Annotated in this window: 213 protein-coding genes, 3 tRNA genes, 6 pseudogenes and 1 riboswitch (2 of these 223 only partly in view); of the genes and pseudogenes, 107 read left to right on the forward strand and 115 right to left on the reverse strand. The window is 68.2% G+C overall.

Annotated elements, in window-relative coordinates; genetic code table 11:
- Together G6N45_RS03915 and G6N45_RS03920 are read right to left on the reverse strand one after the other, a co-directional pair.
- On the reverse strand, nt 1-510 hold the 5' portion of the coding sequence (locus tag G6N45_RS03915) for a PAS and ANTAR domain-containing protein (protein WP_163720494.1). The gene continues 204 nt to the left of window position 1, outside the view; only the first 510 of its 714 coding nucleotides appear in the window; it begins with the start codon at nt 508-510; its stop codon lies off the left edge, out of view.
- 85 nt (nt 511-595) lie between these two features.
- Nucleotides 596-1324, reverse strand: coding sequence for a transcriptional regulator (locus G6N45_RS03920; protein WP_163720495.1), 729 nt, complete (start codon nt 1322-1324; stop codon nt 596-598).
- A 355-nt stretch (nt 1325-1679) separates the two neighbouring features.
- Between G6N45_RS03920 and G6N45_RS03925 the strand changes: the two genes are divergently transcribed.
- Entirely contained in the window at nt 1680-1973 is a 294-nt protein-coding gene (locus G6N45_RS03925; RefSeq protein ID WP_057149943.1) for a WhiB family transcriptional regulator, read from the forward strand.
- Nucleotides 1974-2115: 142 nt separating this feature from the next.
- Here the strand turns inward: G6N45_RS03925 and G6N45_RS03930 are convergent, their stop codons facing one another.
- Nucleotides 2116-2823, reverse strand: coding sequence for a TetR/AcrR family transcriptional regulator C-terminal domain-containing protein (locus G6N45_RS03930; RefSeq protein ID WP_163720496.1), 708 nt, complete (start codon nt 2821-2823; stop codon nt 2116-2118).
- A gap of 86 nt (nt 2824-2909) precedes the next feature.
- Between G6N45_RS03930 and G6N45_RS03935 the strand changes: the two genes are divergently transcribed.
- Nucleotides 2910-3245 (forward strand): hypothetical protein, encoded by a 336-nt coding sequence (locus G6N45_RS03935; protein ID WP_163720497.1) that lies wholly within the window; start codon nt 2910-2912, stop codon nt 3243-3245.
- A 10-nt stretch (nt 3246-3255) separates the two neighbouring features.
- Here G6N45_RS03935 and G6N45_RS03940 read toward each other — a convergent pair whose 3' ends face one another.
- Nucleotides 3256-4800, reverse strand: a complete 1545-nt coding sequence (locus G6N45_RS03940; protein WP_163720498.1) for an acyl-CoA carboxylase subunit beta — start codon at nt 4798-4800, stop codon at nt 3256-3258.
- A complete protein-coding gene (locus tag G6N45_RS03945; protein ID WP_163720499.1) occupies nt 4793-5062 on the reverse strand; it encodes a DivIVA domain-containing protein in 270 nt (89 codons plus the stop codon). The genes G6N45_RS03940 and G6N45_RS03945 overlap by 8 nt, the downstream gene beginning before the upstream one ends.
- A gap of 81 nt (nt 5063-5143) precedes the next feature.
- Here G6N45_RS03945 and G6N45_RS03950 point away from each other — a divergent pair, with 81 nt between their 5' ends.
- Genes G6N45_RS03950 through G6N45_RS03965 form a run of 4 tightly spaced genes read left to right on the forward strand, consistent with a single transcriptional unit; the run spans nt 5144 to nt 7203 of the window.
- A complete protein-coding gene (locus tag G6N45_RS03950) occupies nt 5144-5602 on the forward strand; it encodes an EVE domain-containing protein (RefSeq protein WP_163720500.1) in 459 nt (152 codons plus the stop codon).
- On the forward strand, nt 5599-6564 hold the full coding sequence (locus tag G6N45_RS03955) for a pirin family protein (protein ID WP_163720501.1): 966 nt from the start codon (nt 5599-5601) through the stop codon (nt 6562-6564). Before G6N45_RS03950 ends, G6N45_RS03955 begins: the two co-directional genes overlap by 4 nt.
- A gap of 7 nt (nt 6565-6571) precedes the next feature.
- Entirely contained in the window at nt 6572-6874 is a 303-nt protein-coding gene (locus G6N45_RS03960) for a GNAT family N-acetyltransferase (protein WP_163720502.1), read from the forward strand.
- On the forward strand, nt 6871-7203 hold the full coding sequence (locus G6N45_RS03965) for a GNAT family N-acetyltransferase (RefSeq protein WP_163720503.1): 333 nt from the start codon (nt 6871-6873) through the stop codon (nt 7201-7203). Before G6N45_RS03960 ends, G6N45_RS03965 begins: the two co-directional genes overlap by 4 nt.
- Nucleotides 7204-7219: 16 nt before the next feature.
- On the opposite strand, the gene G6N45_RS03970 is transcribed toward G6N45_RS03965, so the two are convergent.
- Nucleotides 7220-7717, reverse strand: a complete 498-nt coding sequence (locus G6N45_RS03970; protein WP_163720504.1) for a pyridoxamine 5'-phosphate oxidase family protein — start codon at nt 7715-7717, stop codon at nt 7220-7222.
- 213 nt (nt 7718-7930) lie between these two features.
- Here G6N45_RS03970 and G6N45_RS03975 point away from each other — a divergent pair, with 213 nt between their 5' ends.
- Nucleotides 7931-8143 carry a DUF3072 domain-containing protein gene (locus G6N45_RS03975; RefSeq protein WP_163720505.1) on the forward strand — a complete coding sequence of 71 codons (213 nt, stop codon included), beginning with the start codon at nt 7931-7933 and terminating at the stop codon, nt 8141-8143.
- Nucleotides 8144-8150: 7 nt separating this feature from the next.
- Here G6N45_RS03975 and G6N45_RS03980 read toward each other — a convergent pair whose 3' ends face one another.
- On the reverse strand, nt 8151-8771 hold the full coding sequence (locus G6N45_RS03980; RefSeq protein ID WP_163720506.1) for a hypothetical protein: 621 nt from the start codon (nt 8769-8771) through the stop codon (nt 8151-8153).
- 77 nt (nt 8772-8848) lie between these two features.
- Between G6N45_RS03980 and G6N45_RS03985 the strand changes: the two genes are divergently transcribed.
- Nucleotides 8849-9655, forward strand: a complete 807-nt coding sequence (locus G6N45_RS03985) for a cutinase family protein (RefSeq protein ID WP_246228868.1) — start codon at nt 8849-8851, stop codon at nt 9653-9655.
- Nucleotides 9656-9668: 13 nt separating this feature from the next.
- Here G6N45_RS03985 and G6N45_RS03990 read toward each other — a convergent pair.
- Nucleotides 9669-9803: pseudogene (locus tag G6N45_RS03990) on the reverse strand (UTRA domain-containing protein); the annotation flags it as partial.
- Between the two features lie 118 nt (nt 9804-9921).
- Between G6N45_RS03990 and G6N45_RS03995 the strand changes: the two are divergent.
- A complete protein-coding gene (locus G6N45_RS03995) occupies nt 9922-11310 on the forward strand; it encodes an FAD-dependent oxidoreductase (RefSeq protein WP_163720507.1) in 1389 nt (462 codons plus the stop codon).
- 12 nt (nt 11311-11322) lie between these two features.
- Here the strand turns inward: G6N45_RS03995 and G6N45_RS04000 are convergent, their stop codons facing one another.
- From G6N45_RS04000 to G6N45_RS04010, 3 genes are read right to left on the reverse strand one after another with little or no spacing between them, the layout of a single operon-like run.
- Nucleotides 11323-12489 (reverse strand): zinc-dependent alcohol dehydrogenase, encoded by a 1167-nt coding sequence (locus G6N45_RS04000; RefSeq protein WP_163720508.1) that lies wholly within the window; start codon nt 12487-12489, stop codon nt 11323-11325.
- 11 nt (nt 12490-12500) lie between these two features.
- Nucleotides 12501-13010 carry an SRPBCC family protein gene (locus G6N45_RS04005; protein WP_163720509.1) on the reverse strand — a complete coding sequence of 170 codons (510 nt, stop codon included), beginning with the start codon at nt 13008-13010 and terminating at the stop codon, nt 12501-12503.
- Nucleotides 13007-14677 carry a RecQ family ATP-dependent DNA helicase gene (locus G6N45_RS04010; protein WP_163727745.1) on the reverse strand — a complete coding sequence of 557 codons (1671 nt, stop codon included), beginning with the start codon at nt 14675-14677 and terminating at the stop codon, nt 13007-13009. Before G6N45_RS04010 ends, G6N45_RS04005 begins: the two co-directional genes overlap by 4 nt.
- An 88-nt stretch (nt 14678-14765) precedes the next feature.
- On the opposite strand from G6N45_RS04010, the gene G6N45_RS04015 reads away from it, so the two are divergent.
- Both G6N45_RS04015 and G6N45_RS04020 read left to right on the forward strand, forming a co-directional pair.
- On the forward strand, nt 14766-16109 hold the full coding sequence (locus G6N45_RS04015; protein ID WP_163720510.1) for an aldehyde dehydrogenase family protein: 1344 nt from the start codon (nt 14766-14768) through the stop codon (nt 16107-16109).
- 38 nt (nt 16110-16147) lie between these two features.
- On the forward strand, nt 16148-16570 hold the full coding sequence (locus tag G6N45_RS04020; RefSeq protein ID WP_163720511.1) for a ChaB family protein: 423 nt from the start codon (nt 16148-16150) through the stop codon (nt 16568-16570).
- Here the strand turns inward: G6N45_RS04020 and G6N45_RS04025 are convergent.
- Nucleotides 16567-16797: a YdeI/OmpD-associated family protein gene (locus G6N45_RS04025; protein ID WP_275997595.1), complete on the reverse strand. Its 231-nt coding sequence runs from the start codon at nt 16795-16797 to the stop codon at nt 16567-16569. The two genes, G6N45_RS04020 and G6N45_RS04025, sit on opposite strands and share 4 nt — an antisense overlap.
- 162 nt (nt 16798-16959) lie before the next feature.
- Here G6N45_RS04025 and G6N45_RS04030 point away from each other — a divergent pair, with 162 nt between their 5' ends.
- From G6N45_RS04030 to G6N45_RS04065, 8 genes are all read left to right on the forward strand, one after another.
- Entirely contained in the window at nt 16960-17325 is a 366-nt protein-coding gene (locus G6N45_RS04030) for a hypothetical protein (protein ID WP_163720513.1), read from the forward strand.
- Between the two features lie 12 nt (nt 17326-17337).
- Complete coding sequence (locus G6N45_RS04035; RefSeq protein WP_163720514.1) at nt 17338-18405, forward strand: GGDEF domain-containing protein; 1068 nt, start codon at nt 17338-17340, stop codon at nt 18403-18405.
- A gap of 672 nt (nt 18406-19077) precedes the next feature.
- The gene (locus tag G6N45_RS04040) at nt 19078-20580 is read left to right on the forward strand and encodes an HNH endonuclease signature motif containing protein (protein ID WP_163720515.1); all 1503 of its coding nucleotides are present in this window, start codon (nt 19078-19080) and stop codon (nt 20578-20580) included.
- A 427-nt stretch (nt 20581-21007) separates the two neighbouring features.
- On the forward strand, nt 21008-21880 hold the full coding sequence (locus G6N45_RS04045) for a LysR family transcriptional regulator (protein WP_163720516.1): 873 nt from the start codon (nt 21008-21010) through the stop codon (nt 21878-21880).
- Nucleotides 21877-22779, forward strand: coding sequence for a serine hydrolase (locus G6N45_RS04050; RefSeq protein ID WP_163720517.1), 903 nt, complete (start codon nt 21877-21879; stop codon nt 22777-22779). Before G6N45_RS04045 ends, G6N45_RS04050 begins: the two co-directional genes overlap by 4 nt.
- Nucleotides 22780-22899: 120 nt before the next feature.
- A complete protein-coding gene (bla, locus tag G6N45_RS04055) occupies nt 22900-23799 on the forward strand; it encodes a class A beta-lactamase (RefSeq protein ID WP_163720518.1) in 900 nt (299 codons plus the stop codon).
- Between the two features lie 163 nt (nt 23800-23962).
- A complete protein-coding gene (locus G6N45_RS04060; protein WP_163720519.1) occupies nt 23963-24988 on the forward strand; it encodes an alcohol dehydrogenase catalytic domain-containing protein in 1026 nt (341 codons plus the stop codon).
- A 1030-nt stretch (nt 24989-26018) separates the two neighbouring features.
- Nucleotides 26019-27137, forward strand: a complete 1119-nt coding sequence (locus G6N45_RS04065; RefSeq protein ID WP_163720520.1) for a hypothetical protein — start codon at nt 26019-26021, stop codon at nt 27135-27137.
- 44 nt (nt 27138-27181) lie between these two features.
- Here G6N45_RS04065 and G6N45_RS04070 read toward each other — a convergent pair whose 3' ends face one another.
- Both G6N45_RS04070 and G6N45_RS04075 read right to left on the reverse strand, forming a co-directional pair.
- Nucleotides 27182-28804, reverse strand: a complete 1623-nt coding sequence (locus G6N45_RS04070) for a hypothetical protein (protein ID WP_163720521.1) — start codon at nt 28802-28804, stop codon at nt 27182-27184.
- A 260-nt stretch (nt 28805-29064) separates the two neighbouring features.
- Nucleotides 29065-29150 (reverse strand) — tRNA-Leu (locus G6N45_RS04075).
- Nucleotides 29151-29376: 226 nt separating this feature from the next.
- Between G6N45_RS04075 and G6N45_RS04080 the strand changes: the two genes are divergently transcribed.
- The 7 genes from G6N45_RS04080 (at nt 29377) to pknB (ending at nt 39016) form a co-directional block, all read left to right on the forward strand.
- Nucleotides 29377-30798 (forward strand): FHA domain-containing protein, encoded by a 1422-nt coding sequence (locus tag G6N45_RS04080; protein WP_163720522.1) that lies wholly within the window; start codon nt 29377-29379, stop codon nt 30796-30798.
- 98 nt (nt 30799-30896) lie between these two features.
- A complete protein-coding gene (locus tag G6N45_RS04085; protein ID WP_048472532.1) occupies nt 30897-31361 on the forward strand; it encodes an FHA domain-containing protein FhaB/FipA in 465 nt (154 codons plus the stop codon).
- Nucleotides 31358-32917, forward strand: a complete 1560-nt coding sequence (locus G6N45_RS04090; RefSeq protein ID WP_163720523.1) for a PP2C family protein-serine/threonine phosphatase — start codon at nt 31358-31360, stop codon at nt 32915-32917. Before G6N45_RS04085 ends, G6N45_RS04090 begins: the two co-directional genes overlap by 4 nt.
- The gene (locus tag G6N45_RS04095; protein ID WP_163720524.1) at nt 32914-34326 is read left to right on the forward strand and encodes a peptidoglycan glycosyltransferase RodA; all 1413 of its coding nucleotides are present in this window, start codon (nt 32914-32916) and stop codon (nt 34324-34326) included. The genes G6N45_RS04090 and G6N45_RS04095 overlap by 4 nt, the downstream gene beginning before the upstream one ends.
- Complete coding sequence (pbpA, locus tag G6N45_RS04100; protein WP_163720525.1) at nt 34323-35798, forward strand: D,D-transpeptidase PbpA; 1476 nt, start codon at nt 34323-34325, stop codon at nt 35796-35798. Before G6N45_RS04095 ends, pbpA begins: the two co-directional genes overlap by 4 nt.
- A gap of 67 nt (nt 35799-35865) precedes the next feature.
- Nucleotides 35866-37143 (forward strand): protein kinase domain-containing protein, encoded by a 1278-nt coding sequence (locus G6N45_RS04105; RefSeq protein ID WP_163720526.1) that lies wholly within the window; start codon nt 35866-35868, stop codon nt 37141-37143.
- A gap of 7 nt (nt 37144-37150) precedes the next feature.
- The gene (gene pknB / locus G6N45_RS04110; RefSeq protein WP_163720527.1) at nt 37151-39016 is read left to right on the forward strand and encodes a Stk1 family PASTA domain-containing Ser/Thr kinase; all 1866 of its coding nucleotides are present in this window, start codon (nt 37151-37153) and stop codon (nt 39014-39016) included.
- On the opposite strand, the gene G6N45_RS04115 is transcribed toward pknB, so the two are convergent.
- Nucleotides 38994-39668: an aminodeoxychorismate/anthranilate synthase component II gene (locus tag G6N45_RS04115; protein ID WP_163720528.1), complete on the reverse strand. Its 675-nt coding sequence runs from the start codon at nt 39666-39668 to the stop codon at nt 38994-38996. The genes pknB and G6N45_RS04115 overlap by 23 nt on opposite strands.
- 23 nt (nt 39669-39691) lie before the next feature.
- Nucleotides 39692-40453 carry a DUF881 domain-containing protein gene (locus tag G6N45_RS04120; protein WP_163720529.1) on the reverse strand — a complete coding sequence of 254 codons (762 nt, stop codon included), beginning with the start codon at nt 40451-40453 and terminating at the stop codon, nt 39692-39694.
- Nucleotides 40454-40542: 89 nt separating this feature from the next.
- Here G6N45_RS04120 and crgA point away from each other — a divergent pair, with 89 nt between their 5' ends.
- Both crgA and G6N45_RS04130 read left to right on the forward strand, forming a co-directional pair.
- A complete protein-coding gene (gene crgA, locus G6N45_RS04125) occupies nt 40543-40824 on the forward strand; it encodes a cell division protein CrgA (RefSeq protein WP_048472524.1) in 282 nt (93 codons plus the stop codon).
- A gap of 150 nt (nt 40825-40974) precedes the next feature.
- Nucleotides 40975-41406 carry a PH domain-containing protein gene (locus tag G6N45_RS04130; protein WP_163720530.1) on the forward strand — a complete coding sequence of 144 codons (432 nt, stop codon included), beginning with the start codon at nt 40975-40977 and terminating at the stop codon, nt 41404-41406.
- 9 nt (nt 41407-41415) lie between these two features.
- Here the strand turns inward: G6N45_RS04130 and G6N45_RS04135 are convergent, their stop codons facing one another.
- Nucleotides 41416-41943, reverse strand: a complete 528-nt coding sequence (locus G6N45_RS04135; RefSeq protein ID WP_057149914.1) for a peptidylprolyl isomerase — start codon at nt 41941-41943, stop codon at nt 41416-41418.
- Between the two features lie 107 nt (nt 41944-42050).
- Between G6N45_RS04135 and cwsA the strand changes: the two genes are divergently transcribed.
- On the forward strand, nt 42051-42455 hold the full coding sequence (gene cwsA, locus G6N45_RS04140; RefSeq protein WP_163720531.1) for a cell wall synthesis protein CwsA: 405 nt from the start codon (nt 42051-42053) through the stop codon (nt 42453-42455).
- A gap of 28 nt (nt 42456-42483) precedes the next feature.
- On the opposite strand, the gene G6N45_RS04145 is transcribed toward cwsA, so the two are convergent.
- Genes G6N45_RS04145 through G6N45_RS04180 form a run of 8 tightly spaced genes read right to left on the reverse strand, consistent with a single transcriptional unit; the run spans nt 42484 to nt 51670 of the window.
- Entirely contained in the window at nt 42484-43884 is a 1401-nt protein-coding gene (locus G6N45_RS04145) for an MCE family protein (protein WP_163720532.1), read from the reverse strand.
- Between the two features lies 1 nt (nt 43885).
- Nucleotides 43886-45025, reverse strand: coding sequence for a virulence factor Mce family protein (locus G6N45_RS04150; protein ID WP_163720533.1), 1140 nt, complete (start codon nt 45023-45025; stop codon nt 43886-43888).
- The gene (locus G6N45_RS04155; RefSeq protein WP_163720534.1) at nt 45022-46314 is read right to left on the reverse strand and encodes an MCE family protein; all 1293 of its coding nucleotides are present in this window, start codon (nt 46312-46314) and stop codon (nt 45022-45024) included. Before G6N45_RS04155 ends, G6N45_RS04150 begins: the two co-directional genes overlap by 4 nt.
- Nucleotides 46311-47591: an MCE family protein gene (locus G6N45_RS04160; RefSeq protein ID WP_163720535.1), complete on the reverse strand. Its 1281-nt coding sequence runs from the start codon at nt 47589-47591 to the stop codon at nt 46311-46313. The genes G6N45_RS04155 and G6N45_RS04160 overlap by 4 nt, the downstream gene beginning before the upstream one ends.
- Nucleotides 47588-48616 carry an MCE family protein gene (locus G6N45_RS04165; RefSeq protein WP_163720536.1) on the reverse strand — a complete coding sequence of 343 codons (1029 nt, stop codon included), beginning with the start codon at nt 48614-48616 and terminating at the stop codon, nt 47588-47590. Before G6N45_RS04165 ends, G6N45_RS04160 begins: the two co-directional genes overlap by 4 nt.
- A 7-nt stretch (nt 48617-48623) precedes the next feature.
- Complete coding sequence (locus G6N45_RS04170; RefSeq protein ID WP_163720537.1) at nt 48624-50054, reverse strand: MCE family protein; 1431 nt, start codon at nt 50052-50054, stop codon at nt 48624-48626.
- Nucleotides 50055-50060: 6 nt separating this feature from the next.
- The gene (locus tag G6N45_RS04175; RefSeq protein WP_163720538.1) at nt 50061-50906 is read right to left on the reverse strand and encodes an ABC transporter permease; all 846 of its coding nucleotides are present in this window, start codon (nt 50904-50906) and stop codon (nt 50061-50063) included.
- The gene (locus G6N45_RS04180) at nt 50903-51670 is read right to left on the reverse strand and encodes an MlaE family ABC transporter permease (protein WP_407664278.1); all 768 of its coding nucleotides are present in this window, start codon (nt 51668-51670) and stop codon (nt 50903-50905) included. Before G6N45_RS04180 ends, G6N45_RS04175 begins: the two co-directional genes overlap by 4 nt.
- A 141-nt stretch (nt 51671-51811) precedes the next feature.
- Here G6N45_RS04180 and G6N45_RS04185 point away from each other — a divergent pair, with 141 nt between their 5' ends.
- Nucleotides 51812-53152 (forward strand): L-serine ammonia-lyase, encoded by a 1341-nt coding sequence (locus tag G6N45_RS04185; RefSeq protein WP_163720539.1) that lies wholly within the window; start codon nt 51812-51814, stop codon nt 53150-53152.
- A gap of 40 nt (nt 53153-53192) precedes the next feature.
- On the opposite strand, the gene G6N45_RS04190 is transcribed toward G6N45_RS04185, so the two are convergent.
- From G6N45_RS04190 to dnaA, 12 genes are all read right to left on the reverse strand, one after another.
- Nucleotides 53193-56024, reverse strand: coding sequence for a bifunctional diguanylate cyclase/phosphodiesterase (locus G6N45_RS04190; RefSeq protein ID WP_163720540.1), 2832 nt, complete (start codon nt 56022-56024; stop codon nt 53193-53195).
- Nucleotides 56021-56662 carry a heme oxygenase-like domain-containing protein gene (locus G6N45_RS04195; RefSeq protein ID WP_163720541.1) on the reverse strand — a complete coding sequence of 214 codons (642 nt, stop codon included), beginning with the start codon at nt 56660-56662 and terminating at the stop codon, nt 56021-56023. The genes G6N45_RS04190 and G6N45_RS04195 overlap by 4 nt, the downstream gene beginning before the upstream one ends.
- 178 nt (nt 56663-56840) lie before the next feature.
- A tRNA-Ala gene (locus tag G6N45_RS04200) sits at nt 56841-56913 on the reverse strand.
- 134 nt (nt 56914-57047) lie between these two features.
- Nucleotides 57048-57121 (reverse strand) — tRNA-Ile (locus G6N45_RS04205).
- 60 nt (nt 57122-57181) lie between these two features.
- On the reverse strand, nt 57182-58123 hold the full coding sequence (locus tag G6N45_RS04210; protein WP_163720542.1) for a DUF3566 domain-containing protein: 942 nt from the start codon (nt 58121-58123) through the stop codon (nt 57182-57184).
- Nucleotides 58124-58133: 10 nt separating this feature from the next.
- Nucleotides 58134-61220 (reverse strand): intein-containing DNA gyrase subunit A, encoded by a 3087-nt coding sequence (gene gyrA, locus G6N45_RS04215; RefSeq protein WP_163720543.1) that lies wholly within the window; start codon nt 61218-61220, stop codon nt 58134-58136.
- 28 nt (nt 61221-61248) lie between these two features.
- Nucleotides 61249-63276 (reverse strand): DNA topoisomerase (ATP-hydrolyzing) subunit B, encoded by a 2028-nt coding sequence (gyrB, locus tag G6N45_RS04220; RefSeq protein WP_163720544.1) that lies wholly within the window; start codon nt 63274-63276, stop codon nt 61249-61251.
- 235 nt (nt 63277-63511) lie between these two features.
- Complete coding sequence (locus G6N45_RS04225) at nt 63512-64072, reverse strand: DUF721 family protein (RefSeq protein WP_163720545.1); 561 nt, start codon at nt 64070-64072, stop codon at nt 63512-63514.
- Nucleotides 64069-65229, reverse strand: a complete 1161-nt coding sequence (recF, locus tag G6N45_RS04230; RefSeq protein WP_163720546.1) for a DNA replication/repair protein RecF — start codon at nt 65227-65229, stop codon at nt 64069-64071. Before recF ends, G6N45_RS04225 begins: the two co-directional genes overlap by 4 nt.
- A 13-nt stretch (nt 65230-65242) precedes the next feature.
- Nucleotides 65243-66136: a phosphogluconate dehydrogenase (NAD(+)-dependent, decarboxylating) gene (gnd, locus tag G6N45_RS04235; protein WP_163720547.1), complete on the reverse strand. Its 894-nt coding sequence runs from the start codon at nt 66134-66136 to the stop codon at nt 65243-65245.
- A gap of 32 nt (nt 66137-66168) precedes the next feature.
- Nucleotides 66169-67362 (reverse strand): DNA polymerase III subunit beta, encoded by a 1194-nt coding sequence (dnaN, locus tag G6N45_RS04240; protein ID WP_179965269.1) that lies wholly within the window; start codon nt 67360-67362, stop codon nt 66169-66171.
- A 561-nt stretch (nt 67363-67923) separates the two neighbouring features.
- Nucleotides 67924-69423 (reverse strand): chromosomal replication initiator protein DnaA, encoded by a 1500-nt coding sequence (dnaA, locus tag G6N45_RS04245; RefSeq protein WP_163720549.1) that lies wholly within the window; start codon nt 69421-69423, stop codon nt 67924-67926.
- Nucleotides 69424-70039: 616 nt separating this feature from the next.
- On the opposite strand from dnaA, the gene rpmH reads away from it, so the two are divergent.
- The 9 genes from rpmH (at nt 70040) to G6N45_RS04290 (ending at nt 76252) form a co-directional block, all read left to right on the forward strand.
- Nucleotides 70040-70183, forward strand: a complete 144-nt coding sequence (rpmH, locus tag G6N45_RS04250; RefSeq protein ID WP_014818477.1) for a 50S ribosomal protein L34 — start codon at nt 70040-70042, stop codon at nt 70181-70183.
- A gap of 21 nt (nt 70184-70204) precedes the next feature.
- A complete protein-coding gene (gene rnpA, locus G6N45_RS04255) occupies nt 70205-70564 on the forward strand; it encodes a ribonuclease P protein component (RefSeq protein ID WP_163720550.1) in 360 nt (119 codons plus the stop codon).
- Nucleotides 70561-70893, forward strand: coding sequence for a membrane protein insertion efficiency factor YidD (yidD, locus tag G6N45_RS04260; RefSeq protein ID WP_163720551.1), 333 nt, complete (start codon nt 70561-70563; stop codon nt 70891-70893). Before rnpA ends, yidD begins: the two co-directional genes overlap by 4 nt.
- Nucleotides 70886-71986, forward strand: coding sequence for a membrane protein insertase YidC (gene yidC / locus G6N45_RS04265; RefSeq protein WP_163720552.1), 1101 nt, complete (start codon nt 70886-70888; stop codon nt 71984-71986). The genes yidD and yidC overlap by 8 nt, the downstream gene beginning before the upstream one ends.
- 36 nt (nt 71987-72022) lie before the next feature.
- Nucleotides 72023-72568 (forward strand): Jag family protein, encoded by a 546-nt coding sequence (locus G6N45_RS04270; protein ID WP_163720553.1) that lies wholly within the window; start codon nt 72023-72025, stop codon nt 72566-72568.
- Between the two features lie 74 nt (nt 72569-72642).
- Nucleotides 72643-73326, forward strand: a complete 684-nt coding sequence (rsmG, locus tag G6N45_RS04275) for a 16S rRNA (guanine(527)-N(7))-methyltransferase RsmG (protein ID WP_163720554.1) — start codon at nt 72643-72645, stop codon at nt 73324-73326.
- Entirely contained in the window at nt 73227-74264 is a 1038-nt protein-coding gene (locus G6N45_RS04280) for a ParA family protein (RefSeq protein ID WP_246228869.1), read from the forward strand. Before rsmG ends, G6N45_RS04280 begins: the two co-directional genes overlap by 100 nt.
- A 46-nt stretch (nt 74265-74310) precedes the next feature.
- A complete protein-coding gene (locus tag G6N45_RS04285) occupies nt 74311-75306 on the forward strand; it encodes a ParB/RepB/Spo0J family partition protein (protein WP_163720556.1) in 996 nt (331 codons plus the stop codon).
- Between the two features lie 217 nt (nt 75307-75523).
- Nucleotides 75524-76252, forward strand: coding sequence for an acetyltransferase (locus G6N45_RS04290; RefSeq protein WP_163720557.1), 729 nt, complete (start codon nt 75524-75526; stop codon nt 76250-76252).
- On the opposite strand, the gene G6N45_RS04295 is transcribed toward G6N45_RS04290, so the two are convergent.
- From G6N45_RS04295 to G6N45_RS04330, 8 genes are all read right to left on the reverse strand, one after another.
- Nucleotides 76249-77436: an N-acetylmuramoyl-L-alanine amidase gene (locus G6N45_RS04295; RefSeq protein ID WP_057149894.1), complete on the reverse strand. Its 1188-nt coding sequence runs from the start codon at nt 77434-77436 to the stop codon at nt 76249-76251. The two genes, G6N45_RS04290 and G6N45_RS04295, sit on opposite strands and share 4 nt — an antisense overlap.
- 72 nt (nt 77437-77508) lie before the next feature.
- Nucleotides 77509-77850 (reverse strand): thioredoxin, encoded by a 342-nt coding sequence (gene trxA, locus G6N45_RS04300; RefSeq protein WP_043403701.1) that lies wholly within the window; start codon nt 77848-77850, stop codon nt 77509-77511.
- A complete protein-coding gene (gene trxB / locus G6N45_RS04305) occupies nt 77847-78842 on the reverse strand; it encodes a thioredoxin-disulfide reductase (protein ID WP_163720558.1) in 996 nt (331 codons plus the stop codon). Before trxB ends, trxA begins: the two co-directional genes overlap by 4 nt.
- Before the next feature lie 69 nt (nt 78843-78911).
- On the reverse strand, nt 78912-79463 hold the full coding sequence (locus G6N45_RS04310) for an RsmA family anti-sigma factor (RefSeq protein ID WP_163720559.1): 552 nt from the start codon (nt 79461-79463) through the stop codon (nt 78912-78914).
- Between the two features lie 55 nt (nt 79464-79518).
- Nucleotides 79519-80085 (reverse strand): RNA polymerase sigma factor SigM, encoded by a 567-nt coding sequence (gene sigM, locus G6N45_RS04315; protein WP_163720560.1) that lies wholly within the window; start codon nt 80083-80085, stop codon nt 79519-79521.
- A 58-nt stretch (nt 80086-80143) separates the two neighbouring features.
- On the reverse strand, nt 80144-83620 hold the full coding sequence (murJ, locus tag G6N45_RS04320; RefSeq protein ID WP_163727751.1) for a murein biosynthesis integral membrane protein MurJ: 3477 nt from the start codon (nt 83618-83620) through the stop codon (nt 80144-80146).
- Nucleotides 83621-83694: 74 nt separating this feature from the next.
- Entirely contained in the window at nt 83695-86055 is a 2361-nt protein-coding gene (locus G6N45_RS04325) for a DUF6049 family protein (RefSeq protein WP_163720561.1), read from the reverse strand.
- The gene (locus G6N45_RS04330; protein WP_163720562.1) at nt 86052-86828 is read right to left on the reverse strand and encodes an NUDIX hydrolase; all 777 of its coding nucleotides are present in this window, start codon (nt 86826-86828) and stop codon (nt 86052-86054) included. The genes G6N45_RS04325 and G6N45_RS04330 overlap by 4 nt, the downstream gene beginning before the upstream one ends.
- 85 nt (nt 86829-86913) lie before the next feature.
- Here G6N45_RS04330 and G6N45_RS04335 point away from each other — a divergent pair, with 85 nt between their 5' ends.
- Complete coding sequence (locus G6N45_RS04335; RefSeq protein WP_163720563.1) at nt 86914-88380, forward strand: CCA tRNA nucleotidyltransferase; 1467 nt, start codon at nt 86914-86916, stop codon at nt 88378-88380.
- Nucleotides 88381-88385: 5 nt separating this feature from the next.
- On the forward strand, nt 88386-88880 hold the full coding sequence (locus G6N45_RS04340) for a pullulanase (protein ID WP_163720564.1): 495 nt from the start codon (nt 88386-88388) through the stop codon (nt 88878-88880).
- A 19-nt stretch (nt 88881-88899) separates the two neighbouring features.
- On the opposite strand, the gene G6N45_RS04345 is transcribed toward G6N45_RS04340, so the two are convergent.
- Together G6N45_RS04345 and G6N45_RS04350 are read right to left on the reverse strand one after the other, a co-directional pair.
- Entirely contained in the window at nt 88900-89679 is a 780-nt protein-coding gene (locus G6N45_RS04345) for a TIGR03084 family metal-binding protein (protein ID WP_163720565.1), read from the reverse strand.
- Between the two features lie 10 nt (nt 89680-89689).
- The gene (locus G6N45_RS04350) at nt 89690-90991 is read right to left on the reverse strand and encodes an MFS transporter (RefSeq protein ID WP_163727754.1); all 1302 of its coding nucleotides are present in this window, start codon (nt 90989-90991) and stop codon (nt 89690-89692) included.
- Between the two features lie 127 nt (nt 90992-91118).
- Here G6N45_RS04350 and G6N45_RS04355 point away from each other — a divergent pair, with 127 nt between their 5' ends.
- Entirely contained in the window at nt 91119-91724 is a 606-nt protein-coding gene (locus tag G6N45_RS04355) for a YqgE/AlgH family protein (RefSeq protein ID WP_057149884.1), read from the forward strand.
- A gap of 5 nt (nt 91725-91729) precedes the next feature.
- On the opposite strand, the gene G6N45_RS04360 is transcribed toward G6N45_RS04355, so the two are convergent.
- Nucleotides 91730-92086 carry a hypothetical protein gene (locus G6N45_RS04360; protein WP_163720566.1) on the reverse strand — a complete coding sequence of 119 codons (357 nt, stop codon included), beginning with the start codon at nt 92084-92086 and terminating at the stop codon, nt 91730-91732.
- A 74-nt stretch (nt 92087-92160) separates the two neighbouring features.
- Nucleotides 92161-93120, reverse strand: coding sequence for an LpqN/LpqT family lipoprotein (locus G6N45_RS04365; protein ID WP_163720567.1), 960 nt, complete (start codon nt 93118-93120; stop codon nt 92161-92163).
- A 198-nt stretch (nt 93121-93318) separates the two neighbouring features.
- On the opposite strand from G6N45_RS04365, the gene leuS reads away from it, so the two are divergent.
- Both leuS and ctaD read left to right on the forward strand, forming a co-directional pair.
- Nucleotides 93319-96204 (forward strand): leucine--tRNA ligase, encoded by a 2886-nt coding sequence (gene leuS, locus G6N45_RS04370; protein ID WP_163720568.1) that lies wholly within the window; start codon nt 93319-93321, stop codon nt 96202-96204.
- Between the two features lie 69 nt (nt 96205-96273).
- Nucleotides 96274-98022, forward strand: a complete 1749-nt coding sequence (gene ctaD, locus G6N45_RS04375) for an aa3-type cytochrome oxidase subunit I (RefSeq protein WP_163720569.1) — start codon at nt 96274-96276, stop codon at nt 98020-98022.
- A 4-nt stretch (nt 98023-98026) separates the two neighbouring features.
- On the opposite strand, the gene G6N45_RS04380 is transcribed toward ctaD, so the two are convergent.
- Entirely contained in the window at nt 98027-98692 is a 666-nt protein-coding gene (locus G6N45_RS04380) for an SDR family oxidoreductase (RefSeq protein WP_163720570.1), read from the reverse strand.
- A gap of 54 nt (nt 98693-98746) precedes the next feature.
- Here G6N45_RS04380 and ggh point away from each other — a divergent pair, with 54 nt between their 5' ends.
- On the forward strand, nt 98747-100087 hold the full coding sequence (gene ggh, locus G6N45_RS04385; protein WP_163720571.1) for a glucosylglycerate hydrolase: 1341 nt from the start codon (nt 98747-98749) through the stop codon (nt 100085-100087).
- 3 nt (nt 100088-100090) lie between these two features.
- Here the strand turns inward: ggh and G6N45_RS04390 are convergent, their stop codons facing one another.
- The 5 genes from G6N45_RS04390 to G6N45_RS04410 form a co-directional block, all read right to left on the reverse strand.
- The gene (locus G6N45_RS04390) at nt 100091-100531 is read right to left on the reverse strand and encodes a MarR family winged helix-turn-helix transcriptional regulator (protein ID WP_163720572.1); all 441 of its coding nucleotides are present in this window, start codon (nt 100529-100531) and stop codon (nt 100091-100093) included.
- A gap of 78 nt (nt 100532-100609) precedes the next feature.
- A complete protein-coding gene (locus tag G6N45_RS04395; protein ID WP_163720573.1) occupies nt 100610-101344 on the reverse strand; it encodes an amino acid ABC transporter ATP-binding protein in 735 nt (244 codons plus the stop codon).
- Nucleotides 101344-103116 (reverse strand): ABC transporter substrate-binding protein/permease, encoded by a 1773-nt coding sequence (locus G6N45_RS04400; protein ID WP_220100590.1) that lies wholly within the window; start codon nt 103114-103116, stop codon nt 101344-101346. Before G6N45_RS04400 ends, G6N45_RS04395 begins: the two co-directional genes overlap by 1 nt.
- A 95-nt stretch (nt 103117-103211) precedes the next feature.
- Complete coding sequence (locus G6N45_RS04405; protein WP_163720575.1) at nt 103212-104003, reverse strand: LLM class F420-dependent oxidoreductase; 792 nt, start codon at nt 104001-104003, stop codon at nt 103212-103214.
- Between the two features lie 84 nt (nt 104004-104087).
- Entirely contained in the window at nt 104088-106157 is a 2070-nt protein-coding gene (locus tag G6N45_RS04410; protein ID WP_163720576.1) for a PhoX family protein, read from the reverse strand.
- Between the two features lie 190 nt (nt 106158-106347).
- Between G6N45_RS04410 and G6N45_RS04415 the strand changes: the two genes are divergently transcribed.
- Nucleotides 106348-107898 carry an Ig-like domain-containing protein gene (locus G6N45_RS04415; RefSeq protein WP_163720577.1) on the forward strand — a complete coding sequence of 517 codons (1551 nt, stop codon included), beginning with the start codon at nt 106348-106350 and terminating at the stop codon, nt 107896-107898.
- Here G6N45_RS04415 and G6N45_RS04420 read toward each other — a convergent pair.
- The gene (locus G6N45_RS04420) at nt 107875-108771 is read right to left on the reverse strand and encodes an Rv0045c family esterase (RefSeq protein WP_163720578.1); all 897 of its coding nucleotides are present in this window, start codon (nt 108769-108771) and stop codon (nt 107875-107877) included. The two genes, G6N45_RS04415 and G6N45_RS04420, sit on opposite strands and share 24 nt — an antisense overlap.
- A gap of 130 nt (nt 108772-108901) precedes the next feature.
- On the opposite strand from G6N45_RS04420, the pseudogene G6N45_RS04425 reads away from it, so the two are divergent.
- A pseudogene (locus tag G6N45_RS04425) lies at nt 108902-110042 on the forward strand (enhanced intracellular survival protein Eis).
- Between the two features lie 78 nt (nt 110043-110120).
- Here the strand turns inward: G6N45_RS04425 and G6N45_RS04430 are convergent.
- The 3 genes from G6N45_RS04430 to G6N45_RS04440 all read right to left on the reverse strand — a co-directional run bounded on the left by G6N45_RS04430 (nt 110121) and on the right by G6N45_RS04440 (nt 112793).
- Nucleotides 110121-111209, reverse strand: coding sequence for an inositol-3-phosphate synthase (locus G6N45_RS04430; protein WP_163720579.1), 1089 nt, complete (start codon nt 111207-111209; stop codon nt 110121-110123).
- Nucleotides 111210-111260: 51 nt separating this feature from the next.
- A complete protein-coding gene (locus G6N45_RS04435; protein ID WP_057149869.1) occupies nt 111261-111806 on the reverse strand; it encodes a PadR family transcriptional regulator in 546 nt (181 codons plus the stop codon).
- Between the two features lie 117 nt (nt 111807-111923).
- Nucleotides 111924-112793 carry a DUF1707 SHOCT-like domain-containing protein gene (locus G6N45_RS04440; RefSeq protein WP_163720580.1) on the reverse strand — a complete coding sequence of 290 codons (870 nt, stop codon included), beginning with the start codon at nt 112791-112793 and terminating at the stop codon, nt 111924-111926.
- Nucleotides 112794-112917: 124 nt separating this feature from the next.
- Between G6N45_RS04440 and G6N45_RS04445 the strand changes: the two genes are divergently transcribed.
- The 3 genes from G6N45_RS04445 to G6N45_RS04455 are packed head-to-tail and all read left to right on the forward strand — an operon-like array spanning nt 112918 to nt 117471.
- The gene (locus tag G6N45_RS04445; RefSeq protein ID WP_048420392.1) at nt 112918-113343 is read left to right on the forward strand and encodes a DUF5318 domain-containing protein; all 426 of its coding nucleotides are present in this window, start codon (nt 112918-112920) and stop codon (nt 113341-113343) included.
- Nucleotides 113336-115873, forward strand: a complete 2538-nt coding sequence (locus G6N45_RS04450) for a transglycosylase domain-containing protein (protein ID WP_407664279.1) — start codon at nt 113336-113338, stop codon at nt 115871-115873. Before G6N45_RS04445 ends, G6N45_RS04450 begins: the two co-directional genes overlap by 8 nt.
- Nucleotides 115870-117471 (forward strand): glycosyltransferase family 87 protein, encoded by a 1602-nt coding sequence (locus G6N45_RS04455; RefSeq protein ID WP_163720582.1) that lies wholly within the window; start codon nt 115870-115872, stop codon nt 117469-117471. The genes G6N45_RS04450 and G6N45_RS04455 overlap by 4 nt, the downstream gene beginning before the upstream one ends.
- Here the strand turns inward: G6N45_RS04455 and G6N45_RS04460 are convergent.
- On the reverse strand, nt 117426-118232 hold the full coding sequence (locus G6N45_RS04460) for a DUF1206 domain-containing protein (RefSeq protein WP_163720583.1): 807 nt from the start codon (nt 118230-118232) through the stop codon (nt 117426-117428). The genes G6N45_RS04455 and G6N45_RS04460 overlap by 46 nt on opposite strands.
- Nucleotides 118233-118350: 118 nt before the next feature.
- Between G6N45_RS04460 and G6N45_RS04465 the strand changes: the two genes are divergently transcribed.
- The 9 genes from G6N45_RS04465 to G6N45_RS27630 all read left to right on the forward strand — a co-directional run bounded on the left by G6N45_RS04465 (nt 118351) and on the right by G6N45_RS27630 (nt 125001).
- Nucleotides 118351-118656, forward strand: coding sequence for a hypothetical protein (locus tag G6N45_RS04465; RefSeq protein WP_163720584.1), 306 nt, complete (start codon nt 118351-118353; stop codon nt 118654-118656).
- Between the two features lie 84 nt (nt 118657-118740).
- Nucleotides 118741-119217 carry a DUF5078 domain-containing protein gene (locus G6N45_RS04470; protein ID WP_163720585.1) on the forward strand — a complete coding sequence of 159 codons (477 nt, stop codon included), beginning with the start codon at nt 118741-118743 and terminating at the stop codon, nt 119215-119217.
- A gap of 116 nt (nt 119218-119333) precedes the next feature.
- A complete protein-coding gene (gene rpsF, locus G6N45_RS04475; RefSeq protein WP_003931678.1) occupies nt 119334-119624 on the forward strand; it encodes a 30S ribosomal protein S6 in 291 nt (96 codons plus the stop codon).
- 66 nt (nt 119625-119690) lie between these two features.
- The gene (locus G6N45_RS04480) at nt 119691-120200 is read left to right on the forward strand and encodes a single-stranded DNA-binding protein (protein ID WP_163720586.1); all 510 of its coding nucleotides are present in this window, start codon (nt 119691-119693) and stop codon (nt 120198-120200) included.
- A 50-nt stretch (nt 120201-120250) separates the two neighbouring features.
- A complete protein-coding gene (gene rpsR / locus G6N45_RS04485) occupies nt 120251-120511 on the forward strand; it encodes a 30S ribosomal protein S18 (RefSeq protein WP_057149862.1) in 261 nt (86 codons plus the stop codon).
- A gap of 11 nt (nt 120512-120522) precedes the next feature.
- Nucleotides 120523-120978, forward strand: a complete 456-nt coding sequence (gene rplI / locus G6N45_RS04490; protein ID WP_057149861.1) for a 50S ribosomal protein L9 — start codon at nt 120523-120525, stop codon at nt 120976-120978.
- Nucleotides 120979-121463: 485 nt separating this feature from the next.
- Nucleotides 121464-123668 carry a replicative DNA helicase gene (dnaB, locus tag G6N45_RS04495; RefSeq protein ID WP_407664281.1) on the forward strand — a complete coding sequence of 735 codons (2205 nt, stop codon included), beginning with the start codon at nt 121464-121466 and terminating at the stop codon, nt 123666-123668.
- Nucleotides 123669-123693: 25 nt separating this feature from the next.
- Nucleotides 123694-124317, forward strand: a complete 624-nt coding sequence (locus G6N45_RS27625) for a hypothetical protein (protein ID WP_170312414.1) — start codon at nt 123694-123696, stop codon at nt 124315-124317.
- 12 nt (nt 124318-124329) lie between these two features.
- Entirely contained in the window at nt 124330-125001 is a 672-nt protein-coding gene (locus G6N45_RS27630; RefSeq protein ID WP_170312415.1) for an LAGLIDADG family homing endonuclease, read from the forward strand.
- 358 nt (nt 125002-125359) lie between these two features.
- Here G6N45_RS27630 and G6N45_RS04505 read toward each other — a convergent pair whose 3' ends face one another.
- On the reverse strand, nt 125360-126136 hold the full coding sequence (locus G6N45_RS04505; protein ID WP_163720587.1) for an SDR family NAD(P)-dependent oxidoreductase: 777 nt from the start codon (nt 126134-126136) through the stop codon (nt 125360-125362).
- A 392-nt stretch (nt 126137-126528) separates the two neighbouring features.
- Here G6N45_RS04505 and G6N45_RS04510 point away from each other — a divergent pair, with 392 nt between their 5' ends.
- The 5 genes from G6N45_RS04510 to G6N45_RS04530 all read left to right on the forward strand — a co-directional run bounded on the left by G6N45_RS04510 (nt 126529) and on the right by G6N45_RS04530 (nt 130583).
- Nucleotides 126529-127443, forward strand: a complete 915-nt coding sequence (locus G6N45_RS04510; RefSeq protein WP_197746867.1) for an MBL fold metallo-hydrolase — start codon at nt 126529-126531, stop codon at nt 127441-127443.
- A 74-nt stretch (nt 127444-127517) separates the two neighbouring features.
- Nucleotides 127518-127958: a pyridoxamine 5'-phosphate oxidase family protein gene (locus G6N45_RS28365; protein ID WP_163720588.1), complete on the forward strand. Its 441-nt coding sequence runs from the start codon at nt 127518-127520 to the stop codon at nt 127956-127958.
- A 194-nt stretch (nt 127959-128152) separates the two neighbouring features.
- Entirely contained in the window at nt 128153-128956 is an 804-nt protein-coding gene (locus G6N45_RS04520) for a cation:proton antiporter domain-containing protein (RefSeq protein ID WP_163720589.1), read from the forward strand.
- On the forward strand, nt 128937-129377 hold the full coding sequence (locus G6N45_RS28230; protein ID WP_264059556.1) for a cation:proton antiporter domain-containing protein: 441 nt from the start codon (nt 128937-128939) through the stop codon (nt 129375-129377). Before G6N45_RS04520 ends, G6N45_RS28230 begins: the two co-directional genes overlap by 20 nt.
- A 66-nt stretch (nt 129378-129443) precedes the next feature.
- Nucleotides 129444-130583: an acyl-CoA dehydrogenase family protein gene (locus G6N45_RS04530; RefSeq protein WP_163720590.1), complete on the forward strand. Its 1140-nt coding sequence runs from the start codon at nt 129444-129446 to the stop codon at nt 130581-130583.
- A 31-nt stretch (nt 130584-130614) separates the two neighbouring features.
- Here G6N45_RS04530 and G6N45_RS04535 read toward each other — a convergent pair whose 3' ends face one another.
- From G6N45_RS04535 to G6N45_RS04545, 3 genes are read right to left on the reverse strand one after another with little or no spacing between them, the layout of a single operon-like run.
- Nucleotides 130615-131196: a TetR/AcrR family transcriptional regulator gene (locus tag G6N45_RS04535; RefSeq protein ID WP_163720591.1), complete on the reverse strand. Its 582-nt coding sequence runs from the start codon at nt 131194-131196 to the stop codon at nt 130615-130617.
- A 31-nt stretch (nt 131197-131227) separates the two neighbouring features.
- Nucleotides 131228-132124, reverse strand: a complete 897-nt coding sequence (locus G6N45_RS04540; protein WP_179965270.1) for an SDR family oxidoreductase — start codon at nt 132122-132124, stop codon at nt 131228-131230.
- Nucleotides 132125-132159: 35 nt separating this feature from the next.
- Nucleotides 132160-133356, reverse strand: coding sequence for a lipid-transfer protein (locus tag G6N45_RS04545; protein ID WP_163720592.1), 1197 nt, complete (start codon nt 133354-133356; stop codon nt 132160-132162).
- Between the two features lie 130 nt (nt 133357-133486).
- Here G6N45_RS04545 and G6N45_RS04550 point away from each other — a divergent pair, with 130 nt between their 5' ends.
- Nucleotides 133487-134317 (forward strand): MaoC/PaaZ C-terminal domain-containing protein, encoded by an 831-nt coding sequence (locus G6N45_RS04550; RefSeq protein ID WP_246228871.1) that lies wholly within the window; start codon nt 133487-133489, stop codon nt 134315-134317.
- A 39-nt stretch (nt 134318-134356) separates the two neighbouring features.
- Here the strand turns inward: G6N45_RS04550 and G6N45_RS04555 are convergent, their stop codons facing one another.
- Genes G6N45_RS04555 through G6N45_RS04565 form a run of 3 tightly spaced genes read right to left on the reverse strand, consistent with a single transcriptional unit; the run spans nt 134357 to nt 136683 of the window.
- Nucleotides 134357-135211, reverse strand: coding sequence for an SDR family oxidoreductase (locus G6N45_RS04555; protein ID WP_163720594.1), 855 nt, complete (start codon nt 135209-135211; stop codon nt 134357-134359).
- Between the two features lie 4 nt (nt 135212-135215).
- Nucleotides 135216-136487 (reverse strand): cytochrome P450, encoded by a 1272-nt coding sequence (locus tag G6N45_RS04560; RefSeq protein WP_163720595.1) that lies wholly within the window; start codon nt 136485-136487, stop codon nt 135216-135218.
- Nucleotides 136488-136491: 4 nt separating this feature from the next.
- Nucleotides 136492-136683, reverse strand: coding sequence for a ferredoxin (locus tag G6N45_RS04565; protein WP_163720596.1), 192 nt, complete (start codon nt 136681-136683; stop codon nt 136492-136494).
- A 98-nt stretch (nt 136684-136781) separates the two neighbouring features.
- Between G6N45_RS04565 and G6N45_RS04570 the strand changes: the two genes are divergently transcribed.
- Nucleotides 136782-137579, forward strand: a complete 798-nt coding sequence (locus G6N45_RS04570) for a maleylpyruvate isomerase N-terminal domain-containing protein (protein ID WP_163720597.1) — start codon at nt 136782-136784, stop codon at nt 137577-137579.
- A 27-nt stretch (nt 137580-137606) separates the two neighbouring features.
- On the opposite strand, the gene G6N45_RS04575 is transcribed toward G6N45_RS04570, so the two are convergent.
- Entirely contained in the window at nt 137607-138233 is a 627-nt protein-coding gene (locus tag G6N45_RS04575) for a CIA30 family protein (protein ID WP_246228872.1), read from the reverse strand.
- 1 nt (nt 138234) lies between these two features.
- Nucleotides 138235-138705, reverse strand: coding sequence for a DUF4174 domain-containing protein (locus G6N45_RS04580; RefSeq protein ID WP_163720598.1), 471 nt, complete (start codon nt 138703-138705; stop codon nt 138235-138237).
- A 220-nt stretch (nt 138706-138925) separates the two neighbouring features.
- On the opposite strand from G6N45_RS04580, the gene G6N45_RS04585 reads away from it, so the two are divergent.
- The 3 genes from G6N45_RS04585 (at nt 138926) to G6N45_RS04595 (ending at nt 142422) form a co-directional block, all read left to right on the forward strand.
- Nucleotides 138926-140611 carry an alpha/beta hydrolase gene (locus G6N45_RS04585; RefSeq protein ID WP_246228874.1) on the forward strand — a complete coding sequence of 562 codons (1686 nt, stop codon included), beginning with the start codon at nt 138926-138928 and terminating at the stop codon, nt 140609-140611.
- Nucleotides 140612-140742: 131 nt separating this feature from the next.
- The gene (locus G6N45_RS04590; RefSeq protein ID WP_275997279.1) at nt 140743-141204 is read left to right on the forward strand and encodes an NAD(+)--rifampin ADP-ribosyltransferase; all 462 of its coding nucleotides are present in this window, start codon (nt 140743-140745) and stop codon (nt 141202-141204) included.
- Between the two features lie 114 nt (nt 141205-141318).
- Nucleotides 141319-142422, forward strand: coding sequence for a coiled-coil domain-containing protein (locus G6N45_RS04595; protein ID WP_163727777.1), 1104 nt, complete (start codon nt 141319-141321; stop codon nt 142420-142422).
- Nucleotides 142423-142438: 16 nt separating this feature from the next.
- On the opposite strand, the gene G6N45_RS04600 is transcribed toward G6N45_RS04595, so the two are convergent.
- From G6N45_RS04600 to G6N45_RS04615, 3 genes are all read right to left on the reverse strand, one after another.
- Nucleotides 142439-143860 carry a GntP family permease gene (locus G6N45_RS04600; RefSeq protein ID WP_163720599.1) on the reverse strand — a complete coding sequence of 474 codons (1422 nt, stop codon included), beginning with the start codon at nt 143858-143860 and terminating at the stop codon, nt 142439-142441.
- 36 nt (nt 143861-143896) lie between these two features.
- Nucleotides 143897-144409: a gluconokinase gene (locus tag G6N45_RS04605; protein WP_057149839.1), complete on the reverse strand. Its 513-nt coding sequence runs from the start codon at nt 144407-144409 to the stop codon at nt 143897-143899.
- Between the two features lie 365 nt (nt 144410-144774).
- Complete coding sequence (locus tag G6N45_RS04615; RefSeq protein ID WP_163720600.1) at nt 144775-145401, reverse strand: stage II sporulation protein M; 627 nt, start codon at nt 145399-145401, stop codon at nt 144775-144777.
- A gap of 115 nt (nt 145402-145516) precedes the next feature.
- On the opposite strand from G6N45_RS04615, the gene G6N45_RS04620 reads away from it, so the two are divergent.
- Nucleotides 145517-146104 (forward strand): TetR/AcrR family transcriptional regulator, encoded by a 588-nt coding sequence (locus G6N45_RS04620; RefSeq protein WP_163720601.1) that lies wholly within the window; start codon nt 145517-145519, stop codon nt 146102-146104.
- Here G6N45_RS04620 and G6N45_RS04625 read toward each other — a convergent pair.
- Genes G6N45_RS04625 through G6N45_RS04635 form a run of 3 tightly spaced genes read right to left on the reverse strand, consistent with a single transcriptional unit; the run spans nt 146085 to nt 149074 of the window.
- Nucleotides 146085-146966: an SDR family NAD(P)-dependent oxidoreductase gene (locus tag G6N45_RS04625; RefSeq protein ID WP_163720602.1), complete on the reverse strand. Its 882-nt coding sequence runs from the start codon at nt 146964-146966 to the stop codon at nt 146085-146087. The genes G6N45_RS04620 and G6N45_RS04625 overlap by 20 nt on opposite strands.
- A 3-nt stretch (nt 146967-146969) precedes the next feature.
- A complete protein-coding gene (locus G6N45_RS04630) occupies nt 146970-148214 on the reverse strand; it encodes an NADH:flavin oxidoreductase/NADH oxidase family protein (protein ID WP_163720603.1) in 1245 nt (414 codons plus the stop codon).
- 5 nt (nt 148215-148219) lie between these two features.
- A complete protein-coding gene (locus G6N45_RS04635) occupies nt 148220-149074 on the reverse strand; it encodes an alpha/beta fold hydrolase (protein WP_163720604.1) in 855 nt (284 codons plus the stop codon).
- A 99-nt stretch (nt 149075-149173) separates the two neighbouring features.
- Here G6N45_RS04635 and G6N45_RS04640 point away from each other — a divergent pair, with 99 nt between their 5' ends.
- On the forward strand, nt 149174-149755 hold the full coding sequence (locus tag G6N45_RS04640; protein ID WP_163720605.1) for a TetR/AcrR family transcriptional regulator: 582 nt from the start codon (nt 149174-149176) through the stop codon (nt 149753-149755).
- A 2-nt stretch (nt 149756-149757) separates the two neighbouring features.
- Here G6N45_RS04640 and G6N45_RS04645 read toward each other — a convergent pair whose 3' ends face one another.
- Nucleotides 149758-150369 (reverse strand): TetR/AcrR family transcriptional regulator, encoded by a 612-nt coding sequence (locus tag G6N45_RS04645; protein ID WP_163720606.1) that lies wholly within the window; start codon nt 150367-150369, stop codon nt 149758-149760.
- Nucleotides 150370-150465: 96 nt separating this feature from the next.
- Between G6N45_RS04645 and G6N45_RS04650 the strand changes: the two genes are divergently transcribed.
- The 4 genes and pseudogenes from G6N45_RS04650 to G6N45_RS04665 all read left to right on the forward strand — a co-directional run bounded on the left by G6N45_RS04650 (nt 150466) and on the right by G6N45_RS04665 (nt 153862).
- Entirely contained in the window at nt 150466-151302 is an 837-nt protein-coding gene (locus G6N45_RS04650) for an alpha/beta fold hydrolase (protein WP_163720607.1), read from the forward strand.
- A 32-nt stretch (nt 151303-151334) separates the two neighbouring features.
- On the forward strand, nt 151335-152030 hold the full coding sequence (locus G6N45_RS04655; protein WP_163727779.1) for an SDR family oxidoreductase: 696 nt from the start codon (nt 151335-151337) through the stop codon (nt 152028-152030).
- Nucleotides 152031-152033: 3 nt separating this feature from the next.
- Nucleotides 152034-152342: pseudogene (locus G6N45_RS04660) on the forward strand (integrase core domain-containing protein); the annotation flags it as partial.
- A 302-nt stretch (nt 152343-152644) separates the two neighbouring features.
- A complete protein-coding gene (locus G6N45_RS04665; RefSeq protein WP_163720608.1) occupies nt 152645-153862 on the forward strand; it encodes a hypothetical protein in 1218 nt (405 codons plus the stop codon).
- A gap of 233 nt (nt 153863-154095) precedes the next feature.
- Here G6N45_RS04665 and G6N45_RS04670 read toward each other — a convergent pair whose 3' ends face one another.
- Nucleotides 154096-154248, reverse strand: a complete 153-nt coding sequence (locus G6N45_RS04670) for a hypothetical protein (RefSeq protein ID WP_163720609.1) — start codon at nt 154246-154248, stop codon at nt 154096-154098.
- Between the two features lie 369 nt (nt 154249-154617).
- Nucleotides 154618-155706, reverse strand: a complete 1089-nt coding sequence (locus tag G6N45_RS04675) for a methyltransferase (RefSeq protein ID WP_163720610.1) — start codon at nt 155704-155706, stop codon at nt 154618-154620.
- Between the two features lie 57 nt (nt 155707-155763).
- Here G6N45_RS04675 and G6N45_RS04680 point away from each other — a divergent pair, with 57 nt between their 5' ends.
- From G6N45_RS04680 to G6N45_RS04695, 4 genes are all read left to right on the forward strand, one after another.
- Nucleotides 155764-158289, forward strand: a complete 2526-nt coding sequence (locus tag G6N45_RS04680; protein ID WP_246228876.1) for an excinuclease ABC subunit UvrA — start codon at nt 155764-155766, stop codon at nt 158287-158289.
- Between the two features lie 164 nt (nt 158290-158453).
- Nucleotides 158454-159761, forward strand: coding sequence for a GlnX family signal transduction membrane protein (locus tag G6N45_RS04685; protein ID WP_246228878.1), 1308 nt, complete (start codon nt 158454-158456; stop codon nt 159759-159761).
- Nucleotides 159761-160702, forward strand: coding sequence for a glutamate ABC transporter substrate-binding protein (locus G6N45_RS04690; protein ID WP_163720612.1), 942 nt, complete (start codon nt 159761-159763; stop codon nt 160700-160702). The genes G6N45_RS04685 and G6N45_RS04690 overlap by 1 nt, the downstream gene beginning before the upstream one ends.
- A gap of 1 nt (nt 160703) precedes the next feature.
- Nucleotides 160704-162698: a serine/threonine-protein kinase gene (locus tag G6N45_RS04695; RefSeq protein WP_163720613.1), complete on the forward strand. Its 1995-nt coding sequence runs from the start codon at nt 160704-160706 to the stop codon at nt 162696-162698.
- Nucleotides 162699-162748: 50 nt separating this feature from the next.
- On the opposite strand, the gene G6N45_RS04700 is transcribed toward G6N45_RS04695, so the two are convergent.
- The gene (locus tag G6N45_RS04700) at nt 162749-164185 is read right to left on the reverse strand and encodes a DUF4407 domain-containing protein (protein ID WP_163720614.1); all 1437 of its coding nucleotides are present in this window, start codon (nt 164183-164185) and stop codon (nt 162749-162751) included.
- Nucleotides 164186-164271: 86 nt separating this feature from the next.
- Here G6N45_RS04700 and G6N45_RS04705 point away from each other — a divergent pair, with 86 nt between their 5' ends.
- Both G6N45_RS04705 and G6N45_RS04710 read left to right on the forward strand, forming a co-directional pair.
- Nucleotides 164272-165573, forward strand: a complete 1302-nt coding sequence (locus tag G6N45_RS04705; RefSeq protein ID WP_179965271.1) for a DUF2786 domain-containing protein — start codon at nt 164272-164274, stop codon at nt 165571-165573.
- A gap of 69 nt (nt 165574-165642) precedes the next feature.
- Entirely contained in the window at nt 165643-166896 is a 1254-nt protein-coding gene (locus tag G6N45_RS04710) for a hypothetical protein (RefSeq protein ID WP_163720616.1), read from the forward strand.
- A gap of 70 nt (nt 166897-166966) precedes the next feature.
- Here the strand turns inward: G6N45_RS04710 and G6N45_RS04715 are convergent, their stop codons facing one another.
- The 6 genes from G6N45_RS04715 to G6N45_RS04740 all read right to left on the reverse strand — a co-directional run bounded on the left by G6N45_RS04715 (nt 166967) and on the right by G6N45_RS04740 (nt 174629).
- Nucleotides 166967-169105: a DNA gyrase subunit A gene (locus G6N45_RS04715; protein WP_163720617.1), complete on the reverse strand. Its 2139-nt coding sequence runs from the start codon at nt 169103-169105 to the stop codon at nt 166967-166969.
- 8 nt (nt 169106-169113) lie between these two features.
- Entirely contained in the window at nt 169114-171147 is a 2034-nt protein-coding gene (locus G6N45_RS04720; RefSeq protein WP_163720618.1) for a toprim domain-containing protein, read from the reverse strand.
- A gap of 63 nt (nt 171148-171210) precedes the next feature.
- Nucleotides 171211-171768: a nucleoside/nucleotide kinase family protein gene (locus G6N45_RS04725; protein WP_163720619.1), complete on the reverse strand. Its 558-nt coding sequence runs from the start codon at nt 171766-171768 to the stop codon at nt 171211-171213.
- On the reverse strand, nt 171755-172537 hold the full coding sequence (locus tag G6N45_RS04730) for an energy-coupling factor transporter transmembrane component T family protein (protein WP_163720620.1): 783 nt from the start codon (nt 172535-172537) through the stop codon (nt 171755-171757). Before G6N45_RS04730 ends, G6N45_RS04725 begins: the two co-directional genes overlap by 14 nt.
- Nucleotides 172534-174021, reverse strand: a complete 1488-nt coding sequence (locus G6N45_RS04735) for an ABC transporter ATP-binding protein (RefSeq protein ID WP_163720621.1) — start codon at nt 174019-174021, stop codon at nt 172534-172536. Before G6N45_RS04735 ends, G6N45_RS04730 begins: the two co-directional genes overlap by 4 nt.
- On the reverse strand, nt 174018-174629 hold the full coding sequence (locus G6N45_RS04740) for an ECF transporter S component (protein WP_163720622.1): 612 nt from the start codon (nt 174627-174629) through the stop codon (nt 174018-174020). Before G6N45_RS04740 ends, G6N45_RS04735 begins: the two co-directional genes overlap by 4 nt.
- Nucleotides 174619-174729: riboswitch (TPP riboswitch) on the reverse strand. It overlaps the preceding gene by 11 nt.
- 132 nt (nt 174730-174861) lie before the next feature.
- Here G6N45_RS04740 and G6N45_RS04745 point away from each other — a divergent pair.
- Genes G6N45_RS04745 through G6N45_RS04770 form a run of 6 tightly spaced genes read left to right on the forward strand, consistent with a single transcriptional unit; the run spans nt 174862 to nt 180177 of the window.
- Entirely contained in the window at nt 174862-175872 is a 1011-nt protein-coding gene (locus tag G6N45_RS04745) for a substrate-binding domain-containing protein (RefSeq protein WP_163720623.1), read from the forward strand.
- Nucleotides 175869-176864 carry an ABC transporter permease gene (locus G6N45_RS04750; protein ID WP_179965272.1) on the forward strand — a complete coding sequence of 332 codons (996 nt, stop codon included), beginning with the start codon at nt 175869-175871 and terminating at the stop codon, nt 176862-176864. Before G6N45_RS04745 ends, G6N45_RS04750 begins: the two co-directional genes overlap by 4 nt.
- Complete coding sequence (locus G6N45_RS04755) at nt 176861-177643, forward strand: ATP-binding cassette domain-containing protein (protein ID WP_179965273.1); 783 nt, start codon at nt 176861-176863, stop codon at nt 177641-177643. Before G6N45_RS04750 ends, G6N45_RS04755 begins: the two co-directional genes overlap by 4 nt.
- Complete coding sequence (locus tag G6N45_RS04760; RefSeq protein ID WP_163720624.1) at nt 177621-178535, forward strand: PfkB family carbohydrate kinase; 915 nt, start codon at nt 177621-177623, stop codon at nt 178533-178535. The genes G6N45_RS04755 and G6N45_RS04760 overlap by 23 nt, the downstream gene beginning before the upstream one ends.
- Complete coding sequence (locus G6N45_RS04765) at nt 178532-179182, forward strand: nucleoside/nucleotide kinase family protein (RefSeq protein ID WP_163720625.1); 651 nt, start codon at nt 178532-178534, stop codon at nt 179180-179182. The genes G6N45_RS04760 and G6N45_RS04765 overlap by 4 nt, the downstream gene beginning before the upstream one ends.
- On the forward strand, nt 179179-180177 hold the full coding sequence (locus tag G6N45_RS04770; protein ID WP_163720626.1) for a LacI family DNA-binding transcriptional regulator: 999 nt from the start codon (nt 179179-179181) through the stop codon (nt 180175-180177). The genes G6N45_RS04765 and G6N45_RS04770 overlap by 4 nt, the downstream gene beginning before the upstream one ends.
- A gap of 37 nt (nt 180178-180214) precedes the next feature.
- Here the strand turns inward: G6N45_RS04770 and G6N45_RS04775 are convergent.
- From G6N45_RS04775 to G6N45_RS04785, 3 genes and pseudogenes are all read right to left on the reverse strand, one after another.
- Nucleotides 180215-181015: pseudogene (locus G6N45_RS04775) on the reverse strand (MOSC domain-containing protein); the annotation flags it as partial.
- 10 nt (nt 181016-181025) lie between these two features.
- Complete coding sequence (locus tag G6N45_RS04780) at nt 181026-181673, reverse strand: TetR/AcrR family transcriptional regulator (RefSeq protein WP_163720627.1); 648 nt, start codon at nt 181671-181673, stop codon at nt 181026-181028.
- A 120-nt stretch (nt 181674-181793) separates the two neighbouring features.
- Nucleotides 181794-182522 carry an NADPH-dependent F420 reductase gene (locus G6N45_RS04785; protein WP_264059564.1) on the reverse strand — a complete coding sequence of 243 codons (729 nt, stop codon included), beginning with the start codon at nt 182520-182522 and terminating at the stop codon, nt 181794-181796.
- Between the two features lie 147 nt (nt 182523-182669).
- Here G6N45_RS04785 and G6N45_RS04790 point away from each other — a divergent pair.
- A pseudogene (locus G6N45_RS04790) lies at nt 182670-183613 on the forward strand (NADP-dependent oxidoreductase).
- A gap of 108 nt (nt 183614-183721) precedes the next feature.
- Here G6N45_RS04790 and G6N45_RS04795 read toward each other — a convergent pair.
- Together G6N45_RS04795 and G6N45_RS04800 are read right to left on the reverse strand one after the other, a co-directional pair.
- Nucleotides 183722-185065, reverse strand: a complete 1344-nt coding sequence (locus G6N45_RS04795; RefSeq protein WP_163720629.1) for an NAD-dependent succinate-semialdehyde dehydrogenase — start codon at nt 185063-185065, stop codon at nt 183722-183724.
- Between the two features lie 93 nt (nt 185066-185158).
- Nucleotides 185159-186571 carry an APC family permease gene (locus tag G6N45_RS04800; protein WP_163720630.1) on the reverse strand — a complete coding sequence of 471 codons (1413 nt, stop codon included), beginning with the start codon at nt 186569-186571 and terminating at the stop codon, nt 185159-185161.
- A gap of 142 nt (nt 186572-186713) precedes the next feature.
- On the opposite strand from G6N45_RS04800, the gene G6N45_RS04805 reads away from it, so the two are divergent.
- The 4 genes from G6N45_RS04805 to G6N45_RS04820 all read left to right on the forward strand — a co-directional run bounded on the left by G6N45_RS04805 (nt 186714) and on the right by G6N45_RS04820 (nt 192119).
- Nucleotides 186714-187565 carry a universal stress protein gene (locus G6N45_RS04805; protein ID WP_163720631.1) on the forward strand — a complete coding sequence of 284 codons (852 nt, stop codon included), beginning with the start codon at nt 186714-186716 and terminating at the stop codon, nt 187563-187565.
- 29 nt (nt 187566-187594) lie between these two features.
- Nucleotides 187595-188446, forward strand: coding sequence for a lysophospholipid acyltransferase family protein (locus tag G6N45_RS04810; protein ID WP_163720632.1), 852 nt, complete (start codon nt 187595-187597; stop codon nt 188444-188446).
- A gap of 86 nt (nt 188447-188532) precedes the next feature.
- Nucleotides 188533-191856, forward strand: coding sequence for a bifunctional diguanylate cyclase/phosphodiesterase (locus G6N45_RS04815; protein ID WP_163720633.1), 3324 nt, complete (start codon nt 188533-188535; stop codon nt 191854-191856).
- A gap of 38 nt (nt 191857-191894) precedes the next feature.
- On the forward strand, nt 191895-192119 hold the full coding sequence (locus G6N45_RS04820; protein ID WP_057149808.1) for a hypothetical protein: 225 nt from the start codon (nt 191895-191897) through the stop codon (nt 192117-192119).
- A gap of 51 nt (nt 192120-192170) precedes the next feature.
- Here the strand turns inward: G6N45_RS04820 and G6N45_RS04825 are convergent, their stop codons facing one another.
- A complete protein-coding gene (locus G6N45_RS04825) occupies nt 192171-192935 on the reverse strand; it encodes a DUF6498-containing protein (RefSeq protein ID WP_163720634.1) in 765 nt (254 codons plus the stop codon).
- 10 nt (nt 192936-192945) lie between these two features.
- Nucleotides 192946-193323, reverse strand: coding sequence for an Hsp15 family ribosome-associated heat shock protein (locus G6N45_RS04830; protein ID WP_197746868.1), 378 nt, complete (start codon nt 193321-193323; stop codon nt 192946-192948).
- A gap of 43 nt (nt 193324-193366) precedes the next feature.
- On the opposite strand from G6N45_RS04830, the gene G6N45_RS04835 reads away from it, so the two are divergent.
- On the forward strand, nt 193367-194242 hold the full coding sequence (locus tag G6N45_RS04835) for an NmrA family NAD(P)-binding protein (protein WP_163720636.1): 876 nt from the start codon (nt 193367-193369) through the stop codon (nt 194240-194242).
- On the opposite strand, the gene G6N45_RS04840 is transcribed toward G6N45_RS04835, so the two are convergent.
- Nucleotides 194239-194946 (reverse strand): TetR/AcrR family transcriptional regulator, encoded by a 708-nt coding sequence (locus G6N45_RS04840; protein ID WP_246228880.1) that lies wholly within the window; start codon nt 194944-194946, stop codon nt 194239-194241. The genes G6N45_RS04835 and G6N45_RS04840 overlap by 4 nt on opposite strands.
- A gap of 164 nt (nt 194947-195110) precedes the next feature.
- Between G6N45_RS04840 and G6N45_RS04845 the strand changes: the two genes are divergently transcribed.
- Together G6N45_RS04845 and G6N45_RS04850 are read left to right on the forward strand one after the other, a co-directional pair.
- Nucleotides 195111-195923 (forward strand): lysophospholipid acyltransferase family protein, encoded by an 813-nt coding sequence (locus G6N45_RS04845; RefSeq protein WP_163720638.1) that lies wholly within the window; start codon nt 195111-195113, stop codon nt 195921-195923.
- Between the two features lie 44 nt (nt 195924-195967).
- Nucleotides 195968-197323, forward strand: a complete 1356-nt coding sequence (locus tag G6N45_RS04850; RefSeq protein WP_163720639.1) for an NAD(P)/FAD-dependent oxidoreductase — start codon at nt 195968-195970, stop codon at nt 197321-197323.
- 47 nt (nt 197324-197370) lie between these two features.
- On the opposite strand, the gene G6N45_RS04855 is transcribed toward G6N45_RS04850, so the two are convergent.
- The 5 genes from G6N45_RS04855 to G6N45_RS04875 form a co-directional block, all read right to left on the reverse strand.
- The gene (locus tag G6N45_RS04855) at nt 197371-198879 is read right to left on the reverse strand and encodes an HNH endonuclease signature motif containing protein (RefSeq protein ID WP_163720640.1); all 1509 of its coding nucleotides are present in this window, start codon (nt 198877-198879) and stop codon (nt 197371-197373) included.
- A gap of 48 nt (nt 198880-198927) precedes the next feature.
- On the reverse strand, nt 198928-199272 hold the full coding sequence (locus G6N45_RS04860; RefSeq protein ID WP_163720641.1) for an ANTAR domain-containing response regulator: 345 nt from the start codon (nt 199270-199272) through the stop codon (nt 198928-198930).
- Nucleotides 199273-199397: 125 nt separating this feature from the next.
- Nucleotides 199398-200402 (reverse strand): glucose 1-dehydrogenase, encoded by a 1005-nt coding sequence (locus G6N45_RS04865; protein WP_246228882.1) that lies wholly within the window; start codon nt 200400-200402, stop codon nt 199398-199400.
- Nucleotides 200403-200585: 183 nt separating this feature from the next.
- The gene (locus tag G6N45_RS04870) at nt 200586-201068 is read right to left on the reverse strand and encodes a hypothetical protein (protein WP_163720643.1); all 483 of its coding nucleotides are present in this window, start codon (nt 201066-201068) and stop codon (nt 200586-200588) included.
- Nucleotides 201065-203509, reverse strand: coding sequence for a molybdopterin oxidoreductase family protein (locus G6N45_RS04875; RefSeq protein ID WP_163720644.1), 2445 nt, complete (start codon nt 203507-203509; stop codon nt 201065-201067). The genes G6N45_RS04870 and G6N45_RS04875 overlap by 4 nt, the downstream gene beginning before the upstream one ends.
- A gap of 90 nt (nt 203510-203599) precedes the next feature.
- Between G6N45_RS04875 and G6N45_RS04880 the strand changes: the two genes are divergently transcribed.
- Nucleotides 203600-204181 carry a TetR/AcrR family transcriptional regulator gene (locus G6N45_RS04880; RefSeq protein ID WP_163720645.1) on the forward strand — a complete coding sequence of 194 codons (582 nt, stop codon included), beginning with the start codon at nt 203600-203602 and terminating at the stop codon, nt 204179-204181.
- On the opposite strand, the gene G6N45_RS04885 is transcribed toward G6N45_RS04880, so the two are convergent.
- Nucleotides 204163-204804 (reverse strand): class I SAM-dependent methyltransferase, encoded by a 642-nt coding sequence (locus G6N45_RS04885; protein ID WP_163720646.1) that lies wholly within the window; start codon nt 204802-204804, stop codon nt 204163-204165. The two genes, G6N45_RS04880 and G6N45_RS04885, sit on opposite strands and share 19 nt — an antisense overlap.
- 80 nt (nt 204805-204884) lie before the next feature.
- The gene (locus G6N45_RS04890; RefSeq protein WP_163720647.1) at nt 204885-205931 is read right to left on the reverse strand and encodes an alpha/beta fold hydrolase; all 1047 of its coding nucleotides are present in this window, start codon (nt 205929-205931) and stop codon (nt 204885-204887) included.
- 94 nt (nt 205932-206025) lie between these two features.
- Here G6N45_RS04890 and G6N45_RS04895 point away from each other — a divergent pair.
- The 3 genes and pseudogenes from G6N45_RS04895 to G6N45_RS04905 all read left to right on the forward strand — a co-directional run.
- Nucleotides 206026-206374 (forward strand): annotated as a pseudogene (locus tag G6N45_RS04895) (isocitrate/isopropylmalate family dehydrogenase); the annotation flags it as partial.
- Nucleotides 206375-206557: 183 nt separating this feature from the next.
- Entirely contained in the window at nt 206558-207004 is a 447-nt protein-coding gene (locus G6N45_RS04900) for an MmpS family transport accessory protein (protein ID WP_163720648.1), read from the forward strand.
- Nucleotides 207001-209877, forward strand: coding sequence for an MMPL/RND family transporter (locus G6N45_RS04905; protein ID WP_163720649.1), 2877 nt, complete (start codon nt 207001-207003; stop codon nt 209875-209877). The genes G6N45_RS04900 and G6N45_RS04905 overlap by 4 nt, the downstream gene beginning before the upstream one ends.
- Nucleotides 209878-209996: 119 nt before the next feature.
- On the opposite strand, the gene G6N45_RS04910 is transcribed toward G6N45_RS04905, so the two are convergent.
- Entirely contained in the window at nt 209997-210473 is a 477-nt protein-coding gene (locus tag G6N45_RS04910; protein ID WP_163720650.1) for a hypothetical protein, read from the reverse strand.
- 267 nt (nt 210474-210740) lie between these two features.
- Here G6N45_RS04910 and G6N45_RS04915 point away from each other — a divergent pair, with 267 nt between their 5' ends.
- Together G6N45_RS04915 and G6N45_RS04920 are read left to right on the forward strand one after the other, a co-directional pair.
- Nucleotides 210741-211841, forward strand: coding sequence for a baeRF3 domain-containing protein (locus G6N45_RS04915; RefSeq protein WP_246228884.1), 1101 nt, complete (start codon nt 210741-210743; stop codon nt 211839-211841).
- A 43-nt stretch (nt 211842-211884) separates the two neighbouring features.
- A complete protein-coding gene (locus tag G6N45_RS04920) occupies nt 211885-212541 on the forward strand; it encodes a DedA family protein (protein WP_407664284.1) in 657 nt (218 codons plus the stop codon).
- On the opposite strand, the gene G6N45_RS04925 is transcribed toward G6N45_RS04920, so the two are convergent.
- The 9 genes from G6N45_RS04925 to G6N45_RS04965 all read right to left on the reverse strand — a co-directional run bounded on the left by G6N45_RS04925 (nt 212483) and on the right by G6N45_RS04965 (nt 222028).
- A complete protein-coding gene (locus tag G6N45_RS04925) occupies nt 212483-212989 on the reverse strand; it encodes a hypothetical protein (RefSeq protein WP_246228886.1) in 507 nt (168 codons plus the stop codon). The genes G6N45_RS04920 and G6N45_RS04925 overlap by 59 nt on opposite strands.
- On the reverse strand, nt 212983-214080 hold the full coding sequence (locus G6N45_RS04930; RefSeq protein WP_163720651.1) for an enolase C-terminal domain-like protein: 1098 nt from the start codon (nt 214078-214080) through the stop codon (nt 212983-212985). Before G6N45_RS04930 ends, G6N45_RS04925 begins: the two co-directional genes overlap by 7 nt.
- Before the next feature lie 23 nt (nt 214081-214103).
- Nucleotides 214104-215654 carry a GMC family oxidoreductase gene (locus G6N45_RS04935; RefSeq protein WP_246229022.1) on the reverse strand — a complete coding sequence of 517 codons (1551 nt, stop codon included), beginning with the start codon at nt 215652-215654 and terminating at the stop codon, nt 214104-214106.
- A gap of 89 nt (nt 215655-215743) precedes the next feature.
- Nucleotides 215744-216451: a gluconate 2-dehydrogenase subunit 3 family protein gene (locus tag G6N45_RS04940; RefSeq protein WP_163720653.1), complete on the reverse strand. Its 708-nt coding sequence runs from the start codon at nt 216449-216451 to the stop codon at nt 215744-215746.
- Nucleotides 216451-216894: a hypothetical protein gene (locus tag G6N45_RS04945; protein WP_163720654.1), complete on the reverse strand. Its 444-nt coding sequence runs from the start codon at nt 216892-216894 to the stop codon at nt 216451-216453. The genes G6N45_RS04940 and G6N45_RS04945 overlap by 1 nt, the downstream gene beginning before the upstream one ends.
- Nucleotides 216894-218690, reverse strand: coding sequence for a thiamine pyrophosphate-requiring protein (locus G6N45_RS04950; RefSeq protein ID WP_163720655.1), 1797 nt, complete (start codon nt 218688-218690; stop codon nt 216894-216896). Before G6N45_RS04950 ends, G6N45_RS04945 begins: the two co-directional genes overlap by 1 nt.
- Before the next feature lie 28 nt (nt 218691-218718).
- Nucleotides 218719-219732: an SDR family oxidoreductase gene (locus G6N45_RS04955; RefSeq protein WP_163720656.1), complete on the reverse strand. Its 1014-nt coding sequence runs from the start codon at nt 219730-219732 to the stop codon at nt 218719-218721.
- Entirely contained in the window at nt 219729-221516 is a 1788-nt protein-coding gene (locus G6N45_RS04960; RefSeq protein WP_163720657.1) for a glycoside hydrolase family 15 protein, read from the reverse strand. Before G6N45_RS04960 ends, G6N45_RS04955 begins: the two co-directional genes overlap by 4 nt.
- On the reverse strand, nt 221513-222028 hold the full coding sequence (locus G6N45_RS04965; protein ID WP_163720658.1) for a hypothetical protein: 516 nt from the start codon (nt 222026-222028) through the stop codon (nt 221513-221515). The genes G6N45_RS04960 and G6N45_RS04965 overlap by 4 nt, the downstream gene beginning before the upstream one ends.
- 44 nt (nt 222029-222072) lie before the next feature.
- Here G6N45_RS04965 and G6N45_RS04970 point away from each other — a divergent pair, with 44 nt between their 5' ends.
- Nucleotides 222073-222600, forward strand: coding sequence for a MarR family winged helix-turn-helix transcriptional regulator (locus G6N45_RS04970; RefSeq protein ID WP_246228888.1), 528 nt, complete (start codon nt 222073-222075; stop codon nt 222598-222600).
- Nucleotides 222601-222611: 11 nt separating this feature from the next.
- Here G6N45_RS04970 and G6N45_RS04975 read toward each other — a convergent pair whose 3' ends face one another.
- Nucleotides 222612-223643 (reverse strand): fused (3R)-hydroxyacyl-ACP dehydratase subunits HadA/HadB, encoded by a 1032-nt coding sequence (locus G6N45_RS04975; RefSeq protein WP_163720659.1) that lies wholly within the window; start codon nt 223641-223643, stop codon nt 222612-222614.
- A gap of 73 nt (nt 223644-223716) precedes the next feature.
- Here G6N45_RS04975 and G6N45_RS04980 point away from each other — a divergent pair, with 73 nt between their 5' ends.
- Nucleotides 223717-224232, forward strand: coding sequence for a MarR family winged helix-turn-helix transcriptional regulator (locus G6N45_RS04980; protein WP_163720660.1), 516 nt, complete (start codon nt 223717-223719; stop codon nt 224230-224232).
- Here G6N45_RS04980 and G6N45_RS04985 read toward each other — a convergent pair whose 3' ends face one another.
- A complete protein-coding gene (locus G6N45_RS04985) occupies nt 224233-224976 on the reverse strand; it encodes an SDR family oxidoreductase (protein ID WP_163720661.1) in 744 nt (247 codons plus the stop codon).
- Nucleotides 224977-225051: 75 nt separating this feature from the next.
- Here G6N45_RS04985 and G6N45_RS04990 point away from each other — a divergent pair, with 75 nt between their 5' ends.
- Both G6N45_RS04990 and G6N45_RS04995 read left to right on the forward strand, forming a co-directional pair.
- A complete protein-coding gene (locus G6N45_RS04990; protein ID WP_057149780.1) occupies nt 225052-225258 on the forward strand; it encodes a zinc-ribbon domain-containing protein in 207 nt (68 codons plus the stop codon).
- A 38-nt stretch (nt 225259-225296) separates the two neighbouring features.
- Entirely contained in the window at nt 225297-226286 is a 990-nt protein-coding gene (locus G6N45_RS04995; RefSeq protein ID WP_163720662.1) for a glycoside hydrolase family 6 protein, read from the forward strand.
- 20 nt (nt 226287-226306) lie between these two features.
- On the opposite strand, the gene G6N45_RS05000 is transcribed toward G6N45_RS04995, so the two are convergent.
- The gene (locus G6N45_RS05000) at nt 226307-226993 is read right to left on the reverse strand and encodes a PAS and ANTAR domain-containing protein (RefSeq protein ID WP_246228890.1); all 687 of its coding nucleotides are present in this window, start codon (nt 226991-226993) and stop codon (nt 226307-226309) included.
- A 430-nt stretch (nt 226994-227423) separates the two neighbouring features.
- Here G6N45_RS05000 and G6N45_RS05015 point away from each other — a divergent pair, with 430 nt between their 5' ends.
- Nucleotides 227424-228257 (forward strand): nitroreductase family protein, encoded by an 834-nt coding sequence (locus tag G6N45_RS05015; protein ID WP_163720663.1) that lies wholly within the window; start codon nt 227424-227426, stop codon nt 228255-228257.
- On the opposite strand, the gene G6N45_RS05020 is transcribed toward G6N45_RS05015, so the two are convergent.
- The gene (locus G6N45_RS05020) at nt 228201-228722 is read right to left on the reverse strand and encodes an STAS domain-containing protein (RefSeq protein WP_163720664.1); all 522 of its coding nucleotides are present in this window, start codon (nt 228720-228722) and stop codon (nt 228201-228203) included. The genes G6N45_RS05015 and G6N45_RS05020 overlap by 57 nt on opposite strands.
- A gap of 246 nt (nt 228723-228968) precedes the next feature.
- Entirely contained in the window at nt 228969-230030 is a 1062-nt protein-coding gene (locus G6N45_RS05025; RefSeq protein ID WP_246228891.1) for an NADP-dependent oxidoreductase, read from the reverse strand.
- A 102-nt stretch (nt 230031-230132) separates the two neighbouring features.
- Between G6N45_RS05025 and G6N45_RS05030 the strand changes: the two genes are divergently transcribed.
- Nucleotides 230133-230686, forward strand: the 5' portion of a protein-coding gene (locus G6N45_RS05030; protein ID WP_163727811.1) for a TetR/AcrR family transcriptional regulator. Its footprint extends 49 nt past the window's final position; only the first 554 of its 603 coding nucleotides appear in the window; it begins with the start codon at nt 230133-230135; its stop codon lies beyond the right edge, outside the window.

Genomic DNA, 230686 nt, shown 5'->3' on the forward strand with positions numbered 1-230686 from the left:
CAGCAGGTCGAAGGCCGCGGATGCGTCGATGCCGTAGACCACCATCAGCATGCCCTTGGCCTGCTCGATGGCCGCGCGATGCTCGGCGAACTCGGCGACCTGGGCCGACATCTCGCTGCGCCGATCGTCCTCGTAGGCAGACAGGTCCACGTAGAAGCCGTCACTTCCCACCACGCGACCGCTGTCGTCGCGCAGCTGATTGCCGACCACGACCACGTGATGGATGCGGCCTTGCACGTCCTGGATGCGGTGGCGCGAGCTGAAGGCCGCCCGGGTCTCGCGGATCCGCTCCATCAGCGCGGCCAACTGAGGGCGATCGGCGGGATGCTTGTGGCTGAGCACCAGTTCGGTGGTGGGGACGACGCTGCCGGGCTGATAGCCGTGGATTAGCGCCACCTCGTCGGACCACTCCCACCGGTCCTCGTCGAAGAGGTAGCGGACCCAGCCGATCCGCGGCGCCGCGGACCCGGCGTCGTTGCCGACGGCTGTGGCGTCATCCGGTGTCGGCACCGATGGGCCCCCAAGTCCTGAAATTGTCGCAGGTGTCACCAAAAGTACCGACCGGCCCGCGGACGCGGGATCCTTCGCTGGGAACTCATGCGATCTGGGTGATCAGCGACTCGATGGCCTCGGCGTCCGCCGGCGCGACCGGTTCCCCCGCCTCGGCACGCGCCACCACCTGCTCGGCGACGCCGGCCGCCTGCGCGGTCTCCGGGACAGTCAGGTTCGCACCGCGACGGGCGGCGTAGAGCCGCTGGCCGAGGGTCGCGCCGGGCGCCTGCGCGGCACGGACCATGAGGTCGTCGTAGAGGCGGCGCACCGCACCCAGCGCCTTGATCAATGCGGGCGTGACGCGGCCGATGCGCGCCGCCCCGGCCGCGACCCCCTCGAGTTGTCGCAGATCGGTCAGCATCGCGGTGATCCGCGGCGTGAACGCCGGGTCGTCGACCGGAGGCAGCGACGCCACCGTGTCCGACAAGGTGTTCACCGCGGTGACGACGGCCTGAGCGATCAGGGAGACCTCCTCGCCATTGGCCGGAGGCGCCGGCGGGCGGGGGCGGTCGGGCTGTCCGGTGCGCAGCCGTTCGATGGTTCCCGGCGGCCACTGCAGCACCTCTTCGAGCTTTGCCCGGGTGCGCTCTCGAGGCCAGCTCCTCCCCTTCTCGAACGCGATCAGCGCACCGGCGTTGATGATGCCGTCGGCGGCCAGGCGCCGCTGGCTGATGTTGAGTTCGCGGCGCCGTGCCGCTGCCGCCGCTCCGGCTCTGACCATCCCCGGATCGAGCGCGTCGGTCGATTCCTCGATCGACTCCGCGTTGATCATGTGCCGGGGTTTCCTCGTGTGTGGTGGGGCCCAAGGGCGGTCGAATCCTATCGAGCAGTGCGTACCGCTACGGCTCGCAAGTCCGGGCGCAACGGTTCGACGTCAAAACTACACCGTCGCAACGTCGACAACCGCATCAACGCTACATGTTTTTCGCGACGTCTCGTCAGCAGACAGACGCAGCTAATACCCAGTTCACAACGCTTTTCTTCGCCCCGTTGCGCCATTGAGGGATGGCGCACGCAACCAGCCCGCAACGGTTCTGCCCGTAGAAAGTGTTGCATCGCTACGGTTTCTCGATTAGCTTTCCTCCCATCGCGGCGGATGCGCCGCCCAGGCACAGAGGAGCTACCCGATGAACGCAACCCCGTGGGACGAGACGCCGGTCGGCGAGTGCACCCGGGATCCTGACCGTTGGACCACCACCGCGGACGACGAGGCGAAGGCCATCTGCCGCTCCTGCCCGCGCCGGTGGCTGTGCGCGAAGGAAGCCTGCGAGTCACCCCGCGCCGAAGGATTGTGGGCGGGCATCTACGTGCCCGAGGCCGGCCGCGGCCGCACCTTTGCTCTGCGCCAGCTCAAGTCGCTGGCCGAGCAGCACGGCCAGCGGGTCGGTGAGCGCCGGGTGTACTACGCCGAGATCGCATGAGCGTCGATCCGGTCCGGAATATCACGGCCGCCTGCCCGGTTGACTCTGCTGGCGGTGCCGGACATGCCCCGGGCTCCAACCCTTTTCGTCGCTTCGAGCGACCACTCGCCGAGAGGCGCCATGGCGGCACCGCCCCCCGACCTCAAGCCGCGTTGCGTGGCGACGCGGCCAGCCCGCTCAACATCAGTTGCAGCGACGATTCGAACGACGACCGCAGCATCAGGACGCGCAGGTGTGGCGCCGCGGCGGCCGCGTGAGGAGCCTCGGCATGAGGAATCCGGTCGCCCAGTTCCTGCCAAGCGGTGTTGTCGCTGCTGCGGATGTCCGGCGACAGCGAGAGGAACGCCGCCTCGAGCATTGCCTGTCCGAGCAGGAAGTCGGCCAGCGAGCGGAATCGGTAGGCGGCCGTCTCGTCGTCGAATCCGCCGTCGCGCAGCAGCCCGATCGTCAGCTCGACGGCACGAATCTCGTTGTCCAGACCTGTCGTTCGCGTCGCCACCGCGAAGCCGGTCTGTGGGAAGTCGTTGACGTACACGCTGTAGAGCGCCCGCGCCAGGTCGGCCAGCGAGTCGATCCAGTGCTCGCTGCGCGACCAGTTGTCCAGAGCGATGCCGATCATCCGGTCAGCGACCGCACGCAGCACGTCGTCGACACTGCCGAAGTAGCGGTACAGCGCCGAGGCGTCCGCACCGACAGCCGCGGCCAGTGTGCGTGCGCTCATCACCGCCGCGCCGCGGTTCTCGATCAGGTTCACCGCCGCGTCGATGTACACCTCGCGCGACAGATCTGTTCCCGCGCGGGTGCGGCGCCGCCGTCGCCCGGCGGCCGGCTGGCGCCGCGGTTCGGCCATTCCCCACCCCTTACGTCAACACCGTTGACTATACGGATGTATTGCCAGAAGCTTGATCGTCGCGCGACCGGACGGGAAAGAGGGTCATGGGGGACAGCAAGAGAGTCACCGTTCTACGCATTCGGCGCACCGCCCACGACGGCGGCTACCTCTCTTACGAGGTGGACGGGCACACCGAAGACGGGCACGCGCGCCGCTACACGTTCACCGGGAATCTCTTCGTCGGTCCGGTGGTGCTCTGCGGGGACGGCGCCCCCGCAGACGTGGTGATCCACCACCCGCGCCGGTTCGGTGAGTTCGCGACCGAGCAGTGGGTGCACCGCTTCTTCGCCGAATGGCAGGAACAGGATGCGCACACCGAGGACGTCGCCGCCGTCACCGCCGGCTGCCTGACCACGGGGTACCAGACGCGCTGCGGGTGATCACCCGCTCTCACCACGTGTCGATGAACCGGCCGCCGCCGCGCTGCGGTCCGCCCGCGGCGGCGAGCGTCGCGGCGATCACCGATCGGGTATCCGCGGGGTCGATGACGTCGTCGATCTCGAAGAGCATGGCCGCGTTGAGAGCACGCGCGTTGTCCTGCGCGACCGCGGTGACCTGCCGGACACGTTCCTCGCGCTCGGCGTCGTCCGCGATCGCCTCCAGTTCCTTGCGCAGCCCGAGGCGCACCGCACCTTCCAGACCCATCGGCCCCAGATGCGCGCCCGGCCACGCCACCGTCAGCACCGGCTCGTGCAGGCTGCCGCCCGACATGGCTTGCGCTCCAAGGCCGTATCCCCGCCGCAGCACGACAGCGACCATCGGCACCCGGAGCGCGGCGCCGACCACCAGCATCCGCGAGGCCCGGCGCACCAGCGACTCCGCCTCGGCGTCCGGGCCGACCATGTAGCCAGGGCAGTCGATCAGTGACACCACCGGCAGCCCGAACGCGTCGCAGAGTTGCAGGAACCGCGCCGCCTTGTCCGAGGCCGCCGCGGTGATGGCCCCGGCCGTGAACCGGGTGTCGTTGGCGATCACCCCGACCGCGCGCCCCTCGATGCGGGCCAGCGCGGTCACCATCTCCCGCGCGAACCGGGGACGCAGTAACGTCACGGAGCCGTCGTCGGCGAGCGTCTCGATGACCGGCGCGACGTCGTAGGCGCGCCGCTCCCGTTCGGGCACGGCGGTGCGCAGCGCATTCTGGTCACGCGCGGTCCACTCGGCGACGTCGCCGGTGAAGTAGCCGAGCAGCCGCTTCGTCACGACGACGGCCTCGGCTTCGTCGGCGACGACGACGTCGACGTTGCCGTTGGGTTCCTGGACGCTCATCGGGCCCACGGCGTCGGGCGGCACATCCCCCAGGCCGCCGCCGGCGATCATGGCCGGTCCTCCCATGCCCAGGGAGGCGTCTGCGGTCGCGACGATGAGATCCGCCGTACCCGCGATCACGGCGTTGCCGGCGAAACAGCGACCCTTGACCACAGCGATGCGGGGGACGACGCCGGAGAGCTTGGCCCACAACGCGAACGCGCGGGTGTCGAGCGCCGAGACCACGGGGTAGTCGGTGTCTCCCGGTCTGCCGCCACCGCCCTCGGCGAAGAACACGGTGGGCAGCCGCATCCGGCCGATCAGCTCGAAGAGGCGGTCCTTCTTGCGGTGCCCGAGTACGCCCTGGGTTCCGGCCAGCACGGTGTAGTCGTAGGACAGCACCGCGCACGCGCTGCCGTCGACGCGGGCGGTGCCAGCGACGAGTCCGTCGGCAGGCGTCCGCGCGATCAGGTCCTCGAGGTCGCGGCGCATCCGCTGCGGGGCGATCGCGAACCGCCCGTATTCCACGAAGGACCCCGGGTCGACCAGGTCCGCGACGTTCTCTCGGGCGGTGCGGCCATGGGCGGCGTGCCGGCGCTCGACCGCCTCGGGGCGCGCGGCGTCCTCGGTCAGCTCACGCCGGCGCAGCAGATCGAGCAGGTCGTCGCGCAACTCCCCGGAGTCAGGCATCGAGGTCGGCGATGGCCGCGGCGATGTCCTCGAGCAGCGCATCGACCTGGTTTTCGTCGAAGCCCCGCTTGCCGAACGCGGGTTTGTTGAACCGCACCGCGCGCACGTCGTCGGCGGACAGGTGACCGCGGCCGTCGAGGCGGCGGGCCGCGAGAGCGACGAAGTCCTGCACCGACTTCTCGTCGTATCCCCGCTTGCCCCAGGGCGGTTTCTCGAACGTGACGTTGCGCAGATCCTCCGCCGTCAGCCCGCCGTCGCCCATGAGTTCAGACTCTAGCCAGTTATCCACAGGCCCTGTGCACGGATGCGGCCGGGCGTCGGTGTGCGGGCATACCGTGCGGACATGACGAACTGGATCAACACGGTCAGCCGTGATCATGTGGAACGCGGGGTGCGCGGCCGCTTCACGCAGGCCAACCACGGCAAGCCGCACATGCTGCGCAAGATGGCCAAGGGCGACTGGATCATCTTCTACTCACCGAAGACGGCCTATCCCGACGGCGCTCCGTTGCAGGCCTTCACCGCCATCGGTCGCGTCGCCGATGACGAGCCGTATCAGGCGGAGGTGTCGCCGGATGTCGTGCACTGGCGGCGCAACGTCGACTTCCTCGACTGCGCCGAGACACCCATCCGGCCGCTGATCGACGAGCTCGGTTTCATCGAGGACAAGTCCCGGTGGGGCTACAAGTTCCGCTTCGGGGTGTTCCGCATCGACGACCACGATCTCGAGGTCATCCGTTCCGCGATGGTCGATTCTGCGGCCGTCGGCCGGGCCGCTGAGGAGACTACTGTGAGTCCATGAGCAACACCGACGCGGCGCCCTCCGAAGTCGACTGCGCCCCTTCGACATTCGCCGGGGTGCTGCATCCCCGCGAGGTGCCGCTGGGCGGTCCGCGGGCGATCCGGGTGCGCCGTACGCTCCCGCAGCGCGACCGGTCGCTGATCGGGGCGTGGTGCTTCGCCGACCACTACGGTCCGCACGACCTTCGGGGCGGACCGGGCATGGACGTGCCTCCGCATCCGCACACGGGTCTGCAGACGGTGAGCTGGCTGTTCAGTGGGCAGATCGAGCACCGTGACAGTGCCGGGGTGCACGCGGTGGTGCGTCCCGGGGAGTTGAACCTGATGACGGCCGGTGCAGGCATCTGCCACTCGGAGGTGTCGATCGCCGATGCTCCCGTGCTGCACGGCGCGCAGCTGTGGGTCGCACTGCCCGACTCCGCCCGCGACACCGGCCGCGATTTCGCCCATCACGTGCCGCGGCAGCGCACCGTCGGCGGTGTCACGGCGCGGGTGTTCCTCGGCGAACTCGACGGCGAGCGCTCACCGGTGCACACGTTCACGCCACTGCTCGGGGCGCAGCTCGACATCGACGCGGGCGTGGCGGTGACGCTCGACGTCGACGACGAATACGAGCACGGCGTGCTCGTCGACCAGGGCAGCGTCGAGGCGTGCGGCGCCCTGCTCGCGGTCGCCGACCTGGGCTACCAGGGCACCGGCCACCCCGGCCTGCATCTGGCCAATCGCGGCGACGGCCCCGCGCGGGTGCTGCTGCTCGGCGGTGTTCCTTTCCCGTCGGAGCTCGTGATGTGGTGGAACTTCGTGGGCCGCAGCCATCAGGAGATCGTGGCCTTCCGCGAACAGTGGCAGGCCCGGGACGACCGCTTCGGCGCCGTCACCGGCTACCGCGGCGACGTCTCCCGGCTGCCTGCTCCACCACTGCCGCACGCCACCTTGCGACCGCGACCCAATCCGCGGGTATAGAGAAGGGATGGCCAACGACAGAACCGGGGCGCCGACGGAGGTCGCCGCCGAACCGGACCGCTTCAGCATCTCCGTGGAGGGCCGCACGGTGGGGGTCGCCGATTTCTACGACCGCGACGGTCGACGGGTCTTCCCGCACACCGAGGTCGACCCGCGCTTCCAGGGCCGCGGTCTGGCGACCATTCTCGTCCGTGAGGCACTGGAGGCGACCCGGGCCGCGGGGCTGCGCGTCGTGCCGCAATGCTGGATGGTCGCTGAGTTCATCGACAAGAACCCCGAGTTCGCCGATCTGACAGGAGACCCCTCATGACCACCGACAAGACCGGCGCACCGACCGAGGTCGCGGCCGAACAGGACCGGTTCGCGATCTCCGTCGACGGAAACCAGGCCGGGTTCACCGAGTTCGTCGACCACGAGGGCCGGCGCATCTTTCCGCACACCGTCGTCGACGACGAGTACTCCGGGCGCGGGCTGGCCACGATCCTCATACAGCAGGCGCTCGAAGCCACCCGCGACGCCGGTTTGCGGATCGTCCCGGTGTGCTCGATGGTCGCCGGCTTCCTCGAGAATAACCACGAGTTCGACGACATCGTCGACCCCGTCACCACCGAGGTGAAACGGGTGCTCGCGCAAGGCTGATCACGAACGACGGCCGCTACAGATACTGGGCGGTACTCCCGGAGATCGGCATGCCGCCCAGGCCGAGCTTGCGATGATCCCAGCTGCGCATCCGCGACGGCACCACCCGGACACAGATGCGGTTGTTCATCATCTGGTCGACGAACGGGCGCGCCTCCTCGGTGTACGGGCCGGTGTAGCGCTCCCACACACTGATACCGACCCGCAGGTTGGTCTCCGGATCGTCGTAGATCTCGGCGCTGCCGTCGATCGACACACCCCGCAGCGTGTCGTAGGACAGGCCGTCCTCGACCATCACGGTGATGGTCGGGTCGCGGCGCAGGTTGACGGCCTTCTGCGACTTGGCCTTGGTCTCGAACCAGATCTCGCCGTCGAGCACCGCGTACCACATCGCCACCAGATGCGGCCGGCCGTTCGGCAGGACGGTCGCCATGGTGGCCGTGCGGCTCCGTTCGATGAACTCGGTGATCTCACCGTCGGTCATCACGATCTTCGCGCGTTCGTTCTTGCCCACGATCCGCGATCCTTCCAGGCCGCCTCCCGACAATTCCGCCGGGTAAGTCGTTTGATCATGGGATGCGTGGGCAACGACCACACAGGGGTAGCTACGGGGCGGCCGTAGTCCCAAGGCCTCGTCAGGGTTAAGCAATAGCCCGGCGAGGCCGCCTTCGTTTCCGGGTTTCGAACACACGTGCGATGGGCATCCCCGGTGCGGAGGTGAACGACGATGACAGACAACGGCAATCACGCACCGCAGGAGAACGCCGAGAAGGACCCGTCTCAGTGGGTCACGGGCGAGGAGCCGATGACCGGGGCGCAGCGAAGCTATCTGCACACCCTCGCCCAGGAGGCCGGTGCGGAGATCCCCGAGGACGCCACCAAGGCGCAGGCGTCCGAGTTGATCGACCAACTGCAGCAGCAGACCGGTCGCGGGAACTGAGGGAGGGTCAGTAGAAGAGCACGGGCGGCAGCGGCCGCAGGCCGCCACCACTGGTGCTTCCGGCGAAGCGGACCGGTTCGTCGTACGAGCCGGTGAGGCGCAGCGTCCCGATCCGGCGGAACTCACCCACCGGCGGACTGATCATGAAGCTCAACTCGCTGCCCGCGGCGAACCGCAGATCCCGGCCGGTGGTGTTGGGCCGGGCGCCGAACAGAATCGGTTGCAGCCCGGCCAGATACAGCCACAGCGAGGAATACAGAGGGGCCACCGGATCGCTCGGGAGCACCACGTGGTGCAGCGGTGCGCCGTCTCCCGACGACGCCAGCAGGAAGTCCTGGTGGCGGCCGGCCCCGTAGACGTCGCACAGCTTGATGCACAGCTTGCGGGCCGTCGGGCCGCGGTCGTCGGGACCGGCCTGCACCAGCGCGCGATGCGTGACACCAGGACGTAACGCCGACACCGACGGCACCGCGGCCGTGGAGTCGACGGACAGAGTGGCCTCGAAGGTCTCGCCGGGCGCACTGAACACGTCCCCGCCGTATCCGATCACCGCGGCGGCCGTGTCCCGTACCGCGCGGGCACCGGCGAGCAGGTCTGCCGGATCGGCGATGCGCATGCCCTTCTTCATACCCGGTACCCCGGTGGTGAACGACCGAGCCCTCGCGGTGAGGCGCGGGCGCCGCGCATCTGTGTCACGATCGACAGGTGGGGTGTGCTTCTCGTTCGATCCGTTCGTGCCGGGTATCCACGGCCATCGCCGTCAACCTCGTGCTCGCGTCGCTGGCCATGCCGTCGGCCCTGGCGCAGCCCGCAGGTCCCGAACCGCAACTGCCCGGCCCACCACCGGCCGTGCCGGCCGCGCCGCCTGCGATCGGGCCGCTCGACGCAGCTGCTCCGCCGCCCGGGTGTCCGGATGTGCAGGTGCTTTTCGCGCGCGGCACCACCGAACCCCCGGGACTCGGGGCGATGGGCGAGGCATTCGTCGACGACCTCAAGGCCCGCGTCGGTCCCCGGTCGGTGGCGGTGTACCCCGTCGACTATCCCGCGAGCCCCGACTTCCCCACCGCACTGCAGGGCGTCGTCGACGCCAGCACACAGGTGCAGAAGATCGCGGCAGCGTGCCCCGACACCCACATGGTGCTGGGCGGCTACTCCCAGGGCGCGGCCGTGATGGGCTTCGTGACAACCGAATTGATTCCCGACGGGGTGTCGGCGTCGGAGGTGCCGCAGCCGATGCCGCCCGACATCGCCGACCATGTCGCCGCGGTGGCACTGCTCGGCACACCGTCGGACCGGTTCATGAACGTCATCCAGCAGCCGGCAGTCAAGATCGGCCCGCTGTACCAGCCCAAGACCATCGAGCTGTGCGTGCCGGACGACTTCGTGTGCTCGCCCGGTAACGACATCGGCGCCCACGCCCGCTACATCTCCGACGGTCTGGTTGGTCAGGCGGCGGACTTCGCCGCGGGCAAGATCGCCGCGAGCCCGAAGCCGACGTCCCACGCCGGGTGACGCCGGGCTGACGTCAGCGGTCGGTGAGTGTCGCCTCGAACGCCACCCGATCACCGCGGTACAGCGCACGCACGACCTCGATCGGCACACCGTCCTCATCAACGGATCTGCGGTGCAACAGCAACATCGGCATCGCGGTCGTGGACTCGCTCGGCGGAACCCGCTGGATCGTCACCCTGCCGGCGCTCATCGTGCTCGGCCGGATCCGTGGCCGTGCCGCACTGCGCTGACTCCGTAATGTGTACTGCCGTGCGAAGAAGAGCTCTGTGAACGCCGCTGACACCCACCTCGACGCCGACCTCGTCGTGATCGGCTACGGCAAGGGCGGCAAGACGCTGGCCGCCACGCTGGCCCGGCAAGGCTGGTCGGTGGTCATGGTGGAACGGTCACCGATGATGTACGGCGGCACCTGCATCAACACCGGCTGCGTGCCGACCAAGGCACTCATCTCGCGGTCCGAACACCTGGCGCCCGGCGCCCATCCGCAGCACTACCGGGACGCCGTGGCCGCCACCGCACGCCTCACCTCGACGCTGCGTGCCGCCAACTTCTCCATGCTCGACACGCTCGACAGCGCCACGGTGCTGACCGGTGAGGCGGTGTTCCGGGACGCGCACACCGTCGAGGTGCACACCGCTGACCGCGGCACGGTCACCGTGACCGGCCGCCATCTCGTGGTGGGCACCGGCTCGCACGCCGTCATCCCCGACATTCCGGGTCTGCGCGACGCGCCGAACCTCGCGACGAGCACCGAGATGCTCGTCGAGGACCGGCTGCCCGACCGGCTGGTCGTGCTCGGGGGTGGGTACATCGGCATGGAATTCGCCGCGATGTACGCCGCATACGGCTCCGACGTCACCGTCCTCGAACGCCACGCCGACATCCTCGGGCAGGAGGACTCCGATGTGGCCGCCTGCGCCCGCGAGGTGATGGAGGCCGCAGGCGTGCGGATCGTCACCTCGGCGGTCATCGACCGCGTCGACGACCAGGGCGACGGCACCAGTGCCGTGGCGTTCCACACCGAGGCCGGGCCGGAGACACTGCCGGCCGACACCGTGCTGGTCGCACTCGGGCGCACACCGGCGACCGAGGCGCTGGCGCTGGACCGCGCCGGTGTGAAAGTCACTGCGCGCGGCGCCATCTCGGTCGACGAGCACCTTCGGACCAGCCAACCGCACATCTTCGCCGTCGGCGACGTCAACGGCGGCCCTCAGTTCACCTACGTCTCCCTCGACGATCACCGGATCGTGCTCGACCAGCTCACCGGCAGCGGTGCGCGCAGCACCACCGACCGCAGGGCCGTGCCGTACACCCTGTTCCTGACTCCCCCGCTCTCGCGCGTCGGCCTCACCGAACGCGCGGCCGTCGACGCCGGGCGTTCCGTCAAGACCGCCGCGATGCGCGTCGCCGACATGGCGACGGTGCCGCGCGCCCGCATCGTCGAGGAGACCGCGGGCATGATGAAGGTCGTCGTGGACGCCCACACCGACGAGATCCTCGGTGCGGCGCTGCTGTCCTACGATTCGCACGAGGTGATCAACACCGTCGCGCTCGCGATGCGCCACGGCATCACGGCGTCGCAGTTGCGCGACGAGATCTACACCCATCCGTCGATGACCGAGGCGTTCAACCAGCTCCTCGGCGCACTGCGCTGATCAGCGAATCCCTCAGGGCCGCAACGCGACCCGGATACAGCCGTCGGTCTTGTTCTTGAACATGTCGTAGGCGCGCACCCCGTCCTCGAGCGGCAGGTCGTGGGTGATCAGGATCGACGGGTCGAGATCGCCCTGCTGCACGTAGTCGAAGAACTGCGGGATGTAGCGCTGGCCGTGCTGCTGTGCCGAACGCAGCGTCAGGCCCTTGTTCATCAGTGCGCCCATGGGGAACTTGTCGGTCACCCCGTAGACGCCGAGCACCGAGACGACGCCGCCTTTGCGGCACGCCAGGATGGCCTCGCGCAGGCTGGCGGCGCGGTCGGTCTCCAAGCGCAGCGCCTGCTTGGTGCGGTCGTACACCTGCTGGATGCCGGTGCTGTGGCCTTCCATGCCGACGGCCTCGATCACCGAGTCGGGCCCACGTCCGCCGGTCTTCTCCCTGAGCACCTCGGCCACGCTGTCGACCTCGGCGTAGTTGATCGTTTCGGCACCCAATCGTTCTGCCAGGGTGAGCCTTTCGGGGATCCGGTCGATCGTGATCACCCGGCCGGCACCGTTGAGCAGCGCACTGCGCGCCGCCATCAGACCGACTCCCCCGGCGCCCCACACCGCGACGACGTCGCCGCCGGCGATGTCGCAGAAGTCGGCGCCCATGTACCCGGTCGGCACCGCGTCCGACATGAACAGCGCCTGCTCGTCGGTCACGTAGTCCGGGATCGCGAAGCAGTTCACGTCGCCGAACGGCACCCGCACGAACTGCGCGTGGCTGCCGGCGTAGCCGCCGAACTCGTGGGTGTAGCCGTAGATGCCGGCTGTCGGGGCGCCCAGCACGGGCGCCTGCAGTTCGGCGTTCGGGTTCGTGGTGTCACACAGCGAGTACAGGTCGTGATCGCAGTACCAACAGCTGTTGCACGCGATGAACGACGGCACGACCACCCGGGTGCCGACCCTGATCCCGGTGACCTCGTGGCCCACCTCGACGACCTCGCCCATGAACTCGTGCCCGAAGACGTCGCCCTCCCGCATGCCGGGGATGTAGCCGTCGATGAAGTGCAGGTCCGAGCCGCAGGTGGTGGTCAGGGTGACCGCCACGATGACGTCGTGCGGGTTGAGGATCTCGGGGTCGTCGACGGTTTCCACCGCGAGGTCGTTGACGCCGTTCCACACCAGTGCTCTCATGTCGTTCCTCCTCAGCGCGCCGACGCGCGGGCGCTCGGGTTGCGGACGATGGTCGGGATCTCGCCGGTCATCAACAGTGCTCGGGCCCGGTAGAGGACCTTGAAGGCCAGTGCGCCGGTGAGCGCGCCCGGCCCGGGAGTGCTCAGCCGCGCGATCACCTCGGTGCCGCGATCCGACGGCGCATCGCGGAACGTCAGCGCGACCGACGTCGTGCCGTCTGGCCGGGCGTCGACGAACCGGACGTGGCTGTCGTCGTCGACGCCCACGACGCACTCCCACGCGGTGTCGGAGCCGAACGTCCACCGCTGCCGGTCGGGGCCGATGCTCTCCACGGCGGCGACGTCGCCGAATACTCGGGAGAGCCGGTCGGGGTCGGTGAACAGGGCGACGACCTCGGGGCGGGGACGGCCGATGGTGACGGCCTGGACCGGTGAATCGGCGCCGGCGTGGTCGGTCACTTTCTCGGCGGCCTTGGCCACGAGGTGTTTGGCGTGCTGTCTGGCGCTGTCGATGACGCTCATGAGCTCGCAGCTACCCGGGGCGTACCCGCCGAAACATCCTCGGCGCCGATCGTCAGAATGTGCGCGTCCCGAACCACGTCCATCGCCAGCGTGCGGTAGCCGAACTCGTCGAAAAGCACAGTGATGCGGTCGGATTCGCCGCTGATGACCACTCCGTGGCCCCACTCGCGGTGCTCGACGGGGGTGTTCGGCGGCACGGCCGGTTGCTCGTCTGTCAGCGGATGCCCCCGTCCGGCCCTGTCTTCGCAGCTGTCGCAGTTGCCGCACGGATGGGCCATCAGCTCGCCGAAGTAACCGAGCAGGTTGCGGCGCCGGCAGTCGGTGGTCTCGGCGTAGCCGCGCATCATCTCGACGCGGGTGCGGTCGACCCGTTCGGTCGCCTCGGTGATGCGGACTGCCCGCGCGAGCACCTGCTGCACGTCCTCGTCGACCGCGGTGAACCCGCGGCGCCCCGACCTGACGGCGGCCGCCTGCTCGAGCAGGTTTACCGCCTGGGTCAGCGCGCGGCCGCTGATGCCGGTGTCGTCGCTCAGTTGTCTGAGGCGCTTGGGCGTGGTGGTCGACAGCGCCCCGAACACCGCCGTGAGGCGCTCCTCGTCGGCGTGCGCAGTCATGAAGAACTTCGCCAGCGACAGGTCCTCGGGGCGGTAGAACAGCCGCGCCACCGCGTCCCGCCCGTCCCGGCCGGCGCGGCCCACCTGCTGGTAGTAGCTGTCCACCGAGTCCGGGATCGACGCGTGCACGACGAAGCGGACATCCGCCTTGTCGATGCCCATGCCGAACGCGGATGTGGCGACGACGACGTCGATGTCGTCGTCCCGGAAGGCGCGGTGCACCTCGTCGCGGTCGGCCGCGCGCAGTCCGGCGTGGTACGCGCCCGCGGCGACACCCCGCTCGCGCAATGCCGCGGCGCAGCGCTCGGCGTCCTTGCGGGTGGCGGTGTACACGAGGCCGGGGCCCGCCAGCGCGGCCACCGCGTCGAGGACGGCGGCGCGCTTGTCCCGGTCGTCGACGTGGTGCTCGACCTCGAGCCGGATGTTCGGCCGGTCGAACCCGGTGGCGATCACGGCGGGATCGCGCATGCCCAGGTGGCTGACGATGTCAGCACGCACCACTGGTGACGCTGTCGCGGTCAGCGCCACCACGGGCGCTCCGCCCAGTCGCCGCACCGCATCGGCCAGCCGCAGATAGCTCGGCCGGAAGTCGTGGCCCCATGCCGACACACAATGCGCCTCGTCGACCACGACCATCGCCAGCTCGACCGCCGAAAGCCGGTCGATCACCTCGTCTTTGAGCATCTGCTCCGGTGCGAGGAACACGTACTCGGCCTCGCCCGCCCGCACCGCTTCCCAGCTGCGCTCGGTGCGCCCGGCACTCTGGCGCGAATTCACCGCCACCGCATCGGGCGCGGCCGTGTCGTTCAGGTTCTCGATCTGGTCCTGCTGCAAGGCGATCAGCGGCGAGACCACCACCGTCACGCCGGGCATCAGGATGGCGGGCACCTGATAGATCGCCGACTTTCCCGACCCCGTCGGCATCACGGCCAGCACGTCGCGGCCGCCGCTCACGGCCTCCATCCCGTCGAGTTGCTCGTCGCGCAGCGTCCAGCCGAACACGCGACCGGCGGCCTCCTGCAGGTCACTTCGTCGAATCACGGCCCCGCCCATACCCGGGCGCGGCCCGCTCAACCGGGGCATCACCGGACGTGTCGATCGTCGTCGCGCGGGTATTCGTCTCCGCGTGCAAACCCTGGAGATGACTGTCCTCGATCCCCGCACCGGCGACACGGTCGCGCGTGTCCCGATCGCCGGTGCGGCCGACTGCGACGCAGCGGTGGGCCGTGCGCGAACGGCGTCGGCGGCGTGGGCGCGGACACCGGCTGCCGATCGGGCAGCCGCGGTGGCTGCGGCGGCCGACGCCGTCGCCGCGGCGGCGGACGAACTCGCCGAGCTCAATCAGCGCGAGACCGGAAAGCCTCGCGACGACGCCCTCGGCGGGGTGGAAGCCGGGATCGGAACGCTGCGCCAGTACGCCCAACTGGGACCTGTGCACCGCGGCCGCAGTCTGCTCGGCGGGCCGGCGGCCATCGATGTGATGGTGCCCGAACCCCGCGGGGTCGTCGCGGTGCTGACGCCGTGGAACGACCCTGTCGCCGTGGCCGCTGGACTGATCGGCGCGGCACTGGTGACCGGCAACACCGTCGTGCACAAGCCGAGCGAGCGTTGCCCGCGCACCGGGCGACGGTTCGCCGAACTGGTCGCCGCGGCGCTGCCCGACGGCGTGCTGGAGATCGTCGACGGGGACGGGCCCGTCGGCGCGCAGTTGGCCGGCGACGAGCGCATCGACGTGGTCGCCCATGTCGGGAGCAGTTCCACGGGCCGCGCCATCGCGCAAGCCTGCGCGGCGCACGGCGCCAAGGCGCTGCTGGAGAACGGCGGCAACGACGCGCTCATCGTCGACGACGACGTGTCACCCCGCTGGGCGGCCGAGCAAGCAGCGCAGGGCGCCTTCGCCAATGCCGGTCAGATCTGCGTGGCCGTCGAGCGGATCTATGTCGTGGAATCCCTGGCCGAGGCCTTCGTCGACGCCCTGGTGGCTGAGGCGCACTGTTGGAACGACCGCATCGGCCCGCTCGTCGACGAGCGGCACCGCGTGCTCGTACACAGTCATGTCACCGACGCGGTGCGTCGCGGCGCCCGCGTGCTGGTGGGCGGCGAACCGCGGCCGGGTCCCGGCACGTTCTACCCGCCGACGGTGCTGACCGGGTGCACGCCGGACATGGCACTGTTCGCCGAGGAGACGTTCGGGCCGATCGCGCCGGTGCGGGTGGTGCCGGACTTCGCCACGGCGCTGGCCGAGGCCGCCGACGACCGCTACGGGTTGGCCGCCACGGTGCTGACCGCCGACATGGCGCACGCCCAGGAGGCCTGGCACGCACTGCCGGTGGGGACCGTGAAGATCAACGCGGTGTTCGGTGGCGCGCCCGGCGGGTCCGCCGAGCCGCGTCGCGCCAGTGGCTCGGGCATCGGATACGGGCCCGAACTGCTCGAGGAGATGACGGCGATGAAAGTGGTGCACTGGTCACCGCCGGGCCAATAGATCCGCCCAACAACCATTTTCGAGAAAGGACGGCCGCGATGCCGAAGACCACCAAGTCGGGTAAGGCCAAGGAACGCGAACTGCCCAGCACACTGCAGAAATCCGACGACAAGGCGAAGCGCACCTTCGCCAAGGCCCATGACGCCGCCGCCGACGAGTACGGCGAGGGCGAGCGGGCTCACCGCGTGGCCTACAGCGCGCTCAAGCACAGCTACGAGAAGGTCGGCGACCACTGGGAGAAGAAGGACCAGCGCGGGCCCTCCGACGACCGGGCGGAAAGCGGAGGACCACGGGCGTCGGGCGAGACCGCCGAGGGCGTCAACGCCAACGCCACCAAAAAGCACCTCACCGATATCGCCAAGCGGCTGAACATCACGGGCCGCTCGAAGATGTCGAAAGACGAGCTGGTGGAAGAAATCAAGAAGGCGAACCGGCGGGAGAGTCGCAAGTCCCGCGGCTAGGCGTTGCCGGTCCGCTCGCGGTGCTTGCATCCGGGCCAGCAGCACGGGCGGCGCTTGCCCTCCTCGAGTTCCTCCTGGGTGCGCCGGATGCGGCGCTCCCGGGTCGCGGCTTGCTTGGCATCGGTCACCCAACAGATGAACTCGTTGCGCGCAAGCGGTGTGATGTCGTTCCATGCGGCGAGCGCTGAGGGGTTCCCGTTCAGCGCTGCCCGCAGATCGTCCGGCATCTCGTGGACGACTCCGCCGAGGACCGTCGTGTTGCTCACGGCATCAGATTAACTCTCCGGGTGCGCGTCGGCGGTGCCCGAATTGGTGTCCGCGGGCCTTCGATCGCGCCATAAGCTGATGGCAACGTGTGACAACAGTGTTTCGGACCGACGGGGGAAGCAGTGTCGACTCTGCAACAGGCGATGGAGATGGCGGCGCCTGAGCATCCGGGTCGATGGGTGGGTGCGATGGTGATGCGCCTGATCATCGTCGGCGGGCTCATCTGGCTCATCGTGTGGGCGGTGCGCAAGGCCCGGTCGCCGCGGCCGCCGCAGTATCCGTATCCACCCGCGTACTACCAGCAGCCGCCGCCGGGTGCCCCGTGGCCGCACCAGCCGCCCCCGCCCCCGGGTGCCGGCGGCGACCCTCCCTACCCCACTCAACCGGGCGGGGCCTGGCCCCCGCAGGCACCCCCGCCCTACGCCGCGCCGCACTGGCCCCAGCAGCCTCCGCCACCGACCGGCCCGCCGCCGGGGCAGCGTTCGTAGCCGGCACGGGGGATGAGGCGGCTTCGCCGTTCCGCTGAGCACCACCTCTGGCTGAGCGAGTACCTCGTCGCGCGCGGAGTGGCGCGACGCACCCGGCTGTGGCTCGCCGCGACGAGTGCGGCCATGGCGGCGGGAGTGCTGGCGTTGCTCTTCGGCGCCGGCGGGCCGCAGGACGCGGGACCGCGGGCACTGATGTGGATTGCCTTCGCCGGAGGGGTGTTCGGGACCCTGGTGTGGCTGTGGCGATGGCCCTCGCACGCGATGTCACTGGCGTTCGTCGCCGTGACCACGGTCTCCATCGCCGCGGCGTGCCTGGCCTATCCCGATCCGCTGGCCGCGCTGCTGGGCTGCATCGCCTTCACCACCATCGTCGGCTATGCGGCGTTCTTCCATTCACCCGAAGTGGTGGCCGGCGTTCTGCTCGTCGTCGCCGCCGTCGCCGCCGACCAGGCCGCCGGGGTCGCCACCCAAGGGCGGCTGACGCTCGCTGCGGTCGACCTGTTCCTCATCCTGCAGTGCAGCCTCGGCGTGGCGCTCGCCCTCTACAGTCTGGTCCGGACACTGCGGGGTGACCTGGCCGCCGCTGATCTCGACCCGCTGACAGGGCTTCTGAACCGGCGCGCCTTCCGCAGGGCTGTGGGTGGCCGGCTCTCGAATCACCAGGGCAAAAGCGGCTACCTGCTCACCGCGCTCTTGGATCTCGACGACTTCAAGGCCATCAACGACACTCACGGACACGCCGCGGGTGACCAGGCCCTTGTCGCGGTCGCCGACGCCCTGCGCGCCACCGCGACGCCGACCTCCGTCATCGCACGAAGCGGCGGTGAGGAATTCCTGTTCGCCGACTTCGCGTCCGCACACGACGTCGTAGCGCGCTACGACGAGTTGTGCGTCGTCATCGCCGCTCTGCCCGTGTCCGTCACGGCCAGCATCGGCACGTCGTTCGCCGATCTCACCGTGGCGACCCCGCGCTCCCACAACGAGCTTCTGGACCGCCTGATCGTCGCCGCCGACCAGGCGATGTACGACGCAAAACGCCGGGGCGGCAACCGATGTCATCACCACGGGAGAGTGTCGTGATGCCGAGACGACAAGCGGGCCGCGCCGGGGTGGGCGCGGCCCGCCGGAGAGCGTGAAACGGTCGTGCGGACTACGTATACGGCCACGGCATGTGGCGATGCGCTCGGACCTCGGGGACCTCGGGCGCCTTTTCCGACGTAGCAATGTTCGTGGACGGCACGTACGTTCGGCGCTCTCATCGGGTTCGTTCAGGCATCGTTCGTCGCTCACCACCTCCTGTTCCTGCCGCGATTCCGGGATGCTCTGTCAGCGCCGGAGGCGAGCGCTGACGGGGCCACACCCAGGGGGACGGTTCATCGGGCCTTGCGTTGCCGCCGGCACCGGCCGACCGAGAATTGCTGTGCGGCTGAGTAATAGTGAGAGTCCGTACCCGCGGCGCGGTCCGCCGTGCAACCGGGAGTTCGCACTGCGTGACGCGCAGCCAAGCGGCCTGCACGATCGCTTCTGCGTCCGTCACGGCCGGGCACTCGATGTCGCCCCGGGTCATCATCAACACCACATCCACCTCGCCTCGAGATGCTTATGTCGCCGATACCACATCTCTTACCACCGCGGCGGCGCTGATTCAAGACTTCGTCGCCGGGAAATTCTCCACGAGAACTGTTCCCGGCCAACATCTTCGGGTGCGAATCTGACAGCTGCCGCGGGGAGGGCGTTTTTGTCGGTGGTCGAATGTATGTTCGAAGTATGTCGGGGACGGATCTGCAGGCCGCGGTCGCGACGCTGGTGGATGCCGTCGACACCCTGGCCGGCTGCGACTCGGACCTGGCCACCGGCACCGAGCTGGTCGAGGTGCTCGACGAGCTGGAGACCGTGTGGTGCCGGCTGCCCGCGCTGCGGCACCGGCTGCTGGCCCGGCTGCAGGTCGAGACCACCCCGCAGCAGATGGGCGCCAAGAACTGGAAAGACGTCCTCGCGATCCGGTGGCGCATCACCACCGCCGAGGCACACCGCCGCCTGGGCGACGCCGCCCTGCTCGCCCCGCGCCAACCGGTGACCGGGCCGCCGCTGCCCCCAGCACTGCCGGCCGTCGCGGTCGCCCAGGAACGCGGGTTGATCAATGCTGAGCATGTCGAGGTGATCCGCAAAGCCGTCGACAAACTCCCCGGCTTCGTCGATGCGGTGACCCGGGAGCAGTTCGAGGTCGACCTGGTGCGCACCGCGGTCGGGGCCGGACCCAAAGACGTCGAGAACGCCGCCGATCTGACGTTGTTTCTGCTCGATCAGGACGGCCCCGCACCCGATGACACCGAACGCGCCCGCACACGTGGGGTGACGAAGGGCAAGCAGCGCCGCGATGCCATGACCGACCTGGCCGCCCGGTTGACGCCCGAAGCGTGGGCGGTGTTCGAGGTCCTGTTCGCCAAATACGCCGCCCCCGGCATGTGCAATCCCGACGACCCCGAACCGTGCACCTCCGGCACCCCCACCCAGGCCCAGATCGACAACGATCACCGCAGCCTGGCCCAACGCCAACACGACGCGCTGCTCGCCATCGGACGGATCGCCCTGATGAGCGGCGAGGTGGGTCAGCTCAACGGGTTGCCGGTGTCGGTGATCATCCGCACCACCCTGCAAGACCTCGAATCCCGGGCCGGGATCGGCGTCACCGGCGGCGGCACCCGCCTGCCCATCAAAGACGTCATCCGGATGGCCGCCCACGCCAACCATTATTTGGCGGTCTTCGACCAAGCGACCGGGTCGGCGCTGGATTTGTTCCGCAGCCGCCGGGTCGCCTCTCCGGCGCAGCGGATCATGCTCATCGCCCGCGACGGGGGCTGCACCAAACCGTGTTGCACCGTCGGCGCCTACGGCGCCCAGGTCCACCACGTCACCACCGACTGGGCTGACGGCGGCAACACCAACATCAACGACCTCGGCCTGGCCTGCCCACCGGATAACCGCAGCGTGGGCCCCGGCGGCTGGACCACCGCGATGAACACCCGCACCGAAGTCGAATGGACCCCACCCGCCCACCTCGACACCGGCCAAACACGCATCAACACCTACCACCGCCCCGAACGCCTCCTGCGCCCACCCGATGAACCCGAACCGGAAGAGCGTGACGCTGCCGCATCGGCCGAGCCGGTCGAGCCGACGGACGCAGAGCCCCCAACCTCAGCCGATCCAGCAGAACCCGGCGGACCCGCACCACCCGACAACGAGGCGGCCTGACGGCCGCGAAGCGTCGACACGCACACTCCACAGGTGTTCGGCGGCAACGTCTTTGGGCATTTCTCTGACGAATGCCACTCGCTGCGCCGACGTGCCCGATCACCGATTCGAGTACTTTGAGCGTCGACTCCACAATCTTCAGATACGGGCATATCTCGCCGAGCCCGTGTCGGACCTGAGGAGTTTGTTGCCTTCGGCGAACTTGCAGATGGTGTGGTCCGCCGTGTGCCGCCGTTCAATGCCGTGCCGTTGCTGATCTTCCTGGCGATCAGGCTCCGACCGCCGTCAGCCATTCGCCGTAGAAAGCGCGATTCCGAGGTCGGCGACAGCCGATGGAGATCAGTCCGGTCAATCGGTGCCCTTCGGGCATCGCGATGCTCAGTGCGTGGGCTCGCCGCAGCATGCCGGCGCCGTGTTGACTGGTGAGGTGGATTTGATCGGTCATCTTCGCTACTTCGTCGCTGTCGCCGAGCATCGGCACTTCGGTCGCGCCGCAGCGAGCTTGGGGGTCACGCAACCGCCGGTGTCGCAGGGGCTGCGCCGACTCGAGAAACACCTGGGCCTACAACTCATCGAGCGCACCCCTGAGGGCGCCGTGCTCACCACCGATGGAGCTGCGCTCCTCCCCCGCGCCCGGCTCATCGTCGATGACACGGCCCGCCTTCTCGACGATGCGCGACACCTGTTCGGGTCGACGCAGGGAGTCCGATGGGGCGTCATCCCCCAGCTCGGTGACGAACTGCTTGCTCGATGCGTCAACGGAATTCGCAGCGCACGAAGCTCGGAAGTCACGACCCTTACCGCAGGAAGTGCGCAGCTGCTGAGCGACCTGCGCCGCGGAGCACTGCAGATGGCGGTGGTGCAGCACCCGGCACTGGTCGACGGACTGGATGCGGGACCGGTTGTCTCACTCACTCGCCACGTCGTGGTCCCAGCTGAGCATCGCGCCGCCCAGGCCGTCGCACCTCGAGCACAGATGCTTCAAGACCTGGCATTGGCGACCGTTCCTCGAGAGGACAACTTACCCGGACACGATCTGCTCATCGACCGACTACGCCGTCGCGGTCTTGATCCGAAGATCCGCGCGGCGTCCACGCACCGCGACGTGGCGGCCGCCGTCGCATCAGGCCTGTGCTTCGGTCTGGCCACTGTCTGCTCACCAGTGCACACCGGCACCGCACACCGTCCGATGCTCGTCGACGAGGTCGCCCTCCGCGTGCGCATCGTCACCTCACCCGGCGTCGACCTCGCGGACGCGGTGTACGCCGTCGACCGACAACTGTTGCGAGCCGACCGGTGACGTCCGTCGAGGAACAGATCGCTGCCGTCTTCGTCGACGCGGGCTGCCGCGGCTGGCTACGCGCCGAACCCGTCGGCGAGAAGGGGATTGCCATCGACATCAACGGTGACGCCCCGGTCGTCGCCGCCTCGGTCTACAAGGTCCTCGTCCTGATCGCCACGGCACGCGCCTTCGACTCAGGACTGCTCGACCCCCATGACACAGTGCGGATCGTCCCCGGCGACTGCACTCCCGGACCGACCGGCATCAGCCTGTTCTCCGACCCCGTCTCGCTGTCCTGGGTAGACCTGGCGCGCATGATGATCACCCTGTCCGACAACGCCGCCGCCGACGTCCTGCTCGGCGCCGTCGGACTCGACGCGATCGATCGCGCGATCGGCGACCTCGGACTCGGCACCACCCGGGTGGTCGGCGGCACGGCGACGTTGCAGCACCAGGTCATCCACGACAGCGGTGCGCTTACCCTCGACGAAGCGGTCGGATTGCTCGCCAGCAACAACACCCTCCACGACAGCGCCGCCTTCGACCCGGCATACACCACCGCAACCAGCGCCGCCGATGCCAACGCCATGCTGACCGCCATCTGGACCGGCCGAGCGGCCTCAGCTGAGTGCACGCGCACCATGAGAACGATCCTTACTCAGCAGATCTGGCCGCATCGCATCAGATCCGCCTTTCCGTTCTCCGATGTGGTCGTGGGCGGCAAAACCGGCACTATCGGCCCTATCCGTAACGAGATCGCCGTCATCGCCTTTCCCGACGAAATTCCGATTGCCGTCTCGGTGTTCACCCGAGCCGCGCGGTCCGACGTCTACCTGCCCGTCGTCGACCGGGCTATCGGACAAGCTGCCGCCATCGCGGTGACCGCCCTGCGGTCCGATGCCGCAGCCCAGCAGTGAATTTCACGGGTCGCACATTTCGAATCATCGTGGCCAGCCTGGACCGATTCCGAGCCGCTATGGGGCGAACCGGTGTTGTGACTTGGCTCGAAGGAGGACACATGTGGTTCCTATCGAGCCATGAACTCACACCTGACCCGACGCCAGGCGCTTGGCGGACTGCTCGCCGTCGGCCTGTTGGCGAGCGTCCCCCGCACCGCGCTCGCCACGCCCTCCCCGAACACCGGCACCCTGGATCTGAAGGGCATAGAGCACCGCCACCGCGCCCGAATCGGCGCTTACGCCGTCGACCTCGGGGCTGCCGCGACGGTTGAACACCGCGCCGACGAGCGTTTCGCGATGTGCTCGACCTTCAAGGCCTACGCCGCCGGACGCGTGCTTCAGCTGGTCGATCAGAGCCGACTCGATCTGCGCACCCCCATCCCGGTCAACGCCGCGGACATCGTCGCCAACTCTCCAGTCACCGAGCAGCGCGTGGGCGCCACGATGGCGCTGGCCGAGGTGTGCGAGGCAGCCCTCACCCGCAGCGACAACGCCGCCGGCAACTTGCTGTTGCGCACGATCGGAGGACCGGGGGGAGTAACGGCCTTCGCCCGCACCCTCGGTGACGAACAGACCCGCCTGGACCGTTGGGAAACCGAATTGAACAGCGCCATACCAGGAGATGTCCGCGACACCACGACACCGCGGGGGCTCTGTTGGGGCTACCGGCAGTTGCTCACCGGGACTGCGCTGAGTCCATCGGCGCGAGCCACCTTGGACGGGTGGATGCGAGCCAACGTCACCTCCGGACCGCGGTTTCGTGCTGCCGTGCCGGCCGGCTGGACGACCGCGGACAAAACCGGAGCCGGAGATTATGGATCCACCAACGACGCCGGTCTCATACTCGGTCCTGCTCGACAGCGTGTGACGGCAGTGGTCCTCACCCGCTCGATCGACGACCAGAAGGACACGCCACCGCTCAACGCTGCGATCTCCGACACCGTGCGACTCATCCTCGACAGCTTCGGCTACCGCTGACCGACCAACCAACCCCGGCCCGTCGGTGCACCACCAGAGAACTTCCGTCCAAAGCGCGTGGCGGTGGTGGCAGGACCCGCACGCCCCCAGGCGTTCGGGAGCAACATATCGAGCAGTCATCTGACGGATGCCGCTCGCTGCGCCGATGTGCCATAGTCGCGTCATGTCATCGACCTACCGGGCCTACCAGGTCACCGGGCAACGCCACTTCGAGCTCGTCGACCGCGAGCTCACCGAGCCCGCGTACGGCCGGGTCCGCGTGCGGGTCCAGAGTTGCGGCGTCTGCCACAGCGACGTGCTGGCCGTCGAGGGTCAGCGTCCCGATCCGACATCGCCGGTGGTGCCGGGCCACGAGATCGTCGGCGTCGTCGACGCCGTGGGCGACGGTGTGACGGCGTGGAAGGCCGGCGATCGAGTCGGCATCGGGTTCCTCGGCGGGCAGTGCAACGCGTGCGAGTTCTGCCGCCGTGGCGATTTCGTCAACTGCACCGATCAGCCGCAGCCGGGTACCACCGAGGACGGCGGCTACGCCGAAGTGTTCTACGGCCGGGCGACCGGACTGGTCCGGGTGCCCGACTCGGTGTCGGCCACCGATGCCGCACCGCTGCTGTGCGCCGGCGTCACCACGTTCAACGCCCTGCGCTCCACCGACGCCGCACCGGGTGCGCTCGTTGCGATCCAGGGCCTCGGCGGCCTGGGTCATCTGGGTGTGCAGTACGCCAAGAAGCTCGGCTTCCGCGTCGCGGCGATCGCGCGTGGCGCCGAGAAGGCCGAGCTCGCGAAAGCCCTTGGTGCCGAACATTACATCGACAGCGCTGCCGAGGATCCCGGCGCCGCGCTGAGCGCCCTGGGCGGCGCCTCGGCCGTCGTCGCGACCGCGGCGAGCGGGAGCTCCATGAGTCCCCTGGTCGCCGGGCTACGCCCGCGGGGTCAACTCATGGTGGTCGGCGCGGCTCCCGATCCGCTGGAGGTCGAGACGGCCGCGCTGATCTTCGGTGGCCGCCGGATCGAGGGCAGCCTCACCGGGTCGGCCGTCGAGAACGAGGACTGCCTGGCGTTCAGCGTCTCCACCGGTGTCGCCCCGATGACCGAGACCATGACTTTCGAGGACGCACCCCGCGCCTACGAGCGGATGATGTCGGGCAAGGCGCGATTCCGCGTCGTACTGGAGATGCCTCGCACGAGCTGACTCGGTCGAGGAACCGGTGCACATCGTGTGCGAAGTCCTTGATGTGCTGCTAGGTGGCAAAGGGACAGACCCGGACTGTGATCGACCCGGAGTGTGGTCCCGGGATCATGTGCTGCAGGAGCGACGGGGACCGTCACAGTCAAGCGTTGCCATGCGACGTGCTGCGCCTACCTGAACTGGCCCGGCCTGCTCTTGCCCACTCACGGCCCGGACGTATTAGACTGCCGGACAGCAACATAGCGCAGCGGCGCGATCCGTTCTGCTGAATGACGTTGCTATACAGCCGGATTCAGCCGGATGAGACCCCGCTCCGTGACAACGCGTCGGATTCACCCGGATTGTGCGTTTTCAGCAAACTGCTCGCGGGCTGGCGGCATCTATATCCACCGCCGGCACACACTTTGCCCAAGCAACAACGTCCTGCGCTTTCTGGCGTTCAGCTGCTGCGTCATGGCGAGACACTGAATTTGCCTGACGCCGACCGTACCGTCCTCCATGGTGCCGTGCGGACCTGTCAGCCACTTAATGGACGCGTCGGCGGCACTTCCCGAACAGCAGTACGGGACGAGCCGATGTGCAGTAGCGCACCACTGAGGCCGCGCCGAGGGCGACGAGTTAGGTTCCCGGCACGGGGAAGCGACAAGTGAAATGGTGCGGGCCACCTGCCGTAGACCGCCATGGTCGGCGGAGAGGCACGGAGATGAGAAACCTCAGATGTATTGGGAATGTCGGCGGGTTTGCGGTGGCTCTGGGGATCTGTCTGGGGCTCGGCATGACTCCGGCGCCTGCGTGGGCCGACGACCGAGGATCGACGAATTCTCGGGCTGACGCAACGGCAAGTGCCACGGGAACGGAGCGGGTTACCGCGGGGGCGAGCGAGACCCGCGCCGGAAAACGGTCGAAATCCCCTGCACGCAAGGCAAGTGGCAAGGCGCCGCCCGGGACGAAGGCTGGACAGATCGGCGCCACTACCGACAAGACCGATGCGAACGCCGCGGAGCCCGGCGCTGCGCCGGACACAGTAGATGTCGTGGGTGAGCGGCAGTCGCCAGGAGGTTCGGGCAGCGGTGTCGCAACCAGCGATGCATCCACGGGGTCGCCGGCGCATCAATCGAGCGCGCTTCCGTCCGCTACCGACTCGGCGCCGGTCGACCAGCCCGGTCTCGAGCCGAACGGGACTCGGCTCTCGAGCAGTTGGCCGGCGAATGCAGCGTCGAAGAACTCCGGCGAGGGCGTTGATCTGGTTGCGGTGCAGCCCGCTGATGTGGTTGTTCCGCAGGCTGTTCCGGTGACCGCACTGGTGTCGACTGTTCTGTCGGCAGACTCGGGAGTGAACAGCCCCGATCCTGTCCCCCCGGCGCCGATCGACTCGTCGCTGCGGTGGGCACTGGCCGGCTGGGGCACTCGCCCGCGTCCGGCCGGTCAGCCGGCATCCGGGGCGACTGCAACGACATCCAACGCGCTGGTATCGGCAATCGATCCCACTGCGCCGCAACTCGTGTACATGGGCGGCGTCCTCGGCATCAAGCCGAACTACGCCAGCATCGTTCCGCTCTCACCAGAGCAGAAGTGCAGTACCGGGTGCCTGCAGATCAAGTACGACAACATCACCGTGTCATCCGGCACCAAAGCTTTGACAACGTGGATCGGTGCCAACGGCGTCGGGTCGGACACCATCTGGACCTTCTCGGAGTCCACCGATTCGGCGATCGAGTACCTCAGCACCCACACCAATGACATGTCGGATCACTGGTACCTGCTGGGATCGCCGTCCACGCCGGGGAACTTCAACACGAGCACCAGTTGGCGGCAGCTACCGGCCGGCGATTACCGCAACGTGACCTTTGTTGTACGTCAATATGATTCGGTGGCCGATTACCCGGCAGGCTCGGCGAACCAGGCTCGCTCGAACGCCAGCCTCAGCGTCCATCGCAGCGGATACGACAACCTGGACCTCACCCGCCCGTCAACGACGTGGGTGGATCCACGGACCGGCGTAACCGTGCTCTACTTCACCACCTACCCTCTGCCCATCATCAACACCTGGTTTCGCTCGCAGCAGTGGATCCTGTCCCAAGACAAGGCATTGCGTCCGGGGATCGAGTCCCAGTACTGGAACCGCCCCATCGCCCTGCCGAACCCATGGTGATCCATTCTGAGCATGCCCGTCGACAGGCGGAGGCACGTTAGCGGCTAGGGCGACGGCGGAGCGTCGGTGCTCTCGGTCGCGGGTTGGACGTGGGCGCACAGCAGCGTGCTCAACGGCACTGCGAACAGCAGGAGGGCCAGCGTCGTGTCATCGGCGGCGAAGTCCTCATAGACGGTGACGATCCCGGCCGCTGCGGCCACCAGCAGCAACTGCGCCGATACCGTGAGCACGATTCCGGTGTGCGCCGCTCCGGAATCCGGCGGCATCGCCCACAGCAACGCGAACAGCGCTGCCGTCACCGCGATGACGGGCGTCAGCGGGGCGGCGAGGACGCTCGGAATCCACGCGGTGCCGACGACGATGAGCAGCGGGATCAGCGCCAGCCGAATCACCAGCTCGGACGGGATGGGTGTGGGCCGGCCGGTGAGCCCGAGAATGGTTACTCCACAACAGATGACGATCAGACAGGTGACGACCTGGGTGGGTTTGGCCCAGAACGCGACGGGCACGGTCACGCCCAACTGGCTCAGCGTGATGTTCACGTACACCGGCAACAGGAACAGCAGACCGATCCGGGCGACCAGCTGGCCGACGGTTCCGTTCCGGTTCCGGCGCACGGCGATCGGCACCAAGCTGAACAGCGCCAGCCACATGATGGCGAGTTCCAGGCCCGGCGGCGGTGCGATGCTGTCCTCGGTGGGTCCGGTGATCGCAGTGGCCACCAGGTTCACGATCATCACCACCGCGATGACGATCTGGCTGGCCAGCGCACTGACCCCGACAGCCAGACTGGTCCGCACATCCCCGTCGGGCAGCAGCGCCGACCGGAACGATCGGCGGGTGCCATAGGTGATCGCAAGGGCGACCAGGATCGCGTGCGGCCAGGTGCCCGGGCCGCCCGGAGTCCAGTAGTTCTCCTCGAAACCCGAGGCGATACCGCCTACCTCGGTGATCTCGAGGACGACGACGATCGCGGCCGCGGCGCACAGCAGCGCCGTGTACTTCCAGCCCTGTCGGTGACGGGAGACACTGTGTGCGATGGCGGAACGAGAATGTGCGGCCAGCGCCACACCGCCGGTGGCCATGGCGGCCACGAATGCCAGCGCGATCGCCGGAACGTACGTCTGCGTCCCGATATCGTCGAGCAGCAAGTGAAGGAGTTCGTTCGGGTCGGCGGGAGGTTCGGCATGTAGCGCCTGGCCGAACCGGATGTTGGCCCAGATGCTGGGGATCCAGGGCGCGGCGACGAGGCAGGTCAGCAGCACTCCCACCCGGGAACGGGTCGGTCGCCGGCGTACGTGGAGCTGGGTAAGGAGCAGTGCGGCGGCGCCCAACCACGCTGCAGCAGCGGGGATCACCTGCCAGGCGCGGTCGATGGTCAGAATGAGAATCGGGATCAGTGGGGTCGCGATACCGGCGCACCAGACCAGCAGCGCGTGATGACGAGGCGCGTTCGGGCTGGTCGCGGTATAGACGTAACCGACCGCCGCGACACAGGAGCCCACCGCAAGACCGCACAGCAGTGGCCAGATCGGTGCGTACTTGAAGATCAGTTCGCCGCCGAACAACGAATGTTGCTCGGGTGCGAACAGGCCGGGAATGAACCCGAAGGCGAGCATGACAGCCGTGCCCACCCATGTGATGACGGCGAGCACGCGCAGTGGCACCGGAAGTGCGCGCGGCCTCAGGTGGGTGGGCCGACGCAGGGCCGCTTGCGAGATCGGAGTCAGGAGGCGTTGGGCGCCCCGCGGCTGACCGGGTTCAGGTTCCACCGCGGCATTATCGCCGACGGGTTGGTCGCGCGGTGTCCGTCACGTGGGCGACGACGACCGGAAAGGTCTACTCCGACACTTCCCACACCAAACACAAAGGTCACGAACCATTTCTGGTTCGTGACCTCTGTACCTGGAGTTCGTAGAACTCCTCGTGGTGGGCGAAGGGGGACTTGAACCCCCACGTCCCGAAGGACACTGGCACCTGAAGCCAGCGCGTCTGCCATTCCGCCACTCGCCCGAAACAACCGGAGCAGCCTATCACGCAGGCCGACCCCCGCCCCAACCGTACTTGGGCACCCCGCAGAACGCCAAAACGGCTGCCTGCGCGCGCCTGACCTGCGGGGACGTGATTCTCAGAGTTCTGTTGGTCACGTCTGGGTATAGGTGGCCGATACCATGCATGCAAGCATCGCTGCCAGCCGACACGCTGGCGGCATACGTTGTCGAGGGAGGCGATCGGGGACATGGGTCTGGTCGATCGTTTCGAGCGCAAGCTCGAGGACTCGGTCGGCAACGCCTTTGCCCGGGTGTTCGGCGGCTCGATCATGCCTGCCGAGGTCGAGTCGCTGCTGCGGCGCGAAGCCGACTCCGGCGCCCGTGAGGTGCACGGTGGCCGCGTTTTGGCACCGAACGACTACGTCATTACCCTCAGTGTGCCTGACTATCAGAAGGTGAGTGCCGACCCGGACATCACCCCGACCACGTTCGCCAAGCACCTGGAGGGCTACATCCATGAGCGCGGATGGCAAACGTATGGTGAGGTGGTTGTCCGATTCGAGCAATCGCCCGACCTGCACACCGGACAGTTTCGCGCGCGCGGTGCGGTCAATCCCGACTCGACCACGGGCGTACCCGCCCCACCACCTCGAGACCTCTCGTCCCACGCAGAACCAGGAGTACCAGCGATGAGCGACAACCCGACCTACCGCGGCGGCCAGGGACCGGGCCGGCCCGGGGACGACTACTACAACCGTCCCGAGGACGACCGGTACAACCGCCCGGACGATCAGCGCGGCGGCTACCCGCCCGCCGACCAGGGCGGCTACCCGCCCGCCGATCAGGGTGGTCACCCGCCCGCGGATCAAGGCGGCTATCCGCCTGCGGATCAGGGTGGTTACCCGCCGCACGGAGACCAGGGCTACCCCCCGCGGGGCGGCTACCCCGACCAGGGCGGCTACCCGGACCAGGGTTATCCCCCGCCGTCCTACGAGCAGCGTCCCCCGGCCGGCTACGGCCCGCCGCAGGGCGGCTACCAGGACCAGGGCTACCGGCCCGCACCCGGCGGATACGGTCCGCCCCCCGGCGGCGGTCAGCACGGGTACGGCGCGCCCGCCGGTGACTACGACTACGGTCGTCCGCCGGCCCGTCCGTCCTACCCCGACCAGGGCGGCTATCCCGACCAGGGCGGTTACCCGGATCAGGGCGGCTACGGCGGCGGCCAGAACTACGGTCGCCAGGAATACGGCCAGCCCGACTACGGCCGTTACGGCGCCGAGGCCCCGGCCGGCTACGGCGAGCAGGGCTACGGCGACCAGGGTTACGGAGCGGGCGGCTACGGCGCCGGGTACGGAGCCGGCCAGGGCGAGTACCCCTCGGCGGGTTCGACGGTCACGCTGCAGCTCGACGACGGCAGCGGACGCACCTATCAGTTGCGCGAAGGCGCCAACGTGATCGGGCGCGGGCAGGACGCGCAGTTCCGCCTTCCCGACACGGGGGTGTCCCGCCGGCATCTGGAGATCCGCTGGGACGGCCAGGTGGCGCTATTGTCAGACCTCAACTCCACCAACGGCACCACGGTGAACAACGCACCGGTCCAGGAGTGGCAGCTGGCCGACGGCGACGTCATCCGGCTGGGCCACTCGGAGATCATCGTCCGCGTTCACTGAGGCTCGCACGCACGGGGGTAGCGGTCGCGTGGCCCTCACGTCGACCGCCGCCCACGTATGGTGGCGGTGCCGAAAGGACGGGACGGAGAGGACGTCGGATGCAGGGGCTGATACTGCAGCTGACGCGCGTCGGCTTCCTGTTGCTGCTCTGGCTGTTCATCTGGTCGGTGCTGCGCATCCTGCGCACCGACATCTACGCGCCCACCGGCGCGGTGATGGTCCGCCGCGGGCTGGCGCTGCGCGGGTCGCTGCTCCCCAACCGGGCCCGCAACGTCCCCCGGCAGCTGGTGGTCACCGAGGGGGCACTGGCCGGCACGCGGATTCCGCTCGGCACGCAGCCGGTGCTGATCGGCCGCGCCGATGACTCCACTCTGGTGCTGACAGACGACTACGCCTCGACGCGCCATGCCCGGCTCTCGCCACGAGGTCCGGAATGGTACGTAGAGGACCTAGGATCGACCAACGGTACATACCTCGACAGGGCGAAGGTGACGACGGCGGTACGAGTTCCGATGGGCACCCCGGTGCGGATCGGCAAGACGGTGATCGAGTTGCGCCCGTGACCCTTGTGCTCCGATACGCAGCCCGCAGCGACCGGGGGCTGGTGCGCGCCAACAACGAGGACTCGGTGTACGCCGGGGCCCGGCTGCTGGCGCTCGCGGACGGCATGGGCGGCCACGCCGCCGGTGAGGTGGCGTCGCAGTTGGTGATCGCGGCGCTGGCCCATCTCGACGACGACGAGCCGGGCGGCGACCTGCTCAGCAAGCTCGATGCCGCGGTGCGCGAAGGTAACTCGGCGATCGCCGCACACGTCGAGGCCGACCCGGAACTGGACGGCATGGGCACCACGCTCACCGCAATCCTGTTCGCGGGCAACCGCCTTGGTCTGGTGCACATCGGCGACTCGCGCGGCTACCTGATGCGCGACGGCGAACTCGCCCAGATCACCAAGGACGACACCTTCGTCCAGACCCTGGTCGACGAGGGCCGCATCACCGCCGAGGAAGCCCACAGCCACCCCCAGCGGTCACTGATCATGCGCGCGCTCACCGGTCACGAGGTGGAGCCGACGCTGATCATGCGGGAAGCCCGCGCCGGTGACCGCTACCTGTTGTGCTCCGACGGCCTGTCCGACCCCGTCAGCCACGAGACCATCGCCGAGGCGATGCAGATTCCCGACGTCGCCGAAAGTGCGGACCGGCTCATCGAGTTGGCGCTGCGCGGCGGCGGCCCCGACAACGTGACCGTGGTGGTCGCCGACGTGGTGGACGTCAACTCCCACGACTACGGCCAGACCCAGCCGATCCTGGCCGGCGCAGTCTCCGGGGACGACGACCAGAGTGCGCCGCCCAACACCGCGGCAGGCCGGGCGTCGGCGTTCAACCCGAAACGCAACGCCGCCAAACGGGTTGTGCCGCAACCCGAAGAACCCCCACCGCGCCCACGCTCGCGACGCCGCATCTACCTCGCGGCCGCGGTGCTGGTGCTGGCGGTGCTCGCCGGCTTGGCGGTCGCCCGTGAAATCGTCCGCAACAACTACTACGTCAGCGAACACGACGGCATCGTCTCGATCATGCGTGGTGTTCAGGGCTCCTTTCTCGGGATCTCCCTTCAGGAGCCGTATCTGCTGGGCTGCCTGAACGCCCGCAACGAGCTGTCCCTCATCAGCGCCGACCAATCGCGCGACAACCTGGGCTGCCGGCTGCTGGGCGTCGACGACATGCGTCCCTCCGAACGCGCCCAGGTGATCGCCGGTCTCCCCTCGGGCACCCTCGACGACGCCATCGGGCAGATCGAGGAACTGTCCCACAGCTCGGTGCTACCGGTCTGCGCACCGCGCTCCCCCGCTACGTCGAGCCGGCCGCCGACGTCGTCCGCAGCGCCGCCGTCACCGCGCCCGTCGGCCACTCCCGCCCCGGGAAGCCCTGCGCCGAGCGGTGATTCACGCACCTCGGCGCCCCCGCCCGCACCGGAGACGCCGCGCACCGTGACGTCATCGCCGCCGGCACCGCCAGGACCCGCCCCGGCACCCACTCCGTCGCTGACACCGTCGCCCACCGTGACGGCGCTGCCGCCTCCGCCACCTGAACCGGGAACGAACTGCCGGGAAGTGTCATGACGACACAACCGCAGTCCCCGGTGAAGGTCACCCCGGCGCTGCCGAACCGCCGCAACGCCGAGCTGTTGCTGCTCGGCTTCGCCGCGCTGATCACCACGGTCGCCCTGCTGCTGGTCGAGGCGAACCAGGAGCAGGGTCTGCGCTGGGACCTGGCCCAGTACACGGTCGCCTACCTCGCGCTGTTCGCCGGCGCACACCTGGCCGTGCGGCGCTTCGCCCCCTACGCCGATCCCCTGCTGCTGCCGGTGGTGGCCTTGCTGAACGGCTTGGGGCTGGTCATGATTCACCGCCTCGACCTCGCCACGGGCGAACCGACGGCCCGGGGTCTGGGCGGCACCGCCAACCAGCAGATGCTGTGGACCCTGGTCGGCGTCATCGGGTTCTCCCTCGTGGTCGTCTTCCTGGGCGACCACCGGCTGCTGTCCCGGTACGGCTACGTGTGCGGGCTGACCGGCCTGATCCTGCTCGTCATCCCCGCGATCCTGCCCCGCTCGATGTCGGAGCAGAACGGCGCGAAGATCTGGATTCAGTTGCCGGGCTTCTCGATTCAGCCCGCGGAGTTCTCCAAGATTCTGCTGCTGATCTTCTTCGCCGCGGTGCTGGTGTCCAAGCGCAGTCTGTTCACCAGTGCGGGCAAGCACGTGCTGGGCATGGACCTGCCCCGACCGCGCGACCTGGCGCCGCTGCTGGCCGCCTGGATCGCCTCGATCGGCGTGATGATCTTCGAGAAGGACCTCGGCACCTCGCTGCTGCTCTACGCGTCGTTCCTGGTCCTGGTGTACATCGCCACCGAGCGGTTCAGCTGGGTGGTGCTGGGGTTGACGCTGTTCGCCGCCGGGAGCGTGGCGGCCTACTTCGTGTTCGACCACGTCCGCGTACGCGTCGAGACGTGGCGCGACCCGTTCGCCGACCCCGACGGCGCCGGCTACCAGATGGTGCAGTCGCTGTTCAGCTTCGCCACCGGCGGCATCTTCGGCACCGGGCTGGGCAACGGTCAGCCCGGCACCGTGCCCGCCGCCTCCACGGACTTCATCATCGCCGCGGTCGGCGAGGAGCTCGGACTCGTGGGCCTGGCGGCCGTGCTGATGCTCTACACGATCGTCGTGATCCGCGGCATGCGCACCGCGATCGCCGTCCGCGACAGCTTCGGCAAGCTGCTGGCCGCCGGCCTGGCCGCCACGCTCGCGATCCAGCTGTTCATCGTGGTCGGCGGCGTCACCAAGCTCATCCCGCTGACCGGTCTGACCACGCCCTGGATGTCCTACGGCGGCTCGTCGCTGGTGGCCAACTACCTGCTGCTCGCAATCCTGGTGCGGATCTCCCACAACGCCCGTCGGCCCCTGGAGACGCGCTCGCTTCCCCCGGGCCCGATCGCGGCGGCCAGCACCGAGGTGATCGAGAAGGTATGAACACCTCCCTGCGCCGCATCTCCGTCATGATCATGGCCCTGATCGTGCTACTGCTCGCCAACGCGACCCTGACCCAGGTGTTCACCGCCGACGGGCTGCGTTCGGATCCGCGCAACCAGCGGGTGCTGCTCGACGAGTACTCCCGCCAGCGCGGCCAGATCTCCGCGGGCGGGCAGCTGCTGGCCTATTCGGTGTCGACCGACGGCCGCTTCCGGTTCCTGCGCGTGTACCCGAACCCGTTGGCCTATGCCCCGGTGACGGGGTTCTACTCGCTGAGCTACTCGAGCACCGGTCTGGAACGCGCGGAGGACACCGTCCTCAACGGTTCGGACCAGCGCCTGTTCGGGCGCCGGCTCGCCGACTTCTTCACCGGCCGCGATCCCCGCGGCGGCAACGTCGCCACCACGATCCGGCCCGAGGTGCAGCAGGCCGCCTGGGACGCGATGGACAAGGGATGCAACGGCCCGTGCAAGGGTGCCGTGGTCGCGCTGGAGCCCTCGACCGGCAAGATCCTCGCGATGGTGTCCGCGCCGTCCTACGACCCCAACCTGCTGGCCACCCACGACGTCGCCGAGCAGTCGCAGGCGTGGCAGCGGCTGCGCGACGACCCCGACTCGCCGCTGCTCAACCGCGCGATCTCCGAGACCTACCCGCCGGGGTCGACGTTCAAGGTGCTCACCACCGCCGCGGCACTGCAGTCCGGCGCGACCCCCGACACGCAGCTGACCGCGTCCCCGCAGATCGCCCTTCCCGACAGCACCGCCACGCTGGAGAACTTCGGCGGATCGTCGTGCGGCGGCGGGCCGACGGCGTCGCTGCAGTACGCGTTCGCGCACTCCTGCAACACCGCGTTCGTCCAGCTGGGCATCAACACCGGAGCCGACCCGTTGCGTACCGTCGCGCAGGGATTCGGCGTGGACGTGCCGCCGCCGGCGATTCCGCTGCAGGTCGCCGACTCGACGCTGGGTCCGATCCCGGACGCCGCGGCGCTGGGGATGACGAGCATCGGTCAGAAGGACGTCGCCCTGACTCCACTGCAGAACGCGATGGTCGCCGCGACCGTGGCGAACAAGGGGATCACGATGCAGCCGTACCTGGTCGACAGCCTCAAGGGACCCGACCTCGCGAACATCGCCACCACCGTGCCGACCGAAGAGCGGCGGGCGGTGCCGGAGAAGGTCGCGGATACACTTACGGACTTGATGGTCGCCGCCGAGCAGGTGACTCAGCAGAAGGGAGCCATCGCCGGCGTGCAGATCGCATCCAAGACCGGCACTGCGGAGCATGGCACTGACCCGCGCAACACGCCCCCGCATGCCTGGTACATCGCCTTCGCGCCTGCTCAGGCACCCAAGGTCGCGGTGGCGGTCCTGGTAGAGAACGGCGGGAACCGCCTCGAAGCCACCGGCGGGGCGCTGGCCGCGCCGATCGGGCGGGCGACGATCGCGGCGGCGTTGAGGGAGGCCTCGTGAGCCGCTCCCGAAGTCGAGCGAAGCGAGACGAGCAGTGTCTCCGAAGTCGAGCGAAGCGAGACGAGCGATGAGCCCCCGCGTCGGAGTGACGCTGTCGGGCCGGTACCGGCTGCAGCGCCTGATCGCCACCGGCGGCATGGGCCAGGTGTGGGAGGGCGTGGACTCGCGGCTGGGCAGGCGGGTCGCGATCAAGGTGCTCAAGGCCGAGTACTCCACCGACGCGGAGTTCGTCGAGAGGTTCCGGGCCGAGGCCCGCACGGTCGCGATGCTCAACCATCCGGGCATCGCCGGCGTGTACGACTACGGCGAGACGGACATCGACGGCGAGGGCCGCACCGCGTACCTCGTCATGGAACTCGTCAACGGCGAGCCGCTGAACTCCGTCATCAAGCGCACCGGCCGGCTGTCGCTGCGCCACGCCCTCGACATGCTCGAGCAGACGGGCCGCGCTCTGCAGGTCGCGCACACCGCCGGCCTGGTGCACCGCGACGTCAAACCGGGCAACATCCTGATCACCCCGACCGGGCAGGTCAAGCTCACCGACTTCGGCATCGCCAAGGCCGTCGACGCCGCTCCGGTGACCCAGACCGGCATGGTGATGGGCACCGCGCAGTACATCGCGCCCGAGCAGGCACTCGGGCACGACGCCACCGCGGCCAGCGACGTGTATTCGCTGGGAGTCGTTGGCTACGAAGCGGTTTCGGGGAAGCGCCCGTTCACCGGGGACGGCGCGCTGACCGTCGCGATGAAGCACATCAAGGAGAACCCTCCCCCGCTGCCTGCGGACCTGCCGCCGAACGTGCGCGAGCTCATCGAGATCACCTTGGTGAAGAACCCCGGCATGCGCTACAAGTCGGGCGGCCCGTTCGCCGACGCCGTGGCCGCCGTGCGCGCGGGCCGGCGCCCGCCACGGCCCAACGCCGCACCGTCGATCGGGCGCGCCGCACCGACCGCGGTGAAGCCGGCCATCGCCCCCCGCCCCGCGGAGCCGACCGGCCGGGCCCCGGCCGCCACCTCCCGCACCCGGACCACCGGCAGCCACCACCGCTCGGCTCCCCCGGCGCGCCGGACGTTCTCGTCGGGTCAGCGGGCGCTGCTGTGGGCCGCCGGTGTGCTCGGCGCGCTGGCGATCGTCATCGCGATCCTGATCGTGCTCAACGCCCAGGACCGCAAGGACCGGGGGCCCGCGCCGCCGACGGTCACCGAGACGCCGTCGCAGAGCGGCACCTCGGAGACGCCGGCCGCCGCGCCCGCCACCATCATTGATCATGAGAACGCCCGTTTGTGGGTAATACGACCCCCTGTCCACGCGCCGCCGCCCGCGGTGCGCCCCAGCCAGAACTGATGTTGCGATGACGACCCCACAGCACCTGTCCGACCGGTACGAGGTCGGCGAGATCCTGGGCTTCGGTGGCATGTCCGAAGTCCACCTGGCACGCGACCTGCGCCTGCACCGCGACGTCGCGATCAAGGTGCTGCGTGCCGACCTGGCCAGGGACCCCAGTTTCTACCTGCGCTTCCGCCGCGAGGCGCAGAACGCCGCCGCGCTCAACCACCCGGCGATCGTCGCGGTCTACGACACCGGCGAGGCGGAGACCCCGACGGGCCCGCTGCCCTACATCGTGATGGAGTACGTCGACGGGGTCACGCTGCGCGACATCGTGCACACCGAGGGCCCGATGCCGGCCAAGCGGGCCATCGAGGTCATCGCCGACGCCTGCCAGGCGCTGAACTTCAGCCACCAGCACGGCATCATCCACCGCGACGTCAAGCCCGCCAACATCATGATCAGCAAGACCGGCGCGGTGAAGGTGATGGATTTCGGCATCGCCCGCGCGATCGCCGACGCAGGCAACCCGGTCACCCAGACGGCCGCGGTGATCGGCACCGCGCAGTACCTCTCCCCCGAGCAGGCCCGCGGCGTCAAGGTCGACGCCCGCTCCGACGTGTACTCGCTCGGTTGCGTGCTCTACGAGATCCTCACCGGCGAGCCGCCGTTCGTCGGCGACTCCCCGGTCGCGGTGGCCTACCAGCATGTCCGGGAAGACCCGGTGCCGCCGTCGGCGCGGCACGTCGACATCTCCCCCGACCTCGATGCCGTCGTGCTCAAGGCGCTGGCCAAGAACCCCGACAACCGGTACCAGACGGCCGCCGAGATGCGTGCGGACCTGGTCAAGGTGCACAGCGGCGAGCGTCCGGACGCCCCCAAGATCTTCACCGACGCCGAACGGACGTCCCTGCTGTCGTCTGCTCCGTCCCACTCGCGCACCGAGTCGGTGGCGCACCAGCCCCGCTACGTGGCGCGCGAGCGCAGAGGGTCGGTGGGCCGGTGGCTGGTCGCGGTGGCGGTGCTCGCCGTTCTCACCGTGGTGGTCACCATCGCGATCAACTCGTTCGGCGGCGAGACCCGCGCTGTGCAGGTGCCCGATGTGCGCGGGCAGGTGTCCGAGGACGCCATCGCCGCCCTGCAGAACCGCGGCTTCAAGACGACGGTGGCGAAGAACACGGATTCGGAAGTGCCGCCCGACCACGTGATCAGCACCGATCCGGCGGCCAACTCCTCGGTCAGCGCCGGCGACGAGATCACGGTCAACGTGTCCACGGGGCCAGAGCAGCGCGAAGTGCCCGACGTGTCCGGCTTGAGCTACGGCGATGCGGTCAAGAAGCTCACCGACGCGGGCTTCAGCCGCTTCCGGCAGACCGTCTCGGCGTCGCTGGCCGAGCAGCGCGACCGCGTGCTGTCGACGGTGCCGCCGGCCAACCAGACCTCGGCGATCACCAACGAGATCACCATCGTGGTGGGCAGGGGCCCGTCCACGGCCGTGGTGCCCGACTGCGTCGGGCAGACGATCGAGGTGTGCCAGCAGGTCATGTCCGCATCCGGGTTCACCAAGACGGTTCCGGTCGAGGTGGACAGCACCACCGCCGCCGGACAGATCATGGGCAGCGATCCGGCGGCGGGTCAGACCGTCCCCCAGGACACCGTCATCCAGATCCAGGTCTCGCGCGGCAACCAGTTCGTGATGCCGGACCTGACGGGCCAGTTCTGGACCGACGCCGAACCACGGCTGCGCGCGCTGGGCTGGACAGGCGTGCTGGACAAGGGCGCCGACGTGCAGAACAGCGGTCAGCGGACCAACGCCGTCGTCACCCAGAGCCCAGCCCCGGGTTCCGCGGTGAACTACGGCTCGCGGATCACGCTGGGGTTCGCGTCGTAGCGGCCGCCACGGCGGTCGCGACCTCGTCCTCGAGGCGGGCGACCAACGCCTCGGCGGGTGCGGCGCCACACTCGGCGAGCCAGTTGGCCAGCATCCGGTGCCCGCCCTGGGTGAGGATCGACTCCGGATGGAACTGCACGCCGTGGATCGGCAGCTCGATGTGCCGCACGCCCATGATCACGCCGCCTTCGGTGCGGGCGATGACCTCCAGCTCGTCGGGCACGGTGTCCGGCAGGATCGTCAGCGAGTGGTAGCGCGTCGCGACGAACGGGTCGGGCAGGCCTTTGAGCACTCCCCTGTCGGTGTGGAAGACGATGCTGGTCTTGCCGTGCAGCAGTTCGGGTGCGCGGTCGACGGTGCCGCCGAACGCGACACCGATGGCCTGATGACCCAGGCACACGCCCAGCAGTGGCGTCGCCGCCGCCGCGCACGCGTTGACCAGGGGAATGGACGCGCCGGCCCGCTCCGGGGTACCGGGACCCGGGCTGAGCAGCACCCCGTCGAAGTCCCTTGCGACAGAGGCGATGTCGGCGTCGGTGGCCAGGCGGTCGTCGTCGTTGCGCCAGACCTGCGCGTCGACCCCGAGCTGACCCAGATACTGCACGAGGTTGAACACGAAGCTGTCGTAGTTGTCGACGACCAGAACCTGCATGTGACCAGGCTACCGCCGGGCCCTCAGTAGCCCAGCGGTCCGATGGGCTCGGCGTACCTCATCCGCACCGGCGCGGTGTACCCGACCACTTCGACGTCACGGGCCTCCTCGGTGTAGCCGAGGCCGAACCGCACCGCGTACTGCTTGTAGAGCGTCACCAGCGAGGCGTCGGCCAGGGCGCGCTGCATCGCGGCGGCGTCCCCGATCGCGGTGATCACATACGGCGGGCTGTAGGTGCGGCCGTTGAGCAGGAGCGTGTTCCCCACACAGCGGGGCGCGGAGGTGGCGATCAGGCGCTGGTCCTGCATCTGGATGCCTTCGGCGCCGGCACTCCACAGTGCGTTGAGCACCGCGGTGATGTCCTGCTGGTGCACGACGAGGTCGTCGGGCGAGGCGTCGCGCGGGAACCGCCCCTGAGCGTCGCGCTGTGCGTCGTTGAGGGTCACCACCAGGCCCGGGCCGCGCAACGGTGTCAGGGCGGCCTCCGGGGCGAGAGCGTCGGCACGGCGGGTGATCGCGGCCAGCGCCGCGGCCGCGGTGGGGGAGCCGCCGTGATGGTTCTCGATCTGCGGCGCCAACGCGTCCCGCTCGGCGGTCAGCCGGTCGACCGACCGCTGCGTCTCGCGCACCAGGTCGACCAGCCGCGGTGCGTCGCTGCGCCGGATCTCGTCCCCACCGGACACCCCGTGCGTGGCCCCGAGCAGCAGCCCCGCGGCCGCACACACCACTGGCACCCCGAACCGCCACATCGATCGCCGCCGCACGGTTGCGTCACGGGCTTTCATCGGTTCGGTCTCCTCACGCGTCGGTGCTGCTCGTAGCTGCGTTAGGCTTTGCACTACACATCGTCGCACCGATTCGTCCGAAGGTACCCATGCCCAAGTCCAAGGTCCGCAAGAAGAACGACTTCACCATCAATCCGGTGAGCCGGACTCCGGTCAAGGTCAAGGCCGGTCCGTCGAGCGTCTGGTTCGTCGTGTTGTTCGTCGGCCTGATGCTGATCGGGCTCGTCTGGCTGATCGTTTTCCAGCTCGCGGGCAGCGGCCCGGACGTTCCCAGCTTCCTGCAATGGATGAGCAACCTGAACGTGTGGAACTACGGCATCGCGTTTGCCTTCATGATCACCGGGCTGTTGCTCACGATGCGCTGGCGCTGACCGTCGGCGGAGCCGGATGTGACGAAGATCTCGACCCCCGGCGTTCGCCTGCTCGCAACCCCGCGGTCACCGGATCACATCGATGTGATTCATCCCCATTGGGGATAGCACTTGTGGATAACCCCGTTCGTCGCGGTAGGAGTGTGTGAGTTGGCCGCTCAGCAAACATCTTGGGGTCCACCGACGGCTGGCATCGCCGGGGCCGCCGCGGCGGGCGTCCTGCTCGCAATCGCCGTTGTGACGCTGGTCACAGACGTTCCGGGGCGCATCCTCATCGGCGTTGCGGCCGTGGGGTTGCTCGCGTTTGCGGTCGCGTCTTGGCGCGCCCGGCCGAAACTGGCAATCGACGGCGATGTTCTGACCTACCGCGGGTGGTTCACCACGAGGCGGCTGGCGCGCCCGGACATCAGCCTGATCCGCATCACGGAGTTCCGCCGGATCGGCCGCACGATGCGCCTGCTGGAGATCGACACCACCGACGACCGGCTGCTGGTGCTCAGCCGATGGGACCTCGGCACCGATCCGTTGCGCGTGCTGGACGCGCTGACCGACGCCGGCTTCGCGCGCGGCGCCGGGGCGTGAGGTGAGCGGTCAGGAGATCGTGACCGACTCGATGACGACCGGATCGGTCGGGCGGTCGCTGCGATCGGTCGCGGTGGTGGCGATCGCGTCGACGACCTTCTGCGACTCGGGGTCGACGACCTCACCGAAGATCGTGTGGCGCCGGTTCAGGTGCGGCGTCTTGCCGACGGTGATGAAGAACTGCGAGCCGTTCGTCCCCGGCCCCGCGTTGGCCATCGCCAGCAGGTAGGGCTTGTCGAACTGCAGCTCCGGGTGGAACTCGTCGGCGAACTGGTAGCCCGGGCCGCCGCGACCGGTACCGGTCGGATCGCCGCCCTGGATCATGAAGCCGTCGATGACGCGGTGGAAGACCGCGCCGTCGTAGAACGGGCCGGACGAGCTGCCCGACGCGTTCTCGGTGCTGTAGTCCCTGGTGCCCTGGGCCAGGCCGACGAAGTTGGCCACCGTCTTGGGCGCGTGGTTGCCGAACAGAGCGATCTTGATGTCGCCGCGGTTGGTGTGCAGGGTCGCGGTCGCGGTCTGAAGAGGACTCGTCACGGGAAGCCAGTGTGCCACGCCGCCTCCGACCCCCAACCGGGCACCGTGGGGTTGGCGGAAGTGGCAGGCTGGAGGTCCTAGTCACGCGCTGCCGAGAAAGGTGGGCCATGAGCTCCAAGACCCGAGTCCGGATGACCCCGAGCCAGCGGCTGAGCCGCGGCCTGAAGTATTCGACGGTCGGGCCGGTGGACGTCACCAGGGGAGCGGTGGGTCTGGGCGTCGACTCGGTGCGGTCGTCGGCGTCCTGGGTCGGTGAGCGCTACCGCACCAGCCAGGTCGCCCGCCAGCTGAAGGCCGAACTCGCCGCGGCGCAGGAGGCCATCGCGAACCTGCCCGAGACGTTGGACAAGGCACGCAGGCCGCGCAGCCGGCGCAGGCCGCGGCTGCTGGCCGCCGGCATCACCGTGGTGGTGCTGGCCGGCGGAGCGGCGGCCTTCACGATCATCCGCCGTTCGACGCAGCCGGAGCCCTCTCCGCTGCCGCCGAGCGTCGAGGTCACGCCGAAACCGTAACGGGGGTTGGGTCATGGCCGTCGGAGATTCAGCTCCCGGGCAGAAGCATTGACTGCCAATCCTTAGGCGGAACAGCGCCTTCCGCGACATCGGTGCGCGTGTACCGGTGACCATCGGGTCCGATGTAGGCGCCCGTCGCGGGGTCGTACTCCGCGCCGGCGAGCGCGGGCTGGGGCACACCCTGACCCGAGATCGTGGCGTTGGGATCGCCCTTCCAGTTGTATCCGTCGTTGAGCGGTACGTAGTTCTCGTTGCTGTCGCACATCGCCACGGTCGGCGCCCGCTTGCCGGGTCGATTGACACAGGGAAGATTCCGCACGCCGCGCACGCCGAGCGGCGAGTCCTGCGGCACCCGGCAGTACAGGTATCCGGGCGGCCGATCCGGATAGTCCTCCAGTGCCGCCGCGCGCTGCTGTTGAGCGGGGAGATAGCCGGTTGTACACGGCGGCGGCTGGTTGAGGCTCAGGTTCAAGCTCAGGTACGCGCCCCGGTAGGGCTGCTGGGTGTCCCGGTTCGCCAGGACGATCGCCTGCGCGACGGCCGCACTCTGCGGCAACAACACCAGCAGCTGCTCCAAGCCGGGCTGATAGGTGAGCATCACCTGCGCCACACTGACCATGTTCGCGGCGAGAATCGGCACAGTCGGCCGAATCCGCTCGAGAAGCAGGCGGACTTCCTCGACGGCCGGGCCACCCTGTACGAGAAGCTCGGCCACAGCGGCGTCATTAGCCTGCAACTGTTGACTGATGGTCGACAGGTGCGTTGTCCAGACACCGACCGCGGTCTGAGAGTCGTTCTGTGCCTCCAGGATCGGTTGCGATTGGTCGATCAGGTTCACCAACGGATCCAGGTTCTGGCGCGCGCCCGCCGCGAGTCGGCCGCCCGCGGTGACGAGTCGGGACAGGTCAGGCCCGAGACCGCCGAACGCGACGTACGACTCGTCAACCACAGTCTTCAGGTCGTCGTGGGGAATCGCATCGAGGCCGGTGTTCAACGAGTCGAGCACCGAATCTAAGTCGGGGGGTACGCGCGTGCGGTCCACGGAGATGACATCTCCGTTCTTCAGCGGTGCCGAATCCCGGCGGGGCAGTAGCGCGATGTACTGCTCGCCGACCGCCGACTGGCTGTGCACCTGCGCATCGAGGTCTGCGGGGATCGCCGTGCCCGACTTCAGTGAGAGCACCGCCGCCACTCCTGTCTCGGTCAGATGCACCCCTTTGATACGGCCGACCTCCGCTCCCCGGTAAGTGACGTTGCCGCCGGGATAGACGCCCGCCGTCCGGGGCAGTTCGACGGTCACCTGGTAGCGGCCGATCCCGAACATCGCCGGGAGTCTGATGTAGCCGAAGGCCATGGCCGCCGCGAAGATCAGCGCGATCACGGCGAAGAGCGCCAACTGGATACGGATGCGTAGCGTCAGCGGGGGCACGTCATCGTCCTTGGTCCCAACGGTAGGGAGCGAGAAGCGGATTGCCACCGGTGTAGGGACTCGGCAGCTGGCCGATCGTGCGGCCCCACTGCAACTCCAGTTCGGTCAGGTCACCTTCCCAGCGTGTCCCGGTGAGGAACGACGCGTCGAGGCGGCTCAGCGTCAGGTCGATGACGGCGGTCAGGTTGGCGAAGTCACCGCGCTGCCAGATCCCGACGTTGTCGGTCGGAAACGGGTAGGTGGCGAACAGACCCAGCGACCTGGTCAAGGCGGGCCCGGCGTCGGCCAATGACTGCAGCACCGGACCAAGGTTCTTGAGTTCGGTGATCAGGCTGTCCTTCGTCTGGTTCGTCGAATCGGCCACCAGAGAGCTGAACTCGCCGATTTGGTCGAGTGCGTCCACCAGGGTCTGCCGCTGGTCGCTGATCACCCGCAGCGCATCGGGGATGGTGTCGAGGGCCCTGTCCACCACCGGCTTCTCCTCGGCGAATTGACCCGCCAGGGAGTTGAGGCTATCGGCCGTGGCGATGATGTCGCCGACCTGGTCGTTGACGTAGCCGGTGAACGTGTCCAGCTGTGCGATCAGGCTGCGCACGTCCTGTTCGCGGCCGGCCAGCGCGGTGCTCAGCGACTCCGTGATGTCGTGCACCTGACCGATCCCACCCCCGTTGAGCAACAACGAGACTGCCGAGAGCACCTGTTCGCTCGATGGATACCTGCCTGCCGACGACAGCGGGATCAGCGCCCCGTCCTGCAGCCTGCCGCGTGGTGCGCCACCGGTTGGCGGCGCCAGCTCGACGTGCAGCGAGCCGAGCAGACCGCTCTGGCCGACGGTTGCCGTGGCGTTGGCCGGCAGCTCGACGTCGCCGTCGATACTCATTGTCAGCAGCGCGTGCCAGCCCTGCCGCTCGATCTTGGTGACGGTTCCGACCGTGACATCAGCAACCTGCACACGGGAATTCGGCTCGATGGTGCGCACGTCGGGCAGCTGTGCCTGGACCGTGTAGGCACCCGGGCCCCGGCCGGCGGTCCCCGGCAGAGGCATGGAGTTCAGCCCGCGCCACGCACACCCCGAGGTGGCGGCGGCCATGGACGCGACGAGCAGCCCGGCAATCACCCGGCTCAGCGGTGTCTGTCTCATCGGCCCTCCTGTGGCAGCATCATGCCGGTCAGACCGTCCGCGGGATCAGTGCGCTGCACCTCGGCGGGCAGCGGCGAATCCGGCCCGGTTACAGCCGGATTCGTCGCCGCCGGCGGGATGTAGTCGGGCCTCATCCAGTCCTCGCTGTAGGTCACTTCGTTGGGCCGGGCGGCGGCGCCGACGATGAGGTTCTCGCTTAGGGGCGGGAAGTTGTACTGGCGGTTCTTGACGATCGGCGCCAGGTACTGGACGCACAACTTGGCCGACTGCTCGGCGCCCAGCCGGGACGCGGCTTGTATCGCCCCGCACAGAAACGTGATCGGGTCTGCGAAGTTGTTGAAGGCGTATGCGCCACCCATCGTGGCTTGCGCGGGCTGATAAGTGTTCATCAGGTTCTGCAGCGCGTTCGGGGCGACGTGCAACGCCTGCTTGATGTCATCGAGGCTGGCCGTCAGCGTCGTCGACACGGATGCGAGTTTGTCCGTTGTGGTGCCGAGTGATTCACGGTTGTCGGCGACGAACGTGCGCACGTCGCCGACCACGCCGTCGAGTGCCGCGACGGCGTCACCGATCTCGTTCGGCTCGTCGGTCAGCAGCCCGGTCGCAGAGTCGAGGTTGGCGTTGAGGTGTCGCATCACCTCACCGCTGTCCTGCAGGGCGGAGACGAGAACCGACAGGTTCTTCAGACTGCCGAACAGGTCGTCGCTGTGGTCGCCAACGACTGAAATCGCTTGTGACAGTGCAATTATCGTCCGCCGAAGGTCTGCACCTCGGCCGCGCAGCGTCTCTGCGGTGGTGTGGACGACCGATCCGAGCGTGCTGGTTCCACCCGGTTCGGTCGGCTGCACCAGCTCGCTGATTCGTTCCAGCTGCGACCGCAGGTCGTCCCATTCGACCGGGACGGCGGTGCGATCTTCGCCGATCACCGTGTTGTTCTGCAACTCGGGCCCACCGGTGTAGGCCGGCGTGAGCTGGATGACTCGCGCGGTCACGATGGCGGGAGAGAGGATCACCGCGTTGGCCGTGGCGGGCACCTGGTACCGGCCGTCATACCAGAAGGTGATCTTGACGCGGGTCGGTTCCGGCTCGATCCTGTCGATCTTGCCGACCGGGACCCCGAGGATGCGCACCTCGTCACCGACGAAGATTCCGTTGCTGTTCGCGAAGTACCCGATGACGGTTCGTCGATTCGCTTCGCCGGCCGAATGAGCCAGCAGCGTAACGGCGACAGCACACGTCAGTGCGAATAGCGCGGCCAGGCCGACGCGGATGTTGGCGCGCCGGATCATCGGCCCTGCCCCTCGACAGGCGGGCCCGGCACCAGGACAGGTGACGGCGTCGGAGCGGGCGAGGGATCCGCGGGTGGTCCGGGTGGCGGACCGCCGGGCAGCGGCGCCGGCGAGGGGTCCCGGTACGGATAGCGAGGATCGCCGGGGATGCCCGTGATCGCGTCGGGAACGGTCAATCGGGGGTCACCGCCCTGTCCGGTCCGGGGGAACGGCATCGGCAGCGCGGGGGTTGCCGGCTGGCCGAGCTGTGGATCGGTGAGCTGTGCGGGTGTCAGGACACTCGGATCGAGGCCGAGATCCGAGAAGGCGGCGTCGACGAACGGCTGGATGAACTGCCCGGGCAGCAGGTTTGCGATGTAGAACTTGAAGAACGGTCCCGAGGACATCGACTCACCCGACGACATCGCGTACTGGTTGAATCCCTTGATTGCCAGCGCGATCCGATCCTTCCGGTTGTCGAGGATGGTCAGCAGCTGGTTCAGCTTGTCCAGCGCGGGCGCCAGCGTCTGCCGGTTCTCGGCGATGGCTCCTTTGATCTGACGGCTCACCGCCGAGATGGTTCCGGAGATCTCGTCCAGGGCCTGGCTCTGGCTCGTCAGGTCGGTCAGCAGGGCGTCGCTGTCGACGAGCATCTTCACGATGGCGTCGCTGCGCTCCGCCAGTACCGCCGTCACCTTGTCGGCGTCGGTGAGCAGTTTGCGCAACTGGGCGTCGCGGTCATTGAGTGTCTGTGAGAACCGCGACACACCCTGCAGCGCGGTCTTGAGCGCCGGCGCGGTCTGGGCGAACTCGTCGGCCATCACCTTCCACGAGTCCGACAACCGATCGGTGTCCAGTTGGCTGATGGTGGCAGTCAGATCACCCAGAGCGTCAGGCAGTTGATAGGGCGATGTCGTCCGGTCCAGGGGGATGGGGCCGGATACCGTGCCGTCGCCCCTTGGGGTCAGTTCGAGGATCTTGGCCCCGAGAATGCTCCTCGTCTTGATCGCCGCCTCGGTGCGGTTACCGAGGCGAATGTCCTTGTCGACCTCGAAGGTGACTAGCACCCGCGGGCCATCGAGGTCGATGCCGGTGACCTCGCCTGCCTTGAAGCCGGACACCTGCACCGCGGCCCCGGTGCGCAGCCCTCCCGCTTCGGCGAAGAACGCCGAATAGGCCCGGTTGGAGTTGACGAACGGAAGCTTCCCGTAGTTGAGGGCCCCGGCGATGATGCCGAGCGTGATGGCGACACCGACCACACCGACAAGGATGGGATCGCGCTCTGCGAACGTCTTCATCTGGGCGTGCACCTTCCGCTGGACTGGCCGGCCACCTTGACGTAAACGGGTTGTCCACCTTTGCCGTTCAGCTTCAGGATCAGGTCGCACAGATAGAAGCTGAAGAAGTCTCCGTAGAGGCCCTGCCGGTTGAGCATCTGATAGGCATCTGGCAGGGTGTCGATGAAGTGGTCGAAGTAGTCGCGATCGGACAGGACCGCCGTGGCGGTCCGATCGGCTTCGCGCACAACACTTTTGAGCGGCTCGCGACCCTGCGCAAGCAAGTCGCCGATCGACGCCGCCGCTTCATTGGCCTGGACGAGTCCGTTACGAAGGTCCTGCCTTCGGTCGGCCATCGTCGTCAACGACGCCGACAGTGAGTCGACGGCGGTGGCGAACTGTGAGCTGTGGTCGCCCAACGACCCCACAACCGTCTTGAGGTTCGTGATGACCTGCCCGATCAGCTGATCGCGGTCGGCCAGCTTGTTGGTCACGTTCGCGGTCTGCGTCAGGAACGCCGTGATCGTCGTGCCTTCGCCTTGCAGGGCGTCGATCAGCTGGCCGGACAGCGCATTGACCTGGTCGGGGTCGAGGGCGCGAAACAGCGGGCGAAAGCCACCGAGGAGTGCGTCGAGGTCAAGCGCGGGGGCCGTGTGCGACAACGGGATGGTGGCGCGGGGCTGGAGTATCCGGGTGCCACCGGCACCTTGCTCGAGCGCCAAGTAGCGCTCCCCGATCAGGTTTCGGTAGCGGATCACCGCTCTGCTGCCCTCCGTCAGTACCACGGAGGCGTCGGTCCCGAAGTCGACCAGGGCGATCCCGTCGTCGCGGATCCTGATGTTGTTGACCTTTCCGACCTCGACTCCGGCGATGCGGACGAAATTGCCGTTCTCCAGCCCCGAGACCGTGCGGAACTCGGCGGTGTACGTCTGTTCGGGCTCGAAGCGCAGTTGGGCGAAGACCGCCAGCATCGCCGCCAGGCCGAGTGCGCACACCGTCAGGAAGATGCCGACGCGCCAGATCGCACCGCTGAGGTTCTCTTTCATGCTTGCCTCATCGCGGTGCCGGGGTGGGTGTCGGTTGCTGTTGTGCCGGTGCGGGCACCTCGAACGGTTCCGAGCCTGGCGGCGGTGGGCCGGGTTCGCGGGCAGCGCCGGGCGGCGGTGCCGGAGGAAGGCCGGGCCACAACGGCGTTCCGTCGGGGGCGTACAGCGCTGCCCCGTACGGCGGTGCGCCCGGGTAGGGGATCGGTCCGGGTGCAGGGCCACCCGGGTAGCGGACACTGGGCGGTTCGGGCACGGCTCTGGTGACCGGGAAGTAGTCGGCATAACCGGGGAAGCCGATGCCCGGATTCGGCCGGATGTCCAGACCCGTGCCCCAGCCGGTGTTCGTGATGAGCTGGCGGACCGGCCAATTGGCGGCCACGTCGGGCAACGAGCCGCACCCCGGTGTGCCACCCGGACCACCTTTTGCACCGATGATCGGCAGATTCTGCGGGTAGCGGTAGGCATCCGGTGCGAAGAGCACTGCGCTGTCGAGGATCAGCGATGTGTGGTTGGCGCCCCCGGTGGCGTCCAGATACCCGGTGTCCAGGGCGGTCTTGGCGCCGACCAGCGTGCAGGTGAACGTCGGGTTGTACTTCAACAGCAGACGGGCGGTGGACTCGAAGACGTTGACCGCCGTGGTGATGTTCGGCTGGCTCGCGCCCATCAGGTCGATGCCGCCGCGCGCCAGCCCGACCACACCGGTGAGCACGGAGTCCAAGTCCTGTGCGTGGTCGGACACGGTGGCGCTGGTGGTTGCGGCGGCATCGAGTGCGGCCAGGACGTTCTGCGCGGCATCGCTGTAGGTGTCGCTGATCTCCCGCAGCGCCCGGCCGTCGGCGGTGATGGTCTCCGTGCGCGCGTTGATCGCCGTGAGAACCTCCTTGGTGTCGGTGATGGTCTGCCCGATCATTGTGCCGTGGCCGCCCAATCCCTTGGCGAGCGCGGCCAGCACGGCCTGCAGCTTCTCCGGGTCGACGCGGTCCAGGATGTCGGCGACGTCGCGGAACAGGGTGTTGATCTCGGTGCTGACGTTGCCGGAAGTGATGACGGCGTTCTCGGTCAGGCGTTGGGCGCTGGGGTCGCTCGGGTACACCAGTTCGACGAACTTCCCGCTGAACAGCGTCCCGGCCCGGATGCGCGCCCCCACGTTGGCCGGGAGGTACTTCAGCTGGTCCGGCTCGATCTCGAGCGTCAAGCTCACGTCGTCCCGCCCGCCGGTGACCCGGCCCACCCGACCGATCTGCACGCCCCGGAAGGTGACCTTCGCGCCGCGGTCCATCACCAGGCCGGCGCGATCCGCGGTCAGTGTCACCGACACGTAGTCGCGCAGAGAACCCGAGAACAGGATCGTGGTCGTGGCGATGGTGGCGACGATGGCGACGACGAAAATGAGAGTCCACCAGCCGGGATGCATTCCTTCTGAGCGTTGTTCGGCCATCGCGTGCTAACCCGAGAGGTGGAAGTTGCCGAATTGGCCGTAGATGGACATGGCGACCGCCAGCAGCAGGAGGGTCAACACGATCAGAGATGTCCGCACCGACCGGCCGACCGCCTCACCGACTCCGGCAGGTCCACCTGAGGCGGTGTAGCCGTAGTAGGTGTGCACCAACATGACCGCGATGCCCATCAACACCACGGTGAAGAACGACCAGAGCAGGTCGGTCGAGTTGAGGAACGTGTTGAAGTAGTGGTCGTAGATACCGGTGGACTGGCCGTAGAACCCGGTGGTGCCGATCCGGGCGGCCAGGAAGGCGCACACCATCGCGACGCAGTACAGCGGGATCACCACGACCACTCCGGCGACCACGCGGGTGGACACCAGGTATGCGACCGAGCGCACCGCCATGACCTCGAGTGCGTCGATCTCGTCGGCGATGCGCATCGCGCCGAGTTGTGCGGTGGCACCCGCACCGATGGTGGCCGCCAACCCGATTCCGGCGACGGCCGGGGAGATGATCCGCACGTTGACGTACGCGGAGATGAAGCCCGTCATCGCCTCCACCCCGATGCCGGCCAGTTCGTTGTACCCCTGCACGGCGATGACGGCGCCTGTCGCGAGAGTCAGGAATCCGACGACGACCACGGTGCCACCGATGAGCGCTAATGCGCCGGTACCGAGGCTCATCTGGGCGATCAGCCGGAGAATCTCGGTACGGTAGTGCACCAGTGCCGTCCCGATCTCGCGCACGGACCTGGCATTGAACGCGATCTGGGTTCCGACGCGATTCCAACCACGAACCAGGCCGTGCGTCGCATTCGAAAGGCCGGGATGATTTGCCAGCAACGTCATTTCACGCTCGCGTAGTAGACGGCGGTCGCGATGATGTTGATAACGAACAATGCGATGAACGCATACACGACGGTTTCATTGACGGCGTTGCCGACACCTTGCGGGCCTCTGCGCACCGACATGCCCTTGTAGCAGGCGATGAGGGCAGCCGCCGTTCCGAAGAGGGCGCCCTTGACCAGACCCAAGAGGATCTCGGGCAGTCCGGTGAACAAGGTGAGGCCGGCCACGAAGGCGCCCGGGGTGACGTGCTGGACGAACACGGCGAAGCCGAAGGAGCCGATCAGGCCGACGAAGGTTACCAGCGCCACCAGCGACACGGCGACCAGGGTGGCCGCCAGTACTCGGGGCACCACTAGGCGGTGTACGGGGTCGACCCCCATGACGCGGAGCGCATCGAGCTCTTCACGGATGGTCCGGGCACCGAGATCGGCGCACATCGCGGTGGCTCCCGTGCCGGCGACGACGAGGACGGTGACGATCGGCCCGATCTCCGTGACCGCAGCGCCGGCCGCGCCGGTCCCGGAGAAGTCGGTGGCGCCGAACTCGGTCAGCAGCACATTGAGGGTGAAGACGACGAGGACGGTGAACGGGATCGCCATGAACAGAGTCGGGACGACAGCCACTCTCGCGACGAACCATGTCTGCAGAACGAATTCGCGGTAGGCGAACGGCGGCTTGAACATCGCGACGAGCGTGTCCAGAGCCATGGCGTAGAAGCCGCCCAGCGAACGCAACGGCTTGAGGTCCGTTTCGGATAAGACCACCGCCGACCTCCCACCTGCTTCGACGACCCTGCTTCTCGTTAGGGTCACAGTAGGCAGCAAAGATTTCGCCGGACAGGAGTCCTTGGTCCTCTAAACCAAGGCAGGATGGCGTGGACGTCCCTGCACAGCTACGTTTTAGTCATGGCTGTGTCGGTGTTCGACCTGTTCTCGATCGGTATCGGGCCGTCGAGTTCGCACACCGTGGGGCCCATGCGCGCGGCGCACCGCTTCGCCGAACGGCTGCGCGGCTCACTCGACGAGGTCGCCCGGATACGCGTCGAACTCTTCGGTTCACTCGGCGCGACGGGTGCCGGACACGGCACCCCGGGCGCCGTGATGCTCGGACTCGAAGGGGCACAGCCGGAATCGGTCGACCCCGCCGCGGGTCGGGAGCGGATCGCCGAAATCGAGCGGGAGGGTCGGCTGCGGTTGGCGGGGCAGCGGCCGGTCGAGTTCGACATCGTGATGATGTTGCAGGCCATGGCTTTTCACAGCAACGGCATGGTGTTCAGCGCGGTACGCGCCGACGGCACCGAGGTGGACCGGCACGTGTACTACTCGGTTGGCGGAGGTTTCGTCGTGGACGAGGGCGAGGCGGCGACAGCGCCCGGCGACGACGTCGCCGTGCCGTTCCCGTTCCGCACCGCAACCGAGCTCGTCGCGCTGGCCGAGGAAAACCATTGCCGGATCGCCGATCTCGTGGTCGCCAACGAGGAGGCGCTCGGCAACGGACCCCGGCTGCGGGAGGGGCTGCTGCAGATCTGGGCGGCCATGCGCGAATGCGTGGAGCGAGGGCTGGCCGCCGAGGGCACACTGCCCGGCGCCCTGCACGTGCGCAGGCGGGCCGCGGCGCTGGCCACGGCGCTGGAGGCCGACCCGACCGATCCGCTGTTCGCGATGGACTGGGTGACGGTGTACGCGCTGGCGGTCAACGAGGAGAACGCCGCCGGGGGACGGGTGGTGACCGCACCGACCAACGGCGCGGCCGGCATCATCCCGGCGGTGCTGCACTACTACTGGCGGTTCGTCCCGAACGCCGACGACGACGGCGTCATCGAGTTCCTGCTGACCGCAGCGGCGATCGGGCAGTTGTTCAAGGCGAACGCGTCGATCTCGGGCGCCGAGGTCGGCTGCCAGGGTGAGGTCGGGTCGGCCTGCTCGATGGCCGCGGCCGGGCTGGCCGCGGTGCAGGGCGGGTCGCCGGCGCAGGTGGAGAACGCCGCCGAGATCGGCATCGAACACAACCTGGGGCTGACGTGCGACCCGGTCGGGGGACTGGTGCAGATTCCCTGCATCGAGCGCAACGCGGTCGCCTCGGTCAAGGCGATCACCGCCGCGCGGATGGCGTTGTTCGGCGACGGCACACACCACGTCAGCCTGGACACCGCGATCAAGACGATGCGCGACACCGGGGCCGACATGGCCGACAAGTACAAGGAGACCTCACGCGGGGGACTGGCCCTCAACGTCGTCGAGTGCTGATCACGGAGGTCAGGAAGCGGACGCAGCCGCTGCGGATCCTCTAGCCCGACGGCCCGGATCCCACCGCGCTGGAGGGGCCGCTCGGCGGGGGACCCGGCTGCGGCGCACCGTACCGGTCGCCCTGCACCCAGTCGTATCCCAGTGACAGCAACGTCTCTTCCTGCTCCCGAGTCTCGACGCCTTCGGCGATCATTCGCAATCCGAGATCCGATACCAGCCGGATCGCCCAGCGGGCGACGACGTCGGCGTCACCGCCGACCCGCGTCCGCTGGACGAACGTGCGATCCAATTTGACCATGTCGACCGGCAAGTTCTGCAGATGGGCGAGCGACGAATAGCCGGTCCCGAAGTCGTCGATGGCGACCTTCACACCGAGCGACCGAATGCCACTGAGCACCTGCTGGAGACGGCCCGCTTCATGCACCATCGCCGACTCCGTCAGCTCGATGGTCAATCGCTCGGGCGGGACGTCGTAGTGGTCGATCAGGTCAGCGAGGAAGGCGACGTACTCCGCGTCCACCGTCATCGCGCTGGCGTTGATGTCCAGGTGGAAATCCCGGGCGCGGTCGCGCAACAGCTCGAGGCACTCCACCACGGCACGCTCGGTGATCCGCCGATCCACCTGGCGGATCTGACCCGTCTCCTCGGCGAGCGGGATGAATTCGGCAGGCGCGACTTCGCCGGCCGGTTGGCGCCAGCGAGCCAGCGCCTCCGCACCGACGATCAGGCCGGTTCGCAGCGACACGATGGGTTGAAACGCCGGAATCAGCTCATCGCTCTCGAGCGCCTGATAGAGCTGCTGTTCGAGCATCGACCGACGCACCGCTCGGTAGGAGAAGTCGTCCTGATAGAACGCGATGCGAGATCCCCCGGCACGTTTGGCCGAGTACATCGCCAGGTCTCCGCGCCGTAGTAGTTCGGCGGCGTCGGCGACGCCGTCGGCATCACCATCGGTGACGGCTCCGATACTGACGTTCACGACGTTGGTGACCCCGTCCACGACCAACGGATCCCGGAACGCCGCGAGGATGCCCTCGGCGAGACGCGAAACCAGATCAGGCGTGGCATCGAGGAGCAGCACGACGAATTCGTCACCCCCGAGACGGAACACGCTGCCGAACCGTGCGACCAGGTAGAACGTCACTCGCTCCAGCCGATCGGCGGTGGCCCGCAGCACCAGGTCTCCCTTCTGGTGCCCGTACACGTCGTTGATCTGCTTGAAGCGATCCAGGTCGAGGAACAGCAGCGCGAAGCGGCGCGATGCCGACTGCGATCGGATCTCGCTGTCGACCGCCAGAGAGAGTGCGCGGCGGTTGCCCAGGCCCGTCAGCGGATCGATGGTCGCTTGGATCGCGAGCTGCCGATAGGCCCATTCGTTCAGACCGGAATGCACGGCCTGATACAGCGTGTCTGCTGCAATCCGATCGTGCTCGGACCACATGCGGCTGCGGTCAGTGACGTTCTCGACGAATTCGTTGAACGAGCCGCGCGGATGCAGCCGCCCGAACTCGTCCTTGCGGACCGGCGCGGTCACCTCCCCGCCCCAGCGGACGGTGTCGAGGAATGGTCGACGGAACCAGGCCAGGTACCCCTCGGGTGTGCCCGGCAGCCGGGACACGATCGCGCCCGCACACGCGTCGGATCGGGCGAGCTCCGGCATATCGACGGCCAGGCAGTCCGTCGCCTGCACGAGGTCGGCCCCGGCCGAGCCGGACTCGCGAACCCGTTCGTCGATCGCGTCCTGCAGCGGCACATCGCCGAGGCGGAACACCTCCCGACCCACGCGGGCCGCGAAACCGTCCGCTTCCACCGCCCACATCATGTCGTCGCCGGCCACCTGGATGCACTGGATGGCATCGTCGCCCGCCGTGAGGTTTCGTCGGAGTTCTTCGGCGAGCGCCGCCACCTGAGCACGCCGGGTCCCGAAGGACTTCTCGTCCATCGTCGCCGCGACGAATGAAGCGATGCGACTGAAGGTGGCCAACGCCAGACGATCACCCAGGCTCAGTGCTCGCGGCTCGGTGTGGTGCATGACGAACATTCCCGTCAGTCGCCCCCGTTGAACTACCGAGACCGTGGCGGTAGCGGCCACCCCCATGTTGCGCATGTACTCCAGGTGCACCGGCGAGACGGCGCGCCGGTGAGCGAAGGTCAGATCGAGCGGCTGCGCGGGCCCGCCATCCGGAGCCGAACCGAGGAGATGGACCGTCGGTCCGTCGACGTCCTCGATGACCCGCACCAGTTGCAGGACGTACAGACGACGGGCTTGAGGTGGGATGTCCGACGCGGGATAGTGCAGCCCGAGGAACGGCTCCAGGTCGGGCTGGTTGAGGTATTCGGCGGTCACCTCGCCGTGGTAGTCGGGATGAAACGTGTAGGCCATGGTGCGCGCATAGCCGAACATCTCGCCGAGGGCCTTCACCGTCTGCTCGGAGAACGCCTGCCAGCTTTGGGCCTGCAGGAGCCAAGCGATCATCGAGGTCGGATCCCTCGCAACCGACGCGATGTCACGCTCGATTTCGAGGATGTAGTGGCCAGACGTCGTGTGCGCGGTAATCACCACGGGATCTGTTGTCAACCAGGGCATCTGGCATCGCCAGCCATCGATATCGGCGAATCGCGTTGCGTCATCGGGTAGTTCGAGTGCACTCCCGATGTCCTCGACGCTCGAACCGAGCACGGCCGACGTGCGCAGGATTCCGGCAAGCGGCGCCTGGAGGTTCGACGACACATGGGAGATGCGCCGCCGCGCAACGTCGACCGCCAGGAGCCATCCGTGCGCCTGGATGGCGTCGGGCTTGTCGATCGGTTCCGTCTCGCAACCTTCGTGGCCGACCACCTTCCACATCGCCTCGGAGGTCTCGCTCGTCATCGATGTCCTCCGGCCGAGAGATGCTCCACGAGAGCCCGGCGGTGTACGTCGAAGCCGGCGCGCGCGGCCTCGACTGCCGCGCCCGTCTCATCCGGATTCGAACGCTCCAGGACGTCGAGCACCGTCCGCCAACGATCTTTGAGATGGTCACCGTACGGTCGGAGCAGCAGCTGCTGGCGGTCACCCCGCCACCACGGCGCGGTTCGGGCAATCCGCAGCATGTGCAGTCCGCCCAGTGCAGAACCGACGTAGACGTAGAGAAGTCCCAGCATCGTTGCGCGTGCGGGCGAATCTGCCATGAGCGGCTCTACCTCCGCGCCGCACGCATGCCGACAGTCAGGACGGGCGCCGCCCAGATCGTCCAGGAACGACGACTCGGCATCGATCGCTCTCCGCTTGGAAACGTCGGATGGAGACAGTCCTTCGCGCCACAGAGCGCGCGAGATTCGAGGCAACGTCACTTCGACGGTCTCGGCAGCCTCGATCAGCCCGCCGAGGACGGCTGCGTAGTACCCGCTTTCGACCAGGCGGGGGAGGTCGATCAGAGCGTCGACCGATGCGTGGTCGGCGGCGGTAGCGCGACGAAGGGCGGCAAGGGTGACTCCGCCTCGGTGTTTCGTCGACATCTCCACCGACATCCCACCCTCGTCACAATTCACACGCACGCCACGCAATGGTGGACTTCATTCTCCGCCGTGTGGGCGTGCGGCGTGGGCAGTTCGCGAGCAACAATGAGGTGTCGATGCGGAACGACGACTACGAGCCGGGATGGGGAGGAGGCGCCAGACCAGCAATCGCAGATTGCTGGTCTGATTGTGGAGCCTAGGAGATTCGAACTCCTGACATCTGCCTTGCAAAGGCAGCGCTCTACCAACTGAGCTAAGGCCCCTCGTCAGGAAGGCGCATCGGCGAGTGTGTGCCACACCTCGGGGCTGTGCTGGGTCCGCCAGACCGCGAACCCGGCGACCGCGGCGATGCCCGCCGCGAGCAGCAGCACCACCTTCATCGATGTGTACCTTTCCGTGGGGCTAGGAGGACTCGAACCTCCGACCTCTTCGTTATCAGCGAAGCGCTCTAACCGCCTGAGCTATAGCCCCGTGCAACCGCATGGCCGAGCAGCGAGATTACCGCACGGACAACCCGTCTCCCAAACCAGCTCAGTCGCGGTCGGCCAGAGTGACCTCGACACCGCCCACGAGGTCGGTGGTGAGGTTGTAGATGAACGCCCCGATCGTCGCCCCGGCGGTCAGCAGAACGATGTTGACCAGCCCGATCAGGGCGGCGCCGCCGAAGATCGTGCCACTGGACACCAGCTCGCCACCGGAACTGCCGCTGGCACTGGTCAGCAGGTCACCGACGTTGCTGTTCAGCTTGCTCCACACACCCATCCCGCCGAGGACGAGGTACAGGAACGCCACCGCGATCATCCACACGAAGAACAGCGCCACCGACAGCACCAGCGACACCTTCAGCGCACTCCACGGGTCCACCCTGCGGATCTGCATGCTGGCGCGTACCGGCCCGGAGTGCTGGCGCGCACCGACCTGGACGGCACGGCCCGCCGACGCCTTCTGCGCCGGGCGGGCGGCCGGCTCGGACGCGGGACGTTCCGCCGGCTTGCGCTGCTGCGCCGGACGGGGCGGACCCGACAGGTCGGGCAGCTCACTGGCGTACGCCGCGCCACCCGTCTGTTCCGTGCGGGTGGGCGGCTCGGGACGGTGCGCCTCGGTACGCGTCGGGGGCTCCGGCCGGCTTCCGTCGGGACGGTTGGCCTCGGGACGGTTGGCCTCGGGACGGTTCCCCTCCGGACGGATCACCTCCGTGCGGTCACCACGCGGGGTCGACTCCGTGTCCTGGCCGCCGATGAAGCGGTTCAGCCGGGCGTCGAGACCACCCGGCGCGTCCGGTGCCTGCTGCTGACGGGCCCTGGCCGCGGGCCCGCGCTGCCACGGCGGCACGTCGCCGTGCTCGGCGCCGTGAGCGGGTCCGTGGGGCGGTGCCCCGGTGGGCGCCGGCGCCGGGGCGCCCTGTGACCCGTTGCCGGTGCCACCGGATGCCTCACCCGCGCGCGGGTGTCCCGGCTCGTTCGGTGAGCTCACAGACCGCTCCTCACTGCTCCGTCGTCGGTTCTTCACCGATGTCGGTGTCGACCTCGTCGGTACCGTCGCCCTCTTCGGCGTTGCGTGCGATGGCGATCAGGGTGTCGCCCTCACCGAGGTTCATCAAGCGGACACCCTTGGTCTGGCGGCCGGCCTTGCGAACCTGTCGCGCGGCGGTCCGGATGACGCCCCCACCTGAGGTGATGGCGTACAACTCGGTCTCGTCGTCGACGATCAACGCACCGACAAGAGTGCCACGACGCTTGTCGAACATGATGGTCAGCACCCCCTTGCCGCCGCGGCCCTGCACCGGGTACTCGTCGATGCCGGTGCGCTTGGCGTAGCCGCCCGACGTCGCGACCAGCAGATACGTGTCGGGCCGGACCACGTTCAGCGACAGCAGCGCGTCGTCGCCGTTGAACCGCATGCCCTGCACGCCCGACGTGGCGCGACCTATCGGGCGCAGCGCCTCATCGGTGGCCGAGAACCGGATCGACTGACCGTTGGCCGATACCAGCAGCAGGTCGTCGTCGCTGGAGCACAGCACCGCGCCGACGAGCTCGTCACCGTCGCGCAGGTTCACCGCGACGATGCCGCCCGACCGGTTGGAGTCGAAGTCGACCAGCCGCGACTTCTTCACCAGACCGTTGCGGGTGGCGAGCACGAGGTACGGCGCGTCCTCGTAGCCCTTGATCTGAATGACCTGGGCGATGCGCTCGTTGGGTTGGAACGCCAGAAGGTTCGCGACGTGCTGACCGCGCGCCGTGCGCGACGCCTCGGGCAGCTCGTAGGCCTTCGCCCGGTACACCCGGCCCTGCGTGGTGAAGAACAGGATCCAGTCGTGGGTGGAGCAGACGAAGAAGTGGTTGACGATGTCGTCCTGCTTGAGCCCGGCGCCCTGCACGCCCTTGCCGCCGCGCTTCTGGCTGCGGTACAGGTCCGTCTTGGTGCGCTTGGCGTAACCCGTCTCGGTGATCGTCACGACGACGTCCTCGCGGGCGATGAGATCCTCGTCGGCGACGTCGCCGTCGGCGGGAATGATGCGGGTGCGACGGTCGTCGCCGTATTTGTCGACGATCTCCTTGAGTTCGTCGCGCACGATGGCCCGCTGCCGTTCCGGCTTGGCCAGGATGTCCTCGAGATCGGCGATCTCGGCCTCGATCTTGGCCAGGTCGTCGACGATGCGCTGACGCTCCAGCGCGGCCAACCGGCGCAGCTGCATGTCCAGGATCGCCTGCGCCTGGATCTCGTCGATGTCGAGCAGCTCGATCAGGCCGGTGCGGGCGACCTCCACGGTTGCCGACGCGCGGATCAGCGCGATGACCTCGTCGAGCGCGTCGAGCGCCTTGACCAGACCGCGCAGGATGTGGGCCCGCTCGTTGGCCTTGCGCAACCGGTACGTGGTGCGCCGCACGATGACTTCGAGCTGGTGGTTGACGTAGTGGCGGATCAGCTGGTCAAGACGCAGCGTGCGCGGCACGCCGTCGACGATCGCCAGCATGTTGGCACCGAAGCTGGTCTGCAGCTGGGTGTGCTTGTAGAGGTTGTTCAGCACCACCTTCGCGACGGCGTCGCGCTTGATCTCGACGACGATGCGCAGACCGACCCGGTCGCTGGACTGGTCTTCGATGTTCGAGATTCCGCTGAGCTTGCCGTCGCGGACCTGTTCGGCGATCGAGGTGATGAAGTTGTCGTGGTTGACCTGATACGGCAGCTCGGTGATCACCAGCGAGGTGCGCCCGCGGGAGTCCTCTTCGATCTCCACGACACCGCGCATCCGGATGGATCCGCGGCCGGTGTTGTAGGTGTCGATGATCCCCTGGGAGCCGACGATCAATCCGTGGGTCGGGAAGTCGGGCCCCTTGACCCGTTCGCACACCGCGGCCAGCGTGGCTTCCTCGTCGGCCTCGTGGTTGTCGAGGCACCAGTACACCGCTTCGGCGAGCTCGCGCAGGTTGTGCGGGGGCATGTTGGTGGCCATGCCGACCGCGATGCCGCCTGAGCCGTTGGCCAGCAGGTTCGGGAACCGGCTGGGCAGGACCGTCGGCTCCTGCACTCGTCCGTCGTAGTTCGGAATGAAATCGACTGTCTCCTCGTCGATTTCACGCAGCATCTCCATCGCCAGCGGAGTGAGCCGTGCCTCGGTGTTGTGGCTGACGAAGCCATTGGTGATGAAGGAGTGGTCGTCGGTATCGACCCGCAGGCTGTACACGGGCTGCCATCCGGCATCAGTCACCGATACCACTCGCGCGTAGTAGAAGCGCCCGTCAGTGAGGTCGGCAGCAATGGCCTGCGCGTCCGGATCCTCGCCGTGTCGTTCGAAAAGGCGCGCGAGTGCACGGTTTATGACGGAATTCGAGAGATTTCGATCAGAAAGCGTACTTTCGGCGTGCATCACCGCGATGTCATCGGGTCTGATCTCCTCGATCAGCTTCCACAACAAAGTGGGCACTCCACCGACGTCGACGAGGCACAGAAGCGGGTGGTTGGCCGTGCCCGTGACCTCGTACCCTTCTGCAGTTCTCACGGTGAAGGTCTGGTGCTCGCCCGAGTGGAAAAGCTTGTCAGCAAGCACGGGGTTCCCGTGCCGATCCAGAACTTTGAGCTCGATGGCGTTGTCCGAATTCGGCCGTGCGCCAGGGACCACGTCACCGATTCGCACGGTCTGCCCGAAGGGAACGCGAACCTGGGCATCACCGGTGACGCAGTACCTCATGGCGGCCGGCGGGTCGTTACCAGGGGAGCCGAAATTGCCCTGACCGTCGACCAGCGGGTAGCGCAGCGACCACGGCTGCGCCATCCGGACCAGGGTGTCGTAGATCGACGAATCACCGTGGGGGTGATAGTTACCCATCGTCTCGGCGACCGAGCGGGCCGACTTCGCGTGTCCCCGATCGGGCCGGAAGCCGGAGTCGAACATCGCGTAGAGCACCCGACGGTGCACCGGCTTGAGCCCGTCCCGCACCTCGGGCAGCGCGCGGCCCACGATCACGCTCATGGCGTAGTCGATGTAGCTGCGCTGCATCTCCTGCTGGATGTCGACCGGCTCGATGCGGTCGCCGGCTTCGTCGCCCGGTGGCAGCGTGGTATCAGTCATGAAGTTTCCTATGCCTGGTCAAGAGTTCTTAAACGTCAAGGAAGCGAACGTCTTTGGCGTTGCGGGTGATGAAGCTGCGTCGTGCTTCGACGTCTTCACCCATCAGGATCGAGAACAGTTCGTCGGCCGCGGCGGCGTCGTCGAGCGTCACCTGACGCAGCACCCGCACCGACGGATCCATCGTGGTCTCCCACAGTTCCTTGGCATCCATCTCGCCCAGACCCTTGTAGCGCTGGATGCCGTCTTCGACGTTGATCCGCTTGCCGGCCGCGCGCCCGGCCTCGAGCAGGCCGTCGCGCTCGCGATCGGAGTATGCGAACTCCGGCTCGCTGCGTTGCCACTTCAGCTTGTACAGCGGAGGCTGCGCCAGGAAGATATGGCCATTCTCCACAAGCGGTTTCATGAACCGGAACAGCAGGGTCAGCAGCAGCGTCGAGATGTGCTGGCCGTCCACGTCGGCGTCGGCCATCAGCACGATCTTGTGGTAGCGCAGCTTGGCGATGTCGAACTCGTCGTGGATACCGGTGCCCAGAGCGGTGATGATCGCCTGGACTTCGGTGTTCTTCAGCACGCGGTCGATGCGGGCCTTCTCGACGTTGATGATCTTGCCGCGCAGCGGCAGGATCGCCTGGAACATCGAGTCCCGGCCGCTCTTGGCCGAACCACCGGCCGAGTCGCCCTCCACCACATACAGTTCGGACTTGCTCGGATCGGTCGAGCGGCAGTCGGCCAGCTTGCCGGGCAGTCCGCCGATGTCGGTGGCACTCTTGCGGCGCACCAGCTCACGCGCCTTACGCGCCGCCATGCGGGCCTGCGCCGACGAAACCGCCTTGTTGACAACGGTTTTCGCCTCGGCCGGATTGGCCTCGAACCAGTGGGTGAGCTGCTCGTTGCAGATCTTCTGGACGAAGGACTTGACCTCGGTGTTGCCCAGCTTGGTCTTGGTCTGACCCTCGAACTGCGGCTGGGACACCTTCACCGAGATGACCGCGGCCAGGCCCTCGCGGATGTCGTCACCGGTGAGGTTCGGATCCTTCTCCTTGAGCAGCTTCTTGTCCTTGGCGTACTTGTTGACCACCGACGTGAGCGCGGCCCGGAAACCCTCTTCGTGGGTGCCGCCCTCGTGGGTGTTGATCGTGTTCGCGAACGTGTGCACCGACTCCGAGTAGCCGGCGTTCCACTGCATCGCGATCTCGACCTCGTGACCGGGGCCCTTGCCGTCGAAGTCGATGACGCTTGGCTGGATCGCGGTCTTGGTGCGGTTGATGTGCTTGACGAAATCGACCAGCCCCCCGGGGTAGTGGAACACCCGGTGCTTGACCTTCTGCGGGGCCGACTGTTCGGCCGCCTTCTCCTCGGCGGACTTGGGGGCCTCGGCGTGGTCGCTGACGACGTCGTCGACCACCTCTTCAGGAGCCACCCGCTCGTCAGTGAGCTCGATGGTCAGCCCCTTGTTCAGGAAGGCCATCTCCTGCAGTCGACGGGCGATCGTCTCGAAGTCGTAGTTCGTGGTCTCGAAGATGTCCGGGTCGGCCCAGAACCGGATGGTGCTGCCGGTCGTGTTGGTCTTCTCGCCCTGCCGCAGCGTTCCCGGCACCGAGCGGTCGTAGGTCTGGAACCACTCGTGGCCGTCCTTGCGGATATCGGCCTCGAGCCGCGTGGACAACGCGTTCACCACGGACACGCCGACGCCGTGCAGACCGCCGGACACCTGGTAGGCACCCTCCTCGAACTTGCCGCCGGCGTGCAGCACGGTCATCACGACGTCGATGGTGGGGATTCCGGTGGAGTGCATCGCGACGGGGATGCCACGGCCGTCGTCGGTGACCTGGACTCCGCCGTCTTCGAGGATCCGCACGTCGACCTTGGTGGCGAAGCCGGCCATCGCCTCGTCGACGGCGTTGTCCACGACCTCCCAGATCAGGTGGTGCAGGCCGCGCTCGCCGGTCGACCCGATGTACATGCCCGGACGTTTGCGGACCGCTTCCAGACCTTCGAGGACCTTGATCGAGTCGGCGCCGTACTCGGTCGGACCATTCTTCTTCTGGGCAGCCACGTTGGACGCGTCTCCTTGGGTCTTGGGCAGGCGAAGGCCTGCACGGGGGATCCGACGACCCCCTCGCGGATCACCGTCACAGTCTACCGAAACTTGCCGTCAGGACCGATTCAGGAACCGCGTTTTGAGATACCTAATCGCGCCGTGCGCCGATTTTTCCGGCAGAAGATAGGTCTTGACGCTTCGGAAAGTCGGCGATCGCGTTCTGGCGGCTCTCAGACAACAGCGCTACGGCTCATCCATAGGTGTCGCGGGGGCCACGTCCCGGCACCCGGTAGGGGCCCTTGCGCCAGGACGGCCCGACGGGCCCGACGATCTTCACCGAGGTCACGACACCGTCGCCGACCGCCGCGGCGATCTTGGCCAGCAGCTGGGCCTGCACCATGCGCAGCTGGGTCGCCCACGCCGTCGACTCCGCCGACACCGTGAGCACACCTTCGTTGAGTGAGGCCGGAGCGGCGTGGTCGGCGATCTGATCACCTACGACCTCCCGCCAGCGCCCGAACACAGCACCTTCGGCGACCCGGCCGGACCATCCCCGGCTGCGCGCGACCTCACTACTGGCCGCCCCGAACGGTTGGGGATCCCTGCTGTCGGGTCCCGGCCCGGACCACCGGCGCCTGCTTGCGGCCCCGCCCGTGCGCCGCGGTGCCGGCGACGTCCGGCCGCGGCCAACGTTCTTACCCTGCTCGCGGGCCGCTCCCCGGGCTTCCTCCAGGGCGCGGCGCACCAGATCCATCCCCTTGAGATGGGCGAGATGCGCCGGGGGCTCCACCGGTTCGTCGCCGTCGGTCATCGCACCACCTCGGAGATCCGGCCGGCGTCGTCGTCGCGCATCGTGATCTCGACACGGCGCGCATCCCAGTCCGCCGGGATGTCGTCGTGCACGGCCGCGGTCACCAGCACCTGTTCGGCCGTCGCGGCCACCTGGGCGAGCGCTTCGCGGCGCGCGGTGTCGAGTTCGGCGAACACGTCGTCGAGCAGCAGCACCGGATCGCTCCCTTCCGTGCGCAACAGTTCATAGGCGGCCAGCCGCAACGCCAGTGCCATCGACCACGATTCGCCGTGACTGGCAAAGCCTTTGGTCGGTTGGTCACCCAGCCTCAGGTCCAGATCATCCCGGTGGGGTCCGACAAGGCACACGCCGCGCTCGAGTTCGGCGTCGCGGCGACGGCTCAGCGCATCCAGCAGCGCGGCCTCGAACACCTCGGCGTCGGCGTTGCCGGCGGCCGCCTCGGCCTCGACAACCTCGACGCCGCTGCGATACCTGATCGATGCGGGCCTCGACGATGGTGCCAGCAACTGGTAAGCCTTCTCCACTTCGGGAGCGAGCTCGTGGACCAGCTCGACACGCGCCGAAATCAGTTGTGCACCATGGGAAGCCAGGTGACCGTCCCAGACGTCGAGGGTGTCGAGCGCGCTCCGGTCACCGCGGAAGCGGGCCCCGGAGGCGGTCTTGAGCAGCGCGGTCCGCTGGCGCACGACCTTGTCGTAATCGGCTCGCACACCGGCGATCCGGGGCCGCCGCGTGGTCGCCAGCTCGTCGAGATAGCGCCTGCGGTCACCCGGATCACCGCGGACCAGCGCGAGGTCCTCCGGAGCGAAGAGCACCGCGCGCAGGACGCCGAGGATCTCGCGGGCCGACCGGACGGGGGAGCGGTTCAGCCGGGCCTTGTTCGCACGGCCCGACGTGATGTCGAGATCGACGGCGAGCTCGCGTCCCTCGCTCACGACGATCGTCGAGATCACCGCACGGTCGGCACCGGCGCGGATCAGGGGCGCGTCGGTGGCCACCCGGTGCGACCCGAGCGTCGACGAATACCACAGTGCCTCGATGAGATTCGTCTTGCCGTAACCGTTCGGTCCGACGAAGACGGTACGGCCGGGCTCGAGGTCGAGTTCCGCCCGAGGCCAGGACCGGAAGTCTGTCAGCGCCAGGCGACGTACGTGCACGGGTCCGCCCCGGTCACCCGGATTCGCTCACTCGTTTGACGGCATGGCCACCGAACTGGTTGCGCAGGGCGGCCACCGCCTTCATGGTGGGGGAGTCCTCCTGGCGCGACAGGAACCGCGCGAACAACGCCGCCGCGATGCTCGGCACCGGCACCCGCAGCCGGATCGCCTCTTCGACGGTCCATCGCCCTTCGCCGGAATCCTCGGTGTAGCCGCTGATGTCGTTGAGGCCCGGGTCTTCCTTGAGTGCCTTGGCCAGCAATTGCTGCAGCCAGGACCGCACCACGGTCCCGTTGGACCACGCCTGGTACACGGCCTGCGGATCGCGCACCAGATCTTCGGCCGCCAGCATCTCGTAGCCTTCGGCGTAGGCCGTCATCAACGCGTATTCCACGCCGTTGTGCACCATCTTGGCGAAATGCCCCGCACCGACCGGGCCGACGTGGACGAATCCGTCTTCGACCGGACCCGGCGGCCGCAGCGCATCGAAGATCGGCATGGCGCGCGCGACGTCGGCGTCGTCGCCGCCGACCATCAGCCCATACCCTTCGTTCAGGCCCCAGATCCCGCCTGACACGCCGGCATCGATGAACGCAATTCCCTTCTCCGCCAACAACTTCGCGTGCGGTGCGTCCTCGGTGTAGCGGGAGTTGCCGCCGTCGATCACCAGATCGCCGTCACCGAGCACCTGGGCCAGCTCGGTGATGGTCTGATCGGTGATCGTTCCGGACGGGACCATCACCCACACCACCCGCGGTGCGGGCAGCGCTGCAGCCAGGTCGGCGAGCGAGGCGACATCGGAGACCTCGGGTCGCGGGTCGTAACCCACGACGTCGTGGCCACCCTCGCGGAGACGGGCCCGCATGTTGAACCCCATTTTGCCCAGGCCGATCAGACCCAGCTGCATGTCAGCGCCCCTCCTGTAATCGATGCTGCCGGTCAGCCGGGAAGGCGCACCGGCATCAGCAGATAGACGTAATCGGTCTGCGCGGCCGGGAACGGTCCGGACCCGCCGGCACCGGCCTCGTCTTGACCGGCCGGACGCAGCACCGCGGGCCGGCTGGGTGTGGTGAAGCCGAACGTCACGCGCTCGGTACGAAGCGAGCCCAGACCGTCGGTGAGGTAGGTGGGGTTGAACGCGATGGTCAGCGGATCGCCGGAGAACTCGACCGGCAGGTCCTCCTCGGCCCGGCCCACGTCGTCGGCGCCGGCCGACAACCGCAGCACGTCGTCGGCGAACTCCATCCGCACCTGCGCTCCACGGTCGGCGACCAGTGCCACGCGTTTGATCGCCTCGGTCAGTTCGGCGACACCGATGGTCGCCACCGCAGTGTGCTCGGTGGGCAGCAGCTGGCGGAACTTCGGAAACTCTGCGTCCAGCAGCCGTGTGGTGCTGCGCTTGCCCTTGCTGCGGATGCCCAGCAGCCCCTCTTTGCCGACTGTCGGACCGGATCCGAGTGACAGATGCACCTCGTTGCCGTCGGTCCCGGCCTTGGCGGCCTCGGCCAACGTCTTGGCCGGCACCAGAACCGCGGCCTCGACACCGGGGGTGGACGTCGACCACGTCAGTTCGCGCACGGCCAGGCGGAACCGGTCGGTGGCGGCCAAAACCACTTTCTCGCCGGAGATCTCGACGCGGACGCCGGTCAGCATCGGCAGGGTGTCGTCCCGGCCGGCGGCGACCGCGACCTGGCCGATGGCCTCGGCGAACAGGTCGGCCGAGATCACGCCGGTCTCGTCGGGCAGGGTGGGCAGCGTCGGGTAGTCCTCGACGGCCATGGTCGGCAGCGAGAAGCGGGCGCTGCCGCAGGTCAGGGCGACGCGAGTGCCTTCGACGCTGACGTCGACCGGCTTGGCCGGGAGCGCGCGCACGATGTCGGACAGCAGCCGACCGGACACCAAAACGCTTCCCGGAGAAGCGATTTCGGCGGCGATCTGCACCTCGGCCGAGACTTCGTAGTCGAAGCCGGAGATGGTGAGCCCCTCATCGGAGCCGGTCAGCAGCACACCGGCGAGCACGGGCACCGTCGGCCTCGACGGGAGATTACGCGCGACCCAGGCCACCGCGTCGGCGAACTCCTCGCGGCTCAACCGGAACTTCAAGTCCGTGAGACCTGCCGTTGTCGTCGCCACGTTCATAGCGTCCCTTCGATGTGCACCCCGATGAAGCTTTGAGCAGCGGTTTCCTGGACTGACACACCGCGCCGCTGTGACACGCTGCGACGACCGGAAGGGCTGTCGATGAACCACCGTAGAGCTTTCGGCCCCAACTTGAAAGCTAAACGATCGCGCCGACATGTGGGCGGCGAGCGGCCCCATCGGGGCCGTGAGGTTCCGCTTTCCCCAGCAGGCTTCTTCGAGAAGAAATTTCTAGAGAGAAATGAGCAGTAGTACTAGGTGCTGTGCATTCTGGGGACAGCCCGGCGTCCCCGCAGGCCAGCGCGCGTGGGCAGGTGTGGACACGCTGTGTATCGCGCCGGGCGGGTCGGTGAGACGTTGGGGATGAACCACGAATTGTGGACGAACTGTCCGCAGCGATGGGGAGTTGACCGCAGCTTGTCCACAAATCGTCCACAGCGCAGCACTGTGACGGGTGAGACCAACGGGATCAAAGTTTTTCGGCCGCCGGGCACATCGGAGAGAGAAAAACACCCTCCACCGCCGTGCGGTGAAGGGTGAGGTCGGGCGACGCGGTCAGCGCTTGGCGCGCTGCCGGATCCGGGTGGTGAGTTCCTTGACGTGATCGAACACCTCACGCCGCTCGGCCATCTCACCGCGAATCTTCTTCTCCGCGTACATGACCGTGGTGTGGTCGCGGCCGAACGCCTGGCCGATCTTGGGCAGCGACAGGTCGGTCAGCTCGCGGCACAGATACATCGCGATCTGCCGGGACTGGGCCAGTGCCCGGGTCTTACCGGGCCCCCGCAACTCGTCGACGCTGGTCTCGAAGTACTCCGCGGTGGCCGCCATGATCGCCGCGGTGCTGATCTGCATCGTCGACGAATCGGAGATCAGGTCGCGCAGCACGATCTCGGCCAGCGACTTGTCGATCGAGGTCTTGTTCAGCGAGGCGAACGCGGTCACCCGGATCAACGCGCCTTCGAGTTCGCGGATGTTGCGCTCGATGCGGCTGGCGATCAACTCGAGCACGTCGTCGGGCACATCGAGGCGATCCATCTGCGCCTTCTTACGCAGGATCGCGATGCGCGTCTCCAACTCGGGCGGTTGGACGTCGGTGATCAGGCCCCACTCGAAGCGGGTCCGGAGCCTGTCCTCCAGCGTGGCCAGCTGTTTGGGCGGGCGGTCCGAGGAGATGACGATCTGCTTGTTCGCGTTGTGCAGCGTGTTGAACGTGTGGAAGAACTCTTCCTGGATGCCGTCTTTGCCCTCGATGAACTGGATGTCATCGACGAGCAGCACGTCGATGTCGCGGTAGGTGCGTTTGAACGACGCCCGTCGGTCATCGCGCAACGAGTTGATGAAGTCGTTGGTGAATTCCTCGGTGGAGACGTACTTGACGCGCATCCCGGGAAAGAGCCGCTGGGCGTAGTTGCCGGCCGCATGCAGCAGATGGGTCTTGCCCAGACCGGACTCGCCCCAGATGAACAGCGGGTTGTAGGCGCGCGCCGGCGCTTCGGCGATGGCCAGCGACGCGGCGTGGGCGAACCGGTTGGATGCGCCGATCACGAACGTGTCGAAGGTGTAGCGCCGGTTGAGGTTGATCGCGGTGGGATCGTCGCTGGTGGTGTTCTGCGCGCGGTTGGCGAAGTACCTCGGCCAGTTCTCTTCGGCGCTCGCCCGGGCGGCGAGGTCGTCGTCGACCAGGTCGTTGGGGTCGTCGTCGTCATCGGCGGCGTGTGGGGCGGGCGCCGGGGTGAATCCGTTGTGCGCGTCGGTGCCGCCGGCCGGTTCGGGGTCGGCGATCCGCACGCCCAACTCGACGCGCTGCCCGAGTTGACGGCTGAGGGCGGCGACGATCGGCTCACGCAGATGGCGTTCGATCTCGTTCTGCACGAACGGGGTCGGTACCGACAGCAGCGCGAACCCCTCGGTGATGACGAGCGGCTGCACCATCTTCAGCCATGCGCGCTGCTGCGGAGTGAGGGAACCGTTGGCTGTGCTGCCGTCACCGTTGAGTTCGGTGACCACGTTGTTCCAGATGGAGACGAAGGGTGGGTCGGGGTCAGCTGTCAAGGACTAGCACCCCCTACCAGCCGGCGCACGGACGGCCAAAAAACGGTGACGAACTGTCCACAAAGTTATCCACAGGTTGTGGAAAGTGAAAGTTCGTCGTCGTTAGGTTGTCTACCGGCGGGGACGCCGTGGGTCGGAGCTCGGCACCAGGTGGGTACACGCAGTGGGCTCGCGGCCGAGTGGGTCGTCCTCGCTTCGTTGTCTTTCGCCGTTCCGGCGTGGAAGCGGCATTGCCAGAAGCTAACAGTTTTCTCTCCGAGTGCCAACAGTTCTGCAACATTGCGAGAAACCGGAATGCGGTCTGGCTCAATCGTTCCAGAAGAACGTGACGGCTGTGGTGCATGTGATGCCGCTGACGTGGTCGGGAGTTCTGTGAGTCCGCGCTCCTGCGCGGCGTCGGGGCGGGTGGGCGCAGGTTTGACCCGGCGAATTCTCGTCAGTACCCTCGAACAGTCGCCCGCACGTGGCGATACGGCTGCGATCCGGCGTGTGCCGGGGACCGCGCTGGCAAGAACAGCGAGACCGACGAGCTTACCAACGGCCGACGGCGTCCTGCCTGTCATGAGCAATCATGCGGGCAGAGGCGTGGGGGCCAGACCGACGAGGAGTGACTGCCGTGGCCAAGGGCAAGCGGACCTTCCAGCCCAACAACCGCCGCCGGGCCAGGGTGCACGGTTTCCGGTTGCGGATGCGCACGCGCGCGGGCCGCGCGATCGTGTCCGATCGGCGCCGCAAGGGCCGTCGTTCTCTGACTGCGTGACGCGGCGCAAGGTCTGACGCGGTGCTTCCGGCGCAGAACCGGATGACGCGGTCGACCGAGTTCGGTGCCACAGTGAGTCGAGGGACGCGGGCGGCGCAGCCCGACCTCGTCGTGTACTGCCTGCGTTCTGATCAGACCGAGGAAACCGGACCCCGGATCGGCTTGGTGGTCTCCAAGGCGGTCGGCAATGCTGTGCAGCGGCACCAGGTATCACGCCGGTTGCGGCATGTGGCGCGCACCGTGCTACCTGACCTGGACTCCGCGGATCGCGTCGTCATCCGTGCGCTGCCGGGTAGCCGGCGGGCGATCTCCCCGCGACTGGAACAGGAACTGCGCACCGCGCTGCAGCGGATCCGGACCCGCACCGGAGCGTCCTCGTGACCTCTCCTCCGGTCCGCGCCGCGGTGTTCCTCATCCAGCTCTACCGCACTACCATCTCCCCGCTGCGTCTGCCGACGTGCCGCTTCACGCCGACCTGCAGTCAGTACGCCGTCGAGGCCCTGACCGAATTCGGGCTGGTACGCGGCGGCTGGCTGGCACTGGTCCGTCTGCTCAAGTGCGGTCCATGGCATAACGGAGGGTGGGATCCGATACCGGATCGCGGTATCGAGCGCGAACGTCACAGTGACGCCACAGCCGAAGGGTCAGGTGGCGCAGCCGAAGACCGGGGTGTGCCGGTTCAGCAAGGGAAGAGTCTGCCGCGTGTTTAACTTCTTCAGCCTCGACATCATCTACTACCCGGTGTCGGGGATCATGTGGGTCTGGTACAAGGCGTTCGCCTTCCTCCTGGGCCCGTCCAACTTCTTCGCCTGGGCGCTGTCGGTGATGTTCCTGGTGTTCACCCTGCGCGCGATCCTCTACAAGCCGTTCGTCCGGCAGATCCGGACCACTCGCCAGATGCAGGAGCTCCAGCCTCAGATCAAGGCGCTGCAGAAGAAGTACGGCAAGGACCGGCAGAAGATGGCGCTGGAGATGCAGAAGCTGCAGCGCGAGCACGGGTTCAACCCGATCCTCGGCTGCCTACCGATGCTCGCGCAGATCCCGGTGTTCCTCGGCCTCTATCACGTGCTGATGTCCTTCAACCGGACCCAGACCGGCATCGGGCGCCTCGGTCTGTCGGTGGAGGAGAACCGCAGCCTCGGCAACTACTTCTTCAGTGCCACCGACGTGGGCCACTTCCTGGACGCGAACCTGTTCGGCGCGCCGCTGGGCGCGACGATGATCCAGAAGCACGGTCTGGAGGCGTTCACCGAGTTCCACCGGCCCGCCGTGATCGCCGTCGGTGTGCCGATCATGATCGCGGCCGGTATCGCGACGTACTTCAACAGCCGGGCATCGGTGGCACGCCAGAGTCCCGAGGCGGCCGCCAATCCGCAGACCGCGATGATGAACAAGCTTGCGCTGTACGTGTTCCCGCTGGGCGTCGTCGTCGGCGGTCCGTTCCTGCCGCTGGCGATCATCCTGTACTGGTTCTCGAACAACATCTGGACGTTCGGTCAGCAGCACTACGTGTTCGGCCGGATCGAGAAGGAAGAAGAGCAGAAGAAGCAGGAGGCCATCGAGCGACGCGCGGCCAACGCGCCGGGGCCGGGGGCCAAGCCGAGCCGGAAGAAGAAGGCCGGTGCGGACGCCGAGCCGGGAGCCGCCGACGGCGTGGAGATCACGGAGTCCGCAGCGGTCGAGGAGCCTGCGTCGCCGGCTGACGTGACGGACGGAGACGGTGTGAACAAGTCCGCGGCACGGAACGGGTCGGTGAACCGAACCCCCAGACCGGGCGCCCGGCCGAAGAAGCGGAAACGTTGACGCGCGGGTGACCGCGAACGAGGGAGAGGTGTATCCATGACGAATTCAGAAGCTGTGACCACGGACGAGACGACCGTCGAGGAGACCGTCGAGGAGGCCGCCGAGCCGACGACGAATCTCGAGGACAAGTTGGTCGCCGAAGGCGAGATCGCCGGCGACTACCTCGAGGAGCTGTTGGATCTGCTCGATTTCGACGGCGACATCGACCTGGACGTCGAGGGCGACCGTGCGGTCGTGAGCATCGACGGGGGGGGAGACCTGACGAAACTGGTCGGCCGGAAGGGCGAGGTGCTCGACGCGCTGCAGGAGCTGACCCGGCTCGCGGTGCATCAGAAGACCGGCGAGCGGAGCCGGCTGATGCTCGACATCGCGCAGTGGCGTCAGCGCCGGCGCGACGAGCTGGCCGCGCTCGGCAACAAGGTGGCCCAGCGGGTGCTGGAGACCGGCGAGCGCGAGGAGCTCTCTCCGATGACGCCGTTCGAGCGCAAGATCGTGCACGACGCCGTAGCGGGTGTCGCGGGCGTGCACAGCGAGAGCGAGGGCGTCGAGCCGTCGCGTCGCGTCGTCGTGCTCGTCGACTGATCCACCCACGAGTTACATCGATGTAGTTCTCGGAGGCGGGCAATCGCCGGGCGCACATGCGGAGGATGTTTCACGTGAAACATGCGGAGGTGCCACCACCGCCACCGGCGGTCGGCGCTGTCTTCGGTGACGCCGTGGACTCCGCGGTCGCCTACGCGGAGATCCTCGCCGGCGCTGGTGTGGAGCGGGGGCTGCTCGGGCCTCGCGAGGTCGACCGCGTGTGGGACCGTCATGTCCTCAACAGCGCGGTGGTCGGTGAAGTCCTGGGCCAGGACGAGACGGTCGTCGACATCGGCAGTGGAGCGGGTCTGCCCGGAATACCCTTGGCGCTGGCCCGCCCGGACCTTCGGGTCACGCTCGTCGAGCCGCTGCTACGCCGCAGCGATTTCCTGCGGGAGGCGATCGAAGAGCTCGGTATCGGATGCGTGGTGGTCCGCGGCCGGGCTGAGGATCGCACCGTCCGGGACGCCGCGGGTGAGAAGGACGTGGTGGTGTCGAGGGCCGTGGCGTCGCTCGACAAACTGAGCAAGTGGAGTGTCCCGCTGCTGCGACCGGGCGGAAGGATGCTGGCGATCAAGGGCGAGCGTGCTGCCGACGAGGTGCAGCAGCACCGGCGGTCGATGGCGGCGCTGGGTCTGACCGAGGTAGAGGTGAGGACATGTGGCGCTCAATACGTGGATCCGCCCGCGACAGTGGTCGTAGGGTTGCTGCAAGCGGAGCGGCGCCGCCGGTCTCCGGCGGGAAGGAGACAGCGGTGACGTCTACGGCGGGGGAACCCGGCCCGGCACCGACCGATGTTTCACGTGAAACGTGGAACACACAGGAGTTCGATACGCCGATCGGCGCGGAGGCGGAGCGCGCCGTGCGACTCATGCACGCCGCCACCGAGGGGCAGCTACCCAAGCCGGCGCGTCAGCGCATCTTCACGGTGGCCAACCAGAAGGGCGGCGTCGGCAAGACGACGACGGCGGTCAACATCGCCGCGGCGCTGGCGCTGCAGGGCGCCCGCACCCTCGTCATCGACCTCGACCCCCAGGGCAACGCCAGCACCGCGCTGGGCATTGAGCACCGACCCGGCACCCCCTCGTCGTACGAAGTGCTCATCGGCGAGATTCCGGTCGAGGCTGCGCTGCAGCGGAGTCCGCACAGTGAGCGCCTGTTCTGTGTGCCGGCCACGATCGATCTCGCAGGCGCGGAGATCGAGTTGGTCAGCATGGTCGCCCGCGAAGGCCGCCTGCGCACCGCGCTCGCCGAACTGAAGCACCACGACTTCGACTACGTCTTCATCGACTGCCCGCCGTCGCTCGGGCTGCTGACCATCAACGCGCTCGTCGCCGCGCCCGAGGTGCTCATCCCGATCCAGTGCGAGTACTACGCGTTGGAGGGCGTCGGCCAGTTGCTCCGCAACATCGAGATGGTGAAGGCCCACCTGAACCCCGAACTCAACGTCACCACGGTGGTGCTGACGATGTATGACGGCCGCACCAAGTTGGCCGATCAGGTGGCGATGGACGTCCGTGCGCACTTCGGCGACAAGGTGCTGCGCACGGTGATTCCGCGCAGCGTCAAGGTGTCCGAGGCGCCCGGCTACGGCATGACGATCATCGACTACGACCCGGGCTCCCGGGGGGCGATGAGCTATCTCGACGCGAGCCGCGAACTGGCCCAACGCGGTGCGCCCGGGCAGGCGCAATGACGCCCTTCGACACCAGCAGCGGCGCGACGATCAGAGAAGGACACCCATGAACAACCCGGCACGCAAGCGCAGTGGACTCGGCCGGGGGCTGGCCTCCCTCATCCCGACCGGCCCCGCCGAGGGTGACGAGCCGGCGACGACAGGTCCGCGCATGGGTGCAGCCGCAGCCGATGCGGTGTTCGGATCGTCGCCCACGAACACCGAGCCTGCCGCCCCCATCAGCGAGGTGGGCGCGGTGTACCGCGAGATCGCGCCGTCTCACATCGATCCCAACCCGCGCCAGCCGCGCCAGGCCTTCGACGAAGAGGCGCTGAGCGAGCTCGTGCACTCGATCCGCGAGTTCGGTCTCATGCAGCCGATCGTTGTGCGTGCAGTCCCCGGCGATGGGGCGCCCCGCTATCAGCTGGTGATGGGGGAGCGGCGCTGGCGGGCCGCCCAGCAGGCCGGCGTCGCGACCATCCCGGCGATCGTCCGGGAGACCGCCGATGACAGCATGCTGCGTGACGCCCTGCTGGAGAACATCCACCGCGTGCAGCTCAACCCCTTGGAAGAAGCGGCGGCCTATCAGCAGCTGCTCGAAGAGTTCGCCGTCACTCACGACGAACTCGCCGCCCGGATCGGCCGGTCGCGACCGGTGATCACGAACATGATCCGGCTGCTGCGCCTGCCGATCGCCGTGCAGCGGCGGGTGGCGGCTGGTGTGCTGTCCGCCGGCCACGCGCGGGCCCTGCTCGCGCTCGAGGGCGGACCCGAACAGCAGGAGGAGTTGGCGGCCCGCATCGTCGCCGAGGGACTGTCGGTGCGAGCCACCGAGGAAGCCGTCACATTGGCGAACCGGGAGGAGCCGGGTGCCCCGCCGGCGCCGCGCCGCAAGCCCATCCAGATGCCGGGCCTGCAGGATGTCGCCGAACAGCTCTCCTCGGCCTTCGACACCCGCGTCACCGTGAGTCTGGGCAAACGCAAGGGCAAGATTGTCGTCGAGTTCGGGTCCGTCGACGATCTGCAACGGATCGTGGAGTTGATGAACTCGTCGACCCAGTGACCGGTCACACGCGGGAATTACGTCACTGTGACACTGGGAGGGCCGGAAAGCCCGACGACCGACGCGGGGGAGGGAAAGGTGCTGTGCGGCAGATGAATTCGACGTCGGGCCCGCAACGGGCGGCGAAGTGCCGGCGCACCGGGCCGACAGCGCCGGAGCCTTCTATCCTGAAGGGGCAGCCGCGCACCCGTTCGCGGCGGAGACACCCGGGAGCGTAGTGACCGCACGTATCAGGCCTCTGCGGCTCGAAGCGTTCGAGCAACTACCGAAACACGCACGTCGCTGCGTGTACTGGGAAGTCGACCCGTCGACACTGGGCGAAGACCACCTCTCGGATCCCGAGTTCGAGAAGGAAGCATGGCTGTCGATGATCATGCTCGAGTGGGGATCGTGTGGGCAGCTCGCACTCGAGTGCCGCGATCAGCCCGGCGAGTCCGGCGACGAGCCCTGCCTGGGCTACGCGTTCTACGCACCGCCGCGCCGGGTGCCGCGGGCGGGTCGGTTCCCGACCGGGCCGGTCAGCGCGGACGCGGTGCTGCTGACATCGCTGGGCGTGGAAGCCGGCCCCGCCCACGAGGATCTCTCGCACGCGTTGATCACCGCGGTCGTCGGCGATCTCGTGCAACGCGGGGTGCGCGCACTGGAAGCCTTCGGCAGGACCGCTGCGGCGGACGAACTCGGCGACCTGGCGGCGGTACCCCCGGATGTGCGACCGGTCATCGAAACACTGGGCGATTGTGCGACGTCCACCTGTGTGGTGCCGAGCGACCTGCTCCTCGACGCGGGTTTCGTGGTGGTCTCCCACCACACTTACTTCCCGCGCCTGCGTCTGGAACTCGAGCAGGGGCTGGGCTGGAAAGCCGGCGTGGAGGCCGCGCTGGAACGCCTGCTGGAAAGTGCGCAGTTGCAGCAACCCGTCGGGGCGGGTGCGTCGCCCTGCAGTTAGCCGCGGCGGGCCTGATCGACCGCCAGCTCGTGGGCCAGCAGCTCGGCGAACGTGAAAGTGCCTGTGGGACGGTCGTTCTTGCCGAGAAGATAGAGACGCTTGACCGCGGCGAGAATTCCTTCGGCGATCGAGTCGCGCGCCGCGGGGGAGACCAACGTGGCCCGGTCGCCCGGATTGCTGATGTATCCGATGTCGACCTGCACGGTCGGCATCCGCGTCAGCCGCAGCAGGTCCCAGGTGCGGCCGTGCACGCGGCAGTCCCGTAACCCGGTGCGCGCCACCACTTCCCGCTGAATGAAGTCGGCCAGGTTGCGTCCGATGGTGGACACCGACCCGTGCGAATTGCCGAAATGGAACGACGCCACACCGTTGGCCGACGGCGTCGTCTGGGTCTCGCACCGAAGGCTGATCATCAGGTCCGCGCCGACGGTGTTGGCGGTGACGGCGCGCTCCGCGTCGGTCGGCGAGGCGGTGGCCGCGCGCGAAAGGAAGGTTTCCATGCCGATCGCGGTCATCCGGCCCTCGAGGCGACTCGCCAAGTCCCACAGAATGTCTGCTTCGCTGATCGGCCCAGCCGGCCCGTTGGTGATCAGGCCGTGGTCGCCGCCGCCGCGGCCCGGATCGATGATGATCCGCTTACCCGAGAGCCGGGGACCGGAGCTGCGCACCAGCTCCTCCTCGCGGATGGCGTGCGGCGACCCGCCGGTGACGCGGGATCCGAGGAAGTACAACGAGCGCAACGTCTCTGGTCCGCAGATGCCGTCCGGGTACAGCCCGTACTCGCGTTGGTAGGACATCAGCGCGTTGTGGGTCTGCAGCCCGAAATGTCCGTCGACCAGGCCGGTGTAGAAACCCAGGTCCTGCAGGCGGGCCTGCAGGGTCGCCACGTCGTCGCCGTACATCGGGGCGCCGAACTGGTGATTGAGCGTGCGCGCACCGAGCCGGTAGGACGCCTCTTTGAGCGCGCGATACGTGGCCTCGCCGACGATCCCGTCCACCAGCAGGCCGCGGTGCTGCTGGAAAGCGCGCACTGCGTGGTCGAGTTCACCGTCGAAGACGTCCGCGGCGATATGGCGACCGGTGCTCAGGTCTTCGTCCGGGTCGGTGGTCATGCCGAGCGCGGCCAGCGCGGCCCGGATCTCGGTGACCGCCGCTGAACGGTCACCGCGACGCAGACTCGACATAGGCAGCATTCTCTCAGAAGGGGAGAGGATTCCGGAAAACCCCAGGGAAGTGTCCGCGTCGCAAAAGCGGCGTCAGAGCACGTCGCCGAGCTCGCGCAGTAGCGCTGCCTTGCCTTTCGCGCCGACGATACGCTTGACCGGCTGACCGTCCTTGAACAGGATCATCGTCGGGATCGACACCACCGAGAAGTCCCGCGCGGTGGCGGGGTTCTCGTCGACGTCGAGCTTCGCGACGGTCAGCGAGCCGGCCTTCTCGGCGGCGATCTCCTCGAGGACGGGGGCGACCATCTTGCACGGGCCGCACCATGTCGCCCAGAAGTCCACCAGCACCGGCGTGCCACTGGACAGCACATCCTGAGAGAACGAGTCGTCGGTGACCGCGACGGTCGAGGTTCCTGCGGTGGAATCGCTCATTGCTGTGCTCCAATCAGATCGCTGTCATCGGTTGTGGTGGAGGTTCGTTCGCCCGGCTCGGCGTGGTCGGCCAGCCAGCGTTCGGCGTCGATCGCTGCGGCACAACCACTTCCGGCCGCGGTGATGGCCTGACGGTAGGTGTGGTCGACCAGATCGCCTGCGGCGAAGACTCCGTCGACCGAGGTGTAGGTGGTGCGTCCGACCGTCGTCACGTAGCCCTCGTCGTCCACCTCGACCTGGCCGCGCACCAGATCCGAGCGCGGGTCGTGGCCGATCGCCACGAACACACCCGTCACCGCCAGTTCGGACTCTTCGCCGGTGACGTTGTTGCGCAACTTGATTCCGGTCACCTTGGGGTCGCCCTCGATCGCCGTGACGGCGGTGTTGGTGAGGATGGTGATCTTCTCGTTCTGCTCCGCACGCTCCAGCATGATCTTGGAGGCGCGGAACTCGTCGCGGCGATGGATCAGCGTGACGCTGCGCGCGAAACGAGTGAGGAAGGTGGCCTCCTCCATCGCGGAGTCACCGCCACCGACGACGGCGATGTCCTGATCCCGGAAGAAGAACCCGTCGCAGGTGGCGCACGTGCTCACGCCCATGCCGATCCGCTCTTCCTCGCCCGGTACGCCGAGGTGACGCGCCGCCGCGCCCATCGCGAGAATGACCGCGCGGGCCTGGTAGGTCTCGTCGCCGACGGTGACCTTCTTGATGGGGCCGGTGAGGTCGACGGCGTCGACGTCTTCCATGCGCAGGTCGGCGCCGAAGCGCAGCGCCTGCTCGCGCATCTGGTCCATCAGCTCGGGGCCGGTGATGCCGTCGCGGAAGCCCGGGTAGTTCTCGACCTCGGTCGTGGTCATCAGCGCACCGCCGAACTGCGTGCCCTCGAAGACGAGGGGCTTCAGCTGAGCGCGGGCGCTGTACACGGCCGCGGTGTATCCGGCGGGGCCGGAGCCGACGATGATGACGTCGTGGACGGTGGACGAGGAGGTCATGAGTGCCTTTCTGCCTGTTCCTTGAACACCAGGGTAGGCCGGGGTGTTCCCGGGGGCCGCACCGGCGGCTCAGTGGCGTTTCATGGTGCGATCGGCGAGTACTCCGGGGGCGGCCGCGGTGCACGTGGCGTCCACGACGACGGTCCTGAGCTGCGCAGACTCTGACGGGAGCAGCAGCAGGACCGCGGGCCGGCCCTCGATCTGCAGCGGTCGGGCGCCGAGGATGTCCTGGCCAGGCGCGTATCCCAGTCCGGTCAGGCAGGCACGGATCCGGTCGGGTGCGGCGAGCGGTCCGAGGTCGGGCGGCTCGCTCAGCGCGGCGCGCAACTGCGTCTCGGGCACGGGAAACGTCGGCGCGACGGGGTTCGGCGACGCCGGACTGCGGGTCAGGGAGATGACACCGAGAATCGCTGCGGCTGCTGCGAGGATCGCGACGCCGAGCGTCAGGCGGCGCGACACCGGTCGGGGCGGCGTGGCATTGCGCAGGGCGGCGCCCACGCGGGCGGTGACATGGGCCGGAACGTCGGGTGCGGACGCGTCGTCGGCGCCAAGGCGACGCAGCTCCCGCCGCACGGCGGCCGACTCCGCGAGGGCCTGCGCCGGATCGGGGTCGCTGTTCATGCTCACCCCCGCCGGTCACACCCGCCCTTGACCGTCCGAGGTTAGCCGACCGCGCTCACTCGGTGCGATGGGCGGCGAAGCTCTTCAGCGATTCGGCGAGCTTGCCGCGTGCCCGTGCGCACCGGCTCTTCACCGTGCCTTCGGGTACCCCGAGCATCCGGGCGGTCTCGGCCACCGAGAAGCCCTGCATGTCGACGGCGACGACGGCCGCCCGCTGTTCCAGCGGGAGGCCCAGGAGCGCGCGCTCGACGACGATCGCGGTGTCGATGTGCGCGGTGGGGTCGGGGATCCGGCCGAACTGTTCGTCGAGCTCGGCGTAGTCACGGAACTTGTTGCGGCGCAGGCGGTCCAGGCAGGCGTTGACGACGATGCGGTGCAGCCAGCTGCGCACCTCCGAGTCTTGCCGGAAAGAGCCTGCCGTGCGGTGTGCGGCCAGCAGCGCATCCTGCAGGGCCTCGGCGGCGTCGTCGCGGTTCACGCTGGTCAGGGTCGCCAGCCGGTAGAGCTGGCGATGATGCCGGTAGAACAGCTCCTCGAAGGCGTACCGGTCGCCGGCGACGTGCGCGGCCAGCAGTTCGGCGTCGGTCCGCGGCCGGTCCGGCGGCCCTCCGATAATCCCCACAGCCGAACACTAAGCGGAGCCGACGGTGCTCCGATGCACCAGTTTTCACCGGCAGGCGTCAGCCGGCGGCCTTGAGCGTGACCTCAGAGACATCGCTGCGGCTCTGCCCGTCCACCTGGCCGAGCGTCGAGATCCACACCAGCACATCGGACGTGGGGGCGGCGCCCTCGACCGGGATGGTGTTGGTTCCGGGTTTGAGCGTGGCGGGCTGGGTCAGCGCGGTGGTGTCGTCCAGTGAGGACGGCGACGCCGAGGTCGCCGACCGGATCTGCACCGCGGTGCCGGTGCTGTTGACGTTGATCGTGACCGAGCCGATCGTCGTCGGCTCCGGCAGTTCGAGCATCAGCCCGACACCGTTCTTGAAACCGGGGAACGGCGCCGGGTCGCTGTAGGTGTCGGTGGGCCACACCGTCGAGGGGTCGCCGTCGATCGCGAGGCCGGCCAGGTCGGGCGCATCGGCCTCACCTTCGGGCGAGAAGACGGTTGCGCGAACAGGTTTCACGACCGCACCGGTGTCGGTGGAGGGGCTCTGCTCGGACGACGACGGGGCGTTGAGGCCGAGCTCATCACCGCCGAGACCGTTGCCGACGTCCCCGAAGATCCTGCTGAGCACCGTGGCCAGGAGGACCACCGCGATGATGACGACGCCGGCGGCGACGGTCAGGCCGATGATCAGCCCCTTGCGGCGTCGGTTGGCGGCCTCGGGGTCGGCCGACGCCTGCGACTCGCTGCCGCGCTGCTCGACCGCCTCGTCGACGGGTGCGAGGTGATCGGTCCGGTCGGCGACGGCCGTCGCCTGCTGCAGCAGGTTGAGCATCGTCGACGCGCTGCGGATGCCGCCGTTCTCCTGCACGGCCCGGGCGGCGGCCGCCGAGATCTGGAACGGGATGTCGCGGTCGACGGTGCGCGGCTCCACGGCTTGGCCCGCCGGATCGAGATCGGCGGCGGTCAACCCGCCGGGCTCGCCGGTCTCCGGCAGCGGCCAGCGGTTGATCAGGAGCGCGTAGAGAGCCGCGCCGACGCCCCGGATGTCGTCGTCGGGGTTGGCGGCCGCCAGCGTGGCCGGGAAGGCCAGGGCCACGTCGCCCTCGATGCTGACCCGGATCCGGGCCGGGTGGTCGATCGCGAGTGCCACGCCGCTGCGGTGCGCGGCCTCGGCGGCGGCCGCCAGCGACTGGACCGCGCGGGCCCCGCCGATCGGGGAGGGCGAGGTGTCGGCGACCTCGGCCAGCGACCCGCCGCGAATCCACTCGGAAACCACAAGGCCGCCCTCGCCCAGGCGGATCACGTCGAGCACCCGCGCCACGCCCGGCATGTCGATCCGGCCGAGCCGCTGGGTGCGGTCCAGGATCTCCTGGACCTCACTGTCCGGCAGCCGGCCGTCGGGGTCTACGAACGTCAGCGCCACCTGCCGGTCCAGCGCAGTGTCGAGGGCCTGCCAGAACTGCAGGCCGGCAGGCCCGCCGTGGAACACCAGCAGGCGGTAGCGGCCTGCGGCGACGGTCGCTCCGGGGATCAGGTGGGCGGCGTCCTCGACGGCCGTCGCGGCCTCCAGCGGCGGTTCGCGGGGCGGGTCGAAAGCCAGCGACTCGCGGGTGGGGTCGTTGCTGTAGTCCGAACGGGGCCGCGGTGGCCCGGCTGCGGCGATCGCCTCCGTCGGGCGGTCGGGCTGCGCGGGAACCTCGGGCACGTCGGGTACGTCGGGCTGGAAGTCGTCAGCGGACGGCCGGTCGATCCGGGTGGTGGCTGAGGAGTCCGGGCGCGCGGGGGAGCCGCCGGCGGGGGTGTCGCTCACACCAACTCCTTTCCCTTTCCGGTCCTCGGCAACCATGCCCCTGGGTCCCCGGCGCGCCGGGCCGGGAAACTGACGCGGGCGTCGCGGAGACGATGTGAGATCAGGGTACGTGAGCGGACCCGCCGCCCGGGCGGGGACGGAACCGGCGGCCGGTGCCCGGCCCGGGCGTAGCCGGGCGCGCACGGCGGCCAGCGCGGCCACCGCCTCGGGCACCTTCGCCGCCAGCAGGATTCCGACGATGATCGGGGCCATCACCAGGCTGAGCGCCGTCAGCCGCAGCAGCGAGCCGGCGCCGCCCCAGCGGTCGGTCAGGGTCGCCAGCCCGAGCAGTCGGTCCAGCACGTGGGCGAGCAGTCCGGCGGTCAGCGACGCGGTGATGGTGACCAGGATCGTGCGGATGACGTCGAGGCCGAGCAGCCGGCCGCCGGGCGGGTCGAGCCGCGCCCGCAACAGCAGGTAGCCGACCGTCGCCCCGGCCAGGAAACCGAGACCGTTGGCCAGGCCCAGGTAGCCCGCGACCAGTTCGGGGTCGGCGGTCAGGTGCGGCGCCGCGAGCGAGGCGGCGGTCTTGACGATGGTGATCACGACGATCAGCACGATCGGCGTCCACGGCTCCTCGCGTGCGTAGAACACCCGCAGCTGCAGCAGCACCATCGCGTAGGGGATCAGCGTGAACGCCGACAGCGTGATCGCCATGCCGAGATAGCCGGCGTCCACGGAGCCGAAGTTGCCGTAGGCGAACAGCGCGCTGCCGATCGCCGGGCCGCCGACGGTGAACAGCGCGACGATCGGGATCAGGGTGACCATGGTGAGGCGCGTCGCCAGCGACAGGTCGGCGAGCACCGCGGGCCCGTCGTCGGCGGCGGCATTGCGCGACAGCCGGGGCATCACGACGGTGAGCACCGTGACGCCGATGATGCCGAACGGCAGCTGCAGCACCAGCCAGGTGTAGTTGTAGATGGCCGGGCCCGAAGCCGCTGCGCCGCTTGCGATCTGATTGCCGACCACCAAGCCGACCTGGCTGACCAGCACGTACAGCACCATCGCCAGCGCCATCATGCCGAACTTCTTGAGGCGGTCGTCGATGCCCCACAGCGGACGCAGGCTGATCCGCTGGACGCGGATGGCCACGAACAGCACCGCGGCCTGGGCCACCACTCCCAGCGTGGTGCCGATGCCGAGCACCAGCAGCTTGGCGTTGCCCATCTCGACGGGATCGATCGAGAGTTCGCCTGGGACAAGCACATACAGCCCCAGGGTGAGGATCGCGACGACGTTGTTGACCACCGGAGCCCAGGCGGGCGGCCCGAAGACGTTGCGGGTGTTCAGGATCGCCATGAACACCGACGACAGGCCGTAGAAGATGATCTGCGGCAGCAACAGGAACGCGAACGCGGTGGTCAGTGGCCGGCTGACCAGGGGGTCGGAGCCGAGCATGAGATCGACGAGCAGGGGTGCGGCCAGCGTGGAGACGATCGTGACGACCAGCAGCAGCGTCGTCGCCAGGGTGAGCAGGCGGCGCACGAACGCGGCTCCGCCGTCGGCGTCGTCGCGTTCGGCGCGGGCCAGCACCGGAACGAAGATCGCGGTGAACGTCGCCTCGAGCACCAGTGCGGCGATCAGGTTGGGCAGCTGGTTGGCCACCGTGAAGGCGCTGGACAGGGCCGCACCGAGGATCGCGGCGAGCAGCACGATCCGGGCGAACCCGGTGAGCCGACTGACCAGAGTGGCCAGCGCCATGCCCCAGGAGCGGGACACGACGGCGGCGTCGGACAGTTCGGGCCGGGCGGGCGCGCGGCGCGGACCGGTGGTGCTCACCGGCGCCCTCCGTCGTCGTCCTGGTACGCCAGTGCCACTTCGATCGGGTCGGGCCGGTCGAGGTCGGCCGGGTCGGGCTGGCCGCGGAACCGGTGCCACAACCGTCGTCCGACCAGCAGCACCAGCACCGCCCCGCCGGTCAGCGTGATGAAGAACAGCACCTTGCCGTAGGCGTTGGAGTGCACCGAGAGCCGCACCGGCTCGCCGAGGGCCAGACCGTCGGCGGTGCGCAGCGCGACGTCGACGGCGACACGCTGGGTGAAGTGCACCTCGATCGGCACCTTGAGCGGCAGGAAGCCGGGCGGCAGCACGATCTCGCCAGGATCGGTCACCGACATCCCGGGCGGGGCGTCGATGTCCAGCCGCACCCGGATCGGCACCGGCAGGTCGTTGCGCAGCGCCAGCGGCAGCGGGCTGCGTTCGGTGGCCAGGGTGTAGGAGCCGCCGGGGTTGACGATGGTGACCGCTTTGAACAGGTCCTCGACCGTCGTTCCGACGGTGGTCAGCCGCTGTTGGGCCAGCCCGTTGCGGGCATCGGGCGGCACCGACATGCTCAGCGCGCGCAGCAGATCCTCCCGCAGCGGGGCGGTGTACTGGGTCCCGGTCAGCCCGGTGCGCTCGTCGGTGGTGAGTGCGCCGGTCAGGCCCCACAGCCGGGCGGTCGTCGCGGCGATACCCGACACCACACCGTCGTCGAACCGGCCCCGCGGATTGCCCGTGTTCTCCGGCGGCGCCGGCGCGCCGCCGTGCACCGCGTTGGCCGCGTCGATCACCGCGGTCAGCGGCCGTGGCACGGCGAGCCCGGACCGGATGGTGCTGGCCACCGCGGTGAGCACGGCCTCGGCGTCGTCAGCGGTGGCGCTCCATGTCAGCGGCGGCATCAGGATCTGCTCGCGCGGGGTGGTCTCCGGGTCGAGGCCGCGCCACAGCAGCGCGCCCAGCGCGTCCTGGCGCCGCGCGATCGCGGAGTCCTGCTTCACCGCGATGTCGAGGGAGGGGTCCAGGTAGGACGGCGATTCGGGGCCGGTGCCCATGCCGGCGAGCGCCGCGCCGACCGCCGGGTCGAACGGGGCGGTGACCACGCTCGAGGTGTAGCGCACCGGCGCGGTGTCGGCGGTCCCGGACTGCCCGCCGTCGGCGTCGCTGGGACCGGTCAGATTCGCTGCGGCGATGGCCACGGTCGGGCCCTGCGCCGAGAGCAGATCCACCGCGGGCGCGGTGAGCGGCCCGTCTCCGACGATGCTGGCTCCCCGGGTCGAGGTGATCCCGAGGATCTGGTCGACGATGTCGCCGGCTCCGTTGGTGGCGATCGCCGACAGGCCGGGGTCGGCCACCCGGTGCAGCGCGTCGAGGTCGGCCTGGGCGTAGACGGTCGGCGTCACGCACATGCGCTGGGCGAGCGCCTTGAGACGGTTCAGCCAGCCGATCGCGGCCTGCTGGCCGGTGCCCGGATGGGTCGGGGTGGTCCGGGGCCCGGCGTCGGCGGCGTCGTTGACCACGTAACCGCTGGTCATCGCGTTGACGGTGACCAGCAGGTCCGGGTCGACGGCCAGGCACAGCGCGCGGGTGACCTCCCCGCCGGGATCGACCTGCGGGCTGGTGGCGAAATCGGCCGCGGCGAGCAGGGCGTCCAGCCGGCCCCCTGCGGCCAGCGAAGTGGCGAGATCGTCGTCGATCAGTCGCACGGGGGTGGTGCCACCCGGCGCGCCGGCGGCCAGCCGGGGCCGGTCGGCCAGCGGCCAGAACATGGTCAGCCCGACGGGGCGGGTGGTGTCCGGGGGCACCGCGGACGTCACCGCATCGGTGGTGGCATCGGCGAGCTCTGCGGGCGGCACGCCGAGCACGGGGAGCAGGAACCGCGAGTCGTCGAGCCGGGCGGCCGCCCCGTAATCCGGAGTGCCGTTGACGTTCACCATCACCGGGTAGACGCCGGGTTCGGTGATGTCGAGCGACGGATGGTCGGGGGAGCGCAGCGGATAGCCCAGCCGGAACGGAACCTCTTGTCCGCGAGCCATTTCCGGGGCGATCGTGACGAAGTCGGCGACCGGCTGATACTGGTCGACGTTGCCGGCCAGGTCGGTGCGCAGCGCGGTCGACGACGCCACCGCGCCTGCCCGTTCCAGCCGCACCACCACGTCGCGCACGGCGCGGTCCCCGACGTTGCGGATCTTGCCGGTGACGGTGACCATCGGGTCGCTGGTCGTGGTGACGACATCAGGGGTGATGCCGTCGATCTGCACGGTCAGAAACGGCAGCGTGGGTGGCTCAGCGTCCGCGACGGCCGGTGCGACGATCGGCACGACAGCCAGCAGCAGCGCGACGACCGCGGCGAGCAGGCGCGCGGGCGGAGGGGTCACGGACTCTGACCGCTGCCGTTCGTCCGCCCGCCGGGCTGTGGTCGAGCGGTGGAGTCGGCCCGGTGGTTGCGGGTGTGCGAATGGGTCTGTCCGCGCCGTCGCGGCGTGCTGCGCGGCAGCGGCGGCAGCGCCGCGGGCCCGTCGGTGTGCAGTTTGTCGATCAGTTCGTCGGCGACCTCGGCGAGGCGGCGCTCGTCGGCGTAGGCCAGCCGTTTCGGCAGTTCGTGCACCGGCACCCAGGCGACCTCGGTCACCTCGACGTCCTCGTCGGACAGCTCCCCGCCGGCGAATCGCATCAGGTAATGGTGCACGGTCTTGTGCACTCGCCGGCCCTCGGTCACGAACCAGTAGTCGATGCTGCCCAGCGCCGCGAGCACGCTGCCCTGGATACCGGTCTCCTCGGCGACCTCGCGGATCGCGGTCTGCTCGGCCGTCTCACCCCGCTCGATGTGCCCTTTGGGGAGCGACCACAGCATCCGTCCACGCCGGTCGATGCGGCCGATCAGCGCGGCGACCTGGCGATCCTTGGGGCCGTCGAGGCCGTCGATGACCAGTCCGCCCGCCGACGTCTCGTGCACGGTGCGCAGCCGTTCGCTGGGCCGGCGCGGGCCGGAGCGTTGCGGTTTCGGCGTCGCGGCCGGGGGCGTGTCGGCGGGCGCCTTCTGGCGGTGCCCGTTGGTGTTCTCGGCACCCGCCTCCGGCGGGCCTGCCGCGCGTCGGCCGCGGCGGCGCCCGCGGCGCCGTCGTGGTTTTGGCTGCTCGCCGTCGGACACCCAAGCGATAGTAGCTGCCGTGAACTGCAGCCCACGCCGCACTCGCCGGTCGGTGACATGCCTGTGACCAGTAGGCTCACCGGACGTGCCTGAGCCCACGTCCGGACGAGATGTCCCCGAACTGTTGGCCGCTGCGCAGGTCTCGCTGAACCGGCATCGCGAGGTGCTCGAAGGGCTCGGCCGGTTGTTCGCCGAGCGGGGGCATGCGCTGTATCTGGTCGGCGGCAGTGTGCGTGACGCGCTGTTGGGCCGGCTGGGCACCGATCTGGACTTCACCACCGACGCCCGCCCCGAGCAGATGAAGGCGCTGCTGGCGGGCTGGGCCGACGCGCTGTGGGACACCGGCATCGAATTCGGCACGCTCGGCGTCGGCAAGAACGGTGACCGGCTGGAACTGACCACGTTCCGTGCCGACACCTACGACCAGGTGACGCGGCACCCGGAGGTGGCCTTCGGCGACAACCTCGACGACGACCTGGTGCGCCGCGACTTCACCGCCAACGCGATGGCGGTCCGCATCGACCCCGACCGGCCCGGCGGCATCGGCGACTTCCTGGATCCGCTCGGCGGGCTGGCCGCGCTGCAGGCCCGCACCCTCGACACCCCGGCCGCGCCGGAGGTGTCGTTCGGCGACGACCCGCTGCGCATGCTGCGGGCGGCGCGGTTCGTCTCGCAACTGGGCTTCACCGTGGCACCGCGGGTGCGCCGCGCGCTGGAGGAGATGGCGCCGCAGCTGGCCCGGATCAGCGTCGAGCGGGTGGCGGCGGAGCTGGACAAGATGCTGCTGGGCGCCGATCCGGTGGCCGGGATCGACCTGATGGTGCAGACCGGGCTGGGGGAGGTGGTGCTGCCCGAGATCGGGGCGATGCGGATGGCCATCGACGAACACCACCAGCACAAGGACGTCTACCAGCATTCGCTGACCGTGCTGCGCCAGGCCATCGAACTCGAGGACGAAGGCCCGGACCTGGTGCTGCGCTGGGCGGCGCTGCTGCACGACATCGGCAAGCCCGCCACCCGCAAGCACGAGCCCGACGGCGGGGTGAGCTTTCACCACCATGAGGTCGTCGGCGCGAAGATGGCCCGTAAGCGGATGCGCGCGCTGAAGTACTCCAAGCAGATGATCGACGACGTCTCGCAGCTGGTGTACCTGCACCTGCGGTTCCACGGGTACGGCGAGGGCCGGTGGACCGACTCGGCGGTGCGCCGCTACGTCACCGACGCCGGTCCGCTGCTGAGCCGGCTGCACAAACTGGTGCGCGCCGACTGCACCACGCGCAACAAGCGCAGGGCGGCGCGGCTGCAGGCCAACTACGACGACCTCGAGCACCGCATCGCCGAGCTGGCGGCCAAGGAGGACCTGGCGCGGGTGCGGCCGGACATCGACGGCAACGAGATCATGCAGATCCTCGACATCCCACCAGGCCCGCAGGTGGGGCAGGCGTGGAACCACCTCAAGGAGTTGCGGCTGGACCGCGGCCCGCTCAGCCGTGAGGAAGCGGTCGAGGAACTGTTGAAGTGGTGGAACGAGAAGGGCCACCCGCGCGTCTGACAGGTATGGAGTACTGCCTGGGGGATCCGGACGGGTCGGCCACGATGTGGAGCGCCGACCCGAGCGCCGACGTCGACGGTGACGGGGTGCTGGACGCCGTGCCGCTCGACCTCGACGACGACGGCCTGCTCGACGACGCGCTCGCCGACCTCGACGTCGACGGGTTGGCCGACCACGGGGTGCTGGATCTCGGGGGTGACGGGCAGGCCTATGTCACCGACGACGGCACCGGCACGTGGGCGGTGAGCGCCGACCGTGCTGCGGCGGTGCGCTGGCTCGGGCTCGACGGGGTGGAGCATCCTGCCGGCAGCGCGATGGTGGACCTCGACGGGGATGGGCAGGCAGGGGAGCGGCTGGCCGACAGCGACGGCGACGGCCTCGCCGACCGGGCGTTCGGGACGGGAACGGCCTGGGTCGACACCGACGGCGACGGCCGCTGGGACGTCCACCTGGTCGACACCGACTCCGACGGCGCCGCCGACAGCGCCGACAGCCTCTGAACCCGCGCGCTCGCGGACGTCAGCCGCGGCCGGGCCCGGGCGGGCCGGCGAACGCCTGCGCGATCATCAGCCACTGCTCGGCGTCGGGTCCGACGGCGACGACGTCGAGCTCCGACCGGGGACGGCGCTGGGTGACCAGCATGCAGAAGTGCTCGGCCGACCCGCTCACCCGCTGCGCCGCATCCTCGGGGCCCCACGTCCACTCCGCCCCGTCCGGCGCGCGCAGTTTCACGTGGAACGGTTCGCCCGGCGGCGTCAGCCCGTGCACGGCGTAGGCGAAGTCGCGGGTCCGCACGCCGATGTGGGCGATCGAGCGCAGCCGCGCCGTCGGTGCCCGCGTCACCCCGAGCGCGTCGGCCACATCCAGGCCGTGCGCCCAGGTCTCCATGAGCCGGGCGGTGGCCATGGACGCCGCGCTCATCGGCGGCCCGAACCAGGGCAGCTTGCGTCCGTCCTCGACCGTCAGCAGGGCGTCGTGCAGGGCGGTGCGGATGTGTCGCCAGTCGGCGAGAAGCTGCGCCGGCGCGGTCGCCGCGAGTTCTTCGGCGGCGGCGTCGACGAATCCGGCGGGATTCTGCGCGGCCGCCGACACGATGTCGGCGGCGAACGCCGCTTCGTCGGTGACGGCGACCAGCGCCACCCGGTCGGTCCACAGCAGGTGCGCGATCTGATGGGCGATCGTCCAGCCCGCGGCCGGGGTGTCGGTCGACCAGCGGTCCGCCGGTAACTCGGCGACGAGCGCATCGAGGTCGTCGCTCTCGGCGCGCAGGTCCGCGACCATCGGGGCAGCTCCGGCCATGCCGGTCACCTTAGCCCGCGGGTCGGCGCCTGCGACCGACCGTCGCGTACACGGCCAGCCCGGCGAGATAGACCACGGTGCCGGCGACCGCCAGCCCCGGCGCGTGGCCGTCGGCCGGGATGACGAACGCCGCCGCCGCGATGGCGAGGATGAACGCCATCCAGAACAGCGAGTCCTGCACGGTGAACACATGCCCGCGCAGCGCGTCGTCGACGTCGATCTGCATCGCGGTGTCGGCGCACAACTTCACCACCTGGCCGGCGCCGCCCAGCAGGAATCCGCACGCGATCATCACCGGCAGGCGCAGGGTGGCCCCACACAGCTGGACCGCCGCGGCGAAGGCCAGCGCCGCGATCGGGGTGGCGTACCGGCCCCAGCGCCGCACCAGCGTCGGGGTGACGACGTTGGCCAGGAAGCTGCCGATTCCGGCGGCGGCGAGGAACAGCGCGGCAGTGCCGAGGCCCGCCACGGAGGCCGACGCAGGGTCGGTGTGGCGCACCAGCACGAGGACCAGCAGGGTGTTGAGGCCGAACGCCATCCGGTGCGCCGACAGCCCGGCCAGCGTCGCGGTGACGCTCGGCACCGCGAGCACGGTCCGCGCGCCGTGCACCCACCCGGTGGCCACGGCGTAGGCGACGGACCCGTGCACCGCGCGGATGCTGTCGTCGGGGCCGAGCATGCGCGGCGGGAAGCGCACCGACAGCCACAGCGCCAGCGCCACAGGCACCACCACCAGGAAGATGATCACCGAGGCGCCGCCGTCGCTGGCGCCGAACAACCAGCGCGGCAGCAGCATGAAGTTCGCGCCGAAGAACGCCGCCGCACCCCCGGTGGCCGTCGCGATCGAGTTCATCGCGACCACCTGCTCGCGGGGCACCACATGCGGCAGCGCGGCCGACAGACCGGACGAGACGAACCGCGTCAGACCGTTGACGATCAACGCACCCAACAGGATCGGCAGGTCACCGACGCCGGCGGCCAGCAGCACCCCGACGGCGATCACCAGCGCCAACCGGCCGCTGTTGGCGCCGATGAGGACCACCCGCCGGTCCCAGCGGTCCAGCAGGGCGCCGGCGAACGGGCCGAGCACCGAGTACGGCAGGAACAGCACCGCGAAGGACGCGGCGATCGCCCACGGCTCGGCGGCCCGCTCGGGGTTGAACAGGATCGCCCCGGCCAGGCCGGCCTGGAACAGGCCGTCTCCGAACTGGCTGACCGCGCGCAGTTCCAGCAGCCGGCGGAACTCGGGCAGGGACCTGGTCGAGGCCCACACCGAACGCCACGCTGCGCGAGGTGCGCGATCGTCGGGCACGGGATTCACGTCCTAGGAGAGTGGTGACTGCGTCAGAGAGATGTCGCTACCGGAGCCACAGTACAAATATCCGGGCGGGGCCCGCTTGTTCGCCTCCGTGAGACGGCGGTGGTGACAGAATGGTCGGGTGGCGCAGCCAGAAGATCCGGAGGATTTCGTCGCACCCGCGGCCCACCGGGTCCGTGCGGGCACGATGTTGCTGGCCAACACCGATCTGCTCGAACCCACGTTCCGGCGCAGCGTCATCTACGTCGTCGAGCACAACGACGGCGGGACGCTGGGCGTGGTACTGAACCGGCCCAGCGAGACCGCGGTCTACAACGTGCTTCCGCAATGGGTCAAGCTCGCGACCAAACCCAAGACGATGTTCATCGGCGGGCCCGTCAAAAGAGACGCGGCGCTGTGCCTGGCGACGCTGCGGGTCGGCGTGGACCCGGCCGCCGTCAGCGGACTGCGCCACGTGCAGGGCCGCATCGCGATGGTCGACCTGGACGCCGACCCCGACGCGATCGCCCCGCTGGTCGAGGGGGTGCGCATCTTCGCCGGGTACTCCGGGTGGACCATCGGTCAGCTCGAGGGGGAGATCGAGCGCGACGACTGGATCGTGTTGTCCGCGTTGCCGACCGACGTGCTGGTGGAGCCGCGGGTCGACCTGTGGGGTCGGGTGCTGCGTCGTCAGCCGATGCCGCTGTCGCTGCTCGCGACCCACCCCATCGATCTCAGCCGCAACTAAAGGGGTCAGCGCTCGCAGGACAGCGTGCACGACGCGCACGCCCCCGCGCAGCTGTCGGCACCCGCGGCGACGCGGGCGTTCGCGCGGGCGACGACCTTTGCGCTCTGCCAGCATCCCGCGGCCACGGTCGCCAGCGCACCGCCGATGCACACCAGCAGCACCACCGCCGACGTCGGCCGCGGAGCCGACAGCCCGACCACCGCTCCGGCGGCCAGCATCACCGCGGCGGCCACCTGCGTCGGGGCGACCCCGCGCAGTACCTGCCGGACGAAGTCGTCGGATACCGGCCGGGTCAGCGACCAGACACCCAGCGCCGCGGTCACGGCGGCGACGCCGAGACACACCACTGCGGCGACGATCATGGATCAGAGGATACGGCGTCGGCAGCGGGCCGCCGTCCCCCGGGCGCCAGGCTTCGCCCGGGGGACGACGTCGCTTATCCCTGCAGTCCCAGCAGCTGCGGCGGGGGGGCCACCGCAGCGGGGACGGCGGGAGCTGGGGGCGCCGGCAGGGCCGGCGCGGGAGGGACGGCCAGAGGCGCCGCGGGTGCGGGCGCCGCGGACGGCACGCTCACCTTGAAGCCTTTGACGATCGCCTCGGTGGCGTCCGCGGCGGCCACCACCTGATCGACGCTGGTGGTGACGGCCAGTGACACCAGGTAGCGGTCGGGGCCGACCGTGGCCAGCACGTGACGCCGGGAGGTGTTCAGCGTCATGGAGTTCTCCCGATAGGTGCCCTCGATCAGCGAGGACGGCATCCCGCCGAAGTCGGTGAGCGACGCGTCGGTCGAACGCCAGGCGGGCAGCTGCTGGGCGTCGATGAAGCCGTGGCTGATCGCCTCCTTGGGGTCGAAGTCCCCGCCGACGAGCTTGTAGACGATCACCTGGGCGTTCGACGAGTACAGGCCGTTGCCGCCCACGCGGTCGGCGATCACCGCGAACGCGTCGGGCACGTTCGGGTCCGGGATGTGCTGCCAGCCGCGCGGCATGGGCAGCACGATGTTGAGGGCCCGGAAGTCGCGGCTGGACTGCGGTTGCAGGGTGACGCCCTTGGTGGTGAGGAAGTCGGCGAGCGTCCCCGAGGTGGCCGGCACGATCGCCGGCGCCGCCGGCTGTGCGGGCACGACGGGCACCGCGGGAGCGGGTGCAGCCGGCGCGGTGACGCCGACGGGCACCGCGGCCACACCGGCGGTGGCGGGCGTCACACCCGGCTGGACGGCGGCGGCGTTCGGCGCGGCCGGCACCGGCTGGGCCACGGTGGCCGGCGACGGCAGGACCGGCTGTACGGGCAGGGGCTGCGCGGACGCCGTGCCCGCGACACCCAGCACACCCGCGACACCGGCGCATGCGCCGATACCTCCCGCCAGAACCCGCCAGCCGCGGCCGATTTCGCTCATCGAGTGAAGTCCTCCCAATCCCTTTTCCCGACGGTCCGGGCCAAGCGCACCCGGGTCAGGCGAGCAATGTATCCACGGGGCCGACACGCTCACCAGGGCTGGAATCGACCTGGGACCAACCCCTGACGCATCCGCAACGGAACCGAGATCAACCCGTGGCCCGCGGAGCGGCTACGCGGCGGCTTATACGCTGATCACGTGACCGACACGCCGACTGCGCACCCTGGAACACAGTCCTCGCGCGAGCGCTCGTCCGCCGCCGACGACACCCCGCCGCACCGCTACACCGCGGAGCTCGCCGGGGACATCGAGCGGTCCTGGCAGCAGCGGTGGACCGACGCCGGAACCTTCGACGTCGCGAACCCGGTCGGCTCGCTGGCCCCGCCCGACGGCACACCGGTGCCCGCCGACAAGATGTTCGTCCAGGACATGTTCCCGTATCCGTCGGGGGAGGGGTTGCACGTCGGGCATCCCCTCGGCTACATCGCCACCGACGTGTATGCCCGCTACTACCGGATGACCGGGCGGAATGTGTTGCACGCGTTGGGTTTCGACGCGTTCGGTCTGCCCGCCGAGCAGTACGCCATCCAGACCGGGACGCACCCGCGGACCCGGACCGAGGCCAACATCGTGAACTTCCGCCGCCAGCTCGGCCGGCTGGGTCTCGGCCACGACGCTCGGCGCAGCTTCTCCACCACCGACGTCGACTTCTACAAGTGGACGCAGTGGATCTTCCTGCAGATATTCAACGCATGGTTCGACCGGGCCGAGAACCGGGCCCGACCCATCGCCGAGCTGATCGCCGAGTTCGAGGGGGGCACCCGGGCGACCGACGACGGCCGCCCCTGGTCGTCGTTGAGCAGCGGCGAGCGCGCCGACGTGGTCGACGGCCACCGGCTGGTCTATCTGGCCGACTCGGTGGTCAACTGGTGTCCGGGGCTGGGCACGGTGCTGGCCAACGAGGAGGTCACCGCCGACGGCCGCAGTGAGCGCGGGAACTTCCCGGTGTTCCGGAAACGCCTGCGGCAGTGGATGATGCGCATCACCGCGTACTCGGACCGGTTGCTCGACGATCTCGATGTGCTGGACTGGCCGGAGAAGGTCAAGACCATGCAGCGCAACTGGATCGGCCGCTCGACCGGCGCGAGCGTGCTGTTCGGCACTCCCGCCGGCGACGTCGAGGTGTTCACCACCCGGCCGGACACGCTGTTCGGTTCGACGTATCTGGTGCTGGCGCCCGAGCACGATCTGGTCGACGAACTGGTCGCCGCCCAGTGGCCCGACGGCGTTGACCGGCGCTGGACCTACGGCGCGCAGACACCGCGCGAGGCGGTGACCGCCTACCGGGCCGCCATCGCGGCGAAGTCCGATCTGGAGCGTCAGGAGAACAAGACCAAGACCGGCGTGTTCCTCGGCGCGTATGCCGTCAAGCCGGCTGACGAACAGCAGGTTCCGGTGTTCATCGCGGACTATGTGCTGGCCGGCTACGGTACCGGCGCGATCATGGCGGTGCCCGGCGGCGACCAGCGCGACTGGGACTTCGCCACCGAGTTCGGCCTGCCGATCGTGGAAGTGGTTACGGGTGGTGACATTTCGGAGGCGGCCTACACCGGCGAAGGTGTGATGGTGAACTCCGGCTTCCTCGACGGCATGGACGTGACGGCGGCCAAGGTGGCCATGACCGAGCGCCTCACCGCTGACGGCCGCGGCCGCGCCCGCATCGAGTACAAGCTGCGGGACTGGCTTTTCGCTCGCCAGCGGTACTGGGGCGAGCCGTTCCCGATCGTCTACGACGCCGACGGCCGCGCCCACGGACTGCCACAGGAGATGCTGCCTGTCGAGTTGCCCGACGTACCGGACTACTCCCCGGTGTTGTTCGATCCCGACGACGCCGACAGCGAGCCGTCGCCGCCGCTGGCCAAGGCCACCGACTGGGTCAACGTCGAACTCGACCTCGGCGACGGGCTCAAGCCCTACACCCGGGACACCAACGTGATGCCGCAGTGGGCAGGCAGTTCCTGGTACGAGTTGCGCTACACCGACCCGTACAACGCAGAAGCCATGTGCGCCAAGGAGAATGAGGCGTACTGGATGGGACCGCGGCCCGCCGAGCACGGCCCGGACGACCCGGGTGGCGTCGACCTGTACGTCGGCGGCGTCGAACACGCGGTGCTGCATCTGCTCTACTCGCGGTTCTGGCACAAGGTGCTGCACGACCTCGGGCATGTCAGCTCCCGCGAGCCGTACCGGCGGCTGGTCAACCAGGGCTACATCCAGGCGTTCGCCTACACCGACGCGCGCGGGACGTACGTGCCGGCGGCCGAGGTCACCGAGCGCGACGGAAAGTTCTTCTGGGCGGGGCCGGACGGTGAGATGGAGGTCAATCAGGAGTTCGGCAAGATCGGCAAGAGCCTGAAGAACTCGGTGTCGCCCGACGAGATCTGCGACAACTACGGCGCCGACACGCTGCGGGTGTACGAGATGTCGATGGGCCCGCTGGAGGCGTCGCGGCCGTGGGCCACCAAGGACGTCGTCGGTGCGCACCGCTTCCTGCAGCGCGTCTGGCGCCTGGTGGTCGACGAGGAGTCCGGCGCGGTGCGTGTCACCGACGAGCCGATCGACGACGCCACGCTGCGGCTGCTGCACCGCACGATCGCGGGCGCCGCGGACGACTATGCGGGGCTGCGCAACAACACCGCCGCGGCCAAGTTGATCGAATACACCAACCATCTGACCAAGCAGTCGGTGACGGCCCGCGCCGCACTCGAACCGCTGGTGCTGATGGTGGCGCCGCTCGCGCCGCACCTGGCCGAGGAGCTGTGGTCGCGGCTCGGCCACGACGGCTCACTGGCCCACGGCCCGTTCCCGGTGGCCGATCCGGCGTACCTGGTCGAGGACACCGTCGAGTATCCGGTGCAGGTCAACGGCAAGGTCCGCAGCCGGGTGACGGTCCCTGCGGACGCCGTCGCCGACACCGTCGAGGCCGCCGCACTGGCCGATGAGAAGGTCGTGGCCTTCATCGACGGCCGGACCCCGAAGAAGGTCATCGTCGTCGCCGGCCGGCTGGTCAACATCGTGGTGTGATCGGTGTTTGACGCGCTTCGGCGGGGGTAATCGGCCGCGGTCTGTTCGCCGGATGCCCGAGGAGTCCGCATGGCCGTCGACGCGCTCACCCTGCTGAACCTCGAACCGCGGCGGCCCTTTCCGTCCAGGCTGGGCCCCAAGGGCAACCTGATCTACAAGCTCGTCACGACCACCGATCACAAGCTGATCGGCATCATGTACGTGGTCACCTGTTTCGCCTTCTTCTTCATCGGTGGGCTGATGGCGCTGTTCATCCGCACCGAGCTCGCGGTGCCGGGTCTGCAGTTCCTGTCCAACGAGCAGTACAACCAGCTGTTCACGATGCACGGCACGGTGATGCTGCTGTTCTATGCGACGCCGATCGTGTTCGGTTTCGCGAACCTGGTGCTGCCGCTGCAGATCGGCGCCCCGGACGTCGCGTTCCCGCGGCTCAACGCGTTCTCGTACTGGCTGTTCCTGTTCGGCGCGCTCATTGCGCTGGGTGGGTTCCTCGTACCGGGCGGTGCGGCCGACTTCGGGTGGACGGCCTATTCGCCGCTGACCGACGCGACGCATTCCCCCGGTCCCGGTGGGGATCTGTGGATTCTGGGGCTGGCGGTCGGCGGGCTGGGGACCATTCTGGGCGCGGTCAACATGATCACGACCGTGGTGTGCATGCGGGCTCCCGGGATGACGATGTTCCGGATGCCGATCTTCACCTGGAACATCCTGGTGACCTCGATCCTGGTGCTGCTGGCCTTCCCCATCCTGACTGCGGCGTTGTTCGGCCTGGCCGCTGACCGGCATCTCGGCGCGCATGTCTACGACGCCGCCAACGGGGGCGCGATCCTCTGGCAGCACCTGTTCTGGTTCTTCGGTCATCCGGAGGTGTACATCGTCGCGCTGCCGTTCTTCGGCATCGTCACCGAGATCTTCCCGGTGTTCAGCCGCAAACCGATCTTCGGCTACACCACGCTGGTCTACGCCACGTTGGGGATCGGCGCGCTGTCGGTGGTGGTGTGGGCGCACCACATGTACGCCACCGGCGCCGTCCTTCTCCCGTTCTTCTCGTTCACCACCTATCTCATCGCGGTGCCGACCGGCATCAAGTTCTTCAACTGGATCGGCACGATGTGGAAGGGCCAGTTGAGTTTCGAGACCCCGATGCTGTGGTCGGTCGGGTTCGTGGTCACGTTCCTGCTCGGCGGTCTGTCCGGCGTGCTGCTGGCCAGTCCGCCGCTGGACTTCCACGTCACCGACAGCTACTTCGTGGTGGCGCACTTTCACTACGTGCTGTTCGGCACCATCGTGTTCGCCACCTATGCCGGCGTCTACTTCTGGTTCCCGAAGATGACGGGCCGGATGCTCGACGAGCGGTTGGGCAAACTGAACTTCTGGCTCACGTTCATCGGCTTCCACGTCACCTTCGGCGTGCAGCACTGGCTGGGCGACGCGGGGATGCCACGCCGCTACGCGGACTACCTGCCCAGCGACGGGTTCACCGGAATGCACTTCGTCTCCACGATCGGCGCGTTCATCCTGGGTGTGTCGATGCTGCCGTTCGTGTGGAACGTCTTCAAGAGCTGGCGCTACGGCGAACCGGTGATGGTCGACGACCCGTGGGGCCACGGCAACTCGCTCGAGTGGGCGACCAGTTGCCCGCCGCCGCGGCACAACTTCACCGAACTGCCCCGGATCCGTTCGGAGCGGCCCGCTTTCGAGCTGCACTACCCGCACATGGTCGAACGTATGCGCGCCGAGGCGCACATCGGCAGGCATGCCACCGCCGGGGAGTCGCCGGGCGGCTACGGCCCGCGCACCGAACCGGACCGCAGCTGACGGGTCAGCGGGGCCGGACGATGACCTCGTGGACGTGGGCGTCGCGGGGCGCGTTGATCGCATCCGCGGTGACGCGGGCGACGGTCTGCACACTGAGGTACTTCGCGGGGTCGTACTCCCGGCCCTCGTAGGCGACGAGGTCCTCCTGCATCGCGGTCGCGATGCGGCCGGGATGCACGGAGGTCACCCGCAGCGACGGTTCGTCGGCGCGCAGCGAGTCGGCGAAACCGCGCAGCGCGAACTTGCTCGCCGAATACGACGCCAGCCCCGGCGACGCGTTGATGCCCGCTCCGGAGTTGATGAACACGACATGCCCGCCCGCGGCGCGCAACGCGGGCAACAGTTCGAGGGTGAGCGCGACGGCGCCGATCACGTTGACGGCCATCGTGGAGCGCCACTGGTCGACGGTGGTCTCGGCGACCCGGCCGGGGTACGCGACGCCGGCGTTGTGGATGAGCACGTCCAGTTCGACGATCGGTTCGACGACGACGGGTATCGCGTCCGGGTCGGCGAGGTCCAGCGGCCAGGTGGTGGCTCCGAGCCGCTCCGCGACCGCGTCCAGACGCTCCGAGGGACGCCCGGCCAGGAACAGGGTGTGCGTCGGGGCCAGCGCGTCGGCCAGCGCGGCTCCGAGGCCTCCGGAGGCTCCGGTGATCATGGCAGTCGGCACACGCCGACCCTACCGACCTGCGCGGTGGGCGAAGAGGTCGCATCATGGGAGGCGATGCCCCACGATCCGAGCTTTGCCCCGACACAACTGGCCGCCCGCGCGGCCTACCTGCTGCGCGGCAACGACCTCGGCACGATGACCACCGCGGCGCCGTTGCTCTATCCGCACATGTGGAGTTGGGACGCGGCGTTCGTGGCCATCGGACTGGCCCCGCTGTCGGTCGAGCGGGCAGTCGTCGAACTCGACACGCTGCTGTCGGCGCAGTGGCGCAACGGCATGATCCCGCACATCGTGTTCGCCAACGGCGTCGACGGGTACTTCCCGGGCCCGGCCCGCTGGGCGTGTTCGGCGCTGTCGCCGGACGCGCCGCGCGGCAGACACACCTCCGGCATCACCCAGCCGCCGGTGCACGCGATCGCCGTGCAGCGCATCCTCGACCACGCCCGCCGGCGCGGCCGGTCCACCCGCGCGGTCGCCGACGCTTTTCTCGACCGGCGCTGGGGCGATCTGGTGCGCTGGCACCGGTGGCTGGCCGAATGCCGCGACCAGCGGGGCCGTGGCCGGGTCACCGTGTACCACGGCTGGGAGTCCGGTATGGACAACTCGCCGCGGTGGGACCGCCCGTACGCCAACGTGATTCCCGGCGAGGTGCCCGAGTACCAGCGCGAGGACAACAAGATCAACACCGACGCCAGTCAACGGCCCAGCGACATGGAGTACGACCGCTACCTGTGGCTGGTCGAGGAGATGAAGACCGTTCGCTACGACGACCAATTGCTGGCGAAGGCAATGAGTTTCGCGGTCGAGGACGTGTTCGTCTCCGCGATCTTCTCGGTGGCGTGCCAGGTGCTGGCCGAGATCGGTGAGGACCACAAGCGCCCGCGCGCCGACGTGAGGGATCTGTACTCCTGGGCCGAGCGCTTCCGCACCGGTGTGGTCGCGACCACCGACGAGAGAACCGGTGCGGCAAGGGATTACGACGTGCGCGCGGAGAGGTGGATCGCCACCGAGACGGTCGCGCAGTTCGCGCCGCTGCTGTGCGGTGGCCTGCCGCACGACCGGGAGCGGGCGCTGATCCGGCTGCTGGAGGGGCCGCGGTTCAGTGGGCATCCCGATCTGGCGTACGCGTTGATCCCGTCGACGTCGCCGGTGTCCCGCGACTTCCGGTCGCGCGAATACTGGCGGGGTCCGGTGTGGCCGGTGATGACGTGGCTGTTCTCGTGGTGCTTCGCGCGGCGGGGCTGGGCCGAACGGTCCTCGACGCTGCGGCGGGAGGGACTGCGGCAGGCCAGCGACGGCACGTTCGCCGAGTACTACGAACCGTTCACCGGCGAGCCGCTGGGCAGTATGCAGCAGTCGTGGACCGCCGCGGCGGTGCTGGACTGGTTGGGCTGAGCGCTACTCGGCGATGCGCTCGAGCGGCGCGAGGGCCTTGGTCAGGGCGTCGAGTTCCTCTTCGTTGAGCTTGCTCAGCAACTGAGCCAGGTGCGCCTGCCGGGAGGCCAGCGCATCCCGGTGCTGGGAGAGGCCCTGCGGGGTGATCTCGACCAGGACCGCGCGCAGGTCCGACGGGTCGCGGGAGCGCTTGACCAGGCCGAGTTTCTCGAGCCTGCGGATGGCGACCGTGGTGGTCGGGGTGCGGACGCGTTCATGGGCCGCCAACTCCGTCATCCGCATCGGACCCTGGTCCAGCAGCGTGAGCAGAATGGACAGCTGGGCCAGCGTCAGGTCGCCGGCGGTGGCCGTCTTACCGGTGTGGCGCAGCACGGACATCACCTTGGCCAGCACGCGCTGCAGTTCGCCCGCGACGTCGCTGACCTGCGTCTCCGTGCCCGCCATAATTTCGCCAGTCTAACCTGTCGGCGGCTTCCGGACCCTCCGGTCAGCTCCTTTGCGCAAAAAAAGTTGACACCGGCGTCAAAGCACCTGTGACAGGAAGCGCTGGAGGCGTTCGGTCTCCGCCTTCTCGAACACCTGTTCCGGCGGGCCCGTTTCGACGACCTGGCCGCGGTCCATGAACACGACGGTGTCGGCGAACGATCGCGCGAAGTCCATTTCGTGCGTGACGATCACCATGGTCATGCCGTCCGCGCCCAGTTCGGCGATCAGCGCCAGCACGCCTTTGACGAGTTCGGGATCCAGCGCCGAGGTCGCCTCGTCGAAGAACATCACCTGGGGTGACATCGCGAGCGCCCGGGCGATCGCGACGCGTTGCTGCTGCCCGCCGGACAGCGTGGCCGGCCGCACGTCGGCCTTGTGCCGCAGCCCGACCCGATCCAGCTGCGCGAGCCCGAGGTCGCGGGCGGCGTCGGCGTCCAGGCCCTTCAGTCTTCGCGGCGCCAGCGTCACGTTGTCCAGCACGGTGCGGTGCGGGAAGAGCTGAAACTGCTGGAACACCATGCCGATTCGCTGCCGCAGTTGGTCCGGGTCGTCGCGCAGCACCGACCGCCCGTCGAGCAGGATGTCGCCGCGGTCGGGCTCGTAGAGCCGGTTGAGGGTGCGCAGCAGCGTGGACTTGCCCGACCCGGACGGCCCGATCACGGCGGTCGAGGTTCCGGCGGCGACGTCGAGATCGACGCCGCGCAGCACCGCGTTGGGGCCGAAGGACAGGTGCAGGTCGGTGGCGGCCAGCGAGACCGCGGTCGTCGTCATCAGTTCATCTCCTGGGAGGTCGAGGTCAGCAGCGGGTCCTCCTCGTCGGGCCGGCGGCCGCGGCGCAGCCGGGTGTCGATGAAGTTCACCAGGTGGGTGAGCGGGATCGTCAGCGCGAGGTAGAACAGGCCGGCGGCGACCAGCGGCGAGAGGTTGCCGGTCTGGGCGTTGAGGTCGCGGCCCACTTGGAACAGCTCCCGCTGGTTGGCGATCAGCCCGAGGAAGTACACCAGCGACGACGCCTTGAGCAGCGAGATGAACTGGTTCATCAGCGCGGGCAGCACCCGGCGCACGCCCTGGGGGATGACGACCAGCCGCATCGAGGTCGCGTAGCTGAAGCCGAGCGCCCGGGACGCCTCCAGCTGTCCCGGGTCCACGCTCTGGATGCCCGACCGGAAGATCTCGCCCACGTAGGCGGCGGCCATCAACCCGAGTGCCGCGATTCCCAGCGGGTACGGGTTGTTGCCCGTCAGCTGCCCGACCACGGGGCCGATGCCCAACCCGATCAGCAGGATGATCACCACTTCGGGCAGGCCGCGGAAGATGTCGGTGTAGATGCGGGCGGGCCAGCGCAGCCAGCGCGAGGTCGAGATGCCGGCCACGGCGAGCGCCATGCCGAGCACCAGCCCGATCACGCTGGCGGCGACGGTCAGGATCAGGGTGTTCGGCAGACCGGTTTTGAACAGGTCCGGGATGGCCTGCTTGTAGAGATCCCAGTCCAGGAACGATGCGGCGAGTTGGGACAGCGTCGACGGCGGCGACACCGCTTCTCCGGGGGCGGCCCTGGACTGATTCTCCGCGGCGATCGCGGCGAAGTCGGGCAGCTTCGGTTCGGGTGCGGCTTTGGACCCCGGCTTCCAGCCCGGCGGCAGGGCGCGCGGCACCCAATCGGAGTACAGCCGCGACCAGGTGCCGTCGGCGATGATCGCGTCCAGGCCGGAGTTCAGCGCGTCGATCAGCGGCTGATTGTCCTTGGCGACCGCCCACGCCACGAAATTGTCCAAGCTGAAGGTGTTTTCGATGATCTCGGTGGGATCGCCGGGCTGCACGGTGCCCTGGGCCTGCTGTGACGGTGCGACCCACGCGTCGATCTGACGGGTCTTGAGGCTGGCGTAGACGGTGTTGTAGTCGGGGAACTTGACCGGCTGCAACTTGAGGGTGTCGATGACGTAGGCCTCCTGCACCGTGCCCTGCACGACGCCGATGCGCTGCCCCTCGGCGAGCTTGCCGAACCCGGTGATCGCCGAGCCCCGCGGTACAACGAGGGAGAAGTAGCCGAAGTCGTAGCCGTTGGTGAAGCCGACGGTGCGCCGCCGCGCATCGGTGGTGGTGATCGAGGAGGAGCCGACGTCGAAGCGGCGCGAGGCGACCTGGGCCAGCAGGCCGGAGAACTCGGTGCCGACGAAATTCACCTTCAGGCCCAGCTTGTCGGCGATCGCGCGAATCAGTTCGTTGTCGAAGCCGGTGAACTCGCCGGAGGAGTTGATGCAGATGCTGGGCGGCGCATCCGAGAGCGTGCCGACGGTCAGGGTGCCCGGGCTGGACAATCCCAGCGTGTTGACGTCGATGTCCTGCAGGGGCCGGACCCCGGCGGTCGTGTACTTGTCCTCGGCGGGACCGGTCGCCGCGGCAGCCAGGTTCGTCGGCAGGGCGCTGGCGCTCTGGACGCCCGGCGGGGCGCACTGGTCCACCTGTGCGCCGGCCGGGGCGGCCAACCCCATCGCCGCGATCATCGCCATCACCAGGACCAGCGCGAAACTTCTCACGGTCATGCGCGGTACCCGCATGCAGTTCATCTCAAGCAACGTAGTGGGCCGCACACCGGCGCCGGAAGCTTCGGCTCACCAGGAGTGCAATGCCGGGTGGGTCAGCCCGCCTGGCGGTCGCGCCACCGACACAGCGCCTCGGCCTTGGTGAGGTCGTAGTCGGGGCCGTTGACGCCGATCGTCAGCAGCGTGACACCGAGGCCGACCAGGGCGTCGGCTTCGGCGAGCATCGCGTCCTCGCTGCCCTCGGGCACCCCTGAGGAGCGCTCGATTGCCGACGCGTCCCGGCCGACGTCCGCGCAGTGGCGGTCGAGCACCTCGGCCTTGCGGGGGTAGGTGGAGCGGTCGGTGAAGCCGTGCCAGATGTCGGCGTGTTCGGCCACCAGGCGCAGGGTCTTCTTCTCGCCCTGCCCGCCGATCAGGATCGGAATGTCGCGCACCGGAGGCGGATTCAGCTTGTTGAACCGGGCCTCGATGCGCGGCATCGCCCCGGCGAGGTCGTCGAGCCGGCTGCCCGCGGTGCCGAACTCGTAGCCGTACTCGTCGTAATCCTTCTGCTTCCAACCGGATCCGATCCCGAGGATGAGCCGGCCGTCGGAGATGTGATCGACGGTGCGAGCCATGTCGGCGAGCAGTTCCGGGTTGCGGTAGGAGTTGCAGGTGACCAGGGCGCCGATCTCGATGCGTGAGGTCTGCTCCGCCCACGCGGCCAGCATCGTCCAGCATTCGTAGTGCGCGCCGTCAGGGTCGCCGTACAGCGGGAAGAAGTGGTCCCAGTTGAATGCGACGTCGACGCCGATGTCCTCGCAGCGGCGCACCGCATCCCGGATGTGGCGGTATTCGGGCGAATGTTGAGGCTGCAGTTGCACGCCGATGCGCACGGGTCGGGTCATGCCTCAAGATAACCTCTCGCGAGCAGACGCAAACTCGCGCGGATCGGCCGCGAATCGCACGAGTTCGCGTCTGCTCGGCATCGGTCAGAGTCCGATCTGGCCGTTGTCCTTCCACACCGCCACCACCGACGGCCGCGCCGTGCCGTTGCCGCCCTCGGGCCAGCGCGACTGTGGGTTGTCGATGCTGTTGTCGTCGTTCTCCCCGGGGTGCTGTACGCACACCGTCACCAGCGTGTCGGTGACGACGGGCCCGCACGTCTCGGCGCCGATCGGCACGGTCAGGAATTGCTTCACCTCACCGCGATCGGGGCCCTCGAGCGCGACCGCGAACAGTCCGTCGTTGGAGTCCAGCGCATTGCCGTCGGTGGAGATCCACAGGTTGCCGTGGCTGTCGAACGCCAGATTGTCGGGGCAGGAGATCGGGCTGACCTTGCTCTTGTCGAATCCCGCGAAGTAGGTGTCGGCCGCCTTCGGATCACCGCACACGAGCAGCAGCTCCCACGTGAAGTCGGTGCCCGCGTGGTTGTCGGTGATCTCGAGGATCTGCCCGCTCTTGTTGTCGTCGCGTGGGTTGGCGGCGTCGGGCGCTGCCTCACCGGGTGCGCCGCGTTCGTCGTTGTTGGTCAGCGCCACATAGACCTTGCCGGTCTTGGGGTTGGCCTCGAAGTCCTCGGGCCGGTCCATCTTGGTGGCGCCCGCCTTGTCGGCGGCCATCCGGGTGAACACCGCGGCCTCCTGCGCGGTGACGCCGTCGACCAGCGACTGCGCCTGCCCGCCGGGGCCGCTGCGCAGCAGCGGCAACCACCTGCCCGTACCGCTGAACGACCCCTTCGCCGGCAGTGTGCCGGAGCCGTCGATCTCGCCGGGCGGGATGTCGCTGGAGAGCTTGGCGACATACAGCGTGCCCTCGTCGAGGATCGTCATGTTGTGCGCCATGGCCGACGGATCGGTACCTGGCTGCATCTTCTTCGCGGAGACGAATTTGTACATGTAGTCGAAGCGCTGGTCGTCACCGGTGTAGGCGACCACGGTGCCGTCGTCGGTGACGTAGATGGTGGCGCCTTCGTGCTTGAGCCGTCCGATCGCGGAGTGCTTGACCGGGGTTGACGCGGGGTCCCACGGGTTGAGCTCGACGACGTAGCCGAACCGGTTGACCTCGTTGGGCGTCTTCGTCAGGTCGAAGCGCGGGTCGAACGTCTCCCACTTCAGCGCGGTGGGTTCGGCGTCGACCCCGTAGCGGTCCCTGCGGTCGGCGTCCACGGGTCCGGGAGCGGGCGCACCCTCGGCGGCGCCGAAGTACTCGTGGAAGTTCTCCTCCCCGGACAGCACCGTGCCCCACGGCGTCACGCCGCCCGAGCAGTTGGCGAACGTGCCCAGAACGGTCCGTCCGGCGGGGTCGGCGGTGGTGGTGACGAAGTCGCTGCCCGCCGCTGGGCCGGTCAGGGTGAACGGGGTGTCGGCGGTGATGCGCCGGTTGTAGGAGCCCATCACCGGCTTCAGGCCCTCGGGGGTGCGCTCGACCTCGACCACGCCCATTCCCACTGCGGCCTGCTCGACCTCGAACTGCTCCCGGGTGGGGGCGTCGGCGTCGAACCCGGGGAACATGAACTGCGGCGTGACGTATTCGAAGTTGGTGACCAGCAGGAAGCGGTTCTGCCGGCCGGGGATGGGCAGCAACCCGGCGAAGTCGTTGTTGAACCCGAACTGACCTCGCTGGGCCGCACCGGTCTGTTTGGCGACGTCGAACGCGGGCGCGCCCGGCAGCACCGGATCGCCCCAGCTGATGACGACGGCCTGCCGGTAGCCGTCGGCGACGACGACCGCGTCCTCGCTGTTGGGGGCCACGGACGCGAAATTCATGCCAGGCGGGGGAGAGGCCGGGGGCGCCGCCGACGACGACGTCGGTGCGGGCTGGCTCTGGGAGGAGCATGCCGCCAGCGCGGACCCGGCGCCGACGGCGAGCACCGCGACGCTGCCGGCCTGCAGAATCGACCGGCGGGACACGGCCTTGGCGATGTCGCCGAAGTACTCGTTGTCGCTGCGGTTGGGCACCGGCTTGGAGCACGCGTCACCGCACTTGTAGACGCACGTGATGTGTTGCCGACGGGATCTCCCGTCGTGGCTGACGAACAGGTTCAGCGGCACGAGCGCCATGAGATCTCCGGTTCCTTCCCACGGGGACTCCGGCCGGGGCTGTCCGGCCGGACCGCCGCAACGTACGACACGGCGGCGAGCAGCAGGCGGCCAGCGGGTTAACAGCGGGTGCTCAGAAACACCGAATTTGCTGGTGCTCTCCGCCGCTCACGGTATAGCCTGACCACCACTGTTGACGAGAGGGTAAATAGTGACGGTTGCAGACGCGAATCCGCAGCTTGCCACCCGCCCACGCGGGAACTGGCTGGTGCTCGGTGCCGCATCGGCCGGTGTTGGGGCGGCGTTGCTGGGGTTCTCCTTGCTCGGGCCGCAGACCGGCGTCGCCGCGGCGGACGGCGCCGGCGAGACCTCGGTGTCGGCCGGTCCGTCGACCACGGACCGGGCCGAAACGTCCCGCCCCACCGCGGCGCAGCGACGAGCCGAGCGACGCGCGACCCGCACCGAGACGCGTCAGGCGCGACGGGCGGACCGCACGGTCGACGCCGAACCCGCGTCCGCAGACCGCGACGTCCAAGCCAGTGCCACCGTCTCATCGACCGCCACCCCGACGGCCACCCCGACGGCGACCGTCACGACGGCCGTCACCTCGACCCGCCGCACCCTGTTCAACTCGGCGCCGACCGTGACGCCGGTCCAGCTCACCGGTCAGGTCGACGGCCCCATCACCGGCACGGTCGGTGCGAGCGACCCCGAGGGCGATCCGCTCACCTACCGAATCCGGCGAGCGCCACGGGAGGGCTCGGTGCAGCTCGCCGACGACGGGACCTATACCTACACGCCGAACGGGCAGTTCGACGGCGTCGACACCTTCCGGGTCGCCGTGCTCGACGGCAGCCCCTTCCGGCCGTGGGGAACCAGCGCCACGTCGCTGATCAACCAGGGCGCCATCACCTTCCAGTTCCGCTACACCGACGGCGGCACCACCTGGACCGCGCAGCGGCAGCAGGCACTGCAGGACGTGGCCAGGGAGCTCACCGGGTACATCATGGTGACCCAGCCGGTCACGCTCACCTACAACGTGGGTGTCGAGACGAACCCAGGCAACCTCGCCTCGGCAGGCAGTGCGCTCACATCCGGATATGCCGGCTTCTGGCGCACCGTCGTGCAGAACAAGCTGCTCTCGGGAGTCGACTCCAACGGGTCGGCCGCCGACGGCCAGATCAACTGGAACTTCAGCTATGCCTGGGGATTGGACGACACCATCGGTGCCGACGAGTACGACTTCACGTCGACGGCGCTGCACGAACTACTGCACTCGTTCGGCTTCCTGTCCGAGATCGACAAGGCCGGAAGCAATACCGGCCGCTCCTGGACATCGTTCGACCGCTTCGTCGTGGCGGCCGACGGCCACAAGCCGATCAGCGCGTTCTACACCTGGAACACCGCCGACAATGCCCGGCTCACCGGCGCAAGCGGCGGCCTGTTCTTCGGCGGAGCGAACGCGGTCGCGGCCTACGGCGGTCTGGTGCCGCTGTACACGCCGAACCCTTGGGAGAGCGGCAGTTCCATGAGCCACCTCGATGACACCACGTTCACCGGGGCCGACGATCAGGTGATGAACGCCAAGGCCGGGAAGGGCCCGGGTGTGCGGGTACTGAGCGCGGTGGAACTGGGCATCCTGAAAGACCTCGGCTATCAGGTGGTGACGCCGCAGAATTCGGCCTTGGCGTTCGTCGGCCTGCTGGTGCTGGTCCGGCGGCGCCGCAGGGCCGGGAGTTCAGTCGGCGAGGACGCCGCGTAGCAACTCGACGAGCACCCGCGGCTGGTCGCTCTGCACCGAGTGACCGGAGTCCTCGACGATGTGTGCGCGCTGGAAACCCGGTGCGCTACGCGCGAATTCGGCGGCGTCGTCGTCGTTGACGAAGAACGACCTGGCACCGCGGATCAGCGTCGTCGGCGTGGTGAGCCGCGGTACGTCGTCCCACAACCCCTCGAAACCGTCGGCGGTGCGGATGGAGTCGTAGCGCCAGGTCCAGGTGCCGTCGTCGAGCCGCTTGGCGTTGTGGAACACGCCGCGCCGCAACGACTCCCGGTCGCGGTGCGGCGCCGCGGCCACGGTCACCTCGAGCATCGCGTCGAACGAATCGAAGGTGCGTTCCCCCTGCACGAGGGCGACGGTGCCCTTCTGCGCGTCGGTCATCTCGGTGTGCCGTTCGGGCGCCGACGGTGTCACGTCGACCATAACGAGTTTGCGCACCAGATCCGGGGCGGTCACCGCGAGCCGCAGCGCCGTCAGACCGCCGAGCGACATGCCGACGACCAGATCGGCGTCGCCGGCCAGCGCCCGCACCACCGGTTCGATCGCGATCGCGTTGTTCTTCGGCCCGTAGTCACCGTCCTCGCGCCACGCCGAACGGCCATGGCCGGGAAGATCGATGGCCAGCGCGGGCAGGCCGAGCCCCAGAATCACGGTGTCCCAGGTGTGGGCGTTCTGCCCGCCGCCGTGCAGGAACACCACGCGGGGGGCGTCCTCGCCGTACCGCAGCGCGCTGATCGGTCCGTGGTCGACACGGGCCGCGGTCGGCAGCGGTCCCGGCACCCCCGCCTGGGCGGCGTTCTCTTTGAGGAAGATGAATTCCGACAGGCTGGCCAGCTCGTCGTCGCTGTCGTCCATGGTGGCAAACAGTACGCACCGGCAGATATCGGGATGCGTGCGGCGTGCCGGGTGTGCCACCGTCGAGGCCGTGCACACCGATCCGCAGAACCTGACGTTCCGCAGCGCCGAGGAGGCCGACTGGCCGGCGATGGCGTTGATCACCGCGACGGGGTTCGGGGTCTGGCGGTCCGAGGAGACGGTCGCGGCGTGGCGGTCGATGATGCCGGCGGACAGCGCCGTGGTCGCATGCGACGGGGACGAGGTGGTCGGTACCGCGCTGTTCCTCGATTTCGAGCTGACCGTGCCCGGGGGCGCGGCGCTGCCGATGGCGGGCGTGTCCATGGTCGCCGTCGCACCGACCCATCGGCGGCGGGGGGCGCTGAGCGGCATGTTCGACGAACTGCACCGGCGCATGGGCGCCTACCCGATCGCCGGGCTGGAGGCCAGTGAAGCGGAGATCTACGGCCGCTTCGGTTACGGGCCTGCGACGGTGTGGGAACGACTCGAGGTGCACCGCCGGGGTGCGCGCTTCCATCCCGCGGTGCCCGATCCCGGCGGTGTCCGCGTCGTGCGTCCCGCTGAACATCGCGCGCAACTCGAGGACATCGACGAGCGCTGGCGGCGACAGACGCCCGGCGGTCTGCACACCCCGGCCCGGCTGTGGGACGAGGTCCTGGCCGACCGCGAAGGGTCGAGAAACGGCGGCACACCCCACTACTGCCTGCTGCATCCGGACGGTTTCGCGTTCTACCGTCTGCACGGCAGGGACGAGAAGACGACCGTCGAGGTGACGAAGCTGGCGGCTGCGACCGCGGAGGCGGAGATCGCGCTGTGGCGCGTGCTGCTGGGCCTGGATCTCAAGGACACCGTCGGCATCCACACCCATCCCGGAACCGTGCTGCGCTACCTGCTCACCGATCCCCGGCTGGTCCGCACCACTGATGTCGACGACGGGCTGTGGCTGCGGATGCTCGACATCCCGAAGGTGTTGCAGGCCCGCACCTATGCTGCGGACCTGTCGGTGGTGCTGGAGATTTCCGATGAATTCCTCGGTCGGGGCGGCCGATTCGCCTTGCAGGTGCGCGACGGCCGCGCGCGGTGCGCCCACCACCGCCGACGCTGATGTCCACACCGATGTCTCGGTGCTAAGCAGTCTGTATCTCGGGGCGCACCGCGCCTCGTCGTTCGCCGCCGCACACCGGTTGCGCTGCAACGACTCCGAGGTAGTGGCCGCCGTGGACGCGGCGTTCGCCGTCGACGTCCCAGCGGAACTGGGGTACGGCTTCTAGCCCCGAACGCCGAAACTGCGTCCCACGCTGCGAATGTCGGGTGACGGCCGCACGGAACGCAGTTTCGGCGAAAAGGCGTTAGCCCTCGATGAACTTCTCGAGCTGGTCGCGGGCGATGTCGTCGGCCAGCTGCTTGGGCGGGCTCTTCATCAGGTACGCCGACGCGGCCTCGATCGGCCCGCCGATGCCGCGGTCCTTGGCGATCTTCGCCGCGCGCACCGCGTCGATGATGACGCCGGCCGAGTTGGGGGAGTCCCACACCTCGAGCTTGTACTCCAGGTTCAGCGGCACGTCGCCGAAGGCACGGCCCTCGAGGCGGACGTAGGCCCACTTGCGGTCGTCGAGCCACGCGACGTGGTCGGACGGGCCGATGTGGACGTTCTTGTCCTCGATCTTGCCGGCGAGCGAGCCGGACAGGTTGGACGTGACGGCCTGGGTCTTGGACACCTTCTTGGACTCGAGCCGCGAGCGCTCGAGCATGTTGAGGAAGTCCATGTTGCCGCCGACGTTGAGCTGGTAGGTGCGGTCCAGCGTGACGCCGCGGTCCTCGAACAGCTTGGCCATCACGCGATGGGTGATGGTGGCGCCGACCTGGCTCTTGATGTCGTCGCCGACGATCGGCACGCCGGCGTCTTCGAACTTCTTGGCCCACACCGGATCCGAGGCGATGAACACCGGCAGCGCGTTGACGAACGCCACCCCGGCGTCGATCGCGCACTGGGCGTAGAACTTGTCGGCCTCCTCGGAGCCCACCGGCAGGTAGGACACCAGCACGTCGACCCTGGCGTCCTTGAGCACCTTGACCACGTCGACGGGCTCGGCGTCGGACACCTCGATGGTGTCGGCGTAGTACTTGCCGATGCCGTCGAGCGTCGGGCCGCGCTGCACGACGATGTCGGTCGGCGGCACGTCGGCGATCTTGATGGTGTTGTTCTCGGAGGCGAAGATCGCCTCGGACAGGTCGAAGCCGACCTTCTTGGCGTCCACATCGAACGCGGCGACGAACTTCACGTCGCGCACGTGGTACTGCCCGAGCTTGACGTGCATCAGGCCGGGAACGCTGGCGTTCTCGTCGGCGTCCTTGTAATACTGCACGCCCTGCACGAGCGAGGACGCGCAGTTGCCCACGCCGACGATCGCAACCCGAACGTCATTGCTTGCGGTCATGACGACTTCTCCTCTTGTCCTACGTCACTGCTGTATGGGTGGTACTCGAGCTCAAATCTGTTCGGCACGTCCCTGCGCCGACTTCTCCGCCGCGATCAACTCGTTGAGCCAGTTGACTTCGCGCTCACTGGACTCCAGTCCCAGCTGGTGCAGCTGTCTGGTGTACCGGTCGAACGAGTTGCTCGCCCGCGCGATGGCTTCACGCAGACCTTCCCGACGCTCTTCCACCTGACGGCGGCGACCTTCCAGAATCCGCATCCGCGCCTCGGCGGGGGTGCGGTTGAAGAAGGCGAGATGCACTCCGAAGCCGTCGTCGGAGAAGTTCTGGGGTCCGGTGTCGGCGACCAGCTCGGTGAACCGCTGCTTGCCCGCGTCGGTGAGCTGGTACACCCGGCGCGCGCGGCGCACCTTGACCGTGCCTTCCGGCGCGGCGTCCTCGACGATCAGGCCGTCGGCCTGCATCCGCCGCAGCGCCGGGTAGAGCGAACCGTAGGAGAAGGCGCGGAACGCGCCGAGCAGACCGGTGAGCCGCTTGCGCAACTCGTAGCCGTGCATCGGCGCCTCCAGGAGCAACCCGAGGATGGCGAGCTCGAGCATCCGGGCACCCCCTTCTCATGATTCGCCGCTAGGACGATCCGACACGTCGCACAACTGTATCGCGCCGATATATTGAGCGCCACAAGGGTGCCCCTGGGGAGGGCCGGTGGGCGTCGGTCAGGAGCTGGGGTAGCTGATCCGCTTGACCGTCATATCGCCGCCCAGCTCGATGTATCCGCTGTTCCCGAACTTCGGCGACACGTAGATGCTGATCCCGATGCTCTCCGGCGGTGCGGTCATGTCGCTGTTGGCGTCGATGTTGATGTACGTGGTCTTCACCTCCGCCGGGTCGATCCCGAGCGTCTCGGGAGCGCCCCGCAGGATGCCCACCAGCTGCGGGACGTCGAATGCGGCAAGGTCCACCAACCGGGCGTCGGCGCTCACGCTCGTCTCGCTGGGGTCGTCCCAGCCGCCGCGGTAGGAATAGCGCAGCACCCGGCGAGGCTCGGTGGGGTCCTGGCGCTCCAGCGAGGCGTAGTCGGGATAGATCGTCAGGCTGTAGCCCTTGGTGTCGCCGAACTTCTCCTTCATCTGGGTGAACAGCCCGGTGAGCCCGCCGAGCGAGTGCAGCTGCCGGGGCGGGGTGAGCACCGTGGCGGGAATCCCGTCGGCTTTGGCCCCGGGGTCGGAGGTGAAGTTCAGCGGTGAGGGCGTGTTCCCGTAGAGGCCCCACCCGATCGCCACGCCGAGGAGCACCAGTACCGACGCCATCGCGATCCGGATGCCCCAGCCGCCGGGCAGCTTGGGCAGCTGCCGGGGCGGTTTGCGCAGCTGGGTGGGTGCATTGGCGGTCTGCAGGTCGGAGACCAGGTCTTGCAGTTGGCCCAGCGTCGCGGCGGTGGTGGCGGCCTTCACCCGCTCGCCGTGCTCTGTCATCGACAGCTGACCCTCGGCGAGCGCGGTGTCGAGAATCTGGCACGTGTCGGTGCGATCGCTGTCCTTTGCCCGCGTCCACGTTGTCCCGCGAGTCGAGCTGCCGGAGGCCACGAGACATGATCGTAGGAGTTCAGTCGGCGATCCTGCAGGCCAGCGCCGATCACGGCATGGTCGGCGCCGGCCCGGGAGCCATGTCACGCGTCCGCGGCCCGGGCGCCGACGTACTCTGGTCTGCGTGCGATTGCAGCGACAGGTGGTGGACTACGCCCTGCGGCGGCGGTCCCTGCTGGCGGAGGTCTACTCGGGGCGCACCGGCGTCACGGAGGTCTGCGACGCCAATCCCTACCTGCTGCGCGCGGCGAAGTTCCACGGCAAGCCCAGTTCGGTGATGTGCCCGATCTGCCGCAAGGAACAGCTGACCCTGGTGTCGTGGGTGTTCGGTGATCATCTCGGCGCGGTGTCCGGATCCGCCCGCACAGCAGAGGAGCTGGTTCTGCTGGCAACCCGTTACGACGAGTTCTCGGTACACGTGGTGGAGGTATGTCGGACCTGCAGCTGGAACCATCTGGTCAAGTCCTACGTGCTCGGCGCGGTGCCGCCCCCGAAGGGCTCGCGTCGCACCCAGACCGCGCGCAGCAACGCGCGGACGGCCAGTGAATAGCGACGGGCGTCACGACCGATCAGCCGACAGTGCCCGCGATGGGCGCAGGGCGGCGGACGGCGTGAACGCACGACCCCAGCACCGAGCCGACGCTCCCCAGCACCGCGCCGAAGCGCCCCGGCACCGGCCGCCCGGCCCGGTTGCGCCGCGTCCGCCCCGGCCGGCTCCCGACGACCGGTTGACCACCGTGCTGCCTCCGGTGCGCGACGAGCGTCCCCGGCATCTCCAGGACCCGATCGACGCCGTCAAGCGGGCGCTCGACGGCGGCCCGCCGAAGCAACCGCCGCCCCCGGGTCGCCCGCCCGGCGGCGGAGGACCCCCGGGCGGTGGCGGTCCTCCCGGACGCAAGCCCACCCTGCGTGAGCAGATCAACGGCAAATGGGTGCGCCGCAGTCTGATCGCGATGGCCGTGGTGCTGATCGTGCTGCCGCTGCTGACGTTCGGGATGGCGTATCTGATCGTCGACGTGCCCAAGCCCGGCGACATCCGCACCGCGCAGGTGTCGACGATCCTGGCCAGCGACGGTTCGGAGATCGCGAAGATCGTTCCGCCGGAAGGCAACCGGGTCGACGTCAACATCGACCAGATCCCGGTGCACGTCCGCGATGCGGTGATGGCCGCCGAGGACCGGGACTTCTACTCCAATCCGGGCTTCTCGTTCACCGGCTTCCTGCGCGCGTTCAAGAACAACATCTTCGGCGGCGATCTGCAGGGCGGGTCGACCATCACCCAGCAGTACGTCAAGAACGCGTTGGTCGGCGATGCGCGCTCCGGGGTGGGCGGGTTGATCCGAAAAGCCAAGGAGCTGGTCATCTCCACCAAGATGTCCAGCGAATGGTCCAAAGACCAGGTGCTGCAGTCCTATCTGAACATCATCTACTTCGGCCGGGGCGCCTACGGCGTGGCCGCCGCGTCGAAGGCGTACTTCGACAAGCCCGTCGAGCAGCTCACGGTCGCCGAGGGCGCACTGCTCGCGGCGCTGATCCAGCGGCCCTCCGCTCTCGACCCGGCCGTCGACCCGGAAGCCGCGAGCGAGCGGTGGAATTGGGTGCTCGACGGGATGGTCGAGATCGGGGCTCTGTCCAAGCAGGACCGCGCGGCGCAGGTGTTCCCGCCCACGATCCCGCCGGACGCGGCGAGCACCCAGAACCAGACCACCGGGCCGAACGGGCTGATCGAACGCCAGGTGACCAACGAGCTGATGGACATCTTCAACATCAGCGAGCAGCAGCTCAACACCGAAGGGTTGCAGATCACCACGACGATCGATCCGAAGGCGCAGTCCGCCGCGGTCGACGCGGTCTCGGAGAACATGGACGGGCAGGACCCCGACATGCGCACCGCGGTGGTGTCGATCGACCCGAAGACCGGCGGCGTCAAGGCCTACTACGGCGGCTCGGACGCCAACGGGTTCGACTTCGCCCAGGCCGGGCTGCCCACCGGATCGTCGTTCAAGGTGTTCGCGCTCGTCGCTGCGCTGCAGCAGGGCATGGGGCTGGGTTACCAGGTCGACAGCTCACCGGTGACCGTCGACGGCATCAAGATCACCAACGTCGAGGGCAGCAGCTGCGGCACCTGCAACATCGCCGAGGCGCTGAAGCGTTCACTGAACACCAGCTACTACCGGTTGATGCTGAAGCTCAAGAACGGCCCGCAGGACGTCGCCGACGCCGCGCACCAGGCCGGCATCGCCGAGAGCTTCCCCGGTGTCGAGCACACGCTGTCCGAGGACGGTAAGGGCGGCCCGCCCAACAACGGCGTCGTGCTCGGCCAGTACCAGTCCCGGGTCATCGACATGGCGTCGGCGTACGCGACGATCGCCGCGTCGGGCGTCTATCACAAGCCGCACTTCGTGCAGAAGGTCGTCAACGCCGAGGGCACGGTCCTCTTCGATGCCAGCCAGGAGGACAACACCGGCGAGCAGCGCCTCGACAAGGCCGTGGCCGACAACGTGATCGCGGCCATGCAGCCGATCGCCGGATACTCCAAAGGCCATGCGCTGGCCGGCGGCCGGCCGTCGGGGGCCAAGACCGGAACCAACCAGCTCGGCGACACCGACGCTAACCGGGACGCATGGATGGTCGGCTACACGCCGTCGCTGTCCACCGCGGTGTGGGTGGGCACCGTCGACGGCACCAAGCCGCTCGAGAACAAGTGGGGTTCACCGGTATACGGCTCGGGCATCCCGAGCGACATCTGGAAGGCCACGATGGACGGCGCCCTCGACGGCACCGACAACGAGTCGTTCCCCAAGCCCGAAGAGATCGGTGGCTACGCCGGTGTGCCGCAGGCGCCGCCGCCTCCGCCGTCGACGACGGTCGCGCCGCCCCCGTCGGACACGGTGATCCAGCCGACGCTGGAGATCGCGCCCGGCATCACGATTCCGTGGGGCCCGCCGACCACCGTGCCGGCCACGCCGGCGCCGGCCCCCGTCGGGGCCCCTCCCGGTCCCGAGGTCGTGCCGGGGGCGCCGCCGCCTCCCGGCGCCCCGGTACCGGTGGCGCCCGGCGCACCCCCGCCGCCTCCGTGACGTCGCCGGGCCCTCTCGCAGACGATCTGCGGAGCCTCGACGAACGCGATTTCCCCAGCCGCACCGACACTCTCGGTGCTGCGCTGGCGGGCACCATCGGCGGCTCCGTCGGTCGGCACGCGCTGATCGGCCGCACCCGGTTCCTGACCCCGCTGCGGGTCATGCTGGTCATCGCGCTGGTGTTCCTGGCGCTCGGCTACTCGACCAAAGCGGCCTGCCTGCAGACGACGGGTACGGGCACCGCCGATCAGCGGGTCGGTAACTGGGCGAACAACCGCGCCTACTACGAGCTCTGCTACTCCGACACCGTGCCGCTCTACACCGCGGAACTGCTGAATCTCGGGAAGTTCCCGTACAAGTCGAGCTGGCTGGAGACCGACGACAAGGGCAAGCCGCGACTGCAGTACGACGGTGCCCCCGCGGTGCGGTACATGGAGTATCCGGTGCTGACGGGGATCTACCAGTACCTGTCGATGTCCGTGGCGAAGACGTACACGACGCTGACGAAGCTGACGTCCGTGCCGATCATCGCCGAGGTGGTGATGTTCTTCAACATCTCCGCGTTCGGTCTGGCGCTGGCGTGGCTGACGACGGTCTGGGCGACCGCGCTGCTGGCCGGTGCGCGTCGGATATGGGACGCCGCGCTGGTCGCGGCGTCCCCGATCGTCGTCTTCCAGATCTTCACGAATTTCGACGCGCTGGCGACGGGGTTGGCCGCGGGCGCCATGCTGGCGTGGGCCCGCCGCCGGCCGGTGCTGGCCGGGGTGCTGATCGGGCTCGGGGTGGCGGCCAAGCTGTACCCGCTTCTGCTGCTGATCCCGTTGACGCTATTGGCCATTCGCGCCGGCCGCCTCCGTGAGGTCGGCAAGACCGCGCTGGCGGCCGCGGTCACGTGGCTGGTGGTCAACCTGCCGATCATGGTGCTGTTTCCGCGCGGATGGTCGGAGTTCTTCCGGCTCAACACCCGCCGCGGTGACGACATGGATTCGATCTACAACGTGGTGAAATCGTTCACCGGGTGGCGGGGCTTCGATCCGGAGCTCGGGTTCTGGGAGCCGCCGGTGGTGCTCAACGCGATCACCGCCGCGTTGTTCGCGGCGTGCTGCATCGCGATCGGCTACATCGCCTTGACCGCATCGCGTCGGCCGCGGGTGGCGCAGCTGGCGTTCCTGGTGGTGGCGGCGTTCCTGCTCACCAACAAGGTGTGGAGTCCGCAGTTCTCGCTGTGGCTGGTGCCGCTGGCGGTGCTGGCGCTGCCGCACCGACGGGTGCTGCTGGCGTGGATGACGATCGACATGCTGGTGTGGGTGCCGCGGATGCTGTATCTGTTCGGCGAACAGAACAAGGGTCTGCCGGAACAGTGGTTCACAGCCACCGTGCTGCTGCGCGACATCGCAGTGGTGGTGTTGTGCGCGTTGGTGATTCGGCAGATCTACCGGCCGGAGCTCGATCTGGTGCGCAGGGGCGGGATCGACGACCCGGCGGGCGGGGTGTTCGATCGGGCGCCTGACGCATATCCCGCCGGGTTACCGGATTGGCTGCGCCCGCGCGATCACATCCGCGCCCAGCGTGCCAGCGCGAAGCTGTACAGCCCGTAGGCGAAGAAGCCCAGGGCGGCGAACCCCAGCAGGACATCGCCGGCGGAGGTCGCGCCGAGTGTCTTGACCGCCGAGTCAAGCCCGGCGGCCTGCGTGGGATCGGTGCGGACGGCGGCCACGATCACAAGAATTCCGGTCAACGCGTACACCAGCCCCTCGGCCACGTACCCGTACACACCCAGCATGATCACGACCGGGCCGCCCGAGGTCGTCAGATCGTCGACGAACCGGCGGGACGCGCCCTTGTACGCGTAATAGCCGCCGATGACGGCGATCACCACCCCGACGGCGATCAGCGCGGCACGGCCTGGAAGAGATTGCATCAGAACGAAGCTCAGCCCTGAGTTCTGCTCGCTGCTGGGCTGGCGGCTGCCGACGGCGAAGCGCACGCTGGTGTAGCCGACACTGCAGTAGATCGCCACCAGGCCCAGTGCCTTCAGGCGGTTGCCGGGGCTGGCGTCGTCCGGGTCGCTGCCACGCTCGGTGGGATGCAGCCCGAAGATCGCCTCCGCCAATCGCCACGCGGCCAGCGGGACCAGCGCGACGGCGATCGCCCACAGGATCACCGCGCCGTCGGTGGTGCTGGCGACGGTCGCCATCGCCCCTGAGGGGTCGGCATTGCCACCAAGCCCGGAGGCGATCCTCACGATGACGTAAGCGATCAGAAAGTGCAGCGAGCCGCTCGCGATGAAGCCCGCGCGCGCTGCCCGGCGGATACCGTTGTGCTGGACGAGCCGGTCGATGGGAAGCGGCTCGGACACGAGAGCGCACTACCCTGGGGCGGTCCCGCCGAAACCGGGACGGCGTTGACCGTTTGCCGCTCGCCGCCGGTGGTTATATTTGCTAAACAACTGATGCATCTCAGGCTGGAGTCCTCTCATGAGCTTTATCGACCGGGCCCTGCCCGCCGCGGTGGTCCTCGGCGGTCTCGTCGCGGGCGCCCTCGGCTTCGGCGCCGCACCCGCATTCGCGCAGCCGGCTCCGCCGCCGCCCCCGCCCGGACCCGCCGAGTTCCCCCCGAACCCGCCGGGCGAGCCCGTGCCGAACTGGGCGTCCCGCAAGCCGGCGGAGATGTGGAACGGCGAGCCGGTGGTGTGGACGTCGATGTGGGGCGGCCGCTGGGGCGTGTGGAAGCACGGCAGCTTCATCACGCTGTCGTCGAACCCGGTCACCAACGGCGGCTGAGATGGAGATGTCTGTCTGCCTAGATGCGCTATATAGTTGACGGACGACTGGCCGCTTCGTGCGGGCCATGAGGTGGGAGTGACGATGAGCGGAATGATCAGGCGCACGACGCAGATGGCGCTGGCGGCAGCTGCCGCGGCGACGGCGTTCCTGGGTGCGGCGGCTCCGGCCGGCGCCGATTCCACCGACGACTACCCGATCCCGCGCCGGATGATCCAGACGACCTGCGACGTCGAGCAGTACATGGCCGCGGCGCGGGACACCAGCCCGGTGTACTTCGAGCGCTACATGATCGACCGGAGCAATCGCCCTGCGGACGTGCAGCAGATGGCGTTCGACCGTATCCACTGGTTCTTCTCGCTCGACCCGGTCGCGCGGCGCCAGTACTCCGAGGACACCGCCACCAATGTGTTCTACGAGCAGACCGCGACGCGGTGGGGCAACTGGGCCAAACTGTTCTTCAACAACAAGGGTGTGGTCGCGCACGCCACCGACGTCTGCATGAACTACCCCAAGGGCGACATGTCCGTGTGGAACTGGCCCGTTCCCGGCCACCCCTGAGCGCGATTTCGCAGATCAGCGCCGCCCCCTGTAGCCTGAACCGGTTGCCGACGCAGGCGACCCTCCTGTCACGGACACGCCGTGGCCGATCAGACCAGAGGAGGTGATGGGTTCCTATGCGTCCATACGAAATCATGGTCATTCTCGACCCCACACTCGACGAGCGCACCGTTGCCCCGTCGTTGGAGACGTTCCTGAACGTCATCCGCAAGGACGGCGGCAGTGTCGACAAGGTCGACATCTGGGGCCGGCGCCGGCTGGCCTACGAGATCGCCAAGCATGCCGAGGGCATCTACGCGATCGTCGATGTCAAGGCCGAGCCCGCGACGGTGTCCGAACTCGACCGTCAGCTCAACCTCAACGAGTCCGTGCTGCGGACCAAGGTGATGCGGACCGACAAGCACTAAAGAGTGCCGATCGTCGGAGCCGCTGCGTAGGCTCGCGCCCAACGTCCGCTCACCTAGGAGGAACTCGTGGCTGGTGACACCACCATCACCGTCGTCGGAAACCTGACCGCCGATCCGGAACTGCGTTTCACGCCGTCCGGTGCCGCGGTGGCCAACTTCACCGTTGCGTCCACCCCGCGCATCTACGACCGGCAGAGCGGGGAGTGGAAGGACGGCGAGGCGCTGTTCCTGCGGTGCAACATCTGGCGTGAGGCCGCCGAGAACGTGGCCGAGAGCCTGACCCGTGGGTCGCGCGTGATCGTGACGGGCCGGCTCAAGCAGCGCTCCTTCGAAACCCGAGAGGGTGAGAAGCGCACCGTGTTCGAGGTCGAGGTCGACGAGATCGGGCCGTCGCTGCGCTACGCGACCGCGAAGGTGAACAAGGCCAGCCGCAGTGGCGGCGGCGGTGGCGGGTTCGGCGGCGGCGGTGGCGGCGGTAATTCGTCCCGCGGCTCCGAGCAGCCCAAGGACGATCCGTGGGGCAGCGCGCCCGCGTCGGGGTCCTTCGGCGGCGCCGACGACGAACCGCCCTTCTGAGACAACAACATTCGGAAACATCCGAGACATTTCAAGAAAGAGTTAGACACATGGCCAAGTCCTCCTCCACGAAGAGGCGTCCGGCTCCGGAAAAGCCGGTCAAGACACGCAAGTGCGTGTTCTGCTCGAAGAAGGGGCAGAACATCGACTACAAGGACACCGCGCTGCTGCGCACCTACATCAGCGAGCGCGGCAAGATCCGTGCCCGCCGGGTGACCGGCAACTGCGTTCAGCACCAGCGAGATATCGCGATCGCGGTGAAGAACGCCCGTGAGGTCGCGTTGCTGCCGTTCAGCTCGTCGACGCGATAAGGACGATTGAGATGAAACTGATTCTGACTGCCGAGGTCGAGCACCTCGGAACGGCCGGCGACGCGGTCGAGGTGAAGGACGGCTACGGCCGCAACTATCTGCTGCCGCGCGGTCTGGCCATCGTGGCCACCCGTGGCGCGCAGCGCCAGGCCGAGGACATCCGGCGCGCCCAGGAGCTCAAGGGCGTCAAGAGCCTCGAGCACGCCAACGAGCTGAAGACGGCCCTCGAGGGTCTCGACGGCGTCGAGCTGGCGGTCAAGACCGCCGGTGATTCCGGCAAGCTGTTCGGTTCGGTGACCGCGTCCGACGTCGTTGCCGCGATCAAGAAGGCGGGCGGACCGAACCTCGACAAGAGGACGGTGCAGCTGCCCAAGGCGCACATCAAGACCGTCGGCACCCATCCCGTCACGGTGCGCCTGCACCATGACGTGGCCGCCACGGTGTCGCTGAACGTCGTCGCCGGCTAGCCACCTTCGGCATTCACGGCCGGGTGGAGACCGAGAGGTCTTCGCCCGGCCGTTGCTGTACGTTCGGCGAACTCTTCGGGGGCGAATCGTTCCCAGCGAACATAACCTGGTGTTAACCTGCATGGCCCCGAAGCGAAACACAACACGCCCGGGAAGGAAACCGGCGACGACACGCCGACGAATTTCCCATCCACAGATTCTTGCCGGGTCTATGGTGCGTCCATCTGCGGAAACAAGGCGGATGACGGTGTTGATCCACAGGTTCTCCCCAAGGCCTCAACATGGCCCACCAGACCTATCCACACGCCATCCACAAGTCTGTCAACAAGCGGTGGTTGCGTCCCGCCCAGCAACGTCTAGCGTTGGCCGTCGCGGACGCAGTTGCGGGTGCCGGCGGGGGTCTTGTCGGAGCTCGGACTTACAGTCGCAGCAGGATGCGCGTCGAACGTGCGTTCGAGGTCGATTGAGGAGGGGTGAGGCACCGCGTGGCTGTCGTCGATGACTTGGGCCGGTCCGGGGACCGCACGTCCATGGAGCCTCCTCCCAACGAGGACTTCGGCCGGCAGCCACCCCAGGATCTCGCGGCGGAGCAGGCGGTGCTGGGCGGCATGCTGCTCAGTAAGGACGCCATCGCCGACGTGCTCGAGCGGTTGCGCCCCGGGGACTTCTACAAGCCGGCCAACCAACTCGTCTACGACGCCGTGCTGGATCTGTACGGGCGCGGTGAGCCCGCTGACGCGGTCACCGTGGCCGCGGAGCTCGACCGCAAGGGATTGTTGCGCCGGGTCGGGGGAGCGCCCTATCTGCACACGCTGATCTCGACGGTGCCGACGGCCGCCAACGCCGGGTTCTACGCCGAGATCGTCTCGGAGAAGGCGCTGCTGCGTCGTCTGGTGGAGGCGGGCACCCGGGTGGTGCAGTACGGCTACGCCGGCGCTGAGGGCGCGGACGTGAACGAGATCGTGGACAGGGCGCAGGCCGAGATCTACGACGTCACCGAGCGACGGGCGACCGAGGACTTCGTGCCGCTCGAAGAGCTGCTGCAGCCGACGATGGACGAGATCGACGCGATCGCGTCGCAGGGCGGGATCTCCAAGGGTGTGCCGACGGGGTTCACCGAACTCGACGAGCTGACCAACGGTCTGCACCCGGGTCAGATGATCGTCGTGGCGGCACGCCCCGGTATGGGGAAGGCGCTGTCGCTGGACACGCCGCTGCCCACGCCGAAGGGGTGGACGACGATGGCCGAGGTCGCCGTCGGTGACGAGCTGATCGGGCCGGACGGATTGCCGACGCGGGTGGTGGCGGCGACGGCCGTGATGGAGCGCCGGCCGTGCTTCGAGGTCGAATTCTCCGACGGCACAGTGATCGTCGCGGACGCCGAGCACCAGTGGCTGACCTCCGGCGCGATCCGCACCACCCGGGAGATCGCCGAGACGTTGTCGACCGGCCACTCGGTCACTAACACCTGCGCGATCCTGGCAGAGGACGCGGACCTTCCGGTACCGCCGTATACGTTCGGCGCGTGGCTGGGAGATCCGACGACGGACGACCCGGAGATCCTGATGCGGATCGAGGGGGAGGGGTCGAGCACACCCGAGGCGCTCGACAACGGGCGCATCCCGGCGGAGTATCTGCGTGCCTCCGAAGCGCAGCGGCGCGCGCTTCTTGCTGGCCTGCTCGACGCTCGGGGAACGGTCGCGGACGACGGAGCGATTCGGCTGTCTGTTGCCGGCGAGCGGCTGTTGGCTGGCGTCGCGGAACTTGTTGTCTCGCTGGGCTATCGGTGCCGAGAGGCGGATAGTGGGATTGCCTTCTCGGCAGCGGACAGCGTCTTCGGTGTGCACCGGAAGGATCTGCTGCACAAGGAGCGTCGCGGGGAGACCTCCGAGTCTCGGGCGATTGTCGATGTTCGGCCCGTCCCGAGCGTTCCGGTCCGGTGCGTCGAGGTCGACAACGCCAGCCACATGTATCTGGCCAGCCGGTCGATGATCCCGACGCACAACTCGACGCTCGGGCTCGATTTCATGCGGTCGTGCTCGATCAAGCATCATCTGCCGAGCATCGTGTTCTCGCTGGAGATGAGTAAGACCGAGATCGTCATGCGTCTGCTGTCGGCCGAGGCGAGGATCAAGCTCGCCGATATGCGGTCGGGCCGGATGAGCGATGACGACTGGACGCGGCTGGCTCGGCGGATGAGTGAGATCAGTGAGGCGCCGCTCTACATCGACGATTCGCCGAACCTGACGATGATGGAGATCCGGGCCAAGGCGAGGCGGCTGAAGCAGAAGGCGGATCTGCGTCTCGTTGTCATCGACTACCTGCAGCTGATGACGTCGGGCAAGAAGGTGGAGTCGCGTCAGCAAGAAGTGTCCGAATTCTCCCGGCAGATCAAGCTTTTGGCGAAGGAGCTCGAGGTTCCGGTGGTGGCGATGAGTCAGCTGAACCGTGGCCCGGAGCAGCGCACCGACAAGAAGCCAATGCTTTCTGACCTGCGTGAATCGGGATCGATCGAGCAAGATAGCGATTTGGTCATCTTGCTTCACCGGCCGGATGCGTTCGAAAGTGATGACCCCCGCGGCGGTGAAGCTGACCTCATCATTGCGAAGCACCGCGCTGGCCCAACACGCACTGTCACCGTGGCGCATCAGCTGCATCTGTCGCGATTCGCGAACATGGCCAAGCAGTAAAGAGGAACCCGAAATCCCTGGTTTGATGAGCGCGTCGTTAATTCTGACCGCCGATTCCGGTGCGCAGGTGCCGGTCGCCGACCTAGCCCTCGTTGGCAGACATGCGCAGATATGGGCGCTGGACGGTGGGCGCCGATTGCGAGCCGCACGAGTTACCGCAGTTCGCGCCGTGGAACCGCAGGAAGCGTTCACGGTACGCCTGGCGTCGGGCCGAACCGTTGACGCATTGGGAGGTATGTCTTTCCTGACGTTGACTGGGTGGAAGCGTCTTGACGAACTTGCCGTGGATCGCCGCATTGCGGTACCGAGGCGAGTGCCCGAACCCGTTGCGGCACAACGCATGGTCGATGCCGAATTGATTCTGCTCGCTCATATGATCGGCGACGGATCCTGCGTAAGACGTCAGCCGGTCCGGTATGCCAGCATCGATGAGCAGAACCTTCGGGCGGTTACAGCGGCCGCAGCACATTTTGGGGTGACGGCCGTGCGTGACGTGTACGAGGCTGCGCGTGTCACGACGTTGAGACTCCCCGCACCGTTCCGGCTGACGCACGGTAAACGCAATCGCATCGGCGCGTGGCTGGATGGCCTCGGATTGTTCGGCAAACGCAGTTACGAGAAATTCGTACCAGCAGCGGTTTTCGCGTGACCCAACGACCAGGTGGCGTTGTTCTTGAAGCACCTCTGGTCGACGGATGGCTGCATCAAGTGGGACGCGAAAGCTGGGCAGGGGCGCATCTACTACGCGTCCACGAGTCGGCAACTCACCGATGACGTGCGGCATTTGTTGCTTCGACTGGGCATTGTGTCGCGCGCTTACCGGGTTCCACAGGGTCGGTATCGGGACATCTGGCGTCTGCACGTGTCCGGTGTATCCAGCCAGCGGCGCTTCCTGCGACTGGTGGACGCACACGGTGCGAAGTACTTCGACGCGCGCGAAGTTCAGCACAACCTCGAAGGCATCGTCGCGAACGAGAACGTCGACACCGTCCCGCGCGAAGTGTGGTACACGGTTCGCCAGAAGCTCACAGATCACAAGATGACACACCGCGCGTTCGCCGAAGCCATGCGGACGCCCTTCTGCGGATCGACGATGTGGAAGCACGCCCCCAGCCGCAGTCGCCTTCACCGCGCCGCCGCGATCCTCGACGACCGCAGCCTGCATGACCTGACCAAGAACGACCTCCTGTGGGACAAGGTGGTCGAGATCACCGCCATCGGTCAGCGCGAGGTCTACGAGGTGACCGTTGACGGCGCCGACAACGTCATCGCCAACGGGATCGCGGTGCGCGCGGTAGATCGCTCGAACGCCGCCGGCATTAACTCAGACTAGTTGTGCCGCAGTCAAAGACGATCACTGTGACCTATCAGCTCCACCTGTCGCGATTCTCAAGACGTAGGGCTGCGTTATCGGCGGCATCTTCTGTAGCGACACCCTCGCCGACGAGAGGGCTCCTGGTTCCCTACGGCCTACCGTCCATGGGGAACAGGCGGCAATGTGCTCTCAGCGCTCGGCCGGATGGCCGGCGCACGGCTGCTGTGGTCCGGTCTGCCGCGGACCTCACTGAGCGCGCGGCGACCTACTCGTTCATCGCGTGGCAGCCATTGGCCACCGTGGCAACCGTCACGGCATGTGGGGGGCGGAAGGACCGTGACCACCACCGAGCCGCGTTGTGTGCTCTCGGCGTTGACTACTTGGGAGGCATCCGAATGCCGCCGTCGACCCGGACCACTTCGGCATTCATGTAGGAGTTCGTGATCAGCTCCACCACCATCGACACGAGCTCCTCCGGCTTGCCGAGCCGGCGCGGGTAGAGAACGGACTCGCCGAGCTTCGCCTTGAAGGCCTCGGATTCCGGACCTTCTCCGTAGATCGGCGTGTCGATCAGACCGGGTGCGACGGTGTTCACCCGAATCCCGACGGCCGCGAGGTCACGGGCCACCGGCAGGGTCAGTCCGACGACGCCGCCCTTCGACGACGAGTAGGCGGCTTGCCCGATCTGGCCGTCGAAGGCGGCCACACTGGTCATGTTGACGATCGCGCCACGCTCCCCGGAGTCGGTGAGGTCGAGTCGGCTCATCGCAGTAGCCGCGAGCCGGATGCAGTCGAAGGTGCCGACCAGGTTGATGGCGAGCACTTTCTTGTAGGCGTCGAGGTTGTGCGCGGAGGCGAACTCACCGTCCTTGCCGATAGTCCTTTGTGCCCAACCGATTCCGGCAGAGTTGACCAGAACGCGGAGAGGTCCGAGATCGATGGCGGTGTTCACCGCATCCTCGATCTGCGAGGTGTCTGTCACGTCGACACTGACGTACACGCCACCTATCTCGTGGGCCAGTTCCTGTCCGCGTTCTGCTTGCAGATCGGCGATGACGACGCGTGCACCCTTGGATGCCAGTAGTCGGGCGGTGGCGGCGCCGATACCCGATGCTCCGCCGGTGACAATTGCGCTAGTTCCGTTGACGTCCACAGCGCGAGTTTAGGACAGGGTGTGGTGACCGGAGCGCGAGATGCTCACCGGACGCCATCTCGCCTCTACTGGTCTGCGGCGTGGGTGCCGCGCCGGCACCACTATCACCGCCGTCTTCCAACTGCCCACCGTCGTCGCCGGCGGGTGGGCGCCAGTGGCTGACCGACCCCGCCATGAATCCGAAGACGGGGTCGGGCATGATCTTCAGGACTCGGCGGCTGCGTTTAGCCCGACCCGACCTTCGTGAGCGGGGCGCGCCGTCCGCGCTGTTGCGTGCCGAACTCGAGACAACAACGACCGCTGTATGGTCCTTCGCGCCCGACGACCGGAAGATTCGTCTTCAAAGGCGTGTTGGGTTGTACATCGATGACATCCCAACCTGGAGGACCCTCGTGAGCCCGGTACGCATTGGAGACGTCGACGTCGAGCGAGTCCTGGAATGGGTGGGACCGATCAAAACGGTCGACGAGATGTTCCCCGACACCCCACCCGCCGCCTGGTCCGACGTGGATCCGCAGCACTGGACGCGCTCCTCACGGGCCTACCGGGCCGCCATCCAGACCTGGATCCTTCGCTCCGGGGGGCGCACCATCCTGATCGACACCGGGGTCGGCAACGACAGGGAACGGCCCCAGGTTCCGACCTTCGATCATCTGAATACCGATTTCTTGCAACGGCTTTCTGACCTCGGCATCCAGCCCGCCGATGTCGACGTGGTCATCAACACCCACATCCACTACGACCACGTCGGCTGGAACACCCGACGGGATGGCGCGTCGTGGGTGCCCACCTTCCCGAACGCCACCTACTTGGTGCCGCAATTGGATTACGACTACTTCCATCCCGACAACGCCGGGCGGACGCGGCCACCGCAGACCGAGGACGAGCGGGCGCGTTTCGCCGGGATCCGTCTCGTGTTCGAGGACAGCATCGCGCCGGTGGCCGTCGCGGGGCAGCTTCACACCTGGCAGCACGGCCACAGCGTGGACCCGTACCTGCGTCTGGAGCCCGCCCCCGGACACACTCCAGGGTCGTCGGTCGTGTGGCTGGACACGGGAGCGGGCGCGGTCTTCGTCGGCGACCTCGTCCACACGCCTGTACAACTCGGCCGTCCCCACGACCGGTGCGCCTTCGATCTCGACCCGCAGCAGGCCCGCATCAGCCGGCGCGCCGTGCTCGGCGCCGCCGCACGCACCGGGGCCACCATCTTCCCCGCCCACTTCGCGGGCCGCGGTGCCGCCGTCATCACCCCCGCCAGCGACGACGGCTACGACATAGAGCGGTGGGCACCGCTCCCCGCTCTGTAGGGCGGACGGCTGCAGCCCCGCTGTACAGGTGCTTTCACGACCGGGGCCCGATTCCGCTCTTGTTAGTCTGTTCCATGCCCCGAAAACTCACTGACGAGCAAATTGAGGCCCTTCTCGATAGCCGCCCGGGCTGGGCGATTCTGAGCACCATCGACCAGGATGGACTCCCGCATACCGTGCCCCTTGGATACTTTCGCCTCGACCGCGACATCATCATGGGTGTGCGGGATGGGACGCGCAAAGTCGCCAACGTCGAGAGCAATCCGAAGGTGAGCGTCATGCTCGAAGACGGGTCCACTATGGCGGACATAAGGGGGGTGATGTTCCAAGGTCACGCCCGCATCGTTCGCGAACCAAGCGAAGCACTTCAGCTTGCGCGGGAAGGGGCCCGGGCGCGAGGTGTGCCAGAGGCGGAGTGGCCTACCGCATCCAGGCCGGGCTCTGCCTACATCCGCATGACACCGGTGAGAACTTTGTCTTGGGATTACTCAGATCCGACGTCGGACCACGCGTAGCGCCCCCAGCCATCGCGGGATGCGACCGCTCCGATCTGATTGCACGACAACCGGTTCACTGCACGGCGGCGCCGGCAAGCCTGGCCGACCGGGCCAGGGCGCACGTTCCTGGATCTGCCGGCGGGCAGGTTCGTTCACGACTCGTCCTGCAGCAGTTCACCGGTTCTTGCCGGCCGGCGGATGATGATGACGCGATGTCGTGGTCGATCGCCGGGCTGGCGGCCGTGCTGGTGGTCTGGTCACTGTTCGCGCGCCGGCTCAGGCGCTGGCAGATCACCCCGGCGCTGATCCTGGTGCTCGCTGGAACCTCTTTCGGCTTCCTCACCGATGATGCACTCGCAGGCCGCCTCGAGGCTCGTGTCGTCGAGCCCACCATCGAGGCGATCTTGGCGATTGTGCTGTTCGAACACGCAACCCGAGTTCGCGACGGATTCTTCGGCGGCCACACCCGCATCGTGCTCCGGCTGCTCTTCATCGCGCTGCCGGTCGGCTTGGCGCTGGCCGTGATTCTCGGCGCCGGCTTGATGCCCAGTCTCACGTTGGCGCAGCTTCTCGTGCTCGCGTGTGTGGTGGTCCCCGTCGACTTTGCGCCGGTGGTGTCCTTCCTGCACGATCCTCGGATTCCCGAGCGGGTCCGCCACGTGTTCAACATCGAGGAGGGCTACTCCGACGGGGTGATCGCGCCGGTGTTCCTGCTCGCGCTGACGATCGCGAGTGGCGAGCACACCCGGGCGGAGGGAGTAATTTACGCGTTGCGGCATGGAATTCCGCACGTCGCCATCGCTGTCGTGCTCGGCGTCGGCATCGGTGCGGCGGCCGCGTGGTGTGCCAACGCAGCCGACCGCCGCGGACTGATGACCGAACAGTCTCGCCGACTGCTGATGCTCGGTGTGCCGGTGCTGACCTACACCCCTCAACGTCGGCGTACACGGCAACGGCATCGTCGCGGCGTTCGTCGGCGGCATCGCCTACCACAGTGTGCGGCGCTACGTCGATGAGGAGCGCGAGCAGGAGTACATCGACGACGTCGGATTCGTCCTCGCGGCGGTGGTGTGGTTCGTGTTCGGCGCCGTCGTGTGGGAGAAGCTGCACGACGGAGTCGCCGTGAGTCAAGTGGTCTTCGGGGTGCTGGTGCTGACCGCTGTCCGCGCCATCGCGGTCGCGTTGGCGACGGTGCGGTCGCCGCTGAGCGGCCCAGAGCGGGTCCTGTTGGCGGGGCTCGGGCCACGTGGCACCGCGAACGTCGCGCTGGCGCTATGGGCCTATATCGTCCTTCCCCCCGGACCGGGCGACACTCTTCTGTCTGTGGCCATCGTGGTCGTCCTGGGCAGTGTCGTCCTGCACGGCGTCGCCGCGCCGATCCTGGTGAGCCGGGTGGATTCTCGCGTCGCCGCCGGGGCGTGGCGGCAATCAAACTGACTGCGGGGAGTGCATACCCTGCGGTATGGTGTCGCTGATCGCCACTGCGAGACGAAGAGGTACCCTGTGAGCCTGCAATTGACCGACGAACAGCAGAGCATGGTCTCCACCATCCGTGAGTTCGCCGCCAAGGAGTGCGGCACCCGAGAACAGCGCCTGGCGCTCACCGACGGCGGAAGAACGCACCACAACTCCCAAATCGCCGGCAAACTCGCGGATCTGGGGTTTCTGGGCCTCTCCATCCCGGAGGAATACGGCGGCGCCGGCGGCGGGCTGTTCGACGCTTGCCTGTTCCTCGAGGAGATGGCCTACAACCAGATCCCACTGGGCAGCTTCGGCGTCACGCTCATCGTCGCCCATATCTATCTGAACTTCGCCTCGGAAGACGTCAAGAAGGAGGTTCTGGGCGCCGTGGTGGCGGGAACACCGACGGCTGTGGCGATGTCCGAGCCGGGGTCTGGGTCTGACGTCGGATCACTGCGCTGCAAGGCCGAGAAGGTCGACGGGGGCTACCGCCTCAACGGGCAGAAGACGTGGATCTCCAACGGCCACCTGGCTGATCACATCCTGCTGGTCGCCCGAACTTCCGACAGCGGCGACAAGCACCAGGGCATCACGATGCTGTCGGTGCCGGTCGCCACGCCCGGCATCGAGATCCGGCCGATTGCGACCATGGGCCTCGAGGTCAACGATGTGTTCTTCACCGACGCCGAGGTTGGCCAGGAGCGCCTGGTCGGCGTGGAGGGTCAGGGCTGGATGCAGTTGATGGCCGGGTTGAACACCGAACGGGTGATCGTCGGCGCGATCGCGCTCGGTCAGGCCCGGCGCGCCTTCGAGGACACGCTGGCGTACGTCAAGACCCGCGAGCAGTTCGGCCGCCCGGTCGGCACCTTCCAGGCGCTGTCACATCGGCTGGCTGAACTGGCCACCGAGATCGAATGCACCCGGCTGCTGGTCCATGACGTCGCGCAACGCGTGGACGAGAATCCCGGCAAGCTGATGCCGCGGGAGGCATCGATGGTCAAACTGAAGGCCACCGAACTCGCGAAAGCCGCGGCGCTGGAAGGTATTCAGATGATGGGCGGGATGGGCTACACCGTCGAGGGTGGGATGGAGGAGCAGCTCCGCGCGGTGCTGCCCGGCACCATCGCCGGTGGCAGCAGCGAGATCCAGCGCGACATCATCGCCAAGACCCTGGGACTGTGAGCCAGACCAGGCCCAAAGGCAGGGGGCGGGATCAGCCGGCCCTCGTGCCCCCCAGCACCTCGGCGCCGTAGCAGGCCTCGGTCATCTTCGTCATCTGGTTGAGCAGCTTGCGCATCCGGCGGGTGTTCACCGGGCGGTGGGCCAACTGGTTGCCCACCAGCGCCGACAGATAGAGCTCGGCCAGCAGTGCTGCATCGCGCTTGGGGATGGTGAGCGCGAAGAAGTCGGTGACCATCGCCTCTCGGCTGGCATCCACGCGGTCCACGGCGGCCTTGACCACCGGATCGGTGTGCGCCCAGACGCGCAGCGCCGCCTCGGCGTCGTGGGGAATCGTGTCGACGAGGGTGGATAGCAGGCGGTACTTGGTTCCCACCGCGTCGATCCGGTCGGCCGCCTCCTTGGCCTCGAGGGTGCTTTCTCGTTCCCAGGTCTCGAGCAACGCGGTGACGAAGCCCGACCAGCCACCGAAGTGGTGGTAGAAGCTGCCCTTGCTGACCCCGAGTTCGTCGCACAGCGCCGCGATCGTCAGGGAGTCGTGGCTGCCCTCAGCCAGCAGTCGCAGCGCGACGTCGTAATAGTCGTGTTGCGTCAGCCTCGATGTGGTCGCGGTCATCGTGCCGCCATGCTATCGGCCATCACGGCCACTAGCTGAGCAGCTTGCCGAGCACGGCGAGTTCACCCTGGGCGTTGTCCGGGATGACGTAGTCGGTCAGGTCCCGCGCTTCGCCGATGTGAGCGGCGACATCCTCGGCGGTGGGAACGGTGCCCGTGCCGGAGAACCAGCCCTGCGCCACGCCGACGAACGCGCGGGCATAACGGCCGGCGCCGACGGAGAACACCTCATGTGTCAGCGGGCACTCCCGTGAGCTCAGGTACAGGGCCAGAGGAGTGACGTACTCCGGGTCGAGCATCTGCGCCATCGGACCGAGGAGTTCCTCGGTCAGCCGGGTCCGGGCGATCGGCGCGATCGCATTGGACTGGATGCCGTTCTTCGCGCCCTCGATGGCAATGGTGTTCGACAGTCCGACCAGTCCCATCTTGGCCGACGAGTAGTTGGTCTGCCCGAAATTGCCGAACAGGCCGGCCGAGGTGGTGAAGAGGAACCGGCCGTACTTCTGCTCGCGCATCACCTTGTAGGCGGGCTGGCTGACGTAGAAGGCGCCGCGCAAGTGGACGTCGAAGATGTCGTCCATCTCCTGGAAGGTCAAGTTGTGGAAGCTCTTGTCCCGCAGGATGCCCGCGTTGTTGATGACGATGTCGACCCGGCCGAAGGCGTTGATCGCAGCGTCGACGATGGATTGACCGCCCTCTGGTGTGGCCACTGAGTCCATGTTGGCGACCGCCCGGCCCCCGGCCTTGGTGATCTCGTCGACGACGACCTGCGCGGCCGGACCGGAGCCCAGGCCGTGCACGTCGACGCCGAGGTCGTTGACCACCACGGCGGCGCCGCGGCGGGCGAGCTCTTCGGCGTACGTGCGCCCCAGCCCGTGGCCCGCGCCGGTGACGATGGCGACCTGCTCATCGAATCGAATTTCAGCCATGAAAGTCCCTCTGCTCGTGTTGTTTCGGTGCCCGATCAGCGGGTGGGCCTGGCATAGATGGTGACGACGCCTGCCCCACCGAGCCCGAGGTTGTGCTGCAGCGCGTACGTGGCGCCCTCGACCTGCCGCGCCCCGGCGGTACCGCGCAGCTGCCACGTCATCTCGTTGCACTGGGCGAGCCCGGTCGCGCCGAGCGGATGTCCCTTCGAGATCAGCCCGCCGGACGGGTTGACCACCCAGCGTCCGCCGTAGGTGGTGTCCTGCTTGTCGACGAGCAGATGCCCTTCGCCTTCGGCCGCCAAGCCGAGAGCCTCATAGGTCAGCACCTCGTTGACCGAGAAGCAGTCGTGCAGTTCTATGACGTCGATGTCCTCCGGCCCCACACCCGCCTGGTCATAGGCGCGCTGCGCCGCCCGCTTGGACACGTCGGCGCCGACGATCTTGATGGCCGACGGCGGGTCGAAACTGTTCTGTTGATCGGTTTCCATTGCCTGGCCGATGATCTCGATGGCCCGGTCCCACAGATCGTGTTCATCGACGAACCGCTCGCTGGCCAGGATGCTCGCGGCAGAGCCGTCGGAGGTGGGGGAGCACTGCAATTTGGTCAGCGGCGGTGCGACGGCGGCCGATTCCTTGACCTCGTCGAGGGTGAAGTCCTTCTGGAACTGGGCGTAGGGGTTGTTGACCGAGTGGTGGTGGTTCTTCCAGCCGATCCAGGCGAAGTGCTCGGGGGTGGAGCCGTACTTCTGCATGTGCTCCTGGCCGGCGCGGGCGAACATCTCCAGGGTGACTGGTGCTCCACTGGGCGGCCCCATTCCGGCCAGCACGCTCAGGTGCTTGTCCAACGGACCCGGCAGCCCGCCGCCGTCCATGCTGAGGCTGCCCGGCGCCATCTGTTCGAAGCCGAATGCCAGGGCGCAGTCGAGTGCGCCGGAGCCGACGGCCTGACGGGCCAGGTACAAGCCGGTAGATCCCGAAGCGCAGGCGTTGTTCACATTGATCACAGGGACTCCGGTGAGCCCGACCTCGTAGAGGGCGCGCTGGCCCGAGCAGGTCGGTGCTTGGACGAAACTGGCGAACGCGGTCTGGATGTCGGAATAGCCGATGCCGGCGTCCTTCAGAGCGGCGGGCACGGACTCCTGGACCATCTCCGGGAAGCTCCAGTTCTCCCTCCGTCCGGGCTTCTCGAACTTGGTCATGCCGGACCCGATGACGAATACCCGTCCACTCATCTCCAGTACTCCTTTGCAGTAAACGAATCAGCCGGACAAAGAATACCATCGGGTATGGTATTGGCGGTCGGTCCGACCCCACGGGCCTTCCGCGACGAGGAGTGTGCAGATGCCGATCGATCCGTCCATCGTGGGCAGCGAACTCGGGTCCTTCACCGGTTCCTGGGACGCCGACGACGTCATCCTCTACCACCTGGGCCTCGGAGCCGGTGTGCCGCAGACCGATCCCGGCGAATTGCAGTACTGCCTGGAGGATCGCCTGAAGGTGCTGCCGAGCTTCTCGGTGAACGGTCCGATGGGCGTCATGGCGAGTCTGCTGAAACTTGAAGGCGCGAGCTTTCCCCCCACGGCGTTGCTGCACGGCGAGCACGAGATGATCGTGCACCGGCCGCTGCCGCCGTCGGCGAAGGTAACCCACAATGGCCGGGTGGCAGAGGTCTGGGACAAGGGCAAGGCGGCTCTGCTGGTGGTGGAAGCCGACACCGTCGACGCCGGAGGGTCACCGCTCGTCACCAATCGCTACTACGCCTTCATCCGGGGGGAGGGCGGATTCGGCGGAGAGAAGGGGCAGCGCCGGGCCGTGGCGATACCGGATCGCACGCCGGATGGCTCGGTGCAACGCCCGACGATGCTCCAGCAGGCTCTGCTCTACCGGTTGTGCGGCGACAAGAACCCGATGCATTCCGACCCGGCGATCTCCAAGCTGGGTGGTTTCGATGTTCCCCTGTTGCACGGGCTGTGCACCTACGGCATCGCCCTGAAAGCCGCCGTCGACGAGGCACTCGATGGCGATGTGACCAAAGTGGCCAAGTACGCCACCCGCTTCGCCCAGCCGGTCTTTCCCGGAGACACCCTTCAGATCGACATGTGGCGGGAAGGCTCGCAGGTCCTTCTCGGCGTCAGCGCCATCGGCAAAGAGGGGCCGACCTTGACGAACACCGTCATCGACCTGAACCCTTGACGGCGTGAGCGAGCGGGACCTGCAGCGGCAGTCAGCCTTTCACCGGCTTGGCACCGAAGTCGGCGTTGGCTTAACCAAAGCGCGTTCGTTGTACGCAGTGCGAACCGCCGGGTCCGCGGCGTTGATCACCTTGTTCGCCCCGAGCACTCGGAGCAGGGGTTCGGTGAGCGCCTTCGGGAGGAACTTGACCGCCACCACGATCGCGCTGAACGTCCACGGCACATAGGTGTGCCGGCGGGGCCGACGCGCGGTCTGCACTATCGCGGCCGCGATCTGTTCGGGCTTCGCCAACGAGAATCCCCGGGCTTTGATCAAGCCGGCCGTCAGACCGGTTTCGACCTGGCCGGGGAGGACAACCGATACGTCGACGCCGCTTCCGTGCAACTCCATCCGGGCCGCGTCGGTGAATCCCACGACGAAATGCTTGGAGCCGATGTAATCGGCGAGGTAGGAGCTGTACACCTCGCCGAACGCCGAGGAGATGTTGATGATGTGGCCCCGTCGCCGAGGCAGCATGCGATCCAGCGCCGCGCGGGTGCCGTTGACGACGCCCTTGACGTTCACGTCGAGGACCCTGTCGGCCAGCGCCTGCGGGATCTCGTTCACCCTGGCGACCGGCATGATGCCCGCATTGTTGACCAAGATGTCGATCGGGCCGACTTCCGCTTCGATACGGTCGCAGGATGCGTCGAACGCTGCCCGGTCGGACACATCGAAAGGTAGAGCCAGGGCGGGCTGCAGGGATTCGGCCGCCTCCGCCAGGGCCTTTGCGTCGATATCACTGATGACGACCTTCGCACCTTCGTTCGCGAAGGCGCGCGCCGTGGCGGCACCGATACCCCGGGCAGAGCCGGTGATCATGACCACCTTGCCGCTCAGATTTCTGTTGGTCATGTTCTCAATCCCATTCGCAGTTCAGGTGTTCGATGCTGGAGACGAACGGCGACGAGGCGTAGGTCGGTTCGCCGACGGAGCGGATGGTCGGGAACCTCCCGAGCAGTTCGGTGAACAGCGTTCGCAGTTCGAGTTTGGCGAGGTTGGCCCCGAGGCAGTAGTGCGGGCCACCGCCACCCCAGGCGACCTGATGGGCGTTATCGCGCAAAATGTCGAATTCCCAGGGGTTCTCGAACACCGCTTCGTCACGGTTGGCCGACAGATACCACAACGCCACCCGGTCACCTGCGGTGATCTTCCGGCCGCCCAACTCGGTGTCTCGTGTCGCGCGACGGACGAACGACCCGACCGGGGACACCCAGCGGGCCATCTCGACGACCGCGCTGTCGATACGTCCAGGCGTGTCTTCGAGCAGCAGCCTGCGCTGTTCCGGGAAGTCGGTCAGCGCCTTCAGCCCGAACGTGATGGTGTTACGGGTGGTGTCGGTTCCAGCGACCACCAGTGCGCAGAAGAAGGACACGATCTCTTCATCGGTCAACCGCTCGCCGTCCACCTCGGCGTCCATCAGCGCAGTCACCAGGTCGTCGCCGGGCTTCGACCGCCGCAGGGCGACATACTTGTTGGCGGCAGCATGCAGACCGAAGATCGTCGTTGCGAACATCTCGAACATGTTCACGCCGTCACGGATGCCGGGATCCCCGAAAGCGAGTAGCCGGACTGTGAGATCGACCAACTCCTCTCGCATGTCCTGGTCGTCGACCCCGATCATGCCGGTGATGACCTGCGACGGCATGTAATTGGAGACGACCGGCACGAAGTCACCAGGGCCGGCCGCCTCCAGTGCGTCGACGCAGCGCTTGGCCGCAGCGGTGATGACGCCGTCAATGCGCTTCAGCTGTCTGGGCGTGAACGCCTTGCTGACCAATCGGCGGTACCGGGTGTGCTCGGGAGGATCCATGGACAGGAATGCGGTTACGGACTTCTGGATTTCGTGGGGCGCGTCGTAGACGGTGATGGACACGTCCGCACTGGAGAAACGTTCCCAGTCCCGGCTCGCCCCGACGACAAGGTCATTCCTGGTGACCGCCCAGAAGCCCGCGTGGGCGGCTGGCACGGGCTGGGCCTCCACCGGCGGATGCCAACTCACACCACCCTTGGCGCGCAACTCGGCGAAGGTCTGGTCACGGACCTCGGGAGCCCTGCCCCAGAATTCGATGCTGCTGATGTCGAGGTCATCGTAGGGACGATCTGCGGCGGTGTTCACGGTCGCGGTCATCAACTCACTCCTCCATGGTCAGCGCGCATGCGGGGCATGAGTTCACCGCGCTACGGATGCGGTCGGGGTCGGTGTTTGCCACTTCGCCTTGCCGGACAGTGGCAAAGCCCTCATCGGTGACCTCGAACACCTCGGGAACCGCGGCTTCGCACAAGCCGTGCCCGACGCACATGGAGCCATCAACCAGAACCTTCATCGGCGAGGACCCCCTCCTGACTGCTCAACTCGGTGCAGAAAGTACCATACCGCACGGTATGATAGGGGCCGGCAATCTCCTGATGTGGAGGGGAGCTCATGCCACACTTGACGGCGCGCGGTCGTGTCGAGGCACTGCGGTCTGTGCGGGCACTGGCGGTGCAGGTGATCGACTCGCTGACGCCGCAGGAGTGGGCTTCCGCCAGTGCGGCTGAGGGCTGGACCGTCCACGACGTCGTCGCGCACATGTCGTCGACTCAGCGCGAACTGTTCGGGCCATTGATGTTCATGGTGGCGCGGTCGAACGACATCGAGGCTCTCAACGAAACACCTGTGAAGGCCCGCCGGCGGTGGCCGGACGCCCGGGTGGCCGCGGAGTATCGCCGTTGGGCACCGCGGGGGCACCGGCTGCTGAAACTGACCCAGCTGCCCGGATTGGGCTCGGTTCCGGTGCCGATGGCCGAACTCGGGCGGTTCCCGGTGCGGGTCTTACCCTCGGCCATCGCCTTCGACACCCACACGCACCTCTATCACGACATCGCCCCGGTGTTGGCTCGGCCGCTGCCGCCTCCGGACCCGTCGGTTATCGCCGCCACGCTGGAATGGATGATGCTGGTCGCCGCGGCCATGGGCTCCGATTTACCGCTGCCCGAGGGCACGGCGGTGCGGTTCGCGTTCACCGGTCCCGGAGGAAGCGAGTGGACACTGCGTCGGACGAAGGGAACCGTGATTGCCGAACCCGACCCGGGGTGCGTGGTCGCGGGGACACTCGCCGGCGCTGCCGCGGACTTCCCGGCATGGTGCACTCACCGAAAGTCATGGCGGGATGTCGAATTGCGGTTGAGCGGCGAAGAAGACCTTGTGACCGCCGTGGTTGATGGCCTCCGTGTGGTGTGAGTGCCGACCTGGCTGCGGGCGGCGTCCTCAGACGGTGGCGTCGATCCCGCTGATCGTGATCTCGAACGGGCCCTGCTGTTTGTCGAGGATGTAGACCGATACCTGGTCGATGCGTGAGGGATCCAGAGTCGGCGGCGCGTCGGGTGCGGGATCGAAGCGCATGCCCACCGGTTGGAAGCCCGCGACGGGCAGATCGTAGGTCCGCTGAACACCGGCCTCGGTGGTGAAGCGCTGGATGTAGGACCACGGCTGGCCTGCGTCGCCTGCCTTCAACACGTAGGTCTTGCCGTCGCCCACGGCGCGCACGCGCAGCGACGTCGCGCCCGTCGCCCGCTGTCCGACGTCGGGGTCCCGCGGGCTCCGGGCGGAGGCGAACCCCCCGTTGTTCTCCAGCGAGAGGACGCCGGAGAACACGAGGCCACCATTGCCGAATGTGATCGCCGAGGTGGACCTGCCGCCCATGACGGGGTCGTTAACCGTTGTCCACGTGGCCACCTCGCCGGGGTTCCCGAGGTCGACGAGAACGACGTCGCGTCCGTCAGGCGGGACCGCTCGTGCAGACGGCTCGAGGCTTCCGCAGGACACCACCAGAAGCGTCGAGCACGCCACCATGATGCCGACGAGTGCACGCGGTAACCGAGGGACGGCGAACACGTCAGCACCGACCCGGATCGGCACGCATCTCGCCCCTGCGCATCGGCATACCGTCGATCAGGGCGTAGATCGCCCGAAGATCCGGCACGTCGTTGACGCGCAATTTCTCGCCGCCGTCTTTTCCGATCAGCAGCACGCCGAACGCGTTGTCATCGAGTCCGTACCGCTGCGCCAGCCGCTGTGACTCCTCGGCGTCCATCGCTTTCCCATCGAGAGTGCTGGTGCCTTCTGTGACCAGAACGCCGAGCACCATGTCGCGACTGACGAAGTCACATCTGTCCGCCTCGATTCGGCCCAGCGTTTCCACGAGCTGTGGGTCGTTGTCCGTCGGCGCGAACACCAACAGGGGACGACGTTCCCATCGGTAGTCATCGAGTTCGGTGGCCCCGGCGAGCCCTGATCCGAAGGCAGTGCTCGCCACCAGGACAGTGAGCATCAGCGCGAGCCAACGAATCCTGCGCTTGCCTACCATGGTGTTCTCGACTGTACCGACTCATGCTCGGCCGTCGACCTGCACGGACCTGCCTCAGCCGACTCTCATCAACACCACACCCGACAGAGCCGCCGCACCGTCGGGTGGCCGTGACACAAAAATGACCAGATCGCTGAAACTGTCTGTTCGCTGTGAGACCTGCTCTAGTTTGTTGACGGCTGTCATGACGCGGCCGTCAATATCGAGGGTTGGGAGGCACATGGCGCAACTGTCAGCGTGGATGGGTGCAGGTGTGGTGGCCGCGGGTGTGTCAGCCGCCTTGATTGCCGGGGCCGATACCGCATCCGCCGACACCGGGTCCGACACGGCGGGCGCCACCGCCAGTACGTCCGACACCACCGATCGTGGTCCTCGCGCCTCAGGCGACGCCGCGGGTGAGAGCGACAGCGCGGATGCGTCGAGCACGCCGCAAGACACCGACACCGACACCGACGCGGAGGAGGCTGAAGACGCGGATGTCGACGAGGCCCCCGACGCGGCCGAGGAGGATGTCGATTCAGACGCCGACGCAGGCACCGACAGCGACAGCACCACCGACTCGGCGTCCGACCGTGATCACGACGCGGCGATCGATGGAAGTTCCGATGACGAGCAGGCTGTCGAGGACGACACCCCCGAGCTGACAGATCGAGACGACCCCGGTTCGGTTGACCCCCAGCCGCCACGTCCTGAAGGCTCCGCCGAAGAACAGAGCGCTTCACCGATCACCCCGACACGACCACGACCCGTCTCAGCCACCAATATGATTGCCGCACAACGTGTCGTGGCCGCATTCACCACCCCGACCGCATTCACCACCCCGGCCGTACTGGCCGCGCCGGAGCCGAGAACGCTGCAGGAGGTGATCCAGTCGCTGGTGACGGAGCTCATCGGGGCAGCCATCCGGTTCGTCGCCGGACCGCCGGTGGTACCGCCGGGCGTCAACGTCACGGTGCGCAGCTCGAGGCTGGAGATCACCGAAGGACGCTTCGTCCGCGCCGACTGGTACTACCCAGAGGGTGACGAACTGCCGGAGCGGTTCATCTACCTGCAGCACGGCTACCGTGGCGTCGGCCCGATGTACAGCTACACCGCGTCCTGGCTGGCCGAGCGCACCAACAGCATCGTCGTCGTCCCGACGTTGTCATCGAATCCCTATGTGCGCGACGGTTTCTGGCTCGGCGACGACCAGGTGTACCGGGCCACCGCCGCGCTTCTCCTCGGCGATCGCGACGCGCTGACCGCCAGCGCCGTGGCCGCCGGCTTCGCCAGGAAGTACGGCTCCGATGCTGCGCTGCCGGATCGGTTCACCCTGGTCGGCCATTCGCTGGGAGCCGGAGTCGTCGCAGGCACGGCCGGCTACTACGCCGATGCGGTGATCGCCGGCGGCGCGGTCAATCAACTGGCCGGTGTCATCACGCTCGACGGCGCTCCGCCCGGATCGGTGCTGGCCGATGCTCTCGACAAGCTCGATGGGCTGGGCGCCTACATCCCGGTGATCGAGCTCGGCGCGCCCAGGGAAGACGGCTCGCCCCGTCGGGTCGACGAGGCGCTCAATGGACACCGGCCCGGCCACTTCAACGGGGTGGTTCTCGACAACGGGCAGCACCTTGATTCCATGCAGGGCGGAAGCCGGGCCATTCAGCTGATCTCTTATCTCAACCAAGGGTTCCCGACCGAGCAGAACAAGTCGGCCGCGCAGACTCTCATCGCGGGATGGATCAACGACATCTTCGCGGGCCGGATCGATCCGTCGACGGGGGCGTGCCAGGGGAGCAGTTGCGCCGGTATCTACGGCGAGCCCGGCGAGGCTCTGTCGGTTGCAACCCCGGTGGGCACTGCTACCGGGGTGGTCATCGGTAGTCGGTGGCTCCGATCACCACCGAGTTCCGGCCGCTGTCGGTGATCTCCCTGCCGGCGTCGCGATCCGCGTCACTGCTCCTGACGATCGCGGAGTGAGCTGAGGAGGCTTTCAGCGCTTCCCATTCCAGGATAGGGCGTGGTGGGGGGCTTGCGGCAAGACCCCGGTGGTGACGCATGCTGGCACGCTCCAGCAAGTCGTCTGAAGGGTTGCACGTGTCCGAATCGCTTGATCAAGGTCCGTTCTTCCACGGCACGATTGCCGATGTGAGTGTGGATGAATTCCTCACCGCGGGCCGTCCATCGAACTACCGCCGCGAGATCGTGATGAACCACATCTACTTCACTGCTCGTGTCGACGGAGCCGGCCTGGCGGCGGAGATCGCCGCAGAACTCGCCGGGGGCCCGGCCCGGCCGCGGGTGTACGAGGTGGAACCGACCGGGGAGTTCGAGAACGACCCGAACGTGACCGACAAGAGGTTTTCCGGCAACCCCACCCGGTCCTTTCGCAGTGCAGCTCCCTTGCGGGTCGTCCGTGAGATCACCGAGTGGACGCGCCTGACATCTGAAGAACTGCAGACATGGCGGGAACGACTCGCCGTGCTCCTCTCGGACGACGGCGGCGAGATCATCAACTGAGCTGCGATCACACTTGCCTCGGGTAGACATCGCCGGTCACACTTCGTAGCCTTGCCCGGGACATCGACAGCCGGGCCAGGGTCGGTCCATGAGAGAGGGATCGTGACCATCCGCGTGACGGGCGTTCGCCACTGCCTTCGGCGCACGGTGAGTGGTCTCGGGGTCGCCGTCGTGGTGGCTGTCGGGGCAATGGGCGACGTCCAGGCGGACCCAGCCGACGACGCATTGTCCCGGCTCGACGAGTTGTCCCAGCAGGCGGTGCAGAGTCGCGAGGCCGTCACCGCGGCCCAGCGCGACGCCGACGCCCGACTGGCGGAGCAGGTCGCGGCGGTCGACCGTCACCGCGCCGACCTGGCGGCGCTGGAGCGCGCGAACTCTGAGCTGAAGCCGTTCCAGGCGGCGGTCGACCGGCTCGCCGCGATGAGCTACATGAGTGGCGGCGACAGTCAGATGGTGGCCGTGCTCACCGCGGCCTCGCCGCAGCACCTCATCGACCGGCTGTCCCTGCAACGGATGGTGGGCGCCACGACGGCCGATCAGATGAAGGCGTATCGGGCGACGCGGGAGCGCGCGGCCACCGCCGCCCAGGCCTCGGAGAGGTCGGCCGCAGACGCTCGCGCCGCGGCTGAGCAGGCCGCCGCGGTCCGTGCGGACCTGCAGGCCAAATGGCAGGACCTCCTGCGCCAGATCTCGGCCGCTGAGGCCCAGTATGCGGCGCTGACACCGCGACAACAAGCGATCGTCGACAACGCACCCCCGCCACCGGTTGCACTCCCATCGCAGGACCCGGCGATCGTCGCGATGCCCGGCGTGCCTCCCGGGGACCTCGCTCCGCCACCCGCGCCTGTCCTCGCGGATGTGCCCGAGGCGTTGCCGGTCGGCGTGGCGAACGAGGCCGGGCTACAGCCCAACACCGTCCTGGCGGCGCGGGCCATCAGCCGGCAGTTCCCTCAGATCGCGACCATCGACGGAGTCCGGCCGGATTCGAAGCCGTGGCATCCCCGAGGCCTGGCGATCGACATCATGATCCCGAACCCCGACAGCCCCGAGGGCATCGCGCTCGGCGACCAGATCCGCGCGTTCGCGATGGCCAATGCGAGCCGATTCGGATTGCAGGACGTCATCTGGCGCGGGACCTACTCCACCCCGGCCGGCCCGCAGGCATCCGGCTACGGCCACTACGACCACGTACACATCACCACGACACCACGCGGTTGAGCCGGTCTCGCCACCGTCAGCCCACGCTCCACAACACAAGGCTGAGTGCAAAAGCACTGAGCCCCAGCGTCGTCTCCATCACCGTCCACGTCTTGAGGGTGGTCTTCACGTCCATGCCGAAGAACCGGCTGACCAACCAGAAACCGGAGTCGTTGACGTGAGAGAGCACCGTCGCGCCGGCCGCGATCGCCACCACCAACGCCGTGAGCTGAAGCTTGCTCGGGTCGGCTGCGGCGACGGCTGCACTGAGTAGACCGGCGGTTGTCGTCAATGCCACGGTCGCCGACCCCTGCGCGACGCGAAGCAGCGTGGAGATGACGAACGCCTGCAGGATCAGCGAGATACCCAGATTGGACAGCGAGCCGCTCAGCGCGTCTCCGATGCCACTCGTCCGTAGCACTCCGCCGAACATCCCGCCGGCGCCGGTGATGAGGATGACGGCGCAGATCGGTCCCAGCGCCTTGTCGAGGATGTCGCTCACGGTGGCCATCGACCGGCCGCGCAACCCCAGCACCAGCGTCGCCACGATGACGGTGATCAGCAAGGCGATCGATGTGGTGCCGATCAGCTTGAAGTAACCGGCCCACGTGGCGTCCTCCTGAATCAGGCCGGCGGTGATCAGGGTGTCGATCACGGTGTTGAACGAGATCAACACGAACGGCAACAGCAGAACTGCGAGCACCGTCATGAAGGCGGGGGCCTGGGTCGCCGTCTTGGTGGTGCCCGTCCCCGAGGCGTCCGCGGTGTCGGTGTCGAGGCCGCCGTTGATCTCCCCGAACAACGATGTGGGAACGTCGACGTGCACCCGCTTGCCGATGAACTGAGATACCAGGTAAGCACCGACGTACCAGGACGCGAACGCCACGGGCGCGCCGACGAGCAATGTGAGACCGATGTTGGCGCCGAGCAAGTCGGCTGCCGCCACCGGACCGGGGTGGGGCGGAACCAGAGCGTGCATGGCGGCGAAGGCTCCGGCCGCGGGGAACGCGTACAACAGGAGTGAGCCGCCGAAGCGACGCGACACCGTCATGATGATGGGCAGGAAGACGACCAGCCCGGCGTCGAAGAATATCGGGAAACCGAACAGCAAGGCCGCCACACCGAGGGCTAACGGAGCCCGTTTCTCACCAAACCGGTTGATGAGCGTGTCGGCGAGAACCTGTGCACCGCCGGTGACCTCCAAAAGCCGACCGATCATGACACCGAATCCGACAAGCAGTGCCACGGAGCCGAGCGTGCTGGAGAAGCCGGAAGACAGCGCAGCCGGGACATCGGCCACGGGGATCCCGGCGGCCAAGGCCGTCAGCAGGCTCACCAGCACCAGCGCGACGAAAGCGTGCAGTTTCACCTTGATGATCAGGAACAGCAGCAGCGCGACCGCGCCGGCGGCGATCAACAGCAGGGTGGCGGTTCCATAGGCCGGATCAATTGCCTCCACGACGACCCCCCACCTCAGCGACGTCAGTGCCTCGAATCATTGGTCCTCCTCGATGGTCGGGTAAACTGTTGTGCCGATGTAACTTTCGACGATGGCGTCGATGCTCTGGTCCACGTCGATGGCGACACCGCGCTCATCAGGCTCCAGGGGTTCCAGCGTCTGGAACTGGGACTGCAGCAGGTTGGCCGGCATGAAATGGCCGGGCCTGCTGGCCTGTCGCCTACCGATGGTCTCGATCGATCCCTCCAGGTGCAGGAACTCGATGTCCGGGCAGTGCCGGCGCAGCTGGTCTCGATACCGACGTTTCAGGGCTGAGCAGCTCATCACCCCGCCGTCGGGATGACGGGCCAGCCACTGCCCGATCGATTCGAGCCAGGGGTACCGGTCGTCATCATCGAGGGGATGGCCGGCCGACATCTTCGCGATGTTGGCCGGTGGATGGAAGTCGTCGGCGTCGGCGAACGGCACGCGCAGCCGCTGCGCGAGTGCCGCGCCGACGGTCGACTTCCCAGACCCGGAGACCCCCATGACGATGATCGGTATTGCCATGTCCTGCCCATCGGTGAGTGTGTGTGTCATCACACATGGTGCCGTAATGGTCATACGATTACAAGTCCTGGCCGGATATCAACAGAACTTAGTCGGAAGGACGCTTCTCTAGCACGATTAATCGGTGCTCGATCGGCTGAACGCCGGCGCTCTCCACGCTGGTCTGGTGGCTGCACTGGGGACCGGCATCGTGTCCGGGAGGTACCAGGATGGGCGAGGAGCAGCAAGCCGAACGAGCGATGCGCGCCATCATCGACGAGTCGGCGTCGGCCATTGTCGAGGAGTTTGCGCCGTCGGAGTTGTCCACCGTCGAAGATTGCCGAGCGAGGTGGACATCGCCCGTCCCGACTTCGCGGGAAGTGGCTCTACAACAGCCATTCGGCCAGTGGATGCACGAAGTAGCGCAACGAGAACGCCTCGTAGATCGCGCCGATGACGAGCAGGGCCAGGGCAGGCAGCGTCAGCCAGCCGAGCTCTTGCAGACCACGCAGGTAGCCCTGCCGACGGTTCTCGGCGCCTGCGGTCCGGGGACGGATCCAGTACGTGCCGAGCAGGTAGACACCCAACAGCAGTAACAGATAGGCCTGGAACTCGACGATCAGCGTGAGTGAGTGCGGTATCAGAGCCACCCAGCCGACACCGTTCTGTGGGACCAGCGTCATACCGGTCGTCAGGGCCCAGTAGGCGAACAGCGCGATCCCGGCGAACGGCACGATCAGCGACGGCGCGACGATGGTCAGTGCGCCCATCTTGAGGGTGTTCACCGCGAGAATGGTCAGTGCGAACAGCCATGGGTTGGCGAAGATCGATTGCACGAGATCCGCTGTCCCGTCGTCCTCCAGTCGCGTGTACTGCGCCTGGCTGAGGTGCGGGAAGATCAGCCCAAGAACGAAGCCGATGACAAAGATGCCGTAGGCGGCAGCATTCATGACCAGGTAGACGCCGGAGTTCTCGCCGATGATCCGGAACGGACGCCACTGTCGGACCGTCATACCGACCTTTCCCTCGAGACTGAGCAGCACTAATACACCGTGTTAGTCGCCACGCTAACACACTGTGCTAGTACGGTCTGGGAGAGCTCAGACCGTGGCCGTAGGAGGACTGACCATGCACACCAGGGAGCGGATTCTCCGTGCCGCCGCCGAGATGATCGCCGAGGACGTGACCACCACGCTGAGCGTCCGTGCCGTCGCGGCGCGCGCCGGTGTGAGCACCGGGTCGCTGCGATTCCACTTCCCGACCCAGCGCGCCCTCCAAGACGAGGTGCTGACCCGGATCTACCAGCACTTCATGCCCGACGAACCGATCCACGATTCGTCACGGCCCCCGCGGGAGCGGCTGGTGGACTGCGTACGGCAGGTACTCGCAGTGGCCGGTGTCGGCGACGAAGCGCGAAAAGCCTGGGGCACCGTGCACGAGAACTTCATCGCGCCTGAGCCCAGCGAGAAGGTCCGCAGTGCATACCTCGCACAGGAACGAGTGTCAGCCGGTCGTGTCGAATACTGGCTCGGCGTGCTGGCCGACGAAGGCGCCCTTCCCCGAGAGGATTTCGGACCGAAGGTGCGCTTCTTGTTGACCGTCCTCAACGGTCTGTCGGTGCAACGCGCGCTGCCGTCGGGCGAATCGGTCCTGCAGGCGGAGACCGAAATCCTCTACACAGCCGTCGACGCGGTGCTCAGACCCGGTACGCCGTAACCGACCGGGCATCCTCGAGTTGAGTCAACGCGTACCGCACGGCGTCGTCGCGGGCGAGCTTCGAATCGGTTGGCGGCCCCACCATCCCACGTAGTGCCGCCAGCGGCCGCCAGCGGCCGGGGACGAGGATCGCGCGCTTTCTGCTCTCTACTCCGTCGGCGAGCGCCGACGCGGCGGCATGCGGCTGGATGCGCTTGAGGACGAACCTCGGCATCGCATCCAGCAGCGCCGAGACGTGAGGATCGGCGTCCACTCCTCGATGGATCATGTCGGTCTCGATGAGGGAGAAGTACGCCGTCATCGCCGATGCGCCGTGCCGGGCCAGTTCCACACTCAGGCCCCGCCCCAGCTGCTCGACGGCGGCCTTGCTCATCGCATACGGAATCGCGCCCGCCCCGTTGAGGAAGGCGAAAACCGAACTCACCAGCACGATCTGGCCACGGCTGCCGATGACGGACTCGATCGTCGCGGACACCGTGTTGACCACGCCGCCCACATTCACTGCCATCACCCGGTCCACGTCGACGGGGGCCAGAGTGCGCATCGTGCCGCCGTGCCCCAGGATCCCGGCGTTGGCCACCACGACGTCGATGCCGCCGAAGACTTCGTGCGTTCTGTCGACGGCGTGTCGAACGGACTCGAGCCTCGTCACGTCGCACTCGACCGCGAGGCCGCGGCCGGCGGGCAACGTCGCGACGACCCGTTCGGCCGATGCGGGGTCGATATCGGCGATCACGACTCTCGCTCCGCGGGCGGAGACCGCTGCAGCCGTGGCCGCTCCCAGTCCTCGCCCCGCGCCGGTGATCAGCACGACCTTCTCCGCCAGCGGATACCGCGTGGCTCGAGCCGACTTCGATGCCATCGCTTACAACCCGCGCTTGCGACCGAGGGACACGGTGCCGTTGCGGCGCACCATCGCCACGGCCGTGGCGATCCGGCCGCGGTTCAGGTCTGGTGCGAGCCCTTCGCCGATACGGTGCAACTGGTCGGTGTGCCAACTGAGTTCGAGGATGCCGTCGAGCGACTTGAGGTCGACCAGTCTGCCGAGCAGCCCACGCATTCCCGCCCGCACCTGGTGCACCGCCAGCGTGTTCGCCCGCCCGCTGAGGATGGCCTCGGCGGCGTCGACCGTCGTCGCGGTGGGGCGGCCGAGGCCGATGACGTCGCAGTCGCCGGTAGAGACCGCCTCCTCCATCGCGGCGCGCGAGCGGAAGCCTCCGGTGACCGCCAGCGGGATGTCTCCGACGAGCTCGCGTGCCGTGCGGGCGTATTCGAGGAAGTACGCTTCGCGCGCCCGGGTGCTGTCCGCGGCCTTGCCCATCATCGCCGGCGTCTCGTAGCTTCCACCGCTGATCTCGATGAGGTCGAGGCCCTCACCGGCGAGCGCGGCGAGCACGCCGCGAGACTCGTCCTCGGTGAAGCCCCCGCGCTGGAAGTCCGCCGAGTTCAGCTTGAGCCCGACGGCGAACCCGGGCGAGACCCGCGACCGGATGCGGCGCACCACCTCGATGAGGAAGCGCATCCGCCGCTCGGGATCTCCACCCCACGTGTCGTCGCGCCGGTTGGACAGCGGCGACAGGAACTGGGCCACCAGATAACCGTGGGCACCGTGTATCTGGACACCGTCGAATCCTGCCGTCTCACACACCGCGGCCGCTGTGGCGAACCGTTCGATGATGTCCTCGATCTCTGCCGACGTCAGTTCGCGCGGCGTGACCGATCCCGGGAGATTGAGCGGGACGGCACTGGGTGCCACCGGCGTGTGTCCGAGCGCCAGCGGATTGGACTGTCGCCCTGGATGATTCAGCTGGACCCAAATGGGGACGCCGCCGTCCTTGGTGGCTTTGGCCCAGCGGGACAACGCGTCGAGGTCACGCTCGTCTTCGATCACGACATTGCCGGGCTCGCCGAGCTGACGGCGGTCCACCATGACGTTGCCCGTGATGACCAAGCCGTACCCGCCACTGCCCCAGCTCGCGAAGAGCCGTTCGAGACGGTGATCGGGGGCATTCGTCCTGTCGCCGAGCGCTTCGCTCAGCGCGGCTTTCATGATCCGGTTCGGCAGCACCTGGCCGCAGGGCAGTGGCAGTGGTTCGTGCAGGGAGGTCATCGGTGTCATTCCTGTTCGCCGGCGAGGAAGGCCAGGACGTCGGGCACGAAAGTCTCGTGATGCTGGAACACGCCACCGTGGCCGGAGTCAGGGTAGATCTTCAAGGTGGCGTCGGGCAGCCGGCGGGCCATGTCGGCCGAGTGGCTGCTGTCGACCATCAGGTCGTGATCGCCGTTGGCGACCAGCACTGGCGCGGTGATGGCCGACAGATCGTCGGGCCGGCTCAGGCCGGCATGTCTGATAGCCCTGATCTGGGCCAATCGGGCCTGCATCGAGATCTTGCTGTCACGATCGGCCGTGCGTTCCCCGAGGCGGCGGAAGTACTCCTTCGCGGCGCGCTTGCCCTGGCTGGTGCGGGGGAAGAAGAGGAAATCTCTGGCATCGCTGAATGTCAGCGCTGCCTTCACGTAGGCGAGGGCCGTGATGGCGCCGATCCGCTCGATACCACCACCGCCGCGCGGCCCGGTACCGGCGAGAACCATGCGCCGTATGAGTCCCGGCGCTTGCAGCGCCACCATCTGAGCGACACCGCCGCCCAGCGAGAACCCGAACAGGTCCACCTTCTGGTAGCCCAGCGCGCGGATGAAGGCGATCGCGTCGGAGCCCATCTGCTCGACGGTGCCGGGGACCTTTCCTCCGGACGCGCCGACACCGCGGTTGTCGAAGGCGATGACGTGGTGCCGTGCCGCGATGCCCTCGATGATCTGCGGGTCCCAGTCGTCGAGCACTGCCATCAGATGGTGAAGGAAGACCACGGGAACGCCGGTTCCCGTGCCGAGTTCGCGGTACGCGAACGACGTGCCCCCGACGTCGACCGTCTTGGTCGGCACGTCTTTCCATGTCGTCGTCGTGGTGGTCATGGCGCCTCTCTGATGCTCGCGCGTGGTGCGGCCGGTTCGGTATACCGTTCGGTCTACCGCTACTGGCCACCGTAGTAAACCGATTGGTATATTGCAAGCATGCGTGTACGTGACCGACTCACCACCGCGACCGCCGAGCTGATGCAGCGTCACGGCGTCGCGGGGACCGGCATCGCCCAGATCCTCGATGCCAGCGGCGTGACCCGAAGGTCGATCTATCTCAACTTCCCCGGCGGCAAAGCTGAACTCGTCGCTGCCGCAACGCGCTCCGCGGGCGAAGAGATGGCCGGCACCATAGGTCGGTGCGTCGACGAACCCGATCCCGTCGCGGCATTCGCCAGCATGTGGAGTGACGTCCTGATCAGCACCGACTTCGAGGGCGGCTGCCCGATCGTGGCGGCGGCGTGCAGCACCGATGAGGCACCCGAGGCCGCCGTCGCGGCTGCCGAGGTGTTCGCGCAGTGGGGCCGCCTGCTCGCGGAACGACTCGCGCGTGACGGAATCGCGGAAGACGTCGCGCTGTCACTGTCGACGACGGTTGTCGCCGGGCTGGAAGGATCGGTCATTCTGTCGCGCGCCGCACGGTCGACGAAGCCGCTCGAACAGGTCGCCCAGCATCTCGAGGAACTGATCGCCGTCAACCGGCCGCCCACCCGGCCGACACGGCGCGCGACCCGCTGAGTTCACCGGTGCCGCGCCGCGCGGCGGGCGATCGCGTCGTCGAGCAGTTTCTGCGCGGCTTTGGCGGCGTGTGTCCACGGAGCGACGTCGTTGAGAGACGTGGACAGCGAGGCCGCGCCTTCGTAGAGGACGGCAAGCTGGAAGCCCACCGCCTTCGCGTCCGCGGCGCCTGCCTGGCGCGCGAGATCACCCAGGGCGTCGATGTAGCTCCTCTTGTGCGCCTCGACGATCTCCTGCACCTCGGGCATCGCGCCGGCAGCCTCGACGGCCGCGTTGTGAAACGGGCACCCACGCATCACTCCCCCGGCGGGAGGCGTCTCGAAGAGAGCCAGGATGCGAGCCCTGGGGCCGGACGTCGTCGTCGGATCGGGGTGGACGGGATCGCCGACACTCTCCCGGATGGTGCGAAGATACTCCTCGACTACGGCCGTTTTACTCGGAAAGTGTTGATAGAGGGTTCGTTTCGACACCGAAGCTTCGGCGGCGAGTCGCTCCACGCCCGTCGCATTGACGCCCTCCTCGTAGAAGAGCCTGATCGCGGCGTCGAGGATGCGCTGGCGCGCACCGCGGCCGCCGCGCGCGGCCGTGGGAGGCGCCTCTGCCTGCTTGCTCATGGGCCAGAGTATACCGTCCGGTTTACATCATGTATGGAGGCGTGTAGCGTCGACTAAAGTAAACCGAACGGTATACCAATTAGGGAGACGTAAGACATGATCGCGACGACACACAGGGACGCGCCCACCAGAACCATCGACGTCGGCGGTACCACCTTCGTGTACCGCGAGATCGGTGGGGACAGCGGCGTACCGGTCATCTTCCTCAATCACCTTGGCGCCGTGCTGGACAACTGGGATCCGCGCGTGGTCGACGGTATCGCCGCCAGCCACCGCGTCATCACCTTCGACAACCGCGGGGTCGGCGCATCGGGCGGCAGGACGCCCACCACGGTCGCGGCGATGGCCCGTGACGCCGTCGCCTTCATCCGCGCGCTCGACCTCGAAAAGGTCGACCTTCTGGGATTCTCCCTGGGCGGCATAGTTTCCCAGGAGATCGTCGCGCAGCACCCGCAGCTGGTGCGCAGGCTCATCCTCGCCGGCACCGGCCCGGCGGGAGGCACGGGCATCGACAAGGTCACCGGGGTGACCATCAGCGACACGGTGAAGGCCCTGCTGACCGGCATAGACCCGAAAGAGAACCTCTTCTTCACCACGACGGCGAACGGGAAGTCCGAAGCGAAGCGCTTCGTCGCGCGGCTCAAGGAGCGGACCACCGACCGGGACAAATCGATATCGCCCATCGCCTTTCGCGCACAGTTGAAGGCCATCCACGCCTGGGGTGTCACGCGGCCGGCCGATCTCTCGCAGATCACCCAGCCCGTCCTGGTCGCCAACGGTGAGGACGACCGGATGGTGCCGACGAGCAACTCCTATGACCTCGCCCGCAGGTTGCCGAACGCACAACTGAGGGTCTACCCGGACGCCGGACACGGCGGCATCTTCCAGTTCCACGAGCAGTTCGTCGCCGAAGCGCTGAAGTTCCTCCAGTGACGACCCACGACCCCGACGACCAGGAGAACGACATGACCTCACTGCAGAACCAAACGGTGCTCGTCACCGGAGCCAATCGCGGTATGGGACGTCACTACATCCCCCAGTTGCTCGACCGCGGCGTCGCCAAAGTGTATGCAGCAGCGCGAGACCCGCGCCTGATCACCGTCACCGATCCTCGGGTCGTCCCGATGGAGTTGGACGTCACCGACGAGAACTCGGCGTCGGCGGCAGCGTCGGTCGCGACCGATGTCAGTGTCCTGATCAACAACGCCGGCATCATCCGCGGGGCGTCGGTGCTCGATCGTGACTCCACGAAGCTCCGAGAGGAGTTGGACACCAACCTCTTCGGACCCCTCGCCCTGGCGTCCGCCTTCGCCGAGCAGATCGCCCGGAAAGGCGGCGCCATCGTCAACGTCGCCTCGGTCCTCTCCTGGTTGCCCGTCGGCGCGAGTTACGGTGTCTCCAAGGCAGCGGTGTGGAGTGCCACCGATTCGATGCGCCTCGAGCTCGCACCGCGCGGCGTCCAGGTCCTCGGCGTGTACGTGGGTCTCGTCGACACCGACATGGCATCGTTCTCGGACAGTCCGAAGTCGGACCCTGCGGACGTGGTGCGGCAGGTTCTCGACGGGATCGAGGCGGGAGCCGACGAGGTGCTCGCCGACGAGTTCACCCGATCGGTCCGCGCACAATTGAACCTGCCGGTCGGGCAGCGCCGGCTCGGCTGAACAGTCCACTCTGATAAGGGCAGCCAGTTTCGGTCGCGAAGATTCGTCCACGCACTGTCGCACAACGGATTACACGGATCGATGGGACGCATCGGTGCGTGCGGGGATAACGCCGCCGTGGAGCCGTTCTTCGCCCTGCTGCAGCGCAACGTCCTCGACGGACGACGGTGGGCCACCCGCGCCGAACTACGCCTGGCGATCGTGGCGTGGATCGGGCGGACCTACCACCGACGCCGTCGGCAACGCGCGCTCGGCAGACTCACCCCGATAGAGTTCGAACTGCTCCACACACCCGTCGCAACCGCGGCCTGAAACCCACACCCCGCGAGTCAACTGAAGTCGGGGCAGTCCCCTTCATGGCGGTGATGGTGGCCCGGAGGCGTGCAGCTTTCCTGGGCGCACAGTTCGGTTAGGTTTGTCCGACCCTCCGACCTCGACAGGGACGGCCCCGGCTTCCTCTTCCGCACCATGGTGCCGATTCTGTACGCACTCCGTGCAGCCCAAGCCCTTTCTCGGACAGGACTTTCGCCCCTAGTCGCGCACGGCCAGGAACACCAGGATTTGTGGACATAGCTACCGGCTTTATAGCTGTTTCACTCTGAGGGGCAATTGTCATGCAGATAGCAGTTCGTCCATTCGTCACCACGGGTGTCGCGCTGGTGGGGGCCAGTGTCATCGCCGTCACACCCATTGCACCGCCGCCCGAGGCCGATATCCGGGTCGCCAACCCGGCGGTGCAGTTGACGGCGGCCGAGAACCCCTTTGTGCTCTACTCTCAAGTCGCCTTGGACGCGCTCACCAACATCTCTCAACTGGCGGGCTCATATTTGGAAAAACCGTTCCCGATCATTCAAGCGATCCTGGGATTGCCAGTCACTTCCCCGGTCGGTATCAGCCAGGCGTGGAACGACGTCTGGGTGTCCATCTCGTATAACTTGTATAGCGTTGTTCTCGAGGGATTAAATGCAATCTATTACCTCGGAAATGCCGAGGGTCCGATTGATCTGTTGAACGCGATCATCGACATCCCGGCGCATATCGCGAACGGTCTGCTCAACGGAGCAACCTACCCGGACATGGTTTTCTGTCCCTGTTCCGGACTCCTCAATCCCGGCTACCTCGGGCATGGAGTACCTGCCGTCACCGGTAGCCCCGGTTTTATTGGTGCTCTCATCGCCCTAGATCGGACAGTCGGGGCGGCCATCTCGGACCTGTTCCATCCGTTGTCGTCTGTGCTGGCCCCGGTCGATGAGCCACCCACGCCGGGGTCGACCACGCTGACCCTGAAGACCGGCGCGACGCCGAATAGGCTTATTGATACTTTCATCGCCCGACATCCGGCGGTCGGGGCGGCCATCTCGGACCTGTTCCATCCGTCGTCGCCTGCGCTGGCCCCGCTCGATGAGCCACCCACGCCGGGGTCGACCACGCTGACCCTGAAGACCGGCGCGACCCCGAACAGCGGCGCGACCCCAGCCGATCAAGGACCGGCCACGACTGACGTCGCCACCCATGCCCAGCAAGGCCACGACACGGCAACCGCAGCGACCCTGAATGCAACCAGCGGACCTGCCAGTGCCCGATCCAACGCAGCCACCCAAGCAGAGCAAGGACTCGACACCGCAACCTCGGTCATCACCAAGGCCACGACAGTGAAACGTGGTGGCACCAAGATCGAGCCAGGCAAGGTGGCGGGAAACGGCACCACACCGAGCGGCGGCCTGACAAAGGCCGCCAAGCCCGGTACCCGTTTCAGGTCCACGGTCTCCGAAGCCGGTAATGGCTTCAAGAAAGCCGCCAACACCACCAGCAAGAGCAGAGGCAACCGCTAAATCCCCAGCGGCAACACGTAACAACCCGGAGCTCGCGGTCGCGGGCTGGGCCGTGGCGTTTGCGCATGGTGGTGATCCTCGCAGTTGGCGGCTGCGCACGGTTTTTGGCCGCACAGCTGGCGGTTGGTTGTGCGGTGTCGGTCGGAGCCATCGGCGGAAGAACGGGCACGTCCAGCCGCGTCGGCAGTCGCAGGCGGCTTGGACGTACGCGACGAACCCGCTCTCGTAGCGGCTCATCGTTCGTATCCCAAGCGGACGTTTTCGTCGATGCGGCGCAACTGTTCGGCGGTCGGAGTGAACGGCTCGGCGTGGTTGGTTTCGCCGATGGTGACGGACGAGATCACGCCGCGAATGGCATCTTTCTCGGTCCACACCTCGACGTGCACACCCTGATCGATCCACAGGTCCCTGCGTACATCCGGGCGGTGTTGTACAGCGCCGCTTGGGCGTTGGAAAACTTCCCCGGTTTCAGGTGTAGCCGACTGCCGTCGGTGATCCAGCCGTAGGGCAGTTCACCCTTGCGGCGCATCTTGAGGGCCTGGCGCGTAACCCTGCTCGGACTTGGGCACCAGGCCCCGCGACATCACGCGGTAGAACAGTCCGCGGACGGTGACCGGTTCTTCAGCTCGGGCGATCGTATAGATCGCGGCGTTGATGTCGTCGAGTTCAGCCTTGCTCCGCCGATACCGACCACCGTCTATAGCACTAGTCCCGTAAACAGATGTGGTCACCGCCCACCCAGCCAACGACGGCGGCTAGATCTTCTCGGCCTCGATCAGATCGTGCGGGATGACCGAGAACGTCCGGCCGGTGGGGCGCAGGCCGGCTCCGCTCAGCAGGTCGGACAGTTCGGCGGTCGAGCGCAGACGTCCGCCGTCGCGTTGGGTCAGAGTATGCAGGTCGAGGAGCGGGGAGAACGCGTTCGGCCGATGGGGTGGCTGGAGGTACTCGATCACCACGAGCCTGCTGCCACGGGGCATGCTCGCCGCCACCGCGCTGAGGATCTTCGCGCAGCGTTCGTCGTCCCAGTCGTGCAGCACGTCCTTGAGCAGATACACGTCGGCGGTGGCGTTGACGGCGCGGAAGATGTCGCCCTCGACGCAGTCGACGCGGTCGGCCACACCGCGCTCGGCGAGGAGTCCGCGCGCTTCGGTGATCATCCCCGCACTGTCGACCAGGACCCCGCGAACGTTCGCACGCGACTCCGCGACGATCACCGACAGCAGCGTGCCGATCCCGCCGGCCACGTCGCACACCACCGCCCCGTCCGGCCACGGATAGACCCGCGTGATGGCGCGGGCACTGATCTCCGTGGCCTGTCGCATCGTCGCCGCGAACACGCGTTCCTCGTCCGGGTGCGCGGAGTACCACTCCCACACCGACATGCCGTGCACGAGCTCGAAGGCGCTGCGGCCGCTGCGCACGCTGGCGGCCAGGCCACCCCAGGCATCGACGGTCGACCGCATCCCCTTGTAGCGCATCCATGCCCGCAGCGAGGCGGGGTGGTCGCTGCGCAGCACCGCTCCCATGCGGGTCAGCTTCACCGCCCCGGTCCGGCGGTCCATGGTGCAGAGACCGCATGCGACTGCGCCGCGCAGCAGGCGATGCGTGGTGTCGTCGTCGCAGTCGATCCGCGCGGCGATCTGCGGCGCGGTCATCGGGCCACCGGCCAGCACGTCGGCGATCCCGAGCTCGGCGATGGCTGCGGCGACCTGGACGCCGCCGACACCCTCGCCGAGGTCCAGCATCGCGATCTGAGGCGGCACCAGCATGTCGGCGAGCTGCTTGAGCCTGCGCCGCAGGGCGAGCGTGGCCAACACCACGGGCAGAGGTGTCGATGCCATCCGAGAAGGTTAACCGCGGGTGTGGTCCATAGTCGCTGGTCCTACACAATGGACCAGGTGGACGGCGCTACTGGTACAGGCACCCGCGAAGCCGACCCCTATCTGCGCGTCTACGCATCCCGTGTGCACAATCTGAAGACCGTCGACGTTGCCGCCCCGCGGGACTCCTTCGTGGCGTTCACCGGGGTGTCCGGATCCGGCAAGTCGTCGCTGGCGTTCGGCACCATCTATGCCGAGGCCCAGCGCCGCTACTTCGAGTCGGTCGCGCCGTATGCGCGCCGCTTGCTGCTGCCTCAGGACGCACCGAAGGTCGACGACATCACCGGGCTGCCGCCGGCGGTCGCGCTGCAACAGCGCCGCGGCACCGCCACGTCGCGGTCGACCGTCGGTACCGTCACCACGCTGTCGAACCTGCTGCGCATGCTGTTCTCCCGCGCCGGAACCTATCCGCCCGCGGCCACGGAGCGACTGGATTCCGATGCGTTCTCGCCGAACACCTCGATCGGTGCGTGCCCGGAATGCCACGGTCTCGGGCGCATCCACGAGGTGACCGAGCAGACGCTGGTGCCCGACCCGTCGCTGACCATCCGCGAGGGTGCGGTGGCGGCCTGGCCGGGCGCCTGGCAGGGGCAGAATCTGCGGGACATCCTCATCACGCTCGGCTACGACATCGACAAGCCGTGGCGCAAACTGCCCAAGCGGCAACGGGAGTGGATTCTGTTCACCGAGGATCAGCCCACCGTCGAGATCGATCCGAGCCAGCACCCGGTCACCGCGGATTACTACTACAACGGCACCTTCTCCAGCGCCGAACGCCACGTTCGCCATACGCTGGCCAACTCACAGAGCGCGGCGATGCGGCGCCGGGTGCTGCAGTTCGTGCACAGCACCGACTGCCCTGTCTGCGGCGGATCCGGGCTGCGGCCCGAAGCGCTCGCGGTGACATTCGCCGGCCGCAACATCGCCGAGTTGGCGGCGCTGCCGCTGACGGCGCTCGCCGAGGTTCTGTCGCCCGCGGCGACCAGGACGCAGTTCGCCGCGGCCTACGAATCCACCGAGTCGGGTGAATTCACCGAAGTGGCAACCATGATCGCTGCCGATCTGGCGGCCCGGATCGCCGTTCTGGTCGACTTGGGCCTCGGATATCTGAGCCTGAACCGCCGCACACCGACGGTGTCGCCCGGCGAGCTGCAGCGCCTGCGGCTGGCCACCCAGCTGCGGGCCGGGCTGTTCGGCGTGCTCTACGTGCTGGATGAGCCGTCGGCTGGGCTGCATCCGGCCGACGCCGAACCGCTGCTCGATGTGCTGGACCGGCTCCGGCGCGCCGGGAATTCGTTGTTCGTGGTCGAGCACGACATGGATGTGGTGCGCCGCGCCCACTGGATCATCGATGTGGGCCCCGGCGCCGGTGAGCTGGGCGGCGATGTGCTCTACAGCGGGCCGGTGGCCGGCCTCGCAGACGTCGAGTCCTCGGCCACCCGGCGGTTCCTGTTCGCCGACGGGCCGCCCACCCGACGATCCGCCCGCACGCCGACTGGCGTGATGCGGTTGTGCGGCATCACGTTCCACAACCTGCGCGATGTCGACGTCGACATACCTCTCGGCGCGTTCGTTGCCGTCACGGGGGTCTCGGGGTCGGGCAAGTCGACGCTGGTTTGCAAGGTCCTCGGTGATGTGATGGCCAGGCAGCTGGGCAGGTCCGTCGACGCCGCCGACGACGCCGCCGACGGTGATGCCGAACTCCTCGACATCGACGTCGACTCCAGTGCGGGGGTGACCGTCGAGGGCGCCGAGATGATCGGCCGTCTCGTCACGGTGGACCAGCGGCCGATCGGACGCACTCCGCGATCGAACCTGGCGACCTACACCGGGCTTTTCGACGCTGTCCGCAAGGCCTTCGCCGGCACCACCGAAGCGCGTAGGCGGGGCTGGAGCGCGGGCCGCTTCTCGTTCAATGTCGCCGAGGGCCGCTGCGCCACCTGTCAGGGAGAGGGGTTTGTCGCGGTCGAGCTTTTGTTCCTGCCCGGCACCTACGCCACCTGCCCGACGTGTGGCGGGGCCCGCTACAACGAGGAGACTCTCGAGATCACCTATCGGGGCCGGACCATCGCCGACGTACTGGCGCAGACTGTCGACGAGGCCGCCGACTTCCTGAGCGATCTCCCCGGTGCGGCAAGGAGTTTGGCGACTCTACGTGATGTCGGCCTCGGCTACCTGCGGCTGGGCCAACCGGCGACCGAACTGTCCGGCGGCGAGGCGCAACGCATCAAGCTGGCCACCGAGTTGCAGCGCGCCAAACGCGGCCACACCCTCTATGTCCTCGACGAGCCCACCACGGGGCTGCACCCGGCCGACGTCGAGCTACTGGAAGATCAGCTGCACCGCCTCGTCGACGCCGGCAATACCGTCGTGGTGGCCGAACACGACATGTCGGTGGTGGCCAGGGCCGACCACGTCATCGACCTCGGACCCGGCGGCGGGGACGACGGCGGTGCGGTCGTGGTGGCCGGCCCGCCGGCAATGGTCGCGGCCGACAAGGTGAGCCGCACGGCGCCGTATCTCGCGGCGCAGCTGGCTCCTTGATTGCAGGACCAACCCGATCCCTGCGGTGGTTTCAGTTACTCGAGTATCTGGGCAGCCGTCGGCTATGTGCAACCACGTCCGGAATTTGCTTTCGGGGGCTACCGTGCGATTGATCGGCACTGGATGGAGGCGTCCAGGCCCAACGTGCGATGAGGTGATGTCACGTGGGCAGCAGTGGGCTGGCGCAGCAGCGGATGCGCACACTCGACGAGTCCGTGCTCGTCGACGAAGAGGAGGCAGACCGGCCGGTCCTCGACTTCCTCAGAGCCACACCGGGCCGGCTGGCGTTGGTAGCCGTCGTTCTGGTGGTTGCGGTGCTCGGCGTCGGTGCGGCCGCATCGAAGACGGTTTACGACCGGCAAGGCCAGCTGGAGACCCTGCGATCGCGCACCGAACCCCTTGCGGATGCAGCCCAACGGATCTACAGCGCACTCTCGTTCGCGAACACGAGCGCGGCCACCGGGTTCCTGTCCGGCGGCGTCGCACCCCGTGACGTTCGCGAACGGTACGACGCCGCTGTCGGGCAGGCGTCTGCCGGCCTGGTCACCGCTTCGAATGGCGTGTCGCCGAACGATGTTCACTCGTTGAGAATGCTGACTGACGTCTCCAATCAACTGGCGGTGTACACCGGGCTCGTGGCGACTGCTCATGCCGGTAACCGCGCAGGCAACCCGATCGGAGTCGCCTACCTCAACGAATCATCGGCGTTGATGCAGCAGGGCATCCTGCCGGCCGCCGGACAGTTGTACGCGAGCCAATCCGATGCCGTCACCACGTCGGGGCGCTCCATCGGCCCGCCCCACGTCGTGATCGCGACGGGCGTACTCGTGCTCGTGTTGCTGGTGCTCGCCCAGGTGACGCTTGCTCGGCGCAGCCATCGTCGGTTCAACCCCGGATTGATGCTCGCATCGGTGTTGATGGCGGTGCTGGTGGTGTGGCTGGCGGTGGCCGGGCTGGCGTCTGCACACGCCGCAGGCAATGCGCGGATGCAGGGCGGTGAGCCGATGAACACGGTGGTGAAAGCACGGATCCTCGCACAGCAAGCCCGTGCGGAAGAGATCCTCGGGTTGCTCAAGCGGGGCTCCGACTCGATGTCCGACATGAGATTCGATGAGCGGACCGCACAGATCGGGTGGTTGCTCGACGAGCACAGAGTCGACGGGGCGGCGAAGGCACTACACGGCTGGATGCAGTCGCATGAGGAGATCCGGAGCACGTTGGCCGACGGCGACTACGGGGGCGCGGTAGCGATCGCGCAAGATGACGCGCCGCAGCACTCAACGGTCCAGTTCACGCAATTGGACACGGCACTACGGGACGAGATCACCGAACTGCGCGAACGGCAGCGCCAAGGGATCGCACAGGCCTACACCGCGCTGAATCTCCTTCCGTTCGGCGCGGCGGCGATCAGTGTGTTGGCGGCGCTGGCGGTGGCCGCCGGCATCGCGCCACGACTGAGTGAGTACCACTGATGCGTACGATCGCAGGGGTCCTGGTAGTGGTGTCGACGCTGGTCGGCGGCTGCGCCAAGGCGCAGCCGCTGACCGACGTGGCCGCCTCGCTGACCACACTGCCGATGCCCAGCGGGGCCGAAGTGGCGCCGTCCGTGTCCGGCGCCGCGGTCGAGAGTTGCGATGCCACCGCGAGTTTGCGCCCTTCCTCTGAACCCGAGCCCACAGTCGATGCGATCCGGCGGCGCGGCCGAGTGGTCGTCGGCATCGACCAGAACAGCAATCCACTCAGCTTTCGCGATCCGGTGACCGGCGAATTGGAGGGCTTCCTCGTCGACCTCTCCCGCGAGATCGTCCGGGACCTCGTCGGCGATCCCGGCAAAGCCGATTTCCGTCTGGTTTCGGAGCCCGACCGCATTCCCGCCGTGCAGAACAAGACCGTCGACATCCTGACGAAAGCGACGACCATCACCTGTCCACGTGCCGAGCAGATCGCCTTCTCCACGGTGTACTTCGAGGGAAGCCAACGGCTGCTGGTGCCACGAGGGTCGCCGGTGCGGGGGCCGGCCGATCTGGCAGGCAAGCGGATTTGCTCCGGACTGGCGACGACATCCATCGCCACCGTCGCCCGGGTCGCACCGGCGGCGACCATTCTCGGTGTCCCGAACCTTGACGACTGCCTGGTTGCGCTCCAGCAGGGTCAGGCGGACGCGGCCAGCACCGACGATGTACTTCTCGCGGGCATGGTCGCCCAGGATCCCAATCTGGAGATCGTCGGGCCGCCTCTGGAAGCCGAGCCGTACGGCATCGGCATCAACAAGGCCCAGGACGACCTGGTGCGAGCGGTCAACGCCAGCCTCAACCGGATTCGAGACGACGGGACGTGGGTGGTGCTGTACCGCAAATGGCTCAGCGCGCTGGGCCCCCCGCCGACGCCTCCGGAACCGAAGTACCGGGATTGACATGGAACGGATGGAGGGAACGCGCGCCGTCCTGGTCACTGACTCGGAGCCGGTCAGGGTCGAGCCGACCCGCCCGCGACTGCGCACGGGTCGACGGCGGATCGGCGGCGGTCTGGTCGAGATCCCGATCCGCCAGGACATCGAGCCCGCCAGTGCGATCCTCACGAATCCGGTTCTGGAGGAATCGAAACGGGAATGCGGCAGCTGCGGGCATCCGGTGGGGCGAACTTCCGGCGGCCGGCCGGGGGAAAGCGAAGGTGTATGCCCGCACTGCGGCACGTTGTTCTCGTTCACACCACATCTCGAAGCCGGCGAGTTGGTGGCCGATCAGTACGAAGTCCAAGGCTGCATCGCCCACGGCGGCGTCGGCTGGATCTATCTGGCGATCGATCGCAACGTCAGCGATCGGTGGGTGGTCCTCAAGGGTTTGCTTCAACCGAGCGGACAGCAGGCGCAGGCGATCGCCGTTGCCGAACGCCGATTCCTGGCCATGGTCAACCATCCCAGCATCGTCAAGATCTACAACTTCGTCGAACACCCGGGTTTCGATGGCCGGCCGGTCGGCTACATCGTGATGGAGTACATCGGCGGCACAACGCTGCAGGCCCTTCTGGCGCAGCAGCGGGCGGAAGCGCAGCAGGGCCAAGCCAAGCCGATGATGCCGGTGGAGGAGGCACTCGGCTATCTGCTCGACGTCATGCCTGCGCTGTCCTACCTGCACTCACTGGGGCTTGTCTACAACGATCTCAAGCCCGAGAACATCATGCTCACCGAGGACAACGTCGAGCTGATCGACATGGGTGCGGTTTCGGGTATCGGAGACTGCGGATACATCTACGGCACCAGAGGATTTCAGGCACCCGAGATCGTGCGAACCGGTCCGACCGTGGCGACCGATATCTATACGGTCGGCCGAACGCTGGCTCAACTGACCGTCGACATGTCCGACAGCCGCTATGCGGAGACTTTGCCCGACCGCGACGGCGTGGCCGTTTTCCGACGTCATGAATCGTTATACCGGCTGTTGGTGCGGGCGACGAATCCCCGCCCAGCTCAGCGGTTCTCGTCCGCTGACGAGATGGCCACCCAATGCAGGGGAGTGCTGCGTGAAGTTCTCGCGGAGCAGACCGGTGTGCCGCACCCGGGGACGTCTGCGCTCTTCGCCATGCACGGCTGCGAGTTCGGAGCGGATCTGGCGCCGCAGCGAACCGACGTCCTTGTCGATGGCCGTATGCACATCACTCAGCTTGGCGCTCGTGATGTCGCCCGTGCGTTGCCGACCCCGGTCCCGACCGACGACCCGGAAAGCGATTGGCGGATGGACTGGGACGACGGGATCGCCGCGCTGGACGGAAACCTACCGGCAGCGCTGAAGTGTTTCCACAGGGTGGTCGCCGCGGTACCCGGCGAAGCCGCGCCGAAGATGGCGTCGGCCGCCACGGCCGAGCTGATGCTCGAAATGGAAGACGCGGAGGATGCCGAGCCGCTGCGGCAACTGTGCGAGCAGTACTACCGGACACTCTGGCGCACTGACCATTCGATGGTGAGCGCGGCGTTCGGGTTGGCTCGCCAACTCGCGGCTCGCGGCGACCGGGCGCTTGCCATCGATGTGCTCGACGAGGTCCCGTTGACGTCGCGCCACTACGGCGAAGCCCAACTGACAGCTGTGTTGATGCTGCTCGACGGGAAAATTCTCGCCGACATCACCGAAGCCGACCTGCGCGATGCGGCGAAGCGAGTCGGCCAGCTGTCCGCGACGGAGCCGCGGGCGCTGCAGGTGCGTGCGATTGTGCTGGGTGCTGCCCTCGATTGGCTTCGCGCCGGCGCGATCCCTGCCACCACCGACTCGATCCTCGGACAGTCATTCGACGAAGAGGGATTGCGAATGGGTACCGAGGCAGCACTTCGAGAACTCGCGCGCCATTCGCCGCGCAGACGTCACCGTTACACACTGGTCGACCTGGCGAATTCGATCCGACCGCCCAGCTGGATGTGACGTGAGCCCGGAATCTGACGTCGGCGATGACAGTCCCCGCAGCGCGGTGGCTAGCCCGACGAGGGCAGTTCACGCTTGCCGCTGTCACCACGGGTCTCCCGGCGCGGCAAGCGCTTCGGACCTTCGACGGCGACCGAACCGGCATCAACGACGGGCGCAATTCGCGATGCGTCGACCCGGTATGCTGTCGGCCCGGCCCGTTCGGCGGTTTCCTCGGACGTCACCGCCACGCGATGGCTGCGCCGCAGGCTGATGTGAATCTCCTCGGTCTCCTCGAAGACCTCCCGTACCGCGCGCAGCGGCTTGGTCGTCGTGTCGATGGCACTGACAATGATCGGCGGCACGAACGGACGGACCCAGCGCATCGCCGCCCCGGCCACGTCCGGCACTGCCGGCAGCACCGATCGCTTGCCTGGCCGCGGCTGCGTCACAGCGGGTAGCCGCTCGGGGGCCTCGTCAGGCGACGCATCGGCGGACAACGCCGGCAATTCCTCAGTCCCCGACTCCGCCGATACCCCGGGAACCCGTTCGGATGCCACCGGGGTCGGCGCCTCTGACGCCGCGGCGACGCGACGGCGCTGCTCTTCCCGATCGATCTCGGCCTGCGCAGCGATCTCCAGGCGGGCGCTATCGAGTTCGTGCTCGGCCCAGAGTGTTTCGACGGCCGCACGCACCTCGGCCCGCTTCACAGCGATCGCGGTGTCGGCCTCCAGGTCCGCCCGCTCACGTTGGTCAAGTGCTGCCGTGCGGCGATCCTCTGAGGTTCTCGCCCGCGAGAGCCGGAGGATCAACGGCAGGAGGAACAACACCACGAACAAGCCGACTACTAGAGCCCGCAACACCGTCGCTGCAGGGCTCCCGAGCGTGTGAGCGTTCATCGCCAACCACCGCGCGCCGAACCCACGGTCGGCACGGGCGATCGCGGCGTCGCGTGCCTGCGTGAGCGCACGCTCTTCATCGGCCACTGTCGCGTCGAGCGCAGACGCGAGCCGGTTCCGTTCGGACTCCACCGTGTCGAGCCGATGCTGTGCGTCTTCGAGGAACGCGTCCGCCGTGCGCTGCTCCGGTCCGCTGCCGGGCACCCCGGTGATATGCGTCTGCGGGCACTGCGGTGCCGCGTTGAACTCACATCGGGCGACGACCAGCGCCTCGTCCCGCTCACGGCCCGCCCTCGCCACGGCGTCATCGAGAGCCGTACGGGCCTGCCTCGCCTGGTCCAGATCGTTCGACGTCGCGACGACGGCGGGTGTCGAAGCGGCACTGCGCGCGGCTTCCTCGTCGAGTCGGCGGTCGCTCGAGCCGGCGAAGATCACCACGGCCGCCAGCTCGCCGGCGACAACACCCGCCACGACTGCGGCGGTCGCGTACGTCAGTCCGCGCGGCCACGTAACAGTGGCATTGAAACGCTTGTCAAACATCGGAACTCCATGAATGTGGGGCATGTCGATTTTCGGCGGAACCATCACGCCAACGGGAATGTGGGCCATCGTCTCACACCCTGATGCCCCTCGCGCGCACCCTGGTGGCACGCGCCGCCGACCGATTGTCGGACCCTCGCGCCAGACTTGCCGACATGGGCAAGCGCAACCGCGAGCGGCGGACGGCCAAACAGAAGCAACGGCGTCGGTCGGCCACCGAACGCGAACGCAGACGGCCTGACCCTGAGCAGGATCGGACGCAGCTTCTCGAACGCCTGATCGTGGCCTGGCGTACCGCTGCCGGCACCCCCTCACCGTGGCGCGCGAGTGAAGTCTTGGAGAAGTCTCGCGGCTACGAGCGCGAACTTGACGTCACGGCCGGCCTTGTTGTGCACGAGGCCATCCGGGCGGCGTGGGAGCGCGGATGGTCGCCGACGGACCTGCACGAGGTCGCGCGCCGCAGGGCGGACGGCGCAACCGTGCGCTACCTCGACGAAGCCATCGTGCTCCAATCTCGGCAGTATGCGGCAGCGGCGCTGCACCCACAGTGGCGCGCGCAGCTGGCGGACATCTCAGCGACAGTTGGGCCGGCGGGGGCAGAACCGCAGATGTGGCGTTGGGCTGTTGCGCAATCTGTCGACGAGCGCACCGCGGTGACCGTCGTCCTGTCCGTACTGCACCTGCTGGACCGACTTCCCGCGATCGCGGCGCTGCTTCCGCTGCCCGGTGCGCACCGCCATGCACCCGCGGTGGTCGCCGGGGTCGACGAGGTCGACGAGAAGATGCTCGCACGGGTACGCGCACTCCTCGCCAAGGCTGAGGCCACCGAGTACCCCGACGAGGCCGAGGCGCTGTCGGCCAAGGCACAGGCACTCATGGCGCGGTACTCCTTGCAGGAGGCGGTTATCGATCACGACCGCGGGCGGAAATCGATCGCCACGTCACGCCGAATCTGGATCGAGAACCCCTACGTGGCAGCGAAGGTGGGCGTCGTACAGGCAGTCGCCCAGGCCAATCGGTGCCGGACGGTATGGATCAAGAATTTGGGTTGCGTCGTCGTTGTCGGCGCGGAAACCGACCTGGATCTGGTCGGGCTGCTCAGTACGTCGCTACTGGTGCAGGCGAGTCGGGCGATGCTGCTGGCCGGACGTCGGCATGCGGTCCGGGGCCAGACGCGCACCAAGTCGTTCCGGCTCTCCTTTCTGGTCGCCTACGCCAGCCGTATCGGCGAACGGCTCGGTGATGCGAGTTCGTCGGTGACCGAGGAATTTCGACGCGACGATCGGCTGCTGCCCGTCCTGGCGGCGCGCAACCGCGCGGCGGACGAAGCATTCGCCCGGTTGTTCCCCAGTACCGTCGCGTGCCCTCTGGTGGGTTACGACGCCGTCGGTACGGGTGCCGGGCGCGCGGCGGCGGACACGGCGGTCCTCGACATCCGAGACGCGATCGCGGGCTGATGCCCGGCCATACAGGACGACCACGCCCGACGGCGCCCGAATCCGCGGCGAACATGCGATCCTCGGACAATGGCGCGAACGTGGTTGTCGGTGACGGTCGAGCTGCTTGGGGGCCGCGGCGAGGAACTGTGGCCGTGGCCCGGCCGCGTGTTCGTCGTCGGCCCGTCGCACACCTTCATCGACCTCGCGAACGCCATCAACGACGCCTTCGCCAGGTGGGACAGGTCGCACCTGTCGATGTTCACCCTTGCTGATGGACGAGTGGTCACCGACGCGGAGACGGGGGCCGAGATCGCCTCGTGGGGCGTCGGGCCGGTCGCGCAGACAGTGGACATCGAGTCGGCCAAGGTCGCTCGAAACGTCACTGCCGGCACGGAGTTTCAATTCGTCTTCGACCTGGGTGACGAGTGGACCCACCGCTGCGTGGTCGGCGACGGCAAGGTCGACCCCGTGGACACGCTGGGAATCACGCCCAAGAAGCCACTGCCCTACTGGGGGTGGGGCAGCATCCCTGACCAGTACGGGCGCCGGTGGGCCGACGATGATGGGCACAGCGAGATTCCGAGCAGGCCCGGCCGACCGCATCCGATGCTGCTGCACGCATGGCCCGGACCGAACCAGGCTCCGATCGATCTGAGCGAACTGCGCGCTGCTGTCGGAGCAGGAGACGCAGCGCGTGTCCTCACGGCAGTGGAAGGACGTGACGTCGACGACGTGCTGCAACTGGTAGGCGCCGCCCTACTCACGGCACTGGAACAGCAACAGGAGAGTGCCAAGCCGGTGGCGCTCTCGATCATCAATCGACTGACGCTGCGCGCCGGCCCGGGTGACGACGTGTTGGCTGAGGATCTGCTTGCGTGTCTGCGCGAAGAACCGCTCGCCGGACGGGTGGTGCCGGCCGACCTCGAGATGCTCGCTATCACACTGGAAGGGGACTTCGACCTTTCGAGCGGCGGCTACCTCGACCTGCAGACCGGCGACGTCTACGGCGACAGCAGCACCGATCCCGCGATGGTGGGCGAGGATGCCGCCATAGACGTCGAAGAGGAACCACACCGTTGGCTACGGTTCGACAGCGTCGGCTCGCGAGACGGCTGGGATGACATGGCGGCTTTCGCCGCGCGGAATCACGATGTGGCACTACGGGTTCGGCTGGAACGGTCGATCGAGGGAAAGGGCGCCTTCCGCCGGTTCCGCGACATCGTCCACGAGGAGGGTTTCGCCCAACAGTGGCACGCATTCTCGACCGACCGCCAATTGGGTCGTGCCCGTGCCTTTCTCGCCGGGGAGGGCATCCGCGTGGGACGTAGGCCCACTTGTTGACTTCATTTCGCACCCAGGCGCTGAACTGCGGGTAGGCCCGCCGTGAATGAGTTGTCGGCCGCCGCCGCGCCTACCCAGCCGGCGTCACGTCCGCGCCGGAACCCTTGGACGAAGCCTTCGAGCGCTTCTCCGCCCGCACGGCCTTCGTGCCGCGCACGTACCCGGTCGCCGAGACCGCCGCCGCCAACAGCGCGTCCTCACCGGCGACGAACGGGTGGAATCCGACACCGGCGCCGCCGCGGCCCTTGACGGGGATGTCCGCGACCTCGGTGACCTTCCAGGCCTTCCCGGAGATCGACAGGATCGCTTCACCATTCCCGCACGTCAGCGGCAGCGCGGCGATCACCTCGTCGTCGTCTCCGGCCAGCTTGACGCCGGCCACGCCGTTGCCGGCCGCGCCCTGGGGGTTCACCGCCGCCGGATCGATCCGCAGCACCTTGCCGCGTCGTGTCACCAACGCCAGATGGGACCCGGGTGCGAGGACCCCCGACCGGACCAGTCCCGTGATGTCGGGTGCCACCGGGATATCGCGGATCTTGAACGGCAGGCCGTTGCCGTTGGTGAACTTCACCCGGCCGTCGGTCCAGACCGCCCAGCCCAGACCGGAGGTGAGCAGGTCGCCGTGGCTGTCGGAGAACACCCCTCGGTCGTCGAGGCGCCACGCGGGGTTGGTCTTGCGCTCACGGGCGCCGTCCTCGTCGGAGCCCGACACCGTCGGCGTCGCCTCGAAGTCCAGCACGGTGCGACGGTCGAACTCCGCGCCCTTGAACAGCTTGGCGGTCTCCACCAGTTCCTGGTCGATCACCTTTCGGCGCGCATCAGGGTTCGACACCAATTCGGTGAGTTCGGCGAACTCGGCGTCCAGCTTCTCGGCTTCGGCCTGCAGCTCGATGACGTCGAGCTTTGTCAGACGGCGAAGCTGCAGCGCCAGAACGTAATCGGCTTGTTCGGTGTCGATGCCGAACCGTTCCTGCAAGCCCCGGCGGGCGTCATCGACGGTGTCGGATCCTCGGATCACCGCGACGGCGGCGTCGATGTCCAGGTGGATGGTCATCAGGCCCGCCACCAGGTGACGCCGCGCGGTGACCTTCTCCAGGCGATACTCGCTGCGGCGCAGTACCACCGAGTCCCGTAGGTGCAGGAACGCGGCGATCAGTTCGCGCACCGACCACCACCGCGGCACCCGATCCTCGTCCAATGCGACCAGGCTGGCGGCGAACGTGGACTCCAGCGGGGTCAAGGCCAGCAGCTGCTCCCGGATGGTCTCGGCATCGTGTCCGCGCTTGGCGGTGACGACGATCCGCAGTCCGTTGCGCCGGTCGGTGAGGTCGGACATGTCGGCTACGCCCGGCATCTCGCCGGACTCGACCAGAGCCCGGATCCGTTCCTGCACAGTGTTGCTCGCGACGCCGGGCGGGAGCTCGGTGATGATGCAGTTCTTGCCGTCGACCGAGACCGTGCCCCGCACGGTGAACGCGCCGCGGCCGGTGGTGATGTACTCGCGCAGTCCGGCGGTGCCGACCACGGTGGCGCCGCACCCCCAGTCGGGACCGGGAATCAGCTTGAGCAATCGGTCGTCGGTCATGTTCGGGGTCTTCAGCAGCGCCCGGCAGGCGGCCATGATCTCCCGCGGATTGTGGGCAGGTACCTTGGTGGCCCATCCTTCGGCGATGCCGACCGCGCCGTTGCAGAGCAGCACCGGCCACTGCGCGGGCAGCACGGTCGGCTCGATCCACTCACCGTCGAACGTCGAGACCATCGGCACCGCATGGTCGTTGAGCTCGGCGGTCAGTGCCGCGCCGGGCGCCGACAACCGCATCTCGGTGTAGCGATCGGCTGCCGGGATGTCGCCCTGGATCCGGGGGAAGGCGCCCTGCCCGTCGATGACCTTCACGCGCTGGAACTCTGCGGCCATCAACGCTGCGGCACCGTACATGGACGCACCGCCGTGCGGGTGCAGATTTCCGGTGACCGCAGAGCAGACCTTCGAGGACTTCTGCGGCTTGTTTCCGGGCAGCAGTCTCGAGTCGTGCATCTGGTAGAGCAACCGCCGTTGACCGGGCTTGAGACCGTCGAACGCGGACGGGATGGCGCGGTCGCTGACGCTGTAGAGCGCGAAGGTCAGCTGGTAGTGGTTCCAGTAGTCGTCGGCGCTCTGGTCGAGCACCAGGTCTGGGTTCTGCTCGGGAACGTCCAGGGTGGCGGTCACGGATTCTCCTACGTCAGGTCCAGAGCGGCGGTGTCGACACGGGCGGCCACCTCGGCCATCCATGTACGCCTACCCTCGGGCGGCCCACCGAACAGGGTGTGGTGCAGTTTCGGGTCGCCGTCGTCGAGATGGACGCGAATGACCGTGCGGCGCTGCGGATCCAGCACCGTGTTCCAGAAATCGTCGGCATCCATCTCGCCGAGACCCTTGTTGCGCTGGACCTCCACCTTGCGTTTGGAGGTGGCCTTCAGCTGGGCGACCGCGGCGTCGCGCTCGGACTCGTCCTGGCAGTAGATCCGCTGCTGGCCGTCCTTGACCACGAACAGCGGCGGCAACGTCACGTAGACCATGCCCGCTTTGACGAGCGGCCGGTAGAAGTCCAGGAACATCGAGATGAGACTGGAGTTGATGTTGCCGCCGTCGGGGTCGGCGTCGGAGGCGAACAGGATCCGGTCGTAACGACACGACTCGGGGTCGCAGTTGTCGCGGACCCCGCAGCCCAGGATGCGCTCGATCGAATCGAATTCGTCCTTGACGCGCGCTTTGTTCACGGTGAATCCATAGACGTTGGGCGGCTTGCCTTTCAGCGGGAACGCCGCCTGGAACGTGGCGTCGCGCGCCGCCTTGATCGTGCCCAATGCCGAATCGCCCTCGCACAGGAACAACTCGGCGCCCGACCCGCGCCCGGTCTCGCGGCTGGGGAGCAGCTTCGGCGGCAGCGACAGGTTGGTCCCCAGGCCCTTGGCTTTCGACGCCGCCCGGGACCTGGCCTTGGCGCCCTCGGCGCTGCGCCGCGCCCGGGCTGACTCCAGAGCCAACTTCGTCCACAGCGACACGGCGTCTGCGTTACCGGGGTTGGCCGCCCAGATGGTGACGCTGCGCGCCACATCCGGAGCCATCGCCACGTTCAGCGAGCGCGAGGACACCGCAGTCTTGGCCTGGGAGTCCCACGACACATCGGGTGCCCGAGTGTCCACGGCCAGCGCGGTCACCGCGGCGAAATCCTGTGCCTCCGGCCCGTCTTCGCCCTTGGCCAGGCCCAGGTCACGGATGCGGGACGCGCGATCGGCCAGCGCCTCGGACAGCCCCTTCACCGCGGCGGTCAGGTGAGATCCGCCGCCGGGGGTGCGCACGGTGTTGCAGAACGCGGCGACGGTCGCCGGCTCGGCGGGTCCGGCGGTCAAGGACCACCGGAACGGCGTCGGACCGCGCCCGGTGGTGTACTCGCCGCGGCCCTCGACCACTGCCCGCACGCCGGGCACGGGAGTGCCCGCGGCGGCACACATGAGGTCGAGAAGGGTGTCGGTGCCCCACGGGCCGCGGAAGGCCTCGAGCAACTCGGGCCTGACCTCGTCACCCGGCCAGCCCTCGTCGATGACGGTCAGGTGGACCCCGGGCGACATCCGGGACGCAGCGTGCGCCCGCAGCAGCACCTCGTTGATGTCCACGCTGCTGTCCGGCACGACGGCGGGGTCGAACAGGATGCGCACCGTGGTGCCGTGGGCATCGGGCTTGCGGTTGCCCGAGCCGCGCAGCTTCTGCGTGTCGGCCCGGGTGAACGGGGCATCGGGGTCGAAGTCCTTGCCCTCGAACACGCCGGGGTAACCGCCGCCGAAGCTCTGCAGGTAGGTCTTCCCGGCCCGGCGCACGGTCACGTCGGTGCGCGCGGAGATGAACACCGCGGCCGCCGCGCCGATCCCGTTCAGGCCGGCGCCGGTACTGGCAGCGTCGGAGTGGGCGGAGAACTTGCCGCCCGCCCGTGCGGTGCCGAGCGTCTTGACGATGCCGTTCTTCCCGTTCACCGGGTCGGTGTCGACGGGAAGGCCGCGGCCGTCGTCGGCGACGCTGACGGACCCGTCGGAGTGCAACGTGATCGTCACGGTGGTGCCACCGTGGCTGGGGTCGGCGACCTCCTCGATCGCATTGTCGACGATCTCGCGCAGCGCGGTGTTGAGCACGTCGAGACCGAGATTGACCGCCGGCCGCAGGCGTGTGTGCTGGACATCGTCGAGCTCGGTGATGTCGGCGGCGGTGTAACTCACTGCGCGTCCCTTTCGGTCATGGGTGTGCCGCCAAATGGTAGACGTCAGGACGGACATCGCGGCTCAGCTGTGGCGCAGTGTCCAGATCCGTCCTCCCGGCTTCTCCGTCACGATCCAATCGGCCTGAGCCATCGGTCGATACGTCTGCATGTACTGCACCTCCTGGGCGGCCCAGCGCTCCCAGTGCGGCCGGTAGTTCTCCCCGTCCCGCTGCAGCGCTCGCCGTTTGCGCTCGTCGTCGGCGGTGTCCACCCAGATGCCGAGGTCGGCCAGGGCGCGGTTGGCCGCGGTCAGCGCGCCCACGCCCTCGACGATGAGCCGCTGTCGCGACTCGACCACATGCCGGTCCGCGGGGGCGTTCGTCGTCCAATCCCACCCACGCCATCGGCCGGCCCGGCCCATCGAGCGCGGCGCAAGCAACTCGGTGTGGATGTGGTCGACCGCCCACGCCAGGCCGTCCCAGCCCGGGTAGATGTCGTCGAGCCGGACCACCACGCTGGCGTCCCACACCCGGTGCAGCTCCTGGGCCAGGGTGGTCTTGCCCGAGCCGGACCGCCCGTCGATCAGGACGGTCCGGGCACCGCTGTCGGCCAGGCGCCGCGCGAGGTCAGCGACTTCCAATGAAGTTCCAGTGGCCCGTGGCGACCGACGTCGTGATCGCCACCGCGACGATGACGAAACCCGAGGCGATCAAGGCGATCTCTCGCCGGCCGAAGGGGGACGGCCGTGCCCAGGTACGCGTGGGATGGGCGCCGAACCCGCGCGCCTCCATCGCCGTGGCGAGCATCGATCCGCGCCGCACCGCGAAGACCAGCAGCGCGAACGCCTGCCCCGCTGCCCGCCGGACGCGGGCATGGTCGGCGACACCGCGTGCGCGACGGGCGTATCCGAGGTAGCGCCAGTCCTGGCCGAGCAGCTCGGTCATGCGTACCCCGGCCAGCGCGCCGAGCACGAATCGGGCCGGTAGCCGCAGCACCTGCCCCAGACCGTCGGCAAGCTCGGTCGGATCGGTGTCGATGAACAGGAACACCGCGGGCAGCGCGATCGCCAACACCCGCAGGAAGGTTGCCAGCGCCAGCGTGATGGAACCGTCGCTGACGGTGATGAGCAGGAAGTGCCAGTGCACGACGCCGCTGGGCTCCCCGTAGAGCACGATGGTCACCGCCGTCAGCGCGGCGGCGAACACCAGGATGGCGCCGCGGTTGCGCAAGGACCCCAACGGAACTCGCATCGCCGCGAGAAGAATCACCTCGAGGACCAGAGCGGTCGACGCCGACACCCAGTCAACACTGAGCACCAGGCCGACGGCGATGATGAACGCCGCCGACAGCTTCGCGACGGGATTGATCTGCGCGCCGGGAAGCGCCGGTGCGTCGACGACGGTGCTCACCGCGGGACCGCCACGGCGTCCGACGCCGAGTGGTGCAGGTCGATGTGCTGATCGGCGAGCAGCGCGGCGAAGTCGGCGTCATGCGTGACGGCCACCACGGCGGTGCCCTGATCGGCGATGTCGGCGAGCAGACGCAGCAGTTCCTCCCACGTGATGCGATCCTGGCCGAAGGTGGGCTCGTCGAGGATGATCATGTCGGGCCGGGTCGCGAGCACCGTCGCCACCGAGAGCCGACGTTGTTCGCCGCCGGACAGGGTGTAGGGGTTGGCCTGTGCCAGATGTGTCAGGTGTAAGCGATCCAACAGCTCGTCGCACACAGCGGCGACGGTCGCGCCGTCTCGTCTCAGCGCGCGGGGGCCGAGGGCGAGTTCGTCCCGCACGCTGCCGGTGAGGAACTGGTGCTCCGGGTTCTGGAAGACACTGCCGATGCGAGTGAGCAACTCCCGCGACCGCCACCGCACCGGCTCGCGGCGATGCGCCGACGGTGCGAAGTCACGCTCCGCTTCCAAGCGCCCACCGCGCGGCGGCAGCAGCCCGCCGACGGTCAGCGCCAGTGCCGACTTGCCCGCCCCGTTCGGTCCGGTAACGACTGTCGTTGTGCCCCGGGCGATCTCGAAATCCAGACCCGCCGATGGCGGGCCCGACGGGTAGCCGACGGACAGGTCGGCGGCCCGCAGCAGAGGCGTGCCCGCCGCGCGGTCGCGGGTGAGCACCGGCAAGGCCAGCCCGGGTACCCACACGCCGGCGCGCCGCAGATCCTCGCGTTGCCGGTCGATGACATCGGCAGGTGCGCCGTCGGCCACGACCCGTCCGTCGCGGCCCAGCACGATCACCCGGTCGACGACGGGAAGCCATACCGCGGTGCGGTGTTCGATGACGATCAGTGTCGAGCCGCTCTGCTCGACCGCGGATGCGACCGCGTCGCGGACCTCGCCGACACCGGCGGGGTCGAGGTTGGCGGTCGGCTCGTCGAGCAACAGCAGACCGGGATCCATCGCCAGGACGCCGGCCAGCGCGAGGCGCTGCTTCTGGCCGCCCGACAGGTGCGAGGTGTCGTGGTGCACCGGGAGTTCCAGGCCCACCGCGGCAAGCGCCCGTCGTGCCCGCGGCCAGATCTCCTCGCGCGGGACCGCGAAGTTCTCCATGCCGAAAGCCACATCGTCGCCGACGCGGGAGAGGATCACCTGCGCATCCGGGTTCTGCAGGACCATGCCGATACGGCTGCGGCGCTGCGCGGGCGCCACACCGTCGACCAGCAGGGCGCCCGACTCGTCGCCGTCCTCGTCGCTGTCGAGCAGACCGGCCAGCCCCTGCATCAGCGTCGACTTGCCCGAGCCGCTGGCCCCGAGCAGCAGGACCCGCTCGCCGGGCTCGATGGTGAGGTCCAGCCCGCTCAGCGCCCACCGGGTGCGACCGGCGTGGCGCCAATGCCACTCCCTGGCGGCGACGGCGACGCCGCCGGACGGTCGGTGGGACGCGGTCACGACCGGGCGTCGGCGGGCGCGACGACCCGGCCCGACGCGAAGCGGGACAGTGCCCCGGTCTTGGCCAGACCCCGCACCGCGTACCACGACAGAGCGCCCGCGACGACCGCACCGGACGCGATACCGGAGACGACGTAGATGGCCGAGAAGGTCGCGCTCGAGCCGGGATACCACAGGATCAGATCGTTGATCCCCATCGCCAGGCCTGCGGCGGCTCCGGCCAGCACGGCGACCGGCAGACCCCACCGCCGGTACAGGAACGCGGCGAAGATCACCTCGGCCGCCAGGCCCTGCACCAGCCCCGACTCGATGGTGAGCACGCCCCACTGGTTGCCGACCAGCGCCGACACCACGGCGGCGACCAGTTCGCCGTAGAGCGCCGCCCCCGGTTTCCGGATCACCAGGGCGGTGAGAACACCGGCGAACAGCCAGCCTCCGCCGACCAGGCCTTGGAGGCCGGGCAGCGCTGCGCTCAGTGGTGCGCCGATCGGGTTTGACGCGATGTTCCACAGGACGAACACCAGCCCGGCGGCGACGGCGAGCACGCTGGCGACCACGATGTCGACCACGCGCCACCGGTACACCGGACGAACGGATTGCGAACTCATCTTCACTCCCTACGCCGGCATTACCCGGTCAGGTTCTACGGTCGACGGCCCGTTGCCGTCCTCTCAGCGCACGTGCGGGTGCGCTCCCGTGTGGTCAGGAATCCGACGGTAGTCCAGCAGGGCGGGTGTTGCCAACCAATTCGCGAAAGCGCATGCGCAAGCGCTTGCCTGGCCTCTAGGCTCCTGCACAGCCGCGGCGCGGACGGCGTCGCCCGGGGACAAAGGAGTCCACATGGTCGGAAAACGCAACCGGTCCACGCTCGCGGTCGGGGCAGTCCTGATGGCCGGCTCGATGGTTCTCGGTCTGACCGGGTGCGGCGGATCGGGCTCGGACGAGGTCAAGGTCGGGCTGATCACCAAGACCGATTCGAACCCGTACTTCGTGAAGCTGCGCGAGGCCGCCCAGGCCCAGGCCGACAAGGACGGCGCACAGTTGGTGGCGCTCGCAGGTGCTTTCGACGGCGACAACGAGGGTCAGGTCACCGCGATCGAGAACATGGTCGGCCAGGGCGTCAAGGGCATCCTCATCACGCCGAACTCGTCCACCGGCGTGCTCGACGCCATCAAGAAGGCGCGCGACGCAGGAGTCGTCGTCATCGCCCTCGACACCGCGACCGACCCGGAGGACGCGGTCGACGCCACCTACGCCACCGACAACAAGGCGGCGGGCGTCAGCCAGGGCAAGTGGGTCCGCGCGGCCATCGGCAACGCCGCACCCCAGGTGGTGATGCTGGACGGCACCCCGGGCGGCACCGTCGACACGTTCAGGCACGACGGATTCCTCGAAGGCTTCGGCATCACCAACGGCTCGCCGGAGATCGTCGCCCAGGAGAACACCAACGGCGACCAGACCAAGGCGCAGACCGCGATGGAGAACATCCTGCAGCGCGCGCCGCAGATCAACGCGCTCTACACCATCAACGAGCCGGCCGCCGCCGGCGCCTATCAGGCGATCCAGTCCGCCAATCGCGCCGGGCAGATCACCATCGGCTCGATCGACGGCAGCTGCACGGGCGTCGCGGACGTCAAGGCAGGCAAGATCGGCGCCACGGTGATGCAGTTCCCCGCCAAGATGGCCGAGCTGGGGGTGCAGGCCGTCGTCAAGTTCGCCAAGGACGGCACCAAGCCCAGCGGATTCAACGACACCGGCTCCGAGCTCATCACGGACAAGCCCGTCCCCGGCCTCCCGTCGAAAGACACCGCCTGGGGCGAACAGAACTGCTGGGGCAAAGCCGGGTCATGACCACCGGCGCGCCCGCACAGGCGAAGCCGTCGCTGTCGAGCCGGTTCACCGCGGAGAGTCTGCTGCGTGAACCGTTGCTCGGCCCACTGGTGGCACTCGTCATCGCGATCATCATCTTCAGCGCGGTCTCGGATTCGTTCCTCGAACCCCAGAACGTCTCGCTGATCCTGCAACAGTCCGTGGTCGTCGGCATCCTGGCCGTGGGCCAGACGCTGATCATCCTGACCTCCGGGATCGACCTGTCGATCGGGGCGGTGGCCGTCTTCGGCACCATCGTGATGGCCCAGAGTGCCGGCGCAGGGGGACCCGTTGTGGCGCTGGGCTCGACGCTGCTGGTGTGCGTGGTCTTCGGCGCGATCAACGGCGGACTGGTCACCATGTTGCGACTGCCCCCGTTCATCGTCACGCTGGGCACGTTCACCGCGATCCAGGCGGCGACCCGGCTGCTCGCCGGGTCCGAGACCTACCGCGTGGAACCGGGGCTGCTGACGTTCCTCGGCACGTCCTTCCGCATCGGGTCGTTCTCGACGACGTTCGGCGTGGTCGCGATGCTGCTGGTCTACCTGGTGACGTGGTACGCGTTGTCCCAAACTGCTTGGGGCAGACATATTTACGCTGTCGGCGGCAACCCGCAGGCCTCAGACCTGTCGGGGATCAAGTCGGGCCGGGTGCTGCTGTCGGTGTACATCACCACAGGGGTGATCGCCGCGATCGCGGCGTGGGCCGCCCTCGGCCGCATCCCGAATGCCGACCCGAACGCCTACCAGAACGCCAATCTCGAGACGATCACCGCGGTGGTCATCGGTGGGACGAGTCTGTTCGGTGGCCGGGGCGGTGTCGGCGGCACCCTGGTGGGAACGCTGATCGTCGGCGTACTGCGCAACGGCCTCACCCAGGCCGGGGTCGACAACCTCTACCAGAACATCGCCACCGGAATCCTGGTGATCGTGGCGGTGGCCGTGGACCAGTTCACCCGCAGGAGATCACGATGAGCGCCGCCCCTGTTCTCGAAGCGCGTGGGCTCGTCAAGAAGTACGGCAACGTGACGGCGATCAACGGCGCCGACTTCGAGCTCCGCGCCGGCGAGGTGCTCGCGGTCATCGGCGACAACGGAGCCGGGAAGAGCAGCCTGATCAAAGCCCTTGCCGGCGCGGTCATTCCGGACGCGGGCCAGATCCTGATGAACGGCGCCGCGATGGCGTTCAAGAACACCCGGGACGCCAGAGCTGCCGGGATCGAGACGGTGTATCAGGACCTTGCGGTGGTGCCGGCGCTCGACATCGCGTCGAATCTGTACCTCGGACGCGAAGTGCGGCGGAAAGGGTTCGCAGGCAGCATCTTCCGTCGACTGGACATGCCCCGGATGCGGCAGGACGCCGCACAGCACCTCGCTGATCTGAAGATCGGCATCAAGAACGTCAACCAGACGGTGGAGACGCTGTCGGGTGGACAGCGCCAGGGTGTCGCGGTGGCACGCGCGGCGGCGTTCGGCCGCGGCGTGATCATCATGGACGAACCGACCGCTGCCCTGGGGGTCCGAGAGTCGGGACAGGTCATCGACCTGATCAAATCGATTCGCGCACGCGGAATCCCGGTCGTGCTGATCAGCCACGACATGCCGCACGTGTTCGAGGTGGCCGACCGTATCCACATCCACCGGCTCGGCCAGCGCGCCGGTGTCGTCGATCCGAAGAAGCGCTCGATGTCCGAGGTGGTAGCGCTCATGACCGGTGCGGAGGAGCCGACCGATGAGGAACGCGCCGGGCTCTGAGAAACGACCGATCGGTGTCTTCGTCGGATTGGCGACGCTCGACGTGATCCACCGCATCGCCGAACCCCCCGCGGTGAATCAGAAGATCACCTCGACGGCGCAATTCGTTTCCGCAGGCGGGCCGGCCGCGAACGCGGCGGTCACGTTCGCCGCCCTCGGCGGAGCGGCGACGCTGGTGACGGCGCTCGGTGACGAGCCGGTCGCCGAGCTGATCCGGACCGACCTGACGACACACGGTGTGGAAGTGGTCGATGCCGCGCAGGGCGCCATCCGCCCGGTGCCGGTGTCGTCCGTGTCGGTGGTCGAGTCCACCGGGGATCGCTCCGTGGTGTCCCTCGACGCGGTCGGCTCGGACGCCGCGCCACCGGCGGACCTCGAGGATGTCGTCGAAGGAGCCGACGTGCTGCTCGTCGACGGTCACCACCCGGTGATCGCCGCTGCCGCCGTCCGCCACGCCGCGACCCGGGCTGTCCCTGTGGTCGTCGACGCAGGCCGATGGAAACCGGTGATGAACGACCTCATCGGGTACTCGACGGACATGGTGTGCTCCAACGACTTCCGGATGCCGGACACCGACGGCCCGCGGTCGACGGCCACCGCACTCGTCAGCAGCGGTGTCCGCACCGTGGTCACCACCCACGGCGCCGATCCAGTCGATTGGTGGTCCGGCGGACAGTCCGGATCCGTCGCGGTGCCGGCGGTGAGAGCGGTCGACACCCTCGGTGCCGGCGACGTCTTCCACGGCGCCTACTGCTTCTATTCCGAGCGGATCGGCGTGGTCGAGCGCATCGAACGTTCGGCTCGAGTGGCGGCGCTGCGATGCTCGATCGTCGGGCCGCGGGCATGGCTGCGGGAACTCCCCACCCTACGGACCGGGACGGGTGGCCGATGAGCATCGACAGCGATGCCCAGGACGCCACGCTCGATCAGCTGGTCGAGTGGGCCGGTGCGCTCGTGGTGCCCGGGCAGCGACGGATCCTCGGTCTCACCGGCGCGCCGGGAGCCGGGAAGTCCACCGTCGCCGAACAACTGGTGGGCGCTCTGGGGCCGGACGCGGCCGTGCTGGTCCCCATGGACGGCTTCCACCTGGCCAATGAGGTGTTGATCGACCTGGGGCGGCGGGACCGCAAGGGCGCCCACGACACGTTCGACGACGATGGGTATGCGCGGTTGCTCGCCACGCTGCGGGCACAAGGCCCCGACGACCCGGTCGTGTACGCGCCGCGGTTCCGCCGCGAGATCGAGGAGCCGGTCGGTTCGTCGATCCCGGTTCGGCCGACGACGCCGCTGGTGGTCACCGAGGGCAACTACCTGCTGCTGGAATCCGACGGGTGGCCCGCAGCGCGGTCCTGCCTCGACGAGGTGTGGTTCCTGGTGCCCGACACCGACGTCCGCCATCAGCGGCTGGTGCGCCGCCACGAGTCCTACGGCAAATCGCCGGAGGACGCGAAGCGGTGGGCGCTCGGGTCCGACGAGCGCAACGCGCGACTGATCGAGTCGACCGCGGCTCGCGCCGACCGGATCCTGCGGCTGCCATGACGACCATGGGCGACGTCGCCCGTCTCGCCGGCGTCTCGGCCTCCACCGTCTCGCACGTGCTCAACGGCACCCGCAAGGTCGACGCCTCGACCCGCGTTCGTGTCGAGGCGGCCATCGCGGAGACCGGGTACCGGCGCAACGGCGTGGCCCGGTCGCTGGCGGCCGGCCGGACACATACTGTCGGACTGTCGATCTCGGCGCTGACGAACCCGTACTTCGGCAGCCTGGTCCATGCCGTCGAGCGGGCACTGTCCGACGCCGGTTACGTCCTGATCGTCGGGGACTCCCACGACGCCGTGGAGTCGGAGAAGCGGATCACCGACTCGCTGCTGGATCGGCAGGTCGACGGCATGATCGTGGCGCCCGCGGCGGGATCGGAGCGCTCCACGCTGCCCGGGATCGCCCGCACCGGAACCCCACTCGTCCTTATCGACCGGATGCTGGATGTGGACTGCGACCAGGTGGCCCCGGAGAACACGACGTCGGCACGGATGCTGACCGAGCATCTGCTCGATCTCGGCCATCGTCGGATCGCTGTCGTCCGTGGCATCCCCGGAATCTCCTCAACCACCGAACGTTTCGACGGATACGTGGCAGCGCTGACCGATCGCGGGATCGGTGTGGATGCGGCCCTGGTCGTCGAGGGCGAGTCCAGTACCGACGTGGCCGAACGTGAAGTGCGCGCACTGATGGCGAGCGCGAACCGGCCCACCGCTCTGGTGTCGATGAACAACGCGATGACGATCGGCACGCTCAAAGCCGTTCGCAGCCTGGGCTTGTCGATTCCCGGCGATGTGGCGTTCGTGTGCTACGACGACTTCGAATGGTCGGATCTGTTCGATCCGAAGCTCACCGCGGCCGGCCAGGACGTCGAGACCATCGGAGCCACCGCCGCCCAACTGCTGCTGCGTCGCATCCGCAAGGAGGACGGCCCGCCGCGGCGTATCCGGGTGCCGACGATGTTCCACCACCGCAGTTCCTGCGGATGCCGCTGAAGCGGCGAGCCCAGCGGCATGAGGCCGGTGCGAAGCGATCGCCGACAGCGATCCTGCCCTCGGTGACCACGTCGAAGTAGGCGCCGGCGCACGGCAGGCGACCCAACCCGAAGGATTCGACGAGGTTCTCCGCTGCAGGTGTGCGCAGCGCGTGCGCCGCGCGATCCAGGGGGCCGTGTTCGAGGGTGGGGATCACGCACCGCGGCGTCGGACCCATACCTTTCAGCCGCACCGAGCCGACCGTGAAAACCTGTTCTTCCCAGTCATTCTCGCTGTACGGAGGATGCCCCGGTGGCGTGGCGATCACGATGTTGGGTCGATAGCGCTGTGCCTCGGTGCCGATGTGCGCGAGCGTGGCGGCAGTGATCACATGCAGGGGAGCGAGATCGACGAAGGACTCGCCCGGCGTCGCCTCGGCCAACTCGAGCAGCGGCGCATCCACCTCGGCGTCGAGGCCCCGGGCGAGCACCTGCTCCGGGTCGGCGCGTTCCACGCTCGCCCCGGGCTGACGCCGGGTGGCCAACCGCACGGGTCGCGCCAGTAGGGTGGACAGCGCCCGCTCGAAGGCAGCGTCGTCGGGTGTCACCTCGGTGCCATCAGGCAGCCGGACCCGCACTCGCCCTTGGTCGATGCGGGCCGAGCACGTCAGCAGTCGCCGCCACAGTCGCGCCTGTTTGGCGCTGGCCACCCGTCCGGTCTCCTCGTCGATCAACGCCAACCGACGGTCGCCCTCGGCACCCCCGTGGCCGACATCGAGCACCGCCACCGTCTCGCCGAGCATCGACTTGACGGGGTAACGGTGCAGGCTCCCGATGCGCATCTGTTGGTCGGCCGACATGAGGCTCACTCTAGGGATCGATGAACGGGAGATCGGGCAGCGGCCGCGACACCAGAGCCTGCACCTGTCTGCTGGTCATGCCGAGCGTGCGCAGCACATGGGCGGCGACGTCGTCGGTGGTCTGGGCGTCGTCGCGGTCGGGTTGCGCGAAGAGCAACTGGCCCAACCCCAGGAGCGCGCCACCGGCTACGGCGAGCGCGACGTCGGGATCGTCGACGGTGAACCGGCCGGCCTCGGCCGCGGCGATGATGTCCCGCTTGGCGCGGGGAGCCAGGCCGCGGTCGGAGGACAGCAGCGTCGGGCCGATGGACAGCATGATGCGGCTCTCCTGCGGTTGTCGCCGGAAGAACCGCCCACACAGCCGGTATCGGCAGGCGAATCTCTCAGCGGGGTCGGTGATCTGCGCGGTCAAGTGATCGAGCAGCTCGCCTTGAGAGTCCAACACCTCTGCCACCGCGGCCGCGAACAGCTCTTCCCGGGAATCGAAATGGTTGTAGAACGACCCCAATCCGATGTCGGCGGCTTGGGTGATCTCCAGGATCGGCGCGTTGAGCCGGCCGTCGGCGATGAACGTCTGTGCCGCCCGGATCAGCGCGGCACGCGTGCGCTGCTTGCGCCGTTCCAGCCGGTTGGGCGACTGGGCCTGCCCATCACTCACTGTCACCTCCGCGTCGCGCCCAGTCTAGAGGGACGGTGATCAGTGATGAGCATTTCGTCAGATCGACATCGCCGAGGGCGCCGTGCTGCGCTCATCGAGGTGCCGCAGGGGTAGAGCCGCTCACGCCGTACGCGCGCTCCAGTCAGCAGTGCGGTAGGGCGTCGCCTCGGCGAGCGCTTCGCGGGTCCGCTCGGCGGGGAAGTCCTTGCCGTAGACCGGGGTGCCGGGCTGCTGCCGCCACGATTCTGAGATCGGCCCCGCGTCGACCGGATCGAACCCCAGCTGGTCCACCAGATCGTGCACCAGTGCCCGGCCGGGGCCGTCGTCGCCGGCGATCGGGAGCGCGATGCGTTCTGGTGCACCGTTGGGCTTGCCTCTCTCGAGCAGGTGCTTCCAGAAGATGCCGTTGAAGACCTTGTAGACCGGAGCCCCGATCTGCTCTGCCACCCAAGCGCTTTCGACCTGACCGTCCTCGATCGGGGCGATCTCGCCGTCGCGCTGCTGCGGGTAATAGTTGTTGGTCTCGATCACCGGAGCTCCCGGCTTACGCGCATCGACGATGCCGTCGGCGAGGTCTGGGACGTTCTTCTGCGGAATGCTCACGATCACGAGGTCGGTGTCGGCGGCGGCCTCCTTGGCCCAGACCGCGGTGGCGCCGGTCTCGTCCGCCAGTTCCGCCAGCGTCTCAGGGGCGCGCGAGTTCGACACCTTCACGTCGTGCCCCAGCTCGCGCAGCCGACGGGTCAGCGTGCCGCCGATGTGCCCTGCTCCGATGATTCCGATCTGCATGCCAGCCTCCTGCGACGGTCCCCTGTTGGTCTGGGCAACATCACGCCGCCCTGGCGGTATTCCGTGCGGCCGCCACGGCTACGCCGGGAACGGAGTCCGCAGTGGTGAGCAACGGCGCAACGCCTCGTGGGGAATGCTTCGAGTGCGAAGCAAGCTGGACCGACCGTAGCTGCTTCAACATCGAAGCAAATGACCGAGAAGGACATCATGAAGGCAGTGCGGTATCACGAGTACGGGGACAGCGACGTCCTGCGCTACGAGGACGCTCCGCGTCCCGTGCCGGGCCCGCGACAGGTCGTGGTGAAGGTCGCCGCGACGACGTTCAACCCGGTGGACGCGGGCATCCGCGGCGGCTTCCTGGCGCAGGTGTACGACTTCAGCTTCCCGCACATCCCCGGTGTCGACGTCTCGGGCACCATCGCCGAAGTGGCTGAGGGCGTGCAGGATTGGGCGGTCGGCGATACCGTGGTGGCATTCCTGCCGCTCGACGCCGACGGCGCCGCCGCCGAGTACGCGCAGGTGCCGGCCGAATCGCTGGCCGCCGCGCCGTCCTCGGTGCCTCTGGCCGACGCCGCGGCACTGCCCGAGCCCGCTCTGACGGCCTGGCAGGCGCTGTTCGAGATCGCCGGCCTCAACGGCGGGCAGTCGGTGCTGATCAACGGTGCCTCCGGCGCGGTCGGCGGCTATGCGTTCAGCTGGCCAAGCAGGCCGGCGCGGTGGTCACCGCAACCGCCGGGGAGCGCGATGCCGAGCGACTGCGCGCACTCGGAGCCGACCGCACCGTCGACTACATCGATTACGGGCAGTCACCGATCGAGGTCGACGGCGGCCCCTTCGACGTGGTGCTCAATCTCGTGAGCACCAGCGACGAGCAGACCGACTCTCTGCTCGGGGTCCTCGTCGATGGCGGCTTCCACGTCGGAACCATGGTCTTCGGACCGGAGAACCCGCCCCGCGGGGTGCGGACCCGGCGAGTGTTCGTCCGCAGCGACGCCGCGCAGCTCGCAGAGTTGGTCAGCCGCGTCGACGACGGCACACTGCGCATCGAGATCGCCGACCGTCGTCCTCTCGATCAGGCCGCAGCCGTCCACGATGCCTCCGACAACGGGCGCCTACATGGCAAGACCCTGCTCATCCCAGCCGAGCGGTAGGACGTCGCGGCGCGGCCATCACCTTTGCCGGCGCTCCGTACGAGATTGCCGTGAGGGTCTTCGCAACCCTCACGGCAATATCGGTCAAAAGGACCGAACCCTATGGCGTCAGCCGGCGATACGGATCAGCTTCTTGTTGACGAACTCGTCCATGCCGAACCGGCCGAGCTCGCGACCGAAACCTGATCGCTTGACCCCACCGAACGGCAACTCGGCACCTTCGGCTCCCACCGCGTTGACGAACACCATGCCCGCCTCGATCTTGTCGGCGACGCGCTTGGCCTGCTCGGTGTCGGTGGTGAAGACGTAGGACCCCAGCCCGAACGGGGTGTCGTTGGCGACGGCGACGGCCTCGTCCTCGTCGGCGACCCTGTAGACCGACGCCACCGGACCGAACAGCTCCTCGCGGTAGTCGGCGGGCATGTCGGTCAGCACCGCCGGCGGGAAGTGGGCGCCGCTGCGCTCGCCCTCGCTGATCAGGTTCGCACCCGAGGACACCGCGCGCTGTACCTGCTCCTCGAGCCGCTCGGCGGCCGCGACCGACGACAGCGGCGCCAGACCGTCGGCCTTCTCGAGCACCTTCTTGGTGAACTTGTCGAGGAACTGGTCGTACACGTCCTCGGCGACGATGATGCGCTTGGCGGCGTTGCACGCCTGGCCGGTGTTCTCGAACCGGCCGTCGACGGCGGCCTCCACCGTGGCGTCCAGGTCGTCGGTCGACAGCACGATGAACGGATCCGAGCCGCCGAGCTCGAGCACCACCTTCTTGAGGTTCCGGCCGGCGATCTCGGCGACCGCCGCACCCGCCCGCTCGGATCCGGTCAGCGACACTCCCTGCACGCGGGGGTCGGCGATCGCCGTGGCGATCTGCTCGTTGGTCGCATAGACGTTGACGTAGGCGCCCTCGGGGAAGCCGGCGTCGGTGAAGATCTTCTGCAGGGCCTCAGCAGATTCCGGGCACTGCGGAGCGTGCTTGAGCACGATGGTGTTGCCGATCGCAAGGTTCGGACCGGCGAAGCGGGCGACCTGGTAGTAGGGGTAGTTCCACGGCATGATGCCCAGCAGCACGCCGACCGAGCTGCGACGCACCACCGCCGAGCCCTCGCCGTCGAGCAGGTCGATGGGTTCGTCGGCGAGAAACTTCTCGGCGTTGTCGGCGTAGAAGGTGTAGATCGCCGCGCTGAACTCCACCTCACCGATCGACTGGTCCAGCGGCTTGCCCATCTCGCGCTGGATGATGCGGCCGAGTTCCTCCTTACGCTCCTCGTGCAGCTCGGCGACGCGACGGATCAGCGCCGCCCGCTCGGCGACCGAGGTGGTGCGCGACCACTCGCGGTGGGCCTTGTCGGCCGCCGCGATCGCCTGCTCGATCTGCTCGTCTGTGGCAGTCGGGTACTCCTTGACCAATTCACCTGTGGACGGGTCGACCACCGCGTACAACGACGTGCTCATCAGAACTCGCTTTCATCTTCGGTTGGCGGCGCAGCATCGCGCCGTGCCCGCTCCGCGCAGCGCCGGGGGCGCCGGGATCGGCTCGCTGCCAGTCTAGGTCGCTGTATTTTGCGGTGTGTCCAGTTCGTCGGCGTCGGGCACCGCCTCGCCCATGTTGAGCGTCATCGGTCGGCGGAAGAATCGGGTAAGCCACAGCAGCACAATGAATCCGATGACGAACCAGATGATGCCGTACCTGGTGGACTCGGCCGAGAGGTAGAGCCACAGGAGGACCGTGGCCAGCACGCCGAGCCCCGGCAGCACGATGTTCCTGAAGATCTGGCGCGCCCCGTTGATCTCCCGGCGCCGGTAGGCGAAGTAGACGATGACGGTCAGGTTCACGAAGGTGAACGCGATCAGGGCCCCGAAGTTGATCAACGAGGCCACGAAGTCCAGGTTGAAGGCGATCGCCAGCAACGACACCACGCCGACGAAGATGATCGCGTACGACGGGGTCTGGAAACTGGGGTGCAGGTATCCGAAGAATCGCCCGATCGGCCCGCGGCCGTTGCGTCCCATGACGTAGAGCAGCCGTGACACCGATGCGTGCGAGGCGAGGCTGGAGGCCACCGTGGCCGCGAACGCGGCGGAGGTGAGCAAGATCTTGAACAGATGGCCGCCGACGTTGTAAGCGATCTCGGGCAGCGCACTGTTCTCCAGCGACTCCTCGCTGAAGTTGGCGACATCCGGAAACAGCGACTGGGTGAAGAATGCCGAGACGAAGAAGATCGCGCCACCGATCATCAGTGCCATCAGGATCGCCTTCGGCACGGTCGAGGAGTCCTTGGCCTCCTCGGTGTACATCGTGATCGCGTCGAAGCCGATGAACGAGAACGCCACGATCGTCGCACCGGTGATGACGAGGTTGAGGTGAACACCCTCGTGCCACAGCGGCTCCGTGGAGAAGAGGGTCCCGTTGCCCATGCCGTCCATCAGGGACTTCCCGGCAAGGATCAGGAACACGCCGATCAGGACCACCTCGAAGACGACCAGCAGCATGTTCACCCGGGAGGTGTTGGTCATGCTGAACAGGCACATCCCGGTGATCGCTGCTACGTAGACGACGACCCAGATCCATTCCGGCGCCCCGGGGAAGAACGAGTACATGTAGCTGCGGATGATCAGTGCGTTGACCAGAGGCAATAGCAGGTAGTCGAGCAGTGCTGCCCACCCGATCAGAAACCCGAAGTTCGGGCTGATGGTCGCCGACGTATACGTGTACGCCGAGCCGGCCGAGGGGAAGATCTGCGTCATCCTGCCGTAGCTGACGGCCGTGAACGTCATGACGACCAGCGCGAATACGTAGGCCGTGGGGACGACGCCGCCGGTCTCGTCCGACACGATGCCGAAGGTGTCGAAGACGACGGTCGGCGTCATGTAGCCCAGGCCGAGGCCGACGATCGCCCACAGGCCGAGCGTGCGGGCCAGCGTGGTCCTGCCGGTCGATTCGGAGGCAGCCTGCGTCATGGTGGTACCCCCATCTGGCTCGTGGGCGAAACGTACCCTCGGGGCTTACCACAAGAACGCTCGCGCTGATGCGATTTGAACGACCGAGAAGGTCTGCGCACTTGCCCATCTGCGACGTGTCACCGGTGTAGCGTCACGGCCCATGCGGTATGTCGTCGGATACGGCCCGCGCCAGCGCGGCGTCGACGGGATCAACCTCGCGGCGACCCTGGCCCGGTCGTCAGGGGCGACGCTCGATCTCGTCGCGGTGCTGCCGAGTGACGCGCCCACTTTTCACCGGTATTCGCCCGACCACGCCTTCAACGCGGAGGTCGAGGAGCAGGGCCGGGGATGGCTGGAGGACGGGCTGTCCCGGGTGCCCGAGGGTGTCCATGCCGAAGGGCATCTCCGTCGGGCCGACTCCATCACCCAGGGCCTGCTCGACTCGTCGGTCGATCCCGAACTCGGCGAGGCCGCCCTGATCGTCATCGGCACCTACCATCGCGTGCGCAGCGGGCGCTTCGGGCTGGGCAGCCTGGCCGATGCTCTGCTGCATGCGTCGGCGGTGCCGGTCGCCCTCGCCCCGGCCGAGTACCAGCCTCATGCCGGCGTCACCCGAATCACGTGCGCCGTCGGCCTGCGGCCGGGCAACGAGGTGCTGTTCGACAACGCGGTTCGGCTGGCGGGTGAATGGAAGGTCCCGCTGCGGTTGATGTCTCTGGTGGCCGTCGGTGAGGACCGGCGCCGAGAGTGGACCCGGGCGGCCGAGGAGCACGCGACGACGCTGGTGGAGCGGGCGACCCAGGCGCTTCCGTCCGAATGTCCGGTGACCAGCGTTGTCGGACATGGGGATTCGCTCGAGGACGCGGTAGAGGGCCTGGTCTTCGACGACAGCGAGATCGTCATGATCGGCTCCAGCCGGCTGGCTCAGCCCCGGCGGCTGTTCCTCGGCCATACGGCCACCAAGATCATGCGGGCATTGCCGGTGCCCATGATCGTGTGGCCGCGCGACTAGGTCGCCCCCACCGACCGCAACCCGCGCCGATGGAGCCCACTGTCGCCCCCGAAACCGCCCGCGTGCGCTCGCTGCGGCGCGCCCTCGAGTTCACCGCCGATCGTGCCGGACCTCTGGTCGATGCGACCCGCCCGTACGTCGACGGCCTGGAGAACCTTCCGAGGGACGGCCGGTTCCTGCTCGTCGGCAACCACACCCAGGCCGGGGTCGAATCGTTCCTGGTCCCGTACCTCGTGCGTCGATCGCTGGGCGTTCTGGTGCGGCCGCTGGTGGACCGCCAGATGGGGCGGATGCGCGGCCTTTCCGGGGATCTCCTCGCCGCCGCCGGCGGCGTCGTGGGAAGCCCGGCGGCGGCTCGGGAACTGATGCGTCGCGACGAGCCGGTCCTGGTGTTCCCGGGGGGAGCGCGGGAGATCTCGAAATTCAAGGGCGAGCAGAACACCCTGCTCTGGGAGGGCCGGGCCGGCTTCGCCCGCGTGGCGATCGAGCACGCCTACCCCATCGTGCCCGCGGCGCTGCTGGGGGGCGACGAGATCTATCGCAGCCTGGTGGCCCGCGACAGCGGCTGGGGGCGGTTCACCGGCGCACTGTCGAGGCGTATGACCGGCCGCACGGACACCGCCATGCCGTTGCTGCGGGGAGTCGGGCCGACGATGATCCCGCGACCGCAGCGGATGTATCTACGGTTCGCTGCGCCGATCGAGACCGTCGCACCCGAGGGCGCCGTGATGGAGGAATGGGTGGCGACCGTCAAGAGGCGCACGCAGCAGGCACTCGAGCGCGCCCTCGCCGACCTCGGCGAACTCCGCGCGACCGATCCCTACCGTCGACTGGACCCGCGGGCGCGTGCGGTGGCGCTCGAGCCTCTGACGCGTCTCTGACAGAAGGAATACCTCCCGCGGTTCAGCAGCGAAAATCTGATCTTGCCCGCATGCTGTTTATCGACGCTCAAGCAAAGGGTGGCGTGATGGGTCGGATTGTTCGCTCGGCAACGTATTTTGTTGCCTTTCCGCTGGCCTATGCGTTGGCGATCCTCGCGGGTCGGGCCACGCGATTGGGCGGCGGTGAGATCTCGCTGGTGTGGCCCGCGGCAGCCGTAGCAACCATCTGGATGCTTGCCGCTCACCAGCGCGGGCCGCGGGAGCGTGCGGCCCACGCGGCGCTGTTGGCCGCCACGACGTTCTTCGTCAATCTCACCACGGGCGCCTCCGTGCCGCTGACCAGTTGGTTCGTCCTGGTCAATGTGGTGCTGGCGGTGGTGACGGTGGAGGTCCTGACCTACCGGCGACGTGAGGTGCATCTGCGCGACCCCGCCGACCTTGCCCGCCTCGTCGCCGCGGTTGCCGTCGGCAACTGCTGCGGGGCCTTCCTCGCCGCGGGATGGTTCGTGGTGGTCAACGGCGATCCCGCTGCGGAGACCTTCGCCCTGTTCGCCGTCCGCAACGCCGCCTCCGCACTGGTCGGAGTGTCGATCTGGTTGCGGCTCACCGACATCACGTGGAGCCGTCCCCGCGTCACCGTCCTCGGCGCCCTCGAAGCGCTCGTGGCCGGCGGCGTCGTCGTCGCCGTCTTCCTGTCCGTGTTCTGGCTGACCACCGGTGTGCCGATGGCGTTCATCGCGCTGGTGCCGGCCATGTGGGTGGCGCTGCGATACAGCACGACGGTCAGCACGCTGCTCCTCGCCGTGGCCGGGCCCTGGATCATCGCCGCCACGCTGCTCGACCATGGCGCGTTGATCGTCCCCGAGCTCCAGGAACGGGCTCTGCTCGCTCAGTCGTTGGTCGGCAGCCTGGCGATCGTCGTCCTCGCGCTGGCGCTGTACCGCGACTCGCGGGCGCGTCTGATCTCAGAACTCGAGGATGCGCGCGACACCGCGGATCGGGACTCCGAACTGCTGGCAGCGGTGCTCGACAGCATTCACGACAGCGTGATCCTCACCGACGCCGCCGGCCAGGTGGTGCTTCGGAACGCCCGGGCCGGCGAGTCCGGTCACGTCGACCACGTCGTCTCGGCGTCCCGGGAGCCGATGTCGGCGGCAGGGCCCACCGAGCGGCGGGATCTGGTCGTGGAGGCCGAGGACTCCCGGATCATCGAGCTGACGACGGCCCCGCTGGCACGCCAGTCGCCGTTCACCGTGGTCGCCTTCCGCGACGTCACCGAGGAACGCGTGCACGCCCGGGAGCTGCAGGAGGCGCGTGATCTCTTCGCGGGCGTCCTGCAGGCCGCATCGGAGCAGGCGATCGTCGGCACCGATGCGACCGGGCACATCACGGTGTTCAACATCGGCGCGGAGCGGCTGACGGGTTGGACGGCGGACGAAGTGATCGGCCACAGGCCTCATGATTTTTCGATCTTTCCCGAAGTGTCCAGCCGGGCAGCGGAACTCGGCGTCCCGATCGGCTTCGAAGTGTTCACCCACAACGTCACGCCGCAGGCGGCCGAGGTGCGGGAGTGGACATACCTTCGCCGCGACGGCTCTCCCGTGGCCGTCAGCCTGGCGGTGTCGGAGATGACCGATCACGACGGCGGCTGTATGGGCTACATCGGTGTCGCCACCGATATCACCGAACGCAAGGCGGCCGAGCAGGCGCTCGCCGAAAGCGAGGAGCGTTTCCGCCTCGCCTTCGACACCGCGCCGATGGGCATGTTCATGTTCGACGTGACTCCTGAGAACTTCGGGCGTGTCACTCGCTGCAACCAGGCGATGGCCGACGTCCTGGGAAGCCGGCCCGACGACGTGCTGCAGATGACCGTGACCGATCTGGACGGCCTCGAAAACCATTCGGAGACAGCGACGTTGGAGCAATTGCTGAGCCTGCGTGTCGGGCAGACGTTCGACGCGGAGACGTCGTTCCGGCGCGCCGACGGGGACACGGTCTGGGGACTGGTGTCCGCGTCCGTCGTGGCACCGCGCGGATCCGAACCCTACGGGATCTGCCTGGTCGAGGACATCACCTCCCGTAAGCGGGTCGAGGACGAACTGCACTACCTGGCGTCCCACGATCCGTTGACCGGGCTGGCGAACCGGGCGCTGTTCATGGGCCGGATCGACAAGGCGCTGGCCGACGCGGACCGGGCAGGCTCGAGCGGCGTCGGTCTGATCTTCCTCGACCTCGACGGTTTCAAGACCGTGAACGACACCTGGGGCCACGCCCAGGGCGACGAGGTCCTCAAGGTGGTGGCCGACCGGTTGAAAGCCGCGATCGGACCGCACGACACCGCGGCGCGACTGGGCGGTGACGAGTTCGCCGTGCTCTGTCCGGACGACGCGGACGTCACCCTCCTGCACAGCGCCGCAGAACGGATCCGGGCAGAGTTGCGCCGGCCCGTCAGGCTGGGCGCCGGCCGGATCTACGACCAGCTCTCGGTCAGCGCCGGCGTGGTGATCTCGCAGCCGGGATGCGTGAGCGAAACGCTGCTGCAGCGGGCCGACAACCTCATGTACTTCGCCAAACGCAGCGGCAAGGACTGCGTCACGATGGGCAGCGAACCCGCCGAGGAAGCCGCCCTGCTGCGGGAGATGCAGCTGACCCCTGACCTGGACCGCGCGGTCGACCTCGACGAATTCGCCGTCCACTTCCAGCCGATCGTGGATCTGCGCACCGGCGAATGCGTCGCCGCGGAGGCACTGCTGCGCTGGCAGCATCCCGAGCGTGGGCTGCTGTGTCCCGACGCGTTCCTGACCGTCGCCGAAGCGTCCAGGCACATGCCCGCCATCGGGCGGGGCGTGTTGAACGAGGCATGCCGGCAGGCGAGGTCGTGGGCCGGTGCGGCGGCAGGGTCCGCCGTACACGTCAACGTCTCCGGCCGGCAGATCGAGGTGGGCGACCTGCGCGCCGACGTGCTCGGCGCGCTCGACGTCAGCGGACTGGATCCACGCCGACTCGTGCTCGAACTGACCGAGACGCACGCCGGGCGGGTGGCGGCCTCGATCCGCGACGACCTCGACATGCTGCGGGAACTCGGTATCCGCATCGCCATCGACGATGTCGGCACCGGGTTCAGCGGGCTGGTGAAGATCATCGACCTGCCGATCGACATCCTCAAGATCAGCCGGCAGTTCATCGCCGGCATCACCGACGATGCCCGGTGCGCCGCGATCACCAAGGCGATCGTCGGGCTGGGCTCCAGCCTCGGTCTGACGGTCATCGCCGAGGGCATCGAACGTCAGGACCAACGCGACCTACTGATCGAGTGGGGGTGTGAGTTGGGACAGGGCTACCTGTTCGGCAAGGCTCGACCCGTGGCCGACGGAATCAAATCGCCCCTCTCCCTGTTCCATCACGCATAGGCGGTATCACCGCCTGGGAGACAGAAGAGGCGAGATCGATGAAGAGAATCGGCATGATGAGCCTGGTGGCCGGGGCACTGTCGGCGGCGGTGATCGGCTTCGCCGGTCCGGCGCAGGCGGACCAGACCGGGTTCGGGTTCGGCGGCTACGGTTACGGCCATCACGGCTACGGGTACGGATACGGCAACGACGACTACCCGTGGATCCACCAGCTGTTCCCGACGGTGAAGGTGCCGCACGTGAGCACCACCGTGCATCCCTGATCCACCGACGACCACGAGGGCGCCCGCAACAGCGGGCGCCCTCGTCGTATGTCACCGCCACGGCTGTTCGTTGCGTTCGCGGCGCGTCTGTTCGTCCGCGCGGCCGCTCGCCCAGAACTCTTCGAACCGCTGGCCGGGGTAAGCATTCGGTATCCGATTCAGGAGGCGGCTGAGCCACCGCGGTGGTCGGGCCGGTTCCCATTGAGGGACAACGGTACTCAGTGCAGCCATGGTCTTGAGAACGACGAAGACGCTGAACAGGCTCGACGACGCGCCGGTCACCGCGATGCCTGCCATACCGAAGATCAGGGTCAGGTGCACGACGATGACGCGGCTGAGTCCCCGCTGCGCCGTCTGTTCCAGCCGCGAGAACGGCCATCCGCGCAGGGTCAACAGGTCGATCACGAAGTCGAGCGCGAGAAGCGCCAGAACGCACAGCGCGCCCAGTCGCACGTCGCCCCAGCCGATCACCGCGATCGAATCGGCGGCGTGCCGATCCAGCAGGACGATGATGACGGCGAGGAAGATGCCGTGGACGAGGGTGAACGCCGTGCTGGTGACGACGAAGCCGGTGAGGAACGTCGAGGCGCCCGTCGTGCGCCTGTTCTCGCTCGGCGGGGCGTAGCGGAAGTGGCCGCGCCGCGGAGACCACCTCTGATGCACCAGGATTCGCGCCGCGATGAATCCACATCCGGCCGCGGTCTCGAACCAGTACACCACCAGCGTGGTGGCTCCCGACCAGTTCTGCGTGAACCAGCCGACCACCGGCACCGCGATGACGGCGAGCAGGGTGGCGAGATGCACGAACCGGATCATCGCCCGGCGTTCATCCCTGGCGTCCGCGCCACTTGTCGAGCAACCTGCGGTCCCTCTTGGTGGGCCGCCCGGCGCCGCGGTCGCGGACGGCGACAGGTACCGACGCCACCGGCGGGGGCGGGGGAGTGCGGTCGAGGTAGCAGGTCGCCGCGTCGGCGGCGCTCACGCGCTTCTGGATCACGCGCACCACCTCGACGATCCGGGTGCGGTCACCCACCAGGGCCCGCACTGTATCGCCGGGCCCCACCATGGTCGACGGCTTGGCCGGCCGGTCGTTGACGCGTACGTGCCCACCCCGGCACGCCTCGGCTGCGTCGGGTCGCGTCTTGGTCAACCGGACCGCCCACAACCAGCGATCCACCCGTGTCGCTTCCACGAGGATCATCATGGACTGCGGAGAACCTCGTCAGCGACCCCCGGAGGAGATGCACGTGCTTCTGGTGACCGGCCCCACCGGAAACTTCGGCCAGGAACTCGTCGACCTTCTCGATCAGCGATACCGACGGCCGTGGCGCGTCGGCAGCCGCCACCCCGAACGATGTGCAGCGGCCACCTCGGCCGAGGCCGTGCTTCTGGACTTCTTCGACCGCACCACGTGGGCTCAGGCGCTCGAAGGCGTGCAGGCGCTGTTCCTGCTGTTCCCGCTGCCGGGGAATCGCGCTGCGCGGCAAGCGATCGTGCCGTTCCTGCACGCCGCCGAGCGCACCGGGTGCCGGCACGTCGTCTACTTGTCGGTCTTCGGCGCCGACCGGGCGCGCTTCATTCCGCACCACACAGTGGAGGCCGCGCTGCGGGATTCGGCCATGTCGGCCACGGTCCTGCGGTGCAGCTTCTTCATGCAGAACCTGCACCGGGCGATCTCCACCCACGGTGTCGACATCTCAGAAGCCGGGGAACTCTTCATCCCCGCCGGCCGGGGCGCGACGACATTCATCGATGCGCGCGACGCGGCCGACGTCGCCGCCACCGTCTTTGCGGACCCGGACGTTCATCGTGACGTGGTGTACCACCTCACAGGGCCGACTCCGCTGACCATGGCCGAGGTCGCCGCCGAAATGACCGCCGTTCTGGGCCGCCCCATCCGCTACGTCGACCCCAGCCTGCCGCGATTCGCCGTGCGGCTGCGCCGCCGCGGAGTCGGCTGGGACACCATCGGATTCATGTCCGCGGTGTACACGCTGACCAAACTCGGGCGAAACCAGCCGGTCACCGGCGATGTGCAGCGGCTGCTGGGCCGGCAGCCGCGCCCACTGCACGATTTCCTTGTCGACAACGCGTGGCGCTGGCGGGATCGGGCATGGACCTAGGCGATGAGTTCAAGTGCCGTGTCCCGACCGCGGTCCAGGAACTTGATGATCTCGGTTGCCGCTGAACGCACCTGTTTCTGAGTGGCCCGCTCCGGTCCCAGCAGCGCGGTCACCGCGACGCTCAGCACGTTGAGCGGGGAGTCCGCGGGGCGGGGCCCGGGCGCAGGACCGACGAGCGACAATGCGATCCCGGTGACGAGTCCGTGCAGCGCGAACGCCTGATCGGCTGTCTCCCAATCGGTTCGGGCCATCCCATGGCGGCGCCACACCGGAAGCACCGCGCCGATCACCGCGCTGGGCCCGAGCGCGTCGTGCAGGGCGACCGAGCGAGGATGGTCGGCCAGCACGCCGAGGAGGTTCTCGTCATGGCGTTGCAGCGCCGCGAGCAACGGCTGGCTCGTTGCGACGTCGAGCATGGTCGGGCAGAACCGGGACGGGCGCGCGAGGTCGGGTTCCTCGCCGAGTCGACGGATCAGGTCGTCCAGCAGGCCGAGGAAGCCGCGGCCGAGCAGGCCGATCAGCAGATCCTCCTTGGTGGGCCAGTACAGGTAGACGGTGCCCTTCCCCACGTGGGCGCGCTGGGCCACGTCGGCCACGGTGAAGCCACGCGCACCCCGTCCGATGAGCAGGTCGCTCGCCGCGGCCAGGAGGCGCGCCGCCTTCGTCGAGTGCTGTTCGGGCAGGCCGACGGACGGAGTGCTCACCGGTGTGACTATAGCCAGCGGCCGAGACGGACTGAACGGACTGACCATATCGGTCGTTTGGTCAGTTCTCGGGTACGCTCGGTGGCGACCGTCAATCGCCGCTCTCGGACGAGGAGACCACCGTGGCCAACCCTTTCGTTGATCGAGCAGGCCGAGTTCAGGCCATGCAGAAGGCGATCTTCACCGTCGCCGAGCTGATCGGTCCGGTCGTCGACCTGTCCAGGATCTACGTCGACGGGCTGGAGAACCTCCCCCGCGACGGACGGTTCCTGCTCGTCGGCAACCACACCACATCGGGATGGGCCGAGATCGTTTTGACCCCTTACTTCGTGCACCGCGAACTCGGCGTCCGCGTGCGGGGGCTGGCCACCCGGCAGCTGGCCGACATGCGCGGCATCGGCCGCGAGGTGATGGAGGCGGCCGGCGCGGTGGTCGGCGACCCCGAGACCGGCGCCGAGCTGATGCGCCGGGGCGAAACGGTGCTGGTCTTCCCCGGTGGAGGGCGGGACATGCTCAAGTTCAAGGGCGAGGAGTATCAGCTGCTGTGGCAGGGCCGCAGCGGGTTCGCCCGGCTGGCCATCGCCCATGACTACCCGATCGTGCCTGTCGGGCTGGTCGGTGGGGACGACGTGTATCAGAGCCTCGTCGCACGCGGCGGTACCTGGGAGCGGATGACCCGCGGTCTCGGGGAACGTCTGCACGGTGTGCGCGATGTCGGGATCCCGCTGATGCGCGGACTGGGTCCGACGATGGTGCCGCGGCCACAGCGGATGTACCTGCGGTTCGGATCCCCAATCGACACGAGCCGGCCCGCGCCTGAACCAGCCGCCCGGTGGGAAGCCACTGTGAAGGAACAGACGCAGACCGCCCTGGAGGGGATCCTCGAGGAACTGCGCAGGCGCCGCGACTGCGACCCGTTCCGCAACCTCAATCCGCTCGCCTGGGGACGCGCCCTGCGCCCGGCGCTCACCGGTTGACGCGGCTGAGGTGGAATCGCCCGGGGAACGGGTATCGCCGTTATATGGGTAATTCGCGTCCCAAGGTGGTCATCGTCGGCGGAGGTTTCGGCGGACTGTTCTGCGCCCGACGCCTGAAGAACGTCGACGCCGATGTCACGCTGCTCGACCGTGCGGCATGCCATGTGTTCCAGCCGCTGCTGTATCAATGCGCAACCGGCACTTTGAGTATCGGCCAGATCAGCCGCTCACTGCGCCAGGAGCTCGAACACCATCACAACGTCACCACCCTGCTCGGCGAGGCCGTCCGGCTCGACCCCGACGCGCGTCGTGTCACCGCACGCCGTCCCGACGAGACCACCTTCGATCTCGACTACGACTATCTGGTGATCGCGGCGGGCATGCGTCAGTCCTACTTCGGCAAGGAGGAGTTCGCGACCTGGGCGCCCGGCATGAAGACCCTCGACGACGCGCTCAGCATCCGTCGCCGTGTCTTCGCCGCGTTCGAGATCGCCGAAACGCTGCCTCCTGGCCCCGAACGTGACCAGTGGCTGACGTTCGTCGTGACCGGCGGGGGCCCGACCGGTGTCGAGTTGGCAGGCCAGATCCGGGAACTGGCGACGCGGGCGCTGGCCAACCAGTTCCACAGCATCAATCCCGAAGACGCCCGGGTGCTGCTGTTCGACGGTGGCGACCGCGTGCTCAAGAGTTTCGCGCCGGCGCTCGCCGACCGGGCGCAGCGCACGCTCGAAATCCTGGGCGTAGAGATGCATTTCGGCGTCCACGTCACGGACGTCCGACGCGACGGTGTGACAGTCAGCCCGAAAGGTGGCGCACCGAGTGAGGAGTACGCGAGCCGCACGGTGCTGTGGACGGCCGGTGTCGAGGCCGTGCCGTTCGCGCGGCATGTCGCCGAGGTGCTGGGCGCGCAGACCGACAGGTCGGGGCGGATCTCGGTGGACGCCGATTTGTCGGTGCCCGGGCACTCAGAGGTCTTCGTGATCGGGGATCTCGCCGGCCGCGACGGGCTGCCCGGGGTGGCGGAGAACGCCATGCAGGGCGGTCTGCACGCCGCGGCCTGCATCCGTCGCGAACTCAGCGGCGCCGCCCGGAAGAACTACCGCTATCGCGACCTCGGATCGGCGGCCTACATCAGCCGCGGCAACGCCCTGCTCCAGGCGGGCCCGGTCAAACTCGCCGGGTTGGCGGGGTGGCTCGGGTGGGGGTTCATCCACATCGCTTTCCTCACCGGCGTGCGTAACCGGTTCAGTACCGTCGGCACCTGGCTGGCGACCATCACGCGAGCCAATCGCAGCGATCGCGCTTTCATCCTCGGCGGATCCGGCCATCCCGAGGAGCCCTACACCTGGGAATCGCCTGTGCACCAGAGCTATACCGCCCGGCAGCAGAAGTCGGCCTAGCACGTTCCCCATGCTTGGCGCACTCGCGGGTGCGACACCCGCGGCCGTCAGGCCGCTTGGTGGTCGGGTGGTGCGGGTCCGCCGGGTTCGCCTGGTTCGTCGGCTGAGGTGGGAGGTTCCGCTTCGGTCGGCTCGACCGGCTCGGCCGGCGTGGTCTCGGCAGCGTCATGATCCTCCGGTTCATCGGGTGGGCGTAGGAGGGCTTCGGGGCGGTGGTAGGTGTTGATGCGTGTTTGGCCGGTGTCGAGGTGGGCGGGTGGGGTCCATTCGACTTCGGTGCGGGTGTTCATCGCGGTGGTCCAGCCGCCGTCGGTGTTGACGCTGCGGTTATCGGGTGGGCAGGCCAGGCCGAGGTCGTTGATGTTGGTGTTGCCGCCATCAGCCCAGTCGGTGGTCACATGATGAACCTGGGCGCCGTAGGCGCCGACGGTGCAGCACGGTTTGGTGCATCCCCCGTCACGCGCGATCAGCATGATCCGCTGCGCCGGCGACGCGATACGGCGGGTGCGGAACAGGTCCAGGGCGGATCCGGTGGCTTGGTCGAAGACCGCCAGATAATGGTTGGCGTGTCCGGCCATCCGGATGACGTCTTTGATGGGCACGCGGGTGCCGCCGCCGGTGACACCGATCCCGGCCCGGGATTCCAGGTCTTGCAGGGTGGTGCGGATGATCACCGCCACCGGCAACCCATTCAAGTGACCCACCTCGCCGCTCATCAGGGCGATCCGTCCGACGGCGAGCAGGGCGTCGTGTTGGCGTTGGGCCAGGCTGCGGTGATCGTTGTCGATCTGGGCCTGGGTGGGGGTGCCCGAGGTGCACGGTTCGGGATCGTCGGGGTTGCACATACCGGGGGCGGCGTATTTGGCGAACAGCACCTCGAACACCGCCCACGCCTCGGGCGTCAACCGGGCGGCCAGGTCGGTCATCGCATCGCGGCGCTGCTTTCCCTTCGACACCCCACGCGTGCGGGCACGCTCGGTGTCATCGGGTTCGGGGCCGTCCTGATCGAGCAGAAACAGGGTCAGATCGGCGGCGTTCTCGACGTCTTTGGGCCCGGCCCCGACCGCGGTGCGCACCAGGTCGACCTCGAACTGCTCCCGGGTGGCGGTGTCGACGAAACCGGGGAGTTTGTCGACGGCTTTGCGGATCACCTCGACATGCTCAGCATTGATCAACCCCTTCTCCTGCGCCACCGCGACCGCCGGCAGTGCTGGGGGCAGCGGCGGCCCGGTCACCGGCTGGCGCGGCGCCAGCAGGGCGGCGTCGCCCAGGCGGCGGTGCGCCTCGGCGGTGGTGATGCGCCACCGGATCGCGAGCACGTCTTTCCAGTTCTTGGCGCCCATCTGCTGCGGGGTGGTCTCGACCTGCAGCCGGGCCAGCAGCCGGTGCCGCAGCGCGGGCAGCCGGCACCACACGGTTTCCAGCTCGTCGAGCACCTCGACCAGCTCGGTGCGGGTGGCCAGGTCCGAGTCGCAGCCGGCCAGGGTGTCGACAGCATCCACCAGCGCCGCCACTGCGGCCTGCAGATCCGTCCCCGACATACTTCGAACATACATTCGACCACCGACAAAAACGGCCGGCCGCTGCAGCTCTGGCGGATCTGCCTATCCGTACGGATCGGTTGTCGCATCTTCGCGTGCGCGGAGGCGCTCCCGGAGATCCAGCAGTAGATCAGAGGCGAGGTCGAAGTCGGCCCTTGGCCCGTCGCGCGTCCAGGACTCGACGATGAACTGCGCGAGAGCCCGCAGCTTCACATTGCAGTTCTGCGACATCGCACGAAGGATGTCGAACGCGCCGTCGGCGTCCATGCCGAAGGTCTGCATCAGCATGCCCTTGGCCTGTTCGATGACGGGCTGGCTGGCCAGCTTGTCGTGCAGATGCGCGATCTCCCGTTGCAGGTCCGCCGTGTCGGCGTGGTCGACGCGGGACGTGGTGCGCGCGCCGGTCATGGTCGTGATCCTCCGTTTCCGTCGTGGACAGGACCGGTGGCCCCTTTCTACGCCGATACATGCGCTACAGCAATGATTGCCAGGAAACTTTCATGCAGGCCGGTGAATCGACGTGGTTGCCACGGTCAGTCCGAGCCGTCGAGGGTGACAACCACTTTGACGTCGTCGGGTTCGGCGGTGAAGGCGTCAGCAGCGCGGTGCAGGGGGACGCGTCGGGTGATCAGGCCGGCCAGCCAGTCCCTGTCGGCCTCGGCCAGCGCGTCGGCGGCCTGACGGTAGTGCCGCAGGTTGGCGTTGACCGACCCCACCACGGCGTCGTTCTCGAGCACCAGCTCGCGGTTGATCGCGCCGGCGTCGATCTTCAGGCGCCGCCCCGCCGGGGAAACACCGGTGAGGCAGACGATTCCGTACGTCGAGGTGTTCGCGATCGCCCCGAAGACCACCGGCGCCGCCCCCGTCGCCTCGATGACCACGTCAGGCTGTAGCCGCGCGGCGACGGTGTCGATGTCGTCATGGTGGTAGGTCGCTCCCAGCGCCGCGACGATGCCCGGTTTCGGCCCCTCCGTGACCCGGTCCAGAACGTGCGTGTCGAGCCCCCGCTGCACCGAGAGCATGGCCGCGAGCAGACCGATCGGCCCGGCTCCGGTGATCAGTGCGCGTCGGGGCTCGAAGTAGGCACGCTGTCCGATCCGCCATACCTGTTCCCAGGCCTTGGCGACCACGGTGGTCGGTTCCATCAGTACTCCGACATCGGCGAGTCGCTCGTCGATCGCGATCGCATAATCGGCCTCGACGCACCACCGTTGCGCACCGTAGCCGTCGATCTCCTTGATGCCCCGCTCGGTGTAGCGGCCGTTCCTGCACATGTCGAACTCACCATGGGCGCAGGCCCGGCACGGCACCGGGTCGGGCCTGCGCACCACGCCGACCACCAGGTCACCGGTGCGAAAGCTGCTCCCCGAAGGCGCCTGGGCCACCCGGCCCAGCGATTCGTGACCGATCACCAGCGTGTCCCGCCCGGGTGGTGCCCAGCCGTAGCTCCCGCTGACGATCTCCTTGTCCGTGCCACACACACCGACTGCGAGGCCGTCGACCACCAACTCGTCAGGCCCGGGTCGCGGCTCGGCCACATCGTCCACCCGGAGTGTTCCGGCGCTTCCCGGCCGCACGATCAAAGCTTGCATGTACGCCGGTTTGCCGGTATGCATTCGTTGCAAACACGCAACAATTGCGGACGGTTGAAATCGACATGAGGGGCGGGGATGCCGGACCGCGGCGTGACGAGTACCGGCACGCGCTCGCCTGACGGGCCGTCAGGACGCCAGCGCCTGAGGCGACAGCTCCTTCAGCATCGCATTGGCCCAGCGCATCTGGCGCAAGGTCTGCGGGTGACACCGTTGCGTCACGGCGAGCAACTGTGCATCCTTGTTGGCCTGTGCGCCCTGAGCGAGCAACTCCCAATCCAGAGATGTGCCCGCCGCGTCGCGGTGCACCCGGCGCAGATCCGCCAGCAGCAGCAGAGTGGGTTCAGGCCGGCGTCGCAGGGCATCGCTGAGGCGCTCCTGCATCGTGCGCCCCAGCCGGCGACGCCAGGCTCCCGAGGAGAGCCGCAGACCGTAGTGACGACCGTGGTCGGCGAGCGTCGCCGCGTGATCGTCCGACCAGGCGGCCAAGTCACGCGCGAGATGACAGATGTCCTGATCGGCGTGGTGGCGGGCTGCGATGGCACGCAGGTCGTGGGCAAGATGGAGCTCGCTGCGGTGTAGTTCGGTGATGGCGAGCGTCAGCTTGGTCATGGCTGCATCTCCTCGGTGACGCGTTCGTCGGCAAGCGCCGCCTCGCCTCCCTCGGTGCGGGGAACCGCCGCTGCCACCGGGGCCGAGGCCGTCGTGGTGGGTGCCGGTGCGGCACCGCGGCCCCGGCTCACCCGGCGCAGCGTCGCGGCTGCGGTCTTGAAGATCGGCTGCTTGGACACCGGATCCCAGTCGGTGAGGGTGAGTTCGTTGGCGGCGCGGTGGCGGTCACCGGAGTCGGTGTCCCAGTACCCGTAGTGGAAGGGAAGGAAAACGACGCCCGGGCGAATGCCGGTGATCCGGGCCGACGCAGCGACACAGCCACGCGCCGTGCGGATCTCAACGGCATCGCCTTCATCGATGCCGACGCGCCGGGCGTCGGACTCGGCGATCTCGACCCATACCTGCGGTGCGGCCGCGTCGAGTTGCGGCGCGCGGCCGGTCTTGGTGCGGGTGTGGAAGTGATAGAGCGTGCGACCGGTGATCAGCACATAGGGATACTCCCGGGAGGGTGGCTCGTGAGGCGGTACGTACTCGGCGGCCTTGATGATCGCCCTGCCGCCTGGGTTCATCGCGCGGTACTCGGTCGGCTCCAGAGGTGCGCCCGTGATGAGGTCCTTGCCGTAGGCCTCGCAGTAGTCCGGTGCGGCGAAGAACTCCCCGTCGGCGTAGAGGCGTTCGGCGCCGTCGGGATGGTCTGCGTTGCAGGGCCATTGGATGCCGCTGCCGCCACGCAGCAGGTCGTAGCTGAGCCCGGTGTAGTCGCAGGGCCGTCCGGCGCTGCACTTCTTCCACGCCTCGAAGGCCTCCTCCGGGGTTGTCCAGTTCGGAAGCGGGTTTCCGTCCTTGTCGCGGAAATCCATCCGTCGCGCGTAGTCGAGGAAGACGTCCAGATCGGCGCGCGCCTGCCCGGGCGGTTCGACCGCCTTATCCGAAATGTGCACGGTGCGGTCGACATTGGTGAAGGTACCGGTCTTCTCGGCCCACGCCGCGGCCGGCAGCACCACGTCGGCGAGCTGTGCGGTCTCGGTCAGGAAGATGTCCTGCACGACCAGGAACAATCTCTCCTGGGCCAGGATGGCACGGATTCGTGCGAGGTCGGGCAGCGACACCGCGGGGTTGGTGGCGCTGACCCACAGCATCCGTAGTGTGCCTTCCTCGGCGTAGCGGAACATCTGCATTGCATGCGTCGGCGGGGCATAGTGCGGGATCTGCATCATGTCGACGTTCCACAGCTTCGCCAGCTCCTCGATGTGAGAGTCGTTGGCCCAGTTGCGGAATCCAGCGAGATCACCATCCGCACCGCATTCGCGGGTGTTCTCGGCGGTGGGCTGGCCGTTCATCTGCAGCACCCCGCAACCGGGCTTGCCGAGCATGCCGCGCACCAGGTGGATGTTGTTGACCTGCACCGACGCGGCCGTGGCCTGGTGAGATTGATAGAACCCCTGCAGCACCGTCGAGAGCAGTCGCTCCGCGTTGCCCACGATCTCCGCCGCGCGCCGAAGATCCGACGCGTCGATCCGGCAGATCTGCGCGACCCGTTCGGGCGGGAACTCCGCGACGCGCTTGCTCAGCTCGGCGAAGCCGACCGTGTGCGCCGCGACGTACTCGTGATCCACCCAGTCGTGAGCCAGGATCTCGTGCAGCAGACCGTTCATCAGTGCGACGTTGGTGCCCGGCAGCGGCGCCAGGTGCACGGTCGCGTGCTCAGCCACCGGTGTCGGCCGCGGGTCGACACAGAGAATCGCCGGCGGATTCGGGCCGGCGAGCCGGTCCAGCATCCGCATCCACAGCACCGTCTGGGTCTCGGCGACGTTGTGCCCGTAGAGCGCGATGACGTCAGCGTGATCCACATCGGTGTAGGAGCCGGGCTGCCCGTCGCAGCCGAACGACTCCTTGAGCGCCTCGGCGGCCGTCGCTGTGCACAACCGGGTGTTGCCGTCGACGTGGTTGGTCCCGATCGCGGCGTGGGCGATGACGCCCTGGGTGTAGTACTCCTCGATGAACAACTGCCCGGAGGTGTAGAAACCGATCGCGCTGGGTCCCTGATCGGCGAGCAGGTGCTTGCTGCGCGACACGACGGCGTCCATCGCGGTGTCCCAATCGGTTTCCACCAGTGCGCCGCCGCGGCGGATCAGCGGCGTGGTCAGCCGGTCGGCTGACGCGTTGGCCTGCCAGCCGAAGAGGTCCTTGGGGTCGAGACGGCCGTGGTTGACGCGGTCGACCGCGCGGCCACGCACCCCGACGATGCGGCCGTCCTTGACCGCGATGTCGAGCCCGTCGCCGTTGGAGTGCAGCACCGCCGCCGACTGGACCCACGCGTCGACCTGATCGGGCGATACACCGTCGGCGAGGTAGGAGTCGACGCGGTGCGGCCACTGCTCGCCGGGGCCGTACGGCGTCCGGGCTCCCCACGGTTCGGCGATGCGGTCCCTGAGTCCCACGGTCCACTCCTCAGCTCACGGATGCACTACAGACAGGTCTGTATCGTCGGAAGTCTTACCCGTCCTCTTCCCAGCGAAACCGGACCCGCCATGCCCGTCGACACGTCCCCGTCAGCCCGGCAACGCATCCTCACGACGGCCTACGACCTGTTCACTCGCCGCGGGATCCGCGATGTGGGGGTGGACGAGGTCGTGCAGAAGGCAGCCGTCGCGAAAACGACGCTGTACCGGCACTTCCCGTCCAAGGACGACCTGGTGATCGCCTTCCTCGCCGAGCGTGAGCAGCAGTGGACGGTCGAGGTCGTCGAGAAGCAGTCCTACCTTCGCGAAGATGATCCCGAGGGTCGGCTGTTGGCGATCTTCGACGTGTTCGACGACTGGTTCGCCGAGCACAGCGACTTCGAGTCGTGCTCGTTCGTCAAGGTGTTACTCGAGATGGGCGCCGAGGGCCGCATCGGGGAGGCGTGTATCGCGCATCTCGCGGCCATCCGCGGAATCGTCGCCGAGCGGGCCCGGCTCGCCGATCTGCGCGACGTCGAGGAGTTCACGCTCGCGTTCAACGTCCTCATGAAGGGCAGCATCATCGCCGCCGCCGAAGGGGACCGCGCCGCGGCGCGGCGCGCGAAGCCGATGGCCGCGTCGCTGATCGACCGTCACCGCGCGGGTGCGTGAGAGGACACCCGGGCCCGCCCGACGACAAGCGGGCGCACGATGCCCGGCATCCCCCGCCAGGCCGCGTCGTCGGTCTCGGCCGTGAAGCCGCAGGCACGCATGGTTTCCAGAGTCGTTCTGTTGCAGACGCATCCGCCCGCGAACGCCCGCCACGGCCGCACCAGCGCGTCCTGCCATGTGGCGAGCCGGCGCGAACGCGCACGCACGTGTTCGATGAACAGCACCCGACCGTCCGGGCGCAACACCCGGGCGATCTCGCGCAGGGCACGTTCGGGGTCGGCGACGGTGCACAACACCAGCGTCGCCACGACGGTGTCCACCGATGCGTCGGGAAGGGGCAGACGTTCGGCGGGAGCGTCGACGATCCGGGCCGCGCGGCCGTGCCGTTCGAGCCGCCGGGCCAGTCGCCGCCGCATCCCGGGCTCGGGCTCGGCCAGAATCAGGTCATCGACCCCGTCGGGATAGTGGGCGACGTTCAGGCCAGTGCCTGCGCCGATCTCGAGGACGCGACCGCGCGCGCCGACGAGCACGGCGCGACGCCGACGGCGCATTCCCGCAGCCTCGCCCCACCACAGGAACGGGTCGTAGAGCAGTGCCATCACGCGTAGCCAAGTTTGGTTCATGACCGGAATCTAGGTGGAGGAGCGACGTCGGCGCATCGCCCGAGTCGGCCATCGCCGGACGATGGCCGATTCCGGTGAGGTCAGAGCAAGCCCAGCTGAGCTGCCACGGCCACTGCAGCAGTGCGGGACGGGCTGCTGAGCTTGCGGCGGATGTTGGCGACGTGACGGTGCACGGTGTGCGGACTGACCACGAGGTGCTCGGCGATCTCGTGGTCGCTGAGTCCGCGCGCTACACAGCGGAGAACCTCCCGCTCGCGCAAGGAGAGCGGGCCGGCGTCAGGCGACGGTTCCTCCGGTGGCTGCACTGCCAGTCCGCCCCGGCAGGCGCGCACGACCGAGTCCACGTCGCCGTGCCAAGGGAAATGCGAAGTGCCCTGCAGCGGAACGAAAGTCGCGCCGGGTATGGCGGTAGCGACCTCGCGTCCGAGTCGATAGGGGACGGCGCGGTCCTCGCGACGGTGCACCACGGTGGTCGGCGCGCGGACGGCGGCCAGGCACTCGCGCACGTCGAGCCGGTACACCAGCCTCAGCAGCGCTGCGGCGGTCTGCGCCGTGGCCGACTCGCGCTGCAGCCGCGCGAAACGGTCGTGCTCGGCGGCGTCGGCACCGCCGAGGAAGATGTCACCGAGGACACGCGAACCGAGGCCCCAGTGCACGTCAACCGCCGCCACGATCGCATCGGCCACTCCCGGCGGGGTGAGATCGTCGCCGCGGGCGTAGCTGCCGTAGAGCACCAGCCGGTCCACTCGCTCGGGATACGCCGCGGCGAAGGCGACCGCGGTGCAGCTTCCCGACGAACCGCCCATCAACGACACCAGGTCCAGCCCGAGCTCGTCGCAGAGTACGCGCAACGTCGCCACCTCGTCGGCGAGCGTCAGGTCGGACTCGTTCACCGAGCGGTCCGACATGCCTGCACCGAGGCGGTCGTAGCGGATCAACAAGCGGTCGGCGGCGATGCCGTCCCAGAACCGCCGCACACCGGGGTGCTGCCAGTCGAGTTCGAGATGACTCACCCACCAGGCCGGGGCGACGAGCGGCGGCTCACCGCTGTCCGCCGGCCCGCGCACCTCGTACGCCAGCCGACGGTCACCGAGCGAGAGGAACCGAATCCCGGGCGGACCCACCACGTACCGAGCCTACGGCGTTCTTGCTGGTGTGACGGACCTATGACGACCTCGTCGCCGCGGTGAGTAGGCGTACCGGGATCGACCCGGGCACCGTGACATCCTGTCCGACCTCGGCCCAGCGTGCGCCGGCACCATCGCCATCGCGCCGAGCGCGAACATCAATCCCGAGAAGCGGTACCCGAGCCTGTTCGGGCCCGTGCACGGGTCCGCCCCCGACATCGCGGGACGCGGCATCGCCAATCCCATCGGCCAGATCGGGTGTGCCTCGATGATGCTCGACCATCTCGGCGAGCCTGCTGCCGCGAACGCCATCGTCGGGGCGATCGAAGACACCCTCGCGGGCGGCGGCGACGTGCTGGACCCCCGACACGGGCGGCCAGGCGACCACCGGCAGGCTGGGAGACGCCATCGCCGAACGGATCCGTGCGGCCGGCGCAGCCTGACCGGAACGCCCTGGCTCCCAGCAGATTCCCAGCAATCACTCAGGCACGCCAGCCGGTGTTGTGGAGTCCGATGACGTGTCGTACCGTCAACGAAGTTGATTAGCCACCCTATAGATCGCCGGACCGACGCCGAAGCGACACAGAATTGGTCCGTGGGCGTCGCCGCTCCTGAAAGGGTCACGCATGCAGCGGGTCTCGATTGCCCGGCGGCTCGGCCGACGCTGGACGCTCGTGCTCGCGGTCGTGGTAATCGCGGTGGCCGGGTTCACCGTGTACCGGCTGCGCGGCATCTTCGCCTCGGAGGACGTCACGGCGACCGCCAGCGGATCCGACAGCCAGATCGTCCCGTTCAACCCCAAGCACGTCGTCCTCGACGTCTTCGGCGCGCCCGGCACCACCGCGACCATCACCTACCTCGACGTCCACGCCCAGCCACAGAAGGCGGTCGACGTCCCGCTGCCCTGGTCCTATGACGCCGTCACCACCGACCCCGCCGTGTTCGTCAACGTCGCCGCCCAGGCGAACGGCGACACCATCGGCTGCCGCATCACAATCGACGACGCGGTCAAAGACGAGAATCAGGTGAACACCCTGAACGCCTACACCTTCTGCCTGGACAAGTCCGGATGAGCTCGGTCCCGGCCCTGATCCGCCGCTTCTCGGTGCTGATCGCGCTGTTCTGGCTCGCGACCGCCGTCGTCACCAACGTCTTCGTCCCACAGCTGGAGACCGTCGCCGAGTCGCACAACGTGTCGCTGAGCCCGAAGGATGCGCCGTCCCTGCAGGCCAGCAAGCGCATCGGCAAAGACTTCGGCGAATACGACTCCGACAGTTCGGCGATGATCGTCCTCGAGGGTGATCAACCGCTCGGCGCCGATGCGCACCGCTACTACGACGGCCTGGTGCACAAGCTCGAGCAGGACACCACACACGTCCAGCACATCCAGAACTTCTGGGGAGACCCGCTCACGGCGGCCGGCTCGCAGAGCTCCGACGGCAAGGCTGCGCTGGTGCAGGTCTTTCTGGCCGGCAACCAGGGCGAGTCGCTGGCCAACGAATCCGTCGACGCGGTGCGCGACATCGTCGACAACACCCCGGCCCCGCCGGGGGTGAAGGCCTACGTCACGGGGCCCGCCCCGCTCATCACCGATCAGTTCGAGGTGGGCCGGCAAGGCACGCTGAAGACCACGCTGATCACCATCGGCGTCATCGCGCTGATGCTGCTGGTGCTGTACCGCCGCCTCACCACGGTGTTCTTCGTGATCTTCACCGTGATGATCGAGCTGACCGCGTCACGCGGTGTGGTCGCCGTGCTGGCCAACGCCGGCATCATCGACCTGTCGACGTATTCGACGAACCTGCTGACCCTGCTGGTGATCGCGGCGGGCACCGACTACGCGATCTTCATCCTCGGCAGATTCCACGAAGCGCGCTACGCCGGACAGGACCGCGTCGAGGCCTTCAACACGATGTACCACGGCACCGCGCACATCATTCTCGGCTCGGGCCTGACGATCGCCGGTGCGGTGCTGTGCCTGACCTTCACCCGGCTGCCCTACTTCCAGAGCCTCGGGGTGCCCGCGGGCATCGGCGTGCTGGTCGCGGTGGTCGCCGCGCTGACCCTGGCCCCGGCGCTGCTGTCCATCGGCCGCCACTTCGGCCTGTTCGAACCCGCCCGGCCCATGAACACCCGGACCTGGCGGCGCGTCGGCACCGCCATCGTGCGCTGGCCCGGCCCGATCCTCGTCGCCACCATCGCAATCGCCCTGATCGGTCTGCTGGCGCTGCCCAACTACAAGACCAACTTCGACAACCGCACCTACATGCCGGCCGACGCCCCGGCCAACGTCGGATACGCCGCCGCCGAACGGCACTTCTCCCAGGCACGCCTGGAACCCGAACTGCTGATGGTCGAAGCCGACCACGACCTGCGAAACCCGACCGACATGATCCTGCTCGAACGCGTGGCCAAGGCGGTGTTCCACACCGACGGCATCGCGCAGGTGCAGTCGATCACCCGACCACTCGGCACGCCGCTGGACCACACGTCGATCCCGTTCCAGCTCAGCGCCAGCAGCGCCGCGCAGATCAACGCGCTGCCCTTCCAGCAGGCCCGCACCGCCGACCTGCTCAAGCAGGTCGGCGTGATCAACGATTCGATCAACACCCTGCGTCAGCAGTACGCACTGCAACAGCAGTCGGCCGCGGTCACCGACGAGCAGACCCAGGCCTTCGCGCAGACCGTCGCCACCGCCCAGGACCTGCGCGACAAGATCGCCAACTTCGACGACTTCTTCCGGCCGATCCGCAACTACTTCTACTTCGAGCCGCACTGCTACGACATCCCGATCTGCTGGGCGCTGCGCTCGCTGTTCGACGCGCTCGACGGGATCAACGACCTGACCGACCAGCTGGCCAACGTGGCAGGCAGCATCGCCAAACTCGATGCGCTGCAACCGAAGCTGCTTGCACTGATCCCGCCGCAGATCGCCAACCAGCAGACCAACCGCGACCTGACGATGACGAACTACGCGACGCAGTCCGGCATCAACGACCAGAACTCGCGGGCGCTGGAGAACTCGACGGCACTGGGCGCGGCGTATGACGCATCGAAGACCGACGACTCCTTCTATCTGCCACCGGAGGCCTTCACCAACCCGGAGTTCCAGCGCGGGCTCAAGCTGTTCCTGTCCCCGGACGGCAAGGCCGCGCGCATGATCATCACCCACGAGGGCGATCCGGCGACCACCGAAGGCATTTCGCACATCGACGAGATCCGGCACGCCGCGGTCGAAGCCGTCAAGGGCACCCCGCTGGCCGGCTCCCGGATCTTCATCGCCGGAACCGCGGCCACCTACAAGGACATTCAGGACGGGGCGAAGTACGACCTGATGATCGCCGGCATCGCGGCGCTGTGCCTGATCCTGCTCGTCATGGTGTTCATCACCCGCAGCATCGTCGCGGCGTTCGTCATCGTCGGCACCGTCGCGCTGTCCCTGGGCGCCTCGTTCGGGTTGTCGGTGCTGATCTGGCAGGACCTGCTCGGCATCCAGCTGTACTGGATCGTGTTGGCACTGGCCATCATTCTGCTGCTGGCGGTGGGATCGGACTACAACCTGCTGCTGATCGCCCGCTTCAAGGAGGAGATCGGGGCCGGGCTCAACACCGGCATCATCCGCGCGATGGCCGGCTCCGGCGCTGTGGTGACCGCGGCCGGTCTGGTGTTCGCTGCCACCATGGCGTCGTTCGTGTTCGCCGACCTGCGCATCCTCGGCCAGATCGGCACCACGATCGCGCTGGGTCTGCTGTTCGACACGTTGATCGTCCGGTCGTTCATGACGCCGGCCGTCGCCGCGCTTCTCGGCCGATGGTTCTGGTGGCCGCTGCGAGTGCGCCCGCGTCCGGCCAGCCAGATGCTGCAGCCCTACGGATCGCGCGCGGCGGTCCGTCAGCTGCTGCTGTGGGAGGACGACGATCCGGCGGTCAGGCCAGCGGGGAAGTGAACCCGGTCATTCGGTAGCGCGCGGAAGCGCATTCCTGGTTGTGCCCGAGGCCGGATCGCAGCCAGGAATGTCCCCCGCAAGCGGGAGGTGCCCCCGATTCCGCGGCAGAGGGCTACGGCTCAGACGCGCGCGGGAACGCGCTGCTCGACCGGTTCGGCGTCGAGCACCTCGATGTCGCGCAGCGCGCCCTTCAGGTGCGCGACCCTGCGCAGCTGGCCGGCCATGTTCATCGACGTGAGCATTGGGATGCCGCCGATGAACGTACGGAACGAAGGATGCCCGCCGTCCAGATGCAGCACGAACAGGCACCCGACGACGTAGAAGAAGCCGAGCGTGAACAGCGCCGCCGGGATCGCATAGGCGAGCGGAGAGCGGGCGTCGGCTACCAGTTCGGCCGCGTAGTCCGCCTCGTCCCGGGTCAGCGGCTCACGCTTGCGCACCTTGGCGAGCACCGCTTTGTGGGCACCCACCTGATCGCCCAGCGGGTGCGACGTCCGCCTCTCGAGGCGGGTGATGTAGACGAACACACACGTGGCGAACACGATCTCCGCCGCCGCGGCCAAGACCGCAAGGTCACCCCATACACCGAGATTCACGCGACGACTCCTCACACTCTGACCGAAAGGTTACCCGGTCTAACTGTTCTCGGCGCACGCTCACAGCAAGGACACAGGAAGTGCTGCAAGCAATTCCGCCGCGCCTCGACGCTTGACAGCCGCAACGATCGTCGGCACTCTGGCGGACGAGGGGAGTACCTCACCAAGTTCGGCGTCGTCAACACGTTCCGGCCCACCGGATCCGGCGCCGGGCACCCGCGTTCGCGGGTCGAGCGAGACCTCATCTTTCGACGAGATGAGGAATGCGTGTCCACTGTCACCACACCACCCGCCGAACAGACGGCTCTGACCGCGCAACTGGTCACCGAGCTCCAGTCGATGCGGGCGTATCCGAGCATCTCCATTCTGGCGACCACCCGGCCCGGCCCCGCCATGCACGGCGAGGACGTCAGCGTGCTGCGGAGTCTGGCGGCGAGCGCGGCGCGCAGGCTGGCGGCCGAGGACTCCGGTCACCTCGACGCCGACCCCGAGCGCCTGCTGGCCGCGCTCAACGTGATGATCGGTGATGCGGCAGGCAGGCCGACTGGCCGAGGCGTCGCGCTGTTCGTCAGCGCCTCCGAGCAGTTCCGCGTGAATCTTCCTGTGCCCGTGGTGAATCGGTGTGTCATCGACCCCACCTTCGCCACCCGCGACCTGGTGCGCGCTGTGCAGCACACGCCGCACCACGCGGTGCTGCTGCTGTCGACCAACGAAGCGCGGCTGCTGCACGACCGCGGCGGCGTTCTCACCCCGGCCGCATCCGGTGGGTTTCCGGCCCGTCGCCGCATCCTCGGCGCACGACGCAGCCGCGCCGACGAGCGTCCCACCGACTTCCTGCGCCGGGTCGACCGCGCGCTCGGCGTGGCCCTGCGGCTGGATCCCATGCCGCTGGTGCTGGTCGCCGCCGAACCGACCGCCTCGCGATTCCATCGACTGTCCCGCAACACCGGGCGCCTGGCCGGCATCGTCAAAGGCAGCCACTTGCACACCGGCGCCGACGAGTTGACCACACTCACCCGTCCCGTCCTGCAGGACTATCTGCGCTCCCGTGCGCGGGAGGCACTCGATCTCATCGAGCAGCGCGCCGGCAGCGGGCGGGTGCTGACCGACATCAACAGCGCCTGGCTCGCCGCGCGGTGGGAGCGGCCCGAGTTGCTCGCCGTCGAGGAGGACTACTTCTACCCCGCGCGCTTGGGGCAGGACGGCGACAGTCTCGTCCACACCGACGAGGTGGACCGCCCCGACGTCATCGACGACGCCGTCGACGAACTCATCGAGATCGTGCTCGGCCGCGGCGGCTGGATCGCCCTGCTCCCACCCGGTGAACTGCCCGGCGGGGCCCGCTTGGCGCTGACCCTGCATCGCTGACGTCGGTACCCTCGCCGGGGACACCCCGACGAAAGGCTGCGTCTTGGCGACCCACTCCGCGACGGAGCTCGACGGCGTCGCCGGCGCGACGGTGGAGCTGATGGAGCGGTGGGGCGGGCTCGGCGCCGGCCTCGCGATCGCCGCCGAGAACCTGTTCCCACCCGTGCCCAGCGAGGTCATCCTGCCGATGGCGGGATTCGCCGCGCGGCTCGGTGACCTGTCGCTGGCCGAGGCGATCATCGGCGCCACGGTGGGCTCGCTGGTCGGCGCCTGGGTGCTCTACGGGCTGGGTGCGTGGCTCGGGCACGACCGGGTGCGCGGCCTGGCGCTGCGCATCCCGCTGGTGGCGGCCGAGGACATCGACAAGACGACGGCGTGGTTCGCCCGCCACGGAACGAAGGCGGTGTTCTTCGGCAGGATGGTGCCGCTGTTCCGTAGCTTCATCTCGGTGCCCGCGGGCACCGAGAGGATGAACGCGGTGGTCTTCACCGTGCTGACCCTGCTCGGCAGCCTGGTGTGGAACAGCGCGCTCATCTCGGCCGGCTACGCCCTGGGCGCGAACTGGCACGCCATCGATCCGTACACGGCGACGCTGCAGTACGTCGTGCTGGCCGCCGTCGCGGTCTGGGCACTGCGGTTCGTCATGACTCGGCGCCGCCGGCTGCGGTCGGCGACGCCGACCCCGCGGAAGAAGTCCTGAGCCGCTGCTGGTCACGGATCAGGCGGCCGCCGGGAACGTGCCGGAGGAGCAGGGCGGCGAGCCCGTCACGGAGTCGCTGGTGCTCTCGAGGCGGGACGCGGCCACGGCGAAGATCGCGATAGCCCGTTACCGCCCACCCGGCCGCGATGGCGGCGTCCGTACATCCCACCCGGGCCCGGCGGCGATCGCCGACCGCGAGCAGGGATGCGGTGAGTGCGTGCACGGCGTCCACCCAGACTCCCAGCGCGAGTACGTCCCGGTCCGGTCGGAGCCCGGACAGCACCGCCTGCACGAGGTGACGTGCACCCAGGACGCGGGCCACGCCACGGCTCGTGCTGTCGGCGGGACCGCTGCGGGTGGCGTCCAGCACTCGGTCGGGAGCGACGAGCAGCGCTGTGCCCCACCCCGCACGGACGATCTCCGCCGGGCGGTACCGCCCGCTCAGCACCCCGTCTCCCGATACGTCTCGGCCCCCGGGGCCATTGTCATGCCGTGTCCCGGCCGGGTGGTGGTCACCGGCAGGTGGCCGTCGACAGGAACGGGTACGCCATCGAACAATGCGGCCTCCAGACGTGTGTGGTCGATGAAGTACTCGAGGTGCCGCAGGCGCGACACGGACGCGGCGACCGGAACGTGCAGCGCGGGTGCGCAGTGCGCCGACACCTCGAGATTGTGCGCCGCGGCGATGCCGGCGGCGGCCAGCCAGCCGGTGTATCCGCCGCAACGGGTGACGTCGAGTTGCAGACAGTCGACGACGGGCGCGAGCCTGCGCGCGTCGTAGCAGTCGGAGATGTACTCGCCGGCAGCGACGTCGCAGCGGACGGCGGAGCGTACCGCGGCCAGTCCTTCGATGTCGTCGCTGCTGACCGGCTCCTCGAACCAGGTGGCACCCAGCTCATCGAGGACTGCCCCCACGCGGCGGGCCTGGCCTGCCGAGTAACCACCGTTGGCGTCGACCATGAGCTGCACCGGATCGCCTACTAGCGCACGGAACCGTCTGATGCGCAACAGGTCTCGATCACAATCACTGCCCCAGCACTGAGCGATCTTGATCTTCATCGCGGTACATCCGGCCTCGCGCCACATCTCGACCTGCGCGGCGAGCTCGCCGTCGTCGAGGTTGACGAACCCGCCGGACCCGTAAATGGGAACGGCGCTGCGGCAGCGGCCGAATAGCGTTGCAAGCGGCAAGTTGCGCAGGTGGGCGCGCAGATCCCACAGGGCGATGTCGACGGCGCTGACGGCCTGGGCGACCAAGCCTCTGGTGCCGAGATTGCGGCAGGTGCGGTTCATCGCGGTGAACGCGCCGGGCAGATCCGCCGCGTCCCGACCGACGACCACATCGCGCAGGTGGTGAACGATGACTTCGGCGGCGGCCGGGGAACTGTACGTCCATCCCAGCCCCACCCGACCTGCTGCGTGCGCATGCACGACGACCGCGGTGGTGGCGTCCCACATCAGCGTGCCGTCGGCTTCGGGTCGCTCGGTGGGGACGGTGTAGACGGCTACGTCGAGTCGGTCGATCCTCGTAGATGTCATTGCCCTGCATCCCTTCTGCCCGGTCACGACCGCACGGCGTGGTACTTCATCAGCTCGGCGGCCCGCGCCGCGAGCGCCATGATGGTCAAGGCGGGATTGGCGGCGCCCTGGGTGGGCATCACGCTGCCGTCCACGACGTAGAGGCGGTCGACGCCGTAGACGCGGTGCTCGGCGTCGATGACCCCGTCCTGCGGGCGCGCCGCCATGCGTGCGCCGCCGACCAGGTGGGCGTAGCGGTTGACGGTCATGACCTCCTCGGCGCCGGCGGCCCGCAGCAGGTCTGCCATCACCGCGCCGGCGGCGTCGATGAGCTGCCTGTCGTTGTCGCACTGCGTGTAAGCGAAGTGCGCGACGGGCAGCCCGTGCCGGTCCGTCTCGTCGGCGAGGGTGACGCGGTTGTCGGGGAGCGGCAGCAGCTCGCACAGGGCGCCCAGCGTTGCCCAGTGGACGTAGTCGCGCATGTATTCCCGCAAGGTCTGACCCCAGTGACCCTGCGCGGCCACGTGTTCGGACCATGTGATGGGCAGCGGGCTGACGGTCTGGATGGAGAAGCCGCGCCGGTAGGGTTTGGCGGGGTCGGTCTCGTAGAACTGCTCGGTGCTGACTTCCGGCGGCGGTGCCTTGTACATCCGGATCTCGTCGGCGAAGCGGCCCGCGACCTGGGGGGCGCCCTGCACCATGAGGTGACGGCCCACGTGGTCGTACTCGTTGCCGAGCCCGTCGGGGTACCGCGCCGACGCCGACAGCAGCAGCAGCCGGGGCGTCTCGATCGAGTAGCCGGCGACCACGACGGCGTGCGCGCGCTGGCGGCGCAGCACCCCGTCGTGCGCGTACACCACACCCGTGGCGCGGCCGGTGTCGTCGTCGACGAGGATGCGGCTGACGTGACAGTCGGGCCGCACCTCGGCGCCGTGCGCCAGGGCGTCGGGAATGTGGGTGATCAGCGGGCTTGCCTTGGCGTTGACCTTGCAGCCCTGGATACAGAACCCACGGTAGATGCAATGCGGTCGATTACCGAAGCGGCCGTTGGGGATCGCGACGGGTCCGACCCGCATGTCGACCCCGACCGCCTGCGCCCCGCGCAGCGCGATCAGGCCGTTGCCGCTGACCGGATGGGGACGGTGGGGGTAGCGGTGCGGATCACCCCACGGCCAATCTTGGCCCGCCACCGGCAGTTCGGCCTCGATCTGCTCGTAGTAAGGGCGCAACTGCCCGTAGTCGATCGGCCAGTCGGCGCCCACTCCGTCGCTGGTGTAGGTCCGAAAGTCCGACGGATGGAACCGCGGTGTGTAACCGGCGTAGTGCACCATCGATCCGCCGACCCCTCGTCCGGAGTTGTTGGAGCCCAACGGTACCGGGTCGGCACCACCGATCTGGCGGGCGTCGGTCCAGTACAGCCCGTGGGAGCCGCGTTCGTCGCTGACCCAGTCGGCGTCCGGATCCCAGAACGGTCCGGCGTCGAGCAGCACCACGCTCCATCCTGCGCGGGCGAGCCGCTGCCCGAGGGTGGCGCCGCCGGCGCCGGCACCGACGATGACGACGTCGACGACGTCCTCGGGCCGGTAGCGGCGCATGTCGGCGCGTAACCGGTGGTTGGTGCGGACACCGTTGTCGGGCACCAACCAGGCCGATGCGTTGCGATGCCGGACGGCACTCCCGTCGCTCATCGAATCACTTCCTCGGTGAGGTCGGTGTCGGCGCGGCGGGCAGCCTCCACACGTGCGGCGAACGGCACCGGGTCGATGTCGCGGTGATCGGACACCTCGTATGATTCGCGGGCGTTGATGCCGGGGTTGAGGTAACCGCCGGGGTAGGCGGGGCCGGGGAAGCCGATCTCGTTCCACGCCCAGGGGTGGGAGTAGAAAGCCGTGCAGGCGTACCGTGTCCACAGACTCCAGATGTGGCGGGCAGGCCGGTCATGCCATCGGCGTCCCGCGTCAGCGTGGTCCTGGACGTCCTGGAGCAGACGTGCCTGTCGGGTGGCATCGAGGTTCCCGTAGTCCGTGCCGTACCGTTCGTGGGCGTCCGCGTCGAGTGCGGCCAGCGTCTCGCGCCACGCTGCCGCGTCGCCGGGCATGTCGTCGTAGTGCCATCCGTCGGTTTCGCCCGCGGCCAGCCGGGCGTCGATCAGAGCCAGCACTGACACCCGCGGTTCGGCGTCCTGAGCCAGCAGCAGATCGAGGAGCGGCTCGGCCACCCTCACTTCGTCGGTGGTGAAGAACGTCGGCGGGCCCGGCGGAGCGAGTCGGTCGAGGACGACGTCGGCCGTCGGCCGGTCCCATTGGTGCGCCTGCGTCAGCACGTCGAAACCCGGGAACCGGCCGCGCCCCTGCGGAGTGACGGCCCGCTGCAGGTCTCTCCGGGTCGACATCATCGATTTCCGTTGCCGGACAGTTGCTCCCGGCGGAGCAGTGCGGCGAGCAGGCCCATGCCACCTACCAACGAGGCCAGCAGCGGGGCGAACGCCGGCGGGCCGGATTCCAGGTTGTACCTGGTCAGGCCCCCGGGACGCTGCGCGATGCCGCGCCAGTGCAGGTAGGTTCCCTGGACACCGTTGACGACGATCAGTGCGCTCGCCACGGGAAGCACCGTGTGGGCGGCGCGGCGGGAGAAGAACCCGGCCAGCCCGGCGGGGACGGCCGTGGGCACGATGACGACCGGCCAGTACATCATGCGGTTCCCGAAGCTCGCCCCGTCATGGGAGAGGTAGATCTCGGCTGTGGTGACGGCGGCCCCGGCGGCTGTCAGCGCCGAGAGGGTGCGTTCGAATCGTCCTGTGCGGATCGCCTGTACCGCCGCGCGCAGAAGTGTCATCACCGGACCTTCTTCTCGCTCGGAAAGTACTGCTGCACCTTCTGTTTGATGCCCTGCTTGATGAAGCCGGCGCTGTCTTCATCACCGCCGACGACGGCTTCGACGAGCGATTTGGCCTGATCGAAGGTCGCATGCGGCGGTATGGGCGGCACGTTCGGATCGCAGCGGACGTCGAGCACGGTGGGCCGGTCGGCGGTCAGCGCGCGGTCCCACGCGTCGCCGAGCACGTCCGGATCGTCGATGTTGTCCCCGTGCAACCCGAGGCTGCGCGCGAACGCGGCGTAGTCGACATCGGGAAGTTCCTGCGAGGCCTCGAATTTCGGCGAGTTCTCCATCGCGCGCATCTCCCACGTGACCTGGTTGAGGTCGTTGTTGTGCAGGATTGCGATGATGAGGCGCGGGTCGGTCCACTGTTTCCAGTATTTGCTGATGGTGATCAGTTCGGCCAGGCCGTTCATCTGCATCGCGCCGTCTCCGACGAACGCGATGGTGGGTCGATCGGGGTGTGCCCATTTCGCACCGATGACATACGGCACGCCGGGGCCCATCGTGGCGAGGGTGCCGGACAGCGAGCCACGCACGTCGCCGCGGAACTTGAGATGCCGCGCGTACCAGTTGGCCGACGAACCGGAATCGGCCGCGATGATGGCGTTGTCCGGCATCCGCTCCGACAGCTCCCAGAAGATCCGCATGGGGTTGACGGGATCGGCATCGGTCATCGCCCGGCGTTGCACGGTGGTCCACCAACTCGCCACCCACTTCTCGATGCTGTCGCGCCACGACCGGTCAGTCTTGCGTTCCAGCAACGGGATCAGCGCCCGCAGCGTGCTCTTGGCGTCGCCGACGAGGTTGATCTCATAGGGGTAGCGCATCCCGATCCACTTACCGGAGCGGTCGATCTGCACGGCGCGTGCCTGGTCGAGATCGGGCAGGAACTGGGTGTACGGGAAGTTCGACCCGACGGTGAGGAGCGTGTCGCAGTCTTGCATCAGATGCCAGCTCGCGGTCGTGCCGAGCAGCCCGATGGAGCCGGTCACCCACGGCAGGTCGTCGGGCAGAACATCCTTGCCGAGAAGGGCTTTGGCAGCGCCGGCGCCGAGCAGGTCGGCGAGCTCGGTCAGCTCGGCGGCGCATCCGCGAGCACCCTGTCCGACGAGCATGGCCAGCTTGTGGCCGGCATTGAGCAGATCGGCGGTGCGGTGCAGCGCGTCGTCATCGGGGACCACATGCGCCTCCGAGATGCCCAAGCTCGAGGGCACCTGCTTGAACGCATGCCCCGGCGGCTCGTAGGGAAGCTCGAGGACGTCGGAGGGCACGATGATCGCGGTGGGCGCGCCCTCGCTGAGCGCGATGCGGATGGCGCGATCGATCAGGTTGGGCAGCTGCTTCGGGACGGTGCACATCTGGACGTATTCACTGCACACGTCTTTGAACAGGCTCAATAGGTCGATCTCTTGCTGGTAGGAGCCGCCCATCGCCGAGCGTTCGGTCTGGCCGACGATCGCGACCACCGGGACATGGTCGAGCTTCGCGTCGTAGAGCCCGTTGAGCAGATGCACCGCTCCCGGCCCGCTTGTGGCCACGCACACCCCCACCCGGCCGGAGAACTTGGCGAAGCCGACCGCTTCGAACGCGGCCATCTCTTCGTGGCGGGCCTGGACGAACTGGGGGTTGTCGCCGGCGCGCTGCCATGCGGCGAGCAGGCCGTTGATGCCGTCACCGGGGAACCCGAAGACCTGTTTGACGTCCCATTCCCGTAGCCGGGCGAGCAGAACGTCACCGACGGTATCTGACATGTCGTCTCCCTTCGAAAGGTGTTGCGGGTCAATTCCGGTGGTGGGTCAGTACCGCCCCGCCAGCGGTCAGGGCGGCAGCGGCGAGGGACAACGTGCGCGCATGCCGGGACAGCCAGACCTGCCCCGAGTTGCGCAGCGAGCGGTCATCGAAGGATCCGTGGGCGCCGTGATCGGTGCCGGGGTCCTGGTCGAGTGGCTCCCACAGGTTGTTCGGTCGGTCCGGATCGACCGGAGCGCCGGTCTGCTGCGACGAGTAGCCCGTGCGCGCGAGGTAGCGATCCAGCACGGCCGGCATGGCACGCTGCCCGAGCACCGTCGCGGCGGTGCTGACGCCGACCCAGTACTGCTTGCGCCGGGGATGCTCGGCGGCCCGTACCACCGCGCGGGCAGCCACCTCGGGTTGATAGATCGGGGGAACGGGTTGCGGGTGGCGCGGCAGCCGGGACAGCACCCAGTCGAACTGAGGTGTGTTGAGCGCAGGCATCTGCACGACGGTGATGTGCACGTTGCTGTGGTCATGCAGGAGTTCGGTGCGGACGGATTCGGTGAATCCGTTGATCGCGTGTTTGGCGCCGCAGTATGCCGACTGCAGTGGGATGGCGCGGGCGCCGAGTGCGGACCCGACCTGCACGACCGTGCCCGCATCGCGCGTTCTCATCCGCGCCAGTGCAGCCATGGTGCCGTGCACGAAGCCCAGATAGCTGACCTCGGTGACGCGGCGGAACTCGGCGGGTTCGATCTCGGTGAACGGTGCGAACACCGCGGTGAAGGCCACGTTGACCCACACGTCGATCGGTCCGAATGTGTCCTCCACCCGGGTGGCGGCGTCGTCCACCTGGTCGAAGTCGGAGACATCGACGGGCAGGCACAGCGCCCGGCCGCCGGCGGCCTCGACGTCCTCGGCAGCGCCGCGCAGACCGGCGGCTCCGCGGGCCAGCAGCGCGACGGAGTCTCCGCGCCGCCCGAAAGCACGAGCGGCGGCACGCCCGATGCCGGCGCTGGCTCCGGTGACGACGACGGTGCGGGGCGGGGTGACGGTCACGACGCTTCCTTTCGGGTGCTGTTCGGTGAGAGGTGGGGAGGATGGGCCACGCGCAACGACGATTCGACGAGCAGCGCGTGCACGAACGCCTGCGGGATGTTGCCGCGGAGCTGGCGCTGCTCGACGTCGTACTCCTCGCCGAACAGGCCGGGCGGCCCGCATGCTGCGCGGTTACGTTCGAAGTACCGGGTGGCGCCGACGACGTCGCCGCGCTGCAGACAGGCCAGTGCGGTCCAGAAACCGCACAGCAGGAATGCCCCCTCGGACTCGGCGAGCGGCCGGTCGTCGTGGCGGAAGCGGTAGACGAACCCGTCGTCTTCGAGTTCGTCGAGCACGGCGCGCAACGTCGCGACGCTGCGCGGGTCGTCGGGTGGAACGGCGCCCCGCAGGGCCGGCACCAGCAGCGCCGCGTCGACGCGGGGATCGTCGGGAGCGCGCTGCCAGCGCCCGCTCGGATGCACGCAGTCGGTGCTCGCTGCCAGGATGGCGTCGGCCAGCGTCTCGTACCGCGACGCATCCCGCGCGCCGGCGTGTGTGGCGATCGCCCGCAGCCCGGCGACACAGGTCAGTCGCGAGTGCGCCCAGTTCCGCATCTCGAGTTCCCACACGCCGGCATCGGGTTGACGCCATCGCTCGGCGATGGCCGATGCGGCGATGGCAGCGGCCCGTTGGCCCTCGTCGTCGAGACGGTCGTGACGGGCGGCCGCGGCGAACAACAGCAGCGCCTCGCCGAAGACGTCGAGCTGGAACTGACCGTGCGCGTGATTCCCGAGAACATCGGTGCCGCCGGGATATCCGGGTAACCGCAGCGAACTCTCGTCGGGTACGGCTGCGCCGTCGACGCGGTAGGCGGGCCGAAGGTCGGGCCCGTCGGTCAGCAGCCGCGCAGCGACGAAGCCGACGGCGTCGTCGAGTACCGAATGGGGTCCGTCGAGGGCAACCGCCTCACCCGCGTAACACTGATCGCGGATCCACACATACCGGTAGTCGTAGTTGCGGCGCTGCTCGGCACGCTCGGGCAAACTCATCGTCGTGGCGGCCACCATGCCTCCGCCCGGACTGGTCATGCCGCGCAGCACCGCATAGGAATGCCGCGTGTCTCGGGGCGCGGCGCTCGCGGTGAACGCGGGAAGTGTTTTTTCCCATGCATTCTCGGTCGCAGACCACAGTGCGTCGGGGTGGGGTAACGGGTCGGCGCCGGAGCGATCGGACACTTCGACGACCACGTCGTGGTGGCCGCTCTGCGCCAGCTTGACGTCGCAGCGCAGGGCCGTGACCGCGGCGACATCGTCGGTCACCTCTGCGTGTGCGATGCCGTCCACCGTGACGCGCAGTGGGCCGCATATGGCGTGCCAACGACCGCGGTCGTCCCGAACCAGTTCGTCCATGCCGTACTGCCCGAATCCAGCGGCGGGCGCGAATGTGATTGTCGCACAGGCATCGCCGCGTACGGCGACGAGCCGGCGCATCAGTACGGCACGGTGGGGGTCGCCGGGGTAGGCGAGCGCTTCGCGACACTCGGTGATGCCGTCGGTGGTCACCCAGCGCGAACGCCAGATCAGGCTGCCGTCCTCGTAGTGCCCGCCCCAGACGAACCGGCCCCGAGGCGTGATCGCGAAGGCGCCGGTGCCGCCGATCAGCGCGGAGAAGACGGCGTCGCTGTCCCATCGCGGCGCGCACATCCAGCTGATCTCGCCGCGCGGTCCGATCAGCGCCCCGCGGTATCCGTCGGCAAGCAAGGCGTACTCCCGCAGTACGTGCGGGTCGCCGATACGGGCGGTCACCGCCGCCCCCTCCGATCGGAACCGGTCACACGCCGGCGGGGGATCCAATCGGGTCCCTGGATCTGGTCGGGGAGCACCCACATCGCCGACGCGATGCTCCAGCAGAAGAGCACGGTCCACAGCAGGATCGCAGGCGCAGTGAAACCCAGTGGTCCAGGAGCGTGATGCACCGCCGCCACCCCGCAGATGATCATCACCGCGACGGTGGCGGCGCTCATCGTCAGAGTGAAGATCTTGGCCACCTGCCGCCGCGTGCAGGCCAGGGCCGCTGCGCATCCGATGCCCAGCAGAACGATGCTCAGCGGCAGGGTGAGTGGCACCCCGAGCACGCGCCAGCCTTCGTGCCGGTTGTCGACGGCCACCCCGAGCACGCCGATCAGCCCGAGCAGGCCCGTAGCGACCGCCTCCGCTGCAAGTAGCCGACGCGCCTGTCGCCAGTGCGGTGGGTTGAGGCTGACCCGGCGCAGGTCGTCGGTCTCCGGCGGCAGCGGTCCTCGGGTGTCTCGTGCCATGGCGCCTCCTCATCCGTTGCTTGGAAGCAAAGTATCCAATATGGATGATATCCAAACTGGAAAAATATTTCGGCGGATGTCGTGCGATGTGGAGGTATGCTGCGAGCCTGATGGCGCCCCGACGAACAGAGACGACCGATTACGCAGCGGAGCTCGAGCACGCGACGCGTGGTCTTCTCGCGTTGAATGTCGTGGTGCTCGAAGAGATCCAGAAACGCGTCGGGCTACCCACCCTGCGCGCGCTGCAGTCCTTGGAGCGCCTGGGGCCCAGTCTGGTCACCGAGTTGGGGGAAGATCTGGACCTGGCGCCGTCGAGCGCGAGCCGGCTCAGTGACCGGCTCGCCGAGGCCGGACTCATCACCCGAAGCATCCCGCCCCACAACCGGCGCGCAACGCTGCTCGAGCTGACCGACGCAGGCCGGTCGGTGCTCGACGAAGTCGTCGCGCAGCGGGTCGAGCGTCTGGGCGGCGTCGCGGCGCAGATGAGCAGCCGCGAGCGCGAGCAACTTCTCGCGGGGGCAAGCGCCTTCACCGCCGCCTACAGCCGACTGGCGGCCCGGCACATCACGTGATCCGGCTGCGTTCAGCGGAAGCGGATGCCCAGCGTCGCGAGACCGAAGATCTTCTTGCCGGCCGACTTGGCGCCGACGATGACGACCCCGGACCGCGTCGCCGGGTCCAGTGACTTCACCTTGCCGCTGAACTCGACGTCGGCGCCCTCCTTGGCCGGCACGATCGCCGGCGAGGAGAGCCGCACGGCGAAGCGGGTGGCGGCCCCGGGATCGCCGGTCCACGCGGAGGCGAAGCCCGCGCCCAGCCCCATCGTGAGCATGCCGTGGGCGATCACGTCGGGCAGCCCGGCGAGCTTGGCGATGTCCTCGTCCCAGTGGATCGGGTTCGCGTCGCCGGCCACGCCCGCGTAGTTCACCAGGTCGCCGCGGGACAGCCGGGTGTGGTGCACGGGCAGCGCCTCGCCGACCTGCAGCTCGTCGAACGAGCGGCTCCCCGGCGTGCGGGTCTCACCACCCTCGGACACCCGGATCGTCCCCTCGGGCCGAATCGTCTTGTGGTACTGCGCGTCCGGACCCCCGATGTCGAGGATGTTCATGTCGTGCATCATCGCGTTCTGCACCGCGGTCTTGACGTCGGCGCCGATGTCCTCGGCGGTCACGCCGACCACGGTGGTGTGCAGCGTGTGCACCCGCTCCCCGGCCGTATCAGTGAACGTGTTGGTGACCGTGATCAGGTCGCGGCCGGCGATCCTGCGCACCGAGGTCAGTTCCACGTCGATCTTCAACTCGTCACCGGCGACGATCGGGCGGTGCTGCTCGAACACCTCCTCGGTCTGCATGTAGGTGTCGTAGCCGACGACCACCTCCTCGAACATGCGCCGATTGCACTGCATGCCCGGGGCGGAGGTGAACGTCAGCGGCGCGATCAGGTCGGGGTAGCCCAGTTCCGCGGCGGCCGCGACATCCCAGTGCGCGGGGTGGTAGTCCTGAACGGCGCGGGCGTACTCGCGCAGCTTCTCGCGGCCGACCAGGTACGTGCCGTCCATCTGGTAGTAGTGGCCGACGCGGGCTTCGAGCGGCGACGTTTCTGCCGGTGCGGTCATGGACAGCACAGTAACGCGCAGCCCGAAAGGCGAATGTTCCGAGCATGCCCGGCGGCGCGCCACACTTGTCGGCATGGCAGCACGGCCGGGCAAGGCGACGCGCGACGGGCTCACCCCGTCGCAGCAGCGCGCGTGGGTCAGCTACATGCGGGTCTACCACCGCCTCGAGTACGAGATGAACCGGCACCTGCAGCGGGACTGCGGTCTGTCGCTCGGCGACTACACGGTGCTCAACGCGCTCGACAACGCGCCGGAGCGGACGGCGCAGCTGTCCAACCTCGCGACCGTGATCGGCTGGGAGCGCAGCCGGCTCTCCCATCACCTGCAGCGGATGGCCCGCCGCGGCCTGGTCGAGCGGCTGCAGTCGGCCGAGGACGGCCGAGCCATCGACATCACTGTGACCCCCGAGGGCGCGCAGCGGTTCCGGGCCGCTGTCCCGGTGCACGCAGCGTGGGTGCGCAGCACGGTCTTCTCCGACACCGACCACGGCCAGGAAGCGGCCCTCGCCGACATCCTGGCCGCGGTCTACGACTCCGTCCTGCGGCGCGGGACGCTGCCGCCGCCGGACTTCGGCCCGCCGGCCGAGTAGTCACAGCTGCTCTGAGCCGCCGTCGACGAACAGCTCCGCGCCGGTCATGAAGCTGCTCTGCTCGGAGGCGAGGAACAGCACCGCCGCGGCGATCTCCTCGGGCCGGCCGACCCGCCCCAGCGGCACCTTCGCCGCCTCCCCGTCGAGCAGCTCCTGCTCGTTGCCGGGCGCCAGCCCGACCAGTCCGGGTGTCTCGACCGGCCCCGGCACCACGGTGTTGACCCGGATGCCGCTGCTCGCCAGTTCGGCGGCCCACGTCCGGCCGAAGGACCGGATGGCCGCCTTCGTCGCGGCGTACACGCTGAACGCGGGAGTGCCGTTGGACGCCGACGTCGATCCCGCGAGGATCACCGATGCGCCCTTGTTGAGTAGCGGCAGCACTTTCTGCACGGTGAACAGCGTGCCGCCGACGTTGGTGGTGAACGTGGAGGTGAAGTGCTCCACGGTGATGTCGGGCAGCGCCGCGAACTCGCCGCCGCCGGCGTTGGCGAACACGACGTCGAGGCCGTTGCCGCGGGCCCGGATCGCGTCGACGACCGCGTCGAGCTCCTCGGGTTCGGACACGTCGCTGCGCACGCCCGTCGCCGCCTTCCCGATCGAGGCAACCGCCGCGTCCAGTGCCTCCTGCCTGCGACCCGTGATGACGACGTGCGCGCCCTCGGCGGCGAGCCGCTGCGCGGTCGCCAGCCCGATGCCGGAGGTGCCGCCGGTGACCAATGCCGTCTTGCCGTCCAGCTGTCCCATGATGTCTCCCTTCGTCGTTGACGTCTGCTGCAACCTAGGTGACATGTCACCTATTCCCGCCTCTACGGTGGTGACGTGTTGTTCTTCCTGTTCGGCATCGGCACGAAGCAGAAGTACCTCGGTGCGGGGGACGTGCGTACCTGTCCGCGCTGCCACAACACGACGCAATGGACGCGGATGCGGCAGTTCCGGCAACTCACCGTCTTCTTCATCCCCGTCGTGCGGTGGAAGCGCAGGCAGTTCGAGGTCTGCGGGATCTGCGGCACCGCCCTCGCCGGCTGAGTACCGCTCGGATTGGCGCGAGGTCGACGACCCGCACTATGTTTCTCGGGGTGATCTCCCGCGCTGCCCGCGCCATCGCGCGCTGGACCGTTCCCTTCATGGCGGTTCTCACCGTCGCCGGCCTGGTGTCCGCTCCGGACCCGGCGATCCGGTTGGCCGCCGACGGCAACCCGCTGGCCGGACTGCCCTTCTACGTCAACCCCGAGTCGAAGGGCATGCGCGCCGCACGCGGCGTCGACAACCCCCAGCTGAACGCCGTGGTGAACACCCCGACCGCGTACTGGATGGATCAGCTCTCGACGCCCGCGGTCGACGCGAAGTACATCGCCGCGGCGCAGGCTGCGGGCACCATGCCGATCCTGGCGCTCTACGGCATCCCGCACCGCGACTGCGGCAGCTTCGCCGCAGGCGGCTTCGGCTCCGCAGGCGCCTACCGCAGCTGGATCGACGGCGTGGCGGGCGCCATCGGCTCCGGACCGGCGACCGTCATCCTCGAACCCGACGCGCTCGCCATGGCCGACTGCCTGTCAGGTGATCAGCGTCAGGAACGCTTCGATCTGATCTCGTATGCGGTGGACACGCTGACCCGCAACCCGGCCACCGCGGTGTACGTCGACGCCGGCCACTCGCGCTGGATCAGCGCCGAGGACATGGCGAACCGGCTCAACCAGGTCGGCGTCGGCAAGGCGCGTGGCTTCAGCCTCAACACCGCGAACTTCTTCACCACCGACGAGGAGATCGGCTACGGCAACGCGATCTCCGGCATGACGGGCGGCAAGCCCTTCGTCATCGACACCTCCCGCAACGGCGCCGGACCCGTCGAGGGCGACCCGCTGTACTGGTGCAATCCCGACGGCCGCGCCCTGGGCGCCGCCCCCACCACGAACACGGGCAACCCGCAGGTGGACGCCTTCCTGTGGATCAAGCGACCCGGTGAGTCCGACGGCTCCTGCGGTCGCGGGGAGCCCGGCGCCGGCACCTTCGTCAACCAGTACGCGATCGAGCTGGCCCGCAACGCGGGCTGGTAGCCGTACCCACTGGTGCTCCGCTACGGCGGGGTCTCCAGGGTCATCAGGAACCGGTCGAGCGGCCGGCGACGTGACTCGGGGATGCTCAGCAGGTGCGGCAAATCCTCCACCAGCCGGTGCGCGAACTCGCGGACCTTCACGTTCATCTCCTGAGAACGCCATTTCAGCACGGCGAACGCGGCGTCCGCGTCGATCTCGTAAGCGACCATCAACGCGCCCTTGGCCTGCTCGATGACGGCGCGCTCGACGACGATGCCGCCGAGCTTGTCGGTGACTTCTCGCTCCACGTCCGAGCTGACCGCCTTGGTGACGTCGACGTAGAAGCCGCGCGTCACCGTCACCGCGCCGCCCTCGGTCAGCGTCTCTCCCACGACGACCAGCGTCCGCGTCTCGCCCGCCGTGGTGATGATCCGGTGCCGTCCGCTGAACGGGCCGGGCGACGCCCGCCGGAGCGCCTCGACCTTCGCGAGGTCGTCGGGATGCTTGTGGCTCAGGATCAGCTCCGTCGTGGGCGTGACCGCAGCGGGCTCGTAACCGTGCATCTGTGCGACGGAGTCCGACCACGTCCACGTGTCGGTGTCGTAGCGGTACTCGAACCGGCCGACGCGCTGGGCGGCGCCACCCAGCAGGGCCTTGTCCAGCAGGTCGGGAGCGTCACCGGCACCGTTGGCCGGCGACACCGTCATCGGCTGGTCAGCGTGCTTCACAATCCCCTCAATAGCACAGCCGATCAGGCGGATCGGGGCGATCGGGCAACAGGTGACGCACTGGGCGGGCAGGGTGAACCCATGCGCACGCTGATCGACATCTCGGTGCCGCTCAAGGCGGGCATTGCGTCCGATCCGCCCGGGCTGCGGCCGCAGATCGAGTACCTCACCCACCGCGACACCGTGGCCGCGTTCTTCCCCGGCGCGCGGGCGGAGGACCTCCCCGACGGGGAAGGTGGGCTATGGCCTTGGCACAGGGGCCTTGGCACAGGCGCTGCCGTCCACCGGCTTCATGGTGTGCTGTTTCCCGGTCAAGGTGGACGCCGCCCCGGCAGGCTGGACCAGGGCCGTCGCGATCATCGACGCGTAGACCGCCGCCCGCCGCGTAGAGTTTTCGGACGAACTGTTCGATACGGAAGGTGAGCGCGAGGTGAGCGGACCCGACACCGCGACGCTGCACACGGTGCTGGAGACGGCGGCGTGGGCGCCGTCGGCGCAGAACTCGCAGCCGTGGCGGTGGCATGTGGACGCCGCCGGCCTGCATCTCGACGCCGACTGGGACCGCCGCCTCGGGGACAGCCCGTTCGACCGGAGCAATGTGCTGCTCGCCTGCGGCGCGGTGCTCGACCACTGTGCGCTTGCGTTGTCCGCGGCCGGCTGGGCTACGCGCATCCGCCGCTTCCCCGATCGCGCGGGCCGCCTCGCCTCCTTCGAACTGATCGAATCGGTGCCCCATCCGGCGTCGCGCGAACTGGTCGACATGATTCCGCGGCGACGGTCGGACCGCCGCCGGTACGGCGGGTCCGTGCTCCCGCCGACGACGGCTGAACTGCTGCTCATCCGTGCCGCACGATTCGGGGTGCAGTTCTCCGTGGTGCCCAAGGACCGCTGGCGCCGGCTCGAAGACGGCCAGGTGGAACTGCACTACGGCCGGGACGCCGCCGCCGTGCATCGCGACGACGACGGAGTGCTGGTGGTGCTCGCCACCGACGGTGACGACGACCTGGCGCGGCTGCGGGCGGGAGAGGCGGCGAGCCACCTGCTGCTCTCGGCCACCGCGCTGGGCCTGGCGTCGTGTCCGCTCACCGACCCGCTGCGCTCCACGCGTGACCGGCTCGCGCTGGCGTGCGAGATCTTCGACGGCCGAGCGCATCCGCAGATCCTCATGCGTATCGGTCCGCGGGCGGCCGGCGCCGCCGAATTGCCCTCAGCGGTGCGACGTCCGCTCGCCGAGACGACGACGTGGAGCCCGCTCAGCCGGTGACGACCGGTGCCAACCGGCCTGCGCGGTCCAGATGACGTGCTGCACCCCATGCGCCAGGCGGTCCAGACGCGCCAGCGCCGCGGACAGGTCGTCGACCAGAGGGAGTTCCCCATCCGGGTCGCAGACCGACAAAAGGCGCCGTACCGGGCGGTGGCCGACGATCACCCAGTCGACGTCGCTGCGCGCACAGTGCACGCTGATGTAGTACAGCGCGGTGAATCCGGCCGTTCCGAAGAAATCGACGGCGCGCAGGTCGAGGACGAGTTGCTTGGACACCCGGGTGTGGCGTTCCACGTACCGGCCGAACTCGCGGCCGTTGAGCGCGTCGATCTTGCCGACGACGGCGACGGCCACCCGCGTCTGGGAACAGTAGCGAGACGCGAATGTCGCCTTGCCGCAACGCATTTCGTCGTCATCTGAAATATTGGGGAAGGAAGAGCTTTGTTGCTTCGCGATGGCGGTCATGTGTCAACCTCTGGGGTTCAGCTGAACTCGTGAACACCGGACGTGGGAGCTGGTCGGCCACTCGGTCATGCGGGTACTGATCACAACACGTCCCGTGGGCTGGAAGCTCAACCTAGGTCAAGATAATACGGATTTCGTTTGAGCGGAAGATCTTGTACAATTCTCGCCGATCATGCTGCGAGCTGGGCCTCGCCGGCACCGTGACTGAGCTGCACTATTGACTGCAGGGCCAATCGCTTCGATGTGCTACGGAATTCGTTGTCCTACGGGTTCAGGCACAATTGCCCGTGCCTGCCCGACCACCGATAGCGCGATCTTGCCGCGCAGATGCCCCTGCTCGGCCCGCTCATGGGCGGCGCGGGCCTCGGCGAGACCGAAGGTGCTGTCCAGGGCGATCCTGACCGTGCCGTCGTCGAGCGTGCCTGCCAGCTCCGCGAGCTGCGCACCGTTGGAGCGGACCTGGGTCATCGACACCGTGACACCTCGCTCGATCGCCTCCGCGGGGTCGGAGAACCCGGGAAACACCGGGAACAACGCCCCGCCGGGTCGCAGGGTACGCAGGAAGCGGCCGGTGGCGGCTCCGCCGACGGTGTCGAGGACCAGATCGAGGCGGGCGACGGTGTCCTCGGGGGCGCGCTGTGTGTAGTCGATGACCTCGTCGGCGCCCAGCTCGCGCAGGAAGTCGGTGTGGCGGCCGGAGGCCACCGCGATGACATGTGCGCCGCGGGCCTTGGCCAGTTGCACGGCGACATGGCCGACACCGCCGGCCGCACCGTTGATCAACACCGTCGCGCCGTCCAGCGGCACCGGGCGATGCGCCTGCGGCTGCAGCGGATTCGGCTCCCCGTGGCCCAGCTCGAGCAGGAACTGCCAGGCGGTCAGCCCGGACATCGGCGCCGCCGCGGCGTGCAGGTGATCGATGCCGGCGGGCTTGCGCGCGAGATCCGCGGCGGGGGCCGAGACGTACTCGGCGTAGGCGGCGCTGTCGCCGAACGAGGGGAAGCGGATCATGCCGAACACGTCGTCACCGACCGCGAAATCGGCGACGTCGCGGGCGACGGCCGCCACGACGCCCGACACATCGGAACACGGGATGGCGGGCAGCGTGATCACCGGCCGCACGTCGGGCGGCAGCTCCTGGTGGGCGTAGCCGTCGCGCAGATACCAATCGGGAGGGTTCACCCCGATCGCGTGCACGCGGATCAGGACCTCGCCGGGCCCGGGCTCGGGGACCGGCACCGTCTCGTAGCGCAGCACCTCGGGCCCCCCGAAGTGATGCACTCGGACGGCCATCATCGTCGTCGCCATCTCGGTCCTCTCGTGTCGTCTTTCTATCGCACCGAATTGTTGCTTTAAGCTGTGAGGGCACAACACCAAGGCGCGGCACACCATTCCGGGGAGGCGGTCGACGTGCGGAACCGGCAGGTCACCCGGGGCGTGCGGACCGGAGGGCGCAGCGCCCGGGTCCGCGAGGCGATCCTCGAGGCCGCAGTCGCCGAACTGACTCACGCGGGATACTCCGCGCTGAGCATGGAGGCGATCGCCGCGCGGGCCGGAGTGAACAAGACGACCGTGTACCGGCGCTGGGCGACCCTGGACGACCTGCTCGTCGACGCCTTGACCGAGTGGTCGGTGGAGGCGGTGCGGGTTCCCGACACCGGGAGCATCGAGACCGACCTGCTGGCCCTCGGCCGCGATCTCGCGGATCTGCTCAACGGCGGGGTGGGACGGCAGGTGACGGCGATGGTCCTGACCGCCGGGCTGCGGTCCGAGCGCCTCGGCGAGGCGACCCGCCGCTACTTCGACCACCAGGCCGCCCGCGCGCGGCCGGTGGTCACCAGGGCGATCGAGCGGGCCGAGCTCCCCGCGGACTGCGATGCGGGACAACTGCTCTCGACATTCCGCGCACCGCTGTTCTACCGGCTGGTCACCACCGGCGACCCCATCGACGACGAGCTGATCCA

This window comes from Mycolicibacterium psychrotolerans, from assembly GCF_010729305.1.
Lineage (GTDB): Bacteria > Actinomycetota > Actinomycetes > Mycobacteriales > Mycobacteriaceae > Mycobacterium > Mycobacterium psychrotolerans.

Excerpts from the sequence above, each read along its gene's own strand:
- G6N45_RS03920 (WP_163720495.1), bottom strand. The coding sequence starts at position 1,324 with ATGATCAACGCGGAGTCGATCGAGGAATCGACCGACGCGCTCGATCCG.
- G6N45_RS03925 (WP_057149943.1), top strand. The coding sequence starts at position 1,680 with ATGAACGCAACCCCGTGGGACGAGACGCCGGTCGGCGAGTGCACCCGG.
- G6N45_RS03930 (WP_163720496.1), bottom strand. The coding sequence starts at position 2,823 with ATGGCCGAACCGCGGCGCCAGCCGGCCGCCGGGCGACGGCGGCGCCGC.
- G6N45_RS03935 (WP_163720497.1), top strand. The coding sequence starts at position 2,910 with ATGGGGGACAGCAAGAGAGTCACCGTTCTACGCATTCGGCGCACCGCC.
- G6N45_RS03940 (WP_163720498.1), bottom strand. The coding sequence starts at position 4,800 with ATGCCTGACTCCGGGGAGTTGCGCGACGACCTGCTCGATCTGCTGCGC.
- G6N45_RS03945 (WP_163720499.1), bottom strand. The coding sequence starts at position 5,062 with ATGGGCGACGGCGGGCTGACGGCGGAGGATCTGCGCAACGTCACGTTC.
- G6N45_RS03950 (WP_163720500.1), top strand. The coding sequence starts at position 5,144 with ATGACGAACTGGATCAACACGGTCAGCCGTGATCATGTGGAACGCGGG.
- G6N45_RS03955 (WP_163720501.1), top strand. The coding sequence starts at position 5,599 with ATGAGCAACACCGACGCGGCGCCCTCCGAAGTCGACTGCGCCCCTTCG.
- G6N45_RS03960 (WP_163720502.1), top strand. The coding sequence starts at position 6,572 with ATGGCCAACGACAGAACCGGGGCGCCGACGGAGGTCGCCGCCGAACCG.
- G6N45_RS03965 (WP_163720503.1), top strand. The coding sequence starts at position 6,871 with ATGACCACCGACAAGACCGGCGCACCGACCGAGGTCGCGGCCGAACAG.
- G6N45_RS03975 (WP_163720505.1), top strand. The coding sequence starts at position 7,931 with ATGACAGACAACGGCAATCACGCACCGCAGGAGAACGCCGAGAAGGAC.
- G6N45_RS03980 (WP_163720506.1), bottom strand. The coding sequence starts at position 8,771 with ATGAAGAAGGGCATGCGCATCGCCGATCCGGCAGACCTGCTCGCCGGT.
- G6N45_RS04000 (WP_163720508.1), bottom strand. The coding sequence starts at position 12,489 with ATGAGAGCACTGGTGTGGAACGGCGTCAACGACCTCGCGGTGGAAACC.
- G6N45_RS04005 (WP_163720509.1), bottom strand. The coding sequence starts at position 13,010 with ATGAGCGTCATCGACAGCGCCAGACAGCACGCCAAACACCTCGTGGCC.
- G6N45_RS04010 (WP_163727745.1), bottom strand. The coding sequence starts at position 14,677 with ATGGGCGGGGCCGTGATTCGACGAAGTGACCTGCAGGAGGCCGCCGGT.
- G6N45_RS04015 (WP_163720510.1), top strand. The coding sequence starts at position 14,766 with ATGACTGTCCTCGATCCCCGCACCGGCGACACGGTCGCGCGTGTCCCG.
- G6N45_RS04020 (WP_163720511.1), top strand. The coding sequence starts at position 16,148 with ATGCCGAAGACCACCAAGTCGGGTAAGGCCAAGGAACGCGAACTGCCC.
- G6N45_RS04025 (WP_275997595.1), bottom strand. The coding sequence starts at position 16,797 with ATGCCGGACGATCTGCGGGCAGCGCTGAACGGGAACCCCTCAGCGCTC.
- G6N45_RS04035 (WP_163720514.1), top strand. The coding sequence starts at position 17,338 with ATGAGGCGGCTTCGCCGTTCCGCTGAGCACCACCTCTGGCTGAGCGAG.
- G6N45_RS04040 (WP_163720515.1), top strand. The coding sequence starts at position 19,078 with ATGTATGTTCGAAGTATGTCGGGGACGGATCTGCAGGCCGCGGTCGCG.
- bla (WP_163720518.1), top strand. The coding sequence starts at position 22,900 with ATGAACTCACACCTGACCCGACGCCAGGCGCTTGGCGGACTGCTCGCC.
- G6N45_RS04060 (WP_163720519.1), top strand. The coding sequence starts at position 23,963 with ATGTCATCGACCTACCGGGCCTACCAGGTCACCGGGCAACGCCACTTC.
- G6N45_RS04080 (WP_163720522.1), top strand. The coding sequence starts at position 29,377 with ATGGGTCTGGTCGATCGTTTCGAGCGCAAGCTCGAGGACTCGGTCGGC.
- G6N45_RS04085 (WP_048472532.1), top strand. The coding sequence starts at position 30,897 with ATGCAGGGGCTGATACTGCAGCTGACGCGCGTCGGCTTCCTGTTGCTG.
- G6N45_RS04095 (WP_163720524.1), top strand. The coding sequence starts at position 32,914 with ATGACGACACAACCGCAGTCCCCGGTGAAGGTCACCCCGGCGCTGCCG.
- pbpA (WP_163720525.1), top strand. The coding sequence starts at position 34,323 with ATGAACACCTCCCTGCGCCGCATCTCCGTCATGATCATGGCCCTGATC.
- G6N45_RS04105 (WP_163720526.1), top strand. The coding sequence starts at position 35,866 with ATGAGCCCCCGCGTCGGAGTGACGCTGTCGGGCCGGTACCGGCTGCAG.
- pknB (WP_163720527.1), top strand. The coding sequence starts at position 37,151 with ATGACGACCCCACAGCACCTGTCCGACCGGTACGAGGTCGGCGAGATC.
- G6N45_RS04115 (WP_163720528.1), bottom strand. The coding sequence starts at position 39,668 with ATGCAGGTTCTGGTCGTCGACAACTACGACAGCTTCGTGTTCAACCTC.
- G6N45_RS04120 (WP_163720529.1), bottom strand. The coding sequence starts at position 40,453 with ATGAAAGCCCGTGACGCAACCGTGCGGCGGCGATCGATGTGGCGGTTC.
- crgA (WP_048472524.1), top strand. The coding sequence starts at position 40,543 with ATGCCCAAGTCCAAGGTCCGCAAGAAGAACGACTTCACCATCAATCCG.
- cwsA (WP_163720531.1), top strand. The coding sequence starts at position 42,051 with ATGAGCTCCAAGACCCGAGTCCGGATGACCCCGAGCCAGCGGCTGAGC.
- G6N45_RS04150 (WP_163720533.1), bottom strand. The coding sequence starts at position 45,025 with ATGAGACAGACACCGCTGAGCCGGGTGATTGCCGGGCTGCTCGTCGCG.
- G6N45_RS04155 (WP_163720534.1), bottom strand. The coding sequence starts at position 46,314 with ATGATCCGGCGCGCCAACATCCGCGTCGGCCTGGCCGCGCTATTCGCA.
- G6N45_RS04160 (WP_163720535.1), bottom strand. The coding sequence starts at position 47,591 with ATGAAGACGTTCGCAGAGCGCGATCCCATCCTTGTCGGTGTGGTCGGT.
- G6N45_RS04165 (WP_163720536.1), bottom strand. The coding sequence starts at position 48,616 with ATGAAAGAGAACCTCAGCGGTGCGATCTGGCGCGTCGGCATCTTCCTG.
- G6N45_RS04170 (WP_163720537.1), bottom strand. The coding sequence starts at position 50,054 with ATGGCCGAACAACGCTCAGAAGGAATGCATCCCGGCTGGTGGACTCTC.
- G6N45_RS04175 (WP_163720538.1), bottom strand. The coding sequence starts at position 50,906 with ATGACGTTGCTGGCAAATCATCCCGGCCTTTCGAATGCGACGCACGGC.
- G6N45_RS04185 (WP_163720539.1), top strand. The coding sequence starts at position 51,812 with ATGGCTGTGTCGGTGTTCGACCTGTTCTCGATCGGTATCGGGCCGTCG.
- G6N45_RS04190 (WP_163720540.1), bottom strand. The coding sequence starts at position 56,024 with ATGACGAGCGAGACCTCCGAGGCGATGTGGAAGGTGGTCGGCCACGAA.
- G6N45_RS04195 (WP_163720541.1), bottom strand. The coding sequence starts at position 56,662 with ATGTCGGTGGAGATGTCGACGAAACACCGAGGCGGAGTCACCCTTGCC.
- gyrA (WP_163720543.1), bottom strand. The coding sequence starts at position 61,220 with ATGACTGATACCACGCTGCCACCGGGCGACGAAGCCGGCGACCGCATC.
- G6N45_RS04225 (WP_163720545.1), bottom strand. The coding sequence starts at position 64,072 with ATGACCGACGGCGACGAACCGGTGGAGCCCCCGGCGCATCTCGCCCAT.
- gnd (WP_163720547.1), bottom strand. The coding sequence starts at position 66,136 with ATGCAGCTGGGTCTGATCGGCCTGGGCAAAATGGGGTTCAACATGCGG.
- G6N45_RS04270 (WP_163720553.1), top strand. The coding sequence starts at position 72,023 with ATGACGAATTCAGAAGCTGTGACCACGGACGAGACGACCGTCGAGGAG.
- G6N45_RS04280 (WP_246228869.1), top strand. The coding sequence starts at position 73,227 with ATGTGGCGCTCAATACGTGGATCCGCCCGCGACAGTGGTCGTAGGGTT.
- G6N45_RS04285 (WP_163720556.1), top strand. The coding sequence starts at position 74,311 with ATGAACAACCCGGCACGCAAGCGCAGTGGACTCGGCCGGGGGCTGGCC.
- G6N45_RS04295 (WP_057149894.1), bottom strand. The coding sequence starts at position 77,436 with ATGTCGAGTCTGCGTCGCGGTGACCGTTCAGCGGCGGTCACCGAGATC.
- trxA (WP_043403701.1), bottom strand. The coding sequence starts at position 77,850 with ATGAGCGATTCCACCGCAGGAACCTCGACCGTCGCGGTCACCGACGAC.
- trxB (WP_163720558.1), bottom strand. The coding sequence starts at position 78,842 with ATGACCTCCTCGTCCACCGTCCACGACGTCATCATCGTCGGCTCCGGC.
- G6N45_RS04310 (WP_163720559.1), bottom strand. The coding sequence starts at position 79,463 with ATGAACAGCGACCCCGATCCGGCGCAGGCCCTCGCGGAGTCGGCCGCC.
- murJ (WP_163727751.1), bottom strand. The coding sequence starts at position 83,620 with ATGGCGCTGGCCACTCTGGTCAGTCGGCTCACCGGGTTCGCCCGGATC.
- G6N45_RS04340 (WP_163720564.1), top strand. The coding sequence starts at position 88,386 with ATGGAGTACTGCCTGGGGGATCCGGACGGGTCGGCCACGATGTGGAGC.
- G6N45_RS04345 (WP_163720565.1), bottom strand. The coding sequence starts at position 89,679 with ATGGCCGGAGCTGCCCCGATGGTCGCGGACCTGCGCGCCGAGAGCGAC.
- G6N45_RS04360 (WP_163720566.1), bottom strand. The coding sequence starts at position 92,086 with ATGATCGTCGCCGCAGTGGTGTGTCTCGGCGTCGCCGCCGTGACCGCG.
- G6N45_RS04365 (WP_163720567.1), bottom strand. The coding sequence starts at position 93,120 with ATGAGCGAAATCGGCCGCGGCTGGCGGGTTCTGGCGGGAGGTATCGGC.
- ctaD (WP_163720569.1), top strand. The coding sequence starts at position 96,274 with ATGGCCGTCGACGCGCTCACCCTGCTGAACCTCGAACCGCGGCGGCCC.
- ggh (WP_163720571.1), top strand. The coding sequence starts at position 98,747 with ATGCCCCACGATCCGAGCTTTGCCCCGACACAACTGGCCGCCCGCGCG.
- G6N45_RS04390 (WP_163720572.1), bottom strand. The coding sequence starts at position 100,531 with ATGGCGGGCACGGAGACGCAGGTCAGCGACGTCGCGGGCGAACTGCAG.
- G6N45_RS04395 (WP_163720573.1), bottom strand. The coding sequence starts at position 101,344 with ATGACGACGACCGCGGTCTCGCTGGCCGCCACCGACCTGCACCTGTCC.
- G6N45_RS04400 (WP_220100590.1), bottom strand. The coding sequence starts at position 103,116 with ATGACCGTGAGAAGTTTCGCGCTGGTCCTGGTGATGGCGATGATCGCG.
- G6N45_RS04405 (WP_163720575.1), bottom strand. The coding sequence starts at position 104,003 with ATGACCCGACCCGTGCGCATCGGCGTGCAACTGCAGCCTCAACATTCG.
- G6N45_RS04410 (WP_163720576.1), bottom strand. The coding sequence starts at position 106,157 with ATGGCGCTCGTGCCGCTGAACCTGTTCGTCAGCCACGACGGGAGATCC.
- G6N45_RS04420 (WP_163720578.1), bottom strand. The coding sequence starts at position 108,771 with ATGGACGACAGCGACGACGAGCTGGCCAGCCTGTCGGAATTCATCTTC.
- G6N45_RS04430 (WP_163720579.1), bottom strand. The coding sequence starts at position 111,209 with ATGACCGCAAGCAATGACGTTCGGGTTGCGATCGTCGGCGTGGGCAAC.
- G6N45_RS04435 (WP_057149869.1), bottom strand. The coding sequence starts at position 111,806 with ATGCTCGAGCTCGCCATCCTCGGGTTGCTCCTGGAGGCGCCGATGCAC.
- G6N45_RS04465 (WP_163720584.1), top strand. The coding sequence starts at position 118,351 with ATGAGCTTTATCGACCGGGCCCTGCCCGCCGCGGTGGTCCTCGGCGGT.
- G6N45_RS04470 (WP_163720585.1), top strand. The coding sequence starts at position 118,741 with ATGAGCGGAATGATCAGGCGCACGACGCAGATGGCGCTGGCGGCAGCT.
- rpsF (WP_003931678.1), top strand. The coding sequence starts at position 119,334 with ATGCGTCCATACGAAATCATGGTCATTCTCGACCCCACACTCGACGAG.
- rpsR (WP_057149862.1), top strand. The coding sequence starts at position 120,251 with ATGGCCAAGTCCTCCTCCACGAAGAGGCGTCCGGCTCCGGAAAAGCCG.
- rplI (WP_057149861.1), top strand. The coding sequence starts at position 120,523 with ATGAAACTGATTCTGACTGCCGAGGTCGAGCACCTCGGAACGGCCGGC.
- G6N45_RS27625 (WP_170312414.1), top strand. The coding sequence starts at position 123,694 with ATGAGCGCGTCGTTAATTCTGACCGCCGATTCCGGTGCGCAGGTGCCG.
- G6N45_RS28365 (WP_163720588.1), top strand. The coding sequence starts at position 127,518 with ATGCCCCGAAAACTCACTGACGAGCAAATTGAGGCCCTTCTCGATAGC.
- G6N45_RS04520 (WP_163720589.1), top strand. The coding sequence starts at position 128,153 with ATGTCGTGGTCGATCGCCGGGCTGGCGGCCGTGCTGGTGGTCTGGTCA.
- G6N45_RS04535 (WP_163720591.1), bottom strand. The coding sequence starts at position 131,196 with ATGACCGCGACCACATCGAGGCTGACGCAACACGACTATTACGACGTC.
- G6N45_RS04540 (WP_179965270.1), bottom strand. The coding sequence starts at position 132,124 with ATGGCTGAAATTCGATTCGATGAGCAGGTCGCCATCGTCACCGGCGCG.
- G6N45_RS04545 (WP_163720592.1), bottom strand. The coding sequence starts at position 133,356 with ATGAGTGGACGGGTATTCGTCATCGGGTCCGGCATGACCAAGTTCGAG.
- G6N45_RS04555 (WP_163720594.1), bottom strand. The coding sequence starts at position 135,211 with ATGACCAACAGAAATCTGAGCGGCAAGGTGGTCATGATCACCGGCTCT.
- G6N45_RS04560 (WP_163720595.1), bottom strand. The coding sequence starts at position 136,487 with ATGACCGCGACCGTGAACACCGCCGCAGATCGTCCCTACGATGACCTC.
- G6N45_RS04565 (WP_163720596.1), bottom strand. The coding sequence starts at position 136,683 with ATGAAGGTTCTGGTTGATGGCTCCATGTGCGTCGGGCACGGCTTGTGC.
- G6N45_RS04570 (WP_163720597.1), top strand. The coding sequence starts at position 136,782 with ATGCCACACTTGACGGCGCGCGGTCGTGTCGAGGCACTGCGGTCTGTG.
- G6N45_RS04580 (WP_163720598.1), bottom strand. The coding sequence starts at position 138,705 with ATGGTAGGCAAGCGCAGGATTCGTTGGCTCGCGCTGATGCTCACTGTC.
- G6N45_RS04585 (WP_246228874.1), top strand. The coding sequence starts at position 138,926 with ATGGCGCAACTGTCAGCGTGGATGGGTGCAGGTGTGGTGGCCGCGGGT.
- G6N45_RS04590 (WP_275997279.1), top strand. The coding sequence starts at position 140,743 with ATGCTGGCACGCTCCAGCAAGTCGTCTGAAGGGTTGCACGTGTCCGAA.
- G6N45_RS04605 (WP_057149839.1), bottom strand. The coding sequence starts at position 144,409 with ATGGCAATACCGATCATCGTCATGGGGGTCTCCGGGTCTGGGAAGTCG.
- G6N45_RS04615 (WP_163720600.1), bottom strand. The coding sequence starts at position 145,401 with ATGACGGTCCGACAGTGGCGTCCGTTCCGGATCATCGGCGAGAACTCC.
- G6N45_RS04620 (WP_163720601.1), top strand. The coding sequence starts at position 145,517 with ATGCACACCAGGGAGCGGATTCTCCGTGCCGCCGCCGAGATGATCGCC.
- G6N45_RS04625 (WP_163720602.1), bottom strand. The coding sequence starts at position 146,966 with ATGGCATCGAAGTCGGCTCGAGCCACGCGGTATCCGCTGGCGGAGAAG.
- G6N45_RS04630 (WP_163720603.1), bottom strand. The coding sequence starts at position 148,214 with ATGACCTCCCTGCACGAACCACTGCCACTGCCCTGCGGCCAGGTGCTG.
- G6N45_RS04635 (WP_163720604.1), bottom strand. The coding sequence starts at position 149,074 with ATGACCACCACGACGACGACATGGAAAGACGTGCCGACCAAGACGGTC.
- G6N45_RS04640 (WP_163720605.1), top strand. The coding sequence starts at position 149,174 with ATGCGTGTACGTGACCGACTCACCACCGCGACCGCCGAGCTGATGCAG.
- G6N45_RS04645 (WP_163720606.1), bottom strand. The coding sequence starts at position 150,369 with ATGAGCAAGCAGGCAGAGGCGCCTCCCACGGCCGCGCGCGGCGGCCGC.
- G6N45_RS04650 (WP_163720607.1), top strand. The coding sequence starts at position 150,466 with ATGATCGCGACGACACACAGGGACGCGCCCACCAGAACCATCGACGTC.
- G6N45_RS04655 (WP_163727779.1), top strand. The coding sequence starts at position 151,335 with ATGACCTCACTGCAGAACCAAACGGTGCTCGTCACCGGAGCCAATCGC.
- G6N45_RS04665 (WP_163720608.1), top strand. The coding sequence starts at position 152,645 with ATGCAGATAGCAGTTCGTCCATTCGTCACCACGGGTGTCGCGCTGGTG.
- G6N45_RS04675 (WP_163720610.1), bottom strand. The coding sequence starts at position 155,706 with ATGGCATCGACACCTCTGCCCGTGGTGTTGGCCACGCTCGCCCTGCGG.
- G6N45_RS04690 (WP_163720612.1), top strand. The coding sequence starts at position 159,761 with ATGCGTACGATCGCAGGGGTCCTGGTAGTGGTGTCGACGCTGGTCGGC.
- G6N45_RS04695 (WP_163720613.1), top strand. The coding sequence starts at position 160,704 with ATGGAACGGATGGAGGGAACGCGCGCCGTCCTGGTCACTGACTCGGAG.
- G6N45_RS04700 (WP_163720614.1), bottom strand. The coding sequence starts at position 164,185 with ATGGCCCACATTCCCGTTGGCGTGATGGTTCCGCCGAAAATCGACATG.
- G6N45_RS04705 (WP_179965271.1), top strand. The coding sequence starts at position 164,272 with ATGGGCAAGCGCAACCGCGAGCGGCGGACGGCCAAACAGAAGCAACGG.
- G6N45_RS04710 (WP_163720616.1), top strand. The coding sequence starts at position 165,643 with ATGGCGCGAACGTGGTTGTCGGTGACGGTCGAGCTGCTTGGGGGCCGC.
- G6N45_RS04740 (WP_163720622.1), bottom strand. The coding sequence starts at position 174,629 with ATGAGTTCGCAATCCGTTCGTCCGGTGTACCGGTGGCGCGTGGTCGAC.
- G6N45_RS04745 (WP_163720623.1), top strand. The coding sequence starts at position 174,862 with ATGGTCGGAAAACGCAACCGGTCCACGCTCGCGGTCGGGGCAGTCCTG.
- G6N45_RS04750 (WP_179965272.1), top strand. The coding sequence starts at position 175,869 with ATGACCACCGGCGCGCCCGCACAGGCGAAGCCGTCGCTGTCGAGCCGG.
- G6N45_RS04755 (WP_179965273.1), top strand. The coding sequence starts at position 176,861 with ATGAGCGCCGCCCCTGTTCTCGAAGCGCGTGGGCTCGTCAAGAAGTAC.
- G6N45_RS04760 (WP_163720624.1), top strand. The coding sequence starts at position 177,621 with ATGAGGAACGCGCCGGGCTCTGAGAAACGACCGATCGGTGTCTTCGTC.
- G6N45_RS04765 (WP_163720625.1), top strand. The coding sequence starts at position 178,532 with ATGAGCATCGACAGCGATGCCCAGGACGCCACGCTCGATCAGCTGGTC.
- G6N45_RS04770 (WP_163720626.1), top strand. The coding sequence starts at position 179,179 with ATGACGACCATGGGCGACGTCGCCCGTCTCGCCGGCGTCTCGGCCTCC.
- G6N45_RS04795 (WP_163720629.1), bottom strand. The coding sequence starts at position 185,065 with ATGAGCACGTCGTTGTACGCGGTGGTCGACCCGTCCACAGGTGAATTG.
- G6N45_RS04800 (WP_163720630.1), bottom strand. The coding sequence starts at position 186,571 with ATGACGCAGGCTGCCTCCGAATCGACCGGCAGGACCACGCTGGCCCGC.
- G6N45_RS04805 (WP_163720631.1), top strand. The coding sequence starts at position 186,714 with ATGCGGTATGTCGTCGGATACGGCCCGCGCCAGCGCGGCGTCGACGGG.
- G6N45_RS04810 (WP_163720632.1), top strand. The coding sequence starts at position 187,595 with ATGGAGCCCACTGTCGCCCCCGAAACCGCCCGCGTGCGCTCGCTGCGG.
- G6N45_RS04815 (WP_163720633.1), top strand. The coding sequence starts at position 188,533 with ATGGGTCGGATTGTTCGCTCGGCAACGTATTTTGTTGCCTTTCCGCTG.
- G6N45_RS04820 (WP_057149808.1), top strand. The coding sequence starts at position 191,895 with ATGAAGAGAATCGGCATGATGAGCCTGGTGGCCGGGGCACTGTCGGCG.
- G6N45_RS04825 (WP_163720634.1), bottom strand. The coding sequence starts at position 192,935 with ATGATCCGGTTCGTGCATCTCGCCACCCTGCTCGCCGTCATCGCGGTG.
- G6N45_RS04830 (WP_197746868.1), bottom strand. The coding sequence starts at position 193,323 with ATGATGATCCTCGTGGAAGCGACACGGGTGGATCGCTGGTTGTGGGCG.
- G6N45_RS04845 (WP_163720638.1), top strand. The coding sequence starts at position 195,111 with ATGCAGAAGGCGATCTTCACCGTCGCCGAGCTGATCGGTCCGGTCGTC.
- G6N45_RS04850 (WP_163720639.1), top strand. The coding sequence starts at position 195,968 with ATGGGTAATTCGCGTCCCAAGGTGGTCATCGTCGGCGGAGGTTTCGGC.
- G6N45_RS04855 (WP_163720640.1), bottom strand. The coding sequence starts at position 198,879 with ATGTATGTTCGAAGTATGTCGGGGACGGATCTGCAGGCCGCAGTGGCG.
- G6N45_RS04860 (WP_163720641.1), bottom strand. The coding sequence starts at position 199,272 with ATGACCGGCGCGCGCACCACGTCCCGCGTCGACCACGCCGACACGGCG.
- G6N45_RS04870 (WP_163720643.1), bottom strand. The coding sequence starts at position 201,068 with ATGACCAAGCTGACGCTCGCCATCACCGAACTACACCGCAGCGAGCTC.
- G6N45_RS04880 (WP_163720645.1), top strand. The coding sequence starts at position 203,600 with ATGCCCGTCGACACGTCCCCGTCAGCCCGGCAACGCATCCTCACGACG.
- G6N45_RS04885 (WP_163720646.1), bottom strand. The coding sequence starts at position 204,804 with ATGAACCAAACTTGGCTACGCGTGATGGCACTGCTCTACGACCCGTTC.
- G6N45_RS04900 (WP_163720648.1), top strand. The coding sequence starts at position 206,558 with ATGCAGCGGGTCTCGATTGCCCGGCGGCTCGGCCGACGCTGGACGCTC.
- G6N45_RS04905 (WP_163720649.1), top strand. The coding sequence starts at position 207,001 with ATGAGCTCGGTCCCGGCCCTGATCCGCCGCTTCTCGGTGCTGATCGCG.
- G6N45_RS04930 (WP_163720651.1), bottom strand. The coding sequence starts at position 214,080 with ATGACATCTACGAGGATCGACCGACTCGACGTAGCCGTCTACACCGTC.
- G6N45_RS04935 (WP_246229022.1), bottom strand. The coding sequence starts at position 215,654 with ATGCGCCGCTACCGGCCCGAGGACGTCGTCGACGTCGTCATCGTCGGT.
- G6N45_RS04940 (WP_163720653.1), bottom strand. The coding sequence starts at position 216,451 with ATGTCGACCCGGAGAGACCTGCAGCGGGCCGTCACTCCGCAGGGGCGC.
- G6N45_RS04945 (WP_163720654.1), bottom strand. The coding sequence starts at position 216,894 with ATGACACTTCTGCGCGCGGCGGTACAGGCGATCCGCACAGGACGATTC.
- G6N45_RS04950 (WP_163720655.1), bottom strand. The coding sequence starts at position 218,690 with ATGTCAGATACCGTCGGTGACGTTCTGCTCGCCCGGCTACGGGAATGG.
- G6N45_RS04965 (WP_163720658.1), bottom strand. The coding sequence starts at position 222,028 with ATGGCACGAGACACCCGAGGACCGCTGCCGCCGGAGACCGACGACCTG.
- G6N45_RS04970 (WP_246228888.1), top strand. The coding sequence starts at position 222,073 with ATGATATCCAAACTGGAAAAATATTTCGGCGGATGTCGTGCGATGTGG.
- G6N45_RS04975 (WP_163720659.1), bottom strand. The coding sequence starts at position 223,643 with ATGACCGCACCGGCAGAAACGTCGCCGCTCGAAGCCCGCGTCGGCCAC.
- G6N45_RS04980 (WP_163720660.1), top strand. The coding sequence starts at position 223,717 with ATGGCAGCACGGCCGGGCAAGGCGACGCGCGACGGGCTCACCCCGTCG.
- G6N45_RS04985 (WP_163720661.1), bottom strand. The coding sequence starts at position 224,976 with ATGGGACAGCTGGACGGCAAGACGGCATTGGTCACCGGCGGCACCTCC.
- G6N45_RS04995 (WP_163720662.1), top strand. The coding sequence starts at position 225,297 with ATGTTTCTCGGGGTGATCTCCCGCGCTGCCCGCGCCATCGCGCGCTGG.
- G6N45_RS05020 (WP_163720664.1), bottom strand. The coding sequence starts at position 228,722 with ATGACCGCCATCGCGAAGCAACAAAGCTCTTCCTTCCCCAATATTTCA.
- G6N45_RS05025 (WP_246228891.1), bottom strand. The coding sequence starts at position 230,030 with ATGGCGACGACGATGATGGCCGTCCGAGTGCATCACTTCGGGGGGCCC.